Genomic DNA, 230,686 nt, shown 5'->3' with positions numbered 1-230,686 from the left:
GCGAAATGCTCCGTATGAAGGGCTTCACGCCCAGTTCGCAGTGGCTGGAGCGCAGCGTCGATGCGCCGTCTGCCGATGAGCTGGTGCGCCTGGGCCTGTCGCCCAACGAACAGGTGGTGCACCTCAAGCGCCTGCGCAAGGCCGATGACATCGTCATGGCCGTCGAGTACAGCACCCTGCCCGCGCGCTTGCTGGGCAACCCCGAGGCTATCGGCGATTCGCTGTACCAGTACCTCGACCAGATCGGCAAGCCGGTGGTGCGCGCCCTGCAACATATTCGCGCAATCAATGCCAGCGCCGAGCTGGCGGCGCGGGTCGGCATCGAGCCCGGCACCGCCATGCTGCTGATGACCCGGGTCGGCTACCTCGACGACAACACCCCTATCGAACTGACCGACACCTACTGTCGCGACGACTACTACGACTTTGTCGCCGAGCTGCGACGCTAGCGGAGCCCCCATGAGCGAACACAACATACTCACCCCGACGGGCTGGGTACGCGGACGCCTGTTGCTGCGTGACGGCCGCGTCGCCGCCATCGACGGCCAGCCCTGCGACCCGCAGGGCAACGATCTGCCCTACCTGCTGCCCGGTTTCATCGACCTGCACGTACACGGCGGCGGTGGCAGCGACATCATGGAAGGCGCCCAGGCGTTCGCCACCATTGCCCGTACCCACGTGCGCTTCGGCACCACCTCGTTGCTGGCCACCACCATGACCGCGCCCAAGGAAGAACTGACCCAGGTGCTCGGCGCCCTCGGCGAGTACGTTCGCCAACCGCGCAGCGACGGCGCCCGGGTGCTCGGTGTGCATCTGGAAGGCCCGTACATCAACCCCGGCAAGCTCGGCGCGCAGCCGAACTTCGCCCACCTGGGGCTGCTCGAAGAGGTCGACGCCTACCTGGCCCTGGCACCGATCAAGGTGATCACCATCGCCCCGGAAGTCGCCGGGCACCTGCCGTTGATCCGCACCTTGAGCGAGCGCGGCGTGCGCCTGCAGATCGGCCACACCCTGGGCAGCTACGAAGAAGGCGTGGCAGCCCTGGAAGCCGGCGCCACCAGCTTTACCCACCTGTACAACGCCATGAGCCCGCTGCACCACCGCGAGCCGGGCATCGTCGGCGCGGCCCTGGCCCATGCGCGCTTTGCCGAGCTGATTCCCGACCTGCTGCACGTGCACCCCGGCGCCATCCGCGTGGCCCTGCGCTCGATTCCTTGCCTGTACTGCGTGACCGATTCCACTGCCGCCGCGGGCATGCCCGATGGCGAGTACAAGCTTGGCAGCCACACCGTGACCAAATGCCTGGGCGGCGTGCGCCTGGCCGACGGCACCCTGGCCGGCAGCACCCTGACCATGGACCAGGCCCTGCGCAACCTGGTGAAGATCGGCCTGCCCCTGGCCGAAGCCTCCCAGCGCCTGTCGCAGTTCCCCGCCGACTACCTCGGCCTGCAAGAGCGCGGGCGCCTGCAGCCCGGTAGCTGGGCCGACGCCGTGAGCCTGGATCGCAACCTCAACCTGATCGGCGTAATGGTCGAAGGAGAACACCTTGAGCTCTAAGATGCTTGCCGAGGCCCTGGCCGCGGCCAACGTTGTGCAGACCCAGTTGCAGCGCTGCGACGCGCGTATTGCCAGCGTCGCCGAACAACTGCGCAGCCTCGCGCCGCAGGTTGCCCTGACGGTCGCCCGCGGCAGCTCGGACCACGCCGCCAGCTACTTTGCCTACCTGGCCATGCAGCAGCTTGGCCTGCCGGTGGCCTCGCTGCCGATGTCGGTGGTGACCCTGCAGAACTCGCCCCTGCAGGTGCGCGGCCAGGTGGCCCTGGGCTTTTCCCAGTCGGGCCAGAGCCCGGACCTGGTCGACAGCCTGCGCACCCTGCGCGAACGCGGTGCCACCACCCTGGCGCTGGTCAATGCCGAAGACTCGCCACTGGAGCAGGCCTGCCAGTACCACCTGCCGCTGTGCGCCGGCCCCGAGCTGAGCGTTGCCGCGACCAAGAGCTTTATCGCCACCCTCAGCGCCAGCGCCCGCCTGGTCGCCCAGTGGCAGCAGGACCCGGCGCTGCTCGACGCCGGCCTGGCTCTACCCGGGCAACTGCGTGAAGCCGCCGAACAAGACTGGAGCCTGGCCATCGAGCAACTGCGCGACTGCCAGCGGCTGATGGTCATCGGCCGTGGCGCCGGCTTTGCCATCGCCCAGGAAGCGGCGCTCAAGTTCAAGGAAACCTCGGCGATCCAGGCCGAAGCCTTCAGCAGCGCCGAGGTGCGTCATGGCCCGATGGCGCTGATCGATGCCCATTACCCGTTGCTGGTATTGGCGCCTCGTGGCGTCGAGCAGGCCGGCCTGTTGCAGTTGGCCGAAGACATGCGCCAGCGCGGCGCCAAGGTGCTGCTGGCGGCGCCGGCGGACATCCCCCAGCGCAACCTGACCTTAAGCTGCGCCGCCCACCCGGGCCTCGATCCGCTGCTGGCGATCATGAGCTTCTATGTCATGGCCGCAGGCCTGGCCGAGGCGCGTGGCATGGACCCGGATCAGCCCCGTCACTTGAGCAAAGTGACCCGAACTCACTGAGGCACCGAGGACCTTGCGTATGCCCAACAACAAGAACATCACCCTCCATGCCCCCCTCGAAGGCCCGCTATTGCCGCTCGACCAGGTGCCCGACCCGGTGTTCGCTGGCGGCACCCTGGGCAACGGCATCGCCATCGACCCGCTCAACGACTGCCTGCAGGCGCCTTGCGCCGGCACCGTCATCCACCTGGCGAAAACCCTGCACGCCCTGACCCTGCGCGCCGACAACGGCGCCGAGGTCCTCATGCACATCGGCCTGGATACCGTGCAGCTGCAGGGCCGCGGCTTCGAAGCACTGGTGGCCAACGGCGAACGGGTCGAACGTGGCCAGCCGCTGATCCGCTTTGACCTCGACCTGGTGGCGCAACACTGCACCAGCCTGATCACGGTGATGATCCTCAGCAACAGCAGCGACTACCGCTTGCTGCCGCGCACCACTCGCTCGGTGGCATTGGGTGCGCCGCTGCTGGATGTCATCCCCAATGCCAGCATCGCTGCAGGCAAAGCAGCCAGCAGCGGCGAAACCGTGCGCGGCAGCGCCAGAGTCGCTCATCACGGCGGCTTGCACGCGCGCCCTGCGGCGCTGCTGCGCCAGACTGCCCAGGGCTTTGGCAGCCGCGCCGAGCTGCACTTCAACGGCCAGGTCGCCGCGCTCAACAGCCTGGTGGCGATCATGGGCCTGGGTGTCGGCGAGCAGGATGAAGTTGAAATTGTTTGCAGCGGTGCCGACAGTGCGCAGGCGCTGCAGGCGCTATTGGCAGCAGTCACCACCGCGAGCGTCGGCGAACAGCATGCCGCCCCTGCCATCAGTGCTCAGGCCACACCCGTCGCCAACCTGCAGCCCGGCATCCTCAACGGTGTCTGCGCATCGCCGGGCTTGGCCTGTGGCCCGCTGGCGCGTCTGGACGGGATACGCCTGCCGCCAGACCCGGGCGGCCATACGCCCGCTGCGCAGCACCAGGCCCTGGACGCCGCACTGGTCAGCGTCAAAGCCGCCATTGAAGGCGACTTGAAACAACTGCAACAAGGTGATGCTGCAGCCATTTTCGAAGCGCACCTGGCACTGCTCGACGATCCGTCACTGATCGACGCTGCACGTCAGCGCATCGACCAGGGCATTGCCGCCAGCCACGCCTGGAGCCAGGCCATCGACGCCCAGTGCGCGATCCTCAAAGCCCTCGACAAGCCGCTGCTGGCCGAGCGCGCCAACGACCTGCAGGATTTGCAGCAACGGGTATTGCGCGCCCTGCTCGGCGAAAGCCGCGAACTCGACCTGCCACCCTCGGCGATTGTCGCCGCCCATGAACTGACGCCCTCGGACCTGCTGCTGCTCGACAAGCACGCGGTGGCCGGGCTGTGCATGGTCGCCGGGGGCGCCACTTCGCACGTTGCCATCCTCGCCCGCGCCCGCGGCCTGCCGTGCCTGGTTGCCCTGGGCCCGGAGCTGTTGAACCTGCAGGCCGGCCAGGTGCTGGTGGTGGACGGCGAGCAGGCCCGGCTGGAAACCGCGCCAGACGCCGAACGCCTGGCCGAAGTCGCGCAGCTTCGCCAGCAACAGCAGCAACGCCGCCAACAGCAACAAGCCGCCGCCCAGGGCAGCGCCCAGACCCGTGACGGGCGCCTGATCGAAGTTGCCGCCAATGTCGCCTCGGCGGCCGAAGCTGCCCAGGCCCTGACTCTTGGCGCCGACGGCGTCGGCCTGTTGCGCACCGAATTCCTCTTCGTCGACCGCCACACCGCCCCGGATGAACAAGAGCAACTCAGCGCCTACCAGGCAGTACTGGATGCCATGGGCGATCGCCCGGTGATCATCCGTACCATCGATGTCGGCGGCGACAAGCAACTGGACTACCTGCCCCTGCCCCACGAGGCCAACCCGGTACTCGGCCTGCGCGGCATTCGCCTGGGCCAAGTGCGCCCCGAGCTGCTCGACCTGCAATTGCGTGCCCTGCTGCAGGTCAGCCCGCAGCGCCGCTGCCGGATCATGCTGCCGATGGTCAGCGAGGTCGATGAGCTGCTGGAAATCCGCCAGCGCCTGGACCGCCTGGCCAGCGAGCTGGGCATCAACCAGCGCGCCGAACTTGGGGTGATGATCGAAGTTCCGGCCGCCGCCCTGCTCGCCGAGCGCCTGGCCGAACACGCCGATTTTTTCTCGATCGGTACCAACGACCTGTCCCAGTACACCCTGGCCATGGACCGTGACCACGCGGGTCTGGCCGCCCGCGTCGACGCCCTGCACCCGGCGCTGCTGCGCCTGATCGACCTGACCTGCCAGGGCGCCGCCCGCCATGGCCGCTGGGTCGGGGTGTGCGGCGCCCTGGCCTCGGAGCCGCTGGCCACCGCAGTGCTGGTCGGCCTCGGGGTCAGCGAGCTGTCGGTCAGCGCCCCGCAGGTCGGCGAGATCAAGGAGCGCGTGCGCCAGCTCGACAGCAGTGAATGCCGCACCTTCAGCCAGCAGCTACTGGGCCTGTCCAGCGCCCGCGCGGTGCGCCAGGCCTGCCGCGATTTCGCCGCACGCCCGCTACACCACCGCCACTCCCCACTCAGCACAGAACAATAACCGGAGCGCACCATGTACCAGCACTTCATCCAGGGCCTGCAACGGCTCGGCCGCGCCCTCATGCTGCCCATCGCCATCCTGCCGATTGCCGGCCTGCTGCTGCGCCTGGGCGATACCGACCTGTTGGACATCGCCCTGATCCACGATGCCGGCAACGCGATTTTCGCCAACCTGGCGCTGATCTTCGCCATCGGCATTGCCGTCGGCTTTGCCCGCGACAACAACGGCACCGCGGGCCTGGCCGGGGCCATTGGTTACCTGGTGCTGGTCTCGACCCTCAAGGTCATCGACCCGCACATCGACATGGGCATGCTCGCCGGGATTCTGTGCGGCCTGCTCGGCGGTGCGCTGTACAACCGTTTCAAGGACATCAAGCTACCCGAGTACCTGGCCTTCTTCGGTGGCCGGCGTTTCGTGCCGATTGCCACCGGTTTATCGGCGGTGGGCCTGGGCTTGCTGTTCGGCCTGATCTGGCCGCCCCTGCAGAACGGTATCAACAGCCTCGGCCAACTGCTGCTCGACAGCGGCAGCATCGGCGCGTTCTTCTTCGGCGTGTTCAACCGCCTGCTGATCGTCACCGGCCTGCACCATATCCTCAACAATCTGGTGTGGTTCGTCTTTGGCAGTTTCGAAGGTGCCAATGGCCTGACGGTAACCGGCGACATCAGCCGCTATTTCGCCGGCGATCCCCGGGCCGGCCAATTCCTCGCCGGGATGTTCCCGATGATGATCTTCGGCCTGCCCGCCGCCTGCCTGGCCATGTACCGCCATGCCCTGCCGGGGCGGCGCAAACTGATTGGCGGCATCCTCCTGTCGATGGCCCTGACCTCGGCACTCACCGGCGTTACCGAGCCGATCGAATTCGCCTTCATGTTCCTCGCGCCCCTGCTGTTCCTGATCCATGCCGTACTCACCGGCCTGGCCATGGCCCTGTGCGACCTGCTCAACATCCGCCTGGGCTTTACCTTCTCCGGTGGCGCCATCGACATGGCCCTGGGCTGGGGCCGCTCGACCAATGGCTGGATGGTGTTCCCGGTCGGGCTTTTGTATGCGCTGGTGTACTACTTCGTTTTCGACTTCTGTATCCGCCGCTTCAACCTGAAAACCCCGGGCCGCGAAGACCAGCCCAGCGAAGAAGCTCCAGTCCAGGACGCTAGCGCACCACGCGGCAAGCGCTACATCGATGCTCTCGGCGGTGCCGGCAACCTGCTTTCGGTGGACGCCTGCACCACACGCCTGCGCCTGTTGCTCAATGACCGCGGCCTGGCCCACGATGGCATGCTGAAAACCCTCGGGGCCATGGCCGTGGTACGTCCGGGTTCCGGCGGTAGCCTGCAGGTGGTGGTCGGGCCGCTGGCCGACACCATTGCCGACGAGATTCGCAACCAGCTGCCCCATGCCCTGGCGAATGTCGTCGAGCAGCCGCAAGTGAAAGCCGAGGCGAGCGAAAGCATGGCCGCTGAAGACTGGCTCAGTGCATTGGGTGGCAAGGACAACTTGTTGAAGGTCGATTGCGTGGCCCTGACCCGGGTGCGGGTCGAGCTCAAGGATGCGCGCAAAGTGACGCGCGAGCGCCTGTTGGCGCTGGGGTGCCAGGGGGTCAGTCCGCTGGCGGACGGGACCTGGCATTTGTTGCTGGGCAAGCGTGCTGCTGCCTTGAGCCAGGCGTTGCAGGGCTGAAAAGCATCGCGGGTCAAGTCGAGGCGTCGCACCGCCGCTCCCACAGGTGGGAGCGGGCTTGACCCGCGATGAGATCCTTAGAAGTCCGCTAGCTGCCAGACCTCATAAGCCGGGGTTTCATAAGGGTGGCTGAGCTTGAGGGCAGCGACCACCGAGCCGATCAGCTCGTCGGCCACCACCAGCTCAACCCGCCATTCTTCGACCTGCTCGACCACGCCCGCCTGCCCGAGGAACGGCTGGCTGCCGTCCAGCGGACGGAACTGGCCCTGGCCCAACACCTGCCAGGCGCAGCAGTCGTAGTTGCCGATGCGCCCGCCACCGGCGGCGAACACAGCGGCCTTGACCACCTCCACGTGGCTTGGCGGGACGAAGAAGGCGAGCTTGTACACCCCTTAGTTCACCCACGCCCGGGCGTTGCGGAACATGCGCATCCACGCCGCGTCTTCGTTCCAGTCATCCGGACGCCAGGAGTTCTGCACGGCACGGAAGACCCGCTCAGGGTGCGGCATCATGATGGTGACGCGACCGTCGCGGCTGGTCAGGCCGGTAATCCCGCGCGGCGAGCCGTTCGGGTTGGCCGGGTAGCTTTCGGTGACCTTGCCGTGGTTGTCGACGAAGCGCAGGGCCACGCAACCGGACAGGTCAGCTTCGAGCAGGGCTTCTTCGCTGGCGAACTCGGCATGGCCTTCACCGTGGGCGATGGCAATCGGCATGCGCGAACCGGCCATGCCCTGGAGGAAGATCGAGTTCGACTTCTGCACTTCGACCATGGCCACACGGGCTTCGAACTGCTCGGAGCGGTTACGCACGAAGTGCGGCCAGAACTCGCTGCCCGGAATCAGCTCGTGCAGGTTGGACATCATCTGGCAACCGTTGCACACGCCCAGGGTGAAGCTGTCGCTGCGCTCGAAGAAGCCCTGGAAGGCATCACGGGCACGGGCGTTGAACAGCGCCGACTTGGCCCAGCCTTCACCGGCGCCGAGCACGTCACCGTAGGAGAAACCGCCACAGGCCACCAGGCCCTTGAAGTCGTTGAGGTCGACGCGACCGGCGAGGATATCGCTCATGTGCACGTCAATGGCGTTGAAACCGGCGCGGTCGAAGGCTGCGGCCATTTCGACCTGGCCGTTGACGCCCTGCTCGCGCAGCACTGCCACTTGCGGACGCACGCCCTTCTTGATGTACGGCGCGGCGATGTCCTGGTTGACGTCGAAGCCGAGCTTGACGCTCAGGCCGGGATTGTCTTCTTCCAGCAGCACGTCGAACTCTTGGTCGGCGCAGTCGGCGTTGTCGCGCAGACGCTGGATCTGATAGCTGGTCTCGGCCCACTGGCGCTGCAGCAGGCGGCGGTCGCCCTTGAACAGTTCTTCACCGGCAAGCTTGATCAGCACTTCGCCGTTGTTGATCGGCTGGCCGATCACCGCGACGCAGTCTTCACCCAGGCCGGCTGCGCTGAACTGGGCCAGCACGTCCGGGGTGGCGTCCTGACGCACCTGAATCACCGCGCCCAGCTCTTCGTTGAAGAGGATGGCGGCGACTTTTTCGCGCTTGCTGGTCAGGGTGTCCAGTTCCAGGTCCAGGCCGCAGTGGCCGGCGAAGGCCATTTCCAGCACGGTGGTCAGCAGGCCACCGTCGGAACGGTCGTGGTAGGCCAGCAGGTGGCCGTCGGCGTTCAGGCCCTGGATCACGGCGAAGAAGGCCTTGAGGTCTTCGGCGTCGTCGACGTCCGGCGCTACGGCGGCCAGCTTGCCGTGGGTCTGGGCCAGGATCGAGGCGCCCATGCGGTTCTTGCCGCGGCCCAGGTCGATCAGGATCAGGTCGGTCTCGCCCTTGTCCATGCGCAGTTGCGGGGTCAGGGTCTTGCGTACGTCGAGCACCGGGGCGAAGCCACTGACGATCAGCGACATCGGCGAGGTGACGCTCTTGTCAACGCCCTCTTCGCTCCACTTGGTCTTCATCGACATCGAGTCCTTGCCCACCGGAATGGTCAGGCCCAGCTCCGGGCACAGCTCCATGCCGACAGCCTTGACGGTGTCGTACAAGCGGGCATCTTCACCCGGGTGGCCGGCAGCCGACATCCAGTTGGCCGACAGCTTGATGTCGGACAGCTTGCCGATGTGCGCGGCGGCCAGGTTGGTCAGGGTCTCGCCGATGGCCATGCGCCCGGACGCCGGGGCGTCGAGCAGGGCCAGCGGGGTACGCTCGCCCATGGCCATGGCTTCACCGCTGTAGACGTCGAAGCTGGTGGCGGTGACGGCGCAGTCGGCCACCGGTACCTGCCAAGGGCCGACCATCTGGTCGCGGGCAACCAGGCCGGTGATGGTGCGGTCGCCGATGGTGATCAGGAAGCTCTTGCTGGCCACGGCCGGGTGGCGCAGGACGCGCTCGACCGAGTCGTTCAGTTCCAGGGTGCTTGGGTCGAAATCATCGCCCAGCTCCGCTTCGCGGGTCACCGAACGGTGCATGCGCGGCGGCTTGCCCAGCAGCACGTCGAGCGGCATGTCCACCGGGGTGTTGCCGAAGTGGCTGTCGGTCACGGTCAGGTGCGGCTCGGCAGTGGCCTCGCCGACCACCGCGAACGGGCAACGCTCGCGCTCGCAGATGGCCTGGAAGCGCTCGAAGTCGCCAGCGCTGACCGCCAGCACGTAGCGTTCCTGGGATTCGTTGCTCCAGATCTCGTGCGGGGCCATGCCCGGCTCGTCGTTGGGCACGTTGCGCAATTCGAAGCGGCCACCGCGGCCACCGTCGTTGACCAGTTCCGGGAAGGCGTTGGAAATACCGCCGGCGCCGACGTCGTGGATGAAGGCGATCGGGTTGTTGTCACCCAGCTGCCAGCAACGGTCGATGACCTCCTGGCAGCGGCGTTCCATTTCCGGGTTCTCGCGCTGCACCGAGGCGAAATCGAGGTCAGCGGAGCTGGCGCCGGTATCGACCGACGAAGCCGCGCCGCCACCCAGGCCGATGAGCATGGCCGGGCCACCGAGCACGATCAGCTTGGCGCCGACGGTGATCTCGCCCTTTTGCACGTGGTCTTCGCGGATGTTGCCCAGGCCACCGGCCAGCATGATCGGCTTGTGGTAACCGCGAACTTCTTCACCGTGCGGGGTGTTGATCGACTGCTCGAAAGTACGGAAGTAGCCAGTCAGGGCCGGACGACCGAATTCGTTGTTGAACGCGGCGCCGCCCAGCGGGCCTTCGACCATGATGTCGAGGGCGGTGACGATGCGGTCCGGCTTGCCGTAGGCCTGCTCCCATGGCTGTTCAAAGCCCGGGATGCGCAGGTTGGAAACGGTGAAACCGGTCAGGCCGGCCTTGGGCTTGGCACCGCGGCCGGTAGCGCCTTCGTCACGGATTTCGCCGCCGGAACCGGTGGAGGCGCCGGAGAACGGCGAGATGGCGGTCGGGTGGTTGTGGGTCTCGACCTTCATCAGGATGTGCACCGGCTCCTGCACCGCGCCGTACTGGCGGGTCTCAGGGTTCGGGAAGAAACGCCCGGCGACGGAACCGACGATCACCGAGGCGTTGTCCTTGTAAGCCGACAGCACGCCTTCGTTGTGCATCTGGTAGGTGTTCTTGATCATGCCGAACAGGCTTTTTTCCTGGCTCTGGCCATCGATGTCCCAACTGGCGTTGAAGATCTTGTGGCGGCAGTGCTCGGAGTTGGCCTGGGCGAACATCATCAGTTCGATGTCGTGCGGGTTGCGCTTGAGGCCCTGGAAGCTGGTGACCAGGTAATCGATCTCGTCTTCGGCCAGGGCCAGGCCCAGCTCGACGTTGGCTTTCTCCAGCGCGGCGCGGCCACCGCCGAGAATGTCGACAGCAGTCAGCGGCTTGGGCTGGGCGTGGCTGAACAGGCTGGCGGCCTCTTCAAGCTTGGCCAGCACCAGCTGGGTCATGCGGTCGTGGAGGATGTCGGCAACGATGGCGGCGTCGACGTCGCTCAGCTCACCGCTGACGTAGTAGGCAATGCCCCGTTCCAGGCGCTGGATGTTTTCCAGGCCGCAGTTGTGAGCGATGTCGCTGGCCTTGCTCGACCAGGGCGAGATGGTGCCGAAACGCGGAACCACCAGGAACAGGCGCCCGCTTGGCTCCTGGACCGGTACGCTCGGGCCGTACTTGAGCAGGCGCGCGAGCACTTGCTGTTGGTCGGCACTCAGATCGCCGTCAACCTCGGCGAAATGCGTGAATTCAGCATACAAACCACTAACAGCGGGGACTTTCTGGCTCAGTTGCTCGATTAACTTACCGTGGCGAAAGGCAGAAAGGGCAGGAGCGCCGCGCAGGATCAACATCGTCGGGACAGCCTCAGGAAGGGGGTGTGCTTAGAGGCCGTGCATTCTAGCCTAATTCCGGCGCTTCCGGCACCCGAAACACAGCATTGCAACACCTCCGCATGTCGGCCCGGCAAAGCGGACTCGGGGGTCAAAAAAAACCGCCGGTTTTGCCCTGCATTTTGCCTTTAACGCAAAGATCGCTAGCAGACAAGCAAACCGTTGTCGAGATATGGCGCGGCCGGTCCTTTGCGTATACTGCAACCTATGTTCGCCCAAACCGCTTTGCGCCAGCGGTGCGCCAGATGGCTCATCGCAACCGGACTCTTCCTGATGCTCGGTGCCTGTGTTGAAAAACCCAGCACCCTCGAGCGTGTCAAGGAAGACGGCGTGCTGCGCGTAATTACCCGCAACAGCCCGGCCACCTACTTCCAGGACCGCAACGGCGAAACCGGCTTCGAGTACGAGCTGGTCAAGCGTTTCGCCGACGATCTGGGCGTAGAGCTGAAGATCGAGACCGCCGACAATCTCGACGACCTGTTCAACCAGCTCGGCCAGCCGTCCGGCCCGGTGCTCGCAGCGGCCGGCCTGGTCAGCAGCGAACAGCGCAAGTCGCAGGTGCGCTTTTCACACCCGTATCTGGAAGTCACCCCGCAGATCATCTACCGCAACGGCCGTCCACGGCCCACCGACGCCAAGGACCTGGTCGGCAAGAAGATCATGGTGCTCAAGGGCAGCACCCACGCCGAGCAGATGGCCGAGCTGAAAAAGCAGTATCCGGCGCTCGAATACGAAGAATCTGACGCAGTTGAGGTGGTCGACCTGCTGCGCATGGTCGATGAGGGGCAGATCGACCTGACCCTGGTCGACTCCAATGAACTGGCAATGAACCAGGTCTACTTTCCCAAGGTACGGGTGGCTTTCGACCTCGGCGACGCCCGTGACCAGCGCTGGGCGGTGGCAGCCGGCGAAGACAACAGCCTGCTCAACGAGATCAACGAATTTCTCGACAAGGTGCAGAAGAATGGCACCTTGCAGCGTCTGAAAGATCGCTACTACGGCCACGTCGATGTACTGGGTTATGTAGGCGCTTATACCTTTGCCCAGCACCTGCAGCAACGCCTGCCGCGCTACGAGAAGGCCTTCCAGGCCTCGGCCAAGAAGGAACAGGTCGACTGGCGCCTGCTGGCCGCAATCGGCTACCAGGAGTCGATGTGGCAGGCCGAGGTGACCTCCAAGACCGGCGTGCGCGGCCTGATGATGCTGACCCAGCGCACCGCCCAGGCCATGGGCGTGTCCAATCGCCTGGACCCGGTGCAGAGCATCCGCGGCGGTGCCAAGTACTTCATGTACGTCAAATCCGAGCTCGATGACAGTATCGAGGAACCGGACCGCACCTGGTTTGCCCTGGCCGCCTACAACGTCGGCAGCGGTCACCTGGATGATGCGCGCAAGCTGGCCAAGCGCGAAGGCCTGAACCCCAACAAGTGGCTGGACGTGAAGAAGATGCTGCCGCGCCTGTCGCAGAAGCAGTGGTACAGCAAGACCCGCTACGGCTATGCCCGCGGTGGCGAGCCCGTGCACTTCGTCGCCAACATCCGCCGCTACTACGACATCCTCACCTGGGTGACCCAGCCGCAGCTTGAAGGCAGCCAGGTGGCCGAGAGCAACCTGCACGTGCCCGGCGTGAACAAGACCAAGCCGACCGAGCAGACCCCGCCACTCTGAACTGTTTCGCGGGGCAAGGCCACCTCAGGCCTTGGCCCGTCGCGCCTTGAAGAACTCGGACAGAATCGCTCCGCACTCCTCTGCCAGCACCCCACCCTCAAATAGCACCCGATGGTTGAGAAAGCCCTGGGTAAAGAACTGCCCCTGGCTCTGCACCACTCCGGCCTTGGGCTCCAGCGCACCGTACACCACCCGGTTGATCCGCGAATGCACGATCAGCCCGGCGCACATGCTGCACGGCTCCAGGGTCACGTACAGGGTGCTGCCGGGCAGCCGGTAGTTGCTCGCGGCCTGGGCGGCGGCGCGGATGGCGACCATCTCGGCATGGGCACTGGGGTCGCTGCCGCTGATCGGGCAGTTGAAGCCCCGGCCGATCACCTGGCCGTGCTGGACCAGCACCGCGCCCACCGGCACTTCGCCCATGGCCGCGCCTTGCGCCGCCAGCTCCAGCGCCAGGCGCATGAATTGCTGGTCGCGGCTGCGATCGATGATCTGCGGCTGACGCATCAGGCCACCTCGATCGCGGCCATCAGGCCGGTTTCCATATGATCGATCACGTGGCAGTGGAACATCCAGGTACCCGGGTTATCCGCCACCAGCGCCACCCGCGCGCGCTCGTTCTTGCCCAGCAGGTAAGTGTCGGTGAAATACGGCTCGATCTTGCGCTTGTTCGAGCTGATCACTTTGAAACTCATGCCGTGCAGGTGGATCGGGTGCTGGTACTGGGTCATGTTCTTCAGCTCGAGGATGTAGCTCTTGCCCTTTTGCAGCGTAGCAATCGGCCGGTCGGCGCAGGTCTTGTCGGTGATGTCCCAGGCCTTGCCGTTGATCTGCCAGAGGCTCGGCGGCTTGCCGTTGTCGGTATTTACCGAAACCGAGCCGACCCACTCGAAATTGAAGTTGAGCTTTTCGGCGTTGGCCAGGTCCGGCTCGGCGATCGGGTTGGCCGGCAGCGCCGGCGGCCAATCGCCCGGGGCTTCGCTGCTGGCCACCGAACGCAGGGTGCCCAGGCGCACCGGGCCATCGCGCAATGACAATTCTTCACCGGCTGGCGGCATCTTGATCGCCAGGCAGATACGCATGCCCGGGCCCAGCCAGTAGTCCTTGCCCAGCGGGCGCGGAACGATGGGGTTGCCGTCCAGGGCGTAGACCCGCGCCTCAAAGTTGCCTTTGAGGTTAATGCGATACGTCAGGGTGTTGTCGAGGTTGAGCAGACGCACCCGCACGATCTGCCCGGCAGGCATCTCGACCACGGCGTTGGCCTGGCCGTTGATGGTAATCAACCGGCCGGCGGTGCCGCCACGGGCAGCTTCACGGGGGATGCTGAAGGGCAGATAAGCGCCCTGCTCGTCGACGTGCCAGTTCTTCAGGCTCAGGGTGCGTTCGTGCTGGAAGCCGGTGGGCTCGCGCTCCTCGACGATCAGCGGCCCGACCAGGCCTTTGCCGAGCTCTTCGGAACTGTTCACATGCGGGTGATACCAGAAGCTGCCAGCATCCGGCACGCGGAACTTGTAATCGAAATACTCGCCCGGCAATACCGGCAACTGCGAGACGTAAGGCACGCCGTCCATTTCCAGCGGCAGGCGGATGCCGTGCCAGTGGATGGTGGTGGCCACTGGCAGGTGGTTGATGAAACGCACCCGCAGCCATTCGCCCTGGCGCACCCGCAACTCGGTGCCCGGCGCCGACGGGCCGAAGGCCCAGGCCTCGGTCTTGAAGCCGGAGACCAGCTCGACATCCAGCGGCGCGGCGATCAGCTCGTAGTCATGCCCGGCATCCGGATCGGTCCTTCCTAGCCAGTACCGCGATGCGCCACCGGCGCCAAGGCCAATCGCCACCAGGCCGCTCAGGCCACCGAGAATTTGTCGCCGGGTAAAGGACATGCAGCAGGTACCTCACATCGCAGGAACAACATGCCGGCACCTGGCGGCAAAGTGCCAAGGTACCGGCGATGAAGGGCGAATACGATACACCTGCAATTGAGAAATATTAAGTGAAGAGTTGCCGCAGGGCCTAGGTTCCCGGCCTTATAACCCCTGGCGGCGCAGTGATGGCGTCGCGAAAGGCAACGGGCTGATCCTGGGTCTGCAGTGCCAGGCGTAGATCGCCCTGGACGATACCGTCGGGCCTGCCCATGCTCGGCAGATAGTACTCTCCCGCATCCAGGGTAATGCCGCTGGCCTGCCCCGGCCCGGCATCGACCAGGCGCAAGCCCGGCACCCCTTGCAGCTCGGCCAGGCCTGGCACGCGTTTGTACAGGTTGCTATGGGTGTTACCGACCAGCGCGACCCATTTGCCGGCGTCAGCTTTGCCTTGGGTGGCGCCAATAACCCGGTTGGCATAGTAGTTCATGACTTTCTGGCGCAGCGGATTGCCCGGCTGCTCCAGGTCGAGGCCTTCCAGGTGATAACTGGCGACGCAGTCCAAGGCCTGCACCCTGATTCGGTTGGCCCGGGCTTTGCGCACCAGTTCCAGGAAGCTATAGCGGCCGGCGCTGTCGGTGCGATGGCCAAGATCCAGACGGTCCAGGTAGCGCCGCAATTGCGTAGTCATGCGCCCGCTGCGATGGAACAGGTCGAGATCCGCCTGGTGCAGGTCGGTCATCAGGTGCTCAAGATAGAGCGTGCGCACGCCCTTGGCATACAGCGGAGTGAGGTTTTCCAGCAGCCAGCGTTTGCTGGCGATCGAAGCGTGGGATTCGCCAATGACCACGCCGGCATGCTCGTCGAACAGCTCGATGAATGCCCGCTGCGGGCTGATAGAGGCCGCTGGCGGGTGAATCTTGAAGCTGGGCAGGGTCAGCCGGGTGAAAAACCGCTCGGCATCCGTGCGCAATTGCTGCCGGATCTGCTGCAGGCTGTCACGCACCTCCATCAGTGGCGACGCGGGGTCGTAGTAATCACCGCCGATCGCCCGCCGATTGTTTGCACTGATGAGCTCCCGCACAGCGGGCCGGGACGGTTCCGGGACTTCATAGCTGCCAGGCGCAGCGTCGAAGGGCGAGTAATCTACCGGCACCGCCGGCGCCTCGGGCGTCAGCCCCCCCAGGCACTGGCCACCTGCGCGCAGGCAGGCAGCCTCGAGCACGCCCCACTGCCCCTGCTCGTCCAGACGCACGGGCACTACCCCATTGAACGCAAAGGGATTGTCATCAGGAACAATCAGCCAGGTACGCAAGGCCTGGTCATATCGAACCCGATAGGGCACGCCCTCAAGCTCGATGTACTGGGCGCCATCAGCCAGGGTACTGACACCTCGTTTGATGCCGCTGAAAGCCTCGGGTACGTCAATGATCTGGTTGCTTTCAAGCTGGCCCAGCGCTTGCGCCGCGCCACGCCACGCCCCAGCGGTAGCAGGAATGGCAGGTTGAGCAAGACCTCGACACCGGCAAGAATCGCCCCAAGCACACCCGCCCGCCGCTCCACGGGATTGTCGCCATCGACCGCCTGCTCGACGTTCAAGGCAAGGCTGGCAGTGCCCGTTGCCACCGCCAGCAACGCCAACGGCCAACCCGCCGGCGCTACGGCGCCCAGCAGGCGCGAGGCCACGCCCAGGTAACCCACCCACAATTGCGCACGCAGTTCAGCATTGGTACGCAGGGCCGCATCGGTTTCAAGTTCCATGTGCTGCCGGGCGTTGTCGCGCATCCAGGTGAAGACCTCGCCGTTGATCGGCGCACGCTGTACCTGAGCGGCAAAAGCCTCGACCGAGCCTTGCGCCCAAGCGGCGAGTTGCTCACGCAACCTCTGCACCTGCTGCGCATCACTGACGAAATAAGCCAACAATTGCTCGCGGCTGACGGCCACCTGCAGCCAGCCAAACAGCCATTCGGCCAGCTCCTGCTGGCTACTGAAAGCCTGGAACGACGGCACCGCACCGGGCATATAGAGCACATGCTGCGCCCCCGGCCCCTGCAACCACACCAGCGCCGACGACGCCTGCCCGGCCAGGCTCAAGGTCGCAAGCTGAATGCCGGCAGCAGGTTGCTGTACTTGTTCAAAATGCTGCAGATGGGCAGCAACGCTGCTGTCAAAGCCGACAGCGTCGAACACCAGTTGCAACTGCTGCTCGTTCAGTTGCCCACCGAGGCCAGCCTGCAGTGCCTGCGCGAGGTAAGTGAGCTTGCTGAGCGCGCGCACATCAGCACCGTGCTCGACCCAGAACGCCGTTCGCTGGCGCTGGAACCTGGCGCCAAAGTCCATCTCCCACAAGGCGTTGAGGACCTTTTGCGGGTCCAGCCGCACTTCATTGCTTTCATCGAAGCGCCTCGCCTCTGCCCCCTCGGTGTAGAAACCGCCGTACAACAGCAGCAGGTCGGCATTGTCCTGGTCACTGACGCGAAAGCGGCGCATGACCAGTTCGGTCAAGGTCAAGGACTGATCAGGTGTTCCATAGTGCTCCCAGCCTGTAAAGCTGCGGCTGTTGCTGGCAGCGTGAGAGAAACGGTTCCAGTAGATCCTGTCCGGATCAGCGTGCAGGTTGGCTTGTGTGGCCAGCAGTTGCGCCGCTGCGTCGCCGGCGCGGGCATGCAGGTCCGGGAAGGCATTGACCACCGTTTCGGCAAGCTGGCGCAGCGACGCACGAACCGCCGCCAGTTGCAGGGTGGACTGATCATCAGGTTGCGAATGTTCCATGACATGAGTTCCGTTGCACAAGAAACCCTCAGCCTGGGTCGTGCGTCGATGCCAGCGGTACTACATAAGTATTCCCGGCGGCCATCCGCTAGACAGGGAAACGCCTCAGTGTAACGTCAGAAAAATCCATTTCGTTGTAACAACAAATACCTATGGCAGCAGGTATGACGCAGGCTTTCTAAATGGGCATTCATCTGCAAGGAGATGCACATGCCCTATCAATTAAATGTCCATTCCGATTCGCTGGCCTCCAGCCAAGGCCAGAAGCAAGCGCTCGACACCATCGCCTCGACCCTGGTGACTCAATGCCCCGACATGTGGGAAATGGCCCGTGAAGTTGCCCGCAACTTGCTGCTCAAGCACACCGGACAGACTCCAGAGCCAGACACCATTTACTGGCACCGCTTCGCTGGTGCGGTGAGCAGTACTCGAAGCTTCACCGGCTGGGAGCATTACGGCCCACCGCTTGAATCGATGACCTTGCCACAGTTGGTCATGCGCCGTTTCAACAGCCACGACCAGGACAACAGCGATCTGCTGCAACAGAACGGTGGCTTTTACCGAGCCGGGCCACACAGCCCGGTTTTCAACGAAACCAATGAAATTCGCATGCTGGGCCAGGATGTACTCAATGAGTTCTGGCAGATCGATTTCAGCACGCTGTTCAACCACCGGCTCGATGCCTTCTGGCAAGCCCATGCCGATGATTTTCGCCTGATGGCCAAGGTCAACTTCCTCGCCAAGGCGTATGAGGACTATCAAAGCGGCGTGCTGTACCCGCAGCACTGCCAGGCGATCTTCAAGGCAGTGGCAGGCGACTTGCGTGCCCCGATCACCCGCAAGCAACTGGCAGATCAGGTGCAGGCGGCGCAGGGCTGGAGTGTTCGGACCTTCGACATAGGCGGCTACCTGGCCAGCGACATCGTGCGCATTGTCTCCCCTGAAGGTCATCAGTTTGTCTATATGCCCGGAGAAACAACCGCCCTGCACAGCTTCGAAACCAACAACGACCTGCACATCTGGGTGCTGCAACAGGCCTGTACCGACCTGGCCAGCCGGGCGCGCTTCGAATCGCACTTCCCGTTGTCGGTCCACCCGCCACGGGGCTCGGGCGTCGGCCTGAACAGCCTTATCGAGCTACTGGTAACCAGTTACGGCCATGCTGACCATTCGTTGATCAATCAACTCGACCGGCCAATCGCCGGAGATCTGTTCAGCTACCTGCGCGACCAGGCCCGCGAACGCATGTATGCCGACGCTGATACGGCACTGCGCTCGAACAGCGAACTGCGCAAACAGATGTGGATCGGGTATCTCAATGCCTTTACCAACACCTTTGGTGTCATCGGTGCGATGTGCTGGCCAGTAGCATTGGCGGTGGTCGGCGCGGACCTGGCCAGCCTGGGACTGAACATCGACCAGGCGGTGAACGGCGACACCACCGCAGAACGCAAGGCCGGTGTCACTGGCGCCATCGTCAGCGCCGTCAGTGCCGCCTTCGACGCCACCCTAGTATTTGGCGCCGGCGCAGCCGCCGAAGTCGCTGAAGTAGTTGATCCACTTGAAGCCGAACGCAGCGCCAGCGGCATACGCACACCTCGACCGCCCTTCGCCAGTGAAGCCCGTCCCCTGCCAGAGATAATCGATCTGCCCCTGGAGCGGCCGATTGCCAACGTGATTGTCGATGGGCAACGCCCACAACTGGAAGGCAACCTGCGCGGCACCTATCTGCTCGATGGCCAGACCTACATCACCCTCAACGGGGATCCTTATGCGGTTCGCTACGTTGGCGAAATGAAAACCTGGGTGATCATCGATGAACAGAACCCGTACGCGTTCTACCGCAGCCAGCCCGTGAGGCTCAACGCCAATGGCCAGTGGGAACTGCTGCCCAAGCCCGGCCTGCAAGGGGGGGGCAAGTTCTGGAGCAAACATCCCTGGGGCTCGAGCACCGTAGCGCCAACCCCCGTCGTACTGCCCCCGTCGCCTTACGAAGTACCCGTCGAATTGCGCGCAAAACTGCAAAGCGCCGCCAACATGCCGGGCGATAAGTTGCTCGAAGGCTACGTCGTAATGAATGATCCCGAGCTCAACGCAGCGGGCAGATCTTTCATCCGGATACGCGAGCAGTTGGCAGAGGAAAGCCGCACGTACCTTCGTACGGTGCAGGTGCCGCCCCGGGTAGAGATCCCATCGCTACCGGCAAGCAGTACGCCCAAGTCAATTATCCAGGAGGTTTTTCAGCGCGCCGAGGGGCTGGTGATTGGCGAGCGTCACAGCTCGATTGCGAGCAAGAAGTTCCTGATCGAGAACATGGAGCTACTTGCCAAGCAAAAAGTCCGCACGCTGTACATGGAGCATTTACTGACCGACTTCCATCAGGCCGACCTGGATACTTTCATGCGCACAGGGAAAATGCCCAAGGGTTTGAGCAAATACCTGGAAAGCCTTGATAGCGGATTCGGAACCGACCCGTCAGGCCAGTTCACTTTCCTCAACCTGGTCAAGGCCGCCCAGCGCAACCACTTGCGCATCCAGGCAATCGACTGCATGGCCAGCTACCGTCAGACGGGCCTGGTGGACCTGGAGGGAACCCTGCGCGTCGAAATGATGAATCGCTATGCCACTTCAATCATCAGTGCTGTAGAACAGCAAAGCCCGGGGCGCTGGATTGCGCTGGTAGGAGAGTCCCACGCCAACACCTTCGAGCAGGTGCCAGGGCTCAGCGAGTTGAACCAGGCAATAGGCCTGCGGGTAGCCGATGCCGAGGCAGGGACCACCGTCGGCCTGTTTGTCGATGAAGGCAGGTTTGGCGAGCTTTCCAAAAGCGAGCCACCACGCTTCGTCAAGAACGACCTGGTCTTGCGAATGGTAACTACGGGCTCCTGGCCTGCTGATGTAGTGGCTACCCACGAAACTCGCCTGCCGCGGACCGGTATGTTCCTGATCGAACGCCAGGGCGAGCAAACCCTGCTGTTCCATCGCAGCAACGACCGTTCGATCGTACGCACCGTTATTCGCGTTACCGAGGACCATGTCTCAATCGACCGACCCTCCTGGCCGCGCGTCCACAAGCGGCGCTTCAACGACCTGCGCGAACTGGCCACGGCGCTCAAGCTCATGGGGCTGACCGAGGCCTGAAAAAACAAACGCCCCGACAAGTCGGGGCGTTTGCTTCAAGCGCTACAGCGGTTCACGCAGCGGGATCATTCCCACTCGATGGTCGCTGGCGGCTTGCTCGACACGTCGTAGGTGACGCGGGAGATGCCTTCGATCTCGTTGATGATCCGGCCGCTGACGGTTTCCAGCAGCTCGTAAGGCAGGTGCGCCCAACGCGCAGTCATGAAGTCGATGGTCTCGACCGCACGCAAGGCCACGACCCAGGCGTAACGGCGGCCGTCACCAACCACACCGACCGATTTCACCGGCTGGAACACCACGAAGGCCTGGCTGACCTTGTGGTACCAGTCGGCCTTGCGCAGTTCTTCAATGAAGATGTGGTCGGCGCGACGCAGCAGGTCGGCGTATTCCTTCTTCACTTCACCGAGGATGCGCACGCCCAGGCCCGGGCCCGGGAACGGGTGACGGTAGACCATGTCGTACGGCAGGCCCAGCTCCAGGCCAAGGCGACGAACCTCGTCCTTGAACAGCTCGCGCAGCGGCTCGACCAGCTTGAGGTTCATCTCTTCCGGCAGGCCACCGACGTTGTGGTGCGACTTGATCACGTGGGCCTTGCCGCTCTTGGCGCCAGCCGACTCGATCACGTCCGGGTAGATGGTGCCCTGGGCCAGGTACTTGATGTTGTGCAGCTTGCTCGACTCGGCATCGAACACGTCGATGAAGGTGCGGCCGATGATCTTGCGCTTCTTCTCGGGGTCGGCTTCGCCGGCCAGGTTGCCGAGGAACTGCTCTTCGGCGTTGGCGCGGATTACCTTGACGCCCATGTTCTCGGCGAACATGGCCATCACTTGCTCGCCTTCGTGCAGGCGCAGCAGGCCGTTGTCGACGAATACGCAGGTCAGCTGGTCGCCGATGGCCTTGTGCAGCAGCGCTGCAACCACCGAGGAGTCAACGCCGCCGGACAGGCCGAGCAGGACGTTGTCGCTGCCGACCTGGGCGCGGATCTGGGCAATGGCGTCTTCAGCAATGTGCGACGGGGTCCACAGCGCTTCGCAACCGCAGATGTCGAGGATGAAGCGCGAGAGAATGCGACCGCCCTGCTTGGTATGGGTCACTTCCGGGTGGAACTGCACGCCGTAGTAGCCACGGGTGTCGTCGGCCATGCCGGCGATCGGGCAGCTCGGGGTGCTGGCCAGGATGTGGAATTCTTCCGGGATGCGGGTGACCTTGTCACCGTGGCTCATCCACACATCCAGACCGAACACGCCATCGGCGTCAACGTGGTCTTCGATGCCGTCGAGCAGGCGGCTCTTGCCGACTACGTCGACGCGGGCATAACCGAACTCACGCAGCTCGGAACCTTCAACCTTGCCGCCCAGCTGTTCGGCCATGGTCTGCATGCCGTAGCAGATACCGAATACCGGTACGCCCAGGTCCCAGACCGCCTGTGGCGCGCGTGGGCTGTTGGCTTCGTGCACGGACTCGGGGCCGCCGGCGAGGATGATGCCGCGCGGGGCGAATTCGCGAATCGCTTCATCGTCCATGTCGAACGGGTGCAGTTCGCAGTACACGCCGATTTCGCGCACGCGGCGAGCGATCAGCTGGGTGTACTGGGAACCGAAGTCGAGGATCAGGATGCGGTGAGCGTGAATGTCGAGGGCCATGACTCAATCTCTGATGCAGCTGCAAGCTTCACGCTGCAAGCCGCAAGTTGTTCGGGAATTACGCGGTAGCCGCTGCAGAGCAACTACCGCTTGGAGCTAGAAGCTTGTCACTTGCCGCTGGAGGCGTTAGCCGACCCGATAGTTTGGCGCTTCTTTGGTGATCTGTACGTCATGCACGTGGGACTCGGCCATGCCGGCACCGGTGATGCGCACGAATTCGGGCTTGGTGCGCATTTCTTCGATGTTGGCGCTGCCGGTGTAACCCATCGAGGAACGCAGGCCGCCCATCAGCTGGTGGATGATCGCGGTCAGGGTGCCCTTGTAGGGCACACGGCCTTCGATACCTTCCGGAACCAGCTTCTCGGCACCGGCCGAAGAGTCCTGGAAGTAACGGTCGGAAGAACCCTGGGCCTGGGACATGGCGCCCAGCGAGCCCATGCCGCGGTAAGCCTTGTAGGAACGGCCCTGGAACAGCTCGATCTCGCCCGGGGCCTCTTCGGTACCGGCGAACATCGAACCCATCATCACTGCCGAGGCACCGGCTACGATGGCCTTGGACAGGTCACCGGAGAAGCGGATACCGCCATCGGCGATCAGCGGGATGCCGGTGCCTTCGAGGGCCGCGGCAACATTGGCGATGGCGCTGATCTGCGGCACGCCGACACCGGCGACGATACGCGTGGTGCAGATCGAGCCCGGGCCGATACCGACCTTGACGGCGTCAGCGCCGGCTTCGGCCAGGGCCTTGGCAGCAGCGCCGGTGGCGATGTTGCCGCCGATGACCTGAACCTGCGGGAAGTTCTCTTTTACCCAGCGAACGCGATCGATCACGCCTTTGGAGTGACCGTGAGCGGTGTCGACCACCACCACGTCAACGCCGGCGGCAACCAGTGCCGACACGCGATCACCGGTGTCTTTGCCGGTACCGACCGCGGCACCGACGCGCAGGCGACCTTGGTCGTCCTTGCTGGCCAGCGGGTAGGCCTTGGCTTTTTCGATGTCGTTGACGGTCATCATGCCCTTGAGGGCAAATTTGTCGTCGACGATCAGTACGCGCTCGATGCGGTGCTTGTGCAGCAACTCGCGGGCTTCGTTCTTGTCGGCGCCTTCCTTGACCGTGACCAGGCGCTCTTTAGGCGTCATCACTTCACGGACGGTGGCGTCCAGGCGGTTTTCGAAGCGCACGTCGCGGGAGGTGACGATGCCGACCAGGTCGCCATTGTGCAGCACCGGAACGCCGGAGATGTTGTTCAGCCGGGTCAGTTCGAACAGGTCACGGACCGTGGCGTCAGCCTCGATGGTGATCGGGTCCTTGACCACGCCAGCCTCGAACTTCTTGACCTTGCGCACTTCGGCAGCCTGCTGCTCGATGGTCATGTTCTTGTGGATGATGCCGATGCCGCCTTCCTGGGCCATGGCAATGGCCAGGCGGGCTTCGGTCACGGTATCCATGGCGGCGGAAACCAACGGAATATTCAGCTCGATGCCACGGGTCAAACGGGTCTTGAGACTGACTTCATTGGGTAGCACCTCTGAATAACCAGGCACTAGGAGAATGTCGTCGAAGGTCAGGGCTTCTTGGCTGATACGCAGCATCGCGGGGGCTCCCGGGCGGGAAAAATGGAAGCGCGCCATTATACTCATCCAGTGCCCTTCGCTCAATGCAAAGATGGGCCTTCGGTCAGTTACCTTCGCGGCTTACCTGCACCACGGCCACCGGCTGGTCCAGCCAATCGGCGAAGTTATCCAGAAAACCCTGCCTGAACCCCGCCGCAGTCCAGTTATTGAAGATGAAACCGAGGTTGGAAAACGCACAGGGTTGCAGGAACAGAAAGCCGTTGATGTCGTCTTCATGGCCGCACAGCGGGCAAACGAAGTTTTCCGTGCGCCCGGGCATCCAGTCTTCCAGGCTCTCGAACAGCGCCACGCCGACTTCCTTGCGGCACTCGGCGCAGCCGGCTTCTTCGAGAAAGCCATCGGTGGGGGTATAGATGCAGCGCTTGGTAATGACCTCGAGGCCGTTGACCGGTTGCCCGAACGGCAGCAGTTCGGGCCGCTCGACCACCTTGCGCGCGCCCTCGGCGATGGCATAGGCCATGCGGTTGCCGGTGCTGCCACAGGTGCTCAGTTGCTCCTCGATGACTTTCTCGCGCACCAGCCAGCGCAGGATCGCCCGGGCGCGGGCCTCATGGACGGGGACGGTGGAAATCTTCGGGACAATAATGCTCTGGTTTGTCATCACAGCGGCCAAACAGGTTCAAAGATGCCAGTTTACCTCACTCAGGTAGCGGCCGATCAGGGCAATGCCGCTGGCCAGCACCAGCCAGGTGACCAGGCGCACGAAGGTCTCACGCGACATATTCAGGGTCAGGCGCCGGCCCAGGTACACACCGCCCAGCATCATCGGCGCCAGGCACAGGGCCAGTAGCAACAGCGGCAGGTCGGCATATACGCCAGCGATCAGGAACAGGCTCAGGCGTACCACGGTGCTGCAACTGATCAGCGCGCTCTGGGTGGCCCGCGCCTGCTCCTTGGAGGGCAACCGGGCGTTGAGGTAGAGCGCATAGAGAAAGCCGCCGCTGCCGAACAAGGCACCGAACAGGCCGCCCGCCGTACCCATCGGCACCGACCAGGCCGCCGACAGCTGCGCCGGCCTGACCTTCACCGCCAGGCTGTAGAGGGCATAAGCGCTGATAAACAGCCCCATCAATAACAGCAACACGTCGGACTTGAGGTTGAGCAGAAACACCACGCCAAAGGTGCAGCCCAGCGCCATGCATGGCAGCAGGCGCATCAGCTCCGGGCGCGCCACGGCTTTGCGCGCTGGCAGCCAGTTGCCGAAGGCGGCGACGAAATCCAGCAGCACCAGCAACGGAATGATCCGCGACAGCGGCATGAAGTTGATCAGCACCGGGCCGGCCACCAGCGCGGTACCGAAGCCGGCGATGCCGAAGACGACATAGGCGGCGCCAATACCCAGCAGGATCGGCAACCAGTCGAGCGGGGTAAACGGTAATTGGGCAAACAGGGTGGAAAGCATGACGGTCTTCACCAGTGGAGGTGTGGAAACTTTAGCCAGCCACTAGCCATGCCGACTAATATGCAATTACCTAGTCAGTCATCTTGAAACGGCATAGCTGCAATGATCTCCACCCGCCAGTTGCGTTATTTCGTCGAAATTGCCGAGAGCGGCAGCTTCAGTGCTGCGGCCGAGCGGCTGTTCATCGCCCAGTCGGCGCTGAGCCGGCAAGTGAAGGAGCTGGAGTCGCAACTCGAGACCCTGCTGTTCGAGCGCACCGCCCGCCAGCCGCGCCTCACCGCTGCGGGCCAGGCCTTTTTGCCGCGGGCGCGGACCTTGCTGGTGGACCTGGAAAAGGCCCAGCGCCTGGCCCGTGAGGTCGGCCAGGGCGTGCGCGGCAGCCTGCGCCTGAGTCACTCGAGCACCGTGCCGCTGAGCGGGCAGTTGCTGGCGCGGCTCAGTGGCTATCTGCATGACAACCCGGGGGTGTCCATGGAAATCGCCCAGCAATCCTCCGAGGCGCAGCTTGAGGAACTGGCCGAAGGTCGCCTGGAAGTGGGCCTGCTGCGCCTGCCGGTGCTGCGTCAGCACGAAGACGTATGTGTGCAGGCGCTGTTCGAGGAACCCTTGCTACTGGCAGTGGCTCAGGATCATCGGCTGGCCGGGGAAAGCAGCGTGCACCTGGCGCAGTTGCATGAAGAAGCCTTTATCTCCATCCCTCACCGTCAGCGTGGCGGCTTGAGCTACCTGTCTGCTCAGCTGTGTTCGCGTGAAGGCTTCTTCCCCCGGGCTGCGCGGGTGGTGTCGCGCAAAACCACACAACTGCAGCTGATCCAGGCCGGGTTCGGGGTGGCGTTGCTACCGCGCTGCATGCAGGACCTTGCGCCGGCGACGGTGAAGTTCGTGACACTGGCCGATGAAGACTGCAACAGCACCGTGGCGCTGGCGTATCGGCGCGATGCCGGAGCGCTGGTGCAAGGATTCTTGAACTGCATGCAGGACCGGTAGGAGCGGGCTTGCCCCGCGATCAGGTACGGTCAGCCAGATCGCATCGCGGGGCAAGCCCGCTCCTACATGCCGACACCTGTGCAACATTCCTTTATGATGCAGCCCATGATCAAAGACCCCTTCGAAAGACTCGGCCTGGACCGCGAAGTCCTGACCGTCAGCCAACTCAACGGCCGCGCCCGGGTGCTGCTGGAAGACGTGTTCCGCAATGTCTGGGTCGAAGGCGAGATCTCCAACCTCGCCCGCCCGGCCTCCGGTCATGTCTACTTCACCCTCAAGGACAGCGGTGCCCAGGTGCGCTGCGCATTGTTCCGCCAGAACGCCGCGCGGGTGCGCCAGGCCCTGCGCGATGGTCTGGCGGTCAAGGTGCGCGGCAAGGTCTCGCTGTTCGAGGGCCGTGGCGACTATCAACTGATCCTCGATACTGTCGAGCCGGCCGGTGACGGCGCCCTGCGCCTGGCCTTCGAAGCGCTGAAGGAAAAGCTCGGCGCCGAAGGCCTGTTCAGTGCCGAAAACAAACGCGCCCTGCCCGCTCACCCGCAGCGCATTGGCATCGTCAGCTCGCCCACCGGCGCGGTGATCCGCGACATCATCAGCGTGTTCCGCCGCCGTGCGCCGCAGGTCGAGCTGACCCTGATCCCCACTGCCGTGCAAGGCCGCGAAGCCATCAACCAGATTGTCCGCGCCCTGCAACTGGCCGACAGTCGCGGCTTCGACGCGCTGATCCTGGCCCGCGGTGGCGGCTCGCTGGAAGACCTCTGGTGCTTCAACGAAGAAGCCGTGGCCCGCGCCATCGCCGCCTGCCAGACGCCGATCGTCAGCGCCGTCGGCCATGAAACCGACGTCTCGATCAGTGACTTCGTCGCTGACGTGCGCGCCCCGACGCCGTCTGCCGCCGCCGAACTGCTGGCCCCGGACAGCAGCGACCTGCAACGGCGCATCGACAGCCTCAAGCGCCGCCTGCTGCTACGCATCCAGAGCCGTCTGATGCACGATCGCCTGCGCCTGGACAGCCTGACCCGGCGCCTGCGCCACCCGGGCGAGCGCCTGCGCCAGCAGGCCCAGCGCCTCGACGACCTGGACATGCGCCTGCGCCGCGCCTTCGAGCAGCGCCTGAACCAGCGACGCGAGCGCCTCGCACGCCTGGACACGCGCCTGGCCGCGCAACACCCCGGACGCACTCTGGCGCTGCTCAAGCAGCGCCTGGACAGCCTCGCCGAACGCCTGCCGCGAGCCATGCGCGAAACCCTCAAGGACCGCCGCCAGCGCCTGCAGGCGCAGGTCCAGACCCTGCACGTGGTCAGCCCGCTGGCGACCCTCGGCCGTGGCTACAGCATCTTGCTCGACGAGCGCGGCCAGGCCATCCACAACGCCGCCCAGACCCACAACGGCCAGCGCCTGACCGCCCGCCTGGGCGAGGGCGAGTTGCTGGTGCGGGTCGAAGACAACCACCTGACCCCGGTCACGCTCTCTTTACTGGACTGAACCATGCCGCGTCTATTTGCCCCGCTGTTGCTCCTGTGCCTGGTGTTCGCCAGCAGCGCCCAGGCCAGCTACATCACCCGCCAACTGAACAAGCCGGTACCCGGCGGCGTCGCCGTCGTCGACCTGGGCCCGGCCGCCACGCCACCCAGCGCGCGCTTTGATGGCAAGCCCGTGCTGGTGGTCAGGGAACAGGACACCTGGCTGGCCATCGTCGGCCTGCCACTGACGCAAAAGCCCGGCACCGCGCAGCTCACCCAGGGCAGCCGTACCCTTAGCTTCAATGTGGGCAGCAAGAAGTACCCGGAACAGCGCATCACCTTGAAGAACAAACGCCAGGTCAACCCGGACCCTGCCGACCTCAAGCGCATCGACGCCGAGCTGGCCGAGCAGATCAAGGCCTACCGCAGCTTCAGCCCCACCCTGCCGAGCAACCTGATCCTCGACAAGCCGGTCAACGGCCCGCTGTCGAGCAAGTTCGGCGTGCGCCGCTTCTTCAATGGCGAAGAACGCAACCCGCACGCCGGCCTGGATTTCGCCGTACCCGCCGGCACGCCGATCAAGACCCCGGCCAACGGCAAGGTAATCCTCATCGGCAATTACTTCTTCAACGGCAACACCGTGTTTGTCGACCACGGCCAGGGCTTTATCAGCATGTTCTGCCACATGTCGAAGATCGACGTGAAGCCCGGCCAGCAACTGAGCCGCGGCGCCGTGGTTGGCCGCGTCGGCGCGACCGGCCGCGCCACCGGCCCGCATATGCACTGGAACGTCAGCCTCAATGATGCGCGGGTCGATCCGGCGATCTTCATCGGCGCTTTCCAGCCCTGAGGCCTGGCTTGCGCCATTCAAAAAGACCGCGCAACTGGCGCGGTCTTTTTGTTCATGCAGCGCCATAAAATATCGACAATTTGCATTTTTTGAGCATTTGTCTCAATTTTCTCGCAAGGCTTGCCATCTTTAACCCCACTGGTTAGGGTTGAAGCCATGAAAACCTTTCAGACCCTCATCCTGCTTCGTCAACACCGCAGCCTCTGCCTGGTCAGTGCACGACTACCAAGCTGAATCGCGTCGCCTCGCCTTTTCATCTCGTTTTCGTTCGGCGGGCCCCTTTCAAGGCCGCACATTCAAGGATTGCTTTCATGACCATGCTCAAAGACCCTTCGAAAAAATACAGCGCCTTCGCGACCGTCAACCTGGCGGACCGCACCTGGCCTTCGAAGACCATTACCCAGGCGCCGATCTGGTGCAGCTCGGACCTGCGTGATGGCAACCAGTCGTTGATCGAGCCCATGGATGCGGCAAAGAAACTGCGCTTCTGGAAGACCCTGGTCAGCGTTGGCGTAAAAGAAATCGAAGCCTCGTTCCCGTCCGCTTCGCAAACCGACTTCGACTTCGTTCGCACCCTGATCGAAGATGGCCACATCCCGGACGACACCACCATCCAGGTGCTGACCCAGGCCCGTGAAGACCTGATCGCGCGCACTTTCGAATCGCTGCGCGGGGCGAAAAAAGCCATCGTCCACCTGTACAACGCCACCAGCCCGTCGTTCCGCCGCATCGTCTTCAACCAGGACAAGCAAGGCGTCAAGGACATCGCGGTGAACGCGGCCAAGCTCTTCGTCAAATATGCCGCCCAGCAGCCACAAACCCAGTGGACCTTCCAGTACTCACCGGAGACCTTCAGCGCCACCGAGCTCGAGTTCGCCAAGGAAGTCTGCGATGCAGTGATCGAGGTGTGGAACCCAACGCCTGAACACAAGATCATCCTCAACCTGCCGGCCACCGTCGAAGTCTCGACGCCGAACATCTATGCCGACCAGATCGAATGGTTCGGCCGCAACGTCAACCGCCGCGACAGCGTGATCATCAGCCTGCACACCCACAACGACCGTGGCACTGGCGTGGCCGCCACCGAGCTGGGCCTGATGGCCGGCGCCGACCGTGTCGAGGGCTGCCTGTTCGGCAACGGCGAGCGTACCGGCAACGTCGACCTGGTGACCCTGGCATTGAACCTCTACACCCAGGGCATCGACCCCGAGCTGGATTTCTCCGACATCGACGGCGTGCGCAAGGTGGTCGAGGAGTGCAACCAGATTCCGGTGCACCCGCGTCATCCGTATGTCGGCGACCTGGTTCACACCGCATTCTCCGGCTCGCACCAGGACGCCATCCGCAAAGGCTTCACCCAGCAGAAAGACGATGACAAGTGGGAAGTGCCGTACCTGCCGATCGACCCGGCCGACATCGGCCGCAGCTACGAGGCAGTGATTCGCGTCAACAGCCAGTCGGGCAAAGGCGGTATCACCTACCTGCTCGAACAGGAATACGGCATCAGCCTGCCACGGCGCATGCAGATCGAGTTCAGCCAGGTGGTTCAGGGTGAAACCGACCGCCTGGGCCTGGAGATGACCGCCCAGCAGATCCACTCGCTGTTGCACCGCGAGTACCTGCAGGCCAACGCGCCGTACGCGCTGGTCAGCCATCGCCTGCAGGAAGAGAACGGCCACAGCGCGGTGGAAGTGGAAGTTGCCGGTGAAGGCGAAACCACCCTGCACTGGCGCGGCAAGGGCAACGGCGCCCTTGAAGCCCTGGTGGCCGGCTTGCCGATCGCCGTCGAGATCATGGACTACAACGAGCACGCCATCGGCGCCGGCACCAACGCCAAGGCCGCGGCCTACATCGAACTGCGCGTGGCCGGTGGTCGTCCGGTGCACGGCGTGGGTATCGATGAAAACATCACCACCGCGAGCTTCAAGGCGCTGTTCAGTGCACTGAACCGTTCGCTGAGCCAGCAGGCGGCCAAAGCGGCCTGAGCCCTGAACTGAGCTGCAACCGAGTGCCCGCCTCCCTCCGGAGGCGGGCACTTTCGTTTGCGTACAATAAAAATCGTCGGTCAGCTTGCCGGCAACCCCCGGTATACTCCCCTCCTCGCTTTACCTTGCGCTGCGCGCACATCATGAAAGGACACTCGATGAGCAACTACCTCGAGCGGGCACTGAGCGGCCTGCGTACCATCGGCATCAACCTCGTTCGTCCGGTCCAGGACGCTCCCGTACTGGTACTGCTCGACCGCGTGGCGCAATACGACAGCAGCAAGGTCACCTCGATCGCCGCCGTGCTGCAGCAAGCCACCGCCTTCAACAGCATGGTCCGCGAGCAGATCGAGGGCATGGACATTTCCACCCGCTTCATGGATATCACCCAGAGTTTTACCTCGATCCGCGAAGACGCCGCCGCCATGGCCGGCTGGATGGACGACGGGCGCCTGGACAGCATGGAAAAACTCAAGCTGGCGTGGATGAATGTACGCCGTGGCTCGATCCCCAGCCGCTTCAACGACATTCGCGACAATTACCTGCAAGTGTGCAAGTCGGCCAACGACCAGATCAGCCGCGAGACGGTGATCCTCGAGTCCTACCTGGATTTTCGCATGGCCATGAAAGCCGCCGAGGTCGAGGCCCAGCAAGTGCTGGCGATTGCCGGCCAGGCCCTGGAGCAGCGCACGCTCGAGCTTAACGAAGCCAACCAGCAAGTCGCCGCAGCCGAGTCGGCCGAGCCTGCCCAGCGCTCCGCCCTTGAGCTGCGCCGCGACGAAGCCGTGCGCGCCCTGCAGGATGAAGACAAGCGCTACCAGATCGTCAAGGACATCGCCGACGACCTCAAGGTCGGCTACAACACCGCCGAGATGGTCTTCGCCCGCATCAACCAGGTGCACGTGATCAAGGAGCGCCAGTACCAGCGCATGGTTTCGTTCTTCTCGACCAACGAGGTGGTGCTCACCGGCCTCGCCGTTTCGTTTACTGCCAACAGCGGCCTGGCCGAGGCGACACACACCCTCAACGCCACCACCGATGGCATCAGCAAGGGCCTCGAGGCCCTGGGCACTACCGGCAACCAGCAGCTCGAAGCTGCGGTCAAGGCCAGCTACGGCTCGACCATCAAGGTCGATTCGGTTCGCGCCCTGGCCGATGCCACGCTGTCGTTCCAGAACGACATGCACAGCCTGACCGAAACCTACCGGGCCGAGTCGAGCAACGCATCGCGCGACATCGCCGCTGCGGTCGAGGACTCCAAGCGTAAGTTCGCCGCACTGCTCAGCAAGGCGGCCTGATGAGCAGTATTCCACTCTCCGAACAGCTCGGAGCGATGGCGTTCGTCGACGAATTGCGCCACCAGCAGATGCAGGTCCAGGAACACCTGGACCTGCCCAAGCGCCGCGCGGAAGTTGCGGCGCGCATCCGGACCTATTACCAAAGCCACAACATCGCTTTCGATGAGGCCTTGATCGAACAAGGCGTGCGTGACTTCTTCGCCCGCCGCCTGATGTTCGAGGCACCACCGCTGAGCTGGCGGCAAAAGCTGCTGAGCAAGGCGTCGATGGCGCGCAGCCAACTGTTCAAGCTGGTCCTGGCGATCATCGCCGCGGCGCTGATCACCCAGTGCACACGTATTGTCCATGACAGCGGCATTACCGTCGAAATCGAAAACAGCGCCCGTGACCTGCGCCGCCATGATGAAGACGTGCGCGCTGACATCCAGGTCAAGCACGAGCAGCTCAGGCAGTGGCAGCAAAAGGCGCAGGCTCAGCCCGATGCCGCCGTCAGCCGCATCCTCGATCAGGTCCGGCAAACTTTGCCGCCGCTGGACCAGAGTTTTGCCAGCGATGTGCCGCAGTTCGTCAACAAGACCAACCGCGACAACGTCAAAAACCTGGTCACGATGCACGAGGCGCAGATCGAGCAGGCCCGCAAGGCCGTTTCCTCGGCCCGCGCAGCCTTTACCACGGTAGAGGGTATCTACCCGCAGCGCGATAACCTCGCCAGGCTGCTGGCGATGCCAGCCTACCTCGAAGGCCTGAAGCCGTTCCCCACGCTCAAGGCGCTTGCCGAATCGGCTGACCGGCAACTGCTGCAGGTTAACGATGGCGATACGCTCAAAGCGGCCAGCCAGCAAGTGGCCAAACTGGATCTTGAGATCGAGCGCATCGCCTACTGGCTCGAACAGAGCACCCTGCGCGATCAGTTGCAGCAGCGCCTGCAAGCAATGCCGCTGGCCGCCGGTGACCGCGCGCAACTGCAAGCGCTGCTGGCACAAGCCAACAATAGCCTGCATGAGCAGAACGTCCCCCAGGCCCGTTATCAGCTCGAGCACCTCAAGCAGATGCTCGACTTTGCCGCCGTGCCATTGACTGTGCAGATCGTCGACCGCACCGGGATCAAGTCCGGGGTCGAACGTTGCTACGACCCCGCCGGCTGCAACCGCGGCGAAGACACCGACAAGGGCAAGAGCTGGTTCCTGGTGGTCGAGGCTACCGACGCAGGTGGCATCAGCGTCGAGGTGCCGGTTACCAGCGCCGAAACCGGCAAGCAGCGCTGGGCTCGTTTGTTCGCCGTGCGCGTCAGCCAGGCCGAATACCTCAAGGTCAAAGCGGACAAGCTCGACGATGGCCATGTCGATAACCGCATGATGGGCAGCAAGGCTGCCAACTCGCTGACCCTGCGCTTCAACCAGCGCACCACGGGCAACCCTGACATGATCATGGACTGGTGAACACATGACCCCTTCTACCCTCACCGGCAACGTGGCGCAGAACGCTCGCAGTTGCGAGGCCTTGCTGCGTAGCGCCGAGCAGTTGCTGTCGGCCCTGAGCAGTCAGGAAGCGCGCCTGGAACAGGACATTCTCACCCGCCTGAGCAACATCGCCACGCTCAAGCTTGAACATCGCCCGGCCCTTGATCAGGACACCCTGCAGCAACTGCAGGCACGCCAGGACGCCGAAGCGCAATCGCGCGCCGAACTTGCCCGGCTCGAAACCGATATCGCCGAGTCGCTGGCCGCCCAGCACGCGGTGCGCAGCCAGATTGAAAGCATCGACCGCCAGGTCAAGCAGCAACTGGCGCTCGAACCTGCCTGGTGTGAGCTGGGCGAGCAGTTGCTGGCCGCGCAAGAGGCCAACACTGAAGCCAATACCGGCTACCAGGAAATCCGCCAGGAGTGCGTCGACAAGCTGCCTTCGTACAGCGCCAACCCGATCTACTACCACCTGCTCAAGCGCGACTACGGCACTGAGCAGTACCGCTACAATTTTCTGCACCGCTGGCTCGACAACACGCTGGCCAAGCGCGTCAACTTTGCCGGCAACCGCAACAACGAGCTGATCCTGCGGGCCATGCAGACCCGCAACGAAGAGCTGCAAGGTGAGCGCCTGAGCCTGATAGCCGGGTTGCAGGAGGCAATCGAGCAGCAACTTGCCCTGGCGCGCACAGCCGCTGGCATGGACCCGCTGAGCCGCGAAGACGTCACCCTGAACAAGCACATCGCCGCCGCCAAGGCCCGGGCCAACGAGCAGCACCTGAAACTGGCCAATTTTGCCGGCAAGCAGGATCCACACTACCTGCGCATCCGCCAGAACATCACCGAGCGCCTGCAGGCGCAAACCATCGAGCAGTTGCTGGTCGAAGTACAAAAGACCCCGGACAGCAACGACGACAAGATCGCCGCCCAACTCAAGGAACTGTACCCGCGCCTGCGTGACGTCCAGGACCGTTTGCCGAAGCTGCGCGAGCAGCATGACCGCGCCCTGCACAATTATGAGCGAGCCAAGGAACTGGAGCGGGCGCTGCGCACCGACTATTACCGGGACAGCGACTACACCTACAACACGACCTTGAGCATCGAGCGCCTGCTGACCGATTACATGACCCGCGACCTCAGCCTGCACGCCCTGGAAACCGTGCTGCAAAGTGGTCGGCGCCTGGTGCCGCGCAGTTCTTCGTCGAGCAGCTCTTCGTCATTCAGTTGGTCGAGCTCCGGCTCCAGCAGTTCGAGTTCGAGTTCGAGCTCAAGCTCCAGTGACTTCTCCACCTCCAGCAGCAGCGGTGGTGGCAGCTTCAGCACCAGCGACAGCTTCTAAGTGCTATGCCGGTCTTGCCCGTATTTCAGGTGTGACCGGCATGCTGGCCATCAGTCTTTGAGGTAGTCAGAAGCCCCAGAAACCGATTTCACCCTGCTCTTCGTTATAGTGCTGGTAGCCTTCAAACAGAACCGACCTTTTGATCTGCTCCCAACTGTAGGGGTTGATCGAAGCGTCGTCGGGCAACAGGACAATTTTCGGGGTGGCAAACGAGGTGAGAAAGATCAGGTCCTCGCGTGTCACGCGTTGAAACTCGTCAACGACCAGTTCGACGAGATTGTTGTCCGCAGCCTGTTTAAATTTACCGCCAGCCAGCATCTTGTGTGCATACACCATATTGACTTGATACATGTAGTTCGTCGACTGAGCAGGAACAGTCAATGAACACTCGCCAGAACTGGTCTCTGAAAATGTCTCGCCATAGACGCTGGACTCAGTGATCTCAGCCCCCAACTTGATCGCCCCCAGCTTTACCCCGGCGCCATAGGTTTTCGAAACTGCGGTCGCATAACTTTTGCTCAACCCCTGGCTGATTTTCTCTTTGACGGTCTGATCTGTATCGGTTAGGTTCGGCAGCGGCTTGAGGTATTCCATATAAGCAAAGATAGGACGTGTTAAAACTACCCACGTGGACCCCAGGTAACTGACTTTACCGTTCACCGTCAGGCCATCCACCCAGCAGCCATAACTGGGTGCGCCTTTTGCAAATAAATAACGATCAATTTCGTAGGCGCCTACTTTAAAAGGCAAGTTGCGTATTTCTGGTTGCTGATTCATAGGTGCATTCCTTGTCGTAACGGGTAGTGTCTGCAATGTCCGAGCACACTTGACGCTCAGTAGCGTTTTCGCGGATCGTCAATGGCGTCCATATCAAAACTCCAGGCGCCGGCATTGACAGCCGCGGAGTACTTGTCGAGCAGTATCAATTTGAATAGGTCATCTCTGGATAGAGGCTGGTCCGGCTCGTGGACCTGCTCGCGAGCACAAAGCCGACTGGTTGCCACCGAAGAAAGCAGTATCAAGTCGTTTTTCCTACCCGTGCTCACGACGCACGCATGATTGGAGCTGAACAGGCCACCGATAGTGTCAGCAGCAGCGAATACGCGATGGGCATAGACCAGTGCTACCTGCTAAACCAAATAGGTCGTACTACCTGGGACGAGTAACGATTGTTTGCGCGGCCGTGCAGGTGCCCAGGCCTGCTCGGAATCCATCCCGGTTTGAAGATTGGAAAACGCATTGACTTGATCAATCGCCGGCGCCACAGAACAGTCTTTTACCGTGCCCTTGAAGAACCAAAGGTGATGCCCCTGGGCAGCGGTGACTTCTATGCTCTGATCGCCTGTAGCCTGTATCACTCGCGTATCAACATAGGCCAGATAGGCAAAAACCGGCCGGCTGATGGTCGGCCATTTACGCCCTTTGAAGCTGACTTCGCCGTAGATTGACTGCCCGCTCACCCAGCAGCCTCGATTGGAATTTCGATCGCCAATCAGATAGCGTTCAATTTCGTACGACCCGCTCTTGAGCGGGAAGCCGATGGCTTCATGTACTTCTTCTTGCATAACGCACCTCAGTTAAAAGTCGTGCAGCCTCTTAACCGTACGGCGCGGTCGACAATCGTGACAGCCGGACGCCCTTCCCTACAACGCCAGCAACATCGAAAAATCACCGGCAAAAAAAAAGGTGCGCCGACCAAGCGCACCTCAAAGCCGTGTAGCACACAACGAATTCGGTTTCAGTCCAGCAGTGCCAGGGCCTCGGCGCTGCAGGCTTGAATACGGGCCCAGTCGTGATTCTTGATCCAGCTGCTGTCAAGCATCCAGGTACCGCCCACGCACATCACATTGGCCAGGGCCATGTACTGTTTCACATTGCCCGGGTTGACCCCGCCGGTGGGGCAGAAACGCACGTCGCCGAACGGGCCGCCATAGGCCTTGATCGCCGCTACACCGCCGCTGATTTCGGCCGGGAACAGCTTGAAGCGCCGGTAGCCGAGGGCATAGCCCAGCATGATTTCCGACGGCGTGCTGATACCTGGCAGCAGCGGGATGTCGCTGTCGACGCCGGCCTCGAGCAAATCCTGGGTGATGCCCGGGGTGACCACGAACTGCGCGCCGGCCGCTTGCACGGCGGCAAACATCTTGCGGTCCAGGACCGTGCCCGCGCCGATGCACAACTCGGGGCGCTGCTCGCGCAGGACCTGGATGGCCTTGAGGCCATGGGAGGAGCGCAGGGTCACTTCCAGGGTCTTGATACCACCGGCCGCCAGAGCGTCGGCCAGGGGCAGGATGTCTTCTTCGCGGGCGATGGTGATCACCGGCAGAATGCGCGCCTGGGTGCAGATCTGATCGATCCGGGCAATCTTGTCGGCCATGGAAGCTCCCGGCTGTTTCAGTTCATGCGTGGTCATAACGGCGGATCCTTGGCTCATGGGCACCAGTAAATATCCAGAGGGTCTTGTAAGAAGGCACGAATCGGCATCTCGGCCAGGTCATTGCCCGCCAGTGCGGCGCGCAGGGTAGCGAGTTTGCCCGCGCCTTGCACCGACAAGGCGGTAAAACCGGCGCTCGCCAGCAGCGCGCGGGTCATGCTCAGGCGTTGATGCGGCACGCTCGGCGCCAGCATCGGCAGACAACGGCGGGCGCTGTTCGGATCAAGACCTTCGGCAAGGTTCGGGCTGTTGGGGAACAGCGAGGCGGTATGGCCATCGTCGCCCATGCCCAGCACCAATACGTCGATACCCGCAAGCTCGGCCAGGGCCTGGTCGGCTTCCAATGCGGCCGCTTCAAGGTTCGCAGCAGCATTGTAGAGATTGAGGAAACGCGCCTTGGCAGCAGGACCGGTCAACAAATGGCGCTTGAGCAGGCCGGCATTGCTGTCGGCATGCTCCACCGGTACCCAGCGTTCATCGGCAAGTGTCACCAGTACCTTCGACCAGTCCAGCGGCTGCTTGAGCAGTGCGGCGAAGAACGCCACCGGGCTGCGGCCGCCGGAGACGACCAAGGTAGCCTGGCCCTTGTCGGCAATCGTCGCATTCAGGCGAGCAGCCACATCCTTGGCCAAGCCTTCGGCCAACAGCGCAGGGGCAGTGAATTCATGTGCCGCGACGTTTGCCGGCAGTTGCAGTTCAGATATCGCCATACCAGGACCTCCCATCGCGGGTAATCAGTGCAATCGAGCTCATCGGGCCCCAGGAACCGGCGGCATAGGGCTTGGGCGCGTCGCCCGACTGCTTCCAGCCGGCGATCAGCTGATCGCACCACTTCCACGCGTATTCGATTTCGTCTTTGCGCACAAACAGGTTCTGATTGCCGCGCATCACTTCCAGCAACAACCGCTCGTAGGCATCGGGGATTCGCGCGCTACGCCAGGTGTCGGAAAAATTCAGCTGCAAGGGCCCGCTACGCAGCTGCATGCCTTTGTCCAGGCCCTGCTCCTTGGTCATCACCCGCAGCGAGATGCCTTCATCCGGCTGCAGGCGGATGATCAGCTTGTTGCCGATCTGTAAGCGCTGTTCCGGGGCGAAGATGTAGTGCGGGGTTTCCTTGAAGTGGATGACGATCTGCGACAGCTTTTGCGGCATGCGCTTGCCGGTGCGCAAGTAGAAGGGCACCCCGGCCCAGCGCCAGTTGCGGATATCGGCGCGCAGGGCGACGAAAGTTTCGGTGTCGCTCTGGGCGTTAGCGTTGTCTTCTTCCAGGTAGCCGGGCACCGGCTTGCCTTCGCTGTAGCCGGCAATGTACTGGCCGCGCACCACCTGGGTGCTCAGACCCTCGCCCTTGATCGGCGCCAGGGCCTTGAGCACCTTGACCTTCTCGTCGCGGATGCTGTCGGCAGAGAGGTCACTGGGCGGGTCCATGGCAATCAGGCAAAGCAGCTGCAGCAGGTGATTCTGGATCATGTCGCGCAATTGCCCGGCCTTGTCGAAATAGCCCCAGCGCCCTTCGATGCCGACCTTTTCGGCAACGGTGATCTCCACGTGGGAGATCGAGTTCTGGTTCCACTGGGTTTCGAACAGGCTGTTGGCAAAACGCAGGGCAATGAGGTTCTGCACCGTCTCCTTGCCCAGGTAATGGTCGATGCGGTAAACGCGGTTTTCCGGAAAGTACTGGGCCACAGCGTCATTGACCCGCCGTGAAGACTCCAGGTCATGGCCGATGGGCTTTTCCAGCACTACCCGGGTACGGGCGCTGAGGCCGGCTTTGTCGAGGTTTTCGCAGATGCCGCCATACACCGCCGCCGGGGTGGCGAAATAGGCGATCAGCTGGCTATCGCTGCCAACCTGCTCAGCCAGCGCCTGGTAGTCCTCGGCTTTGAGAAAGTCCACGTGCAGGTAGCTAAGGCGGGCGAGAAAGCGCTGCAGTACCGGCGCCTCTATTTGCCCGGCAGGCACGAACTCCTGCAGGTGCGCCTCGATCGACGCCAGGTGCTCAGCGACACTGCCCGGCTCGCGAGCCAGGGCCAGCACCCGGGTATCGGCGTGCAGCAGGCCGGCCCGGTCGAGCTGGTAGAGCGCCGGGAACAGCTTGCGCAAGGCCAGGTCGCCGAGGGCGCCAAACAGGGCAAAGGTGCAGGGTTCAACGCTGATCGAAGCCATGATGTTGGTTCTTTTATCAAGTTGACGTAGAAATACCGTTTTCAATCGCAGTTTTCAAGGAATAATGTAGTAAAAACCACAACATTTTACCCAGTGGACAGATTCAAGTGGTGTGCCATCCATGCCATCAGTACGATAGGCCACCGTGTCAAAAGCCCGCTGCTGTCGCCAGCCGGCTGTCTCAACGACCCAAGGAAAACACCCATGGACCGCGTGCGAAACCTCCTGGAGCAGATCCAGGGCCGCCTCGAAGAGCTGAACAAGGCTGAGCGCAAAGTCGCCGAAGTCATCCTGCTCAACCCCCAGCAAGCCACCCGCTTCAGCATCGCCGCCCTGGCCCAGGCCGCCAAGGTCAGCGAGCCGACGGTCAACCGCTTCTGCCGCTCGTTCGGCGTCAGCGGCTACCCCGAGCTCAAGTTGCAACTGGCGCAGAGCCTGGCCAGTGGCGCCGCCTATGTCAGCCGGGCGGTAGAGGCCGATGATGATCCGGCCTCCTACACCCAAAAGATCTTCGGCAGCGCCATCGCCTCGTTGGACAGTGCCTGCCAGCAACTTGATCCACAACTGGTCAGCCGCGCCGTCGACATGCTGATCCAGGCCCGGCAGATTCACTTCTTTGGCCTCGGCGCCTCGGCGCCGGTGGCACTCGATGCCCAGCACAAGTTCTTCCGTTTCAACCTGGCAGTGTCGGCCCATGCCGATGTGCTGATGCAGCGCATGCTGGCCTCGGTGGCCCACACCGGCGAGCTGTTTGTGATCATCTCCTACACCGGGCGTACCCGCGAGCTGGTCGAAGTCGCGCGCCTGGCCCGGGAAAACGGCGCCTCGGTACTCGGCTTGACGGCCGCCGACTCGCCACTGGCCAAGGCCAGCAGCCTGAGCCTGAACATCCCGCTGCCGGAAGACACCGACATCTATATGCCGATGACTTCGCGGATCATCCAGCTGACCGTGCTCGACGTGCTGGCCACCGGCATGACTCTGCGCCGCGGCGTCGACTTCCAGCCGCACCTGCGCAAGATCAAGGAAAGCCTCAACGCCAGCCGCTACCCGATCGACGACGAACTCAACTGAGCAAGTGCGCCTGCAGCCGCAGGTGTGCTTGCTCACCCGGCGCCAGGCTCAGGCTGTCACTGCTGCCGCTGGCCGCCTCGACACAGACGAAGCCCAGGGTTTCGCTGCCACTGACGCCCATCAACGGCCGGCTGCCGGGGTGCCAGACCACGGTGTCCTCGCTGTCACCGGTATCGATGCACAACTGGCGCTGCCAGGCTGGGTCGTGCAGTTGCAGGGTCGCCGCATTGGGGAATACCCGCTGGCAACCACCATGGACCTTCAAGGCGCCCTTCTGCCGGCAGGCCTGACGGTTCAAACGGTCGTAACCCTCAATGTTTTCTAGCCCAGACAGCGCTATCTCGGAAACGTCACTAATACGCCAGTAGGCCAGCAGAGCATGGCTCAACTGACAAGGCTGGCTGTCCTGGTGTTCGGTACTGAGCTGCAGCTCCATGCGCTTGCCCAGTTTGGCCAGCATGTCGACCTGCCAGTCGCACAGCTGCAAGCGCCATTTGAGGGTCACGCCGTCTGCGTCTTCACTGCTGTCGATCAGCTTCCAGTCGAGCAGGCGCGCCCAACCGTGGGCCGGCCACATGTCTTCGCTGGGATGGCGACCGTACCAGGGCCAGCACACCGGCACGCCGCCGCGGATGGCGCCGACTTGTGGCCACTGCGCCGCGCACCACAGCCAGGGGCGCTCGCCATGGGGCTGGAAGTGCAATAACTGCGCGCCCTGGCGGCTGAATACCGCTTGGCATTGCGGATGATCGATGATCAGCACATCGCGCTGCTGGTAACGCTCCCACTCGAAGGTCGGCCTTGGCCTCTGCGAAGTGAAGAAACGTTGTAGCGGGTGCTCTGGCATGGCGGGAAACTCTTGTTGTTAGTGAGGGCCTCATCGCGGGTCAAGTCGGAACGCCGCACCGCCGCTCCCACAAGTCCTGTGGGAGCGGGCTTGACCCGCGATGGGTTTACAATATGCGTAAATTTACAACATATCGCCTCAGAACGACGACTGAATCTTCAACCCGGCGACCAGCGCGTTATCCACCTCATCCACCCCGCCCGGGCTCTTGATGTACTGCAGGTTCGGCCGCACGGTCAGCCAGTTGGTAACGTGGAAGCCGTAGTACAGTTCGGCGTTGTACTCAGTCTTCTGGATCGGCACGAAATCGGCGTCGTTGTAATCCGCGATACCGCTCTGCTGGTTGAGCAGTTTTGCCCTGTCCTGCACATCGTCGTTGACGTGGATGCGCGCCACGCCAAAGCCGATGTCATCCTTGGGCCGGCCATCGAAGGCGCCCTTGTAGACCATGCCCACCTGCTGGTAGTTGTCGACCACGTTGGTGGCCTTGTCGTGCACGGTGAAGTTGGCGAACAGGCTCAGGCCGCGGTTGGCATCACCGTTGTGCGCAGTGACCTGCTGCTGGGCCACCACCCACCAGCCATGCTTGCTCGAATGCGACTTGAAGGCGGCGCCGGTCAATGCCTGGGGCTGGCCATTGAGGTCTTCATAGACGTCATCGGCCTTGGCCGTGCTGTAGTAGTAACCCAGGCGGTACTCGCCCGGCAGGCCGTTGACCTGCGGCGACCAGACCAGCTCCACCGGCAGGATCATGCCCTTGGTGCCGCTGCCGCTGAGCTTGAAGCCGTTGCCGGTCTCAAGGTTGGAGGGGTTCTGTTCATACACGCCGACCTGGGCGAAGAACTCCGGGGTGATGTTGTATTTGACCCGCATGGCCCATTGGCTGACCGGCCAGTTGTACCAGATGCCGCCAACCCAGTTACCCACCTGCGAGCCGCAGAACGCCAGGTTCTGGAAGTCGCAGGGGAAGCTGTTGAAATCCTCGCCTTCGCCGAAACGGCCGACCTTGATATCCAGGGCGCCATCGAAATACTTCTGTTTGACCCACATCTGCGTCAGGCGCCAGGTCTGGCCACGGCCCCAGACTTCCTGCACCGAACTGAACTGGCCGGCACGCGGGTCGCTGATGCGGTCGTTGGACAGGTTGCGCCCGCTACGCTCGGTGATCGCCAGCTTGAACTCGGCATCGTGCCAGCCGAAGATCTTCTCCAGGTCCAGGTGCGCACCGAGCGCGAACTGGTCGCTGTAACGGGCAGTCTTGTCGTCGTTGTAGCCACCATTGAGGTTACCGGCCACCTCGCCGACGTAATCGAGGGTGAAGTCGTAACCTTTCTCCAGCAATTCGGTGCGGGTACCGCCCCAGTCGCCGCTCATCCATTTCGACTCCGGGGCAAAGGCGCCGGCCGCCTGCGCCCCGCAACTGACGCCCAGGGCCGCCAGCAGGGTCAGCGGCGCCAGCGGCTTGATACGCTTGAAGTGATCCATCCCTTGTTTCCTCGTTTTATTGTTCTCGATGGGTTTCTACGTTCTATAACGAATTCAGCGGCCCTTGAATTGGGCGACATTGTCCTGACTTGTCTGCGCGGGTGCGGCAACACCCAGGCGCTCACCCGTGGCGGCATCGAACAGCAGCACCCGCGCCGGGTCGAACTGCAGGTTGAGGGTGTCACCCACCTGGGTTGGCACATCCGGGGCCAGGCGGCAGCAGACTTTGGTCTGGTTGAGCGTGACGAACACCAGCAGGTCCGGCCCGGTGGGCTCGGTGATCTGCACTTCGGCACGAATGCTCGGCAAGCCGTTGGCCTGGGCCGGGGCCAGGGCGATCTGTTCGGGACGAATGCCGAGGATCACTTCTCGCTCCTCCAGGCCTTCGACATTGAACCCCAAGGGTAGCTCGCAACGCGCCTGGCCACTGTCGAGCAGGGCCAGCAGGCGGCCGTCCTTGCGCTGCAGGCGCAGGGGAATGAAGTTCATCGGCGGCGAGCCGATGAAGCTTGCGACGAACAGGTTGGCCGGGTCGTTGTAAATCTGCTGTGGGGTGCCGAACTGCTGGATCAGCCCGTCTTTCATCACCGCCACCTTGTCGCCCAGGGTCATGGCCTCGATCTGGTCGTGGGTGACGTACACCGTGGTGGTCTTCAGGCGCTGGTGCATCAGCTTGATCTCGGTGCGCATCTCCACCCGCAGCTTGGCGTCGAGGTTGGACAGCGGCTCGTCGAACAGGTAGATCTTCGGCCGCCGCGCCAGCGCCCGGCCCATGGCCACGCGCTGCTGCTGGCCGCCGGACAGTTGCCCGGGCTTGCGTGCCAGCAGGTGCTCGATCTGCAGCAGCTTGGCCACCCGCGCCACTTCTTCATCGATGGCGGCGGCGGGCATCTTGCGCATCTTCAGGCCGAAGGCGATGTTGTCGCGCACGTTCATGGTCGGGTACAGCGCGTAAGACTGAAACACCATGGCGATGTCGCGGTCCTTGGGGCTCATGCCACTGATGTCGGCATCATCCACCAGGATCGCCCCGCCGCTGATCTGTTCAAGGCCAGCGATGCAGTTCATCAGGGTCGACTTGCCACAGCCGGACGGCCCGACCAGGATCAGGAACTCGCCGGAGTCGATCGACAGCTCGATGTTCTTCAGGGTGTCCGGCATGCCGCTGCCGTAGCTCTTGTTGACGTTGCGCAGTTCAAGCGTTGCCATTGTGTTTACCCCTTGACCGCGCCGGCCGTGAGCCCGCGCAGGAAATACTTGCCAGCCAGCACATAGACCAACAGGGTCGGTAACCCGGCGATCATCGCCGCCGCCATGTCGACGTTGTATTCCTTGACCCCGGTGCTGGTGTTGACCAGGTTGTTCAGGGCCACGGTGATCGGTTGCGCATCGCCACTGGCGAACACCACGCCGAAGAGAAAGTCGTTCCAGATCTGGGTGAACTGCCAGATCAGGCAGACCATGATGATCGGCACCGACATCGGCAGCAGGATGCGCCCGAAGATGGTGAAGAACCCCGCGCCATCGAGCCGCGCCGCGCGCACCAGCGCCTCCGGCACGCTGCAGTAGTAGTTGCGGAAAAACAGCGTGGTAAAGGCCAGCCCGTAGACGATATGCACCAGCACCAGGCCGCTGGTGGTGCTAGCCAGGCCCAGCTTGCCGAGGGTGAACGAAGCGGGCAGCAGCACGGTCTGGAACGGCAGGAAGCAGCCGAACAACAGCAACCCGAAGAACAGCTGCGAGCCCCGGAAGCGCCACATCGACAGCACGTAACCGTTCAACGCGCCGAGCAGGGTCGAGATCACCACCGCCGGCACGGTGATCTTCACCGAGTTCCAGAAGTAGCCGCCGACCGTGTCCCAGGCCTTGATCCAGCCGATGCCGGTGATTACCTCGGGCCAGCTCAGCAGGTTGCCGGTACGGATGTCCTCCGGCGACTTGAAGCTGGTCAGCAGCATCACGACCAGCGGGATCAGGTACAGCGCGCAGGCCAGGATCAGGGTCGAGTAAATCGCCAGGCGGCTGAAGCTCAACGAGCGGGGAGCGAGGGACCTAGTCATGGCGCTTGTTCCTCAGTTCCGAATACAGGTAAGGCACCAGGATCGACAGGATCGCGCCGAGCATCAGGATCGCGCTGGCCGAGCCCATGCCCATCTGCCCGCGGCTGAAGGTGAAGGAATACATGAACATCGCCGGCAGGTCCGAAGCATAGCCCGGGCCGCCTGCAGTCATCGCCGCGACCAGGTCGAAGCTCTTGATGGCGATGTGCGCAAGGATCATCAGCGCGCTGAAAAACACCGGGCGCAAACTCGGTAAAACGATACGCAGGTAGATGCTCGGCAGGCTCGCGCCATCGACCTGCGCGGCGCGGATGATCGACTGATCGACGCCGCGCAGGCCGGCCAGGAACAGCGCCATGACAAAGCCCGAGGCCTGCCACACGGCGGCGATCACCAGGCAGTAGACGACCCGGTCGGGGTCCACCAGCCAGTCCAGGCGAAAGCCTTCCCAGCCCCAGTCGCGAAGCATCTTGTCCAGGCCCAGGCCGGGGTTGAGCAGCCACTTCCAGGCGGTGCCGGTGACGATCATCGACAGTGCCATGGGGTACAGGTAAATGGTACGAATGAACCCTTCGCGGCGGATGCGCTGGTCGAGCAGCACCGCCAGCAGCACGCCGATCACCAGGCTGATGGCGATGAACATGCCGCCGAACAGCAGCAGGTTCTTGCTCGCCACCCACCAGCGGTCGTTCTCCATCAGCCGCGCGTACTGCGCAAGGCCCACCCATTTGTAGCTGGGCATGAAGCTTGAGTTGGTGAAGGACAGGACGAAGGTCCAGAGGATGTAGCCGTAAAAGCCCACCAGGACGATCAGCATGCTTGGCGCCAGCACCAGTTTCGGTAACCAGCGCTGCAGGGCGTCCAGGGGTGAGGCCTTGTTGAGTGTGGCAACAGTGCTCATCAGGATATCTCGTGTGGAGGCAATCGCGGGTATTGTGGGAGCGGGCTTGCCCCGCGAAGGGCCCGAAAGGCCGCCCCCACATCAGCCCATCACTTGGCCGACTTGATCGCCGAACTCAGCTGCTTGACCGCTGTCGCCGGGTCGGCTTTGGGGTCGTTGAAGAAGTTGGTGACGACATCGAAGATCGCCCCCTGCACCGCCAGCGAAGTCGCCATGTTGTGGGCCATGCTCGGTTGCAGGCCGTCGCCTTTTTCCGCTTCCTTGAAGTCCACCGCCGACTTTTGCGTACAGGCGTCGAACTGGCTCATGTCCATGTCCTGGCGTACCGGCAGGGAGCCCTTGTTCTGGTTGAACACGGTCTGGAACTGCGGCTCCAGGGCGACCTTGGCCAGGTCGTTCTGAGCCTTGATGTCGTCCTCGTTCTTGAGCTTGAACATCGCCAGCGAGTCGATGTTGTAGGCAAAGCTGCCCTGGGTACCGGGGAAGGCCACGCACTGGTAGTCCTTGCCCGCCACCTTGCCGGCGGCGGTCCACTCGCTCTTGGCCCAGTCGCCCATGATCTGCATGCCGGCCTTGCCGTTGATGACCTCGGCGGCGGCAATGTTCCAGTCACGCCCGGCGCGGTTGGGGTCCATGTAGGTGCCCAGGCGTTGCAGGGTGGCGAAGACCTTGACCATTTTCTTGCTGGTCAGGGTTTTCTCGTTCAAGTCGACGAAAGCTTTGTGATAGCCCTTGGGCCCGAGGATGCTCAGAGCCACGTCCTCGAAGACCGTGCTGTCCTGCCAAGGCTGACCGCCATGGGCCAGCGGGATGAAGCCGGCCGCCTTGAGCTTGTCGGCGGCAACGAACAGCTCATCGAGGGTAGTCGGCACCTTGGCCCCGGCCTTGTCGAACACCTGCGGGTTGATCCACAGCCAGTTGACCCGGTGAATGTTCACCGGCACCGCCACATAGTGGCCGTCGTACTGCATGATCTGCGCGACTTTCTTCGGCAGCAGGGCATCCCAGTTGTTGGCCTTGGCGACATCGTCGAGTTCAGTGAGCAGGCCCAGCGCGCCCCACTCCTGGATGTCCGGGCCCTTTATCTGGGCGGCGCCCGGCGGGTTGCCGGCCACGGCGCGGCTTTTCAGTACGGTCATGGCCGCGGCGCCACCGCCACCGGCGACGGCGTTGTCCTTCCAGGTGAAGCCGTCTTTCTCGACTTGTTCCTTGAGGGTTTTCACCGCTGCGGCTTCACCACCGGAAGTCCACCAATGAGTGACTTCAACGGTACCGTTGGCGGCAATTGCACTGAGGGGCAACAAGGAGGCGAGGGAAATGACAGCGGCGAGGCGATTGATCGCATTCATCGAGAGAAACCTTTTCTTGTTGTTATGCAGGTGCAAGTCGTGGTGCTTGCGCTTGCATCGGAGTCTAACCAGCGGCACGGGGGCTGCAGGTAACGAAGGGATGCGCGAATGTCACCAGTTGGTGACATTCGCCTGAATGAGGGTGTCAGTCACTGCTGCGCGGCAGGCTCAAGGTCACCCGCAGGCCCCCTTCACGCAGGTTGCGCAGGCTCACCTCGCCGCCGTGGCTGTGGGCGATGTTGCGCGCAATACCCAGGCCCAGGCCATAGCCCTGCTGCTGCCCGGCCAGGCGAAAGTGCGGCTCGAACACCTGCTCCTGGCGCTGCTCGGGCACGCCCGGGCCTTCGTCATCGACCTGCAGGACGAAGCCGCTGTCGCTGTCGATGATGCGCAGGTGGGCGCGCTCGCCGTACTTCAAGGCGTTGTCGATCAGGTTGCCGATGCAGCGTTTGAGCGCCAGCGGCTTGCCCGGATACGGCGCCAGGGCCCGGCCTTCGAGGGTGATCTGGCCACTGCCCAGGTACGGCTCGACCAGGCATTCGAGCACCTGATTGAGGTCGATTCGCTCGATGTTCTCGTGGATGTCGGTGTCCTTCACGCACTGCAGCGCGCCCTTGACCAGCATCTCCAGCTCATCGAGGTCGCGGCCGAACTTGGCCTGCAATTGCTCGTCATCGAGCAGTTCGACCCGCAAGCGCAAGCGCGTGATCGGTGTGCGCAGGTCGTGGGAGATGGCGCTGAACAACTGGCTGCGCTCGGTCAGGTAGCGGCTGATGCGTTCGCGCATGGCGTTGAAGGCGCGGCCCACTTCCTCCACTTCGCTGCCGCCGCCTTCGGTCACCGGCTCGACGTCAGCGCCCAGCGACATCTCTCGTGCAGCCAGGGCCAGGCGCTTGAGCGGGCGGCTCTGCCAGTGCACCAGCAGGCCGATGAACAGCAGCAGGAATGAACTGGTGAGGATGATGAACCACAACTGCTGGCTGGGCAGACCCTGCTCTTCGAGGCTGGTATAGGGCTCGGGCAACAGCGATGCGATGTACAGCCATTCGTCTTCGGCGAGGTGGATCTGGGTCACCAGCACCGGCGGGTTGATCGGTTCCAGGGTCAGCGCATAGTGGGCCCAGGAGCGCGGCAGCTCATCGAGTTTCAGGCCGCTGTTGAAGATTCGCAGGTCTTGCGGGCTGACGAACTGGATGGAAATTTCCAGCTGCGCCCCCAGGCGCTGGTGCAGCACCTCGCCGACGGCATCGATCACCGCGGCCTTGCGCGGTGTGGCGGGCAGTACCTGCATGTCCAGGGGTTTATCGTTGAGGGACACGACGAAACGGGTGCCGCCCATGCTGCGCAATTGGTCGAGCACCATCGGCCGGTACGCGACCGGCAGCGAACGAAAATAGCTGACGCTGGCACTCATCGAATGGGCCAGGCTACGGGCGCTGGCAACCAGGCCTTGCATCTGGCTGGCGCGCAGTTGCGACAGCCAAATCAGGCTCGAGAGCGCTTGCGCCAGCAGCACTACCAGCAAGGTCAACAGCAGCATGCGCCCCAGCAGCGAGCGCGGCAGCGGCAGGCGCCAGCGCCCGTCAGTGCGCAGGCGCAACATTGGCCGCCAGCAAGTAACCACTGCCGCGCACGGTACGAATCAAGCGTGGCGGCTTTTCGGTGTCACGCAGGCGCTGGCGCAGGCGGCTGACCGCCATGTCGACGATGCGGTCCAGCGGCATCGGCTCGCGGCCACGGGTGGCGTTGCCAATGGTGTCGCGGTCGAGGATCTGTTGCGGGTGATCGAGGAACAGCTTGAGCAAGGCAAAATCGGCGCCGGACAGAATCACCTCTTCACCGTCACGGTGGAACAGCCGGTGGCTGATGGTATCCAGGCGCCAGTCATCGAAGGCCAGCACGTCACCGCCACTGCGCTCCTGGCCAAAACCGGCACGGCGCAGCAACGCCTTGATCCGCGCCTGCAGTTCGCGCGGGCTGAAGGGTTTGCCCAGGTAATCATCGGCGCCCAGTTCCAGGCCGATAACCCGGTCGGCTTCGTCGGAGCTGGCGGTGAGCATGATGATCGGCACCTGCGCCAGGCGCGGATGCTGGCGCACCCAGCGACACAGGCTGAAGCCATCTTCGTCGGGCAGCATCACGTCGAGGATCACCAGGTCGCAGTCGCTGGCGTCCAGGGCCTGGCGAAAGCCACGGCCGTCGGCCACCGCCTGGACGCTGAAACCGGCGCGGCTCAGGTAGGTCTGCAGCAGTTCACGGATGTCCTGGTCGTCGTCGACCATCAGTATCGACTTGCTCACGAATCACTCCTTGCTCCACCGCTCAACCGGCTTGTTGCAACGCCACGCCGGCCCCGAGCAAGCCGGAGAATTCGGCGGTCACCAACCATACCGGGACATCCTTGAAGTAGCCACTCATGCAGCCCTTGTCGGCAAAACTGGCGGCAAAGCCGCTGGCCAGGAACAGCTCGGCAAAGCGCGGAATGATGCCGCCGACGATAAACACCCCGCCTCGCGCGCCAAGAGTCAGCACGTTGTTGCCCGCCACCCGGCCAAGGAACCGGCAGAACTGCTCGATCACCGCCAGGGCAACCGGCTCGCCGGCCAGCGCCGCGTCGGTGATCGCCGCCGGGCTCTGCAATGGCGCAGGCTGGCCATCGAGGGCGCAGATGGCCTGGTACAAGCGCAACAGGCCACCGCCGCTGAGCACGGTCTCGGCGCTGACATGGCCGATTTCGTTGGCGATCTGCTGATGTATCTGCGCTTCGCGGGCATTGCCCACCGGCAGGTCGACATGCCCGCCCTCGCCCGGCAGCGCCATCCAGCGCTCGCCACCCAGGCTCAGCAAAGTGCCGACGCCAAGGCCGGTGCCCGGGCCGATCACCAGCGCCGGGCGGCCTGGATCCGGCGCGCCTTGGCAGACACTGCGGTACTCGCCCGCCTGCAGGCGGGTCATGCCCAGGGCCATGGCAGTGAAATCGTTGATCAACAGCAAGCGCTCGACCTGCAAGGTGTTGCAGAACGCCTCGCGGCTGAGGCGCCAGTGGTTGTTGGTAAAGCGAAACTCGTCGCCATCGACCGGCCCGGCCACAGCCAGGCACACTGCGCCCAGCTCGCCGCGGGCCAGGCCCTGGGCGGCCAGATAAGCGCCGATGGCCTGTTCCGGGCTGGTGTAGTCGGCCGTGGCAAAGACCTGCACCGCGTGCATGCGGTTGTCTTCCCAAAGGGCAAAGCGTGCATTGGTGCCGCCGATATCGCCGACCAGTGCGCGCTTCATTTGAGCGTCTCCAGCGCCGAGGTGAAGGCGCTGGCGCCCTTCTCGGCCGGGCTCAGGGCGGTGCGCAGGAAGCCGAACAGCTCCCGGCCGCAACCCAGGTCGTTGCCGGTCGGCGCGGCGGGCAGTTGACGATCGGCCAGCTCTGCGGCACTGAGTTTCACCGTCAGGGTGCCGGCAACGCCGTCGACGCGGACGATATCGCCGTCACGCAAGCGCGCCAGCGGGCCGCCATCGAAGGCTTCGGGGCAGACGTGAATGGCTGCGGGGATTTTCCCCGAAGCACCGGACATGCGCCCGTCAGTTACCAGCGCGACCTTGAAGCCCCGGTCCTGCAGCACGCCGAGGAACGGGGTCATCTTGTGCAGCTCGGGCATGCCGTTGCAGCGCGGGCCCTGGAAGCGCATCACGGCGACGAAGTCACGCTCAAGCTGGCCGGCCTGGAAGGCATCGGCCAGTGCCTGCTGGTCATGGAACACCAGTGCCGGGGCTTCGACCACCTGGTGCTCGGCGGCGACGGCGGACACTTTCATCACCCCGCGACCGAGGTTGCCTTCCATCACCCGCAGACCGCCTTCGGGCGAGAACGCCCGGGCCACCGGGCGCAGGATCGCCTCATCGAGGCTGGCCTGCGGGCCTTCGCGCCAGACCAGTTTGCCGGCCTCAAGGAACGGCTCCCGGGTGTAGCGGCGCAGGCCGTGGCCAGCGACGGTGTTGACGTCTTCGTGGAGCAAACCGGCATCGAGCAGTTCGCGAATCAGGAAGGCCATGCCACCGGCAGCCTGGAAGTGGTTGATATCGGCCTTGCCGTTCGGATAGACGTGGGACAGGGTCGGCACCACTTCCGAAAGCTCGGCCATGTCCTGCCAGGTCAACTGGATGCCGGCAGCCTGGGCAATCGCCGGCATGTGCAGGGTGTGGTTGGTCGAGCCGCCGGTGGCGTGCAGGGCGACGATGGAGTTGACCAGGGATTTCTCGTCGACGATCTCGCCCAGCGGCATGAAGCTGCCACTGGCCTTGGTCATGCGCGTGACCTGTTGCGCAGCCTCGACAGTGAGGGCATCGCGCAGCGGCGTGTAGGGGTTGACGAAGGAGGCGCCCGGCAGGTGCAGGCCCATCACTTCCATCAACAGCTGGTTGGTGTTGGCGGTGCCGTAGAAGGTGCAGGTGCCGGGACTGTGGTAGGACTTCATCTCCGATTCCAGCAGCTCTTCGCGGCTGGCCTTGCCTTCGGCGTAGCGCTGGCGCACATCGGCTTTCTCCTTGTTGGAGATGCCCGACGGCATCGGCCCGCCGGGGACGAAAACGGTCGGCAGGTGGCCAAAGCGCAGCGCGCCCATCAGCAGGCCGGGGACGATCTTGTCGCAGATGCCGAGCATCAGCGCCGCGTCGAACATGTTGTGCGACAGGGCGATGGCGGTGGACATGGCGATCACTTCGCGGCTGGCGATGCCCAGCTCCATGCCCGGCTCACCCTGGGTGACGCCGTCGCACATGGCCGGCACGCCGCCGGCGAACTGGCCGACCGAGCCGATTTCGCGCAGCGCCTGCTTGATCTGTTCGGGGTAATGCTCGTAGGGCTGGTGCGCCGAGAGTATGTCGTTGTAGGCGGAGACAATAGCGACGTTGGCCGCGTTCATCATCCGCAGGCTGTCTTTGTCCTGGCTGCCACAACCGGCGACACCGTGAGCGAAGTTGGCGCATTGCAGCTTGGCGCGCATCGGCCCGTCGCTGGCGGCCCCGCGAATCAGCTCAAGGTAGCGTTCACGGGTGGGGCGACTGCGGGCGATCAGCCGTTGGGTGACCTCAAGAATGCGCGGATGCATGTACTGGACTCCAGGCTATCGGTGGTTGCGACCTCTGCGGCGGTTTCCCTTATCAACGATCGCGGCCTAGGCTCAAGGGCAGGGGCGATGCGTTGCGGGAGGGACGGCTTGGCCGATCGCTCGTTGTAGATTGAATAAAATATTGCCAGCAAAAAGGCTTGTTTTCTATTTTTTTACGAATAATCTTGTAATTCCAACAACAAAATCAGATGCAGTGAAGCAAAACTTCAATTGCCACGGGCTTCACCCGGTCTGCCAGAGGTAGCTCCATGACCCTTCGTATCGCAATCAATGGCTTTGGCCGCATCGGCCGCAACATCCTTCGCGCACTCTATACCCAAGGCTACCGTCAGGACCTGCAGGTCGTCGCCATCAACGACCTGGGCGACAGCGCGATTAATGCCCATCTGCTCAAATACGACAGCGTCCACGGCAGCTTTGCTGCCACGGTTGAATCCGATCACGAGAGCATTACTGTCAACGGCGACCGCATTGCCGTCAGCGCCATCCGCAACCCGGCGGAACTGCCGTGGAAAGCCGAAGCCGTCGATGTGGTGTTCGAATGCACCGGGTTATTCACTGAACGCGCCAAGGCCGCCGCCCATCTTACTGCCGGGGCCGGCAAAGTCATTATCTCGGCACCGGCCAAGGGCGCGGATGCCACCGTGGTGTACGGGGTCAACCATGACATCCTGCGCCCTTCGCACCAGATCATCTCCAGCGCTTCGTGCACCACCAACTGCCTGGCGCCGCTGGCCCAGGTGCTGCACCGCGAGTTCGGCATCGAGCAGGGGCTGATGACCACCATCCACGCCTATACCAACGACCAGAGCCTCACTGACGTTTACCACAGCGACCCGTACCGCGCCCGTGCGGCAACCCAGTCGATGATCCCGAGCAAGACCGGCGCCGCCGAAGCCGTGGGCCTGGTGCTGCCGGAACTGGCCGGCAAGCTCACCGGCATGGCCGTGCGGGTGCCGGTGATCAACGTGTCGCTGGTCGACCTTACCGTCAATCTTGAGCGCGAGGCCACGGCCGAGGCCGTCAACGCGCTGTTCAAGGAGGCCAGCCGGCACTCCAAGGTATTGGGCTACAACAGCCTGCCGCTGGTGTCCTGCGACTTCAACCACAACCCGCTGTCGTCGATTTTCGACGCCAACCACACCCGCGCCAACGGGCGCATGCTCAAGGTACTGGCCTGGTACGACAACGAATGGGGCTTCTCCAACCGCATGCTGGATAACTGCCTGGCACTGTGCAACGCCCGCTAGGATCACAACCTCGCAGGAGGCAGTACTTGACCAAAGCGTTGATGATAAGCATTATCATTCGCCACGCCATGGTCGGGTACCGCTGTGAGTCAGTCCCAGTTCAACGTCGTTTTCCTCGCCCAGCGGGTCAGCCTGCTGCGCACCCTGCAGCGCATGGTGGATAACCCCAGCACTGCCGAAGACCTGTTGCAGGAGACTTACCTGCGGGTTACCCGTGCCCTTGGCGAACGCCCCATCGAGCACCTGGAACCCTTCGTTTTCCAGACTGCGCGCAACCTCGCCCTTGATCACTTGCGCGCGCGCCGGGCGCAGTCGCGCAACCTGGTCGAGGACGTGCCCGAGCAAATTCTGCACAACGTCGCCGCGCCCAGCAGCAGCGCCGAAGACGCCGCCCACGCCGAACAACTGCTCAAGCGCCTGAGCGTCAGCCTCGCCCAGTTGACCGAGCGCCAGCAACGCATCTTCATCCTCAGCCGCCTGCACGGCGCCAGTTACCTGGAAATCGCCGAACAGTTGAAAGTGTCGGCAAGCACGGTTCAGAAGGAACTGAAACTGATCATGGCCATCTGTGTAGGGGTAGCCGACCGGCTGAAGTAAACAGCCCGTCGTGGATCGCAGCTAAAACCTTGCCATCCCCATGGATACCCCGGATCATTCGCAAAAAGCGCCAGCCCCGCCAAGGACCCACCCGTGACCGACAGTCCCCCTCCTCGCCCCGCGCCGCCTGGCCAAGCTGCCAGTGACCAGGCCATGGACCAGGCCCTGGACTGGCTGATCCGCCTGCAATGTGCCAGCGCCGAAGACACCCAGGCCTTCGAAGCCTGGCTCGAGGCTGACCCGGCCAATGCCCGCGCCTATGTCGAGGCCGAGGCCATCTGGAACGGCGCGCCCTTGCGCCAGGCAGCCGGGCAACTGCACCAGGTGCAGCGTCGCAGCCTGCGCTCACGCATCCGCCCGCACTACAAGCCCCTGGCCGCAGCCGCTGTGCTGCTGGTGGGGATTTTCACCGTCGGCAACCTGCCGGTGCGCCTGCAGGCCGATCACCTGACCGTGGTCGGTGAACGCCAGCGCTTGCAACTGGACGACGGCTCCAAGGTGTTGCTCAACACCAATTCGGCCTTTGCCAGCGACCTGCGCGACAACCGCCAGGTTGCCCGGCTGCTGCAGGGCGAGGCCTATTTCGAGATTCCCGCTGGCGCCCAGCCGCCCCTGGAGCTGCAAGCCGGCCCGTTGCGCGCCAGTGTGCGCGACACCGACTTTGCCGTGCGCTACCTCAACGGCGAAGCCCAGGTGCGGGTGCAACGCGGCGATGTCGACCTGCAGGCCAGCAGCGACCAGCGCATTCGCCTGTCGGCGGGCGACAGCATCAGCGTCGGCCCCAATGGCTTTGGCCAGCGCGGGCGTCTGGATGCGCAAAAAGACCTGGCCTGGGTCCAGGGCCGGCTGGTGTTCGAAAACTGCCCGCTGAACCAGGTACTGGCCGAATTGCGCCGCTACTACCCGGGGTGGATCATCAACGGCAACGAACAGCTGGCGAACGTTGCGGTCACCGGCAACTACCGCCTCGACCAGCCGCTGGAAACCCTGCGCGCCCTGGCGCACATCACCTCGGCGCAGTTGCATGAGTACCCGGCGCTGGTGATTCTCAACTGAGGCAAAGTTTTTTTACGCGATCCCTGACGCTGTTACGTCTCGTTATAGCTAATGCAACTGATTCTTATTTTTGAATCAGCCAGCACCTATAACATTTGCGCGACAGGGAGCGCTTTCGATGTCCACTGGTTTCACTCGTCGATCTTCAGCCACTTCACGTACCCCCGGCCTGCAGCGTTGCACGCTCTCCCTGTTGACCCTGGCCATGCTCGCCAGCGGTGCCTGCAGCCTGCCGGCGCTGGCCGCTGAGCCGGCCCAGGCCAGTGCCCCGCGCATGGGCGACTACCGCTTTGCCATCGGCCAGCAGCCGCTGGTGTCAGCGCTCAATGCCTTTACCTCGGTCACCGGCTGGCAAGTGGGCTTCTCTGCCGAACTGGCCGAAGGCGTCGCCTCACCGGGCGTGCATGGCTCACTGAAGCCTGAGGCCGCCCTGCAGCGCCTGCTGGCCGGCACCGGCCTGAGCTACCGAACCTTGAGCAGCGCCAACGTGGTGATCGAACGCAGCGCCGGCAAGGCCATCGCCCTGCAGCAGATCACCGTCAGCGCCACCCGCAGCGCCCAGGACGTCAGCCAGGTGCCGAGCACCGTCAGCGTGCAGACCCGCGAACAACTCGACCGCCAGAACGTCAACAACATCAAGGAACTGGTGCGTTACGAGCCTGGCGTTTCGGTCAGCGGCACCGGCCAGCGCAGCGGCCTGAACGGCTACAACATCCGCGGTATCGACGGCGAGCGGGTGCTGACCCAGATCGACGGCGTGTCGATCCCCGACAGCTTCTTCTTCGGCCCCTACGCCCAGACCCAGCGCAACTACGTCGACCCTGAAATCGTCAAGCGCGTGGAGATCCTCCGTGGCCCGGCCTCGGTGCTGTACGGCAGCAACGCCATTGGCGGCGCGGTCAGCTACTTCACCCTCGACCCCGACGACATCATCAAGCCCGGCCAGGACGTCGGCGCACGCCTGAAGACTGGCTACAGCTCGGCAGATGAGAGCTGGCTGAACTCGGCCACCGTTGCCGGCCGCCAGGGCGAGTTCGACAGCCTGCTGCACCTGAGCCAGCGCAACGGCCATGAAACCGAGTCCTACAGCAGCCACGGTGGCACCGGCCTGGCGCGCACCGCCGCCAACCCGGAAGATGTGCGCACCACCAACATCCTCGCCAAGGCCGGCTGGAACTACGCCGACGACGCACGCCTGGCCTTCACCTATGAAAACTACAAGGACGACCGCGACCTCAAACAGAAAAGCGCCGTGGGCGGGCCGTTCATTCCTGGCTTCGGCGCGATGAACTCGTACCGCGACCGTACCGGCAACGACACCGTGACCCGCGAGCGCTTCGGTATCAACCACGAATTCGCACTCGGTAGCGTGCTGGCCGACAACATGAAGTGGAGCCTGAACTACCAGATCGGCAAGACCGACCAGCGTACCGAAGAGCTCTACTTCGCCTCCGGTCGCCAGGTGTTCCGTGACCGCCAGACCACCTACAAGGACCGCCAGTGGGTGTTCGACGCCCAGTTGGACAAGGCCTTCAGCATCGGCGCCACCGAGCACCTGCTGACCTACGGCACCACCCTCAAGCACCAGAAGGTCACCGGCTCGCGCAGCGGCACTGGCACCTGCCTGAACGTCGGCGGCGCCTGCCGCTTCATCGGCCAGATCAGCGCCAGTGACAGCCAGGCACTGGTCAGCGACTTCCCTGACCCGACCGTCAACACCTACAGCCTGTTCGCCCAGGATGAAATCCGCTGGAACCAGTGGACCTTCCTGCCGGGCGCGCGCTACGACTACACCGAACTCAAGCCGCACATGACCGACGAGTTCCTGCGTGGGGTTGGCGCCAGCCCTACCGACCCGGTTGATGACGATGCGAAGAAATGGCATCGGGTTTCGCCCAAGTTCGGCCTGACCTACGCCTTCAACGACAACTACACCTGGTATGGCCAGTACGCCGAAGGCTTCCGCACGCCGACCGCCAAGGCGCTGTATGGCCGCTTCGAAAACCCGGGCCTGGGCTACAGCGTGCGCGGCAACTCCAACCTCGAACCGGAAAAGAGCAAGAGCTACGAGACCGGCCTGCGCGGTAACTTCGAAGCGGGTAACTTCGATGTCGCGGTGTTCTACAACAAGTACCGCGACTTCATCAACGAAGACGCCGTGCAGGGCAGCAACCTCGGCCAGACCTTCGAAGCCAACAACATCAAGCACGCCACCATCAAGGGTGCCGAGTTCAAGGGCCGCCTGAACCTCGACGCCTTCGGTGCGCCGCACGGCCTCTACACCCAGGGCTCGCTGGCCTACGCCCATGGCCGCAACGACGACACCGGCCAGCCGCTCAACAGCGTCAACCCGCTGACCGCGGTGATGGGCCTGGGTTACGAGCAAGAGCAATACGGCGCGCTGCTGAGCTGGACCCTGGTCAAGCGCAAGGATCGCGTCGACGACACCACCTTCTTCGCCCCCGACGGCACCAGCAAGCAGTTCCGCACCCCGGGTTACGGCGTACTCGACTTGACCGGGTTCTACAAGGTCAGCGATGACATCACCGTCAACGCCGGCCTCTACAACCTGACCGACAAGAAGTACTGGCAGTGGGATGACGTGCGCGGCTACGACGGCCTCGGTGAAGCGGCGGTGACCGCCCCCGCCAACCTCGACCGCCTGACCATGCCAGGCCGTAATTTCGCCATCAACCTGGTCTGGGACATCTGACCGCGAACCTGTGGGAGCGGGCTAGACCCGCGATGGGCTGCAAATGCAGCCCCCCCACAGGTGAGGTTTTTTTACTGTCCCGCGTCTTCTCATTCGTCTAGTCATCAGGCACGCCCATTTCGCAAGGAATCACCATGACCGCCGCTACCACCGCCGAACGCGCCAGCCTGCGCTCGCAACGCTTGAACCAGCTGACCCACGCCCCGCACACCGAGCTGGACGCCCTGGTCAAATCCCACGCGCCGTTCGAAACCCGCGAGAGCTTCGCCCGCTTCGTGGTTGCCCAGTACCTGTTCCAGTCCGAGCTCAAGGCGCTGTACACCGACCCGGCACTGATCGCCATCGTCCCTGACCTCGCCGCACGCTGCCGCGCCGAACAGGCCGGCCTGGACCTGGCTGACCTGAACACCGAGATCCCCACCGACTTCGCCGGCGCCCTGCAAAACCCCAGCCTGGGTGAAGCCATGGGCTGGATCTTCGTCTCCGAAGGCTCCAAGCTCGGCGCCGCCTTCCTGATCAAGCGTGCCGTCGGCCTGGGCCTGTCGGACAGCTTCGGTGCCCGTCACCTGGGCGAGCCGGCCGGTGGCCGCGCTGAAGGCTGGAAGCAGTTCACGCGCATCCTCGACGGCCTGGAACTGAGCGCCGAAGAAGAAGCCAAGGCCGAGCAAGGCGCCGTGGCCGCCTTCGAGCGTTTCACCGAGCTGCTCAAACACGCTTACGCAACTGCGCCTAAAGCCGAACTGGCCTGATGCGCCGTACCCGGTTACCCTCGTGGTAACCGGGCCTTGCCCGTGCACACCGACAAGCCCATGACCCGCCCAGCCGCTTCAAAACTCTCGCGCCTGCTCTTCGGCCTGCTGGCTTACGTAAGCCTGGGCATCGGCCTGGTAGCGATCGTGATTCCCGGCCTGCCCACCACCGAGTTCATCCTCCTCGCCGCCTGGGCCGCCACCCGCAGCTCCCCGCGCCTGAGCGCCTGGCTGGAAAACCACCGGCTGTTCGGGCCGATCCTCAGCAACTGGCGCAACGGCAAGGTAATCCAGCGCCGGGCCAAGGTCAGCGCCACTGTCAGCATGCTGCTGTGCGCTGGCCTGATGCTGGTGTTTCTCGAGCACCGCTGGCCGGTGTTTCTCGCCATCGCCGGCATGAGCCTGGGTAACCTGTGGATCTGGTCGCGGCCAGAAACCGCGCCCTTGAGCCTTGCCGACCGTTCATCGGCGAGCACTCATGGCTAAGGCTATAAGGCCGATGAACTGTTATCGCTAAAAGGATGTAGCGAATCGAGCCCGCCCGTGGCTCGGTCCTCTACCGGCCTGCCTTTTAGCGAGTACGTCCATGTTCGACACGCTCTCGATCCGCCTGAAAATCGTCCTGCTCTCCGGCCTCTGCCTGCTTGGCGTGGTCGCACTCGTCGTCGGTATCAACCTGTATCAATCGCACCAGAGCGATGAGCTGGTCGGCGACGCCAGCACCACCATGCTCACCCGCAATGTCCAGGCCCTGCTGCAGGCCCGGGCCGGCGAAAAGGCCGAGATGCTGCGGCGTACTTTCAGCGACAGCCAGACCGTCATCACCGCCCTCGCCGACCAGGTCCAGGACTTGCAGCAACTGGCTCGCGAGCGCGGCCTGAGCGCTGGCGACCTGCGTGAAGCGATCAACCAGAGCCTGGCCACCAGCTTCAAGCGCAACCCCGACGTGCTGGGCGTGTGGCTGGCCTTCGAGGCCGACGGCCTGGACGGCGGCGACAGTGCCTTTGCCAACGACGCCAAACGCCTGAGCAACGAGAGCGGGCGCTTTGCCAGCTACTGGAGCCGCGCCCAGGGCCAGGCCCTGAACACGGTGATCAGCGATGTCGACCTGAACAAGACCGAGATCAATCTCAGCGGCACGCCCTACAACGTCTGGTACACCTGCTCGCGCAACAGTGCGCGTTCGTGCCTGCTCGAGCCCTACTCCGACACCGTCGGCGGCAAGCAGATGCTGATGACCAGCATCACCATGCCGCTGCTGCACAACGGCAAGGTGATCGGCGTGGCCGGTGTGGATATCTCCCTCGATGCCCTGCAGGCGGCTGCCGCCAAGGCCCAGCAGGAGCTGTTCAACGGCGCCGGCCACCTGATGATCGTCGCCCCCAGCGGCTTGCTGGCGGCCAACAGCGACGATGCCGGCAAGGTCGGCAAGGCCATCGACCAGGACGGCCAGCAGGCGCTGCAGAAGCTCGCCGGCAACCAGCCACTGATCCTTGAACAAGGCGATACCATCCGCGCCGTCAATCCGGTGCAGCCGATTGCCGACAGCAAACCCTGGGGCATCCTTATCGACCTGCCCAAGCAGGTCCTGCTGGCCGATGCCATCAGCCTGCAGGCGACCCTTGAAGAGGCCCGCACCAGCGGTACCCTCAAAGTGGTGCTGTTCGCCACCCTGGCCGGCCTCGGCGGCCTGCTGCTGATGTGGCTGACCGCCACCGGCGTGACCCGCCCGCTCAACAGCGTAGCGAGCATGCTCGAAGACATCGCCAGCGGCGACGGCGACCTCACCCAGCGCCTGCGCTATGCGCGCAAGGACGAGCTGGGGCGGCTGACCGGCGGCTTCAACCGCTTTCTCGACAAGCTGCAGCCGACCATCGCCCAGATCAAACAGAGCATCACCCAGGCTCGGGCCACTGCCGACCAGTCTTCGGCAATTGCCCAGCGCACCAGTGAAGGCATGCAGGTGCAGTTTCGCGAGATCGACCAGGTGGCCACCGCCTCCAACGAGATGAGCGCCACCGCCCACGACGTCGCCAACAGCGCCGCCAGTGCCGCCGACGCCGCCCGCGGTGCCGACCGTTCGGCCAAGGACGGCATGGCGATCATCGAGCGCAGCACCCGTGACATCACCGTGCTCGCCGAACAGGTCAGCAAGGCTGTGGGTGAAGTGGAAACCCTGGCGCAGAACAGCGAACAGATCGGCTCGGTATTGGAGGTGATCCGCAGCATTGCCGAGCAGACCAACCTGCTGGCGCTCAACGCCGCGATCGAAGCCGCCCGCGCCGGTGAGAGCGGCCGTGGTTTTGCCGTGGTTGCCGACGAGGTACGCAACCTGGCGCGCCGTACCCAGGACTCGGTCGAAGAAATCCGCCAGGTGATCGAGCGCATCCAGAGCAACACCCGCGAGGTGGTCGCGACCATGCATTCGAGCCACGGCAAGGCCCAGGAAAACGCCGGGCAGATCCACCAGGCGGTGCAGGCGCTGGACAAGATCAGCGAGGCGGTCACGGTGATCAGCGACATGAACCTGCAGATCGCCAGTGCCGCCGAACAGCAGAGCGCGGTGGCCGAAGAGGTCAACCGCAACGTCTCGGCGATCCGCGGGGTAACCGAAACCCTGACCGGCCAGGCCGCGGAATCGGCGCAGGTGAGCAGCCAGCTCAACACCCTGTCGTCGCAGCAGATGGCCTTGATGGATCAGTTCCGGGTTTGACCTGGCGCCGCTGATGGTCTGCAATGGCCCTTCTGCTGGAGGGCCATTGATGACCGCGCTACTCGACACCCTTGTCGCCGAACTGCAGCTGCCAACGGCACTGCGCAATAGCCTGCGCTTTCGCGGCAACGGCGCCCTGCCTTCGACTTTCGCCGTCACCGAGCTTGCCAGCAGCAGCATTGCCGCCTGTGGCCTGGCAATCGCCGAACTGCTGCAGCGCCAGCTTGAGCAACAGCCTGGCGTTGAAGTTGACCGCCGCCTGAGCTCGTTCTGGTTCGCCACCAGCCTGCGCCCGCAAGGCTGGAGCACACCGCCCTTGTGGGACCCGATTGCCGGTGACTACCGCGCCGAGGATGGCTGGATTCGCCTGCACACCAACGCAGCTCATCATCGCGCCGCCGCCCAGCAGGTAGTGGGCCGTGCGGCTGACCGCGCGCACATGGCTGGGCTGGTTGCGCGCTGGCGCGCACGTGAGCTGGAAAGCGCGATAGTCACCGCTGGCGGTTGCGCCGCGCAAATGCGCAACTGGTCCGAATGGTCGGCCCATCCTCAGGGCCTGGCAGTGAATGCCGAGCCGTTGATTCATCACCAACGGGCTCCGGCCTTTACAAAAAGACGCTGGACCGGTAACGCCGTCCGACCTCTGGCCGGGGTCAAGGTGCTGGACCTGACCCGCATCCTCGCCGGCCCCACAGCCAGTCGCCTGCTGGCAGGCTTCGGCGCGCAGGTGCTGCGGATCGACCCGCCAGGCTGGGAGGAACCGGCGGTGGTTGCCGAGGTGACCCTGGGTAAACGTTGTGCGCGCCTGGACTTGCACGATGGGGATGATCGACGGGTGTTTGAACGCCTGCTCAGTGAAGCCGATATTCTCCTGCATGGTTACCGCGCCGATGCCCTCGAACGACTGGGGTATGCCAGCGAACAGCGCCGCCAGCTCAACCCCGGGCTGATCGATGTGAGCCTCAACGCCTACGGCTGGAGCGGCCCCTGGCAACAGCGCCGGGGCTTCGACAGCCTGGTGCAGATGAGCTGCGGCATCGCTTGTGAAGGCATGCGCTGGCAACAGGCCGACAAGCCCGTGCCGCTGCCGGTGCAGGCATTGGACCATGGCACCGGGTACCTGATGGCGGCTGCGGCGATCAAGGCCTACAGCGAACGCCTGGGCAGCGGTTGCGGGGCAACCCTGCGCCTGTCGCTGGCGCGCACGGCAAAGCTGTTGATCGATCAGGGGACGCTGGCAGCGGATTTGCCGTTGCAGGCTGAGACGGCAGCGGATCTGAACCCGCAGCTGGAGCAGACGCCCTGGGGGCTGGCGCAGCGGCTGAAGGCGCCGCTGCTGGTCGAAGGGGCACCGCTGGATTGGCAGCAGGGGGCTTGTGAGCTGGGTTCTGCTGCTGCCTGTTGGTGAATGTGCCGGCACTGATTAAAGGCTCAACATCCCGCTGTACAAGCCATAGGCCGCCAACCCCGCGCCCACCAGCACGGCGGCGAAGATCAGCTTCTCCCAGGTGGTAAACAGTGCCTGGCCCTGCTCGTGCTTGGCCCGGGCAAACAGGATCACCCCCGGCGCGTACAGCAGCGCCGACAGCAGCAGGTACTTCAGCCCACCGGCATACAGCAGCCAGATCGCATAGATCAGCGCGATACCGGCAATCAGCAGGTCCTTGCGCCGTGCGCCGGGGTGGCCTTCATACGACTCGCCGCGCACCGCCAGCAACACCGCGTAGGCCGCCGACCACAGGTACGGCACGAGGATCATCGACGAGGCCAGGTAGATCAGGCTGGTGTAGGTCCCGGCGGAAAACAGGGTGATCAGCAGGAACAGCTGAATCATCACGTTGGTCAGCCACAACGCATTGGCCGGCACGTGGTTGGCGTTTTCCCTGGCCAGAAAGCGCGGCATGGTCTGGTCGCGGGCGGTGGCGAAGAGGATCTCGGCGCACAGCAAGGCCCATGACAGCAGCGCCCCCAGTAGCGATACCGCCAGGCCGATACTGATCAGCAAGGCGCCCCAGGGCCCGACGATATGCTCAAGCACCGACGCCAGCGACGGGTTCTGCAAGGCCGCCAGCTCCGGCTGGGTCATCACCCCCAGCGACAGCACGTTGACCAGCACCAGCAAGGCCAGCACGCCGATAAAGCCGATCACCGTGGCCTTGCCGACGTCCGAGCGCTTCGCCGCCCGGCCCGAGTAGACGCTGGCGCCCTCAATGCCGATGAACACGAACACCGTCACCAGCATCATGTTGCGCACCTGGTCGAGCACGCCGCCGAATTTCGGGTTGCTCAAGCCCCAGATGTCCCGGGTAAAAATGTCGGCGCGAAAGGCCACCGCGGCGATGACGATGAACATCACCAACGGCACGATCTTGGCCACGGTGGTCACCTGGTTGATGAACACCGCCTCCTTGATGCCGCGCAGCACCAAGAAGTGTACGGCCCACAACAGCAGCGAGGCACAGGCGATGGCGATGGGCGTATTGCCCTCGCCAAACACCGGGAAGTAGAAGCCCAGGGTGCTGAACAACAGCACGAAGTAGCCGACGTTGCCCAGCCAGGCGCTGATCCAGTAGCCCCAAGCCGAAGAAAAGCCCATGTACTCGCCAAACCCGGCCTTGGCATAGGCATACACGCCGGAGTCGAGCTCCGGCTTGCGGTTGGCCAGGGTCTGGAACACGAAGGCGAGGGCCAGCATGCCCACCGCGGTGATGCCCCAGCCGATCAGTACGGCGCCGACGTCGGCGCGCGCAGCCATGTTTTGCGGCAGCGAAAAGATCCCGCCGCCGATCATCGAGCCGACCACCAAGGCGATCAACGCCCCCAGGCGTAATTTCTGTCCAGGTTCGGACATGCAGATCCCCTTCTGTCTCGTGTTTGTAACGCCAGTGGTACACCCTGAGTTAAATATAATCTGACTCTAAGCGTCTATATATATTAAACCACTAAGCGCTTTCTGCTCATAACTAGCGCGTCTATGCCTGACGAACTAAATGGTGAGTTTTGTGCACAATTCGCGCTTCTTCAAGCTAATAAGAAAAATTCTCAGGGAAAATTTGCGATTCGCCCAAAACGGACTAGCTTCAATTCTCGCAGCCCCGCAAGAGCGATTGCTCTAAAACGCCATGGAGGTGCCAGTTGACAAGGCTTGCAGTACTGCGATCGGCAGACTCCGGGAGGCTGTTTCAGTCATTGATCTGCAATGGAATGTCCTCATGAACTGACCTGAATCAGCTAATGACTTCGCCGCTGGATTTATTCTAGCGTCATCTCTTCTCCTGGTACGGAGTTATTCAATGTCAGACGCTCCCGGAAAACTACGACTTGGTGCGCTGGTTGCACTTGTTGTCGGCTCGATGATCGGCGGCGGGATCTTTTCGCTGCCGCAAAACATGGCCGCAAGTGCTGATGTAGGCGCTGTTCTGATCGGTTGGGGCATCACCGCCATCGGCATGCTGACCCTGGCTTTCGTGTTCCAGACCCTGGCCAATCGCAAGCCTGACCTGGACGGCGGGGTATACGCCTACGCCAAGGCCGGTTTCGGCGATTACATGGGCTTTTCTTCAGCCTGGGGCTACTGGATCAGTGCCTGGCTGGGCAACGTCGGTTACTTCGTGTTGCTGTTCAGCACCCTCGGTTACTTCTTCCCGATCTTTGGCGAGGGCAACACCCCGGCAGCGGTGATTGGCGCCTCGGTGCTGCTCTGGGCCGTGCACTTTCTGGTGTTGCGCGGGATCAAGGAAGCGGCCTTCATCAACCTGGTCACCACCGTAGCCAAGGTCGTACCGCTGGCGCTGTTCGTGCTGATCGCCCTGTTCGCCTTCAAGCTGGATATCTTCACCGCTGACATCTGGGGCTCGATGAACCCGGACCTGGGCAGCGTGATGAACCAGGTGCGCAACATGATGCTGGTCACCGTCTGGGTGTTCATCGGCATCGAGGGCGCGAGCATCTTCTCGGCCCGGGCAGAAAAACGCTCGGACGTCGGCAAGGCCACGGTCATCGGCTTCATCACCGTGCTGCTGTTCCTGGTGCTGGTCAACGTGCTGTCGCTGGGCATCATGACCCAACCGGAGCTGGCCAAGCTGCAGAACCCGTCGATGGCCGCCGTGCTTGAGCACGTGGTTGGCCACTGGGGTGCGGTGCTGATCAGCGTCGGCCTGATCATCTCGCTGCTCGGGGCTTTGCTGTCGTGGGTACTGCTGTGCGCCGAGATCATGTTCGCCGCCGCCAAAGACCACACCATGCCGGAGTTCCTGCGCCGCGAGAACGCCAACCACGTGCCGGCCAACGCCCTGTGGCTGACCAACGCCATGGTGCAGATCTTCCTGGTCATCACCCTGTTCTCGGCCAGTACCTACCTGTCGCTGATCTACCTCGCCACCTCGATGATCCTGGTGCCTTACCTGTGGTCGGCGGCCTATGCCTTCCTGCTCGCGGTACGCAGCGAAACCTACGAACAGGCCCTGGCCGAACGCAAGAAAGACCTGGTCATCGGCGCCATCGCCCTGCTCTACGCGGTCTGGCTGCTGTATGCCGGCGGCGTCAAATACCTGCTGCTCTCGGCCCTGCTGTATGCCCCTGGCGTGATCCTGTTCGCCAAGGCCAAGCGCGAGGTCGGCCAACCGATTTTTACCAACGTGGAGAAGCTGATCTTCGCCGCCGTAGTCATTGGTGCCCTGGTGGCTGCCTATGGCCTGTACGACGGCTTCCTGACTCTGTAACCACCCGTTTTCGCAACTTGGAGGAAATGAACCATGTCCACAGATAAAGTTAAGTACGGCGTACATTCCGAAGCCGGCAAACTGCGCAAAGTGATGGTCTGCTCCCCTGGCCTGGCGCACCAGCGCCTGACCCCGAGCAACTGCGACGAACTGCTGTTCGATGACGTTATCTGGGTCAACCAGGCCAAACGCGACCACTTCGACTTCGTCACCAAAATGCGTGAGCGCGGCATCGAAGTGCTGGAAATGCACAACCTGCTGACCGAGACCATCCAGAACCCCGAAGCGCTGAAATGGATCCTCGACCGCAAGATCACCCCGGACACCGTCGGTGTCGGCCTGACCAACGAAGTGCGCAGCTGGCTCGAAGGCCTTGAGCCGCGCAAACTGGCCGAATTCCTGATCGGCGGCGTGGCCGGTGAAGACCTGCCGGAAAGTGAAGGCGCCGGCGTGATCAAGATGTACCGCGACTACCTGGGCCACTCAAGCTTCCTGCTCGACCCACTGCCCAACACCCAGTTCACCCGCGACACCACCTGCTGGATCTACGGCGGCGTGACCCTCAACCCGATGTACTGGCCGGCGCGACGTCAGGAAACCCTGCTGACCACCGCCATCTACAAGTTCCACCCTGAGTTCACCGCGGCCGACTTTGAAATCTGGTACGGCGATCCGGACCAGGACCACGGCAAGGCCACCCTGGAAGGCGGCGACGTCATGCCGATCGGCAATGGCGTGGTCCTGATCGGCATGGGCGAGCGCACCTCGCGCCAGGCCATCGGCCAACTGGCGCAATCGCTGTTTGCCAAAGGCGCGGTGGAAAAAGTGGTGGTCGCCGGCCTGCCGAAATCCCGTGCCGCGATGCACCTGGACACCGTGTTCAGCTTCTGCGACCGCGACCTGGTCACGGTCTTCCCGGAAGTGGTCAAGGAAATCGTGCCGTTCGTCATTCGCCCGGACAGCAGCAAGCCATACGGCCTGGACGTGCGCCGCGAGAACAAGACGTTCCTCGACGTGGTCGCCGAATCGCTGAACCTGAAGAAACTGCGCGTGGTCGAGACCGGTGGCAACAGCTTCGCCGCCGAACGCGAGCAGTGGGACGACGGCAACAACGTGGTGGCGGTTGAACCAGGTGTGGTCATCGGCTACGACCGCAACACCTACACCAACACCCTGCTGCGCAAGGCAGGCGTCGAAGTCATCACCATCAGCGCCGGCGAACTGGGCCGTGGCCGCGGCGGCGGTCACTGCATGACCTGCCCGATCGTGCGCGACCCTATCGACTACTAGACGACCATCAACCGCCTGCACCTGCCGGTGCAGGCGAGCCGATTACCGCTTTCCGTTCACAAGAACAGGAGAAACATCATGGCGTTCAACATCCACAACCGTAACCTGCTGAGCCTGGAACACCACACCCCTCGCGAGTTGCGCTACCTGCTGGACCTGTCCCGCGACCTGAAACGTGCCAAGTACACCGGCACCGAGCAGCAGCACCTCAAAGGCAACAACATTGCGCTGATCTTCGAGAAGACCTCGACCCGCACCCGTTGCGCCTTCGAAGTAGCTGCCTATGACCAGGGCGCCAACGTCACCTACATCGACCCGAACTCCTCGCAGATCGGCCACAAGGAAAGCATGAAGGACACCGCCCGGGTACTCGGGCGCATGTATGACGCCATCGAATACCGTGGCTTCAAGCAGGAAATCGTCGAAGAACTGGCGAAGTTCGCCGGCGTACCGGTGTTCAACGGCCTGACCGACGAATACCACCCGACCCAGATGATCGCCGACGTGCTGACCATGCGTGAGCACGCCGACAAGCCGATCCATGAGATCAGCTACGCCTACCTGGGCGATGCGCGCAACAACATGGGCAACTCGCTGCTGCTGGTCGGCTCCAAGCTTGGCATGGACGTGCGTATCTGCGCGCCAAAAGCCCTGTGGCCGCACGATGACCTGGTCGCCCGTTGCAAGAAATACGCGGAAGAAAGCGGCGCGCGCATCACCCTGACCGAAGACCCGAAAGCTGCGGTCAAAGGCGTCGACTTCATTCACACCGACGTCTGGGTATCGATGGGCGAGCCGGTTGAAGCCTGGGGCGAACGCATCCAGCAACTGCTGCCGTACCAGGTCAACGCCGAGCTGATGAAAGCCACCGGCAACCCGCGCACCAAGTTCATGCACTGCCTGCCGGCGTTCCACAACTCCGACACCAAGGTCGGCAAACAGATCGCCGAGCAGTACCCGAACCTGGCCAACGGCATTGAAGTGACCGACGACGTGTTCGAGTCGCCAGCCTGCATCGCCTTCGAGCAAGCGGAAAACCGCATGCACACCATCAAGGCGATCCTGGTGTCGACCCTGGCTGACCTGTAATCCAGCTGCCAGTCTCTGTGGGAGCGGGCTTGCCCCGCGATAGCGTCACCGCGGTGCAGCAGATGCACCGCCATCGCGGGGCAAGCCCGCTCCTACAGGGTGGCATCTCCCTTTCCTAGAAGGACATCATCATGCGTATCGTTGTTGCATTGGGCGGCAACGCCCTGCTGCGCCGTGGCGAACCCATGACTGCAGACAATCAGCGCGCCAATATCCGCATCGCCGCCGAGCAGATCGCCAAGATCCATCCGGGCAACGAGCTGGTCATCGCCCACGGCAATGGCCCGCAAGTCGGCCTGCTGTCGTTGCAGGCGCAATCCTACAAACCTGATGAAGCCTACCCGCTGGACGTGCTCGGTGCCGAAACCGAAGGCATGATCGGCTACATCATCGAGCAGGAGCTGGGCAACCTGCTGGACTTCGAAGTGCCGTTCGCCACCCTCCTGACCCAGGTTGAGGTGGACGCCAACGACCCGGCCTTCAAGGACCCGACCAAGTTCATCGGCCCGGTCTACAGCAAAGAAGACGCCGAGCGCCTGGCCAAGGAAAAAGGCTGGGTGGTCAAGGCCGACGGCGACAAATACCGCCGTGTGGTCGCCAGCCCGAAACCCAAGCGCATCTTCGAGATCCGCCCGATCAAATGGCTGCTGGAAAAGAGCAGCATCGTCATCTGCGCCGGCGGTGGCGGTATCCCGACCATGTATGACGCCGACCGCAAGCTCAAGGGCATCGAGGCGGTGATCGACAAGGACCTGTGCTCGGCGCTGCTGGCCGAACAGCTCGAAGCCGACCTGCTGGTGATCGCCACCGACGTCAACGCGGCGTTCATCGACTATGGCAAGCCAAGCCAGAAGGCAATTGCCCAGGCGCACCCGGACGAGCTCGAACGCCTCGGCTTTGCCGCAGGCTCCATGGGCCCGAAAGTCCAGGCCGCTTGCGACTTTGCACGCCACACCGGCAAAGTGGCGGTCATCGGTTCTCTGGCCGACATCGAGGATATCGTCAAGGGTACGGCCGGTACCCGGGTTTCCACCGCCAAGCCGGGAATCAGCTACCGTTGAATGCAGTTGGCGGGCCTTGGGCCCGCCGTTTTCACCTTTGCGGAGGATTCCATCATGGCCAAATTCGAACCCGGTCACGTGCATATCGAGCGCACTGCGCTGAACAAGGCTGATCACAGCTACGACCTGAATATCGAGTACGCAGTAGTCCGGGAAGCCAACAAACACGGCATTGATTTCCACATGCATGGGAGCATCGAAGGCAAGACCGTGGAGGAAAAGTTCTTCCTGAGCAAGGAAGAGGTACTGCCAAGCTTCCTGAGTGTTGCCACGCGCAAGGCACAGAGCTACATGCCGTCGCCGAAGAAATTCGAGAGCCTGGGCTCAGGGCACAAGATCTACGACCTGATGTTCGAGGACATTCGCGAGAAGCTGGAGGTGAAGTCGGGCGACCCGGTCAATCCCGAGCACTTCGAATAGCCCTACCGGCCTCATCGCCGGGCAAGTCGGTTCGCCGCACCGCCGCTCTTACCCAGGTAGGAGCGGCGGTGCGGCGAACCGACTTGCCCCGCGATTGCGCTGAACAGCATACTGGCCGCCTTCGGCAGCCTTGACCCCCTCCCCCATGCGCATCCACGTCAGTTTCATCGACCGTGTCGGTATCACCCAGGAAGTGCTGGCCCTGCTCGGCGCCCGCAACCTCAACCTGGACGCCGTGGAGATGGTGCCGCCGAACGTCTACATCGACGCCCCGACCCTCAGCCCGCACGTGCTCGAAGAGCTGCACGACGCGCTGTTCAACGTGCAGGGCGTGCAAACCGTACAAGTGGTCGACATCCTCCCCGGCCAGCGCCGTCACCTGCAGCTCGATGCCCTGCTCGCGGCCATGAGCGACCCGGTGCTGGCCCTGGACAGCGCCGGCCACGTGCTGCTGGCCAACCCCGCGCTGGTGGCGTTGTGCGGCCAGGAGCCGTCCGACCGTTCGGTGGCCGACCTGTTTGGCGACCCGGGCTTGCTCGAAGCGCTGATCGAACAGGGCTTTCACCTGCCCCTGCGCGAAGTGACCCTCAACGGCCAGACCCTGCTGCTCGACGCCACGCCGATCACCAACGCCGGCGCCCTGCTGACCCTGTACCAGCCCAACCGCATTGGCGAACGGCTGTCGGCGCTGCACCATGATCACGCCGAGGGCTTCGATGCCCTGCTCGGCGACTCCCCGCCGATCCGCACCCTCAAGGCCCGCGCCCTGCGCGTTGCAGCTCTGGACGCGCCGCTGCTGATCAACGGTGAAACCGGCACCGGCAAGGAGCTGGTGGCCCGCGCCTGTCACGCCATCAGCAGCCGTCACAGTGCGCCCTTCCTGGCCCTCAACTGTGCGGCGCTGCCGGAGAACCTGGCCGAAAGCGAGCTGTTCGGTTACGCCCCCGGCGCCTTTACCGGTGCGCAACGTGGCGGCAAGCCGGGGCTGATGGAACTGGCCAACCAGGGCACGGTATTCCTCGACGAGATCGGCGAGATGTCACCGTACCTGCAGGCCAAGCTGCTGCGTTTTCTCAACGATGGCAGCTTTCGCCGGGTCGGCGGTGATCGCGAGGTCAAGGTCAATGTACGGATCCTCAGCGCCACCCACCGCGACCTGGAAAAAATGGTCGCCGAGGGCACCTTTCGCGAAGACCTGTTCTACCGCCTGAACGTGCTCAACCTGCAGGTGCCACCGCTGCGCGAACGTGGCCAGGACATCCTCCTGCTGGCGCGCTACTTCATGCAGCAGGCCTGCACCCAGATCCAGCGCCCGCTGTGCCGCCTGGCCCCGGCCACTTACCCGGCGCTACTGGGCAACCGCTGGCCGGGCAACGTGCGCCAGTTGCAGAACGTGATCTTCCGCGCCGCGGCCATCAGCGAAAGCAGCCTGGTGGACATCGGCGACCTGGACATTGCCGGCACCTCGGTGGCTCGCGGCCATGACGCTGAAGTCGACAGCCTTGAACAGGCCGTGGAAGACTTCGAGCGCAACCTGCTGGAAAAGCTCTACAGCAGCTACCCCTCGACCCGCCAGCTAGCCAGCCGCCTGCAAACCTCGCACACCGCCATCGCCCATCGCCTGCGCAAGTACGGCATCCCGGCCAAGCCCTGAACAGCTGTAGCGAAATCACTACATCGTAACGATATCGATACAGCACAGTTTCAGGGCCACAGTGCAAGGTTCTGATCCACTTGAGCTTTTTTTCTCACCCCTAGGTGTAGCGATTTCGCTACACCGGTTATTTATTCTTTTCCCGGAAATTATCTAACTATTTGTTTTAAAACGATATTTTAGATATGGCCGCAATATTGCTATGGCGTTACCCATCCCTGGGCTCACCTGAGCCATGCCCACAGCCGTCCCCTGCGGCCCTTGAGGAGTTTCCATGAGCGAGTTGCGTTTTACCGAAGATCACGAATGGCTGCGTAGCGAAGCTGACGGCAGCGTCACTGTCGGGATCACCGCCTTCGCCCAGAACGCCCTGGGGGATGTGGTCTACGTGCAACTGCCAGAGCTGCAACGCTACGAGCAAGGCGCCGAAGCCTCGACCGTCGAATCGGTCAAGGCTGCCAGCGGCGTGTACATGCCGCTGACCGGCGAAGTGGTAGCGGTCAACGACCAGCTCGAAGGCAACCCCGAACGGGTCAACGAAGACCCGCTGGGTGAAGGCTGGTTCTTCCGTTTCATCCCGGCCGACGCCGGCGCCGTCGCGCAACTGCTCGACCAGGACGCCTACGACCGCCTGATCAAAGCTAACGCTGACGCCTGAGGAACCGCCATGACCATCAACCTCGGCACTGCCAACGAATTCATCGCCCGCCACATCGGCCCGCGCCAGCACGACGAGCAGCACATGCTCGCCACCCTCGGTTTTGACTCGCTGGAGGACATGAGCGCCGCGGTCATCCCCGACAGCATCAAGGGCACCAGCGTCCTTGAGCTGGGCGCCGGGCAAAGCGAAGCCCAGGCGCTGGCCTCGCTCAAGGCCATCGCCGGCAACAACCAGCTGTTCAAGAGCTTCATCGGCCAGGGTTACTACAACTGCCACACGCCGGCGCCGATCCTGCGCAACCTGCTGGAAAACCCGGCCTGGTACACCGCCTACACCCCTTACCAGCCAGAGATTTCCCAGGGCCGCCTGGAAGCGCTGCTGAACTTCCAGACCCTGATCAGCGACCTCACCGGCCTGCCGATCGCCAACGCCTCCCTGCTCGACGAAGCCACTGCCGCTGCCGAAGCCATGACCTTCTGCAAGCGCCTGAGCAAGAACAAGGGCAGCCACGCCTTCTTCGCCTCGGTGCATTGCCACCCGCAAACCCTGGACGTGCTGCGCACCCGTGCCGAACCGCTGGGTATCGAGGTTGTCGTCGGCGACGAGCGTGAGCTGAGCGATGTCAGCGCCTTCTTCGGCGCCCTGCTGCAATACCCGGCCAGCAGTGGTGAAGTCTTCGACTACCGCGAGCTGGTCGAGCGCTTCCACGCGGCCAATGCCCTGGTCGCCGTGGCGGCCGACCTGCTGGCCCTGACCCTGCTGACCCCGCCGGGCGAATTCGGCGCCGACGTGGCCATCGGCAGCGCCCAACGCTTTGGTGTACCGCTGGGCTTCGGTGGCCCGCATGCCGCCTTCTTCTCGACCCGCGACGCATTCAAGCGCGACATGCCCGGCCGCCTGGTCGGCGTGTCGATCGACCGCTTCGGCAAGACCGCACTGCGCCTGGCCATGCAGACCCGCGAGCAACATATCCGCCGCGAGAAAGCCACCAGCAACATCTGCACTGCCCAGGTACTGCTGGCCAACATCGCCAGCATGTACGCCGTATACCACGGCCCTCAGGGCCTGAAGCAGATCGCCGAGCGTACCCACGCGCTGACCGCGATCCTCAAGGCCGGCCTGCAACAGTTGGGTGTACAGGTCGAAGTGGAACACTTCTTCGACACCCTGACCCTGGCCACCGGCAGCAGCACCGCCGCCCTGCACGACCAGGCCCGCGGCCAACGCCTGAACCTGCGCCAGATCGACGCCCAGCGCCTGGGCCTGTCGCTGGATGAAACCAGCACCCAGGCCGACGTCGAAGCCCTGTGGCAGCTGTTCGCCGCGGGCAAGGCCAGCCCGGACTTCGCCGCTCTCGCCGCCAGCGTTCAGGCACAACTGCCACGCACGCTGCTGCGCCAGTCGGCGATTCTCGAGCACCCGGTGTTCAACCGTTACCACAGCGAAACCGAGCTGATGCGCTACTTGCGCCGCCTGGCTGACAAGGACCTGGCGCTGGACCGCACCATGATCCCGCTGGGCTCGTGCACCATGAAGCTCAACGCCGCCAGCGAAATGATCCCGGTGACCTGGGCCGAGTTCGGCAGCCTGCACCCGTTCGCCCCGGCCGCGCAGAGCCAGGGTTACCAGCAACTGACCAGCGAGCTGGAAGCCATGCTCTGCGCCGCCACCGGCTACGACGCCGTGTCGCTGCAGCCCAACGCCGGCTCCCAGGGCGAATACGCCGGCCTGCTGGCGATTCGCGCCTATCACCAGAGCCGCGGCGAAGCGCGTCGCGACATCTGCCTGATCCCGTCCTCGGCCCACGGCACCAACCCCGCTACCGCGCACATGGCCGGCATGCGCGTTGTAGTCACCGCCTGTGACGCCCGCGGCAACGTCGACATCGACGACCTGCGTGCCAAGGCCATCGAACACCGTGAACACCTTGCCGCGCTGATGATCACCTACCCCTCGACCCATGGCGTGTTCGAAGAAGCCATTGGCGAGATCTGCGCGATCATCCATGACAACGGCGGCCAGGTGTACATCGACGGCGCCAACATGAACGCCATGGTCGGCCTCTGCGCCCCGGGCAAGTTCGGCGGCGACGTTTCGCACCTGAACCTGCACAAGACCTTCTGCATCCCCCACGGCGGTGGCGGCCCGGGCGTCGGCCCGATCGGCGTCAAATCGCACCTGGCGCCGTTCCTGCCGGGCCATGCGCACATGGACAACAAGCAGGGCGCGGTTTGCGCCGCACCGTTCGGTAGCGCCAGCATCCTGCCGATCACCTGGATGTACATCCGCATGATGGGTGGCGCCGGGCTCAAGCGTGCCTCGCAAATGGCCATCCTCAACGCCAACTACATCGCCCGCCGCCTGGAAGAGCACTATCCTGTGTTGTACACCGGCAGCAATGGCCTGGTTGCGCACGAGTGCATCCTCGACCTGCGCCCGATCAAGGACAGCAGCGGCATCAGCGTCGATGACGTGGCAAAACGCCTGATCGACTTCGGCTTCCACGCCCCGACCATGTCGTTCCCGGTGGCCGGCACGCTGATGATCGAACCGACCGAAAGCGAGTCCAAAGAAGAACTGGACCGCTTCTGCGAGGCGATGATCCGCATCCGCGAAGAGATTCGCGCGGTGGAAAGCGGCAGCCTGGACAAGGACGACAACCCGCTGAAGAACGCCCCGCACACTGCCGCCGAAATCGCCGGTGAGTGGAGCCACCCGTACAGCCGCGAGCAGGCGGTGTATCCGCTGGCGTCGCTGGTCGAAGGCAAGTACTGGCCACCGGTCGGCCGCGTTGACAACGTGTTTGGCGACCGCAACCTGGTGTGTGCCTGCCCGTCGATCGAGAGCTATCAGGACGTCTGAGTACGAGCTGATGGCCTCATCGCTGGCAACGCCAGCTCCCACAGGTTCTGATAACAGCAAAGAACCCTGTGGGAGCCGGCCTTGCCGGCGATGCTATCCCCAAATTACGAGGGTACGACCATGTCACTAAGCGTCTTCGACCTGTTCAAGATCGGCATCGGCCCCTCCAGTTCCCATACCGTAGGCCCTATGCGCGCCGCTGCGCGTTTTGCTGAAGGCCTGCGTCGCGACGGCCTGCTGGCCGCTACAGTCAGCGTCAAGGCCGAGCTCTATGGCTCGCTCGGCGCCACCGGCAAAGGCCACGGCAGCGACAAGGCCGTGCTGCTCGGGCTTGAAGGCGAACACCCGGACAGCGTCGACACCGAAAGCATCCCCGCACGCCTGCAGGCCATCCGCAGCAGCGGCCGGCTCAACCTGCTCGGCGAGCATGCAATCGACTTCGTTGAAAAGCAGCACCTGGCAATGATCCGCAAACCCCTGGCCTTCCATCCCAACGGCATGATCTTCCGTGCCTTTGACGCCGCCGGCTTGCAGATTCGCAGCCGCGAGTACTACTCGGTGGGCGGTGGTTTCGTGGTCGACGAGGACGCGGCCGGCGCCGATCGGATCGTCGAAGACAGCACCGTGCTGCCCTACCCGTTCAAGACCGCCAAGGAGCTGCTTGGCCACTGTACCGCGCAGCACCTGTCGATCAGCCAGGTCATGCTGGCCAACGAAGCCGCCTGGCGCCCGGAAAGCGACACCCGCAGCGGCCTGTTGCACATCTGGCAGGTCATGCAGGACTGCGTGTCTGCCGGTTGTCGCAACGAAGGTATTTTGCCTGGCGGGCTCAAGGTCAAACGCCGCGCCGCCGCGCTGTACCGCCAGCTGTGCAGCAACCCGGAGGCGAGCCTGCGCGACGCGCTGTCGGTGCTCGACTGGGTCAACCTCTACGCCCTGGCCGTCAACGAAGAAAACGCCTTTGGCGGGCGCGTGGTCACCGCGCCGACCAACGGCGCCGCCGGTATCGTCCCGGCAGTGTTGCACTACTACATGCGTTTTATCCCGGGCGCCAATGACGACGGCGTGGTGCGTTTTCTGCTCACCGCCGCCGCCATCGGCATCCTCTATAAAGAGAACGCCTCGATCTCCGGTGCCGAAGTCGGCTGCCAGGGCGAAGTCGGCGTTGCCTGCTCGATGGCCGCCGGAGCCCTGTGCGAGGTGATGGGCGGCACGGTGCAGCAGGTCGAGAACGCCGCCGAAATCGGCATGGAACACAACCTGGGCCTGACCTGCGACCCGATCGGCGGGCTAGTCCAGGTGCCCTGCATCGAGCGTAACGCCATGGGTTCGGTCAAGGCCATCAACGCGGTGCGCATGGCCCTGCGCGGTGACGGGCAGCACTTCGTCTCGCTGGATAAGGTCATCCGCACCATGCGCCAGACCGGCGCCGACATGAAAAGCAAATACAAGGAGACCGCCCGCGGCGGTCTGGCCGTCAACATCATCGAATGCTGACACCCTCTCAAGCCCCAAGGAGTCATCAATGTCCACCGAAACACTGCTCAAGACCCCGCTGCACGCCCTGCACCTGGAACTGGGCGCCCGCATGGTGCCGTTCGCCGGATACGACATGCCGGTCCAGTACCCGCTGGGAGTGATGAAAGAACACCTGCACAGCCGCGAGCAGGCCGGCCTGTTCGATGTTTCGCACATGGGCCAGATCCGCCTGAGCGGCGCCGCTGCAGCCAAGGCCCTGGAAACCCTGGTGCCGGTCGACATCATCGACCTGCCGGTGGGCATGCAGCGCTATGCCATGTTCACCAACGAACACGGCGGCATCCTCGATGACCTGATGGTCGCCAACCTGGGCAACGACGAACTGTTCCTGGTAGTCAACGCGGCCTGCAAAGAGCAAGACCTGGCCCACTTGCGCAAACATATCGGCGATCAGTGCCAGATCCAGCCACTGTTTGAAGAGCGCGCCCTGCTGGCCCTGCAGGGGCCGGCGGCGGTGAAGGTGCTCGAGCGCCTGGCACCCGTCGTGGCGAAGATGACTTTCATGCAGTTCCAGCCGGTACAACTGCTGAGCGCAGACTGTTTTGTCAGCCGTTCGGGCTACACCGGTGAAGACGGTTTCGAGATTTCGGTGCCGGCCGGCAAAGCCGAAGAGCTGGCGCGCCGCCTGCTGGCCGAACCCGAAGTACAGGCTATCGGCCTGGGCGCACGCGACTCGCTGCGCCTGGAGGCCGGCCTGTGCCTGTATGGCCACGACATGAACACCCAGACCACGCCCATCGAAGCCAGCCTGCTCTGGGCCATCTCCAAGGTGCGCCGTGCCGATGGCCAGCGCGCCGGCGGCTTCCCCGGTGCCGAGGCGATCTTCGCCCAGCAGCAAAGCGGGGTTGCGCGCAAGCGCGTGGGCCTGTTGCCGCAGGAGCGCACACCGGTGCGCGAAGGCGCCGAGATCGTTGACCAGTCAGGCACGGTTATCGGCAGCATCTGCAGTGGCGGCTTTGGCCCGACATTGAATGCGCCGGTGGCGATGGGGTACCTCGATGCCGCGTACAGCGCACTGGAAACCCCAGTGTGGGCGATCGTGCGCGGCAAGCGCGTGGCGATGAAAGTGAGCAAGATGCCCTTCGTTGCCCAACGCTATTATCGCGGCTGAATCGATACTTGAAACAACGTGTCATGAAGCGTTCGGATTTTCGAATTCGAACGCTTTTTATAACTTTCGAAAAGCGTTGCGACAATGCTTGGAATGAGCCGGAAAAAATCGACCGAACGGCGGCTAAAAGGCACAGCGGCGGCGGTCTGCAGGGCTTGTTTTTGTCTTCAAAGTTAGCGTATTGTCTGTGCACTGTGTTTGCATGGGTCGCTATGGTTCGTGACCTGGGCAGTAGCTCTGATGTTTGCTACACCCGTTCGACGTCTCTTACTTTCCTGCAACCCAGCCCAGTACTCTTTCATTTGGAAGAAGCTGTTACTAATTCTAAGTTTCAAAGGAAATAAGACAATGTCCCAACGTCAGAGCGGTACCGTCAAGTGGTTTAACGACGAGAAAGGTTTTGGTTTCATCACTCCAGAAAGCGGTCCGGATCTGTTCGTACACTTCCGCGCTATTCAGGGTAACGGCTTCAAGAGCCTGAAAGAAGGTCAGAAAGTCACCTTCATCGCCGTGCAGGGCCAGAAAGGCATGCAGGCTGACGAAGTTCAAGCAGAAGCCTGATCTTCATCAACAAAGAAGCCTCTGCTGGCAACAGCAGGGGCTTTTTTGTGCGCGCAATTCCGTAGAATGGGCGTTTTGCGCAAGGAGGGCCTCGCCAGTGCCCAAGCAGCTGTTACAGCCCGAAGGTGAATTTCCCCCTGTCGACCTTGGCCGCCGCCTGGCCGCCATGTTCTATGACTTTTTGCTGTGCACCGCGTTGCTGATCGTCACCGCCGGTGCCTACAAGATGATCCAGATGGCTTTCATCGGGGAAGCGCGCATGCGCGAGTTAACCGAGGCCGGCGCCCTGGATGGCGACCCGTTGCTGTCGACCATCCTGCTGTTCGCCCTGTTCGGCTTTTTCGCCAAGTTCTGGACCCACGGCGGCCAGACCCTGGGTATGCAGGTATGGGGCATCCGTGTGCAAAATGCCGACGGCAGCGCCATCAGCCTGTGGCAGGCACTGTTGCGTTTTGTCGTATCGATCGGCTCGTGGTTGTGCCTGGGCCTGGGTTTTATCTGGGCGTTGTTCGACAAGCGCAAGCGCAGCTGGCACGACATCTACTCCGACACTCAACTGGTGCGAATTCCCAAGCGCAAAAAATAACCGCGCACAAAAAAGCCGACCCTGAGGTCGGCTTTTTCTTGTCTGCGGCAATTTATCCGGCGCGCCGCAACATCCACAACCCGGCCACCGCACAGATCGCCGCCGGCAGCACCACCGCCAGCAACGGCGGGAAGCCGAACACCTGGCTGGAAGGCCCGAGCAGGTCCTGGGCGATGCGGAACACAAAACCCACCAGCACCCCGGTGAACACCCGCTGACCAAGGGTCACCGAGCGCAGCGGACCGAAGATGAAGGAGATGGCCATCAGCACCAGCGCCGCGGTGACCATCGGCTGCAGCACCTTGGTCCAGAATGCCAGCCAGTACCGGGCGTTGTTCAGGCCCTGGTCGGACAGGTAGTGGATGTAATCCCAAAGACCGGTGATCGACAGTGATTCTGGTGCGACCACTACGGTATTGAGCAACTGCGGGGTGACCGACACGTCCCAGCGTTCTTCAGGCGTTTTGATGACTTCGGTGTGATCGCCGCGGAAATAGGTGGTGGTCACGTCGCTGAGCAGCCAGTGATCTTCCTTGTACTGGGCACGGCGGGCAAAGCTCGAGGTCTGCATGTGCCGCTCGTTGTCGAAGCGATAGCGGGTCACGCCGTAGAGCAAGCCGTTGGGCTGCACCGAGTTGATGTGCACGAACTCGTCACCCTGGCGGTGCCACATGCCGCGCTTGGAGCTCTGCGCCTCACCACCGCCCTGGGCCAGGGAACGGTCGGCCTGGGCCTTGTTCTCGGTGACCGGGGCCAGGTACTCGCCAATCAGGATACCGGCCAGCATCAGCACCAGCATCGGCTTCATCACCGCCCAGACGATCCGCCCGATCGACACGCCGGCGGCGCGCATGATGGTCAGCTCGCTGCTGCTGGCCAGGCTCCCCAGGCCGATCAGGCAGCCGATCAGGGCAGCCATCGGCAGCATGTCGTAGAGCCGCCGCGGTGCGGTAAGCAAGACGAAATTGCCGGCGTCCATCAGCGTGTAGGTGTCGGTGATATCGCCCATTTCATCGATGAAGGCGAACAGCGAAGCCAGGCCCAGGATGATGCCCAGTACGGCAAGAATCGCCATCAGCACACTTTTGCCGATGTAACTGTCGAGCTTAACCATGGGCCACCTCCGCACGGCGAGCGGCGCGCTTGAGGCGCAACGGCTCCCAGTACATCAGCCCCAGGCCGATCAACAGAAACAGGCCATGGACCCACCAGATACCCAGGCCGATCGGCAGCTTGCCTTTCTCCAGGGCGCCACGCACGGCAATCAGCATTGTCAGGTACGCCATATACAGAAGAATCGCCGGCAGCAGTTTGAGGAAACGGCCCTGGCGCGGGTTGACCCGCGACAGTGGCACCGCCAGCAGGGTGACGATGAACACCAGCAACGGCAGCGACAGGCGCCACTGCAGCTCGGCACGCTCGCGCAGGCCCTTGCTGCCAATCAGTTGCGAGGTCGGGATGGCTTCACGCTCGGTGATCTCTTCACTGACTTCAGGCTTGGGCAACAGCACGCCGTAGGTGTCGTACTTGATTGCGCGGTAATCAGCCTGGCCAGGGTTACCGTCATAGCGGTAGCCGTTTTCCAGGATCAGGTAGCGGTTGCCATCGGGGTTGACCTGCTGGTGGCCTTTTTCCGCCACCAGTACCGACGGACCGCGGTCCTTGGTCTTGTCCTGGTTGAAGCGCTTCTCGGAAATGAACACACCGCCAAGGTTGACCCGATCTTCCGACAGTTGCTCGGTATAGGTAACCCGCGAACCATCGCGCAGGGTCTGGAAGCGGCCCGGCACCAGGGTGTCGAACTCGGTCAGGGCGTCCTGCTGGTTGATGATCTGTGCGACCTGGGTAACGCCCTGGGGCGCCAGGCTCAGGCTCAGCCAGGCTACCAGCAAGGCCACCAGTGCCGCCGGCGCCATGGTCATGCCCAGCAGCCGCTGCTGGCTCATGCCGGTGGCCGAAAGCACGGTCATCTCGCTTTCCAGGTACAAACGGCCATAGGCCAGGAGGATACCGAGGAACAGCCCCAGGGGCAGGATCAACTGCAGGAAGCCCGGCAGGCGGTAGCCCATGATCAGGAACAGCACGCTCGGGTCGAGCACGCCCTGGGCCGCCTGGGCCAGGTATTTGATGAAGCGCCCACTCATGATGATGACCAGCAGCACAGCGCTGACGGCACTCAAGGTCACCAGGACCTCGCGGGACAGATAACGAAAGACGATCAAACCAGACACTCCTGGGTTGTCAGGCTCGGACAGCCGAACAAGAAATCCATAACAGCCAAGATAGTAGCCCGCTCGCCAGAGCGAACCCGGGTAAAAGTTGGCGCATTATCCTGTGATTGGCCGTGCCTGTCACTTGGCGCCGCACAATGCTTCATCTCGGGGTTGTCAGGGCGGGCGAAGCAGGCTCAAACTGGGGGCTTTAGCACTGGTACGCGACCACGCGGCCACGACCGCGCCTGCATAGACAACGCGCATCGACAGATCATTCGGGGAACCTGACATGGAACTGGTTGTAAAAAGCGTAGCCGCAGCATCCTTGAAAACCGCCACCCTGGTCCTGCCCGTGGCTGAAGGCGGCAAACTCGGCGCCATCGCCAAAACCATCGACGAAGCCACCGGCGGTGCCCTGGCCAGCGTGCTCAAGCGCGGCGACCTGGCCGGCAAGGTCGGCCAGACCCTGCTGTTGCACAGCCTGCCAAACCTCAAGGCCGAGCGCGTGCTGCTGGTGGGTACCGGCAAGGATACCGAGCTGGGTGATCGCAGCTGGCGCAAGGTCGTTGCCGCCGTGCTGGCAGTGCTCAAGGGCTTGAACGGCAGCGACGCAGCACTGGCCCTGGACGACGTCAAGGTTGCCGGCCGCGATGCTTTCTATGGCAAGACCCGCCTGCTGGCCGAGAGCCTGCTCGATGGCCAGTACGTGTTCGACCAGTTCAAGAGCAAGAAAGCCGAACCTCGCGCCCTGAAAAAAATCACCCTGCTCAGCGCCAAGGCCGGTGCCAGCGATGTCGAACGCGCGGTCAAGCACGCCGTCGCCATCGCCAACGGCATGGGCTTCACCCGCGACCTGGGCAACCTGCCACCGAACGTCTGCCACCCAAGCTACCTGGCCGAACAGGCCAAGGCCCTGGGCAAGGAATTCAAGGGCCTCAAGGTCGAGGTGCTGAACGAGAAGAAGATCAAGGACCTGGGCATGGGCGCTTTCTACGCCGTCGGCCAGGGCAGCGACCAGCCGCCACGCCTGATCGTGCTCAACTACCAGGGCGGCAAAAAGAGCGAGAAACCTTTCGTACTGGTGGGCAAGGGCATCACCTTCGACACCGGTGGCATCAGCCTCAAGCCCGGCGCCGGCATGGATGAAATGAAGTTCGACATGGGCGGCGCCGCCAGCGTCTTCGGCACCCTGCGCGCCGTGCTCGAGCTGCAACTGCCGATCAACCTGGTGTGCCTGCTGGCCTGCGCCGAGAACATGCCGAGCGGCGGCGCCACCCGTCCTGGCGACATCGTCACGACCATGAGCGGGCAGACCGTCGAGATCCTCAACACCGACGCCGAAGGCCGCCTGGTGCTGTGCGACACCCTGACCTACGCCGAGCGCTTCAAGCCTCAGGCAGTGATCGACATCGCCACCCTGACCGGCGCCTGCATCGTCGCCCTGGGCAGCCACACCTCGGGCCTGATGGGCAACAACGATGACCTGGTCGGGCAACTGCTCGATGCCGGCAAGCGCGCCGACGACCGCGCCTGGCAGCTACCGCTGTTCGACGAATACCAGGAACAGCTCGACAGCCCGTTCGCCGACATCGCCAACATCGGCGGGCCAAAAGCTGGCACCATCACCGCCGGTTGCTTCCTGTCGCGCTTTGCCAAGGCTTACAACTGGGCTCACCTGGACATCGCCGGCACCGCCTGGATCAGCGGCGGCAAGGACAAGGGTGCCACTGGCCGCCCGGTTCCACTGCTGACCCAGTACCTGCTCGATCGCGCCAACGCCTGAGGCGACGCTGGCCGTCTGCGCCTTGGGGCGTAGCCGGCCGGCAGGCAGACCATGAGCAAAGTCGATTTCTACATATTGCCCAGCGCCGCGCCCTCGGCGCGCCTGGATTTCGCCTGCAAACTGTGCGACAAGGCCTGGCGCCTGGGCCACCGGGTTTACCTGCATTGCAGCGACGCCGCCCAGCGCGATGAACTGGACGCGCGCCTGTGGGCGTTCAAGGGCGAGGCCTTCGTGCCCCACGACGCGGCTGAAGACAACCCGCAGGGCAGCGTCGCTCTGGGCCTTGGCGATGATGCCGGCAGCCACCAGGACCTGCTGATCAACCTTGACCTCAAGGTACCAGCGTTCGCTTCCCGCTTTGCCCGGATCGCCGAGATCGTGGTCGAAGAGCCGGCGATTCGTCAGGCGGCCCGAGAGAGTTTCCGTTTCTACCGCGAACAGGGCTATGCTCTGCAAGATCACCGCTTACAGCGACTCTGAAGACGATGGACAAACCCACTCCCCTGCCCCAATCCGCGCACCTGCTGGACGACCTGGAGTCGATCCGCCAGCTGCTTGGCGATGCATCCCTTGAGCCGCCGCTGTTGACCGACACCGTCGAGGAGCAGATCCCGCTGCTGCTCGAAGAGGCCGAAGCAGCGCCGCAGCCGGCGCCTGAAGCGCCAGCCGACCCGCAGGCCAAGCGCCAGGAAACCCTGCTGCACCTGGACGCCGAGCTACGCGCGGCGGCCCAGTTGATCATGCAGGACGTGATCAACGATTTCGCCCCGCATATCGAAAGCGAAATCAAGCGCCGCCTCGACGCCCGGCTCGAGCGCCTGCTCAACCAATAAAAAGCAGTAACAAGCTTCAAGCGACAAGCTGCAAGAGCCGTGCGGCGCTCTGAGCTTGCAGCTTGTCGCTTGAAGCTTGCCCCCCCGTATAACGAAAGCGAAATCAAGCGCCGCCTGGATGCCCGGCTCGAGCGCATGCTTAACCAATAAAAAGCAGTTACAAGCTTCAAGCGACAAGCTGCAAGAGCCGTGCGGCGCTCTGAGCTTGCAGCTTGTCGCTTGAAGCTTGCGGCTTCGTTATACTCTCCGGCTTTCCTGAATAAATGCCTAAGGGTCCCGCCGCGCATGGATAAGACCTACCAGCCGCACGCCATTGAAACTTCCTGGTACAACACCTGGGAGTCCGAGAATTATTTCGCTCCGCAAGGCGCGGGCGATTCCTACACCATCATGATCCCGCCGCCGAACGTCACCGGCAGCCTGCACATGGGTCATGGCTTCAACAACGCGATCATGGACGCCCTGATCCGTTTCCGCCGCATGCAGGGCCGCAACACCCTGTGGCAGCCAGGTACCGACCACGCCGGTATCGCCACGCAGATGCTGGTCGAGCGTCAACTCGAAGCCAAGGGCCAGAACCGCCACGACCTGGGCCGCGAGAAGTTCCTGGAAAAGGTCTGGGAATGGAAGGATCAGTCCGGAGGCAACATCAGCCGCCAGATTCGCCGCCTGGGCTCGTCGGTCGACTGGAGCCGCGAGCGTTTCACCATGGACGACGGCCTCTCGGAAGCAGTGAAAGAAGCCTTCGTGCGCCTGCATGAAGACGGCCTGATCTACCGCGGCAAGCGCCTGGTCAACTGGGATACCAAGCTGCACACGGCGATCTCCGACCTCGAAGTGGAAAACCACGACGAGAAGGGTCACCTGTGGAACCTGCGCTACCCGCTGGCTGACGGCGCCAAAACTGCCGACGGCAAGGACTACTTGATCGTCGCCACCACGCGCCCGGAAACCATGCTCGGCGACGCCGCCGTTGCCGTGAACCCGGAAGACGAGCGTTACAAGGCGCTGATCGGCAAGTTCGTCGAGCTGCCGCTGGTTGGCCGCCGTATCCCGATCATCGCCGACGACTATTGCGACCCTGAGTTCGGCACCGGCTGTGTGAAAATCACCCCGGCCCACGACTTCAACGACTATGAAGTCGGCAAGCGCCACAACCTGCCGCTGCTGAACATCTTCGACAAGAACGCCTTCGTCCTGCCGGCCGCCCAGGTGTTCAACCTCGACGGCAGCGTCAACGACAGTATCGACGCGACCCTGCCGGCCCAGTATGCAGGCCTCGACCGCTTCGTTGCACGCAAGCAGATCGTTGCCGATTTCGACGCCGCCGGCCTGTTGGTCAGCGTCGACGACCACGCCCTGAAAGTGCCGAAAGGCGACCGCTCGGGTACCGTCATCGAGCCGTGGCTGACCGACCAGTGGTACGTGTCGACCAAGCCGCTGGCAGAGCCTGCGATTGCTGCCGTCGAAGACGGCCGCATTCAGTTCGTGCCCAAACAGTACGAAAACATGTACTTCTCCTGGATGCGCGACATCCAGGACTGGTGCATCAGCCGTCAGCTGTGGTGGGGTCACCGTATTCCGGCCTGGTACGACGAATCCGGCAAGGTCTATGTCGGCCGTAGCGAAGAAGAGGTGCGCAGCAAGCACAACCTCGGCGCCGACGTGGTCCTGAACCAGGACAACGACGTGCTCGACACCTGGTTCAGCTCGGGCCTGTGGACCTTCTCGACCCTGGGCTGGCCACAGCAGACCGAATTCCTCAAGAAGTTCCACTCCACCGACGTGCTGGTCACCGGCTTCGACATCATTTTCTTCTGGGTTGCCCGGATGATCATGCTGACCATGCACCTGGTGAAGAACGAGGACGGCACCCCGCAGGTACCGTTCAAGACCGTGTATGTGCACGGCCTGGTGCGCGATGGCCAGGGCCAGAAGATGTCCAAGTCCAAGGGCAACGTCCTTGACCCGCTGGACATCGTCGACGGCATCACCCTGGATGAACTGCTGGAAAAACGCACCAGCGGCATGATGCAGCCAAAGCTTGCCGAGAAGATCGCCAAGCAGACCAAGGCCGAGTTCCCGGAAGGCATCGCCAGCTACGGCACCGACGCCCTGCGCTTCACCTTCTGCTCGCTGGCCTCCACCGGTCGCGACATCAAGTTCGACATGGGCCGCGTCGAAGGCTACCGCAACTTCTGCAACAAGATCTGGAACGCTGCGCGCTATGTTCTGGACAAGGGCGAAGACTGCGGCCAGAACGGCGAAGCCTACGAGCTGTCGCTGGCTGATCGCTGGATCATCTCGCAGCTGCAGCGCACCGAAGCCGAAGTCACCCGCCAGCTCGACCAGTTCCGCTTCGACCTGGCCGCCCAGGCCCTCTACGAGTTCATCTGGAACCAGTATTGCGACTGGTACCTGGAGCTGTCCAAGCCGGTCCTGTGGGACGAGAACGCCCCGGTCGAACGCGCCCGTGGTACTCGCCGCACCCTGGTCCGGGTACTGGAAGTGGCACTGCGCCTGGCCCATCCGTTCATGCCGTTCATCACCGAAGAAATCTGGCAGCGCCTGGCGCCGCTGGCCGGCGCGCAAGGCAAGACCATCATGCTGCAGCCATGGCCAGTGGCCAATGAAAGCCGCATCGATGCCGCTGCCGAAGGCGATATCGAATGGCTCAAGGAGCTGATGCTCGGCGTGCGCAACATCCGCGGCGAAATGAACATCGGCCCGGGCAAGCCACTGCAACTGTTCCTGAAAAACGCCAGCGCCGAAGACCAGCGCCGCCTGCAGGAAAACGAAGCGCTGCTGAAGAAGCTGGCGAAGATCGAGTCCTTCACCGTGCTCGGCGAACAGGACGAGGCGCCGCTGAGCGCCACCGCCCTGGTCGGCGATCTGCAAGTACTGGTGCCGATGGCCGGGCTGATCGACAAGGACGCCGAGCTGGCTCGCCTGAACAAGGAAATCCAGCGTCTGCAGGGCGAAGTCCAGCGCGTCGGCGGCAAGCTGTCCAACGCCGCCTTCGTCGACAAGGCACCGCCTGCGGTGATCGACAAGGAACGCGCCAAGCTGGCTGAAGCCGAACAGGCCCTGGCCAACTTCACCGAGCAGCATGCGCGGATTGCCGCCTTGTAACGATCGCTGACCTCAGTGATGCCATCGCGGGTCAAGCCCGCTCCCACAGAAGTCTCTGTAGGAGCGGGCTTGACCCGCGATGCTTTGCACCGGACCTCAACATGACCACAACCAACAAACCGACCCTGCACCCGCGCAACCGCCACCAGGGCCGCTACGACTTCCCCCAGTTGATCAAGAGCAGCCCGCAGCTGGGCCAGTTCATGATCACCAACCCCCACGGCAAGCCGAGCATCGACTTCGCCAACCCGGATGCCGTCAGGGTCTTCAACCGCGCCCTGCTCAAGGCCCAGTACGGTATCCAGCACTGGGACATCCCGGCTGACTACCTGTGCCCGCCAATCCCCGGCCGGGCCGACTACGTACACGTGCTGGCCGACTTGCTGGCAGACGAAAACGGCGGCGAAATACCCCGTGGCGCGCAGGTCCAGGCCCTGGACATCGGTGTCGGTGCCAATTGCATCTACCCGTTGCTGGGCAACAGCGATTACCGCTGGCGCTTTCTCGGTTCAGACATCGACGCCACGGCACTGGCTGCGGCCGGCGCTATCGTCCAGGCCAACGGCCTGGGCAAGGCCATCAGCCTGCGCCAGCAAGGCAACCGCAAGCACATCCTGCTGGGGCTGCTCAAAAGCGACGAGCGCTTCGACCTGACCCTGTGCAACCCGCCCTTCCACGCCTCACGCGAAGAAGCCACCCGCGGCAGCCAGCGCAAATGGCGGGCACTGGGCAAGGCCGATCCCAAGCGCAAGCTGCCGGTGCTGAACTTTGGCGGGCAGAACAACGAACTGTGGTGCGAAGGCGGCGAGATCCGCTTCGTCAGCCAGTTGGTGGCCGAGAGCGTCAGCCTGAGCCAGCAGGTGCTGTGGTTCACCAGCCTGGTATCGAAAGCCTCCAACCTGCCCGGCATCCAGGCCGCGCTGAAAAAGGCCGGGGCGGCCGAACAGCGGGTGGTGGAGATGGGCCAGGGGCAGAAACAGAGCCGCATGATCGCCTGGACCTTCCAGGACGCCGCAGCGCGCCAGGCTTGGCGCCAGCAGCGCTGGAGCAAAACCCAGTCATAAAAAAACCGCGTCCGGGCAACCCGGACGCGGCTTTTGTCGAGCTGTTTACAATTACTTGTTTACAGCGTCGGTCAGCACTTTGGCTGGTACGAACTTGACGACTTTCTTGGCAGCGATTTCGATGGCAGCGCCAGTCGAAGGGTTGCGGCCGGTACGGGCAGGACGCTCGGTGATTTTCAGTTTGCCGATGCCTGGCAGGGTGATTTCGCTGCCATTTTCCAGTTGATCAGCAACGATCTGGCCCAGTTGCTCCAGAGCGTTACGCGCGGTGGTTTTTGGCGCGTCGATAGCTTCAGCGATATCGGCGATCAGTTGGTCTTTGGTCAATGCCATGGTGGTGTTCCTTCCCTATCAAATTCAGTGAGTATGCAGAGTGCTACGTCAGTCATCGAGCCAGACCTGCGGGGGATCCGGCGGTCCGGTGTTACAGCCACGTCAATCGCGTATGTAGATACGTAAAACGACGTTTGGTTCGACGTGACGCGAGCGGTCTGCCAGCAATGCGCCACACACGGGGCGCAAGACCGGGCAAAACTACCACAGGAATAGATAAATATCCGCCTCCCACAGGGCAAATGTGCAGGTTTTTCGGGGGTTTGCGCGAAAAAACGCAAAAATTTGAACAAAAAATAAACAACCGACATATCTGCCAACATCTGGCCGCTGAATCACCCCTGTGCTGAGGTACACTTGGCGACTTTGCAACGCGGCCAGCACCGCCCATTTTCAACCGAGAATCCCATGCCGATCCGTCATTGCATCGTCCACCTGATCGACAAGAAACCCGATGGCAGCCCCGCCGTGCTGCACGCCCGCGACTCGGAACTGGCCGAGTCGGGTGCCATCGAAAACCTTCTGGCCGACCTCAACGATAGCTACAACGCCAAACAGGGCAAAGCCTGGGGCTTCTTCCACGCAGAATCCGGCGCCCACCCGTTCAGCGGCTGGCTCAAGGAATACCTCGACGAAGGCAGCACCTTCACGGCCTTCAGCCGCGTCGCCGTCGAGCACCTGCAAAAGCTGATGGAAGAGTCCAACCTGTCGGTCGGCGGCCACGTGTTGTTCGCCCACTATCAGCAAGGCATGACCGATTACCTGGTGATCGCCTTGCTGCACCACAGCGAAGGCGTGGCGGTAAACGCCGAGCTGGACGTGACCCCGTCGCGCCACCTGGACCTGGGCCAGCTGCACCTGGCCGCGCGCATCAACCTTTCCGAGTGGCAGAACAACAAGGCCTCCAAGCAGTACATCTCGTTCATCAAGGGCAAGAACGGCAAGAAAGTCTCGGAGTACTTCCGCGACTTCATCGGCTGCCAGGAAGGCGTCGACGGCCCGGGCGAGACCCGCACCCTGCTCAAGGCTTTCAGCGATTTTGTCGAAAGCGAAGACCTGCCCGAAGAAGCCGCCCGCGAGAAGACCCAGACCCTGGTCGACTACGCCACCAGCCAGACCAAGGCCGGCGAGCCAGTAACCCTCGAGGAGCTCTCAGGGCTGATCGATGAAGACCGCCCACGGGCCTTCTACGAACATATTCGCAACAAGGACTACGGCCTGTCGCCGGAAATCCCCGCCGATAAGCGCACGCTCAACCAGTTCCGCCGCTTCACCGGCCGTGCCGAAGGGCTGTCGATCAGCTTTGAAGCGCACTTGCTGGGCTCGAAGGTCGAGTACGACGAGGAAGCCGGCACCCTGATCATCAAAGGCCTGCCGACGCAACTGACCGATCAGCTCAAGCGTCGCAAGGACTGAGCCCCGCCCAGGAGGCCACCAGCGCCTCCTTGGCATTCTTGCGCAGCTTTTTCACCAGCCGCTCCTGTTGCAGCGCCTTGGTTTTGTCGGGCCAGGCCTCGACATAGACCAAAGCCACTGCCGGGCTGGTGCTGAAGTAGCGTGCCCCCTGGCCCTTCTGGTGGGCCTGGAAGCGCCGCTCCGGGTTGTCGCTGATCCCGCAGTACAGCGAGCCATTGGCGGCGCGTACCAGGTAGACGTACCAGGGTTTGTTCGGTGGTTGGGCAATGGGCTCGGACACGTTAGTGACTATCAACGGCAAAGCGCACAGCTTAGCGCCTCAGCGCCCCGCCTGAAACGCCCGCAGGCCTTTCTGCGCCTGGGCGCGCACCTTGCCCTGGACCAGCGGCGACCAGCCCAGCAGCACCCCCGTGGTGCCCAAGGCCTGACGTGCCCAGCGCCACAGGTCGAAACTGTCGTGGTGCTCGCAGATCTTGCCGTCCCGAAACACAAAGCGTGCCTGGATGTCGTTGACCACGGTGCGGCCGGTCTGGCTGAACAGGTAGCGGGCGACCCAGCGGGCGCTGCCGCCACGCTCATCGGCGCGTACCGTGTCGAAGGTCAGGGTAAAGTCCTTGGCGCGGGTGGTGAGCATGCGCCACATGTCACCGACATCCTTACCGCACAAAGTACCGAAGACCGGGTCGCTGAAGACGATATCGTCGCTGTAGCAAGCAACCATGGCTTCGGCGTCCAGGCGCTGGAAAGCCTGGTAGAAGCGGGTAATCACGGCGGTATTGGCGTCACTCATGAGGCAGGTCCGGTTCCATTGCAATAGACCTGCACCATAGTCCGCTGAAGTGGCAAAAAGCTATGGGCATTTGCCTGGCGAATGTCTGCTCAAACCCGCTCGCTGACCACCTGCACATGCAGGTTGCGCCCGGCCTTGAGGCCAAAGCCTATGGCGCCGATGCCCAGCACGGCAAAGATCCAGCCCACCGCGTTCCAGCCGCCGGTCAGGTCATGCACCAGGCCGACCGCGAATGGCCCCATCGATGCCAGGGTGTAACCGATGCCCTGGGCCATGCTCGACAGGTTGGCGGCGACGTGAGCGTCTTTGGAACGCAGCACGATCAGGGTCAATGCCAGGGCGAAGGTACCGCCCTGCCCCAGCCCCAGGACAATGGCCCAGCCCCACAGGCCTTCCAGCGGCGCATACAGGCAGCCGAACAAGCCGGCCAGGGCCATGAGCATGACCACCACAATGGCCAGGCGCTGGTCCTTGCCACGCGTCGCCAGCCACGGCGCGCTGAGCGAACTGAGCAACTGCACGATCACCGAGCCGGACAACACCAGCCCGGCCTGGGTCGGGCTCAGGCCGCGACCGATGAGGATCGACGGCAGCCAGCCGAAAACGATATAGGCCAGCGACGATTGCAGGCCCATGTACAGGGTGACCTGCCAGGCCAGCGGATCGCGCAGCAGGCCGCGTACACGGTAGGCCACATTGTGGGCGCCGTGGCCCTGGCGGGCCTGAGGCAGCCAGATCAGCGCCGCCAGCAAGGCCGGGATCAACCAGAAGCCCAGGCCCAGCGACCAGCTGTCGCCCAGGCGCTCGCTCAGGGGCACGGTGGCGCCCGCAGCCATTGCCGCGCCCAGGCACAAGGCCATGGTGTAGACGCCGGTCAGGGTCCCGGCATGCTTGGGGAAGTCGCGCTTGACGATGCCCGGCAACAGCACGCCGATCACACCGATGCTAGCCCCGGCCATGATACTGCCGACGAATACCCCGGTGCTGCCAAAGGCGCTGCGCACGGCAATCCCCGCAGCCAGTACCAGAAGGATGCCGAGAATGACCCGCTCACTGCCAAAACGTCGCGCCAACACCGGCGCCAGTGGCGCGAACAAGCCCAGGCAAAGCACCGGCAAGGTGGTCAGCAGGCCCGCCTGGGAAGCGCTCAAGCCGAGGTTGTCGCTGACCTGGCCCAGCAGCGGCGCCATGCTCGACAACGCCGGACGCAGGTTCAGCGCCACCAGCACCAGGCCGAGCAGCAACAGCCACGGGCGCTTGAGCAGCACCGGTTGCTGTTGCACTTGTTCGTCGTCGGCTTCGGCGTCGATCAGCAGTTCTTCCAGCTCCGGCCCGTTGGCCGGCGCCGCAGTTCGGGTTGTTTCATCGCCCATGGCAGTCTCGCAAGGTCAGGATTCGTTGATCAGGGTCCGGCTCAGGGCCTTGGCCTTGTCCGGATCGCGTTGTTCGATGGCATCGAGAATCTGCCCGTGCAGGTCGAACACAAGCTGGCAGCGGGGAGCGTGGCTCAGGTTGTGATGCAAGGTGGCCGCCACCACCCCGGAAAAGTAGCGATACAACTCGCTCAGCGCCGGGTTATGCGCGGCATCCACCAGGCGCTGGTGGAACACCAGGTCGCAACCGATGTATTGCTCCAGGTCGTCGTGAAAATGCGCACTGCTGTGCTTGAGGGCCTCTCGTAGCCCTTGCAGGTCTTCTTCGCTGCGGCGCAGCGCGGCCAGGCCAATGGCCTCGGCTTCAAGGATATGGCGGGTTTCCCGCGCCTGCTCCAGGTCGCAGCGTGACAGCGCCTGAAGGGCCTGCAACGGGTCGACGGCGGTACGCAGGTAACTGCCATCGCCCTGGCGAACTTCGACCAGGCCACTGAAAGCCAGCACACGCATGGCTTCGCGCACCGTGTTGCGGCTGATGCCGAGCTCAGCAGCCAGTTCCGGCTCGGTGGGCAGACGCTGGCCCACCGTCCAGGCGCCGCTGGCAACCCGTTGTCGCAGTTGCTCGACCGCTTGTTCGACCAGGGAGCGTTTGATCAGTAAGGTCATGACATCCAATCATCGGATGAATTTGAGAGAGGGAGGTTACCGGTAAAATCCATCGCGGGGCAAGTCGCGACGCCTCGACTTGCCCCGCGACAAGGACTGTGCTCTATCAGTTCAACGCATCGAGCAACGCCTGATTCTGCTCCGGGGTACCAATGGTGATGCGCAGGAACTGGGCGATCCGCGCCTGCTTGAAGTGACGCACGATCACCCCCTGCTCGCGCAGGCGCGCTGCCAGTTCGGCGGCATCCTGCTGCGGGTGCCGGGCAAAGATGAAGTTGGCTGCCGAGGGCAGTACTTCAAAGCCACGGGCAGTGAGTTCAGCGACCACCTTCTCGCGACTGTCGATCACCTTGCGGCAGGTTTCTTCAAAGTAGGCACGGTCCTCGAACGCCGCCGCCGCACCCACAATCGCCATACGGTCCAGTGGATAGGAGTTGAAGCTATTCTTGATCCGCTCCAGCGCCTCGATCAGGTCCGGATGGCCGACCGCCAGGCCTACCCGCAGGCCGGCCAGCGAACGCGACTTGGACAGGGTCTGGGTGACCAGCAGGTTGTCGTAGCGATCCACCAGGCTGATGGCGGTCTGGCCGCCAAAGTCGATGTAGGCTTCATCGACCACCACCACCGAGTCCGGGTTGGCCTCGAGCAGTTGCTCGATGGCCTCCAGGGCCAGCAGGCAACCGGTCGGCGCGTTGGGGTTGGGGAAGATGATCCCGCCGTTGGCCTTGCGGTAGTCAGCGACCCGAATCTGGAACTGCTCGTCCAGCGCCACTGCTTCGAACGGGATGCCGTACAGGCCGCAGTAGACCGGGTAGAAGCTGTAGCTGATGTCCGGGAACAGCAACGGCGCATCGTGCTGGAACAGGCCATGGAAGATGTGCGCCAGCACTTCATCCGAACCGTTGCCGAGGAACACCTGGTTGCCCTGCACACCGTAGTAGTCCGCTACCGCCTGCTTTAGCAGGTCGCTGTTGGGGTCCGGGTACAGGCGCAGGTTGTCGTTGAGTTCGCCGCGCATGGCTTCCAGCGCCTTGGGCGACGGGCCGTAGGGGTTCTCGTTGGTGTTGAGCTTGACCAGCCTGGCCAGCTTTGGCTGCTCGCCCGGCACGTAAGGCACCAGGTCCTTGACGAAGTGGCTCCAGAATTTACTCATGTTCAGTTCCCCTTCTTGTCGGCAAGGATGCGGTATTCGGCGCTGCGGGCGTGGGCGGTCAGCGACTCGCCACGGGCCAGTACCGAGGCAGTGTGGCCGAGCTCGGAAGCGCCCTGCTCGGAGCAGAAGATGATCGACGAACGCTTCTGGAAGTCATACACCCCCAGCGGCGACGAGAAGCGCGCGGTGCCGGAAGTCGGCAGTACGTGGTTGGGGCCTGCGCAGTAATCGCCCAGGGCTTCGCTGGTGTGGCGGCCCATAAAGATCGCGCCGGCGTGGCGAATCTGCGGCAGCCAGGCCTGCGGGTCGGCGACCGACAGCTCCAGGTGCTCAGGGGCAATGCGGTTGGCAACGTCCATGGCCTGCTGCATGTCGCGCACCTGGATCAGCGCACCACGGCCGTTGATCGAGGTCTTGATGATCTCGGCGCGCTCCATGGTCGGCAGCAACTTGTCGATGCTGGCTGCGACCTTGTCGAGGAATTCGGCGTCGGGGCTGACCAGAATCGCCTGGGCGTCTTCGTCGTGCTCGGCCTGGGAGAACAGGTCCATGGCGATCCAGTCCGGATCGGTCTGGCCGTCACAGACCACGAGAATCTCCGACGGGCCGGCAATCATGTCGATACCGACCTGACCGAACACATGGCGCTTGGCGGTGGCGACATAAATGTTGCCCGGGCCGACCACCTTGTCGACCTGCGGCACGCTTTCGGTGCCATAGGCCAGAGCGGCAACCGCCTGGGCGCCACCGATGGTGAAAACCCGGTCGACACCGGCGATGCAAGCGGCGGCCAGCACCAGCTCATTGACCTCGCCACGCGGGGTCGGCACCACCATGACCACTTCACCAACGCCGGCGACCTTGGCCGGAATCGCGTTCATCAGTACCGATGACGGGTACGACGCCTTGCCGCCCGGCACATACAGGCCGGCACGATCCAGCGGCGTGACCTTCTGGCCAAGCACAGTGCCGTCGGCTTCGGTGTAGCTCCAGGAGTCTTGCTTCTGTCGCTCGTGGTAGCTGCGCACGCGCTCGGCGGCTTTTTCCAGGGCTTCGCGCTGGGCCGGGGTGATGCGGGTCAGGGCCAGTTCCAGGCGCTCGCGACCAAGGATCAGGTCGTTGATCGAAGTCGCCTGCACACCATCAAAGCGCTGGGTAAACTCCACCAGCGCCGCATCGCCACGCTCGCGAACGGCCTTGATGATGTCGAGTACGCGCTGGTTGACCGCGTCGTCAGAGACACTTTCCCAGCTCAGCAGATGATCCAGATGTCGGGCGAAATCCGGGTCAGCGGCATTGAGTCGGGCGATTGCAGTGGACGTGGTCATAGCGAGGGCCTCATAAATGGCGAATGCTCAGGCGCCCTAAGCTACCAGTCCATCCGCGCGGGCACCCGAGAAAATTGGCTATGACGCGGATAGACGGGCGCGACAGCGAAGGCCGCGCGCAGGAGGTAGAAAGTCTTAGCCGCGGTGTCGCGATTCGACAGCCTGGCGCAGGGTGTCGATCAGGCTCTGGATGCGGGCGTGCTGCATCTTCATCGAAGCCTTGTTGACCACCAGCCGGGAGCTGATGGTGGCAATCAGTTCCTGGGGTTCCAGGCCATTGGCACGCAGGGTGTTACCGGTGTCGACAACGTCGATGATCTTGTCGGCCAGGCCAATCAGCGGCGCCAGCTCCATCGAACCATACAGCTTGATGATATCGACCTGACGGCCTTGTTCGGCATAGTAGCGCTTGGCGACGTTGACGAACTTGGTGGCGATGCGCAGACGGCCCTTGGGCTCGGCAGCGCCGACTTTGCCGGCGGTCATCAGCTTGCACTGGGCAATCTGCAGGTCCAGCGGCTCGTACAAGCCCTGGCCACCGTACTCCATCAGCACGTCCTTGCCGGCCACGCCCAGGTCGGCGGCACCATGCTCGACGTAGGTCGGCACGTCGGTGGCGCGCACGATCAGCAGACGCACGTCTTCCTGAGTCGTCGGGATGATCAGCTTGCGGCTCTTGTCCGGGTTTTCGGTCGGCACAATACCGGCTTGCGCCAGCAGCGGCAGGGTATCGTCGAGAATCCGACCTTTGGATAGCGCGATGGTCAACATGGGAAACGTCGGTCCTTATGCGGCTACAGCCGGCCGGGCGCTAACAGGCCCGACCGCATTCAATTCGGTGCAGCAATTGGCTGGCGCGTCCCTGCGCCACTCACAGACTAGCCCGGCACGCGGCGGATCTTGGCGCCGAGCATCTGCAGTTTCTCTTCGATGCACTCATAACCACGGTCGATGTGGTAGATGCGGTCGATCAGGGTATCGCCTTCGGCAACCAGCGCCGACAGCACCAGGCTGGCCGAAGCCCGCAGGTCGGTGGCCATCACTGGAGCGCCTTTGAGGGTCTTGGTCCCGGTAACGATGGCAGTGTTGCCTTCGACCTGGATCAGGGCACCCATGCGGTGCATCTCGTAGACGTGCATGAAGCGGTTTTCGAAGATCGTCTCGATTACCGCGCCAGTGCCTTCGGCAATGGCGTTGAGCGAGATGAACTGCGCCTGCATGTCGGTCGGGAACGCCGGGTACGGAGCGGTACGCAGGTTGACGGCTTTCGGCCGCTTGCCATGCATGTCCAGCTCGATCCAGTCTTCACCGGTTGTAACTTCGGCGCCGGCTTCCTTGAGCTTCTCAAGGACGGCTTCGAGGATGGTCGGATCGGTGTCCTTGACCTTGACGCGACCGCCAGTCACGGCAGCGGCAACCAGGTAGGTACCGGTCTCGATACGGTCAGGCATGACCCGGTAGGTCGCCGAACCCAGGCGCTCGACGCCATCGATGGTGATGGTGTCGGTACCAGCGCCCTGGACTTTCGCGCCCATGGCGTTGAGGAAGTTGGCAAGGTCGACCACTTCCGGCTCGCGCGCGGCGTTTTGCAGCACGCTGCGGCCTTTGGCCAGGGCTGCAGCCATCATGATGTTCTCGGTACCGGTGACACTGACGGTATCGAAGAAGAAGTGCGCGCCACGCAGGCCGCCTTCTGGGGCCTTGGCCTTGATGTAGCCGCCTTCGACTTCGATCTTCGCGCCCATGGCCTCAAGGCCGCGGATGTGCAGGTCGACCGGACGCGAACCAATGGCGCAACCGCCAGGCAGGGCCACTTCGGCTTCGCCAAAACGGGCGACCATCGGGCCCAGTACCAGGATCGAGGCACGCATGGTTTTCACCAGCTCGTACGGCGCGACCAGGGTCTTGATGGTACGCGGGTCGATTTCGACCGAGAGCTTCTCGTCGATCACCGGCTCAATGCCCATGCGGCCGAACAGCTCGATCATCGTGGTGATGTCGTGCAGGTGCGGCAGGTTGCCAACGGTGACCGGGCCATCGCAGAGCAAGGTGGCCGCCAGGATCGGCAGGGCAGCGTTCTTTGCCCCGGAAATGCGGATTTCGCCATCGAGGCGAACGCCGCCAGTAATAATCAGTTTGTCCATTAGAGTCTCGCCGCCAAGTTGGCTCAGGTGCGCTCAGCCCAGGCTGCGCTGCTGAAAAATTTCATGGTTACCGCATGGATGCTGCCATCGGTGATCCACGGGTTAAGGTGAGCATAGATCTGCTGCTGACGCTTGACCGGGCTCAGGGCCGCCAATTCGTCGCTGATCACGTTCAACTGGAAGTTGCAGCCTTCGCCTTCAACTTCGACCCGGGTTCCCGGCAACTTTTCTTCAAGGAAGTTCTTAACTTCTACGGCCTGCATGCTCAACCTCAATCGGCGCCCTTTGCGCGCGGGTCGGCCATCATACAAAAAAGCCCCTCGCCTGCGAACCCCGTAATCGGAGACTCTGACAGAGGGGCCAGTCACTGGCTGGCGGTCATTGACCGGCCAGCACCTCGTCGAGGTCGTAAACCTCGGCGATTTCCCGCATGTCCTGGGGCATGGCGCGAACCTCGACGGCCTTGCCGGCCGCCTTGCCGTCGCGCATGAAGGCCAGCAGCAGGGACAGGCCGACGCTGCTGGACTTCTCCACCTGCGCGCAATCGAGCACCAGCCCAGGGGCCTTGCACGCCGCAATCAGGGCCTTGCCCTGCTTGCGCAAGGCCGGCCCGCTGCGGTAGTCGAGCACCCCGGCCAGGCTCAATACGCCTGGCTCGCTCATGGTCACGACACTGTCGCTCATTGCCCTTGCTTCTCGGCCGCTTGCTCGGTGCTTTCCTTGGCCTTGGCCACTTCGCCCGCCCAGCCGTCGATGGTCTTGTCCAGGTCGTTGCCGTTGCGGTTCATGGCGTCGGCGAACTGGTCACGGAACAGCTTGCCGATGTTGATGCCGTTGACGATGACGTTACGCACCTTCCACTCGCCATCGAGCCTGGTCAGGGTGTAGGACACCGGATAGACAGCACCGTTGTTGCCCTTGACGCTCATGTCGACGCTGGCACGGTCGTCGCCGTCCTTCTTCTCGTTGCCGACGGTAATGCCCTGGTTGTTGTACTCGAGCAGGGCGTTGCCGTAGAACTGCATCAGGCTGCGCTTGAAGTTTTCCTGGAAGCGCTGCATCTGCGCCGGGGTAGCCTTGCGCGAATACTTGACGGTCATGATGCTTTTCGAGATGCCATCGGCATCGACGACCGGCCCCAGGTTGGCATTGAGCGCATCGTAGAAGGCGCTCGGGTTGGCCTTGTATTGCTCCTTGTTGGCTTTCAAGTCAGCCAGCAACTGGGTGGTGGTCTTCTCGATCACCTGCTTGGGTGACAGAGCAGCTGCACTGGCCATCAGCGGCAGTGCTGCCAGCAACACCAGCAAGCCGCGTCGCAGGATAGAAATCATGGAAACTCCTTATTTAGCTTCTTTGCCAACGGTATTGAGCAGGAACTTGCCAATCAGGTCTTCCAGTACCAGCGCCGACTGGGTGTCGTGGATGGTTGCACCATCCTTGAGCACCGCATCTTCTCCGCCCACGCTGATACCGATGTATTTCTCGCCGAGCAGCCCTGCGGTGAGGATAGATGCAGTGGAATCGACAGGCAGGTTATCGACCCGTTTTTCCAGCTGCAGCGTCACCCGACCGGTGAAGGTGTCACGATCCAGATCGATGGCAGTGACCTTGCCGATGGTCACACCGGCCATGGTCACTTTAGCTCTGACCGTCAAACCGGCGATATTGTCGAAGTTGGCATAAAGTTTATACGTGTCGCTGCTCGGGCTTGCCGACAGGCCGCTGACGCGCAGGGCCAGCAGGATCAGCGCCAGGATCCCGGCCAGGAGGAACAGGCCGACACCGATTTCCAGGGTGCGGTTTTGCATCAGAAATCTCCAAACATCAAGGCGGTCAGAATAAAGTCCAGACCCAGGACTGCCAATGAGGCATAGACCACGGTCTTGGTGGTGGCACGACTGATCCCTTCTGAAGTGGGCTCGCAGTCATAACCCTGGAATACGGCAATCCAGGTCACGACGAAGGCAAACACCAGGCTTTTGATCACCCCGTTGAGCACATCGTCGGTAAAGGAAACACTGTTCTGCATGTTGGCCCAGAACGAGCCCTCGTAAACGCCCAACCAGTCGACGGCAACCCACGAACCACCCCAGATACCGACCACGCTGAAGATCAAAGCCAGCAACGGCAGCGAGATGAAACCGGCCCACAGCCGCGGCGCGACGATGTACTTGAGCGGATCGACACCGATCATTTCCAGGCTGGACAGCTGCTCGGTGGACTTCATGTTGCCGATTTCGGCGGTCAGCGCCGAGCCTGCACGGCCGGCGAACAGCAGCGCGGTAACCACCGGGCCCAGTTCACGCAGCAGGGTCAGGGCGACCATCTGCCCCACCGCCTGCTCCGAACCGTACTTGGTGAGGATGCTGAAGCCCTGCAGGGCCAGGACCATGCCGATGAACACACCGGACACGACGATGATCGCCAGCGACAGCACGCCAACCGAATAGAGCTGGCGAACCAGCAACTGAAAGCCGCCGCCGGTGCCGCTGCGCCCGACCAGCGAATGCAGCAGGAACAGGAAGGAGCGGCCGAGAATGGCCAGCACGTCGATGGCCGATCGGCCAAAGCGACGAATACGTTCGAGTAAGGATTTTCTGCGCATCAACGCTTCCCCAGAAGATCGGCGCGGTAATCCGGCGCAGGAAAGTGAAAGGGCACCGGGCCATCCGGATCGCCTTTCATGAATTGACGAATGCGCGGGTTGTCGGAGCCCATCAGCTCTTGCGGCGTGCCCTGCCCCAATACCTGGCCGTCACCGACCACGTAGATGTAGTCGGCGATGCTGGCGGTTTCGGCCAGGTCGTGAGAAACCACGATGCTGGTGATGCCCAGGGCATCGTTGAGCAGGCGGATCAGCCGCACCAGCACGCCCATGGCAATCGGGTCCTGGCCGACGAACGGTTCATCGTACATGAGGATTTGCGGATCCAGAGCAATCGCCCGGGCCAGCGCCACACGACGTTTCATGCCACCGGATAGCTCGTCGGGCATCAGCTCGATGGCGCCACGCAGGCCAACAGCCTGGAGTTTCATCAGGACTATGTCGCGAATCATCTCGTCAGACAGCTGGGTATGCACGCGCAACGGGAAGGCGACGTTCTCGAACACATCGAGATCGGTGAACAGCGCGCCACTCTGGAACAGCACGCCCATCTGCTTGCGGGCATCGAACAGGTCACTGCGCGACAGGGTCGGCAGGTTCTGCCCGGCCACCCAGACCTCGCCACTGGCCGGGCGCAGTTGTGCACCCATCAGCCGCAGCAGCGTGGTTTTGCCGCACCCGGAAGGCCCCATGATGCCGGTAACCTTGCCACGGGGAATGCGTATGTCGACATTATTGAAGATGCTGCGCGAACCGCGCTTGAAGGAAACGCCCTTCAATTCGACCGCGTAGGCGTTATCAACGCTCATCTAGACTCCTTGCGATGCAGCCTTCTCACTCAGACGCGCGCCCCCTTCGTGGAGGCACGCACGCACCAAGCGGGCCGAACAGCGGCGAACTATAGCACCGCTGATAGGGCCGCCCCAAGGCCGCCGAAGTGCTTGTTCAGCTATGGTTAAGCCAACCGGGCGAATGTATGACAATCACAAGGTGAGGCTTTCGCCCATTACCGCTATAATCGCCGCCTTTTCATCAGGCAATCCGATTTTCGACATGAGCCAATCCAGCGACCTGATCCAATCCGCGCAGCGCACCATCCGTTTCGAACTCGAGGCGGTTGAGGGCCTGCTGGCCCACATCGACGCCGATTTCGTCAAGGCATGCGAGCTGATCCTGGCCAGCAAGGGCCGGGTGGTGGTGGTCGGCATGGGCAAGTCGGGGCACATCGGCAACAAGATCGCCGCGACCCTGGCCAGCACCGGTACGCCGGCGTTTTTCGTTCACCCGGCCGAAGCCAGCCATGGCGACATGGGCATGATCACCCGCGACGACGTGATCCTGGCCCTGTCCAACTCGGGCTCCACCGCCGAGATCGTCACCCTGCTGCCGCTGATCAAGCGACTGGGTATCCAGCTGATCAGCCTCACCGGCAACCCCGATTCGCCCCTGGCCAAGGCCGCCGAGGTCAACCTCGACGCCCGCGTTGCCCAGGAGGCCTGCCCGCTGAACCTGGCACCAACCTCCTCGACTACCGCCGCGCTGGTGCTGGGCGACGCCCTGTCCATCGCCCTGCTCGAGGCCCGCGGCTTTACCGCTGAAGATTTCGCCTTCTCGCACCCCGGCGGCGCCCTCGGCCGACGCCTGCTGCTGAAAGTCGAGAACGTCATGCACGCCGGCGACGAGCTGCCGCAGGTGCAACGCGGCACCCTGCTCAAGGACGCGCTGCTTGAAATGTCTCGCAAGGGCCTGGGCATGACCGTGGTGCTCGAAGCCGACGGACGGTTGGCCGGGATCTTCACCGACGGCGACCTGCGCCGCAGCCTCGATCGCAATATTGACGTGCACAAGACCCTCATCGAAGAAGTCATGACCGCCCACGGCAAGACCGCCCGCGCCGAGATGCTCGCCGCCGAAGCCCTGAAGATCATGGAAGACCACAAGATCAGCGCCCTGGTGGTGATCGACAAGGACGAGCGCCCGGTCGGCGCCCTGAACATGCACGACCTGTTGCGTGCGGGAGTGATGTAAATGACCCAGGACCTGCTCCAGCGCGGCAAGGCCATCAAACTGGCGGTTTTTGACGTAGACGGCGTGCTCACCGACGGTCGCCTGTACTTCCTCGAAGATGGCAGCGAATTCAAGACCTTCAACACCCTCGACGGCCAGGGCATCAAGATGCTCATGAACTCGGGCGTGACCACGGCGATCATCAGCGGTCGCAAGACCCCGGTGGTCGAGCGCCGGGCAAAGAACCTCGGCATTCCTCACCTGTACCAGGGCCGGGAAGATAAACTGGTGGTATTGGACGAGCTTCTTGGCCAGCTCAACCTAAGCTATGAACAGGTCGCCTATCTGGGCGACGACCTGCCTGACCTGCCGGTAATCCGCCGGGTCGGCCTGGGCATGGCGGTGGCCAATGCTGCCGCGTTCGTCCGCGAGCACGCCCACGGGGTAACCCTGGCACGTGGCGGCGAAGGTGCAGCCCGCGAATTCTGCGAACTGATCCTGCAAGCCCAGGGCAACCTCGACGCGGCCAACGCCCATTACCTGTAGAGCGACACATGTTCAGTAAGAAAATCCGCAACATTGCGCTGTTCAGTGTGATCGCCGCCCTGCTGGTGGCGGTCGGCTACTGGAACATCAGCCCCGAGAGCTTCCTCGACAACAAGCCGGTTGCCGGGCCGGACCAGAGCGCCATCGACTATTACGCGGTGAACGCCCACAGCGTGCAGTTTTTGCCTGATGGCAAGATGCAGTACGAGATGACCGCCGACAAAGTCGAGCACCTCAAGGCCAGCGAAGTCACCCTGCTGACCAAGCCCGACCTGCAGATGTACCGCGGCACCACTTATCCGTGGCACGTGCAGAGCGAGCGCGGCGAGGTCAACCCCGACGGCAGCGAAGTCGAACTGATCGATTCGGTAAGGGTCGCCCGCACCGACGAAAAGAACCGCACCATGATCATTACCAGCAGCCGCATGACGGTATTCCCGCAGAAGCAATATGCGCAAACCGAGCAAGCCGTTAGAATCGACGGCGCCGGTGGCGTCACTACGGGCAATGGAATGAAAGCGTATTTGAAAGACGGCAGGATGGACCTGCTGTCCAACGTAAGAGGACAGTATGAGGCTCGTTAAAACCCTCCCCTTTTTGCTCAGCCTGAGCGCAGCACTGGGAAGCGCGAGCGCCTGGGCCCTGCCGAACGACCGTGACCAGCCGATCCGCATCCAGGCCGACCACGCTCAACTGGACGACAAAAAAGGCATCGCCACCTACACCGGTGACGTGATCATCACCCAGGGTTCGATGATGATCAAAGGCAACACCGTGACCATCACCCGTACCGCCGGTGGCGACATCGACGTGGTGACCTCGGTGGGCAACCTGGCCTACTTCGAGCAGCAGCAGAGCGCCGCCAAGCCAGACAAGATGCAGGGCTACGGCAAGACCATCCAGTACAATGCGCCGCAAAACCGCATCGTCCTGATCGACCGCGCCAAGGTCATCAACGAAGGCAACACCACCGAGGGCGAGAAAATCGTCTACGACACGGTGAAACAGATCGCTACCGCCGGTCGCGGTGGCAAAGTCACCGAGTCGCGTCCGCGTATCGACATGGTGATCCAGCCGAAGAAGAAGGCCGAGTAAATGGCAACCCTCAAAGCCCAGCACCTGGCCAAGAGCTACAAGAGCCGGCAAGTGGTCCGCGACGTCAGCCTGTCGATCGACAGTGGCCAGATCGTCGGCCTGCTCGGCCCTAACGGCGCCGGCAAGACCACCTGCTTCTACATGATCGTCGGCCTGGTCCAGGCCGACCAGGGCCGCGTCCTGATCGACGACCTCGATGTCAGCCACCAGCCCATGCACGGCCGCGCCCGCGCCGGTATCGGCTACCTGCCGCAGGAAGCCTCGATCTTTCGCAAGCTGTCGGTGGCCGACAACATCATGGCGATCCTCGAAACCCGCAAGGACCTGGACCGCGATGGCCGGCGCAAAGAGCTGGAAAGCCTGCTGCAGGAGTTCCACATCAGCCACATCCGCGACAACCTCGGCATGAGCCTCTCCGGTGGTGAACGCCGCCGCGTCGAGATTGCCCGCGCCCTGGCCACCGCGCCCAAGTTCATCCTGCTCGACGAACCCTTTGCCGGTGTCGACCCGATTTCGGTCGGCGACATCAAGCAGATCATCCACCACCTGAAGGCCAAGGGTATTGGCGTTCTGATCACCGACCACAACGTCCGTGAAACCCTGGATATCTGCGAAACTGCTTACATCGTCAACGATGGCCAACTGATCGCCGAAGGCGATGCAGAGACCATCCTGGCCAACGACCTGGTCAAAGAGGTTTACCTCGGCCATGAGTTCCGCCTGTAGGCTCAAGGTGTAAGGCGCTGCCGGAGCGCTCGTAAACAAGCCAGATAATGGCTTAATTGTTACGGCGCTCTAGGCAAACGCTGCAATTTCAGGCATATAATTTGCTTAAAGTTGGCGCTTCGGTGCCCTTGTAGTGGATGGCGCATGTGCGCCGGCAAATAAGGTGTTAAGCCCCTGCCATGAAACCATCGCTCGTCCTAAGAATGGGCCAGCAACTGACGATGACCCCGCAGTTGCAACAGGCCATACGTCTGCTCCAGCTTTCTACCCTGGACCTCCAGCAGGAAATCCAGGAAGCGCTGGAATCAAACCCGATGCTCGAGCGCCAGGAAGAAGGCGACGACTTCGACAACAGCGACCCGATGGCCGACAACGCCGAGAGCAAACCCGTCGCCGACGTTCAGGAAACCAGCTTCCAGGAGACCGCCCCAACGGTGGACAACCTCGAAGAGGGCGAGTGGAACGAGCGCATCCCCAACGAGCTGCCGGTCGACACCGCCTGGGAAGACATCTACCAGACCAGCGCCAGCAGCCTGCCCAGCAACGACGATGACGAGTGGGACTTCACCACCCGCACTTCGGCTGGCGAAAGCTTGCAGAGCCACCTGCTCTGGCAGCTCAACCTGGCACCGATGTCAGACACCGACCGGCTGATCGCCGTGACCCTGATCGATTGCATCAACAACCAGGGTTATCTCGACGAAACCCTGGAAGAAGTCTGCGAATCCTTCGACCCTGAGCTCGACATCGAGCTGGATGAAGTCGAAGCCGTGCTGCACCGTATCCAGCAATTCGAACCCGCCGGCATCGGCGCGCGCAACCTCAGCGAGTGCCTGTTGCTGCAACTGCGCCAGCTGCCGCCGCGTACCCCGTGGATGGCCGAAGCCCAGCGTCTGGTCAGCGACTACATCGACCTGCTCGGCGGCCGCGACTACAGCCAGCTGATGCGCCGCATGAAGCTCAAGGAAGACGAGCTGCGCCAGGTCATCGAACTGGTACAGAGCCTCAACCCGCGCCCGGGCTCGCAAATCGAGTCCAGCGAAGCCGAATACGTGGTGCCCGACGTGATCGTGCGCAAGGACAACGAGCGCTGGCTGGTCGAACTCAACCAGGATGCGGTCCCGCGCCTGCGGGTCAACCCGCAGTACGCCGGTTTCGTCCGTCGCGCCGACACCAGCGCCGACAACACCTTCATGCGCAACCAGTTGCAGGAGGCGCGCTGGTTCATCAAGAGCCTGCAAAGCCGCAACGAAACCCTGATGAAGGTCGCCACCCAGATCGTCGAGCACCAGCGCGGCTTCCTCGATCACGGTGACGAGGCGATGAAGCCGCTGGTGCTGCACGACATCGCCGAAGCGGTGGGCATGCACGAGTCGACCATTTCCCGGGTGACCACGCAGAAATACATGCACACGCCCCGCGGAATTTACGAGCTGAAGTACTTTTTCTCCAGCCACGTCAGCACCTCCGAAGGCGGCGAATGCTCGTCCACAGCGATCCGCGCAATCATCAAGAAACTGGTTGCAGCGGAAAATCAGAAAAAGCCATTGAGTGACAGCAAGATCGCTGGTTTACTGGAGGCACAAGGCATCCAGGTAGCACGTCGCACCGTCGCCAAGTACCGCGAGTCCCTCGGCATCGCACCGTCGAGCGAGCGCAAGCGATTGATGTAACGGCTCCTGAGGTGTGCCACCGCAGTTCAGTGGCAGGCGCAATACCTGCCTCTTATGCACCGGCAACAAAGGAGAAGCTGTATGCAAGTCAATATCAGTGGACAGCATGTAGAAGTTACTCAGCCCCTGCGTGAGTACGTCGAGCAGAAATTGAAACGACTGGAGGGGCATTTCGACAAGATTACCAATGTGACGGTAATCATGAAGGTCGAGAAGCTGCAGCAGAAGATTGAAGCGACGCTGTTCATTCCCGGCGGCGAAGTGGTTGCAAATGCCGAACACCAAGACATGTATGCAGCGATCGACGCCTTGACCGACAAGCTCGACCGCCAACTGAAAAAACACAAGGAAAAACAGCAAAGCCTGCTGCAAGGTGCAGCGGCCCGCTGATCCCCCTCATCCATGATCCGACTTGAAACCATCCTGACCCCCGGCCGTTCCCTTGTGAACGTGCCGGGCGGCAGTAAAAAGCGTGCGCTCGAACAGATCGCCAATCTGATCGGCAGAGAAGTGCCCGAGCTGGACACCCAGATCGTGTACGAAGCCTTGATCGCCCGGGAGAAACTGGGCTCCACCGGCTTCGGCAACGGCATTGCCATTCCCCACTGCCGCCTCAAGGGCTGTGAGTCGCCGGTCAGCGCGCTGTTGCACCTTGACGCCCCTATCGATTTCGACGCCATCGATGGCGCCCCGGTCGACCTGCTGTTCGTACTGCTGGTCCCGGAAGCGGCTACCGATGCGCACCTGGAGCTGCTGCGCCAGATCGCCAGCATGCTCGATAGCAAGGACGTACGCGAAAAACTGCGTGCGGCCACCAGTAACGAAGCCTTGTACCAGGTCGTACTGGACGTACAGAACGGGCATTGAACATGCGCTTGATCATCGTTAGCGGCCGGTCTGGCTCCGGCAAGAGTACCGCCCTCGATGTACTTGAGGACAACGGCTACTACTGCATCGACAACCTGCCTGCTGGCTTGCTGCCGCAACTGGCCGAAAGCGCCCTGATCAACACGGAATTGATGCAGCCCAAGGTGGCCGTTTCGATTGACGCGCGCAACTTGCCCAGCCACTTGTCGCGCTTTCCCGAGCTGCTTGAGGACGCCCGTAGCCGGCACATCCAGTGTGATGTGCTGTACCTGGATGCCGATGAAGAAACATTGCTCAAGCGCTTCTCGGAAACCCGCCGCCGCCACCCGCTGACCAACAACGAACGCTCGCTGGCCGAAGCGATCGAAGTCGAAAGCGAGCTGCTCGGGCCGATTGCCGACCTCGCCGACCTGAAGATCGATACCACCAACCTGAACCTGTATCAGTTGCGTGACTCGATCAAATTGCGCCTGCTCAACCAGCCGGAGCCCGGTACGGCCTTCCTGGTCGAATCCTTCGGTTTCAAACGCGGCATGCCGGTCGATGCCGACCTGGTGTTCGATGTGCGCTGCCTGCCCAACCCTTACTGGAAGCCGGAACTGCGCGACCATTCGGGCCTGGAGCAACCGGTGATCGATTACCTGGCTGCGCAGCCGGATGTCGAGGACATGTTCCAGGACATCTCCAGCTACCTGCTCAAGTGGTTACCGCGCTTTGCCGCCAGCAACCGTGCCTATGTCACCATTGCCATTGGCTGCACAGGTGGCCACCACCGTTCGGTGTACCTGACCGAGCGTCTGGGCCAGTTACTGCAACAATCGTTAAAGAATGTCCAGGTTCGCCACCGCGACCTCTAGCCCACAGGACCAGCGCCTCGATGCCCGCAAAAGAAATCACCATCATCAACAAGCTGGGGCTGCACGCCCGGGCAGCGGCAAAGTTCGTTGGCGTTGCGGGCAAGTTTCCCTGCCAGGTTCGCGTTGGGCGCAATCCGCAATCCCTGGTTGATGGCAAGAGCATCATGGCGGTCATGATGCTGGCGGCCGGCAAGGGCACCGCCATTCATCTGCACACCGAGGGCGAGCAGGACGATGATGCACTCAACGCCCTGATCGAACTGATCAACAATTACTTCGACGAGGGCGAGTAACCGCCCCCGTTTTCTCACGAAAGCGCCGTATCCATCACCATCATCAGGCAGAAGCCGATGCACAGGCCCAGGCTGGCCAGCCGGTGATGGCCATTGCTGCGCGACTCGGGAATGATTTCCTGGGTCACGACCAGCAACATCGCCCCGGCAGCACACGCCAAGCCCAGTGGCAGCAACAACTCTGCCACGGTCACCAGCCAGGCACACACCACCGCAGCCAGCGGCTCGACCAGACCAGAAGCCGCACCAATCAGAAACGCCTTGAAGCGGGCCATCCCCGCCCCTGCCAACACCAGGGCGATCACCAGGCCTTCCGGCACATCCTGCAGGGCAATGCCCATGGCAAGGCTGTCGGCATCGGGCATGCCACCACCGGCAGACACGCCAATGGCCATGCCTTCGGGGATGTTATGGGCAATGATGGCAATCACGAACACCCAGATCCGCGCGGCGATCACCGGTTGCTGCGGCGTGCCGACCAGGGCCTCGGGCGATGCACCGGACACCTTGAGGTCGACCAGGTACAGGCAGAAGGCCCCGAACAGCAGGCCGAAGCTGACCAAACCACCGGCGCCCCATTTACCCAGGCCAATGGCCTGGGCGGCATCCAGCCCGGGAATGATCAGCGAAAAGGCCGTGGCCGCCAGCATCACCCCGGCACCAAAGCCCAGCAAGGTATCGGCCAACGCCACTGGCATGTTGCGGATCACCAGCACCGGCACCGCGCCCAAGGCCGTACCCAGGGCGCACAGCGCACCGCCTTCGAGCGCCCGTAACATGCGCGGCTCCAGGTCCAGCCAGGCGATACCCTGGGCCACCAGCAGGGCGAAGCCGACCAGCAGCAACAGGGTACCGAGCGCCAGGCGAAACAGCCGCACGCCGGCAATGGACATCACATCCGAACGCATTGCGCTGCGACTCACACAAGCGCAGCTGCGTAACGACGCTCTACCTCGGACCAGTCGATCACGTTGTAGAAGGCGTTGATGTATTCCGGACGACGGTTCTGGTACAGCAGGTAGTAAGCATGCTCCCAGACGTCCAGGCCGAGGATTGGCGTATTGCCGTTCATCAGCGGGCTGTCCTGATTACCACTGCTTTCAACCACCAGGGTCTTGGCCGGGGTCACGCTCAGCCAGGCCCAGCCGCTGCCAAAGCGAGTCAGCGCAGCCTTGGTGAAGGCGTCCTTGAACGCCTCGAAGCCACCCAATTGCTCATCAATGGCCTTGGCCACAGCGCCTTGTGGCAGGCCGCCGCCCTGGGGCGACATCACGGTCCAGAACAGCGAATGGTTGGCGTGACCGCCGCCCTGGTTGATTACCGCGTTGTGCAATTTTTCCGGCAGTTGCTTGACGCTGGCCACCAGTTTTTCCACCGGCCACTCGGCATACTCGCTGCCTTCGACCGCCGCGTTGAGGTTGTTGATGTAAGCCTGGTGGTGCTTGCTGTGGTGAATCTGCATGGTCTGGGTATCGATGTGCGGTTCCAGCGCATCGTAGGCGTAAGGCAATGCAGGCAAGGTATAAGGCATATCACTGGATTCCATATTGTAGGACTGAAGGCGCGGCGCTTTCCTGACCGACATGCAGGGCCGGCTGCGGCTCGTGCCGGTAGAGCAGACGTTCGGTACGGGGGTACTGGCCGTACTCGCTGATGAAGCTCAGCAACTCGGTGTAGGTCTTGCTGCTGTGGCGCAACGCAGCTTCGCGCAGCATCGGCGCCATGCGCGGGTCCTGGGCGGTCTGCAACAACCGCTGGTGAATGGCGCACAGGTACTCGGCGCTTTCCTGCGGCTGATTCAGCCGCAGGTGCAGGTCAGCCAGGTTGTGGTGGGCGATGACGCACACGGCCACCGCTTCGTCGGCGTCATGCCAGCGTTCGAACAACACCTGGGCAAGCGCCAGGGCTTGCAGATACAACTCGCGGGCATCGACCAACTCGCCCTGTTCGAACAGGCGGTTGGCAATTTCGGTGGTGCGTTTCCAGTGCTGCATGACAAACCTCCAGAGCGGTGGGCCGGCTCAGATCCCGCCGGCGGTGAGCTTTTCCGGATCGAGCAGCGCTTCAAGCTGGCTGCGCGGCAGGTCGGTGTTTTCGAGGGCTACGTCGATAATCGGGCGGCCTTGCTTGTAAGCGGTCTTGGCGATTTCGGCAGCCTTCTGGTAGCCGATGATCGGGTTCAGGGCGGTGACCAGAATCGGGTTGCGCGCCAGGGCTTCCTTGAGCTTGGGTTCATTGACCGTGAAGCTGGCAATCGCCTTGTCGGCCAGCAAGCGGCTGGCATTGGCCATCAGCTCGATGCTGCTGAGCAGGTTCTGGGCAATGATCGGCAGCATCACGTTGAGTTCGAAGTTGCCCGACTGCCCGGCCACGGCGATGGTCGCGTCGTTGCCGATCACCTGCGCGGCGACCATGGCAGTCGCTTCCGGGATTACCGGGTTGACCTTGCCCGGCATGATCGAAGAGCCCGGCTGCAAGCCTTCGAGCTCGATTTCGCCCAGGCCGGCCAGCGGCCCGGAGTTCATCCAGCGCAGGTCGTTGGCGATTTTCATCAGTGCCACAGCGGTGGTCTTGAGCTGGCCGGATACCGCCACTGCGGTGTCTTGCGAACCAATCAAAGCGAACAGGTTGTGCCCCGGAACAAATTCGACGCCGGTAAGCGCTGTCAGTTGCTGGCTGAAGCGCGCAGCGAACTCAGGATGGGCATTGATGCCAGTGCCCACGGCGGTGCCGCCCTGGGCCAGGGCTTGCAGGCTTGGCAAAGTGGCTTGCAGATGAGCAATGGCCGCCTTGACTTGCGCCGACCATCCACCCAGCACCTGGCTCATGCGCACCGGCATGGCATCCATCAGGTGGGTGCGGCCGGTCTTGATGAACGGATGCACCTGCTCGGCCTTGGCGTCGATCACCTTGACCAGATGCTGCAGCGCCGGCAACAACTGCTCGTGCAGGGCCAGCGCGGCACTGACATGAATGGTGGTGGGGATGATGTCGTTGCTGCTTTGCCCGCAGTTGACGTGATCGTTGGGGTTGACCGTATCGCCCAGCACGCGGCTGGCCAGGGTCGCGATCACCTCGTTGGCGTTCATGTTCGAACTGGTACCGGAGCCGGTCTGGAAGATATCCACCGGGAAATGCTGCATGAAGTCAGCGGCCAGCAACTGCTCCACGGCTTTGACAATCGCCTCGCCGCGGGCCTGCTCCAGTTGCTTGAGCTCGATATTGGCCTTGGCCGCAGCAGCCTTGGCCAGCAGCAGTGCGCGAATGAACTGGGTCGGCATGCGTTGCTGGCTGATCGGGAAGTTGTTTACCGCGCGCTGGGTCTGGGCGCCATACAGGGCCTCGGCTGGCACCAGCAGTTCACCCATGCTGTCGCGCTCGATACGGGTATTACTCATCATCAAGTCCTTGCATCAGTTCATCGTAGGAAATCGAAGGCAGCAGCACGCAGTTCGCCAGTTGCAAGGCGAAGGGCTGCCAGCGCTGGTTGTTTTCGCGCCGATCGAGGTTGCGCAGCTCCAGCAGCGGCCGCCAGGCCTGGTCCAGGCACAGGCAGCGCCAATGCCAGGGCAGCGCGCGATCGCAGGCGGTGTCCAGCAGCAGGCGGAATGAAGTCAAGGCGATGGTCCAGGCGCTGGTATCGGTGCAACACACCAGGTAACGGCCTTCGGTGAGGTAGTGCTCGATCAGGCGCGGCTCGTCCGGATCGAGTGCACAGCGAATGCGCCGGCTCAGCCAGCGCCAGTTTTCCAGGTAGGGCAATTCGTGGAGGACTGGTTTCATGAACATCATCGCCTAGATAATGATATTCATTATTAAGTGATAATCAGAATCAGTTCAACAAAATGAAAAAAGAAAAACAAAAAGCCCGACACATGGCCGGGCTTCGAAGGGGGAGCAACACCGGGCGTTAACTGCCCGCGACGGTCATCCGCTCGATCAGCACCGAGCCTGTGTGAATATTGCTGCGGGTTTCCAGATCATTACCAATCGCGACAATTTGCTCGAACATATCCTTCATATTACCGGCGATCGTCACTTCCTGAACGGCGAACTGAATCTCGCCGTTTTCTACCCAGTAGCCTGCAGCACCGCGCGAGTAGTCGCCGGTGACCATGTTCAGACCATGGCCCATCAGCTCGGTAACCAGCAGCCCACGACCCATGCGCCGCAGCAGGGCAGCCTGGTCTTCGACCCCATGGGTGACGAACAGGTTGTGCACGCCGCCGGCGTTGGCGGTGCTCGGCAAGCCCAGCTTGCGCCCGGAATAGGTACCCAGCACGTAGGACACCAGTTGGCCGTTTTCAACAAATGGCTTGGCATAGGTGGCCAGGCCGTCACCATCGAACGCGGCGCTGCCCAGGGCTCGCTGCAGGTGCGGGCGCTCGTCCAGGGTCAGCCAGGTCGGGAACAGCCGTTGGCCCATGGCACCATCGAGGAACGAAGACTTGCGGTACAGGTTGCCGCCGGAAATCGCCGAAAGGAAGCTGCCGAACAGCCCCCCTGCCAGCTCGGCCGAGAACAGTACCGGCACTTCACAGGTGGGTACCGGACGCGCGCCCAGGCGGCTGGCTGCCCGTTGCGCAGCGCGGATACCGATGCTGCGCGGGTCGGCGAGCAATTCGCCCTGGCGATTGACGTCATACCAGTAGTCGCGCTGCATCTGCCCGTCGGCTTCGGCAATCATCACGCAGCTCAGGCTGTGTCGGGTCGAAGCGTAGCCGCCGATAAAGCCATGGCTGTTGCCATACACGCGACAGCCCTGGTGGGTGTTGAGGGTGGTGCCGTCGGCGTTCTTGATCCGCGCATCGGCATCGAAAGCTGCGGCTTCGCACTCCAGGGCCTTTTCGATGGCCTGCTCAGGGGTGATGTCCCAGGCATGATAGAGGTCGAAATCCGCCTGCTCGCGGGCCATCAGCGCCGGATCGGCAAGCCCGGCGCACTCGTCTTCGGAAGTGTGCTTGGCAATTGCCAGGGCGGCGGCGACGGTTTCCCGGATCGCCTCGCTGCCGCTGGCCGAGGTGCTCGCCGAGCCTTTGCGCTGGCCCACGTACAAGGTGATGCCAAAACCCTGGTCACGGTTGAATTCGACGGTCTCGACTTCACGCTGGCGCACCGAAGTCGACAACCCCTGCTCCAGCGATACCGCCACTTCGCAGGCGCTGGCACCCTGGCGCCGGGCTTCGGCAATGATCTGTTCGACCTGTTCCTGCAACGCCGGCAGGGCCTGCGGACCTACGCTCTGGACTGCACTCATGGTTTTCTCCACTCAAATTCTGCGTTCGGCGCGGGTCAATCTACGACCGGACCGGACAAGCGGCCCCCGACTGGTTATCATGGCGGCGATTCTCAGCGGACTGCCCCCATGGTTGATTCTTACGACACCGCCTTTGACGGCGAAAAAAGCAAAACCCAGGTCAAGCGCGAAATGCAGGCGCTGGTCGAGATGGGCGAGCGCCTTACCTTGCTCAAGCCCGATACCCTGGCCAAACTGCCGTTGACCGACGAGTTGCGCGCGGCCCTGGAAGAGCACAAGCGGCACACCGCGAACGAGGCCAAACGGCGTCACAAGTCGTTCATCGGCAAGCTGATGCGCGACCAGGACATCGACGCGATCAATGCCCTGCTTGACCAGCTCGACGCCTCCTCGCGCCAATACAACGAGCGCTTCCACAACCTTGAACGCTGGCGTGACCGGCTGATCGATGGTACCGACGAGGTCCTGGAGAAGTTCGTCCAGGAATACCCCGATGCCGATCGCCAGCAACTGCGCTCGCTGATCCGCCAGGCCCAGCACGAGCTGGCGCGCAACAAGCCGCCAAGCGCGAGCCGCAAGATCTTCAAGTACATCCGCGAACTCGACGAGGTCCAACGCGGCCTGCGTTGAACCCCGCACACGGGCAGGCGCCCTGCCTGCCCGGTTTCATCTTCATGCGCCGGTGCCACCGACGGTGATCGCATCGATCTTCAGGGTCGGCTGGCCAACGCCCACCGGCACCGACTGACCATCCTTGCCGCATGTACCGACACCGCTGTCCAGCGACAGGTCGTTGCCGACCATCGATACCCGGCTCATGGCTTCCGGCCCGTTGCCGATCAGGGTTGCGCCTTTGACCGGCGCGGTAATCTTGCCGTCTTCGATCAGGTACGCCTCACTGGTGGAGAACACGAATTTGCCGCTGGTGATGTCCACCTGGCCACCGCCGAGGTTGGCGCAATAAATACCCCTTTTCACCGAGGCAATGATTTCAGCCGGGTCGCTTTCGCCGGCACGCATGTAGGTGTTGGTCATGCGCGGCATCGGCAGGTGCGCATAGGATTCGCGGCGGCCGTTGCCGGTGCGGGCCATGCCCATCAGGCGGGCGTTGAGCTTGTCCTGCATGTAGCCCTTGAGGATGCCGTTCTCGATCAGCGTGGTGCACTCGGTCGGGGTACCTTCGTCATCGACGCTCAGTGATCCGCGACGACCTTCCAGGGTGCCGTCATCGACAATGGTGCACAGGCTCGAAGCCACCTTCTCGCCCATGTGGCCGCTGTAGGCCGAACTGCCCTTGCGGTTGAAATCACCCTCCAGGCCATGACCGACCGCTTCGTGCAGCAATACGCCCGACCAGCCGGAGCCGAGCACCACCGGCAGGGTACCGGCCGGCGCCGGGATGGCTTCGAGGTTGACCAGCGCCTGGCGCAGGGCCTCACGGGCATAGCCCATGACCCGTTCGTCGGTGAAATAGCGGTAGTCGGTACGCCCGCCGCCACCGTGACCGCCGCGCTCGCGACGGCCGTTCTGCTCGACGATGACACTGACGTTGAAACGCACCAGCGGGCGAATGTCGGCGGCCAGGCTGCCATCGGCGGCGGCGACCAGGATGCGCTCCCAGACCCCGGCCATGCTCACGGTGACTTGCTGGATACGCGGATCGAGCTTGCGCGTGGCGGCGTCGACACGCTTGAGCAGCTCGACCTTGTCGGCGCGGCTGATGACCTCAAGCGGATTGTCGGTGCCATAAAGCTGGGTAACGTCCTGGCTGTTGAACGCCTGCACGCTGCCGTTCTGCCCGGCACGGGAAATCGAGCGCGCCGCACGGGCCGCCGAAGTCAGGGCTTCGAGGTTAATGGCGTTGCTGTAGGCAAAACCGGTCTTCTCGCCGGACTGGGCACGTACGCCCACGCCCTGGTCGAGGTTGAAACTGCCTTCTTTGACGATGCCGTCTTCCAGCGCCCAGGATTCGGAAATCTGCCCCTGGAAGTACAGGTCGGCGGCATCGATGCCTGGCCCGGCCAGCTCGCCCAGCACTGACTGCAGGCTGTCGAGGGTCAGGCCGCCCGGCGCCAGCAGGTGTTCGCTGACAGTGGATAACATCTCGCTCATAGTCACTCCGAGGTGTGCGCAGGCCGCAAGGCGTCCTGCGAGAAAAAGCGCCGGTGCAAGGTCACCGGCATCCGCGCCCGGATGGACGCCTGTTCGCTGCTGTCACGTTCGCCCAGCAGCACGGCTTCGCCGCTGGCCTGTTCGGCGACGATGCGCCCCCAGGGGTCGACGATCGCCGCATGGCCATAGGTTTCCCGGGGCCCCGGGTGAGTTCCGCCCTGAGCCGCGGCCAGGACATAACACTGGGTTTCAATCGCCCGCGCGCGAATCAACACTTCCCAGTGCGCGGCACCGGTCACGGCGGTGAAGGCCGACGGCGCACTGATCAGCTCAGCCCCGGCTTCGCGCAGCGCGCTGTACAGCTCGGGGAAGCGCAGGTCATAGCAGACGCTCAGGCCCAGGCGCCCGACCGGGGTATCGGCGACCACTACCTGGCCGCCATGGGCGTAGTCATCGGATTCGCGATAGCGGCCACGGTTATCGGCGACATCGACATCGAACAGGTGCAGCTTGTCGTAGCGCGCCACCTGCTCACCGTGCTCATCGATCAGCAACGAGCAGGCATGGGCCTTGGCTTCGGCCTGGCCGACCGGCGGCAGCGGCAAGGTCCCGGCCACTATCCATAACTTGAGGTCGCGGGCGGTCTGTTTCAACCAGGGCAGGATCGGGCCTTCGCCCAGGGCTTCGGCGCGGCCGATTGCGGCGCTGTCGCGCCGGCCCATGGCAGCGAAGTTCTCCGGCAGCACGGCAAGCCGTGCACCGCCTGCGGCTGCCTGCTCAACCAGTTGCCGGGCGCGCACCAGGTTGGCCAGAACGTCGCTCTGGCTGACCATCTGGATAACCGCTGACTTCATCCCGGCTCCTAGCGTGATTTTTCGAAAGGTTTGATAAAGCTTATCTTAGGCTCTTTCCACGGACCCTCGACGCGATAATGCACGCTGGCGTAGCGCGCCACCCGGTCACCGAGCAGGCGATCAACCAGGAACAGCGCCCCGCCGATGGCCGGCGCACCGACGATCAGCGCGGCAATCGGCAGGTTGTTGGTCACCGGCAGGGTCACCAGCAGGTTGGCGTCGACCCGGTCACGGACCATATCCAGGGTGCCGTCCAGCTCAAGGTTGCTGGAGGGGCCGGTGACGGTGATCGGTTCGCGGGTCACATACACCCCTTCACTGGCCACCAGCAGGCCTTTGACCCGGTCGTAGCTCAGGCCCTTGTCGAGCAAGTCGGAGAAGTCCAGACGCAGGCGCCGGCCAATCGAGTTGAAGTTGAGCAGGCCGAACACGCGCAGGGCCTGGGCGCCACCTTCGACTTCGACGAACTGACCTTTGCGCAAGGCGGCATCGAGGCTGCCGGAGAAGCGCTTGAGGCCGACCCAGGCTGGCGAGCCGGGCCAGCGGCCGTCGACATCCAGGCGAAAGTCCCGGCTGGTGACGGTCGGCGCAAAGTTGAAAGCCTTGAGGATGTCCGCCAGGTTCTTGCCTTCCAGACGGCCCTTGTACCAACTGCTGCTCGCCCCTGGCGCCCCTTCCCAACCGCCATTGCCGTCGATCTGCAGGCCTTTGACACTGACATCGAGGTCATTGAGGGCGATGCCCTTGGCAGTCGGACGAACTTTGACCGCCCAACTGCCGAGCAGGTCATCGCCACGGAACAGCTTGTCGATGGAAAGATCAACGGCCGGAATCTTGCGCGGATCAATACTGGCCATCGGGTCCGGGCCGTCATCGGAAGACGCTTCGGCGGGGTCCGCGGCCGGCAGGTGAATGGTCTGCAGGTTGATCACCATTGGCGCGCCCTTGGCATCCGGGATCCGCGCGTTACCGATGACTTCCTTGCTGTCCAGGCGCACGACCCAGAGGTTGCCACCGCGATCGACACGCACCACCGCCTGCGCCAGGTTCAGGCCAAAGCCCTTGAGCTGGCCAATACTCAGGTCGACGCCACGCAGCGTCTGCTTGGCACTGCCACCCGGGTCGTTGCCGGCAAAGCGCTCGAACTGCTTCTGCCAGGGCTCCAGGTCCAGCTCGGCCAGGCGACCGCGCACACGCAGGCCCTGGCCAGGCGGCAACTGTGCCGTACCGGCGCCGAACAGCAATTCACCACGGCCCTGGTCGAGCTTGTCCATCGGCGCGGCGTAGATGGCCTTGGCAACGTCGGCGTAAGTGACATTAAAGCGCCGCTCCGGCCCCTGCAGGCCCATGCTGAACTGGCTGTTACGGGTCTCGTTGGCAGCCTTGCCGAACGGCGCGGGCAAATCCACCGCCAGGCCCTTGAGGCTGGAATCGACAGTCAAGGTGTTGTCGCGGCTGCCCAGGCTGACCTGCAACTGGTAAGGCAGCTCCCCGGAAAGCGGCAGGGCCTGCTTGACCTGCAGCCAGTCGGTCAGCGACTTGAGCGGCATCTGCCCCTTGGCGTTGATGCGGGTCTGCATCTGCCCGGGCTTGCCTTCGGCAAAGATCTGCGCGGTGATCGGCTTGTCAAAGGCTCGGGCACTGATGTTCTCGCCGCTCAGGCCCTTGTCGAAGTCAAAGCGCAAGTCACCCTTGAGCTGATGGAGCTCCAGGGCAGGTGAAGCGATCTTCAGCCGTGCATCGCGAACATTGAAGTCAACGACCACCTTGGGCTGCTGACCTTTGGCCAGGGGGATATCCAGCTTGAGCTTGCCCTTAAGGTCGCCCTCGCCCTCCCAGCCAGCGAACATCGGCCCGGTACCAATCGGCGCGTCCTGAAGAATCTTCACCCCATCGCCGAGCCCGCCGTCAAATTCGCCGTCCAGGTACAGGTGATTGTGTTCACCGGCGCCAACATGGGGAATGTTGACCTCGACGTTGCGTACCTGGGTATTGAGCAACTGCCCGCTTTGCGCCTTGATACGCACGCCATCGTCGTCGATGAACACGTCACCGGCGACTTTCTGCACCTGAGGCCAGCCGGGCTGAAAATCCAGGGCGGCGTCATGGACTTTGAAGAACAGGCTGATACTGCGGGCCTGCTCCGAGGCGCCGTGGTTGAGCGAGCCCTGGTACTGGAAGTAACCCTCATCGACCGCGCCCTTGAGGATCGCCGTGCGCAGCCATTCATCCAGCGCCGGGCTTAGTACTTCGGGCAGGTACTTGGCGGTGTAGCGGCCATCGCCGTCGACCAGGCCGACGCGCAGGTCCATGTAGTCTTCACGGGTTTCATCGAACAGCAGGCGAATGAGGAAGTCGCCGGCAATCTTGCCCTCCTCGCCCAGGACCTTCAGGTACGGCGCGATCAGGGTGAAGCCTTCCTGGTCCAGGCGCCAGGTCAGGCGTGCGTTGGCTTTCTGGTAATGCCAGGGTTTCTCGAAGATCGGGTACAGGTGCAGCATGAAGGCATCGGTATCCAGGCGCAGTTCGCCCTGGCCGAGGTCACCGCTGATACTGCCGCTGACATTACCGGCAGCCGGTGCACCGTGATAGGCGTCAAAGCCAACCCGCTCAAGGTTGGCAGCAAAACTCAGGCGCTGGTCGCCGGTGGCTTTAGGCCGCACATCCAGGCGCACGTTACGCAAGGCCCCGGTGACCTTGAGGCCATCGACCACGGCCATGAGTTTTTCCGGCAGCGGCGCCAGGGCGTCGATCAGCGGCGTAACCGGGGTCAGGTCGAGACGGTCGGCCTGGATCGCCCAGGTTTCCTCGCTCGACTCGGTCGCGGCCGTCTGCTTGAGCTGCACATGGGATTCCCAGCGGGTCTTGCCCAGGCTCATGGCCAGCGAGTCGACCAGCACCTCCAGGCCCTTGTTGCCGCGCTGGAACCAGGCATTGAGGGCCAGGTTGTCGATCTGCACGGGCTTGCGTTCGGCATGATTGCCGCGCAGCTCTGGCGCATTCAGGCGCACCACAGCGCTTTGCAACTGGCCCTTGCCCCAGTTCAGCCACAGCTCGCCACCGGCGCGCAGCTCAGTGGCCTGCCACTGGCCCAGCAGGCGTGGCGGCAGCCAGCGCGCCCAGTCGCTTTGCGGCAGGCTCAGGTAGGCATCGATCTCACCGTCGCGCCACTGGCTGGGGCGAATCCGGCTGCGCAGGCTCAACGCCAGTGGCTGGCCATCGGGCAGGGTCAGCCGCGCGTCCAGGCGCTGGCGCACACTGCCGGTCTGCAGGCCGAGGCTGACGTAGGTGAGGGTCATGGGTTCGCGCTGGAACGGCTCCAGAGTCACCTGGCTGTCGACCACGGTGACTTTCGACACCACCTGGATCTGCTTGAGCAGTTGCTCGGGGTCGAGTGGCTTATCGTCTTTTTTCGGCAGGCCTTCCAGGGCCCAGGCGCCGTTCTGGTCCTCGCGCAGGCTCAGTTGCAGGCCGCCAACTTCGAGGTTGGCCAGGCGCACCTGGCGCTCGACCAGGCTGACCCACAGGTCCGGCACCAGCCTGACGCCGTCCAGGCGCAGGGCACTGGGCCCTTCGCCGACCTGGATATCGCGTACCCGCACGATCGGCGCCAGGCCGCTCCAGTGCCCTTCCAGGGCACCGATATGCACCGGCAGGCCCAGGGCTTGCTCGGCCTTGTCCTCGACCTCGGCACGGTACTCGGCCACCAGCGGGATGAACTGCCGGCCGAGACTGACATAAAGCGCCACCAACACCGCCAGCAAGGCACTGATGCCCAACCCCCAGCGGGTCAAGGCGCCGAGAACGCGCATCAGTCGTTCCATGCCTGTGGCCCTCCAGATCGTGCCTTAACTATGGCCGCAACCCGGCGGTTTGCCAGCCGGCGCACTGCGCAATGTTGTTCAGACCGAGTCAGAGGAGCACCACATCATATTGTTCCTGGGAATACATGGACTCGACCTGGAAGCGAATGGTTCGACCAATGAAGGCTTCAAGTTCGGCAACGTTACCCGATTCTTCATCCAGCAGGCGGTCGACCACTTTCTGGTTGGCCAGCACCCGGTAGCCTTCAGCCTGGTAGGCGCGGGCTTCGCGGAGGATCTCGCGGAAAATTTCGTAACAGACGGTCTCGGGGGTTTTCAGCTTGCCCCGGCCCTGGCAGCAATAGCAGGGCTCACAGAGTACCTGCTCGAGGCTTTCGCGGGTGCGCTTGCGGGTCATCTGCACCAGGCCCAGCTCGGTGATGCCGATGATGTTGGTCTTGGCGTGGTCGCGCTCCAGCTGTTTTTCCAGGGTCCGCAGCACCTGGCGCTGGTGCTCTTCATCTTCCATGTCGATGAAGTCGATGATGATGATCCCGCCGATATTGCGCAGGCGCAGTTGCCGGGCAATGGCGGTGGCCGCCTCGAGGTTGGTTTTGAAGATGGTCTCTTCAAGGTTGCGGTGGCCGACAAAAGCCCCGGTATTGACGTCGATGGTGGTCATCGCCTCGGCCGGGTCGACTACCAGGTAACCGCCGGATTTGAGCGGCACCTTGCGGTCCAGGGCGCGCTGGATCTCGTCTTCGACGCCGTAGAGGTCGAAGATCGGTCGCTCGCCCGGGTAGTGTTCCAGACGATCGGCGATTTCCGGCATCAATTCGGCGACAAACTGCGTGGTTTTCTGAAATGTTTCCCGCGAATCGATGCGGATCTTCTCGATTTTCGGGTTAACCAGATCGCGCAGAGTGCGCAGGGCCAGGCCGAGGTCTTCGTAGATTTCGGTCGGCGCGCCGACGGTCTTGATCTGCGCGCCGATCTGCTCCCAGAGCCTGCGCAGGTAGCGGATGTCCATGAGGATTTCATCGGCCCCGGCGCCTTCGGCGGCGGTACGCAGGATGAAACCACCGGCATCCTGGATATTTTCCTGGGCGATGCAGTCAGTCACCACCTGCTTGAGGCGCTCGCGTTCGGCTTCGTCTTCGATCTTCAGCGAAATACCGACATGACTGGTGCGCGGCATGTACACCAGGTACCGCGACGGGATCGACAGCTGGGTGGTAAGGCGCGCGCCCTTGGAGCCGATCGGGTCCTTGGTCACCTGCACCACCAGGCTCTGGCCTTCGTGCACCAGGGCGCTGATGCTCTCGACCGACGAGCCTTCGCGCAGGGAGATTTCCGAGGCGTGGATGAACGCCGCACGGTCCAGGCCGATGTCGACGAAGGCCGCCTGCATGCCCGGCAGTACCCGCACCACCTTGCCTTTGTAGATGTTGCCGACGATGCCACGGCGCTGGGTGCGCTCGACATGCACCTCCTGCAGTACACCGTTCTCCACCACCGCCACGCGTGATTCCATCGGTGTGATGTTGATCAGAATCTCTTCACTCATGGCAGGCTCTCGTCAAAGGACTTCAGTAATCATGGATCGCTCGCGGGCGACTGGCTAGGGCAGTTCTGGCTAATCCTCGCTCAACAGGCCGGCAGACGCTGCCAGCAGGGGATGGCGAATTGACCGAGCAGTTCGGCGGTTTCGTTCAAGGGCAGGCCGACCACGGCCGAATAGCTGCCTTCAAGGCGCTGGACGAATACCGCCCCCAGGCCCTGAATGGCGTAGCTTCCGGCCTTGTCGGCAGGTTCGCCGCTGGCCCAATAGGCCTCGGCTTCCTCGGCACTGATGGGGCGAAACCGCACACGGCTTGTGACATTGACGCTCAGGCAACGCTGATGATCGGCCACGGCCACCGCCGTCATTACCTGGTGCTCGTGCCCGGACAGGGCTGCCAGCATGGCCAGGGCATCTTCGCGGTTTTGCGGTTTTCCGAGAATTCGACCTTCGAGCACCACGGCGGTATCGGCGCCCAGCACTGCTACCGGGCCCTCGCTACCTTCGGGTAGTGACGCAAGGCCAGCGCACGCTTTCTCCCGCGCCAGACGCTCGACGTAAGCTGCTGCAGCCTCTGCGGGCAGCGGCGTCTCGTCGATCGCGGCACTGAGCGAAGTAAAGGGAACACCGATCTGGGTCAGCAACTCACGGCGGCGTGGCGAGCCAGAGGCCAGGTACAGCAGGGTCATCTTGACGTCTCCCTGTCAGCGTTGAATGTGAGTGCTCAGTTGATGCTCAGGCGTCGGCGCAGACCACGCAGGCCATAGCTGATCCACGGCCAGAGCAAGGCGCTGATGACCGCCGACCAGATCAGCGCCAGGGTCGGCAAGCGGTTGCCGGTCAGGGCGCTGAGCCACAGCTGGATCAACTGGGCCAGGCCGAAAATCACCAGGATCACCAGGCTCTGCTGCCACATCGGGAACATCCGCAGGCGCTGTTGCAACGACAGCACCAGGAAAGTGATCAGGGTCAGCACCAGGGCGTTCTGCCCCAGCAAGGTGCCATACAGCACATCCTCAGCCAGGCCGAGGACGAATGCAGTGGTCATCCCGACCCGGTGCGGCACGGCCAGGGTCCAGAAGGCCAGCAACAGGGCCAGCCACATCGGCCGGAACACTTCGGCGAACTGCGGCATGGGCGACACGCTGAGCAGCATGCCGATCAGAAAGCTCAGCCAGATGACCCAGCCATTACGGCTGCGGGTGCTTACCATCAGTGTCTCTCCCGGGAAATGACTGGCGCGCCGGGTACCGCAGCAGGGGCTGCGGGGGCTGCCGTGGCGGGCGGATGGGCACTGGTTGCCGGTGCGGCTGGCGTCGTGGCAGCCGGCGCCGGGGTGGCCGCAGCCGGTGCAGCCGGGGCGCTGCCAGGCGCAGGCGCGGCCGCCGAAGCGGGCAGGCCCTGGCGATCAGCCTCTTCCTGGGCAATCGCGGCATCGCTGGCACGTTGCTCGGGCGAGCGGCTATCGGTGAACACCAGCAGCAAGTAACGGCTGCGGTTGAGCGCAGCGGTCGGAATCGCCCGGACAATGGCAAACGGCTGGCCTGAGTCGTGGATCACTTCCTTGACCGTGGCCACCGGGTAACCGGCCGGGAAGCGCTGGCCGAGGCCGGAGCTGACCAGCAGGTCGCCTTCCTTGATGTCGGCGGTGTCGGCTACATGGCGCAGTTCGAGGCGCTCGGGGTTGCCGGTACCGCTGGCAATTGCCCGCAAACCGTTGCGGTTGACCTGCACCGGAATGCTGTGAGTGGTGTCGGTCAGCAGCAGTACCCGCGAGGTGTAGGGCATCAGTTCGACCACCTGGCCCATCAGGCCACGCGCGTCGAGCACCGGCTGACCGAGGACCACGCCATCGCGCTCGCCCTTGTTGATCAGGATCCGGTGAGTGAAAGGATTGGGATCGACGCCGATCAGCTCAGCAACTTCGACCTTCTCGTTGACCAGCGCCGAGGAGTTGAGCAACTCGCGCAGACGCACGTTCTGCTCGGTCAGGGCCGCCAGCTTCTGCAGGCGACCTTGCAGGAGCAAGGCTTCGGTCTTGAGTTTTTCGTTTTCAGCGGCGAGTTCGGTACGGCTGCCAAACTGGCTGGCAACCCCCTGCCACACGCGCTGGGGCAGATCGGTAACCAGGTAGGACGGCATCAGCACCAGGCCCATCTGGCTACGCATTGGCTTGAGCAGGGTGAAGCGCGCGTCGACCACCATCAGGGTGATCGACAGCACAACCAGCACGAGCAGGCGTACGCCCAGCGAAGGGCCCTTGGCGAAAAGCGGTTTAATGGGCCGCTCCTCGTGGACGACGATTCAAGAGGTCATTCATACGGCAACGCACCGGCCTGCTTGCGGATTGACGGAAAACGACGCCCACACGGACGTCAGCCCAGCACATACAGGTAGCACTGTGGGCACTACCTGTAAACCGGGCGGCGTGAACTGCGGGCTCCGGCTTATTCGCTGGAGAGCAGGTCCATGGTGTGTTTGTCCATCATTTCCAGGGCACGGCCACCACCGCGAGCTACGCAGGTCAGCGGGTCTTCGGCGACGATTACCGGCAGGCCGGTTTCCTGTGCCAGCAGCTTGTCGAGGTCGCGCAGCAGGGCGCCACCACCGGTCAGCACCAGGCCACGCTCGGCGATGTCCGAAGCCAGCTCCGGCGGCGATTGCTCCAGCGCACTCTTGACCGCCTGGACGATGGTCGCCAGGGATTCCTGCAACGCTTCCAGCACTTCGTTGGAGTTCAGGGTGAAGGCACGTGGCACGCCCTCGGCCAGGTTGCGGCCGCGGACATCGACTTCACGAACTTCGCCACCCGGATAGGCGGTACCGATTTCCTGCTTGATGCGCTCGGCGGTGGACTCACCGATCAGGCTGCCGTAGTTGCGGCGCACGTAGGTGACGATGGCTTCGTCGAAACGGTCGCCACCGACCCGTACGGATTCGGCGTAAACCACACCGTTCAAGGAGATCAGCGCGATTTCAGTGGTACCACCACCGATATCGACGACCATCGAACCGCGGGCTTCCTCGACCGGCAGGCCGGCACCGATGGCGGCGGCCATTGGCTCTTCGATCAGGAACACTTCACGGGCACCGGCGCCCAGCGCCGACTCACGAATGGCCCGGCGCTCGACCTGGGTCGATTTGCACGGCACGCAGATCAGTACCCGCGGGCTTGGCTGCAGGAAGCTGTTTTCGTGAACCTTGTTGATGAAGTACTGCAGCATTTTTTCGCAAACGCTGAAATCGGCGATCACGCCGTCTTTCATCGGACGAATGGCAGCAATGTTGCCAGGCGTACGGCCCAGCATGCGCTTTGCCTCGGTACCGACAGCGACGACACTTTTCTGGTTGCCGTGAGTACGAATGGCCACAACCGATGGCTCATTCAGGACGATACCGCGCTCACGCACGTAAATAAGGGTGTTGGCAGTGCCCAGGTCGATGGAAAGATCGCTGGAAAACATGCCACGCAGTTTCTTGAACATGGGAAAGTGACCCTAGGCAACGCGTGGGTAAAAAAGTGCGGCAAACTCTAACAACGGCGGGGATTTTGGGCAAGGCACCAATATGTTAAATTGGCGGTTTTTCCGAGCAAGCCTGCACATGATCGCGGCCTTATGACCGTAATACTGCCAGCATGTTCCTCATCGCGGAGCAAATCCGTTTCTGTTTTCCCAGGAGATCCCCATGGCGCTTGAACGCTGCGACGTGGAAAAGATCGCTCATCTGGCCCGACTGGGCCTGAATGAAGCCGATCTGCCACGCACTACCGATGCCCTGAACAGTATTCTGGGACTGGTCGACCAGATGCAAGCGGTCGACACCACTGGCATCGAGCCACTGGCCCACCCTCTGGAAGCCACTCAGCGTCTGCGCGCCGACGTGGTAACAGAAAGTAACCATCGCGACAGCTACCAGGCCATCGCCCCGGCGACGGAAAACGGCCTGTACCTGGTTCCGAAAGTCATCGAGTAAGGGAATAGAGCCTGCCATGCATCAACTGACCCTGGCCGAGATCGCCCGCGGACTCGCCGACAAGAAGTTTTCTTCCGAAGAGCTGACCCGCGCCCTGTTGGCGCGCATCAACCAGCTCGACCCGCAAATCAACAGCTTCATCAGCGTCACCGAAGACCTGGCCATCAGCCAGGCCCGGGCCGCCGACGCCCGCCGCGCCGCCGGCGAGAGCGGCGCCCTGCTCGGTGCACCGATCGGCCACAAGGACCTGTTCTGCACCCAGGGCATCCGCACCAGTTGCGGCTCGAAGATGCTCGACAACTTCAAGGCGCCGTACGACGCCACCGTGGTCAGCAAGCTGGCCGAAGCTGGCGCCGTGACCCTGGGCAAGACCAACATGGACGAATTCGCCATGGGTTCGGCCAACGAGAGCAGCTACTACGGTGCGGTGAAAAACCCGTGGAACCTCGAGCACGTGCCGGGCGGTTCGTCCGGTGGCTCGGCGGCCGCGGTTGCCGCGCGCCTGTTGCCTGGCGCCACCGCTACCGACACCGGTGGTTCGATCCGACAGCCGGCAGCGCTGACCAGCCTGACCGGGCTGAAACCGACCTACGGTCGGGTTTCGCGCTGGGGCATGATTGCCTACGCCTCGAGTCTCGACCAGGCCGGCCCGCTGGCCCGCACTGCCGAAGACTGCGCGCTGCTGCTGCAAGGCATGGCCGGTTTCGACGCCAAGGACTCCACCAGCATCGACGAACCGGTGCCGGACTACAGCGCCAGCCTCAACGCCTCGCTCCAGGGCCTGCGCATCGGCCTGCCGAAGGAATACTTCGGCGCCGGCCTCGACCCGCGCATCGCCGACCTGGTCCAGGCCAGCGTCAAGGAGCTGGAAAAGCTCGGCGCGGTGGTCAAGGAAATCAGCCTGCCGAACATGCAGCACGCCATCCCGGCCTACTACGTGATCGCCCCGGCGGAGGCCTCGTCCAACCTGTCGCGTTTCGACGGTGTACGTTTCGGCTACCGCTGCGAGAGCCCGGTCGACCTCACCGACCTGTACAAGCGCTCCCGTGGCGAAGGTTTCGGCCCTGAAGTACAGCGCCGGATCATGGTCGGGGCCTACGCCCTGTCGGCCGGTTACTACGATGCCTACTACCTCCAGGCACAGAAAATCCGCCGTCTGATCAAGAACGATTTCATGGCGGCCTTCAACGACGTCGACGTGATCCTCGGCCCGACCACGCCAAACCTGGCCTGGAAGATCGGCGCCAAGAACAACGACCCGGTCGCCGAGTACCTGGAAGACGTCTACACCATCACCGCCAACCTCGCCGGCCTGCCAGGCCTGTCGATGCCGGCCGGTTTCGTCGATGGTCTGCCGGTTGGCGTGCAGCTGCTGGCACCGTATTTCCACGAAGGCCGCCTGCTCAACGTCGCGCACCGCTACCAGCAAGTGACTGACTGGCACACTCGCGCACCTAACGGCTTCTGAGGGATCACCACATGCAATGGGAAGTTGTCATCGGGCTGGAGATTCACACCCAGCTCGCCACCCAGTCGAAGATTTTCTCCGGCAGCGCCACCACTTTCGGCTCCGAGCCGAACACCCAGGCCAGCCTGATCGATCTGGGCATGCCCGGCGTACTGCCGGTGCTCAACCAGGAAGCGGTGCGCATGGCCTGCATGTTCGGCCTGGCCATCGATGCCGAGATCGGCCAGCACAACGTGTTCGCGCGCAAGAACTACTTCTACCCCGACCTGCCCAAGGGCTACCAGATCAGCCAGATGGAGCTGCCGATCGTCGGCAAGGGCCACCTGGACATCGCCCTTGAAGACGGTACGGTCAAGCGCGTCGGCATCACCCGGGCGCACCTTGAAGAAGACGCCGGCAAGAGCCTGCACGAAGACTTCAGCGGCTCCACCGGCATCGACCTCAACCGCGCCGGCACCCCGCTGCTGGAGATCGTCTCCGAGCCGGACATGCGCAACGCCAAGGAGGCCGTGGCCTACGTCAAGGCCATCCACGCCCTGGTGCGCTACCTGGGCATCTGCGACGGCAACATGGCCGAAGGCTCGCTGCGTTGCGACTGCAACGTCTCGGTACGCCCCAAGGGCCAGGCCGAGTTCGGTACCCGCTGCGAGATCAAGAACGTCAACTCGTTCCGCTTCATCGAGCGCGCGATCAACACCGAAGTGCAGCGCCAGATCGAGCTGATCGAAGACGGCGGCCGGGTCATCCAGGAAACCCGCCTGTACGATCCGAACAAGGACGAGACCCGCTCCATGCGCAGCAAGGAGGAAGCCAACGACTACCGTTACTTCCCCGACCCGGACCTGCTGCCGGTGGTCATCGAAAGCGCCTTCCTTGAAGAGGTGCGCGCCACCTTGCCGGAACTGCCACCGCAAAAGCGTGAGCGCTTCCAGAGCCAGTTCGGCCTTTCGGCCTATGACGCCAACGTCCTGGCGACCAGCCGCGAACAGGCCGACTACTTCGAACAGGTGGTCGGTGTGTGCGGCGACGCCAAGCTTGCCGCCAACTGGGTCATGGTCGAGCTGGGCAGCCTGCTGAACAAGCTGGGCCTGGAGATCGACCAGTCGCCGGTCACTGCCGAGCACCTGGGCGGCATGCTCAAGCGCATCCTCGACAACACCATCAGCGGCAAGATTGCCAAGGTGGTGTTCGAGAAGATGGCCGCCGGCGACGGCGATGCCGACCAGATCATCGAAGCCGAGGGCCTCAAGCAGGTCACCGACAGCGGTGCGATCGAGAAGGTCCTGGACGAAGTGCTGGCCGCCAACGCCGAGCAGGTCGAGCAATACCGCGCTGCGGATGAAGCCAAGCGCGGCAAGATGTTCGGCTTCTTCGTCGGCCAGGCCATGAAAGCCTCCAAAGGCAAGGCCAACCCGCAGCAAGTGAACCAATTGCTCAAGAGCAAGCTCGAAGGGTAATCGCGTCACCCTGTGGGAGCCGGCGTTGCCGGCGATGCAAGGCGAAGCCTTGCCAGTTTCTGGGGCTGCCGAGCAGCCCATCGCCGGCAACGCCGGCTCCCACAGGTGATCACTTCACCTCGGAGCAACTGATTTGATGTGGCGTCCCCTCAGCGCACTCGCGCTTTTCACCCTGCTGGCCGGCTGCGCCAGCCACGATATCGACCCCCGCGGTTACGACAAGACCGGCACCGCCTCCTATTACGGCTCCCGTCACCACGGTAAACGCACCGCCAGTGGCGAGCCTTTCAACCAGCACGGCATGACCGCCGCCCACCGCAGCCTGCCCTTCGGCACGCGGGTCAAGGTCACCAACCTCAACAACGAACGCAGCGTCGTGGTGCGCATCAACGACCGCGGCCCGCATACCCGTGGCCGGCTGATCGACCTGTCGCGCGCCGCCGCGGATAAACTCGGGATGATCCGTAGCGGAACCGCGCGCGTACGGGTACAAAGTCTCAGCGATTGACCTGACCCCGGAGCCCGACCATTTTCGACCTGGCCGCTTTACCCACTTTCAGCCTGCTGCAGTTGAGCATCGGCCTGCTGTTGCTGATCGCCGGCGCCGAACTGCTGGTGCGCGCCGCCCTGCGCCTGGCCGCCAGCCTGCAAGTGCGGCCATTGATCATCGGCCTGAGCCTGGTGGCATTCGGCAGCAGCGCGCCGCAACTGACCGTCAGCCTGCAGGCGGCCTACACCGGCGCGCCGGATGTCGCGGTCGGCAGCGTGATCGGCAGTAACATCTTCAACATCCTCGTGACCCTCGGCCTGGCCGCGCTGATCATCCCGCTGCGGGTCTCGCGCCAGCTGGTTCGCCTGGACATCCCGCTGATGATCGCCGCGAGCCTGGCGGTGTACCTGCTGGCCTTCAACGAACTGCTGGGGCGCCTAGAGGGTGCCCTGCTGCTGTGTGGCCTGTTCGGCTACCTGGCGATCCTCTGGCACCAGTCCCGCCACCACGCGCGCACCTACCCCGCCCCCGGACCGCGCCCGCAGCGTGGCGGCCGGTTCTGGCTCGGTAGTGTGCTGCTGATGCTGGCCGGGCTTGGCCTGCTCAGCCTGGCCGGTCATCTGCTGCTGGAGGCAGCGGTAGAGGTGGCGCAAGACCTGGGCCTGTCAGAGCGGGTCATTGGCCTGACTGTGGTCGCGGTCTGCACCTCGCTACCGGAACTGGCCACCTCGCTGATCGCCGCCCTGCGTGGCGAGCGGGAGATCGCCGTGGGCAACGTGATCGGCAGCAACCTGTTCAACCTGCTGGCGGTGCTCGGCCTGACCGCGTTGGTCGCCCCCGAGCCGCTGTCGATCTCGCCCAATGCCCTGGCCTTCGACCTGCCGGTGATGCTCGGGGTCGCGGTGCTGGCGTTGCCGGTGTTCTACTCCGGTTACCGGGTGACCCGCGCCGAAGGGCTGGTGTTCCTCTGCCTGTATCTGGCTTATGGTCTGCATGTGGTGGCCTTCACCACCGGCATGCCGCTGGCCAGCCGACTTGAAAAACTGATGCTGTTCTACGCATTGCCAGCACTGGGGGCGTTGCTGCTGTACACCACCCTGCGTGCCTGGCGCCGCCAACACTAAGGAAAACAACATGGGCGACAACAACAAATCCGGCGAACAGGTTCGCCGCCAGGTCATGGGCGATGCCTTCGTCGATCGCGCTTTGAGCAATGCCACCGACTTCAGCCAGCCGCTGCAGGACTTCGTCAACGAACATGCCTGGGGCAGCGTCTGGAGCCGCGAAGGCCTGCCGCTGAAAACCCGCAGCCTGATCACCCTCGCCGCCCTCACCGCACTCAAATGCCCGCAGGAGCTCAAGGGCCACGTGCGTGGCGCCCTGAACAACGGTTGTACGGTCGAGGAAATTCGCGAGGCGCTGCTGCACTGCGCGGTGTACGCCGGCGTGCCGGCAGCGGTCGATGCCTTTCGCGCCGCCCAGGAAGTGATCGACAGCTACCCGCAGAGCTGATCGATCACTTGCGCCAAGGCCGTCAGTTGCTGACGACGACGGCCTTCTGACTTTTCTTCTTCAGCCAGAACGCCACACCCAGGGTGGCGATCCAGGCCGGGATCAGCATCACCGAAATGCGGATCGGCGGAGTCAGGTACATCACCACCAGAATCAGCCCGATGAACGCCAGGCACAGGTAGTTGGTCACCGGGTGGCCCCAGCTCTTGTAGAAAGTCGACTCGCCCGACGCCTGCTTGGCGCGGCGGAATTTAAGGTGGGTGATGCTGATGCTGGCCCAGTTGATCACCAGCGCCGAGACCGCCAGAGCCATCAGCAGGCCAAAGGCTTCGCCCGGCATCAGGTAGTTGATCAGCACGCACAAGCCGGTGGCCAGGGCAGAAACACCGAGGGCCGTCAGCGGCACGCCACGGCGGTTGACCTTGAGCAGCGCACGCGGCGCGTCACCCTGGCTGGCCAGACCGAACAGCATGCGGCTGTTGCAGTACACGCAACTGTTGTACACCGACAGCGCGGCGGTCAGTACCACCACGTTGAGGATGGTCGCCACCAGGTTGCTGTCCAGATTGTGGAAGATCATCACGAACGGGCTGCCGCCCTGCACCACCTTCTGCCACGGGTACAGCGACAGCAGCACCGCCAGGGCGCCGATGTAGAAAATCAGGATGCGATAGACCACCTGGTTGGTGGCACGCGGAATGCTGTGGCGCGGGTTGTCGGCTTCGGCAGCGGTGATACCGACCAGTTCCAGGCCGCCGAAGGAGAACATGATCACCGCCATGGCCATCAGCAAACCGCTGAAGCCGTTGGGGAAGAAGCCGCCGTACTGCCAGAGGTTGGCGACGCTGGCGTCCGGCCCGCCATTGCCGCTGGCCAGCAGCCAGGCGCCAAAGCCGATCATGCTGACGATGGCGATGACCTTGACCAAGGCGAACCAGAACTCCATTTCGCCGTAGACCTTCACCTGGGTGAGGTTGATCAGGTTGATCACCACGAAGAAGATCGCCGCCGTCGCCCAGGTCGGGAAGTCCGGCCACCAGTACTGCACGTAGATACCCACGGCCGTCAGCTCGGCCATGCCGACCAGCACATAGACCACCCAGTAGTTCCAGCCGGAAACAAAACCGGCGAACTCGTTCCAGTAGCGGTGGGCAAAGTGGCTGAAGCTGCCGGCTACCGGCTCGTCGACCACCATCTCGCCCAGCTGGCGCATGATAAAGAACGCCATCAGGCCGGCAATCGCATACCCCAGCAGCACGGCCGGACCGGCCATCTGGATGGTCTGGGCAATACCCAGGAACAGGCCGGTACCGATGGCGCCACCCAGGGCAATCAACTGGATATGGCGATTCTTCAACCCGCGCTGTAATCGCTCTGGGGGGTTCTGTTCTTGCATGAAATGTCCTTGAAGGTGGAAGGCAGTGTTGGCTTTATTGTCGGCACAGAATCTAGATCCAGCCGCCCCACTGCAAGAGGAAAATGCCGATATTCGTGGTTATGGCGGCCATCAGCGTAGTAATTACGATGATCGAGGCGGCCAGTTCATGGTTACCGTTGGCCGCGCGGGCCATCACATAACTGGCCGCGGCGGTCGGGCTGCCGATGTACAGGAACAGGATACCCAGCTCCGCGCCGCGAAAGCCGCAAAGCCAGGCCGCCAGGGTGCCGATCACCGGCAACCAGATCATCTTCACCAGGCTGGCGCTGACCGCCAGGCCACCGCTTTCGCGCAGTGACGCCAGCGACAGGGTACCGCCAATACAGATCAATGCCAGCGGCAGGGTCATCTGCGCCAGGTAATCACCGGAGGTCAGCAACCAGTTGGGCAGCGGCACTTGCCCGTAGGCCATGGGCGTGGCGAGCAGCACGCTGATGATCAGCGGGTTGCGCAGGATACTCTTGCAGATGCTCCAGGGGTCGGACTTCATGCTCGGGCTGTACACCGCCAGCACCACCGACGACAACGAGTTGTACAGCAGTATCACCAGGCCGGCGAGGATCGCCCCCAGCGAAATGCCGTAATCGCCATACATGCTTGCCGCCAGTGCCAGGCCGATAACCCCGTTGTTGCCGCGAAAGCCGCCCTGGGTGTAGATGCCGCGGTCTTCACGCGGGCAGCGCCACAGGGCGAAGCCCCAGGCCAGGGCAAAACTGCCCAGGGTGGCGACCACGAAGAACACCAGCAGCCCGGGCTTGACCGCCGCCGTCAGGTCGGCGTGATAAATCCCCAAAAACAGCAGAGCCGGCATGCACACGTTGAACACCAGCGACGAGGCGGTGTGGATGAAGCCGTCGTTGATGGCCTTGATACGTTTGAGCAGCACGCCCATGAACAGCATGGCGAACACCGGCGCCGTGATGTTCAGCGTCTGGATAAAGAGGGCGAGCATGCAGGGTGGTCCCGATGGCTGTCGTTAGGGGGCTAATGATACGTCAGCCACCGATTGATGAATCGTATTCCTGTGTAAGAAAAAAGAGTTGTTGACGTGGGAAATGGTTTGGATATGATCGAAATAACTGTACATACATACAGTTGTTTAGGTAAATCCATGACATCTCAAAGGAGTTGAATATGTCAGGTATGCAAACTGGACTGCACGCCCAAAAGGCGCTCGCCACCACCGTGGTCGCCGACCTCGACGCCCTGTTCAGCGTCAGCGGCATCAACATTCCCGGCCCTGACGCCCGCCTGGTGCTGGTGCTCGACGGCCATCACACGATCAAATACCACCGCCTTGGCCTGGCGGCCAAACCGCCTGCCGGTGGCAAGCCGGTGCTGCGTTTCGAAGGCGGCGAACACACCGCCATCGGCGACAACACCCTGCTGCGCTTCAGCCACGACAGCGCGCCGATCCCGGCCTGGAAAGTCGCCCTGCACCTGGCCAATGGCCTGAGCCTAAGCTACGGCCAGATCGTCGCCCTGGGTGGTGATTTCTATGGCATTCCCGAGCGGCCGATTGCCGATGGCGCCACAGCCGAAGAACGCGTTGAACGTTTTGTCGCCGCCTTTGATTCACTGGCCGTGCTTCCCGCCTCCCGGGAAGAAGCCGGCAAGATCCTCGCGGTCATGCAGCGGGAAATCGCCGCCGCCAACCAGGCGATCAAAGACGGTCGCCAGCCTCATGAAGCCTACGACCAGTTGGGCGACACCCTCTCGGAAGAGTGGAACAAGATCACCGGCGGCGGCAGTTTCGTCTCGCCGATGTTCCCCCTGGGTCGCTATCTCAAGCTGGCCGCCAGCAACTGGGACCACTTCGGTGAATGGGCGCTGCTGGCGTATGTCGCCGGCCATACCGCCGCCTTGCGCCAGGCCGTGAAAGCTCGCGCCAGCGGCGATGACGGGCAGCTGGAACTGGCCTACGCGATGAACGCCTTCGCCGACCACTTCCTCACTGACCTGTTCTCCGCCGGCCACGTGCGGGTACCGCGCAAGGCGATCAAGGACAACGTCACCCCGGCCGATCTCGGCTCGCTGATCTCGCGCTTCATGCACGATGAAGACAGCAAGTACGGCCTGGTGCTGCGCAATGCCCAGGGCGATACCTGGCGCGGCTATGGCGACAAGCGCTACTTCGACAGCATCGACGTCGCCAACCGCAAACAGGTGGGCCTGGCGGTGCAGAAGTCTGCCGATGAGATCTTCCAGGCATTCGACACCGGCAACCTGCCGGCGCCGACAGCCTATGGTGCCCTGCGCATCGCCGCTGACTTGCAAGCTGCCGTGGAAGGACAGGTGCCAGGCAACTTCGCCCCACTGTTTGCCCTGCGCAACGGCAAGCTGATGCGCCGCGCCGACGTCAACAACCTCAATGACCCGGCGCAGATCGACAACTGGTGGGGCTGGAGTACCTACCTGCTGCTCAAGGACTACAGCCCGAACAAACCCACCGGCTACCTCAATGCCCCTGCCAGCGCCCCGAGCATTCGCGCCGACGGCTGGCAGACCCAGGTGCCGAGCCAGCCCAACTGGCTGCCCGGCCATGCCGTGCGCTACGCGATGAGTGTGGTCAACGGTTTCAACGAGTCCTACATTGGCCCGTGGAGCGACTACGCCGAACTGACCGAGCGCTTCCAACCGACCCTGACGGTGCCGCTGGACACCTCCGGCAAGTCGGTGTCGCGCAATCTGTTCCGCCAGTTCCGCGGCGGTTCGCCGGAACTGATCGCCTCGCTGGATGCGAGCACCACGACCTATATCGATCAACAGCCGTGATAAGGAAATCACTCATGAGCATTACCCTGAACATTGAGCTGGCGTCGGGCCAGCCCCTCAAGGATGTACCCCTGGAGCTGCTGCGCGATGGCGTGGTGGTGGGTCGGGCCAAGCTGGCTGAAAGCGGCAAGGTGGTATTCGATGCCGCGCCCGGGGCCGGGCAACTGGCAGTGCGGGTGGATCGAACGATCCTCGGCGGCAAATAAATTGATCGCGGGGCAAGCCCGCTCCTACAGTAGGAGCGGGCTTGCCCCGCGATAGTCAATCAGCGCCGAACCGGGCGCTTTTGCAGCTTGCGCTGCAAGGTCCGCCGGTGCATGCCCAGGGCCCGGGCCGTGGCTGAGATATTACCTTCATGTTCAGTCAGCACGCGCTGGATGTGTTCCCACTGCAGGCGGTCCACCGACATCGGGTTTTCCGGCACCAGGCTGTCGAGGTCGGCGTGCTCGGAAAGTAGCGCGGCCAGCACATCGTCGGCGTCGGCCGGCTTGCACAGGTAGTTGCAGGCACCGCGCTTGATCGCCTCGACCGCGGTGGCGATGCTCGAGTAACCGGTGAGGATCACCACGCGCATTTCCGGGTCCAGTTCCAGCAGCTTGGGCAACAGTACCAGGCCCGAATCGCCATCCATCTTCAGGTCCAGCGTGGCATAGTCCGGCACGTCGTCCTGGGCGATTTTCAGGCCCTCTTCGGCAGAACCTGCAGTGCTCACGCGAAAGCCGCGGCGACTCATGGCCCGGGCCATTACCCGGGTAAAGGTAGCGTCGTCGTCAACCAGCAGCAGGTGCGGCAGCTCTTCGCCTTCAACCTGGATTTCATCACTCATCACACATCTCCTCGCGCGTCACGCGGCAGGCGCAGCTCGGTGAGCGTACCGCCTTCTTCATGACTATAGAGTTTTACCGAGCCGCCAGCACGGGTCACGCTGGCCTTGCTCAAGAACAGGCCCAGGCCGAAGCCTTTGCCCTTGGTGGTAAAGAAGGGTTTGCCGATCGATTCGGCAATCGCTGCCGGCACGCCCGGGCCGTGGTCGCGGATACTGATCACCATGTCCTGAGCGTCCCAGTCCAGGCGCACTTCCAGGTCGTCCGGGCAAGCATCGGCGGCATTGTTCAACAGGTTCAGCAAGGCCTGGGTGAGGTCCGGCGGCGGCGCCAGGCGCGGCACATTGCCCTGGCCCAGGCGCTGGAAGCGGTAACTGGCCTCGGGGCGCATCAGGTGCCAGCGGTTGAGCGCTTCGTCGAGCCAGAAGGTCACTTCCTGGTTCTCGACCGCCAGGCGCCGGTTGGCTTCAGCAGCACGCACCAGGTTCTGCAGGGTCTCTTTACACAACTTGACCTGGTCCTGCAGCACTGCCAGGTCTTCCTGCAGCAGCGGGTCGCTGTGGTCCTGGCGCATTTCCTTGATCAATACGCTCATGGTCGCCAGCGGCGTGCCCAGCTCATGGGCAGCGCCAGCGGCCTGGGTGGCCACGGCCAGCAGTTGCTGGTCGCGCAGGCCCTCCTCTCGGCGTTCGGCGCGCAGTTGCTCCTGGCGGCGCAACTCTTCGGCCATCTTCGCGGCGAAGAAGGTAATCACCGCAGCTGCCAGGGCGATACTCAGCCACATGCCGTAGACCTGCATCTTCTCCCGGGCCATAGGGAAGGTCTCGAGCGGATAGAACTGCACCAGCAGCAAGCTGTAGGCGGCCAGGGCAATACCGGAGAGGATCAGCGAATAGACCCAGGGCAAGGTCACCGCAGCAATGGCCAGCGGCACCAGGTAATAGGACACGAAGGGGTTGGTCGAACCGCCCGAGTAATACAGCAAGGCACTGTGGATCAGCAGGTCACAGGCCAGCTGGAAGGCATATTCCAGCTCGGTGACCGGCAGGGTCAGGCGCAGGCGCAGGGCCGTGAACGCGCACAGCAGCATCGACAGGCCAAGGGTGATGACCAGCGACAGCCACGGCAGCGGCAGCAGTTCGGTCCAGTAAGCGACACCGACCGAGCCGGCCTGGGCGGCAAGCACCAGGATGCGGATGAAGGTCAGGCGCCAGAGGTTCTGACGGGTTGCAGATAGCATTTGTACGGGGGCGAGCATGAGCTCTCCTGATGAGTGCTCCAGGCGAATCGTCGCGAGTATACCGAAGCTGCGGCCTGGTCTGCAGTGATGCGGCAAAGCGCCACACTTTTTTACATAACAATGATGGCCATTTTGAACCTCACTACACTGTTGCCAGTCTCATGGGCCAGCGTGCACTGCTTGTGTTCAGTGCCCGCGCCACACTTTCAAGGAGTCATACATGTCGATCACCCGCAGCAGCGCCGCCCTGGCAATGGCCACCAGCTTGCTAGCCAGCCTTCCGGCCCTGGCCGATGAGGCCCCGCGCTACAACCAGATTTCGCTGCGCGCCGAAGTCAGCAAGGAAGTGGCCCGCGACCTGATGGTCGTGACCCTGTACAGCGAAGCGCAGAATACCGACCCGGGCAAGCTGGCCACTGAAATCACCGAGACCATGAACAAGGCGGTGAAACAGGCGCGCGAAGTCAAGGATGTGAAGATCAGCCAGGGCAGCCGCAACAGCTACCCGATCTACGACAACAAGGGTCAGAAGATCACCGGTTGGCGTGAGCGCGCCGAGCTGCGCCTGGAAAGCGCCAACTTCCCGGCCCTGTCGCAACTCACCGGCACCCTGCTGCAGGACCTGAAAATGGGCGGCATGGACTTCTCCATCGCCCCGGCCACGCGCAAAACCAGCGAAGACGACCTGCTCAAGGATGCCGTCAACGCCTTCAAGGCCCGTGCCCAACTGGCCACCGAAGCCCTGGGCGGCAAAGGCTACAAAGTGGTCAACCTGAACCTCAACAGCAGCGGTTACCCGCATCCTTATGCCCGTAGCGCACCGATGATGATGAAAGCCGCCGGCATGGCCGCAGACGCAGCGCCCGCTCCGGAAATCGAAGCCGGCACCACCGACGTGACCATGAGTGCCGATGGCACCATTGAAGTCCAGATGCAGTAAGCCGCGTTACTTTTCTGCTGGTTCGCGGCAGTTTCGGCTGTCGCGAACCCTGTTACTTGTAGCACCTCGCGCCCCAAATTAGTGCAAAGACTGACTCGATAGTGAGACAACGTCTTCGAAACAACCTGAAACACCCCCTCGCAAACGATCAACTCCGTAAAAAATTATACGGATGCGACATTCCTGTACGTTCGTCCCACTGTTTACCGTCACCCATCCCTTTGAGTGTTGCATTGGGTATGGGGCCTGCATAAGTATCCGCAGGTCGGCTCACAAGGCCCCCCTCAAATCAAAAATGACAACAATGAGGCCACCATGCTCAAACACGCGGTCATTCCGTTTCTGGTCGGCGCAGGCTTGCTAGCCGGCGCACCTTCCGCCCTTGCGGCGACTAACCTGGTGTTTTGCTCCGAAGGCAGCCCCGCAGGCTTCGACCCGGGCCAGTACACCACCGGAACCGACTTCGATGCCTCAGCCGAGACCGTCTTCAACCGCCTGAGCCAGTTCGAGCGTGGCGGCACCGCAGTGATCCCGGGCCTGGCGACCAGCTGGGACATTTCCGACGATGGCCTGACCTACACCTTCCACCTGCGCGAAGGGGTCAAGTTCCATACCACCGAATTCTTCAAGCCGACGCGCGCCTTCAATGCCGACGACGTGCTGTTCACCTTCAATCGGATGCTCGACAAGGACATGCCGTTTCGCAAGGCCTACCCTACCGAGTTCCCGTACTTCACCGACATGGGCATGGACAAGAACATCGCCAAGATCGAAAAGCTCGACGAGCACACGGTCAAGTTCACCCTCAACGGCGTCGACGCAGCGTTCATCCAGAACCTGGCCATGAGCTTCGCCTCGATCCAGTCCGCCGAATACGCCGACCAGTTGCTCAAGCAGGGCAAGCCCGCTGACATCAACCAGAAGCCGATCGGCACCGGCCCGTTCGTGTTCAGCAAGTACCAGAAAGACGCGCAGATCCGCTTCAAGGGCAACAAGGACTACTGGAAGCCTGAGGATGTGAAGATCGACAACCTGATCTTCGCCATCACCACCGACGCCTCGGTGCGCATGCAGAAGCTGAAAAAGAACGAGTGCCAGGTCACCCTGTTTCCGCGCCCGGCCGACATCGAGCCACTTAAAAACGACCCGAACCTGAAGATGCCTGATCAGGCCGGCTTCAACCTCGGCTACATCGCCTACAACGTGATGGACAAGATCAAGGGCAGCAACGAGCCCAACCCGATGGCCCAGCTCAAGGTTCGCGAAGCGCTGGACATGGCGGTAAACAAGCAGCAGATCATCGACTCGGTGTACCAGGGCGCCGGCCAGCTGGCGGTCAACGCCATGCCGCCGACCCAGTGGTCCTACGACACCACCATCAAGGACGCCAAGTACGATCCCGAGAAGGCCAAGCAGTTGCTCAAGGAAGCCGGCATCAAGGAAGGCACCGAGATCAACCTCTGGGCCATGCCGGTGCAACGCCCGTACAACCCCAATGCCAAGCTGATGGCCGAGATGCTGCAATCGGACTGGGCCAAGATCGGCATCAAGGCCAAGATCGTCAGCTACGAGTGGGGCGAGTACATCAAGCGCTCCAAGGGCGGCGAGAACGGCGCCATGCTGATTGGCTGGAGCGGTGACAACGGCGACCCGGACAACTGGCTGGGCACCCTGTTTGGCTGCGATGCCCTGGAAGGCAACAACTTCTCCAAGTGGTGCTACAAGCCGTACGACGACCTGGTCAAGCAAGCCAAGGCCACCTCCGACCAGGCCAAGCGCACCGAGCTGTACAAGCAAGCGCAACACATCCTCAAAGAACAGGTTCCGATGACACCCATCGCTCACTCGACGGTGTATCAACCTATGCGTTCAACCGTACAGGACTTCAAGATCAGCCCGTTTGGCTTGAACTCCTTCTATGGGGTCAGCGTGACCAAATAGCAGCCATCTGGCTCGGCCCCGCGACGCCACACGGCAGCCGGGGCCGCAGCCTGATGGCCTGGCAGGTCAGCCGCTAGCGCATCGACACGGAACCGTCGCACGCCCTATCGGATACCTCCTACACACCTCTGCGTAATCGCACCTATCTGCAGCGCTTTGATGGCTCTACCGTCAAGGGTGCAGCAGAGTCGGCGCGATTCGTATGGCTGTGCGCCATGGACCGCGAAAAAAACAACAAGAGAGAAGGGATCGTCATGCGCCACACTCCAATCTATGCAGCGCTGCTGGGCTTCGGCCTGCTCGCCCAGGCCCCTGCGGGCCTGGCCAAGAACCTGGTGTTCTGCTCCGAAGGCAGCCCCGGCGGTTTTGATACCGCCCAATACACCAGCGCCACCGACAACGACGCCGCCGAGCCGATCTACAACCGCCTGGTGGAATTCGAACGCGGCGCGACCGCCGTCAAACCGGCCCTGGCAAAGAGCTGGGAGGTGTCCGACGACGGCCTGACCTACACCTTCCACCTACGCGAAGGGGTCAAGTTCCACAACAACAACAAGGATTTCACCCCCAGTCGCGATTTCAACGCTGACGACGTGCTGTTCACCTTCAATCGCATGCTCGACCGCGACCACCCGTTTCGCAAGGCCTACCCCACCGAATTCCCCTACTTCGTCGGCATGAGCCTGGACAAGAACATCGCCCGCATCGAAAAGACCGCGCCGATGACCGTGGTCTTTACCCTCAACAGCATCGATGCCGCCTTCGTGCAGAATCTGGCAATGAGTTTTGCCGCCGTACTCTCGGCCGAATACGCCGAGCAACTGATGACCTCCGGGCGCCCCAGCGACATCAACCAGAAGCCGATCGGCACTGGCCCGTTCGTGTTCCAGCGCTACCAGAAGGACTCGCAGATCCGCTACCGCGGCAACAAGGACTACTGGGACCCGAGCCAGGTGAAGATCGAGCAGTTGATCTTCTCGATCAATACCGACCCCTCGGTGCGCATCCAGAAACTGCGCAAGAACGAATGCCAGGTCACCCTGCATCCACGCCCGGCCGATCTCGATGCACTCAAGAGCGACCCCAAGCTGCAGGTCATCGAAAAACCCGGCTTCAACCTCGGCTACATCGCCTACAACGTTCAGCACAAACCCTTCGACCAGCTTGAAGTACGCCAGGCCATGGACATGGCGGTGAACAAGCCGGCCATCGTCAAGGCGGTGTACCAGGAGGCCGGGCAACTGGCGGTGGGCAGCATGCCGCCGACCCAGTGGTCCTACGACGACAGCATCAAGGATGCCGGCTACAACCCGCAAAAGGCCCGCGAACTGCTCAAGGCCGCCGGGGTCAAGGAAGGCACTGAAATCACCCTCTGGGCCATGCCCGTGCAACGCCCGTACAACCCCAACGCCAAGCTGATGGCCGAAATGCTTCAGGCCGACTGGGGCAAGGTCGGCCTCAAAGTGAAAATCGTCAGCTACGAGTGGGGCGAATATCTCAAGCGCACCAAGGACGGTGAACACGACATCTCGCTGATCGGCTGGACCGGCGACAACGGCGACCCGGACAACTGGCTGGGCACCCTGTACAGCTGTGACGCGATAGGCAGCAACAACTACTCCATGTGGTGCGACCCGCAGTACGACGCGCTGGTCAAGAAAGCCAAGACCATCACCGACCGCGAGCAACGCACCCTGCTCTACCAGCAGGCGCAGCAGCGCCTCAGGCAACAGTTGCCCATCACCCCGATCGCCCACTCGACGGTCAACCAGCCGCTCAGTGCCAAGGTCGTGGATTTCAAGGTAAGCCCTTTCGGGCGCAACAACTTCTCAGGCGTCAGTACCGAATAAAAAACCGCTTTCTCCCTCGGGGGCGCGCAGCGCCTTCGCGGGCAAACTCAGCCTGAATATGCCCGATTGCCTTGCAGCAAACGATTGCAAACCCTTGTTCCAACCGGCAAGACGCCCAGCTCACAAGGCCAGGCGGTAACTAAAAAGAAGAAAAGAAAAGGGAGCTTTACCTTGAGACGAACCCAAACCGCAGTACTGGCACTGTCCCTCAGTGGTCTGTCAGCCATGGCCCAGGCCGAACCCGCCAGCCAGGACTATGTTCCGGTCAGCGTCAAAGCCACCAGCGCCCAGAGTGAAGCCAAGGGCTTCATCGAAGGCCAGAGCCTGTCCGGCTCGACCCGCAACTGGTATGGCCGCGAACGCGCCACCCGCGCACCGCTGTTCAAGTACTACAAGAGCGACGGCAGCCAGCACGACACCCACAGCCGTGACAACTGGGTGCAGGGCACCATCCTCAACTACACCTCGGGCTTTACCGAAGGTACCTTCGGCTTCAGCACCGAGGTCGCCGTCTACAACGCCATCGCCCTGGAGCGTGGCCGCGCGGCGGTGGCCGGGCCGAACAACCGCACCCTGACCCACAGCGACGGCGATGTCATCGGCCAGTGGAGCAAGATGGGCCTGGCCAACGTCAAGGCGCGGGTGTCCAACACCACCCTGACCGCCGGCCGCCAATCGATGGACACCCCGGTACTGGCCTACATCGGCAACCGCGCCTTGCCGTCGAGCTTCGAAGGTGTGAGCCTGCACAGCGAAGAATTCGACAACCTGTCGTTTGATGTCGGCACCTTCGACCGGCTCTCGAACCGGACCGAACAGGGCACCAGCAAATTCGTTGCCGAGTACGGTGATCGCGCCTTTTCAGCCGATCACGTCAACATTGCCGGTGTGAACTACCAGCCGCTGAAAAGCCTGAAAACCAGCTTCTACGTGTCCAACGTCGAAGACCTGTGGAACCAGTACTACTTCGGCGCCAGCCATGAGCTGGGCGACAGCGCGGTGCTGAGCCTGACCACCGGCCTGAACTACTACAAGACCAAGGATGAAGGCCAAAGCAAGCTTGGCAATATCGACAACGACACCTACAGCCTGTCGTTCGGCCTGACCCACCAGGCCCACAACCTGACCTTCTCCTACCAGCAGGTCAACGGTAACGAGTACTTCGACTACCTGCACGACACCAACGCGATCTTCCTGGCCAACTCCCTGCTTTCGGACTTCAACGGCCCGAACGAAAAATCGATGCAGATCGCCTACGTGCTGAACATGGCCCAGTACGGCGTGCCGGGTTTGAAGTTCAACCTCTACAACGCGCGCGGCTGGGGCATCGACGGCACCCACTACACCGGCAGCGGCTACGACGTGCGTGGCCTGGACGGCGAGAACCACTACGAGTGGGGCATCGGCACCACCTATGCGGTGCAGAGCGGCTCGCTCAAGGACACCACCATTCGTGCCACCTACACCGCGCACCGGGCCAGCAAGGCCCAGATCGACGGTAGCCTGGACGAGCTGCGGATTGTCACCACCATTCCTTTCAACTTCCTCTAGAACGCGGTTTCCCGGTCGGTTCGCCGAATCGGCCGGGACGGCTACTCTGGTTAATCGATTGCAGGAGGTTTCATGAAACTGCTACCGCTACAGGCTGCCCTGGCAGCCGTCCTGTTGAGTACTGCGGCGGGCCTCTCAGCCAAGCCGCTGGTGGTGTGTACCGAGGCCAGCCCGGAAGGCTTCGATATCGTCCAGTACACCACCGCCGTAACCGCCGACGCCTCGGCCGAGGCCATTTTCAACCGCCTGGTCGACTTCCGCCCGGGCACCACCGATATCCAGCCGGCCCTGGCCGAGCGCTGGGACATCAGCGATGACGGCCTGACCTACACCTTCCACTTGCGCGAAGGGGTCAAGTTCCACACCACCGACTATTTCACCCCTACCCGCGAGATGAATGCCGACGACGTGCTGTGGAGTTTCCGACGACAGCTGGACCCGAATCACCCATGGCACAACAAGACCAGCATCGGCTTCCCCTACTTCGAGAGCATGGGTTTCAAGGACCTGCTCAAAAGTGTCGAGAAGACCGACGAGCACACCGTAGTCTTCACCCTGACCCGGCCCGAAGCGCCTTTTTTGCGTGACCTGGCCATGGCCTTCACCTCGATCTACTCCGCCGAATACGGTGACCAGTTGCTCAAGGCCAACAAGACCGGCGACCTCAACAACAAGCCGATCGGCACCGGCCCGTTCATCTTCCAGCGCTACAACAAGGACGCCCAGGTGCGCTACAAGGCCAACCCGGACTACTTCCGTGGCAAGCCTCCGGCTGATGCGCTGATCTTCGCCATCGCCAACGACAACAACGTGCGCCTGCAAAAGCTCAAGGCCAACGAGTGCCAGGTGGCGCTGTACCCCAAGCCCGATGACATTCCCAGTATCAAGGCCGACCCCAAATTGAAAGTGGCCGAGATGGAAGCGCTGACCACCGGCTACATCTCGCTCAACACCGAACACAAGTACCTGAGCGATGTGCGCGTGCGCAAAGCCATCAACATTGCCTTCGACCGCCAGACCCACGTCGACCAGCTGTTCGGCAAGGGCAACGCACTGGTCGCGGTCAACCCTTACCCGCCGAGCATGATCGGCTACAACACCGACAACCAGAACCCGCCCCGTGACCTCGACAAGGCCCGCGCCCTGCTCAAGGAAGCCGGCGTGCCCGAAGGCACGGTGCTGACCCTGTTCACCCGCAACGGCGGCGGCCCGACCAACCCCAACCCGCGCCTGAGCGCTGAAATGCTTCAGGCGGACCTGGCCAGGATCGGCCTGACCGTCGATATCCGCGTGATGGAGTGGGCCGAGATGCTGCGCCGGGCCAAGAAGGGCGAAGCCGACATGGTCTCGACCGGCTGGGCCAGCGACAACGGCGACCCGGACAACTTCCTCAGCCCGCTGCTTAGTTGCGACGCGGTGAAAAGCGGCGAGAACTATGCGCGCTGGTGCAATCAAACCTTCCAGCAGTTGATCACCAAGGCCCGCGAGGTTACCGACAACAATGAGCGTGCAGCGCTCTATGTAAAGGCCCTGGCGGTGTACGATGAAGATCAACCGTGGATCAGCATGGCCCATCCGCAGATGTTTACCGCCATGCGCAACAACGTTGAGGGGTACCACATCAACCCCCTCACCAATAACAACTTCGCCACTACCCAGGTGAAGTAGAACAAGAACGACCGCCGGCGCCCCATCCGGGTGCCGGCGGGCATGCCTGACCGGCTGATGAGGTACTCCAGAAGATGTTTAGTTTTATTGCCCGGCGACTGGGATTGCTGATCCCGACCTTCTTCGGCATCACCTTGCTGACGTTTGCGCTCATACGGCTGATACCCGGCGATCCGGTTGAAGTCATGATGGGCGAACGGCGGGTCGACCCGGAAATGCACGCCCAGGCCATGGAGCGACTGGGCCTGAACAAACCGCTGCCCGAACAGTACCTGGACTACGTCAGCAAGCTCGCCCAGGGTGACCTCGGCGAATCGCTGCGCACCCGCGAAAGCGTCTGGACCGAGTTCCTCGCACTGTTCCCGGCAACCCTGGAACTGGCCATGGCGGCGCTGTTTTTTGCCGGGGTGATCGGCCTGCTGGCCGGGGTCATCGCCGCGCTCAAGCGTGGCTCATTATTCGATCATGGGGTCATGGGTATCTCCCTTGCCGGCTACTCGATGCCGATCTTCTGGTGGGGCCTGATCCTGATCATGTTCTTCTCCGTGAGCCTGGGCTGGACCCCGGTGTCCGGGCGCATCGACCTGCTCTACGACATCGAGCCGAAAACCGGCTTCATGCTCATCGACACCCTGCTCAGCGACGAAGAAGGCGCCTTCAAGGATGCACTGATGCACCTGATCCTGCCGGCCATCGTGCTGGGCACCATTCCGCTGGCGGTGATCGCGCGCATGACCCGCTCCTCGATGCTCGAAGTGCTGCGCGAAGACTACATCCGCACCGCCCGCGCCAAGGGCCTGTCGCCGGCCCGGGTGGTGTTCGTGCACGGCTTGCGCAACGCGCTGATCCCGGTACTGACGGTGTTCGGCCTGCAGGTCGGCACCCTGCTCGCCGGTGCGGTACTGACTGAAACCATTTTTTCCTGGCCGGGCATCGGCAAGTGGCTGATCGAAGCCATCGGCGCCCGTGATTACCCCGTGGTACAGAACGGCATCCTGTTGATTGCCTGCCTGGTGATCCTGGTCAACTTCGTCGTGGACATCCTCTACGGCCTGGCCAACCCACGCATCCGTCATCAGCGCTGAGGGCCTCGTCATGACTACCCCACTTGCAAAATCTGTCACCACCCCGGCCACCGCTGTCGACCAGAGCCTGCTTTACCCCTCGCCGTACAAGGAGTTCTGGCAGGCCTTTTCACGCAACAAGGGCGCGGTCGCCGGGCTGATGTTCATGAGCCTGATCGTGTTCTGCGCACTGTTCGCCCCCTGGGTGGCGCCGCACAGCCCCAGCGAGCAGTACCGTGATTTTCTGCTGACCCCGCCGGTGTGGCTGGAAGGCGGCAACTGGCAGTTCATCCTCGGCACCGACGAGCTCGGCCGCGACCTGCTTTCGCGGCTGATCCAGGGCTCGCGGCTGTCGCTGCTGATCGGCCTGTCATCGGTGGTGATCTCGCTGATTCCGGGGATCTTCCTCGGCCTGTTGGCCGGGTTCTTTCCGCGCATCCTCGGCCCGTCGATCATGCGCCTGATGGACGTGATGCTGGCCCTGCCCTCGCTGCTGCTGGCCGTGGCGATTGTCGCCATCCTCGGCCCTGGCCTGATCAACACCGTGATCGCCATCGCCATCGTCTCGCTGCCGTCCTATGTGCGCCTGACCCGCGCCGCGGTGATGGGCGAACTGAACCGCGACTACGTCACCGCCGCACGCCTGGCCGGTGCCAGCCTGCCCCGGCTGATGTTCGTCACCGTGCTGCCCAACTGCATGGCGCCGCTGATCGTGCAGGCCACCCTGAGCTTCTCCTCGGCGATCCTCGACGCCGCCGCCCTGGGCTTTCTCGGCCTCGGCGTACAGCCGCCAACCCCCGAGTGGGGCACTATGCTGGCCTCGGCCCGCGACTACATCGAACGCGCCTGGTGGGTGGTGAGCCTGCCTGGCCTGACCATTTTGCTCAGCGTGCTGGCAATCAACCTGATGGGTGACGGACTGCGCGATGCGCTGGACCCGAAACTCAAGAATGCCGCCTGAGGAGATCGCCATGTCACTTCTGCAAATCAACAATCTGAACGTGCGCTTTGGCGACGCCAATGCGGTACCGGTGGTCGACGGCCTGGACCTGTCGGTCGATGAAGGTGAGGTCCTGGCCATCGTCGGTGAGTCGGGCTCGGGCAAATCGGTGACCATGATGGCGCTGATGGGCCTGATCGACGCCCCCGGGCGCATCACCGCCGATGCCCTGACCTTCGATGGCACCAACATGCTCAAGCTCAGCGGCCGGCAACGGCGCAAGGTGGTTGGCAAGGATATGGCCATGGTCTTCCAGGACCCGATGACCGCCCTCAACCCCAGCTACACCGTAGGCTTCCAGATCGAGGAAGTGCTCCGCCAGCACCTTGGCCTGCGCGGCAAGGCGGCCCGCCAGCGTGCCCTGGAACTGCTCAAGAAGGTTGAAATCCCCGGCGCCGAAAGCCGCCTGGACGCCTACCCGCACCAGCTTTCCGGTGGCATGAGCCAGCGGGTGGCGATCGCCATGGCGATTGCCGGCGAACCCAAGCTGCTGATCGCCGACGAACCGACCACCGCCCTCGACGTGACCATCCAGGCGCAGATCATGGAGCTGCTGCTGAACCTGCAAAAAGAGCAGAACATGGCGCTGATCCTGATCACCCACGACCTCGCCGTGGTCGCCGAAACCGCCAAGCGGGTGTGCGTGATGTACGCCGGCCAAGCGGTGGAAGTCGGCCAGGTGCCGGAACTGTTCGACCTCCCCGCCCACCCCTACAGCGAAGCACTGCTGGCGGCGATTCCCGAGCACAGCGAAGGCGCCGAGCGCCTGGCGACTCTGCCGGGCATCGTCCCCGGCCGCTATGACCGTCCTCAAGGTTGCCTGCTGTCGCCGCGCTGCCCTTACGTGCAGGAAAACTGCCGCCGGCAACGACCGACCCTCGATCCCCAGGCCCATAGCCAGGTGCGTTGTTTCTACCCGCTGAACCAGGAGGTGGCGTAATGACTGTCGTCCTTACCGCCCGTGAACTGACCCGTCACTATGAAGTTTCCCGCGGCCTGTTCAAGGGCCATGCCCTGGTGCGCGCACTCAACGGCGTGTCGTTCGAACTGGAAGCCGGCAAGACCCTGGCCGTGGTCGGCGAGTCCGGCTGTGGCAAGTCGACCCTGGCCCGGGCCCTGACCCTGATCGAAGAGCCCTCGTCCGGCTCGCTGAAGATCGCCGGCCAGGAAGTCGCCGGCGCCAACAAGGCCGAGCGCAAGCAATTGCGCAAGGACGTGCAGATGGTGTTCCAGAGCCCGTACGCCTCGCTCAACCCGCGACAGAAGATCGGCGACCAGCTGGGTGAGCCGCTGCTGATCAACACCAACCTGACCCGCGCCGAGCGGCGCGAGAAGGTCCAGGCGATGATGCAACAGGTCGGCCTGCGCCCCGAGCATTACCAGCGCTACCCGCACATGTTTTCCGGTGGCCAGCGCCAGCGCATCGCCCTGGCCCGGGCGATGATGCTGCAACCGAAAGTACTGGTGGCCGATGAGCCGACGTCGGCCCTCGACGTATCGATCCAGGCCCAGGTGCTGAACCTGTTCATGGACCTGCAGAAGGAGTTCAATACTGCCTACGTGTTCATCTCCCACAACCTCGCAGTAGTGCGCCACGTGGCAGACCAGGTGCTGGTGATGTACCTGGGCCGGCCGGCGGAAATGGGCCCCAAGGAGGACATCTACAGCAAGCCGCTGCACCCTTACACCCAGGCCTTGCTGTCGGCCACGCCGACCATTCATCCGGACCCGCTGAAGCCGAAGATCAAGATTTCCGGCGAGCTGCCCAACCCGCTGAACCCGCCGCCTGGCTGTGCCTTCCACAAACGCTGCCCGTATGCCACCGAGCGCTGTGCTGCCGAGGAACCGGCGTTCAGGCAGGTGGGGACGCGGCAGGTGGCGTGCCATTACGCCGAGCAGTTCCTGTAACCGCATCGCGGGTCGAGTCGAGGCGTCGCACCGCCGCTCCCACAGTGCACTGTGTGGGAGCGGCGGTGCGACGCCTCGACTTGACCCGCGATTGGCCCCTCCATCACTATCAGTCAATGACCCCATCCTCGATCCCCGACGGCCCGGAGCAAACCCCGGAAACCGCCGCCACCGTCCTGCGCTACCACCTGTGCTGGAAGCATCGCGACCTCGACGGGGTCATGGCCTTGTATCACCCCGATATCCAGTACAACGACTATTTCCAGAACCGCGTCCTGCACCTCGATGAGCTGCGCGAATACGTGCGTGTGAGCATGCCCCGCGAAGCCGGTGAAGACATCGTCCACAGCGACCGCATCCGCGTCGATGGCTGCACCGCCTTCATCCAGTACCAGGTTACCCTGCGCGGTGGCGAAGGCCTGGTGGCGTTCCAGGCCAGCGAAGCGATCACCGTGCGCGACGGCCTGATCTGGCGGGTCAACGAGTACGCCTCGCTGGTCCGCGCGCCCAGCCAGGACACTGGCCACAATGACCTGCGCCCGGCCGCCAGCCGCCTGGGCCTGTCACCACGCCAGCTGAGCTTCATGGCCCAGGACCTGGAGCAGTACTTCCAGCGCCAGCAGCCCTACCTCGACCCGGAGCTGGACCTGCAACGGGTGGCCCGCGAAAGCGGCTACAGCCGCAACCAGATCTCCTACTTGCTCAACCAGGTGCTCGGCCAGAGCTTCTACCGCTACGTCAACCAGGCACGCCTGCAGCACCTGCTCACCAGCCTCGGCGCCACCGCCACGGTTGCACGCATCGACGAGCTGGCCTTTGCTGCCGGTTTCAATTCGCTGTCGGCGTTCTACAAAAGTTTCCGCCAGCACACCGGCCTGTCGCCCAAGGCCTACGTGAAGCAGAATTCTCTGCGTGCACGCACGTAAGACACAGCGCCCCGCAAGCTTCTAGGATCGCCACAGACCGTTACCGATGTGGAGCCGAACAATGCTGGCATGGCGCAGTATCAGCCTGTGGATGGACCAACTCGATGAGCCGTTGAGCGCACGCCCGGCGCTGCAACAGGACCTGGACGTCGACGTCTGCATCATCGGCGCCGGCTACACCGGGCTGTGGACCGCCTACTACCTCAAGCGCCTGGCACCACAGCTGAACATCGCCATCGTCGAAGCGCAGATTGCAGGCTTCGGCGCCTCCGGACGCAATGGCGGCTGGCTGATGGGCAACCTGCTCGGTGAAGACCGCCTGCTCGCCGGCAGCACGCCCGAGCAGCGGCGCGCCGCCTATGACCTGTTGCACGGCATTCCCGATGAAGTGGCCCAGGTGCTCGAACGCGAAGGCATCGACTGCGACTACCGCAAGGGCGGCGTGCTGTACTGCGCCGCGCGCTACCCCGAGCAGGAAACCAGCCTGCGCGCGTATCTGAACAAGCTCTACAAGCAGGGCCTGAACGAAGCCGACTACCGCTGGCTAAGCCCCGATGAGCTGGCATCGCAGCTGCGTATCAGCCGCCCCTATGGCGCGATCTTCAACCCCAATGTCGCCACAATCCAGCCGGCCAAACTGGTGCGCGGCCTGGCCCGCACGGTAGAGGCCATGGGCGTGAAGCTCTATGAGAACAGCCCCGTAACCCAGTGGCGTTCCGGTGAAGCACGCACCTTGCAGGCACGGATCAAATGCCAGTGGCTGGTGCCAGCAGTCGAAGGCTACTCGGTCAACCTGCCGCCGCTGGGGCGCTACCAGATGCCGGTGCAAAGCCTGCTGGTGGCCACCGAGCCACTGCCCGAACAGGTCTGGGAGCAGATCGGCCTCAACCATGGCCAGGCCTTCAGCGAGAACAGCCGCCAGGTCACCTATGGCCAGCGCAGCCTGGACAACCGCCTGGTGTTCGGCGCCCGCGGCGGCTATCGCTTTGCCGGCCGCCTGCGCGACAACTTCGACCTCACCGACAGCGAAATCGAACTGCGCCGCTACCTGTTCGGCGAGCTGTTCCCACAGTTGCAGAAGGTCAGGATCACCCACGCCTGGGGCGGCAACCTGGGCATGGCCCGGCGCTTCCAGCCGCACATGTTCTGTGACCGCAAACAGGGCATCGCCCTGGCCGGTGGCTATGGCGGCGAAGGCGTTGGCGCCAGCAACCTCGGCGGGCGGACCCTGGCCGAGCTGATCCTCGAGCGGCGCAGCCCGCTCACCGAGCAGCCCTGGGCCAGCCACGACCGCGCCCTGCACAGCCTGCCCGGCTGGGAGCCGGAACCCTGCCGCTGGCTGGGCTACAACGCGATCATCAAGAGTTTTGTCCATGAAGACCAGACCCTCGCCAACCCGGCCAGCGCCCCCTGGCGCCGACGCCTGGCCAGCGGCGTAGCGGACTTCATGGAAGGTTTCATGCGCTGACTTTTTGAACCCCCTGCACAGGATCCACCGCTATGAGCATTACCCAGTTCAAGAACACCGACAGTGTCACCCTGGCCGAATCCAACCCGGTGGCGGTGCCACTCGGCGAGCCGGTCTCGATCGCCTCGGTCACCAGCGTCGAGCGCAGCGACGGCGTCGAAACCGGCATCTGGGAATGCACCCCGGGGCGCTGGCGCCGGCAGATCGTCCAGCAGGAGTTCTGCCACTTCATCAAGGGCCGCTGCACTTTCACCCCGGATGGCGGCGAGCCGCTGACCATCGAAGCCGGCGACGCGATCATGCTGCCGGCCAACAGCACCGGTATCTGGGACATCCAGGAGACCGTGCGCAAAACCTATGTGCTGATTTTCTGATCATTTGATCGCCTGCCTCCTTCGATAAAAAACAGACCAAGCAAGGAATCCAGACATGCGCCCATTGCTCTTCGCACCTGTGTTGCTGGCCGCCTCCGTCGCCCAGGCGGCCGACTCGGTAAAGATCTACAACTGGTCCAGCTACATCGCCCCCGACACCCTCAAGAACTTCCAGCAGGCTAGCGGCATCGTGCCGACCTACGACGTGTTCGACAGCAACGAAACCCTCGACGGCAAGCTGATGACCGGCAACTCCGGCTACGACGTGGTGTTCCCCTCCAACCACTTCATGGCCCGGCAGATCCAGGGCAAGGCGCTCAAGCAACTGGACAAGACCCAGCTGCCCAACTGGAAGAACCTCAACCCGGTGCTGCTCAAGGCCCTGGAGGTCAACGACCCGGGCAACCAGTACGGCTTCCCTTACCTGTGGGGCAGCACCGGGATCGGCTACAACATCGACAAGGTCAAGGCGGTGCTCGGCGACAACGCCCCGCTGGATTCCTGGGACCTGATCTTCAAGCCCGAGTACATCAGCAAGCTGAAAAGCTGCGGCGTGGCGGTGCTCGACAACGGCCCGGAGCTGTTGCCGATCGCCCTCAACTACCTGGGCCTGCCACACCACAGCCAGAAGCCCGAGGATTACGACAAGGCCAAGCAACTGCTGATGAAGGTGCGCCCGTACATCAGCTACTTCCACTCCTCCAAGTACACCGGCGACCTGGCCAATGGCGATATCTGCGTGGTGGTGGGCTTCTCCGGCGACGTGCTGCAAGCCAGGAACCGCGCCGAAGAAGCCAACAACGGCGTGAAGGTCGGCTACTCGATTCCCAAGGAAGGCGCGCCGATGTGGTTCGACATGGTCGCCATGCCGGCTGATGCCCCGGACGAAAAAGCCGGTTACGCCTACATGAACTACCTGTTGCAGCCCGAGGTGATGGCCAACATCAGCAACCATGTGCAGTACGCCAACGGCAACCTCAAGGCCGACACCCTGGTCGACCCGGCGCTCAAAGCCAATACCATGATTTACCCGAGCGACGAGATGCTCGGCAAGCTCTACGCACTGGAGGCGATGCCAGCCAAGATCGACCGCATCCGCACGCGCATCTGGACCAGCATCAAGGCCGGCAATTGATATAAGTAACGCCCCGGCCCTGCTTACCCGCGGCAATCTCCAGTGATTGCCGCGGGGATCGGCCCCCGGCTGCCTTGTACCGCCGGGAAACTTTCATGCCGTTGGCCAACCTGCCCTACTTTCATCCTGATGCCCTGCGCGCAGGTTTTTTACGTCACCTCGAGCACCTCGACGCCAGGCAACCGCTGAGCGCCGCGCAACGACAATCCCTGCAACGACTGGGCGACGACCCGGCGCTGCGCGCCGACCGCCTGGATGCGGTGACTGGCGATGGCCAGGCCATAGCCCTGGACACCACCTTTCTGCTGAGCCGCCCCGACTGGCCCGAAGTGTTCATCTACAACCCCGACATCGGCCTGCAACGCTTTGCCGATCGGCGCCAGGCCAAGCAGACGCTGCTGGGCCTGCAGGATCAACCTGCGCTGATGGCAACAGTGCTGCGTTACGCACCACAGGCGCAACAGCAGTTACTGCAGCGCCAACCTGCTGTGGATTTTCAGGTCAATCTGCTGGCTGCGCCGCTGTTCGACAGCCTGATGTTGACGATCAATGATCGCCTTGCCGACCAGGCCGCCCCCCTGCACACCCAGCAAGCAGCGCCCTCGACCGCCACATTGCAGCAACTTGCCCGCACCCTCGGCAACGCCAGCCTGGATGCGCAATCGATGCAAACCCAGGTCGGACAATTGGCCCAGGAGTACCAGGCCATGCTCGCCCAGCGCCCGAGCCTCAGCTCAGTCACCCGGGCACTGCTCAAGCAAGAACTGTCCAGCTTTCTGCACAAAGCCCCTCCCCTGCACGCCATCAGCGTGCAACCGGAGGGCCGCAGTACCCCGGTCCTGTCGCTGCTCGAACTGATCTGGCACCCCGCCGATAACAGCCAATGGCGTGCCAGCGCCACCACCGCGGCTGAACTGCCGACCCCCTTGCCGTTGCTCCCGCCGGCCTTGCTCGGCCATAGCGCCAGACGCTTGCGCCAGCACCTTCGCGGGCAACTGCAAGCGGTATTGATGCGCGACGAGCAGTTGAGCCAAGACTACCAGCAGCAATTGCTGGCCCTGCTCGGCACGCTGGCCGAACGCCTGGACGTTGCCTTTGCGCCTGCTGCACTGCCCTCTCGGCGGGCGCGGATTCTGGCCCTGTACGACCGGGCCATCGCTGCGCGCCTGCCGGGCAACGTGGTCAAGGCCTTCAACCGCTATATCAGCGAAACCGATGCCATTGGCGCAGTCCTGCGCGACCTGCAGGATCGCGCCAGGGCAAAGGCTGTTGCAGCCCATGCACCCGAGTGGCTGCGCCAGGCCTCGGTAGAAGATCAACATGCCTACTTGCGCGTGTTGGCCAGAAACCTGCTGGGCGCAAACGATGATTACCTGTTCGATATCCCCGAAATCGACACCTATGCCCGCGAACAACTGCAGCAGCGCCTGGACCAGGATTTCGGCCCCGGCCACTACCGGCCTGAAGATATCCAGGTCACCACCAACCGCTGGATCACTGCGCCGCCACTGCCCGGGGAAATCCCCTTGTCACTGCCGGCCAGCTACGTGCGCCATCGCCAGTCCCTGGTTGACTATGCGCTCGATCATTACCGCGACTGGGACAACGCAATCACCCTGGTGACCGACCAGAAGGGTGAGCTGCTGCCACCCACCTTGCGCAGCCAGTATGTTCGCAAGGTGGCCAAGGCGCTGGATATTGGCGGCCACTACCAGCGCCTGCTGCAGCAGAAATTCGCCGAACACGACCCCGACTATGCCCGGCGCCTGGCAACCTTCTGCCGGCAACTGCCCGGGCAAATGCTCGAAGCGGCCTGGCGTGCCCGCCTCAAGGGCGAGCTCGATGGCGCAGCGCTACAGACGGTTACCCAGGTACTGGAACTGCCAGAAGACCGCACACAGCACATGACACCACTGCTGTTGGTGGCCGATAGCGGGCTTGAACCGGACCCGGTGCCTGGCCTGTACCTGATCGGTAATCAGCAGGCGGGCCCGCTGGTGCTGTACAGCCCTTACGACAGCCGCCAGGCCTATCGGCAATTTGCCGATAGCCGCGACCTGCTGAAAAAGATCAGGACCACGCCAGCGTTGCAGGCCTTGCTGCTCGGGCGTATGCCAGCGCAGATGCGCCAACGCTATGGGCGCGGCGGCTTTGAAGAGCCACACCTGCCATTTAGTGTGGAATCGGATTTCGACCTGCCGTTTTCCCGCCCCGGCCCCATCACCCTGGCCTGGCGTCCGATCGCGGGCAACCTGTTCAAGCAACTGTTCGTGGATAACGCCCAGATGCTCCAGGACATGGCCCACGCCCAGCTGGTGACCCTCGAAGAGGCGCGCTGGCAAACCTTGAAGAACCTGCTCGGTCAGCTGTGGTTGCAAGCCAGCCTGTTTCTGCCGGGCAGGCTGGGCACGCTGCTGGGTATTTTCCAGACCGAAACCAGTGTGCTGCAAACCCTGGAAAAAGCCGACCGCAGCAACTGGAGCCAGTCACTGGCCGAACTCTGCGCGGCGCTGGTGCAGGGCCTGCTGGTTGGCAAAGACGCCGTCGGGGTCGAATCGCTGGAGAAGTTCTGGAAAAATCAGGAGAGCAGCCCGGCGCCCGAACGCCCGCAACCGGTCGAAGCCGGCGGTGTGCTGAGCGACCTCAGCGGCCGCCATACCCGTCGGGTCGTCTCCCGGGAACAGATCGCGATACTCGCAGTTGGCATGCCACAGATCCAGCGCGTAAACCCTTATCGCGGCAACCTGATCCGCGAAGCGCACGATACTGCAGTAACCTACCTGGTGAACTGCCACTTCAACATCAGCCGCACCACAGCCCGCCAGCTACCCCTGCAAACGGCCAGGGTCCTCAGGGACTTCTTCAACGTCGCGGATGTATCCGACACACTTCTGCTGCAAGTCAGCAGGCCGATAGAAAAACTGCTGACGCTGCTGTTGTCGCGTAACTACTCACCCGCCCATTCGACTCGCTATGTCATGGGCAGCAGAGTCGGTGCGCCTATCGATGCCAGCGCCTTCGTCAACCCGGCCGACCGCAGCCGGCAGATCTTTCTGCTCGACGCCTTCTTCGACAACCCGACCATCAACCAGTTGCCGCTACAACGCCGATACGCCCAGCCGGCAGCCGCCAACCTCACCCGCGCCTTTACCTTGCTGCATGAACTGTCTCACCTGGCCTGCCAGACCCGCGACATCACCTACACCCTGGGTGTTGCCCCGTACGCCGACTGGCTGATCCCCGGCCCCGAGCGCGCCTGGCTGGAACGCGCCCACGAAAGCGGCTTCAGCGCCATGAAGCCAATGAACAAGTTGTTCACGTTGTACGATGAAGACGCCGGCAGGCTGCGCGACTTGCGTCGCAGCGATCGCAAAGGCAAGAAACTGATCCTGAAGATCACTGGCGCGCAGGATCTGCAGCAAGCTCGTCAGGTGTTCCTGAGTGACAGCGAAAAACGCGCGCAGATCATGCTGTTCAATGCCGACAGCCTGGCATTGCTGATCTACCGGTTGGGCGCAGAAATGCACCCTTGAAAGGAGGCGACCCCGCCACCCAGAAGCGGCGGGGTCGGGCAATCAATGATGCTCGCGGGTAGCGCGGAACTTCACATCCGGCCAGCGCTCTTCCATCAGCGCCAGGTTGACCCGGGTCGGGGCCAGGTAGGTCAGGTGACCACCGCCGTCGATGGCCAGGTTCTCCACGGCCTTGTTCTTGAATTCCTCAAGCTTCTTCTTGTCCTCGCAGCTGATCCAGCGCGCCGACCAGACGGTGATCGGCTCGTAGGCACACTCGACCTTGTACTCTTCCTTCAGGCGGCTGGCGACCACATCGAACTGCAGCACACCGACGGCGCCGAGGATGATGTCGTTGCTGCGCTCGGGGAAGAACACCTGGGTCGCGCCTTCTTCGGCCAACTGCTGCAGGCCCTGGCGCAGTTGCTTGGACTTGAGCGGGTCTTTCAGGCGCACGCGGCGGAACAGCTCCGGGGCGAAGTGCGGAATACCGGTGAAGCCCAGGGCCTCGCCTTCGGTGAAGGTGTCACCGATCTGGATCGTGCCGTGGTTGTGCAAGCCAATGATGTCGCCGGCCCAGGCCTCTTCCAGTTGCTCACGCTCGGAGGAGAAGAAGGTCAGCGCATCGCCGATACGTAGGTCCTTGCCGGTGCGCACATGGCGCATCTTCATGCCTTTTTCGTAACGGCCGGAGCAGATACGCATGAAGGCGATACGGTCGCGGTGCTTGGGGTCCATGTTCGCCTGGATCTTGAACACGAAACCGCTGAACTTCTCTTCGGTCGGCTCGACAGCGCGCTCGTTGGCCTCGCGCGGCAGCGGGCGTGGTGCCCAGTCGACGACGGCATCGAGCACATGGTCGACACCGAAGTTGCCCAGCGCGGTACCGAAGAACACCGGGGTCAGCTCGCCGCGCATGAACTCGTCTTGGTCGAATTCGTGGCAGGCGCCCTGTACCAGCTCCAGCTGCTCGAGGAAGCGCTCGTATTCGTCGCCCAGGTGGGCACGGGCTTCATCGGAGTCGAGCTTCTCGATGATCTTCACCTCGGTGCGCTCGTGGCCGTGGCCCGGGGTGTAGACAATGATGTAGTCGCCGGCCAGGTGATACACGCCCTTGAAGTCGCGGTAGCAACCGATCGGCCAGGTGATCGGCGCCGCCTTGATCTTCAATACCGCTTCGATTTCGTCGAGCAGTTCGATCGGGTCGCGGATGTCACGGTCGAGTTTGTTGATGAAGCTGACGATCGGCGTGTCGCGCAGCCGGCAGACGTCCATCAGGGCGATGGTCCGCGGCTCGACGCCCTTACCGCCGTCGAGCACCATCAGCGCCGAGTCGACGGCGGTCAGGGTGCGGTAGGTATCTTCCGAGAAGTCTTCGTGGCCCGGGGTGTCGAGCAGGTTGATCATGTGCTCGCGATAGGGGAACTGCATCACCGAGGTGGTGATGGAGATACCACGCTGCTTCTCCATTTCCATCCAGTCGGAGGTGGCATGGCGGTCGGACTTTCGCGATTTCACCGTACCGGCAACGGCAATCGCCTTGCCCATCAGCAACAGCTTCTCGGTGATGGTGGTCTTACCCGCATCGGGGTGGGAAATAATGGCGAAGGTGCGGCGTTTCGCGACTTCGGCGGCCTGGTTGGTCATGGGAAATCGCCTGGCAGGTGATTCAAAAAGGGCCAGTATCATACCCGAAGTCGAACGGGGACCAAAGCCTGAGGCCTCCGCCTGTCGCGCGAAACGAAGTGTAGGCTACTTGTGTCCAGGCAAATTTTCAGTGAAGCCCTCAAGAGTGACAGGCCCGCGGTCTGGCATGTGTGCAACCAGCTCGAGTGTTCCACCCATTGCCTCGACATAGCTACGCAGAGTCGAGATCAACATATCGCTACGTTTTTCAATCTTGGAAATATTCGCCTGACCTACCTCCAGCCGCTTGGACATTCCTTCCTGAGTCAACTCCAGCTGTTTGCGCAACGCCTGCAGGGTCATTTCCTCGCGGATCAACTCACGCCCGCGTTGTTCGACACGCGCCCTTCGTTCGGGGGAAAGACTGTAGATGACTTCATCAAGTGTTCTAGACATGTTCTTCACCTCCTGACAGATACCTGTCGAAGCGCTCATCGGCGCGCCGAATCAAATTTCGATAAAACCGTTGCTGGCTGACTCCGGCCTTGTCACCCGCAACCAGGATAACGGCGCGACGCTTGGGATCGAACGCAAAAGCCACCCGCCGAAACTCGGCACAGAAGCTGATTGACCATGACAACAAAATACCTCCAGAGGAATATTCCCTCAAGCGACTATCATGAATTTTCCGCTGCAATGCTGAGCTTTATGACGGACGGCCTGATAGCAGGCGCTTCAATAACACCAGGAAGGAAATGCCCGGTTTTTTCGTGCGAAGTTCCTCGTGTTTCAGGGATTAACGCTGGCCAAATGCCGCTTCAGATGGGAACCTTTACGGCTGTGGAGGCGTCCACTGCCCTGATACGCAATCGGTCATGACCGTTCGTCAGGGTTGGTTTCACCGGCACTACGAGCCTGACGAGGCTTCGCTTATGGCGTGTTCCGCTCCGTTTCCGGACAACGCGCTGCTTATCGCGATCACACTGCCTGCCGCCTGGAATGGTGGCCGCCACGGGAGTGTGTTCGCCGACAACAAAAGGAGTCCGCCTGTGGCTAAAAGCTATGGCAAGGGGCTGATGGGATGTGCCTTCGTGCTCGTCATCCTGGCCCTGCTGATCCACTGGATCGGCATCGATACGATCGCGCACTACCGCGCCGATCTGTGGTTCTATCTGCAAGCGCACCTGATGCTGGTGTTGCTGTCGATGGTGGCGGCGTTAGCCGTGGGCATACCCGCCGGGATTGCCTTGAGTCGACCGCACCGGGTCGACCGCGCCGAACGCTTCATGCAGTTTTTCAACATTGGCAACACCATCCCCCCTCTGGCCGTTCTGGCCATTGCCCTGAGTTTCCTGGGCATTGGCGCCGGTCCCGCGATCTTCGCGCTGTTCCTCGCTTCCCTCCTGCCAATCGTGCGCAACACTTACGAAGGCCTGAAAAACGTACCCGCCTCGCTCAAGGAAGCCGCCACCGGCATCGGCATGACCCCGGGCCAGACCCTCTGGCGTGTCGAGTTGCCCAACGCCGTGCCGATCATCGTCGGCGGTGTGCGGGTGGCCCTGGCGATCAACGTCGGTACCGCACCGCTGTCGTTCCTGATCGGCGCCAACAGCCTGGGCAGCCTGATTTTTCCCGGCATTGCCCTGAACAATCAGCCGCAACTGCTGCTTGGCGCTGCCTGCACCGCCCTGCTCGCCCTGCTGCTCGACGCCCTGGTGGCGCAGTCCAGCCGCCGTTGGCTTGAACGCGGCCTGGCCCACTAAGCGAAGGAACTGTCATGAAAAGAATCGCCTTGTTGTTGGGCGCGGCCCTGCTGTTCGCAGGATTTGCCCAGGCCGCGAACAAACCTGTGATCCGCCTCGGTGCGCGGGTCTTCACCGAGCAAACGGTACTGGCTGAAATCACCGCCCAGTACCTCAACCAGCACGGCTTTGACGTGCGCATCACCGGCGGCCTGGGCAGCAACCTGGCCCGCAGCGCCCACGAAACCGGGCAGCTGGACATGGTCTGGGAATACACCGGTGTTTCGCTGGTGTCCTACAACCACATCGACGAACGCATGCCCAGCGCAGCGGCCACCTACGCCAGGGTCAAGGAGCTGGATGCACTAAAAGACCTGATCTGGCTGACGCCGTCGAAGTTCAGCAACACCTACGCCCTGGCGCTGCCGCGCAAGGTCGCCGACCTGTACCCGCAGGTCAACAGCATCAGTGAGCTGAACCAGGTGCTGCGCGACGAGAAGGACCGCACCCACGTGGTGGCCCTGGACACCGAGTTCGCCAACCGCCCCGACGGCCTGGTGGGCCTGACCGAAACCTACGACCTGCAACTGACCCGCCGCGACATCCGCCAGATGGACGCCGGCCTGGTCTACACCGCGCTGCGCAACGGCCAGGTGTTCAGTGGCCTGGTGTACACCACCGACGGGCGCCTGAGCGCCTTCGACCTCAAGCTGCTGGAAGACGACAAGCACTACTTCCCCGACTACACCGCAGCCCCGGTAGTGCGCAAGGCCGTGCTCGACGCCAACCCGCAACTGGCCAGCCTGCTCAAACCGCTGGCCGAACAACTCGACGACGAGACCATGCGCCAGCTCAACGCCAAGGTCGATGTCGAACACCAGAGCCCGGGCAAAGTCGCCGCCGAGTACCTGCGCCAGCACCCACCTGCACAGGAGCAGCCATAACATGCTCGATACCTTTACCCACCTCGACTGGGCCCAGGTACTGCACCTGACCTGGCAGCACATCACCCTGGTCGGCATCGCCGTCAGCCTGGCGATTGTCTTCGGCGTGCCGCTGGGCATCCTCATGACCCGCTTCCCGGCCCTCGCCGGCCCCCTGCAGGCCAGCGCCACGGTGCTGCTGACCATCCCCTCGATCGCCCTGTTCGGCCTGTTGCTGCCGTTCTACTCCAAGTTCGGCCAGGGCCTGGGGCCGCTGCCGGCAATCACCGCGGTGTTCCTCTATTCGCTGTTGCCGATCCTGCGCAACACCTACCTGGCCCTGACCAATGTCGAACCGGGTATTCGTGAAGCCGCCCGCGGCATCGGCATGACCTTCGGCCAGCGCCTGCGCATGGTCGAGCTGCCCATCGCCGTACCGGTAATCCTTGCCGGCGTGCGCACCGCCGTGGTCATGAACATCGGCGTCATGACCATCGCCGCGACCATCGGCGCCGGTGGCCTGGGCGTGCTCATCCTCACCTCCATCAGCCGCAGCGACATGTCGATGCTGCTGGTCGGCGCCGTGCTGGTGAGCCTCCTGGCCATCTTCGCCGACCTGCTGCTGCAAGCCCTGCAACGCTCCCTGACTCCAAAAGGACTGCGCCCATGATCGAACTTCAGAACCTCAGCAAGACCTTCCACGCCAACGGCAAAGACGTCAAAGCCGTCGACTCGGTCAGCCTGACCGTCAACGAAGGCGAGATCTGCGTGTTCCTCGGCCCCTCCGGTTGCGGCAAGAGCACCACGCTGAAAATGATCAACCGCTTGATTGCGCCGACCTCGGGCAAGGTGCTGATCAACGGCGAAGACACCACCGGCCTTGATGAAGTGACCCTGCGCCGGCGCATCGGCTACGTGATCCAGCAGATCGGTCTGTTCCCCAACATGACCATCGAGGAGAACATCACCGTGGTCCCGCGCCTGCTCGGCTGGGACAAGCAAAAATGCCACGAGCGCGCCCGCGAGTTGATGAGCATGATCAAGCTCGAGCCCAAGCAATACCTGCAACGCTACCCGCGTGAGTTGTCCGGTGGCCAGCAACAGCGTATCGGCGTGATCCGCGCCCTGGCCGCCGAAGCGCCCTTGCTGCTGATGGACGAGCCGTTCGGTGCGGTCGACCCGATCAACCGCGAGATGATCCAGAACGAGTTCTTCGAGATGCAGCGGGCGCTGAACAAGACCGTGATCATGGTCAGCCACGACATCGACGAGGCGATCAAGCTGGGTGACAAGATTGCGATTTTCCGTGCCGGCAAGCTGATCCAGATCGACCACCCGGACACCCTGCTGGCGCACCCTGCCGACGACTTCGTCAGCAACTTCGTTGGCCAGGACAGCACCCTCAAGCGCCTGTTGCTGGTGCGTGCCGAAGACGCCGCCGACAACGCGCCGTCGGTCAGCCCGGAAACGCCAGTGGCCGACGCCCTGGAGCTGATGGACGAACATGATCGCCGCTACGTGGTGGTCACCGATGGGCAGAACAAGGCCATGGGTTACGTGCGTCGTCGCGACCTGCATCGCCAGCAAGGCAGCTGCGTTGATTTTCTGCGCACCTTCAACGCCACCGCCTCGCACGATGAGCACCTGCGCATCCTGCTGTCGCGGATGTACGAGTTCAATCGCTCATGGTTGCCGGTGCTGGACGCCGAGCAGGTGTTCCTCGGCGAAGTGACCCAGGAATCGATCGCCGCTTACCTGAGCTCGGGGCGGTCGCGGGGGGGCAAGACCAGCATTGTGTCGCCGGCCGAAGCGGTCGCGTAACGCTGAAAAGCATCGCGGGGCAAGTCGGGTCGCCGCACCGCCGCTCCTACATGTGGGAGCGGCGGTGCGGCGACCCGACTTGCCCCGCGATCAGGTCTCAGAAACCTACACTGGCCTGCACATAGAAGGTGCGCGGCTCGCCCAGGTAGATCCCCGAGTTGTTGTCGCTGGAGCGGGTGTAGTACTGCTTGTCGAAGATGTTCTTCACCCCGGCCGCGAGCTTGAGGTTCGACAGTTCCTTGCCGAAGTCGTAACCACCGCGCGCCGCCCAGGTCACGTAACCAGGAATGTCGCCGTACTGGCCATCGGCACTCGGTTCGGTGATGTAATTGCCGTTGAAGCTGCCGTCGGCATTCATGCCGGTGCCCGGTGCGCGTTGTTTCGATTGAGCGTAGGCATCGAGGTTCCAGGTCCAGCGATTGATCTCATAGCGCAGCCCGGCATTGACGATTTGCCGCGAATAAAACGGCAAGTCACGGCCCTTGAAGCCGGGGATCTCGCCTTCATAGGTGGCCCGGGTGTAGGTGAACCCGGCATTGGCACTCAGGCCCTGCAGACGCGGGTCGAGCCCCGACAGGTCGTAGTGCATGGAGGCTTCGATACCCTGGTGCTTGGTGGCGCCAAGGTTGGTCCAGCCGATGTCGTTGCTGATGTACTGCAACTCGTCATCGAAGTCGATGTAGAACGCGGTCAGCTCACCACCCCAGGTACCGTTGTTGTAGCGGGTGCCGACTTCATAGGTCTTGGCTTTCTCGGCCTGCAGGCCGTTGGCGGTCTGGTCGCCACTGCCACCCTGGCCGAGCTGGAAGTACTGCAGGCTGCCGAACGAGGTCTCGTAGTTGGCGAACAGCTTCCATTCATCCGACAGGTGATACATCACGCTCAGCGCCGGTAGCGGCTCGTTGCTGGTCACGCTGCGGTTCTTTTCCTGCACCGGCACGCCGTTGGTACCACGCACCGGGCGCTCATGCCAGTCGGTGTTGATGTGCTCGAAACGGATCCCCGGGGTGATGGTCCAGTTGCCGACATCGATCTTGTCATCGATGTAGTAGGCGCTGGCTTCAGTGCCACCGGTGCGGTCCTGGAAGACATGGCCGTCGGAGCCCGGGGTCACGGTCGGGACATTGTTGATCAGCGCCAGGCGGGTCGACTGTTCGTGCATCGCTTCTTTCAGGTAGCGGTAACCAACGCTGACTTCCTGAGTGGTCGGGCCTGCGAAGAAGATCCGCGACAGCCGCGGCTCGATGGCGAAGGTGTGGTAGCTGCGCGGGTACGACGACAGGGTCTTCTGGTCACGGGCTGCGATGCTGCTGCCGCGGAAGCTGTCGGTGTAGTAGGTCTGCACTTCGAACTGGGTGACGTCGTCGATCTGGCGCAGGTACTTGAACGACACGTCCTTGCGCCGGCCGCTGAAGGTGTCGTAGTCGCGGTCGGACTGGTACGGATCATCGTCGAACTGGGCCTGGGTCAGGCCACCGGGCATGTCGGCCTTGGCGTCGTAGTAATGAAAGTTGAGCCAGAATTCGTCACTGTCGGTCACCGCCCAATGGGTCTTGAGCAACACGTCATCGATATCGTTGTCGTTGTTGCTGCTGCGATAACCGTTGCCGTTGACCCCGGAGTACAGCAGCGCCGCACCCAGGCCATTGTCGGCAGTGCCGCCGAGGAAGGCCGATTCGATGTGCTTCCAGCCGCCATGGCGGGAGGTTTCCATCGTCGTCGACAGCTCGCCGGTGGCTTTCTCGGGAATGGCCCGGGTGACGAAGTTGATCACCCCGCCGACGTTCTGCGGGCCGTAGCGCACCGACCCAGCACCGCGCACCACGTCGATGCTGTCGAGGTTGCCGGACGAGATCGGCGCCATCGACAGTTGTGGCTGGCCGTAAGGCGCAAAGGCTGCCGGGATGCCATCGATCAATACCGTGGAGCGTGGCGACAGCCGTGAGGTCAGGCCGCGTACACCAACGTTCAGGGCGATGTCGCTGCCGCCGGTACCGTTGGAGTCCTGCACCTGCACACCCGGCACGCCGCGCAGCACATCGCGTACGTTCAAGGCGCCCTGCTCGATCATCGCCTCGCGGCGCACCACGGTACGCGCACCGGGATGGCTGTGGACCACGGTTTCTTCGGCGCTGCCCAGCCAGTCACCGACGACTTTGACGTCGGTGGGTGCCAGCTCGAGGCTGCCGGTGGTCAGTGTGCCGGCGCTTTGCGCCGGGTGCAGGACCACGGTGCCCTGAGAAATTTCATAAGTCAGGCCGCTGCCCTCAAGCAACGCCCGCAGCGCCTCTTCCGGTTGCAGGTTGCCGGAGACCGCTGGTGCCTGCTTGCCGGCCACCAGCTCGGGGCTGAAGAACAGTTGCAGCGACGTCTGCTGGCCCAGTTGGCTCAAGGCCGAAGCCAGCGGTTGGGCCTGGATCTGGATGCTGGCTGGTGCCGGGGCGGCATAAGTGCTGGCGATACCGCCACTGACAGCCAGTGCCAGGGCCAGGGGCAACCAGCGGGAAGAACGCGGGGAAACGTTGTTGTTGTTCACGTCGTCGAGAGGTCCTGAGGGTCCATATAAATGTCAATGCCATGCAAATGGAAATGCTTGGCAGTTGCAGTTGGCCAGGAAGACGAACAACTGGAAAAAAACCTGAATTTATTTTGCGATTATTTCGCGGGAGCCGTCGGCATGGGCCTTGATCGCCACCGGCAGGATGCTCGGCAGCGCCCGCAGCAAGGCGTCGGTGTCGTCGGCGTTGAAGGTACTGCTCAGGCGCAGCGCGGCAATTTTGCCGGGGGCGACACGCAGGGGCTGCTCGCGGTAGCGCGAGACTTCCTTGACCACCTCGCTGAGCGGCGCGTCGTTGAACACCAGCTTGCCCTTGCGCCAGGCGGTCACAGCTGCGGTATCTACCGCATAGGGAGCCGTCACCTGGCCGCGAGCATCGATATGCGCCCCCAGGCCTGCGCTCAGCAAAGCCTTGGAAGCATCGCGACCTTCAACCCGCACCGAGCCGTTTTCGACCGCCACACGGGTTTGCTCCGGGTCCTGGCGCACATCGAAACGAGTGCCGGTCACGGTTACCGTGCCGTTGTCGGTGCTGACCACGAAGGGCCGCGCGCTGTCGTGGGCGACGCTGAACATCACCTCGCCCTGGCGCAACTGGATATGCCGCTGACCGGCGCTGAATTGCACGACCAGTTGCGTACGACCGTTGACCTCCAGCTGTGAGCCATCCGGCAGGTCGAGTTGGCGCCGCTCGCCCAGGGCGGTTTGCAGTTGGCCCTGGTAATCAAGTTGATGCTGCTGCCAGCCAAACCAGCCCAACCCCAGCGCCAGGGTCGCGATGCCGGCCGCCAGCGCCTGGCGAATAAAGCGTCGACGCGGCAACTGGCTGACCGGATCGGCCTGGCACAGCGCTTCGAGACGCGCACGCGGCACCTGCCCGGCTGCGCCCCAGAGCGTGCCCAGCAGATCGAATTCAGCTTGATGCTGCGAGTGCTCGGCCAGCCAGCGCTGCAACTCGCCCTGTTGCGCCGGCGCCAGCGCGCCATCGCGGCTGCGGGCAAACCACTGGGCTGCCTGCTCGCGCACGGTCTCGTTGCCGCACGGGCACGCCTGCTGATTCATGAAAACATTCGCCTGACTCATCTCGTCGACACATCCAGGTGCTCACGCAGATGCCGGAGCGTGCGGATCATATACTTTTCGACCATGTTCTTGGTCAAGCCCATGCGCTCGGCGATCTCGGCCTGGGTCAGGCCTTCGAGCTTCTGCCAGATGAACACCCGCCGGCAGTTGAGCGGCAGTTCGGCCAAGGCCCGTTCGACGCTGTCGGCCAGCTCCACGGCATTCATGTAGGCCTCGGGATCGCCGCTGGCGTCGATGCCCGGCTCGAACGCGTCCTGCTCCAGGGCCTGGCGGCGGTCTTCACGGCGGTAACCGTCCACGGCAATGTTGCGTGCGGTCTGGTGCAAATAGGCGCGCGGTTGTTCGACCCCCGCCTGGTCATTTTCCAGTACCCGCACAAACGCATCATGCGCCAGGTCCTCGGCCTGCTGACGACTGCGCAATTTGCGCGTCCAGGTGCCGATCAGCTCATGGTAGTGGTCGAGAAAGCCTTTGTGTCGCGACACGATGCACAGCTCTTCGCAGGCGATGAGGAATGGCGCGAATAGTAATGTTTCTTATTAAGGCCGGCAATCGAAGATCACCGCTGCCGACGAAGCGTCCGAGTGGAAAAAAAATCACGAAAATGTGTGTAAATAATCGGCTGTCAGAGCGGAAAAAAATATGAACGGCCAGCCTTCGTTTCATGGTTACGCCGTCACCTCATTGCCCGCCAAAGTTACAGCCTTTTCCCGTACTTTCGCCACCAACTTTGACTATTGCATCCATTTGCGTGTTCTACGATAGATCCCGGCGTATACCGGTATTTTTAACGCTTTTGTCATCAAATTGAACATCTACTGTTTACCTGGGTCGGTTAGAAAGTGGCTGGCCAAGCCGGGGCGACGGACGCGTGCAAAAACGCGACATTTTTTGTTGATCTCGAGCCCCTCAGGTCCTAAAGTTCGCGCCGAACGTCCATGCTGGAAACGATCCATCCGGCTCAAGTACTGACGACGAGACAGCAAGGTCACCCGTAGCTCGCTTCATCACGCACGGTTGACCTTTTTGCTTTCGGCGACATGCCTTGGGAAGTAGGCGAACCAAAGTGGGGATACGGAGGACGTTCAGTTGCAGCCACTTATTTTTTCAGTTTGCCCATGGAGTCCCTAAGCATGTCGATTCAGGTCGAAGACTACTTCGCGCGCGATACCTTCCAGAAAATGAAGGCCTTCGCCGACAAGCAAGAAACCCCGTTCGTGCTCATCGACACGCAGATGATCAGCCAGGCCTACGACGACCTGCGCGCCGGTTTCGAATTCGCCAAGGTCTACTACGCGGTCAAGGCCAACCCGGCCGTTGAGATCATCGACCTGCTCAAGGAAAAAGGCTCGAGCTTCGACATCGCCTCGATCTACGAGCTGGACAAAGTGATGGGCCGCGGTGTCAGCGCCGATCGCATCAGCTACGGCAACACCATCAAGAAGTCCAAGGACATCCGCTACTTCTACGAGAAGGGCGTGCGCCTGTACGCCACCGACTCCGAAGCCGACCTGCGCAACATCGCCAAGGCCGCCCCGGGCTCGAAAGTCTACGTACGCATCCTCACCGAAGGCTCGACCACCGCCGACTGGCCACTGTCGCGCAAGTTCGGCTGCCAGACCGACATGGCCATGGACCTGTTGATCCTCGCCCGCGACCTGGGCCTGGTGCCTTACGGCGTGTCGTTCCATGTGGGCTCGCAACAGCGCGACATCAGCGTCTGGGATGCAGCCATCGCCAAAGTGAAGGTGATCTTCGAGCGCCTGAAAGAAGAAGACGGCATCGAGCTCAAGCTGATCAACATGGGTGGCGGCTTCCCGGCCAACTACATCACCCGCACCAACAGCCTGGAAACCTACGCCGAGGAAATCATCCGTTTCCTCAAGGAAGACTTCGGTGACGACCTGCCAGAAATCATCCTCGAGCCAGGCCGTTCGCTGATCGCCAACGCCGGCATCCTGGTCAGTGAAGTAGTGCTGGTGGCGCGTAAATCGCGTACCGCCGTCGAGCGCTGGGTGTACACCGATGTCGGCAAATTCTCCGGTCTGATCGAAACCATGGACGAATCGATCAAGTTCCCGATCTGGACCGAGAAGAAAGGCGAGATGGAAGAAGTAGTGATCGCCGGCCCCACCTGCGACAGCGCCGACATCATGTACGAGCACTACAAATACGGCCTGCCGCTGAACCTGGCCATCGGTGACCGCCTGTACTGGCTGTCGACCGGCGCCTACACCACCAGCTACAGCGCGGTGGAGTTCAACGGCTTCCCGCCGCTGAAAGCCTACTACCTGTAACACAAAAAACCGGGGGCATCATTGCCCCCGGGCTCCCCTGGTCATCATCTGCGTGATCGGGGTTATCAATGCGTGAGCACGGTCTACAGGACTTCCTTAATCCTGACCGCGAAGCTCAATGGCGCACCTTCATATGCATTCAAATACCTGTCGCCATCCCGATTGTTGTAGTAGCTCTTTATCTCGTGACCCTCATAGTCACGCAGGATGAAGTGGCGTTCTTGCTGACCGTACCACTCTGCGTGCGGCTGAACTTTCCAGAAGAAGGTAATTTCGTTTTTACCGTACAAGCCGAGATAGCCCCCACTACTTCTGCCCAGCTTCTTCCCCAGGTAACCATCGACCCTGGATGCGCAGGTAATGTCGTAATGAATCCGGTCACCTTGATCTTCAACGAACTGAAAACGAAAATCGATCGGCCGTACCCGCAGCCCATGCCCCACTATCTGTAGCCAGCCACTTTCTGCAAAATCAAACTCGGTACGTTGTGCACTGATGCCAACCTGTCCTGAACGGCCGGCTTTGGTTGAATACAGGGTAGCGATAAACGATTTATCAACAAGATCCACCATTCTCAAGTCCTTTAAAATATCGGGCAGGCACATTGAGCTTGGGCGTTCCGTCGTGAGCAGGGCAGGCTGCATTGATTCCCTGGAAAGTCGTCGAAGGCTTTGCTAAGGGTGAAGTTGCATGAACGTCAGCCGTTGCTCATAGGCTCGCAGGACAGGCAGCAAGCGCTCATCCTGAACCTGCCGCAGGGTGCAGACGCTACTGCGCAGGAAATTCAGATTGCCGCCTCGCAGCGCGGTGTCGAACCAGGCTAATGCTGCATCAAGCTGATTGCTCTCGACCAACACCGTGGCATAGCTGAATTGCCCGCGAAAATCACCTGCCTCGGCAGAGCGGCGATACCATTCTTGCGCCTGGCCAACGTCCCGCTCACAGGCCAGCCCCTGCTCCAGATAACGCCCATAAAGGTTCATCGACTTGGCATGGCCCAGGTGTGCGGCCTGTCGATAGCAGAGCAATGCCAAGGGATGGTTCTGAGCCACCCCACGGCCAGTAGCCAGCAAGTTGGCGTAGTTGTACAGGCCCCAGTCCAGCCCCATTTCAGCAGCCTGGCAATAGGCCGTGGCCGCAGCCGACACATCAGCCCCTCCTCCCCAGCCATGCTCCTGGCAGCGCCCGAGCATGTTGTGCGCCATAGCGCTGCCACGGCTGGCGGCAATCGCGAACCAGCGCCGGGCCAGAACCGGGTCTTGCTCGATGCCGCGACCGTCAAGAAGGATCTGCCCAAGCAGCACCTGCGCCTCGACAATGTCCTGCCCGGCTGCAGCCAGCAGTGCCTGGGCCGCCTTGGCCGGGCTGTGCTCGAGCATCTGGGCGAACTGTTCGCTGTCCAGCTCCTGGCGATTGCGCAAGGCGAAGGTCATGGCTCAGACCTCGACCCAGCGGCGCAACAGGTTGTGGTAGGTACCGGTCAACTGAATCAGCGCCGGGTGATCCGGCACGTCGGCGCCCAGTTGCTGGATGGCGTTATCCATCTCGTACAGCAGCGCGCGCTGGCTGTCTTCGCGCACCAGGCTCTGGGTCCAGAAGAACGCCGCGTAACGCGCGCCGCGGGTCACCGGGTTGACCTTGTGCAGGCTGGTGCCCGGATACAGCACCAGGTCCCCTGCCGCCAGCTTCACCTGCTGTACGCCAAAAGTATCCTGAATCACCAGCTCACCACCGTCGTAGTCCTCGGGATTGCTCAAAAACAGTGTCGAGGACAGATCGGTGCGCACCCGCTCGTGGCTTCCACGGGGCTGGCGCAGGGCGTTGTCGATATGAAAGCCAAAATTGCCGCCTTCGCGATAGCAGTTGATCAGCGGCGGGAACACCTTGTGCGGCAAAGCCGCCGACATGAATTGCGGGTGCTGCCACAGGCGTTCGATCAGCGCCGTACCGATTTCCTTGGCCAGTGGATGGCCTTCGGGCAGCTGCAGGTTGTGCTTGGCCTTGGCCGACTGGTAGCCCGCGGTAATCTTGCCATCGGCCCATTCAGTCTGCTCCAGCGCCTGGCGAATACGCTGGACCTCCTCGGTGGAAAACAGGCCGGAAATATGTAGCAGCATGGCGCGGGCACCTGAAGGTGAAAGACGTCAATGGTATTGATTCCCATTGACTCTCTACAAGCCCTTTCGGCAGGTGGGACGTTTCAGCACGGAAAAACCGCCAGTCACAAATTGTAAAGATTGTAAATTCCGCACAAATAGCAATTCTTCTCAATTGTTACTCATATTTGTTTACATTATATTTCGCGGCCTAAAAACCTGGGGAAGGGGACCACCATGCCGCGTCACTACGTGCCAACCGCTGTCAGTTCACCACGCTTGCTCACCTGCGCCATTGGTGTAGCGCTCACCGCGACCTCCGCCGGGCACCTGGCATTTGCCGCCGATGCCGAGCCTGCCAAGGACGGTGCCATCGCCCTGGATGCCACCAGCGTCACCGGCCAGGCCGAAACCGCCAGCACTGACTACAAGGTCGAACGCGCGTCTTCGCAGAAGTACACCGCGCCGCTGGTAGATATTCCGCGCACAGTGACGGTGGTCCCCCAGCAAGTGATCAAGGACACCAACGCCCTTAACCTGCAGGACGCCCTGCGTACCGTGCCGGGCATCACCATGGGTGCCGGCGAAGGTGGCAACCCGTCCGGCGACCGTCCGTTCATTCGCGGTTTCGACTCGCAGAGCTCGATGTACCTGGATGGCGTTCGCGACACCGGCTCGCAAACCCGGGAAATCTTCGCCATCGAATCGGTCGAAGTGGCCAAGGGCCCCAACTCGGCCATCGGTGGCCGCGGCGCAGCAGGCGGCACCATTAACCTGGTGAGCAAGCGCGCGCACTTGGGCAACTCCACCGATGGTGCCTTCACCTGGGGATCGGACCAGACCAAACGCTACACCTTCGATGGCAACTATCAGTTCCTCGACACCGCCGCGTTCCGCCTTAACCTGATGAGCCACGAAAGCAACGTCGCCGGCCGCGACGAGGTCAACTACGACCGTTGGGGCGTGGCACCGTCGCTGGTCTTCGGCCTGGGTACCGACACCCGCCTGAGCCTGGACTACTACCACATGGAGAGCGATGACCTGCCTGACTCGGGCATCCCCTACAGCCTGAAATCCGGCAGCTCCGCCAACCGCACTTCGGCCAACCCGGACAAACCGACCGATGGCGGTGACAGCGACAACTTCTATGGCCTGGTCGGCCGCGACTTCTACAAGAGCCGCGCCGACATCACCACCATCGCCCTCGAGCACGACCTGAGCGATGCGCTGACGATCAAAAACACCCTGCGCCATGGCAACACCCTGCAGGACTACATCTTTAGCCAGCCGGACGACAGCAAGGGCAACATCCTCAACGGTGAAGTCTGGCGCCGTCCGAACAACCGCGTGGCCAACACCCGCACCACCACCAACCAGACCGACCTGTTCGGCGAGGTCTACATCGGCGGCTTCAAGAACAACTTCTCGACCGGTATCGAACTGAGCCGCGAAGCCTCGGTCAAGACCGGCTACAACGTCACCGGCTTTGCCTCGGGCAACTGCAGCAGCGCCACCGGACAGATCTCCGGAGTCTGCACCTCGTTCACCGATCCGAACCCGAACGAAGCCTGGGATGGCACCGTTAGCCGCACTCTGGCTGGCGCCGACACCACCAGCAACACCCGCGCCATCTACCTGACCGACACCCTGGAACTGGACCCGGCCTGGCTGCTGACCATGGGCCTGCGTTACGACCACTTCGATACCAAGGCCAAAACCAAAATCGCCAGCGGCGCAACCAGCTTCAAGACCGAAGACACCAGCGAGTTCGTCACCGGCCAGCTGGGCCTGACCTGGAAGCCGGCCGAGAATGGCAGCGTGTACATTTCCTACGCGACTTCGGCGACCCCCGCCGGCGCATCGCTCGGTGAAGGCAGCGACGGCAATCCATTGCTGACCGCCACCACCACCAGTGACCTGAAGCCGGAAGAAACCACCAACTACGAAATCGGCACCAAGTGGAACCTGCTGGACGAACGCCTGGCCCTCACCGCAGCAATCTTCCGTACCGAAAAAGAGAACGCTCGTGTTCTGGTCAGCACCAACACTTACGAGAACGTCGGCAAGAGCCGGGTTGACGGTCTGGAACTGACCGCCACCGGCAAGCTGACCAACGACTGGCAGGTCTTCGCCGGCTACACCTACATGGATGCCAAGCTGATCGATGGGGGCAAGCAGAACGTCGGCGGCGTGTTTGTCGACAGCCCGAACAACGACAACCAGATGCCCAACACGCCGAACAACAGCCTGACCTTGTGGACTACCTACAACGTCACGCCGAAACTGACCGTCGGCGGCGGTGCCTTCTACGTCGATGACGTGTTCGGCAACGTCAACAACACCGTGATGGTCGATTCCTACTGGCGTTACGACGCTATGGCCAGCTACAAGCTGACCAAGAACGTCGACCTGCAGTTGAACGTACAAAACCTCACCAACGAGGTGTACTACGACAAAGCCTACGCTGCCCACTACGCCAACCAGGCCGCCGGGCGCACTGCCCTGCTGACCACCAGCTTCCACTTCTGAGTGAGCTGACTGGCAAGCCCCGTTCATTTAGGTGAACGGGGCTTTTGTGTATCAAGGCATAATGTGCGTCGCATTCGCATTTGCGACACGACAAGGTGATTGATGTGGTGAAGAAATCCCTGTTTCAACTGCACTGGTTCTTCGGTATTACCGCAGGCCTGGTGCTGGCACTGATGGGCATTACCGGTGCCATCTGGTCGTTCCAGGATGAGCTGCTGGAGCTGTTCAACCCTGATGTGCTCACCGTCGAAGTACGCCAGGAAGGCGTGCTGCCAATGCCCGAGCTGGTGCGCAGGATCGAGGCCGAACAGGGTGACAAAGTCGCCATGCTCTGGGTCCAGGCCGACAACGACAAGGCGGCGCGGGTCTTCTTCACCCCTCCCCCGGGCGAACGCCGGGGCTTGATGCGCTATGCCGACCCTTACACCGGCAAGCTGCAGGGCGACGTCGCCGGCCAGGGCTTTTTCGACCTGATGCTGCAACTGCACCGTTTTCTGGCCATGGGCGACACCGGCCGGCAGATCACCGGCGCCTGTACCTTGATGCTGATTTTCTTCTGCCTGTCCGGCCTGTATCTGCGCTGGCCGCGCAAGGCGCTGAATTGGCGGACCTGGCTGACCCTGGACTGGGCCAAGAAAGGCCGCGCCTTCAACTGGGACCTGCACGCCGTGGCCGGTACCTGGTGCCTGCTGTTCTACCTGCTGTTTGCCCTCACCGGTCTGTTCTGGAGCTACGAGTGGTACCGCGAAGGCCTGAACAAGCTGCTCGCCGACAGCCCGGCCGCTGGCCAGCAACACAAGCGCGGCGAAGGCCGCGGCGGACGTCCTGGTGGTGGCACAGGTAAAGACGCCAAGCCGCTGGTGGTCGACTACGACGCCGTCTGGGCCAGCCTGCAAGCTGCCGCCGGCCCCGGCATGAGCAGCTACAACCTGCGCCTGCCGCCAGCTGGCGGGCAACCGGCGATGATCTTTTATCTGCTTGAAGGCGCCGAACACGAGCGCGCCCTCAACACCCTCAACCTGGACCCGGCCACAGGTCAGGTGAAGAGCAACGAGCGCTACGCCGACAAGTCGTTCAAGGCGCAACTGCTGGCCAGCGTCTACGCCCTGCACGTGGGCAGCTACTTTGGCCTGACCGGGCGCATTGTGGTGACCATCGCCAGTCTGACCATGCCGCTGTTCTTCGTCACCGGCTGGCTGTTGTACCTCGATCGCCGCCGTAAAAAGCGCCAGGTGCGTGCCGCGCGAGGTAACTTCGCGCCGTTGAACGGGCAGGACCACGGCTGGCTGGTGGGCTTTGCCAGCCAGAGCGGCTTTGCCGAGCAACTGGCTTGGCAAAGCGCCGGGCAACTGCAGGCTGCCGGCGTCGCGGTACAGGTCCGCCCCCTGGCTGAGCTGACCGAACAGGACCTCAACCAGGCTCGGCAAGCGCTGTTCGTCGTCAGTACCTTCGGCGACGGCGAAGCCCCCGACAGCGCTCGCGCTTTCGAGCGCAAGGTGCTTGGACAGCCTTGGGCGCTGGGCAACCTCAACTATGCCCTGCTGGCCCTGGGCGACCGCCAGTACCCGCACTTCTGCGGCTTTGCCCGGCGCTTGCAGGCCTGGCTCGGCGAACGCGGCGCCACCAGCGCCTTCGCCCCGGTTGAAGTCGACAGCGCTGACCCTGCGGCCCTGCAACACTGGCAACAACAGCTCGCACAACTGACTGGCAGCACGCCACCAGCGGCCTGGCAGGCACCCGAATTTGCCAACTGGACCTTGATCAGTCGCGAACTGATGAACCCGGGCAGTCAGGGTTCGGCGGTATATCTGCTTGGCCTCAGGCCTGAGCAACCTGCGCAGTGGGAAGCTGGAGACCTGGTGGAGATCCTGCCGCGTAACAGCGCCCACAGTCTTGAGCAGTTTCTCAAGGGCCTGGGCCTTGATGGCGAAACACCCGTGCAGGTCGATGGCCTGCAAGAGAGTCTGTTGCAAGCCCTGGCCAGCCGGCAGTTGCCCAAGAGCCGTGAGCACCTGGTCGGCCTGCATGCGCAAGCATTGGTCGATGCATTGATCCCGCTGGCAGCACGGGAATACTCGATTGCCTCGATCGCCAGTGACGGCGTGCTGGAGCTGATTGTGCGCCAGGAACGCCACCCTGACGGCAGCCTCGGCCTGGGTTCAGGCTGGCTGACCGAGCATCTGTCTGTGGATAACAGTGTCAGCCTGCGCCTGCGCCGCAACAGTGGTTTCCACCTGCCGGCGCCGGCCACGCCGATGATCCTGATCGGCAACGGAACCGGGCTAGCCGGGCTGCGCAGCCTGCTCAAGGGCCGCATTGTGGCCGGCGAGCGCAGCAACTGGCTGCTGTTCGGTGAACGCAACCAGGCCTATGACTTCCTCTGTGGGGATGAACTGCAAGGCTGGCAGCGCAGCGGCGATCTGGCCCGGCTGGAGCTGGCCTTTTCCCGCGATCAGAGCCACAAGGTCTACGTGCAGGACCGCTTGCGCGAGCAGGCGACAGAACTGCGACGCTGGCTCGACCAGGGTGCATCGATCTATATCTGCGGCAGTTTGCAGGGCATGGCCAGTGGCGTTGATGAGGTACTTAACGAGGTGCTCGGGGCTGTCGAGGTTGAGCGGTTGATCGAGCTGGGGCGGTATCGGCGGGATGTGTACTAAGCCTTGAGGGCCTCATCGCGGGTCAAGCCCGCTCCTACAGGTTTGGTGTGGGAGCGGCTTGACCTGCGATGAGGGTCAATGCAGCTCGAAGGTATCGGCATCCAGGTTGGCCGGGAACCGCGTGCGATAGGCCGCAAGGTCCGCCGCACTGAGCACCACGGTAAACACCCCGTCCGCCTCGCCTGCACTGAGCAGGCTCTCGCCCTGAAAATCCAGCACCTGGCTGTCGCCGGTATAGGCAAAGCCCTTGCCGTCGGTGCCCACGCGGTTCACCGCGGCGACATAACACAGGTTCTCGATGCCCCGCGCCGGCAACAAGCGGTTCCAGTGCTGGCGGCGGGCGGCCGGCCAGTTGGCGGTGTATAGCAGCAGGTCAGTGTCCTGGGCATCGCGGCTCCACACCGGGAAGCGCAGGTCGTAGCAGATCAGCGGCCGTACCCGCCAGCCCTTGAGCTCGAACTGCACCTGGCGTTCGCCCGGGGTGTAGTGCTTGTGCTCGCCGGCCATGCGAAACAGGTGACGCTTGTCGTAGTACAGGATCTCGCCATCGGGCCGCGCCCACAGCAAGCGGTTGCGGTGGCTGCCGTCGGCAGCCTGGATGATCACGCTGCCGGTAACCACTGCATCAAGCTTCTTGGCCTGGCTCTTGAGCCACTTGTAGGTCGGGCCGTTCTCGGGCTCGGCGAGGCTTTCGGAGTCCATGGAAAAACCAGTGGTGAACATCTCCGGGAGGATGATCAGGTCGGCGCCACGACCCTGTTCCAGCAGGCCTTCGAAATGCTCGTAGTTGGCCAGGCGGTCGTGCCAGGCCAGGCTGGTCTGCACCAACGCAATGTTCAGGTTGGGCAGGCTACTCAGATCGCGCATAGTTTTTCCGCTGCCTGACGCAGCGTCTCCTCGCGTTTGGCAAAGCACAGGCGCACCAGGCGCTGCGCGGGGATGGGTTGCTGGTAGAACACCGACACCGGAATGGTCGCCACGCCATGCTCGCGGGTCAGCCACAGCGACATCTCGACGTCGTTCAAATCCGGGCGAATGTGCGAATAATCCACCAACTGAAAGTACGTACCCGGGGTGGGCTTGAACTGAAAACGCGAAGAGCCCAGCAACTGGCAGAACAGGTCGCGCTTGGCCTGGTAAAAGGCCGGCAGCTCTTCGACGTGCTCGGGGTGCGCGGCCATGAAATCGGCCAGCGCCCATTGCAACGGGGTCACGCCACAAAAGTTGACGTACTGGTGGACCTTGCGCAGCTCGGTGCTGAGTGCCGCTGGCGCCACCACATAACCGGTTTTCCAGCCAGTGACGTGGTAGGTCTTGCCGAACGAGCTGACCACGAATGCACGCTGATACAGCGCCTCGTGGGCCAATACGCTGGCGTGCTGTACACCGTCGAACACCAGGTGCTCGTAGACTTCATCGCTGATCAGGTAGATATCGCGGTCGGCGATCAACAGCGCCAGCTTGTCCAGATCATCGCGGCTGATCAAGGCGCCGCTAGGATTGTGCGGCGAGTTGAGGATGATCATCCGCGTACGCGGGCTGAGGGCGTCGGTGAGCTTCTGCCAGTCGATGGCAAACTCGCCATCGCTCAGTTGCACATGCACGCAACGCCCGCCGGCCAGCTCTACCGAGGGCTCATAGCTGTCGTAACTGGGATCGAAGACGATGACCTCGTCGCCTGCGCGGATCACTGCATGGATGGCGCAGAAGATCGCTTCGGTGGCACCCGGGGTGATGGTCACTTCATGCTCGGCATCGACGCTGACGCCATAGCTGCGGGCGATCTTGTTCGCCACCTGCTGGCGCAAGGCCGGCAAGCCGGTCATGGGGCTGTACTGGTTGTGCCCGGCACTGACATGCCGGCCGACCGCATCGAGCAATGCTTGCGGGCCGTTGAAATCGGGGAAACCCTGGGACAGGTTCAAGGCGCCGGTTTGCGCGGCGAGCTGGGACATGGTGGTAAAGATGGTAGTGCCGACGTTCGGCAACTTGCTACTGATCATGGAGCCCTCTTTCCTGCAGCACTATCCGGCTCGAGGCGGCGCGGTCTGGGACCGAGCATAGCGGATTGATCAGTCAGGAAAAAGGTTGTTACGGTCGCAGGCCAATCGCCGGTCAAACCCGCTCCCGTAGGAGCGGGCTTGCCCCGCGATGCTTCTAGCGCTTGTCTTTACGCTTCTTCTCGGCTTTCTTGTGGTGCGACATCAAGCGACGCTTCTTGTTGACCTGGCGGTCGGTCAGCGTGTTCTTGTTGCCTTCATACGGGTTGTCACTGCCCTTGTACTCGATGCGGATCGGCGTACCGACCAGCTTGAGCACGCGGCGGTAGGTGTTTTCCAGGTAGCGCGAGTAGGACTTGGGTACCTTCTCGACCTGGTTGCCGTGGATCACGATGATCGGCGGGTTGGCGCCACCGAGGTGGGCATAGCGCAGCTTGATCCGGCGGCTGTTGACCATCGGCGGCTGGTGCTCGCTGACCGCATCTTCGAGGATCTGGGTCAGGCGGCTGGTCGGCCAGCGGGTGACCGCCGACTTGAACGAGTTCTGCACCGACTGGTACAGGTTCCCCACGCCAGTGCCGTGCAGCGCCGAGATGAAGTGGATGTCGGCGAAGTCGACGAAGAACAGCCGGCGTTCCAGCTCGGTCTTCACGTAGTCGCGCTCGCTCGGCTGCATGCCGTCCCACTTGTTCAGGGCGATAACGATGGCGCGACCGGCTTCCAGGGCAAAGCCCAGCAGGTTCAGGTCATGGTCGACCACGCCTTCGCGGGCGTCCATGACGAAGATCACCACGTTGGCGTCCTTGATCGCCTGCAGGGTCTTGACCACGGAGAACTTCTCGACTTCTTCGTGGATCTTGCCGCGCTTGCGCACCCCGGCGGTGTCGATCAGGGTGTATTTCTCTTCGTTACGCTCGAAGGGAATGTAGATACTGTCGCGGGTGGTGCCGGGCTGGTCATAGACGATGACCCGTTCTTCACCGAGCATGCGGTTGACCAGGGTCGACTTGCCGACGTTAGGCCGGCCGATGATGGCGATCTTGATCCCGTCTTTTTCGCTCGGGCCAGGGATACGCACCGCTTCCTCGCCTTCAGCGACGTCGGTGTCGATCTCTTCCTCGTCCTTGTCCCGCGGGAAGTCGCTGAGTACAGCTTCCAGCAGGTTGTTGACGCCACGGCCCTGGGCGCCGGCAACACCAATGGCGTTACCCATGCCCAGTGGCGAAAATTCGGCGATGGCGGCCAGCGGATCGATGTTGTCGATCTTGTTGGCAACCAGGAACGAGCGTTTGTTGCGCTTGCGCAGGTGCTCGGAAATCATCTGGTCGGCGGCGGTCAGACCGGCGCGGGCATCGACCAGGAACAAGACCACATCGGCTTCTTCAATGGCCAGCAGCGACTGCTCGGCCATTTTCTCGTCCATGCCTTCCTCGTCACCGGAAATACCACCGGTGTCGACCAGGATGTACGAACGGCCTTGCCAGCGCGCTTCACCGTACTGGCGGTCTCGGGTCAGCCCGGACAGGTCGCCGACGATAGCGTCGCGGGTCCTGGTCAGGCGGTTGAACATGGTGGATTTACCGACGTTCGGTCGGCCCACCAGGGCGATTACGGGAACCATTCGGCTCTCCACTTCATAAATTCGAAAAATACAAAGGCCGCTGCACTGCAGCGGCCGGAGTTCGAGCGGCACCCGAAGTGCCGCAGCCCGAGGCCGGCATGGCCTCAAGCATAGCCTCAGCGGATGGTCAGCGCCTCGAGCTTGCCGCTGTTGCCGTACACATAGATGGTGTCACCCACCACCAGCGGACGGGCGCGCAGGCCATCGCTGTCGATACGCTCACGACCGACGAAACGACCATCGACCTGGCTGAGCAGGTGCAGGTAGCCTTCCAGGTCACCCACCGCTACGTAGCTGGAGAACACTTCCGGCGCCGACAGCTGGCGGCGTGCCAGCGAATCGTTGCTCCACAGGGCGCTGGACGAGCGCTCGTCGATGCCTTCCACAGTGCCCGAAGCCAGGCTCACGTAGACGTTACCGAAGCCCTGGGCCACACCGGTGTAGCTGGAAGCATCACGCTGCCACAGCAACCGGCCGCTCTCCAGGTCCAGGCCGGCAACGCGGCCCTGGTAGCTGGAAACGTACAGGGTACCGCCGGACAGCAGCAGGCCGCCGTCGATATCCACAACCCGGTCAAGCTCCGAGCGACCTTGCGGGATGGCCACACGCTGCTCCCAGACCGGCGCGCCGTTCTGGGTGTCGAGGGCAACCACTTTACCGGTCGAAAGGCCAGCAACGGCCAGACGGTTAGTCACGATTGGAGCGCCAGTACCGCGCAGGGTCAGTACCGCCGGAGTGCTTTCGTAGATCCAGCGACGGTCGCCGGTGCTGGCGTCCAGGCCAATGACGCGGTCGTCCTGGGTCTGTACTACCACCACGTCACCGTTGGTCGCTGGTGGCGCCAGCACTTCACTGGTAACGCGCGAGCGCCAGCGCTCCTCACCGGTGCTGGCATCCAGGGCAATCACTTCGCCCTTGAGGGTGCCGAGCATGACCATGCCGTAACCGACGCCAACGGCACCGGACACTGGCAGTTCGAGGTCCTTCTTCCAGGCCACGTCGCCGTTGCTGCGATCCAGCGCCATCACCACGCCGGTAACATCGGCGGCGTAGATGCGGTCGTTTTCGATCGCCGGCACCAGCATGTTGAAGGTTTCGCCCTGACCGTCACCGATCGAACGGCTCCACTGCTTCTTCAGGACCACTTCTTCGGTGAACTTGGTGAGTTCGGCCGGTGGCAATTCCTTTTTGCTGTTGCTGCTGCAACCCACGGCCAGAAGGGCCAGGGTCAGCACTGCTGCATGTTTCCAACCGATCACGTCACGCATCCCCTTTGGCCAGGTCGTCGAGCTTGAGTTGCAGGCCACCGATCGCGGCGTCGTCAGACAGCGCAGCCTTGGCTTTTTCGTAAGCGGCATGGGCGTCGCCAGCGCGGCCCAGTTGCACCAGCAGGTCGCCCTTGAGCTCTTCGCGGCTGGCCAGGAACGCCTTGTCGGCATCGCCTTCGAGCAGCTTCAGCGCTTCGTCGACCTTTTTCTGCGCGGCCAGCACACGGGCCAGGCGCTGACGGGCGATTTCACCCAGGGTCGCGTCGGCCGGCTTGTCCATCACAAGCTTCAGCTCGGCCGCGGCGTCATCGAGCTTGCCGCTCTCGACGGCTACCTTGGCGACGAACAGGCTGGCGTACTGGGCATAGGCCGAGCCGCCGAATTCGTTCTTGAGTTTGCCGGACAGCTCGGCAACCTTGGCCGCGTCGGGCTCGCCGCTTGGCGTCAGGGTAGTCTCCAGCAGGGCCTGGTAAAGGTTCGAGGCGCCTTGCGACTGGTTGGTCTGGTATTTCTGCCAGGCTTGCCAGCCGAACACCACGACCAGCGCCAGCAGGCCACCGGTTACCAGCGGCTTGCCATTGCGGTCCCACCAGTCCTTCATCGCGACCAGTTGTTCATCATCGGTACTCGACACCCCAATACTCCTTTTCACCAAATCGGCTGTTGACTCGCCTCACGCCTGCGCGAGCGAGGCTTCCAGGTGCTCTGCCAGAGCATCCCAGGCAATGTTTTGTTGTTCGCCCTGACCGCGCAGGGGTTTGAAACCTACCACTTGTTGCGCCAGCTCGTCGTCCCCCAGGATCAAGGCGAACAGCGCGTTGCTCTTGTCGGCCTTCTTGAACTGGCTCTTGAAGCTGCCAGCACCGGCGTTGACCTGCAGGCGCAGGTTCGGCAGACGGTCACGCAGGCGCTCGCTCAGGGCCAGGCCGGCAAGCTCGGCCTGCTCGCCGAAGGCGCACAGGTAGACGTCGACCTGACGGTTGATCGACTCGGGTACCTGCTCGAGGGTTTCCAGCAGCAGGATCAGGCGCTCGATACCCATGGCGAAACCAACGCCCGGGGTCGGCTTGCCGCCCATCTGCTCGACCAGGCCGTCGTAGCGACCACCGGCACATACGGTGCCCTGGGAGCCGAGCTTGTCGGTGACCCATTCGAAAACGGTCTTGCTGTAGTAGTCCAGGCCGCGCACCAGTTTGGTGTTGATCACGAACGGAATGCCGGCGGCATCCAGGCGTGCCTTGAGGCCCTCGAAGTGCACGCGGGACTCTTCGTCCAGGTAGTCTTCGAGCTTCGGCGCATCGACCAGCACCGCCTGGGTATTGGCGTCCTTGCTGTCGAGGATGCGCAGCGGGTTGCTTTTCAGGCGGCGCTGACTGTCTTCGTCCAGGTGCTCCAGGCGCGCCGAGAGGAACTCGACCAGCGCGTCACGGTAGCGGGCCCGGGCTTCGCTGGTACCCAGGCTGTTGAGTTCGAGCTTGACCGCGTCGCGAATGCCCAACTGGCCCCAGAGGCGCCAGGTGAGCATGATCAGCTCGGCGTCGATATCCGGGCCGTCGAGGTTGAAGACTTCAACGCCAATCTGGTTGAACTGGCGATAACGGCCTTTCTGCGGGCGTTCGTGACGGAACATCTGGCCGATGTACCAGAGTTTCTGCACCTGGCCGCTGCCGGTGATGCCGTGCTCGAGCACGGCGCGCACGCAGGCGGCGGTGCCTTCCGGGCGCAAGGTCAGGGAGTCGCCGTTACGATCGTCGAAGGTGTACATCTCTTTTTCGACGATGTCGGTGACTTCGCCGATCGAGCGCTTGAACAGCTCGGTGAACTCGACGATCGGCGTGCGGATCTGGCGATAGCCATAGGTATCCAGCAGGCCGGCCACGGTGTTCTCGAAATAACGCCACAGCGGCGTCTGCTCGGGCAGGATGTCGTTCATGCCACGAATGGCTTGCAGCGATTTGCTCACGGAAAATCCCTTAACAATTCTGTGTCAGTCAGCCACGGGCGATCAGCGCCGCGTCGGCCTCGGCTTTTTCAGCCGCTTTCTGGCGGATGAGCTTTTCCAGCTCATCGACCAGGTTGTCATTGGTCAGCTTCTGCGCAGGCTTGCCGTCGATGTAGATCAGGTTCGGCGTGCCACCGGTGAGCCCCACGTGGGCTTCCTTGGCCTCGCCCGGGCCGTTGACCACGCAACCGATCACGGCGACGTCCAGCGGTACCAGCAGGTCTTCCAGGCGCCCTTCCAGCTCGTTCATGGTCTTGACCACATCGAAGTTCTGCCGCGAGCAGCTCGGGCAGGCGATGAAGTTGATGCCACGCGAACGCAGGTGCAGGGACTTGAGGATGTCGTAGCCGACCTTGACCTCTTCGACCGGGTCGGCGGCCAGCGAAATGCGAATAGTATCGCCAATCCCGTCGGCAAGCAGCATACCGAGGCCCACCGCGGATTTCACCGTGCCCGAGCGCAGGCCGCCGGCTTCGGTGATACCCAGGTGCAGCGGCTGGATGATCTGCTTGGCCAGCAGGCGGTAGGCTTCGACGGCCATGAACACGTCAGAGGCTTTAACGCTGACCTTGAAGTCCTGGAAATCCAGGCGGTCGAGGTGCTCGACATGACGCATGGCGGACTCGACCAGCGCCGCCGGGGTCGGCTCGCCGTACTTTTTCTGCAGGTCTTTTTCCAGGGAACCGGCGTTGACGCCGATACGGATCGGAATACCGCGATCGCGGGCGGCATCGACCACCGCCCGAACGCGGTCTTCACGACCGATGTTGCCCGGGTTGATGCGCAGGCAGTCAACGCCCAGTTCGGCCACGCGCAAGGCGATGCGATAGTCGAAATGGATGTCGGCAACCAGCGGTACGCTGACCTGCTGCTTGATCTTGCCGAAGGCCTCGGCAGCGTCCATGTCCGGTACCGAGACGCGCACGATGTCGACGCCGGCATCGATCAGGCGGTTGATCTGCGCCACGGTCGCGGCCACGTCATTGGTGTCGGTGTTGGTCATGCTCTGGACCGCGATGGGAGCATCGCCGCCAACAGGCACATTACCTACCCAGATTTTCCGGGATTCGCGACGTTTGATCGGAGATTCGCCGTGCATGACTTATTGTCCCAACTTCAGGCGAGCGGTCTCGCCACTGGTGAACGGCGCAACGTCGACAGGCTGGCCGTTGTAGCTGACCTGCACGCCGCGGGCAAAGCCCAGGCGTACCGAAAACGGCGGCTTGCCGGTCAGGTCCAGGCTGTCGCCCTTGCGCTTGATGGCGCTGAACAGCAGCTTGCCGTTGCCGTCGGTGACCGAGGTCCAGCAATCGGCGTTGAATTGCATGTGCAACTGGCCGCTACCGGCCGGGGCTGGAGCGGCGACAGCAGGTGCTGCTGGCGCTGCGGCAACCACTGCACTGTTGACCACGGGCGCCACCGGGGCTGGCGCTGGAGCCGGTACAACCGGCGCCACCGGCGTGGTCGCGGTGCTGGCGGCAGGCGCAGCAGGCGTGGCAGCAGGGCTGGCCGGTGCTTGTTCGGCAGGTGCGGCGCCAGCCGGTTCTGTCGGGGCCTGCTCAAGGCTCAAGGCAGTGCTTTGCGGTTGCTGGCCAGCGCTCACAGCCTGGTCTTCAGGCTCGTCCAGCGGGTGAATCTGGGTGGTGCCGTCGGCGCTTTCGACTTCGACGTGCTCCAGGGCCATGTTGGCCAGGTCCTTGCCACGCAGGCTGGTCTGGTCCTGCCACCAGAAGAAGCCACCACCGATCACCACCACCAGCAGCACCAGGCTGACGATACGCAGGATGTTGTGGGACAGGCGCACCGGCTCTTCGATGCGGCCAAGGGCGTGAACGTCGCTGCCCTGGGCGTGGGTGCCGGTGCACTGGTCGAAAGCTTGCACCAGGGCAGCCTGGTCCATGTCCAGCAGCTTGGCATAGGCGCGTATGTAGCCACGGGCAAAGGTATGCCCCGGCAGCTTGTCGAAGGCGCCGGCTTCTAGATTGTTCAGGGAACTCACGGTGAGGTTGAGCTTGCGGGCCACTTCGGCCTGGGACCAGTCCCTGCTCTCGCGGGCCTGACGCAGGATTTCACCGGGATTTTTCGCGAGTCGCTGCTGCTGCTTCGGGATGCGCCGCTTTCATCATTGCTCCGACAGGTATTGCTGATATTCCGGTGTACCGGGATAAAGTCGTTGTAATTGCAGGCCCAGTTCGCTGGCCTTGTTCCGTTCTTCGAAGACGCTGGCCAGGCGGCTGCCCAGCAGCAGGCTGCGGGCACTGTGGTCGCTCAGCTGGCTGAAGCGATCGTAGTAGTCACGGGCCGGCACATAATGCCTGTCTTCGTAAGACAACTCAGCCATTTCCAGCAACGCGCGCGGCTGCTGCTGGTTGAGTCGCAAAGCTTTTACCAGGTATTCCTGCGCTTCGGCGCGCTGCCCCAGCCTGAGCGCGGTCAGGCCAAGGTTCTCGAACACCCGGGAGCGTTCAGGATACAGGGTATCGGCCGCCGCTTGGGCAAACATCTGCTGCGCCTGGGCGTATTGCCCACGAGCATAAAGGAAACTGCCGTAATTGTTGCGAATTCGGGTGTCGTCCGGGCGCCGGGCCAGGGCCTTGCGAAAGTGCGCCTCGGCCAGCTCCGGCTCGTCTTCGGCCTGAAACACCAAAGCCAGGGCCGCATGGGCTGCGGCATCCTGGCTATCGAGGTCGAGGGCTTTTTTCAGCGGCGCCTTGGCCTGCTCGGTCAAACCTTGTTGCAAATAACCCAGGCCCAACTGCACATAGGCTTGGCGTGCCTGCTCGCGACCTTCACGACTGCCCAGCGCGTCCGAACTCCCGCCGGACACGCAACCTGCAAGCAGGGCGAGCGCCAGGATCGACAGCGCGAAGCGCAGGGTCATGGAGGTCCTCTCTTCAGTTGCGCGCAGCGCTTTCTTGCACGTCACCGTCGGCATTCAACTGACGTACGGCGATATAGCGCTCGCTGCGGCGGGTGCGGTCCATCACCTGGCCGACCAGCTGGCCGCACGCCGCGTCGATGTCTTCACCACGGGTGGTGCGCACGGTAACGTTGTAGCCGGCGTGATGCAGGTGGTCCTGGAAACGACGGATGGCGTTGTTGCTCGGCCGCTCGTAACCGGAATGCGGGAACGGGTTGAACGGAATCAGGTTGATCTTGCACGGCACGTTCTTGAGCAACTCGGCCATTTCCACGGCGTGTTCGAGCTTGTCGTTGACGTCCTTGAGCAGGGTGTACTCAATGGTCAGCACGCGCTTTTCGCCCAGCTGCGACATGTAGTTCATGCAGGCTTCGAGCAGGACCTTGAGCGGGTACTTCTTGTTGAGCGGTACCAGCTCGTTGCGCAGCGCATCGTTCGGCGCGTGCAGCGAGAGGGCCAGGGAGACGTCGATGTGCTTGGCCAGCTCTTCGATCATCGGTACCACGCCGGAAGTGGACAGGGTCACCCGGCGCTTGGAAATGCCGTAGCCGAGGTCGTCCATCATCAGGTGCATGGCGGCGACCACGTTGTCGAAGTTCAGCAGTGGCTCACCCATGCCCATCATCACCACGTTGGTGATGGCACGGTCGATGGTGGCCGGCACGCTGCCGAACGACTTGTTGGCAATCCACACCTGGCCGATCACTTCGGCGGCGGTGAGGTTGCTGTTGAATCCTTGCTTGCCGGTGGAGCAGAAACTGCAGTCCAGGGCGCAACCGGCCTGGGACGAGACACACAGGGTGCCACGCTTGCCCTGGGGGATGTACACGGTCTCGACGCAGCTGCCGGACGCCACGCGCACCACCCATTTACGGGTGCCGTCGCTGGAGATGTCCTCGCTGACCACTTCCGGACCGCGAATCTCGGCAACAGCCTTGAGCTTTTCGCGCAAGGCCTTGCCGACATTCGTCATGGCGTCGAAATCATCGACGCCAAAGTGGTGAATCCATTTCATTACCTGACCGGCACGGAAACGCTTCTCCCCGATAGAGTCGAAGAATTTTTCCATTTCCGGCTGGGTAAGCCCCAACAGGTTAGTTTTGCCAGTCGATGTCGTCATGGATTCACCCTCACCCGTAAGCTTTCGCTTAGCGAGTGGTTACCTCGGTAGCTGCGAAGAAGTACGAGATTTCGCGAGCAGCGGCAGCTTCGGAGTCCGAACCGTGAACGGCGTTGGCGTCGATGGACTCGGCGAAGTCAGCACGGATGGTGCCGGCAGCAGCTTCTTTAGGGTTGGTAGCGCCCATCAGCTCACGGTTCAGAGCGATGGCGTTTTCGCCTTCCAGAACCTGGACAACAACAGGACCGGAGATCATGAAGGCAACCAGGTCGCCGAAGAAGCCGCGCTCTTTGTGCTCAGCATAGAAGCCTTCGGCTTCGGCTTTGGACAGTTGCTTGAGTTTCGAGGCAACGACGCGCAGGCCGGCTTTTTCGAAACGGGTGGTGATCTCGCCGATCACGTTTTTAGCAACGGCGTCAGGCTTGATGATCGAGAAAGTACGTTGAACAGCCATGGTGAAACTCCAGAAACGTTGAGTGAAGCGAAAAATTAAACCCGCGAATTATACGCGGGTTCCGGGGGATTGCCTAACCTGCCGAGCGCGCTCAGTCGGCTTCTTCGATCCAGGCCGCCTGGATGGCTTCGAGAACCTTCTCGCCGCCACGGGTCGGATCGTCACTGAATTCCGGCAATGCCAGCACCCAACGGTGCAGATCGACGAAGTTCACATAACGAGGATCGACTTCCGGCTTGCTTTCGGCAAGCTGGATTGCAATTTCAAGTACATCAACCCATTTCAGGCTCATGTCGGCTCCAGGATCAATGCGGCGCTTCGGCAGCGTGGTTGAGCGAGTATTTCGGAATCTCGACAGTTACATCCTCGGTACCGACCACGGCCTGACAGGTCAGGCGCGACGTAGGCTCAAGGCCCCATGCGCGATCCAGGAAGTCCTCTTCCAGCTCGTCAGCCTCATTGAGCGAATTGAAACCTTCGCGAATGACGCAGTGGCACGTGGTACAGGCGCAGACGCCACCACAAGCGCTTTCGATCTCAATGTGGTTGTCATGGGCCACCTCGAGAATGGATTTCCCGGTCTCGGCCTCCACGACCATGCCATCTGGGCAGAATCTCTCGTGGGGCAGAAAAATCACCTGCGGCATCAGTTATTCCTCGATCTCATTCAGGTTGCGCCCGGCCAAAGCGGCTTTTACCGTCGAATCAAGGCGACGGGCGGCAAAGGCATCGGTCACCTGCGACAGACGCTTGGTCTGTTGCTCGATGGCCGCGCCATCGGTGCCGTTGATCAAATCACGCAAGTCTTGCATCTGTTGCTCGATTGCCAGGCGCTCTTCGGCGTCCAGCAGTCGTTCGCCATCGGCGTCCAGGGCGCCCTGTACCGCTTCGAGCAGGCGCTCGGCGTCGACCTGGTGCTCGCGCAGCTGGCGCGCCACCTTGTCGAAACCGGCATGCTCGAAGGAGTCCTTGAGCATACGGGCGATTTCGCCGTCGGTCAGACCGTAGGACGGCTTGACCTGAATGCTCGATTCGACACCCGAGCCCAGCTCGCGCGCCGAAACGCTGAGCAGGCCGTCGGCATCGACCTGGAAGGTCACGCGGATCTTCGCCGCACCGGCAACCATCGCCGGGATGCCACGCAGTTCGAAGCGCGCCAGGGAGCGGCAGTCACTGATCAGTTCGCGCTCGCCCTGCAGCACATGAATCATCATGGCCGACTGGCCATCTTTGTAGGTGGTGAACTCCTGGGCGCGGGCAACCGGGATGGTGGTGTTGCGCGGAATCACCTTCTCCATCAGCCCACCCATGGTTTCCAGACCCAGGGACAACGGAATCACGTCCAGCAGCAGCAATTCGCCACCATCACGGCGGTTGCCAGCCAGGGTATCGGCCTGGATGGCGGCGCCGATGGCGACTACCTGGTCCGGGTCGATTTCGGTCAGCGGGGTACGCCCAAACAACGTGCCGACGGCCTCGCGCACACGCGGCACGCGGGTCGAACCACCGACCATGACCACTGCGGCAACTTCTTCGAGCTCGACGCCGCTGTCACGCACGGCGCGGCGGCAGGCCTTGAGGCTGCGGGCGACCATGGGCTCGATCAGGGCATCGAAGGCACTGCGGGTCAGCTCGGCCTGCCAGTTGCCATAGGCGACCGTGACCACATCAGCATTGGTCAGGGCCTCTTTGGCTGCGCAGGCGGTCTGCAGCAGCTGGCGCTGGGCACCCGGATCGAGGTCCGAGGACAAGCCGGCCTGCTCGACAATCCAGCTGGCGATGGCGTGGTCGAAGTCGTCGCCGCCCAGGGCGCTGTCGCCACCGGTGGCCAGCACTTCAAAGACACCGCCGGTCAGGCGCAGGATCGAGATATCGAAGGTACCGCCACCCAGGTCATAGATGGCCACCAGGCCTTCGGCATTCTGGTCCAGGCCATAGGCCACGGCCGCCGCGGTCGGCTCGTTGAGCAGGCGCAACACGTTCAGGCCGGCCAGACGCGCGGCGTCCTTGGTGGCCTGGCGCTGGGCGTCGTCGAAATACGCCGGCACGGTGATCACCGCGCCAACCAGTTCGCCGCCGAGGGTCTCTTCGGCGCGCTGGCGCAGCACCTTGAGGATGTCGGCCGAAACTTCCACCGGGCTTTTCGGGCCCTGGACGGTGTCGATGAACGGCATGTGCGACTCGCCACCGACAAAGCGGTACGGCAGTTGCTCACCCAGTTGCTTGACGTCTGCCAGGCCACGGCCCATCAGGCGCTTGACCGACAGCACGGTATTGAGCGGGTCGCTGGAGGCGGCGTCGCGGGCGCTCTGGCCGACATCGATGTGGTCAGCGTGATAGCGCACTGCGGACGGCAGGATCACCCGGCCTTGGGCATCGGGCAGGGGCTCGCTGCGGCCGCTGCGCAGGGCAGCAACCAGGGAATTGGTGGTACCAAGGTCAATACCCACCGCCAGGCGACGCTGGTGCGGCTGGGGGCTCTGACCGGGTTCGGCAATCTGCAGTAGGGCCATGCTTATCTGAATACCAGGGGCGCCGCCAGAAGCAGCGCCGGGTTAATCGTCGAGGCGCTCTTCCAGCTGGCGCACTTCGTAGGCGAGCTTGTCGAGAAACTGCATGCGGCGCATCAGGCGCTCGGCCTGTTCACGCTGCGCAGGATCATCCCAGCAGGCGGCGAAGTCCTCGTTGAGTGCTTCCTGGGCGGCTTTCAAGCGACGCTTGAAGACGGCCACGCCATCGAGGTCGGCACTGTCCTGGAGGTCTTCGAGCTCTTCACGCAGCTGCATCTGCTGCAGCAGGAACTCGGGATCATGGACGGTGACTTCCTGCGGCACTTCATGGCCGCCGATCGCCAACAGGTAGCGGGCACGCCGGGGCGCGCTCTTGAGAGTCTGGTAGGCCTCGTTCAGCGCAGCCGAACGCTCCAGCGCAATGCGCTGTTCACGTTCGGAGGCATCGGCGAAGCGATCCGGATGGACCTCGCGGGCCAGCTCGCGATAGCGAACAGCCAGCTTGTCGAGGTCCAGACGGAAGCCAGGTTGCAGGTCAAACAGGGCGAAATGACAAGGAGTACCCACGCGCAGCCTCAGACGTTGAAGCTTTCGCCGCAGCCACACTCACCGCGCACGTTGGGGTTGTTGAACTTGAAGCCTTCGTTCAACCCTTCCTTGACGAAATCCAGCTCGGTACCGTCGAGGTACGTCAGGCTTTTCGGATCGATGATGACCTTTTCGCCATGGCTTTCGAAGACCTGGTCATCGGAGGTTACTTCATCGACGAACTCCAGCACATAGGCCAGGCCCGAGCAGCCAGTGGTGCGCACGCCAAGGCGAATACCTTCACCCTTGCCGCGTCCGTCGAGGGAGCGCCGCACATGTTTGGCGGCGGCTTCTGTCATGCTGATAGCCATCGAGACTCCTTACCTGCAACAGGCGACCTTAGAGCAAACCTTTCTTCTGCTTGTAATCGCGCACGGCCGCCTTGATGGCGTCCTCGGCGAGTACCGAGCAGTGGATTTTAACCGGCGGCAGCGCCAGTTCTTCGGCCAGCTGGGTGTTCTTGATGGTTTCCGCTTCGTCCAGGGTCTTGCCCTTCATCCACTCGGTAGCGAGGGAGCTGGAAGCGATGGCCGAACCGCAGCCGTAGGTCTTGAACTTGGCGTCTTCGATAACGCCCTGCTCGTTGACCTTGATCTGCAGGCGCATGACGTCGCCGCACGCCGGAGCGCCGACCATGCCGGTGCCGACATCCGGGTCCTCGGCATTCATCTTGCCGACGTTACGCGGGTTTTCGTAGTGGTCGATGACCTTTTCACTGTATGCCATGGTGCAATTCCTTCCTCATCAGAGAGCCGCTCTTGCCGGCGACTACTTAGTGCGCAGCCCACTCGATCTTGGAGATGTCGACGCCGTCTTTGTACATATCCCACAGCGGCGACAATTCGCGCAGCTTGGTTACGGCCTCGCAAACCTTCTGCGCGGCGTAGTCGATTTCTTCTTCGGTGGTGAAGCGACCGAAGGTAAAGCGGATCGAGCTGTGTGCCAGTTCGTCGTTGCGGCCCAGGGCACGCAGCACGTAGGACGGCTCGAGCGAAGCCGAAGTACAGGCCGAGCCGGACGAAACGGCCAGGTCCTTGAGCGCCATGATCAGCGACTCGCCTTCGACGTAGTTGAAGCTCAGGTTCAGGTTGTGCGGAATGCGCGCGGTCATGCTGCCGTTGATGTACAGCTCTTCGAGGCCTTCAACCTGCTTGTAGAAGCGGTCGCTCAGGGCCTTGATGCGCAGGTTCTCGCTGGCCATCAGCTCTTTGGCGATGGCGAAGGCTTCGCCCATGCCGACGATCTGGTGGGTGGCCAGGGTGCCCGAACGCATGCCGCGCTCGTGACCGCCGCCGTGCATGGTGGCTTCCAGGCGCACGCGAGGCTTGCGGCTGACGTACAGCGCGCCAATGCCTTTAGGGCCATAGGTCTTGTGCGCCGAGAACGACATCAGGTCGACCTTGAGCTTTTGCAGGTCGATCTCGACCTTGCCGGTGGACTGCGCGGCATCGACGTGGAACATGACGCCGCGGGCGCGGGTCAGCTCGCCAATGGCGGCGATGTCGTTGATGGTGCCGATTTCGTTGTTCACGTGCATGATCGACACCAGAATGGTGTCTTCACGCAGGGCAGCTTCAACCATGGCCGGGGTGATCAGGCCATCGGCGCCTGGCTCGATGTAGGTCACTTCAAAGCCTTCACGCTCCAGCTGACGAGTGCTGTCCAGGACAGCCTTGTGCTCGATCTTGGAGGTGATCAGGTGCTTGCCCTTGGTGCTGTAGAAGTGCGCGACGCCCTTGATTGCCAGGTTGTCGGACTCGGTGGCACCACTGGTCCAGACAATTTCACGCGGGTCGGCATTGACCAGGTCGGCGACCTGGCGACGGGCGTTCTCGACCGCTTCTTCGGCTTTCCAGCCAAAGACGTGGGAGCGCGACGCCGGGTTACCGAAGTTCCCGTCGACCAGCAGGCAGTCGCTCATCTTCTGGGCAACGCGTGGATCGACCGGGGTGGTCGCGGAGTAATCGAGGTAGATCGGCAACTTCATTGAATATCTCCTATCAGGCGGTCGCGCCGCGCGTCGAAACGGTCATTCGACGGCGGACGTCTCAATCTTGTCCAGCTGCGGTGCCCGGCCTGCGATACGACGCAGGTCCTGGCGCTGGGCGACTTCTTGTACCTCACGGCGAGTGACAAGGTCAGCCAGGCTGATGCCGCTGAGGAATTCGTGAATCTGCTGGCTGAGGTCGCACCACAGGTGGTGGGTCAGGCAGGTGTCGCCGGCGTGGCAATCACCCAGCCCCTGGCAGCGCGTGGCATCGACCGATTCGTTGACCGCATCGATGACCTGGGCGACCTGAATGCTCTCCATGCTTCGCGACAGCTGGTAGCCGCCGCCAGGGCCGCGCACACTGGAAACCAGGCTGCTGCGGCGCAGCTTTGCAAACAGCTGCTCCAGATAAGAGAGGGAAATGCCTTGGCGCTCGGAAATGTCGGCCAGAGACACCGGCCCATTCTGCGCGTGCAACGCCAGGTCGAGCATGGCGGTCACGGCGTATCGGCCTTTTGTAGTCAGTCGCATGGCTAGTAGGTACCACGGGGTTACGGGATGGGAGCGAGTATGCTATTCCCGAGCATTTAAGTCAACTATAAGACCTAGTGCTTTAGTCGGGTTTACCGCAAGAGGGCGGCGGAATGATAGCAAACTAAGGGGCGCTTGCGCACGCCCCTTCTGTCAATGCGTCGACGCGTCGCTGCGGGCCTCATCCTTGATCTCGGCGAAGTCCTCTTCACGCAGTGCCGGCAGCTCCTTGGCGCAGTAGTCGCTGCCAAGATTCTTAAGCGCGCCGCACATGTCTTCCAGACGCCCGTCGACCGCCTGCAGGTGGTCAAGCAACTGACCAATGGCGCGGGCCACCGGGTCGGGCATGTCTTCGCTGACGCCATAGGCATCGAAGCCGATCTTCTCGGCCATGGCCTTGCGCCGGGCCTCGACCTCGGCATCGGTCTTGACGATGATCCGCCCGGGGATACCCACCGCAGTCGCGCCGGCCGGTACCGCCTTGGTGACCACCGCGTTGGAACCGATCTTGGCTCCGGCGCCGACGGTGAACGGCCCCAGCACCTTGGCCCCGGCACCGACGACCACGCCGTCCTCAAGGGTCGGGTGGCGCTTGCCCTTGTTCCAGGTGGTGCCGCCCAGGGTCACGCCCTGGTACAGAGTGACGTCGTCGCCGATCTCGGCGGTTTCGCCGATGACGATGCCCATGCCGTGGTCAATGAAGAAGCGCCGCCCCACCTTGGCACCAGGGTGAATCTCGATCCCGGTCAGCCAGCGGCCGAAGTTCGACACCAGCCGCGCCAGCCACTTCCAGTCCCGCCGCCACAAGGCGTGCGCCGCACGATGCAGCCAGATTGCATGCATGCCGGGGTAGCAGGTCAGCACTTCAAAGGCATTGCGCGCCGCCGGGTCGCGGTGGAAAACGCTCTGGATATCTTCACGCAGACGCTCGAACATCTATTGATCCTTGCGCTTATGCGGCTCGCCACGGGCCGCTTTCTGGGTTTCGGTGAGAATGCCGCGCAAAATACTCATTTCCGAACGATCCACCGAGCTACGCCCGTACAGGCGACGCAGGCGCGGCATCAGGTGCCTGGGCTTGAGCGGGTCGAGAAAGCCGATATCGACCAGGGTTTTTTCCAGGTGCTGGTAGAACAGCTCCATTTCATCCATGGTCGCCAGCTCGTGGCCACGCTCGTGCGCCACTTCGACTTTTTCCACCGGCGCCGCCTGCTGCTCCTGCGCCAGCCAGGCCATGCGCACCTCATAGGCCAGCACCTGCACTGCGGCGCCGAGGTTCAGCGAACTGAAGTCCGGGTTCGAGGGGATGTGCACATGGAAATGGCAACGCTGCAGTTCTTCGTTGGTCAGGCCGGCGTGCTCACGGCCGAACACCAGGGCAATCTCTTCGCCCTGAACGGCATGCTCGATGACCTTGCTGGCGCACTCGCGCGGGTCGACCAGCGGCCAGGGGATGCGGCGCTCGCGGGCACTGGTACCGAACACCAGGTTGCAGCCGACCAGCGCCTCTTCAAGGGTGGCGACCACTTGTGCGCCGCCCAGCACATCATCGGCACCCGACGCACGGGCATCTGCCTCGGGCGAGGGAAAATGCTGCGGATCGACCAGCACCAAGCGCGACAAGCCCATGTTTTTCATGGCACGCGCAGCGCCGCCGATATTGCCGGGGTGGCTGGTATTGACCAGAACAACACGAATATTTTGCAGCAAGGCGAGCGCTCACAGACGTTGCGAAGGGGGAGCAAATCTTACAGAAGCGACCGACTTTACGCTACGAAAGCAAATGTCACCCTTCTTCGCGCAAAGTTTTCTGCTAGAATGTTCGGCTTTCTTTAACGACCCAGGTGAAACGTCCATGCAGCCCATGCTGAATATCGCGCTGCGCGCCGCCCGCAGCGCCAGTGAATTGATTTTCCGCTCCATCGAGCGCCTGGATAGCATCAAGGTTGATGAAAAAGACGCCAAGGATTACGTCTCCGAAGTCGATCGCGCCGCAGAGCAGAAAATCATCGATGCCCTGCGCAAGGCCTACCCGAACCACTCCATCTACGGCGAAGAGACCGGCCTGCATGCCGGTAGCGGCGAAGAAGGCAAGGACTACCTGTGGATCATCGACCCACTGGATGGCACCACCAACTTCCTGCGTGGCGTTCCGCACTTTGCTGTCAGCATTGCCTGCAAATACCGTGGCCGCCTTGAGCACGCCGTGGTGCTGGACCCTGTCCGCCAGGAAGAATTCACCGCCAGCCGTGGCCGTGGCGCCCAGCTGAACGGCCGCCGCCTGCGCGTCAGCCCTCGCACCAGCCTGGAAGGCGCCCTGCTGGGTACCGGCTTCCCGTTCCGCGACAACCAGATGGCTGACCTGGACAACTACCTGGGCATGTTCCGCGCCCTGGTTGGCCAGACCGCCGGCATCCGCCGCGCCGGTGCTGCCAGCCTGGACCTGGCCTACGTTGCCGCCGGTCGTTTCGATGCCTTCTGGGAATCGGGCCTGTCGGAGTGGGACATGGCTGCAGGCGCCCTGCTGATCCAGGAAGCGGGCGGCCTGGTGAGCGACTTCACCGGTGGCCACGACTTCCTCGAGAAGGGTCACATCGTTGCTGGCAACACCAAGTGCTTCAAGGCCGTTCTGACTGCTATCCAGCCGCACCTGCCTGCTTCGATCAAACGCTAAGTACGATCGAGCACAAAAAAAGCACCCTTCGGGGTGCTTTTTTTGGCCTGTAGGAGCGGGCTTGCCCCGCGATAGCGATCTAACCGTTACACCGCATCGCGGGGCAAGCCCGCTCCTACAGTAGATTACTGGCCAGCCTGGGCCTGGCTCAGTACCAGCTTGCCTTCTTTATCCAGCGGAATTTGCGAACCCGGGTCACGGTCCATGCGCACTTGACCGACCTTGTCGCCGATCGAGTATTTCACGTCATAGCCGACCACCTTCTCGCTCAGGTCGTTGACCGTGTTGCAGCGGGTTTGCGTGGTGGTGTAGGTATCACGCTCCTGCATGCCTTCCTGCACCTTGTTGCCGGCATAGCCGCCACCGACCGCACCGGCCACGGTCGCAATCTTCTTGCCGGTACCGCCACCAATCTGGTTACCCAGCAGGCCACCTGCCAGCGCACCGACCACGGTACCGGCAATCTGGTGTTGATCCTTGACCGGCGCCTGACGCGCCACAGTGACGTCCTTGCACACTTCACGGGGTGTCTTGACCGTCTGCTTGACCGGCTGCACCGCCAAAACTTCGGCATATTCCGGCCCGCCCTTGACCAGGCTGTAGGTGGCAACAGCACCTCCGGCTGTTACACCGACAGCACCCAGAACCGCACCCACCAGCATCGATTTGTTCACCTGAACCTCCTGATCATACCTGCGGAACATTGCCCGCCTTCTCCCTGCCTTGGAGCATAAAAAAAGGCGCGAGTTCAACACTCGCGCCCTTTTGTACGACCAACAGTGCGGGAAATTCCCTTATGGACGGTCGTCCACACCTTCGGCTTTCACCGTCGGGATCAGGTCTTCACTGTTCAGGTTCAGCCAGATCAGCACCACGTTGGCGATATAGATCGACGAGTAGGTACCGGCCATGACACCGATGAACAGCGCCAGGGAGAAGCCCCACAGGTTGTCGCCACCGAAGAACAGCAGCGCGGCAATCGCCAGCAAGGTCGACACCGAGGTCGCCACGGTCCGCAGCAGGGTCTGGGTGGTCGAAATGTTGATGTTCTCGATCAGCGAAGCCTTGCGCAGAACCCGGAAGTTCTCACGTACCCGGTCGAATACGACGATGGTGTCGTTGAGCGAGTAGCCAATGATCGCCAGCACCGCCGCCAGCACCGTCAGGTCGAAGGTGATCTGGAAGAACGAGAGGATACCCATGGTCACGACCACGTCGTGGATCAGCGACAGGATCGCACCCAGGGCGAACTTCCACTGAAAGCGGAAGGCCAGGTAGATCATGATGCCGCCCAGGGCCAGAAGCATGCCCAGGCCACCCTGGTCGCGCAGCTCTTCACCGACCTGCGGGCCAACGAACTCGACACGCTTGACCACCGCCGGGTTGTCGGTGCTGACCTTTTGCAGCGCCTCGGACACTCGGTTACCCAGTTGCGGATCATCGCCCGGCATACGCACCAGCAGGTCGGTGGTAGCACCGAAACTCTGCACCACGGCGTCCTGGAAGCCGGCCTTGACCAGCTCTTCACGGACCTCGCCAAGGTTGGCTGGACGCTCGTAGGTCAGCTCGATGAGCGTACCGCCGGTGAAGTCCAGACCAAAGTTGAGGCCTTTGTAGAACCAGCTGAACAGCGCCAGCACGGTCAGAAGCAGGGTGATGCCGAACGCAAGGTTGCGCACACCCATGAAGTTGATTGTACGTAACATGGCAGCCCCTTATACCCACAGCTTCTTGATATCACGCCCGCCGCAGGTCAGGTTGACCATTGCACGGGTGACCATGACGGCCGTGAACATCGAGGTGAAAATCCCGAGGGACATGGTAACCGCGAAGCCCTTGACCGGGCCGGTACCCATGGCGAAGAGGATGCCGCCGACCAGCAAGGTGGTCAGGTTGGCGTCGACAATCGCCGTGTAGGCACGGTTGAAACCTTCGTGGATGGCGCGTTGCACCGACATGCCATTGGCCAGCTCTTCGCGGATCCGCGAGAAGATCAGCACGTTGGCGTCAACCGCCATACCCATGGTCAGGACGATACCGGCGATACCCGGCAGGGTCAGCGTTGCCCCCAGCAGCGACATCAGCGCCAGCAGCATGACCATGTTACCGGCCAGGGCGATGGTCGCGATCAGGCCGAAGAAGCGGTAGATGGCCATGATGAACAGCGAGACAAACAGCATGCCCCACAGGGATGCGTCGATACCCTTGGTGATGTTGTCGGCACCCAGGCTCGGGCCAATGGTGCGCTCTTCAGCAAAGTACATCGGCGCCGCCAGGCCACCAGCACGCAGCAGCAGGGCCAGTTCCGACGACTCGCCCTGACCGTTCAGGCCAGTGATGCGGAACTGGCTGCCCAGTGGCGACTGGATGGTCGCCAGGCTGATGATCTTCTTCTCTTCGGTGAAAGTCTGCACGGCAACGTCTTTCTCGACGCCGTCGACCATCTGCTTGACGTAGCGCGTGGTTGGACGCTGCTCGATGAAGATCACCGCCATGCTGCGGCCGACGTTGCTACGGGTAGCACGGCTCATCAGCTCGCCACCATGACCATCCAGACGGATGTTCACCTGCGGACGGCCCTGCTCGTCGAAGCTGGCCTGGGCGTCGGTCACCTGGTCACCGGTGATGATCAGGCCACGCTCGACCGCAGCCGAACGACCGCCTTCACGGAACTCGAAGGTTTCGGTGGTGGCTTTCGAGGCACCAGGCTCAGCACCCAGGCGGAATTCGAGGTTGGCGGTCTTGCCGAGAATACGCTTGGCTTCGGCGGTGTCCTGCACGCCTGGCAGCTCGACCACGATGCGGTTGGCACCCTGGCGCTGAACCAGTGGCTCGGCTACACCCAGCTCGTTGACGCGGTTACGTACCGTGGTCAGGTTCTGCTTGATCGAGTATTCACGGATTTCCGCGACCTTGGCCGGGGTAATCGCCAGGCGCAGCACCGACAGACCGTTGCGCTCGGTGGTGGTCAGCTCGAAATCGTTGAAATTCTTGCGGATCAGGCTGCGGGCCTGTTCGCGGGATTCGTCATCGGAGAAGCCCAGCTGGATGCCGCCATCTTGTTGCGGCAGGCTGCGATAGCGCACGCGCTCTTTGCGCAGCAGGCTCTTGACTTCGCCTTCGTAGACTTTCAGGCGCGCCGACATGGCTTTGTCCATGTCCACTTCAAGCAGGAAGTGCACACCACCGGAAAGGTCCAGGCCCAGCTTCATCGGGCTTGCGCCCAGGTTGCGCAGCCATTGCGGGGTAGTCGGGGCCAGGTTGAGCGCTACTACATAGTCGTCGCCCAGTGCCTTGCGCACTACATCCTTGGCTGGCAGTTGGTCTTCCTGTTTGCTCAGGCGCACCAGGCCAACCTTGCCCTTCTCGCCCAGGCTCGCGGCCTTGACCTGGATACCGGACTCGTTGAGCGCCTTGCTCACGCGGTCCAGATCGGCCTGAGTGACCTGCAGTGCAGTACTGGCACCGCTGACCTGAACGGCCGGATCATCAGGGTAGAGGTTGGGAGCGGAATAAATAAAACCGATCGCCAGTACCACCAGGATCAGTGCGTATTTCCACAGAGGGTATTTGTTCAGCATCACGCCGCCCGTTCAAGACGCGGGGCGCCTTGCGCGCCCCGTCGATTGGTAAAAAACTGAAACTTAGATCGCTTTGAGCGTGCCTTTAGGCAGGGTCGCGGCTACGGCGCCCTTCTGGAACTTCAGCTCGACGTTGTCGGACACTTCCAGAACCACGAAGTCGTCGGCAACCTTGACGATCTTGCCGGCGATACCGCCGTTGGTGACAACTTCGTCACCTTTTTGCAGGTTGCTCAGCAGGTTTTTCTGCTCTTTGGCACGTTTGGCCTGCGGGCGCCAGATCATCAGGTAGAAGATGACCAGGAAACCGACCAGGAAAATCCACTCGAAGCCAGTACCGGCTGGGCCGGCGGCTGGGGCAGCTGCGTCCGCGTATGCGGCAGGGATCAGAAAGCTCATTTAGCACTCCAGTTGCAAATCAGTACTTGTTAGGGATCGACAGAACATCAGTCCAAGGGCGGCACAGGCAGCCCGCGCTTGGCGTAAAAGGCATCGACAAAGGCGGCCAATGTACCTTGTTGAATAGCCTCGCGTAAACCAGCCATCAAGCGCTGGTAATGACGCAAGTTATGGATCGTATTCAACATACTGCCCAACATTTCGCCGCATTTATCCAGATGATGCAGATACGCGCGGGAGAAGTTCTGGCAGGTATAGCAATCGCAGGTCGCGTCCAGGGGCGAATCATCGTGGCGATGGAACGCGTTACGGATTTTCAGCACGCCGGTATCGACAAACAGATGGCCGTTGCGCGCGTTGCGCGTGGGCATCACGCAATCGAACATGTCGACGCCGCGGCGCACACCCTCAACGAGATCTTCCGGCTTGCCTACCCCCATAAGGTAACGAGGTTTGTCAGCCGGCATCCGCCCTGGCAGGTAGTCCAGGACCTTGATCATTTCGTGCTTGGGCTCGCCCACCGACAGGCCGCCGATGGCCAGGCCGTCGAAGCCGATCTTTTCCAGGCCTTCTAGCGAGCGCATGCGCAGGTTCTCGTGCATGCCACCCTGAACAATGCCGAACAGCGCCGCAGTGCTGTCGCCGTGGGCGTTCTTCGAGCGCTGTGCCCAGCGCAGGGACAACTCCATGGACACCCGGGCGACGTCTTCATCGGCCGGGTACGGGGTGCACTCGTCGAAGATCATCACCACGTCCGAGCCCAGGTCACGCTGGACCTGCATCGACTCTTCCGGGCCCATGAACACCTTGGAGCCGTCGACCGGCGAGGCGAAGGTCACGCCCTCTTCGCGGATCTTGCGCATGGCGCCCAGGCTGAACACCTGGAAACCGCCGGAGTCGGTGAGGATCGGGCCCTGCCACTTCATGAAGTCGTGCAGGTCGCCGTGGGCCTTGATCACCTCGGTGCCCGGGCGCAGCCACAGGTGGAAGGTGTTGCCGAGGATCATGTGCGCGCCGATCGCCTCGATGTCGCGCGGCAGCATGCCCTTGACCGTGCCATAGGTGCCCACCGGCATGAACGCCGGGGTCTCGACCACGCCACGCGGGAAAGTCAGGCGGCCGCGACGGGCCTTGCCGTCAGTGGCGAGCAATTCGAAGGACATACGACAGGTGCGACTCATGCTTGATCCTCGGGGCCGCGTGGCGCCGGATTGCGGGTGATGAACATGGCATCACCGTAACTGAAGAAGCGGTACCCGTGTTCGACCGCCGCCGCGTAGGCAGCCATGGTCTCGGGGTAACCGGCGAAGGCCGAAACCAGCATCAGCAGCGTGGATTCAGGCAAATGGAAGTTGGTCACCAGGGCATCGACCACATGGAACGGCCGGCCCGGGAAGATGAAGATATCGGTATCGCCACTGAAGGCCTTGAGCTCGCCATCACGGGCGGCGCTTTCCAGCGAACGCACGCTGGTGGTGCCCACGGCAACCACGCGCCCGCCACGGGCCCGGCAAGCAGCCACGGCGTCAACCACATCCTGGCTGACCTCCAGCCACTCTTTATGCATGTGGTGATCTTCGATGCGCTCGACCCGCACCGGCTGGAAGGTACCAGCACCTACATGCAGAGTGACAAAGGCGGTTTCCACACCCTTGGCGGCGATTTTGGCCAGCAGTTCTTCGTCGAAGTGCAGGCCGGCGGTTGGCGCGGCCACGGCGCCAGCGCGCTCGGCGTACACCGTCTGGTAGCGCTCGCGGTCGGCGCCTTCATCCGGACGGTCGATATACGGCGGCAGCGGCATGTGGCCAACGCGATCAAGCAGCGGCAGCACCTCCTCGGCAAAACGCAGCTCGAACAGCGCATCGTGACGGGCGAACATCTCGGCCTCGCCACCGCCATCGATGAGAATCTGCGTGCCAGGCTTGGGCGCCTTGCTCGAACGCACGTGGGCCAGTACCCGGTGGCTGTCGAGCACGCGCTCGACGAGGATTTCCAGCTTGCCGCCGCTGGCCTTCTGGCCGAACAGACGCGCCGGAATCACCCGGGTATTGTTGAACACCATCAGATCGCCCGGGCGCAGATGCTCGAGCAGGTCGGTGAACTGGCGATGCGCCAGTGCCCCGCTCGGCCCGTCCAGGGTCAACAGCCGGCTGCTATGGCGCTGCGCCAGCGGATGGCGAGCGATCAGGGAATCAGGGAGCTCAAAGGAGAAATCGGCGACGCGCATGATGGTGTTCGGTTCGACAGGGCCGGAAAGTTTAGCCGAAACCGTGAAAATTGACCATGAAAGCTGATTGACCAACGGTAGGCGCCTCTCTATACTTCGCCGCCACAAGCCCTGATGGCGGAATTGGTAGACGCGGCGGATTCAAAATCCGTTTTCGAAAGGAGTGGGAGTTCGAGTCTCCCTCGGGGCACCAAACAGCAGTATCTGAGAGTCTCTAACAGCCTCTCAGACCCAAAGAAACCGGCCACTTGGCCGGTTTTTTTGTGCCTATCTATCTACCCCTGTCTCCCCCTATCCGTTGTATCCCTGTATCCCTGCTTGTATCCTGAGAAAAATACCGAACTTTGGGATACAAGGATGAAGCGCGCAGACATCAAGCGCCGCCCTCTCGCTGACACGACACTTGCGGGATTGGAGCCGGAATCAAAGGAGTACCGCGAGCTGGACGGCAGCGGCCTCTACTTCAGGGTTAAACCTGATGGCGGTAAGTCCTGGCAGCTTCGCTATAAACGTCCGACGGGCAACTGGGCCTGGATGGGACTTGGAGGCTATCCGGAGGTAAGTGGTGCGTTGGCACGAGACAAAGCTGCCGAACTGCGCAAGGTAGTGAGTAGCGGCGCCGATCCTCTCGAACAGAAGCGATCCGCCAAAGCAGCCATTGATGCAGCCAAGACACGCACCTTCAGAGCTGCTGCTGATGCCTGGCTCAAGGCAAAAGAAGAGAAGGGTCTTGCCCCTTCCACCCTCAATAAAATCCGTACCTATCTCGACAAAGACATTCTCCCTGCCTTGGGAGACAAACCTCTCGATGAGATCACTCGCACCGATTGCGCCGAACTCCAAGCCTCTATCGAAGCCCGAGACGCACACAACGTAGCGGAAAAATGCCGCACCTGGATCAATCAGATTTTCGGGAGAGCCATCGGTTTAGGCCTTACGGAAAACGACCCGGGAAGCCGTCTTAGGGATATCGCAGCACAGGCCCCTAAGACTCAACAACACCCGCATTTACTAGAACCAGAGTTAGGTTACTTTCTTACTGCACTGAAGAACACCCCAAGTAGGCTGACGGCCCGAACCGCTGCTTGGCTTTGCATCTGGACTGCCTCACGACCAGGCATGGTTCGCCTAGCCGAATGGAAAGAGTTCGACCTCGACAAAGCAACTTGGACGACACCAGCCGCAAAGATGAAGATGCGCAGAGACTTTGTGTGCCCACTACCACATCAAGCAGTTTCAGCCTTAAAAGAACTTCATTGCCTGACTGGCCGTAGTCGTTGGCTGTTTCCCGGAGTCGGCGCCAAAAACCCAACCATCAGTGAAAATACGATAAACAAAGTCTTCGCCACCATTGGATACAAAGGCCGGCTTGTAGGCCACGGTACTCGACATACTGCAAGCACATTACTTCGAGAGCATGGCTGGCCCAAAGAACATGTTGAAGCCCAACTAGCCCATAAAGAGGAAGGAATTTCAGGGGTGTACAACAAGGCTCAATATCTTGAGCACCGCATAACAATGATGCAGTGGTACGCCGACTACCTAGACGCCCTAGAGCGAGGGAACGTTGTCCAGGGTCAGTTCGACAAAGCCCAATGAAGGTGACTACCCTACCCCCACTCAAAAACCGTGTTACGCGTGTTACTCGTGTAACGACAACACTCAACCACTTGAAATCATTGGTATTTTTTTACGCCACACGTTCTACCCTATGTCCGTACACCTCGTGTAACGCGGCCTCGGCGTGTAACGGCCATTGGACCACCCCCTCCCTGCTGGCCCGGTCCCCAGATTGCGCACCACGCTGGATTGATGCTCCGCTATCGGGGCGTGGGGCAGCCTAATGGACGACTTGAACATTGAAGCTTTGGGACTCGAAATAGCGGGTGTGGACGTGCACTCCCTAATGCGAGATCTAGACGAGATTGAACTCGCTGTCAGTGAGTTAACGCTTTACGGTCAGTTCTATGAGCACTTCAAAGAAGGCTTTGGGCTCATCCAGCATGCCGTGCACTTTTGGCTTGAGGACGGCGCATACAACCAATGCGCGGAGTCGACCATACAGACCATGTTTCGCCAGCGAGACGTCATTGAGGAGCACTTCAGCTTTTCTGAAGCAACCTCATTGCCATTCATCATTAGGCAATTCGTTGGTACAGATCACCCCGCCAGCGATTCACAGCTCACCGTAGGCATACGGATCATGCCCATTCATGCGCGCCGACTGGATCAGACTCATGATAGCAGCCGCCCGTTTGCCACTGCGAAGCGATCCGGCAAACAACCAGTTTGAGCGCCCAAGTGCCCATGGTCTGATCTGGTTCTCCACTTGGTTATTGTCGATGGGTACAGCACCATCGTCCAGGTAGCGCGTTAGCGCTACCCAGCGTTTAAGGCTGTAATCCAGGGCTTTGGCTGTTGCCGATCCGTTGGGCACCAGATCACGCTGGGCCAACATCCAATCATGCAGCGTTTTGATGATCGGGGCTGCCTTTTCCTGGCGTATTCGCCAACGATCCTCAGCGCCTCATGTCCCGAGCCTGGCGTTCAACTTCGTACAAGCCGCCAATCGAGTACAGCGCTTGTTCAGCCAGCTGGCTTTTGTTCGCCACGTGCAGATCGAAAAACTTGCGACGGGCGTGGGCCATGCAGCCAATTTCGGTGATGCCTTTCTCGAAACCGGCTTTGTAGCCAGCGAAATCATCGCATACCAGCTTGCCGCTCCACCGCCCAAGGAAGTTGCGCGCATGCTCGCCTGCACGACTGGGACTGAAGTCATAAACCACAGCCTTGAGCGCCGAAAACGGCGTGGTGCTGTAGGCCCAGACGTAAGCGCGGTGAGTTTTCTTCTCGCCTGGCGCTAGCATCTGAACCGGAGTCTCATCGGCGTGGATCACGCCTTGGGCCAACACTTGTTGCCGACGCAAAAAGCCAGTGAGATCGACCAGCTACTGCCGCATCATTGAATGCCGGGCTGACCTGTGCAAGACGTATTCCCCGTACGCTTACACTCCGGCAGCACGCGACCCGAGTCGCAATGGGTCGACAGGCAGTAACCACTATGGTCGGCAGCAATGTGCTGGGCTATGTCCAAAGTGCTGCGCCGTTGAAAGCGAGCACACACCGGACTCCAACTCCTTCGGATAACGCCGTAAAGGTCAGCCAGCCACTAATGACTGAGTGCACATGCACGATGCCATCTTTGTGCGACCACTACGATATACCAAATGAAATTATCGGCCTTTCATGTGTGCCACCAATATTATTGAATCCCAAACTGAAGTTGGGGGTCAGCATACTGGTGATATATTTTATCCTCCTAACTTGGGAAGCGCCCTTGCGTGTAAGTCCTCCAAAGATTTTCAATAAAACCAATGTCAACTCCATTCTGGAATGCCTGCGCAATCAGGCCCAGATCGTCCGATACATATGCTGCGAGATCAGAGTTTTTAGTTATTTGATAAACCTTCTTGAACGCAGCCTCTCTTATTTCCTTAATTGATACATCTTCAGGCGGGCACGACGAAATTATTTTTTCATAGCTAGTGCTCCATGCAGTATCAAACTCTATGGAATCCCTTGAGTCTAATTCAGCATCCCAATCGGTGTTTTTCCGAAAGACAAGCTCAAGAAAAACACCATCATTTATCTTAGATAAAATCTCACTTGTAGTTGTCATCTTAATCCTGCCTCCTTTAACCAGTTCTCTATTAGGTCTACAGCTTTAACTGGTGTGACGTTTTCACCCAAAACATGAGTACCATTCGGAGAGCGCACATCGACTTTTATGTCATTCAGATCTTTGTAAGCATTCCGATACGCAGCAAAAAGCTCATCATCTGTGCCCTTGAAAGCACCTTGTCGAGGACCAATAATGGGCCGCTCCGCGTCGTGCATTCGCCAGTGATCATGTTCCGCATTAGCCCCTCGAGGGAATAAGGTAGGTCTAGTTTTATCTGATCTGCTAACCTCGAAAGGTCTACCCACAGTTTTCCTCGATCAATCGTCGTACCGCGCGTCAGCCTCACGGGCAAGGGCCATTTGGTGGTCATGGCATGGCCTGCAGATCTCGTACTTGCGGCAACACCCTTCCTCGGGGTCGCGATAGTTGACCCGCTTTTCAACCTGCTGCTTACAGAACTGGCAGATCCCAGGATTATTCACACGAGTATAAAAATGCTCGCTGTGGCCCTCTTCGTCGAACTGAGGGAGTGGGTAACGATCACCTGAGTCGTCGGTGATGTACTCCCCGGTTTCATCCGTCACGATGCGGTGAAATTGCTCACGCGGATGCCCTTTCGGAGTACACCACAGGACACCAGGTCGTTCAGCGAATGGATCAATGTTCGGCGCCTTGTCTACCAGCTCGTCAATGCTGATGGTGTTGGCCTTGGCCCAACGAAAGACAGGCACCCACTCACTGGTTTCGTAGCGGTACGTCCAGAGAGCATCCGGCCAATATGGCAAGCTGAGCAGCGCTTGCTCACTGCAATGCGAAGTCTGGATGTAATGCTCCATGCCGTTCTCGATGAATCCGAGGCTGGCCGAGTCACGCAGATCCAACAGCTCAATAATCTGGCGAGTGGTGTAGTCGCGCTCACTGCGGGGCTCGATACGCTTGTTCATGCCTGCCGTTCTCCATGTTCCTGGGCGCGAGCACCGCGCCACTCTTTACGCCTCGACCCAGCGCGTGGCTGGGCTTGTGGTTTTCCGTTGTTCGTGGAGCTGGTGGTGGACGGGGTGACTTGTCGCCCTGGATGGCAGCAGCCAGCAAGCCCATGGGAGCGGTAGCCGATTGTCCTTTGAACGAATCAGCGGTCCCTACCAACGTCTCCTCGCTGTCTGTCAGGATCAACTACAGGGGCTAGTTCTTTGGCTTTAGCGACGAGAAGCTTGATGTCCTCCTCGGTGTTACCTTCAACCTCTATATCCCCAACCTTCAAACGCAGCTTGCGTCCATTTTTTCTGCCTACCCATGCAACAACCGCAGCTGTAAGAAAAGGCACGATGGCTTGAGTCATCGGAATTATGAATTCACCCGTGAGGCCGCCTGTAGCCCCTACGCTGTCAAATACAGCAAGGCGAGGACTTATAGCAGTCCCCGAAGCGTTTACTGCATCCCTAAACTCACGCAGTTCGCCTTGGTAATCCGCTCCGAAGCTGGCCGCATCATCTTGGGAACGCACTAAACTAATGGAAACTTTCAGAGCTTCATTCATACCCGACTCCTTTCTTATCGTGCCAAGGGAGCGAAAGCGACCCTCTACTACTGACCTTGCCCCACGTTTGACGGCGGGGCTTGGGGGTTCCTGGGCGACCTTTCCCATCGAAACGCCTTCAAAGCCGTTCCAGAAGGCCAGCGCAAGACCGCTTGCGCTGTGGGGATCTGTTCCCCATCCGTTACTTTAACAACTGTCAAACATGCGGGTGTTCACGACCACAGGCATCAATAAGCTGCTGCTTAAAATCTCTGTACTCTTCAAGGCTGATGATTTCCGCATCGGCCAATGTGGAGATGATCCCGAAGGCCACACCGTAGTAGTACCCATCATAAGGCACTCCATCTAACTGGCGCTCAAAACACCCATTTATCAGGCTGTTGATGCGTGGTAACTGCATATTACGAATTGCATTTTTCATCTCATTCATTTTGAAGATTTTTCCTACCCAACTAAGCCGTTCTCATGAACATGGCAGTAACCGCCTAGCAGAGCTACCCATCTGCTGGGTGAATCGATAGCATTCCCCCCTGTAATAATATTTCGGCAGGGATTGCCTTCTACTGTGGCATCTGCACAGTAGACGCAATAAGAAGAACGATGCCAACTGAGGTACTGACTTTTTGTCACACCGTAATATTTAGCGGTGTACTCCACCGGATCACGGGAGTAAGCAACAACGTCTTCGGCGGGCAGCGGGATGGATTTACTTCCATATGGACCTGCATGAGTCGCCTGAAAAGTCACTCCTTTCTCAGCCAGGTCCCCAATAAATAACTCGTTACTCAAAGTAATTTCCTCGTCAATTAACTACTTCAAGAAGGAACGCGTATGAGACTCTCGGCCAGTACGACGCTCAAAATCCTTCCGTTTGGCCACGGCCAACAGGTAGCACTGTGTGCATGCCGCATCAGGCGCTGCAGCCTTGATCGCAGCAGTGGAGCGTAGTACGTAGCATCCACATACGCATTTACAAACCCATCGAGCTTTTCTGTCGGCAGAAATCCCGATTACAACCAGCCGTCCCAGCCGAATGGATGTGAAGTCTTTGAACGAGGGATTCAATAACTGAGCCTTAGTCGGCGCCGTTATCGGTAACGGTAGATCGGAGTCCTGGTCAGTCTCATTCGCCCTGAACTCAAACGACTCACCGCCTGAAATCACCCGAGCGGCAGTAGCATCAACTGGTATTTCGTTCCCTAATTTCAACTCTGATTCCTCGCGTTTTGCTATCCATGGCATTCAAACGTAAAAAGAGTCGTCGATATCACTATGCCAGCGCAAGTTCAAATGCACGCCGAACTGCCTGCATATCCACCGTTAGGTAAGGCTTGCTGTGATCCAAGCATGCATGCCCTAGCATGGTCTGCACTATCTCGACATCGCCGGTGGCGGCCAAGATTTTTGCAGCAAGCGAGCGCCTGCCACTATGCGAGGAGCCCTGTTTGATACCCGCTTGTCGGTATAACCTGCTGATAGTTTGCTGCAATGAATCACAGGCTTGGTACACCTCCGGCCCGCTGTCCAGCTGGCGATGTTTGAATGCCAGTTCAAAGGCTTGCCCTTTGTGTGTCATGACCAGCTTTGAGCCTGGCCGGAATCCTCGATACTCATCTATGCCTGAAAGCCCCCAGCGGCGCCGAGCGCGCACGCCAAACCACGCATCAAGCGCGGCAAGGCATCGAGCATGAGTCAGATACACGTTTCGCGGCCGACAGCCTTTGGTGATGTCTGCGCGCAAGTAGACCTCGGGCTTGATAGCACCGCTGGCATACAGCACGTCGCCAATCTCCAGCAAAGCCAACTCGGTGACACGAATGCCGGTGGTATGCGTGAGCCACAACAACATCACATCACGCTCCGGCATGCGGCCAGTGACAGAGGCTACGCGGATCAGGTGTTTGAATTGTCCAGGACGAAGGGATGCAGCACGGTGAGGATTCATAGGGGTGGGCTCTCTGTCAGGATTAGACGGGAATCAGGATCAATCCAAAGAGAGTTGGCAGCAGGCCTCCAGCAAAGCCTACCACCAGTGATTTCGCAATGTTCACGGAAAACTCGGGCTAAAGACGTTACACAGTTCGCTATCGTTACACCGCACACTCTGCGCGATACAAAACGGTGTGACCTTGTTTTTTCACAACAAAATCAATAACTTGCTTATAAACGTCACACCTGAAACACCAGTTACACGTCTTTTAAGATGTCCACCCCGCCCCCCATCGGCAATGAGCACCATCAGCGAAGAGATTCCAGCAGGAGCCGGGGGACCCTGAGCAAATGAGACACATACGGGGTCGGAAACCCGCGGGACTTTGTTAGCACCAGGGTGCCCAGCTTAGTGAACAGGTGAATCGGGTGAACACACCCGTCTGGGTGGTGAACCCAATCAATTATTCTCCTGGCTACTGACCCATCTCCTCGGGGACCGTCAACCTCGTCAACTGTCAACCATCGTCAACCGACCAGCCTCTAGCAAGACGGCGAGGGTTTCCGACCCCGTGCCCTTCAGATAGTCCCAGGGGCCCCGGCGGCATTTTGGCGACTGATTGCTTTCTGCCATCCTCCAGCTAACCTCCATCCCTGCTGGTTATCGCGCACCTCAGCCAGCACAACAGACATGGTTAAAAATGTGAGTCATTACCGATCCGACACACGGAAGCGAGGACTAGCAAATGCAATCATTTATCGTGAACAGAAACGTTCAACCCAACGGCGACTACGAAGTGCACAACACGACGACTGGATGCACATTCATGCCGCTGCTGGAGAATCAGGTATCACTCGGAAATCACCTATCCTGTACCGGTGCTGTTAGCGCCGCACGAGGGGCAAATCCCACACTACGAATTAATGGTTGCTACTATTGCTGCAACCCTTGCCACACCAGCTAGGTTCTCCAAGGAAAGCACAGCGGGGTTTACAGGTCGTTTATGCCCAGATCTAGGATTGTGCAGTCATAGGCCCAAGCAAGCTGTATCCCCGCGTGTATCCCTAACTATATAATCCGGCTGTAGGCTGCGGATTATATGGAATACTCCAGTCTCCCTCGGGGCACCAAACGCAAAAAGAAACCGACCCCAGGGTCGGTTTTTTTGTGCCCGGCAATTCAAGCACAAGCCACCAGGCGCCGCACTTGCCGGTGGATCTCATCGCCGTGATTCAACTCGGCCGTGCGCAGGTCAAACGCCGTCTGCAGGTTGAGCCAGAACTCCGGCGTAGTGTCCAGGCAAGTGGCGAGGCGCAAGGCCATGTCTGCCGAAACGCCGCGACGCCGAGAAAGAACCGCATTTATCGCAGAGGCAGACACGCCCAACGCGCGAGCCAAAGCGGCGACACTAACACCCAACTCACTCTGAAAATCTTCGCGCAGGACTTCCCCTGGGTGTACCGGACGCATGGCGTTTTTGCAGATCATGATGCACCTCAGTGAAAGTCCGTTATTGCAACACGTGCAGGCCTAGCACATTGCGCAGTGGATAGCCCTTTATTGCACCACCCCACACGCAATCCGCGCCCCACCACCACCCAACGCCTGCGGGTGATCGCTGTGGTTATCGCCGCCGCCATGCACCATCAGCGCATGGCCCTTGAACTCGTCGGCCTTCAGGCGTGGGGCCAGGACCGGGTAGCGGGCGGTGCCGTCGGCGCTGACATACAGGGCGGGCAAGTCGCCCTTGTGCCCGGCATCGTCGTACGGACCCAGGTGTTTTTTACTCTGCTGCGGGTCCCAATGCCCGCCCGCAGAACCTGCCGGCGTGGTCTTGCCGTCGGCGGTGGCCGGTGCGCAGGAGGGGTTTTCGTGCAGGTGAAAGCCGTGTACGCCCGGCGGCAAGTCGCGCAGGTCAGGCGTGAGCAAAGTGCCGTACTTATTCTGCTCAAGGGTAATGGTACCGACCGGTTTGGCGCTGCCGTCGGCGCCCACCAGGGCCATTTCCACGGTCTGGGCCTGAGCCAGGCCCGCTGTTGCCAGGGCGGCGGTGAACAGAAGTGCTTTCATGATGTTGCTCCTTGTGGGTCGATGCAGCCGAAGGGCACCTTATCAAGGTGGACCCTGGCGCAGCGTGGGGATTCCATTACCAGCTTTGTCGAAGTGTGTAGGATCACTGTTCCCCTCATTTGCTGATCGAGTCGCGCCATGCAATTGACCCACCGCCCCGTCCAGCCTCAGGACATCGCTGCCATCTGCTGCTTCCCCCAAGGCCCTGACGAGCTGTTCTACATGTTCCCCAAAGCTGCGTACCCGCTGACACCCGCGCAATTGAGCGAGGCCATCGCCCAGCGCAGCGGCTCCACTGTGGTCGAGGGCGACGGTACGCTGCTGGCCTTTGCCAACTTCTACAAGGCCGAGCACGGCGGCGTGTGCGCCCTCGGCAATGTGGTGGTGGCCCCCGCCGCGCGCGGTCATGGCGTGGCGCGTTTTCTGGTGCAGAGCATGATCGAGCTGGCTCGCAGCCAGTTCGAAGCGCGCGAGGTGCAGGTGTCGTGTTTCAACAGCAATGCCGCCGGGCTGCTGCTTTATCCACAGCTGGGCTTTGAGCCTTTTGCCATCGTCGAACGTGAGGGCCCCGGCAATACACGGGTCGCATTGGTGCAGATGAAGCAGGCGCTGTAGCCGATCGATGAGCTGGAACGAACCTTGAGCGTGCGAGGGCGTCCGATCTTGTGCATTCGCCGTTCGAGGTTCACCTGTGAAAGACGCCATTGCCCGCAAATACCGCCTGATCGTCAAAACCCTCGGCTACGTCGGTTGGTCGCTGTTCTGGCTGCTGATCTGGGACGTGCTGGTAACCATCGATTTCATGCTGTTCTTCAACAGCAAGTTCACCCTGCCCCTGATGCCACTGACCCTGCTCGGTTCAGCGCTGGTGGTGCTGGTGAGCTTTCGCAACAGCAGCGCCTACAACCGCTGGTGGGAAGCGCGCACCTTGTGGGGCGGGTTGGTAAATAGTTCACGCAGTTTCGCACGCCAGGTGCTGACGCTGATCGATGATTTGGATGACGGCGTCAATCCGATCAAGACGACGTTGCTGCGCCGCCATATCGCCTATGTGAACTGCCTGGCCGCACACCTTCGCGGCGAACCGTGCCCGGATGAACTGATGGCCTTCATCCCGCCCGAAGAATTCGCCCGGCGCAGCCGCTCGAACAACTTCGCCAACGACATCCTCACCGGCTCTGCGGCGCTGCTAACCCGCGAATACAAGGCCGGGCGCCTGGACAGCATTCGCCTGGCGCGGCTGGAATCGACCCTGGTCGACCTGTCCAACAGCCAGGGCGGCATGGAGCGCATCGCCAACACACCGCTGCCCTACCCTTACGTGTATTTCCCGCGGCTGTTTATTTCGCTGTTCTGTTTGATCGTACCGATCGGGCTGGTCGAATCGCTGGGCTGGTTTACCCCGCTGGCGTCGACCGTGGTGGGGTTTATGCTGCTGGCCATCGAGCGCATCGGCACGGATTTGCAGAGCCCGTTCCGGATCAGTGAGCATCAGATTCAGATGGATAGCATCTGTGAAACCATCGAACGGAACCTGGAATCAATGCAGCGGGATGCGCAGTGCCTGTAGGAGCGGGCTTGCCCCGCGATCAATCCTGCAGCCGCCATCATGCGCAAGTTGCACTGGCCCCATCGCGGGGCAAGCCCGCTCCCACTAGTCCGGTGTGAATACCGCTGTTTCGCTGTTTCGTGTAGTCCATTTCCCAAGCATAATCCCCAGGCACTTCAGTTGTTGCGCCTGCGTCGCTAGCTGCCTAGTCTTGGCCGGTCGTTGCCAAATCAACGACCGGTTTTGACAGACCGTTTCACACTTAGGCGCTACAGCTGTCGATATGGCAGCTGTACGTGGGGCACATTCGTGTGCGCCGGGTTCCTAAGTCCCTGGTCTGTCAACCCGCGTACAGCTGCCACCCTTTCGTTTGACAGCGGCAGGTGGTAGCTCCGATGACTTAGGAGTTGACCATGCTGAAAATAGTCCCCGATCCCCCGCTTCTCCCCACCGATTCCCCTCATTGCCTTGAAGACATCCTCGTACAGGCCGGCGAGCATCTGACTTGTGCTTTGGCTGTTGGCCAGCAAGCGGTGTTGATGCATCCCGATTTGCATGGACAGGCGCTGGTGCGTACTGCCCTGCACGAGATGGAAGCTGCGCGCTGGCGAGTTGAACAGGCACTGGCCTGCGTTCCGGTAGCCCACTGATAGCAAGCGCTTCGCGTTCGATCGCTGGCAAGGCCAGCTCACGCAGGGTTCGGCGAACACAGGTCCACTGTGGGGGGCCGGCCTTGCCGGCGATTGGCGGCGCAGCCGACTCGAGGATCACTCCATGTGCACTGAAACAGTCGGCCCTGCAAGCCTTACCAGGTTGTCCGCGAGACTGGGTTTGCAGCAAGCCGAGAACACATCCGCCAAAACCCAGTGATGATTTCCCCGGCGCGGCCGTTATCCTCAAGGTAAGCCCCTGCCCATGAGGTAACGATGTTTCAACAATGGAGCGAAATGCTGCAGCTCTACAAACGCAGCCGTCCGAACTATTGGCACGCCATCCGCAACAATCCGCTGGCCCCGCACCTGTTGCCGACCTGGCTGGTGGTGCTGGCAACCATTCTGGTGGTCAGCGCCTCGTTCAGCGTGCAACAGCACCCCCTAGGCCCGGTCACGGTGATGCTCAGCACCAGCCTGTGCATGTGGGCGATGTTGCTGGCCCGTGAGTACTTTGTCGCCGAGCAGTTCAAAAGCCTGTATCAACGCCACGCCATCGCCAGCCAGCCGCTGCTGCAGCGCGACAGCTACCTGCGCTACGCGCATTTCCTGCAGATGCTTGAGCAGAACGCTGTCAGTGCAGCCCAGGCTGGCGAGATCGCGGCGTTTGCGAAGATCTCCGAAAACCCGCCCAAGTCGTTGAACCTGACCCAGAACGCGATGTTCGTGGCGATCATCACCTTCCTCGCCACCATCGCCGCCGAGAAGGCCAAGCTCACCGAGCTGTGGGCGTTCGGCAAAGGCAACCTGGTCATCCTGTTGACCTTCGCCGTGTTGCTGGTGCTGTGGTTCGGCTTGATGGTGGTGCGTGATCACCTGCACTACAAGGAGCGGATCATCCGCTACCTGGAATGGGCCAGCCATGATCTGCCCAAGCCCTGATCATCCTGCGGCTTTCACGCCCGCACAAAGCGCTGCCGGAGCACATCGCTCAAGGCATCGACCAGCAACACCAGCACCAGCATGGCGATGATCACCGTGCTGGCCCGGGCTTCCTGGAACAGGCTCAGGGTGGTGTAGAGCATCTGCCCCAGGCCGCCGGCACCGACAAAACCCAGCACGCTGGCCATGCGGATGTTGTTTTCCCAGCGGTACAGGCTGTAGGCAAGCATCTGCGGCCAGAGGTTAGGCAAGGTGCCGAAGCAGAATGCAGTGACCTGGCTGCCGCCTTGCAGACGAATGGCCGCAGCCGGCTCTGGCGGGGCGTTTTCCAGTGCCTCGGCGAACAGCCGGCCGAGAACACCTGAGGTGTGCAAAGCCAGGGCCAGGGTCCCGGCATTGGGCCCAAGGCCCGCGGCCAGGACAGTCAAGGCCGCCCACACCAGCTCTGGTATCGCGCGCAGGGCGTTAAGCAGCAGGCGCGCAACGCCTTGCAGCGGCCAGCCGAACCGCCCGGCGGCAGGCAAGGCCAGCATCAGCCCGAGCACCACCGCTAGCAAAGTACCCAGGCCCGACATGGCCAGGGTTTCCAATGCGCCCTTGGCGACCGCCCGCAGGTGCTCGGGGCTCAGGTCGGGGCTGAGGAAGCGCAGCGCATAAGCGCCCATCTGCCCTAACCCGCCGTTGCCAAACAGCGCCTGCAGATCAAGACTTAAGTAAGCGAACGAAGCTGCCACCGCCGCCACCAGTGCCAGCACCAGCGCGGTATTGATCAGCACTCTCATGCCAACCTCCCGCGCAGCAGGCGGCTGAGCTGGTCGGCCAGCCATACCAGCAACAGAAATGTCAGCAGCATGCTCGCCACCTCGGCGCCGGCGAACATGCGCATGGAGAGGTCGATCTGCTGGCCGAGCCCCCCTGCACCGACAAAACCCATCACCACCGAGGCACGGATCGCACACTCCCAGCGGTACACCGTATAAGACACCAGCTCCGCCGCCGCAGTCGGCAGGATGCCGTAGCAGAACGCGCTCAAGCGGCTGCTGCCGGTCTGCAACAAGGCATGCGCCGGGCGCTGGTCGACCGATTCGAAAATCTCGGCATAGACCTTGCCAAGCATGCCGCTGTAGGTGATGGCGATGGCCAGCACCCCGGCGGTCGGGCCCAGGCCCACGGCACGCACGAACAGCAGCGCCCAGACGATCTCCGGCACGCTGCGCAAAAAGATCAACAGGCCGCGCACCGGCAGACGCAGGGTGCGCGACCAGAAGCCCAGGCGACCGCCACGGGAAGCGGCGCGCAACGACAGCGCCCGGCTGGCCAGCAGGCTGGCCGGGATCGCCAGCAGCAACGCCAGGGTCATGCCGGCGGTGGCTACGGCCAGGGTTTGCAAGGTGGCCTCAAGCAGCAGCCGAAGAAAGTCCGCTTCATGGGCTGGCGGCCAGAAGGCGCTGACAAAATTACCCATCTCCCGGCGGTTATCGGCCTGCAGAAGCACCCCAGGGTTGAGCTCGCTGAGGCGGATACCCGGCCACAGCAAGGCTATCGTCAGCAGCGCCAGCAACAGCCTGGGCAACGCCGCCGGGTCACGGCGATCGGCCTTCAGCATCGGGGAATCTGCAGGTTCAAGGCCGGCAGCGGTAACGCCGGCGGCAGCAGTTGCTCGTTGGCATACAAGGCATCGAGCATGGCGCTGGACACCTCGCTCGCCGGGCGGTCAAAGACGATGCGCCCCTCGCGAATACCGATAACCCGCGCAAAATGCGCCAGCGCCAGCTCTACCGCATGCAGGCTGGCGATCAGGGTCACGCGGCGTTCGCTGGCATGCTGGTTGAGGGTTTTCAGGCTGTGTTCGGCGAGCACCGGGTCCATCGCCGAGACCGGTTCGTCAGCCAGCAAAATCTGCGGTTGCTGGTACAACGCGCGGGCAATGCCGACCCGCTGCAACTGGCCACCGGACAATTGCCCGCACTGGACAAAAATCTTCTCGGCCATGCCAAGGGTCGTCAGCACCTCACGCACACCGGCGACATCCGTCGGGTGCAGCAGGTTGAGCAGCCCGCGCAAGGTGCTCCACTGTCCCAGGCGCCCGGCCAGCACTGCAGTTACCACCCGCTGGCGTGGTGGCAACGGCGGCGTCTGGTGGATCAGGGCGATGCGCGCGCGCAGGCGCTGAAGCGCAGCGGCCGACAAGCGCCAGGGTGTCACGCCGAGCAGCTCTACGTTGCCGGTACTGGGCGCGATGGCCGTGCCCAGCAGTTGCAGCAAGCTCGACTTGCCCGCGCCCGACGGGCCGATGATCGCCACCCGCTCGCCGACGCCAACCTGCAGGTCGATGCCGTGCAGCGCCTGGACCTGGCCGTGGCGCAGGCTGGCGCCGCGCAAACGGATGGTCATTTCAGCAAGTCGGCGGCGCGCGCGGCCTCTTCGATGCCCTTGTAGTTATCCGGGCTGGTTTCGATGAAGCGGCTCGCAGCCTGCAGGTCGAGGATGGCTTTGTCGTCAGGTTTGGCCGGATCAAGGTCGAGGAAGGCCTGCTTGATCCTGGCTTTGAGTGCCGGCTCGAGGCTGCCGCGCACGGTCCAGTTGTAGTCGTAGTAGCTTGGGGTGGTGGCGAACACCTTGACCTTGTTGGTATCGACCTTGCCTGCGGCCACCAGTTTGTCCCAGACGCTGGCGTTGAGCACGCCGGCGTCGACCTTGCCGGCCTGGACCCAGGCGGCAGTGGCGTCGTGGGCACCGGAATAGGCAACGCGGCTGAAGTAACTCTCCGGCTTGATGTTGTCATTCTTGAGCATGAAGTAGCGCGGCATCAGGCTGCCCGAGGTGGACGAAACAGAACCGAAGGCAAAGGTCTTGCCCTTGAGGTCGGCAAGGCTCTTCACATCAGGATTGGCAGTGATGAATTTGCTGGTGAACTTGGCATCCTGTTCGCGCTGCACCAAAGGCGTAGCGGTCGGGTCCTTGAGATGTACCTGGACGAACGTAAAGCCGCCGAGCCAGGCCAGATCCAGGCGATCGGTGGCCAGCGCCTCGACCACCGCCGGGTAGTCGGCCACCGGCACAAACTGGACCTTCATCCCCAGCTTCTGCTCCAGGTACTCGCCCAATGGCTTGAACTTGCGCAGCAGTTCGGTCGGCGCTTCGTCAGGGATGGCACTGACTCGCAGTATGTCGGCCGCCATGGCCAGGTAGGACGAGCACGACAATACCAGGCCGGCAAACAGCGCCAGGGGACGTTTGAGCATGGGGATTCTCCGGTTCAATAGCGGGGAAAGGGCCACACGGGCCACTCCGGAAATTATAAGAGGCATCGGCGTAAAGACCAGCTTTGCTACACTCGGGCCTTCACGAATTTTCGAGGTGCGTATGAGCGAGCCGATTCGCCTGACCCAGTACAGCCATGGCGCCGGCTGTGGCTGCAAGATCTCTCCGAAGATGCTCGAGGTGATCCTCGCCGAAAGCGGCACCCAGGCCCTGGACCCCAAGCTCTGGGTCGGCAACGCCTCGCGCGACGACGCAGCCGTCTATGCCCTCGATGACGAACGCGGTGTGGTTTCGACCACTGACTTTTTCATGCCCATCGTCGATGACCCCTATGACTTCGGCCGCATCGCCGCCACCAACGCCATCAGCGACATCTACGCCATGGGCGGTGACCCGCTGATGGCCATCGCCATTCTTGGCTGGCCGGTCAACGTGCTGGCCCCGGAAGTGGCCCGTGAAGTGATCCGTGGCGGCCGCGCCGTCTGCGCCGAGGCCGGTATTCCGCTCGCCGGGGGCCACTCCATCGATGCCCCCGAGCCGATCTTCGGCCTGGCCGTGACCGGCGTGGTGCAAAAGCGCCACATGAAGCGCAACGATACCGCCACCGTCGGTTGTCGCCTGTACCTGACCAAGCCGCTGGGCATCGGTATCCTCACCACCGCCGAGAAAAAAGCCAAGCTGCGCGACCAGGACAAGGGCCTGGCCCGCGACTGGATGTGCACTTTGAATACCCCGGGCAGCCGCTTCGGCAAGCTGGCCGGGGTCAAGGCCATGACCGACGTCACCGGCTTCGGCCTGCTCGGCCACCTGGTGGAACTGGCCGACGGCAGCGGCCTCAGCGCCCGCCTGAACTACAGCGCGGTGCCCCGCCTGCCGAGCGTTGAGCACTACCTGAGTGAGGGCTGCGTTCCGGGCGGCACCCTGCGCAACTTCGACAGCTATGGCGAAAAAATCGCCGCGCTGAGCGACGAGCAAAAGCACCTTCTGTGCGACCCGCAAACCAGCGGCGGCCTGCTGGTGGCGGTGGCGCCAGAGGGTGAAGCGGAGTTTCTCGCCGTGGCCGGCGAACTGGGCCTGAACCTGGCGCCAATCGGCGAGCTGGTCGAGCGACAGAGCCATGCAGTTGAGGTGCTTTGATGCGCGACAACTGCACCGACTACCGCCAGCTGTTTCTTAACGATGTAGCCATGATGGACATGCGCGCCCCGGTCGAATTCGGCAAGGGCGCCTTCCCCCACGTGATCAACCTGCCGCTGATGAACGACCTTGAACGGCAGAAGGTCGGCACCTGCTACAAGCAGCAGGGCCAGCAGGCCGCCATCGACCTCGGCCATCAACTGGTCAGCGGCCCGCTCAAGGAACAACGCATTGCCGCCTGGGCGGCCTTCGCCCGGGCCAACCCCGAGGGTTACCTCTACTGCTTTCGCGGCGGCCTGCGCTCGCAGATCGCCCAGCAGTGGCTCAAGGCTGAAGCCGGTATCCACTACCCCAAGGTGGTCGGCGGCTACAAGGCGATGCGCAACTTCCTGCTGCATACCACCCAGCAAGCGGTAACCGACTGTGACTTCGTGCTGATCGGCGGCCTCACCGGCACCGGCAAGACCGAGGTGCTGCAAACGCTGGACAATGCGCTTGATCTGGAAGGCCACGCCAATCACCGCGGCTCAAGCTTCGGCAAACGCGCTACCGGCCAGCCGGCACAGATCGACTTCGAGAACCAGCTGGCCATCGACGTACTGAAAAAACGCGCACGCGGCGTCGAGCAATTTGTACTCGAAGATGAGGGCCGCATCGTCGGCAGTTGCACCCTCCCGCTGGAGCTTTACCAGGGCATGCAGCACTACCCGCTGGTGTGGCTGGAAGACAGCTTTGACAACCGGGTCGAGCGGATTCTGCGCGATTACGTGATCGACCTGAGCGCCGAGTTCGTTGCCTTGCACGGAGATGAAAACGGCCTGCCGCAGTTTGCCGAACGCCTGACCCAAAGCATGGCTAACATCCTCAAGCGCCTCGGCGGCGAGCGTTATCAGCGGCTGTCGGCGTTACTCGAGCAAGCGCTGCAAGAGCAGCTTCACACGGGTGAGGTGGACCTGCACCGAGCCTGGATCAGCGGCCTGCTCAACGAGTACTACGACCCGATGTACGCCTACCAGCGCCAGAGCAAGGCCGAGCGTATCGAGTTTGCCGGCGACCAGCGCGAAGTGCGCGAGTACCTGCGTGCTCGCGCCCCCCGGCGCTGACCTCAAGGCTGCAGCAAGGCCTGCAGTTCATCGGCGCGGTCGCGGGTACTGCCGAGGATGCAACCGGCACCATTGAGCTGATCCATGGTGCCGCCGGTGAGGCTGTAATACAGGTTGCAGTTGGCGTCGCGGTACTTGATCCAGGCCCGCTGGGCTTCACGCAGCTGGGTTTGCTGCGGCCCTTCGAGGCCGGCCATGGCCTTTTTGTAGGCACTGTTGAGGCGGCTGTCCTGGCGTTTGATCTCGGCGCCGTTGCAGTTGTTCATGGCCAGGGTGGATTCGGCGGTTTTCATGCAGGCGCTGTAGGCCTGTGAGTATTCGTCCTGGGCCTGGGCTATTGAAGAACAACAGACCAACAGGCCGACAAGCAAAAATGGATGTTTCATTCTGCGAACTCCTTCTTGGGTGGGAGCGGCGGTGCGACGCCTCGACTCGCCCCGCGATCAGGCCGGCCATATTGACACACCTGCATCACCTTCTCGCGCAACCAGCGATGCCCCGCCTCCCCTTCGCGGCGCTGATGCCAGGCCTGCTGGAAGGCAAAGGGCTTGATTGCCAATGGTGGCGCAAACCTGCGCAGGCGTGAATCCAGCGCACCGCTGTCCAGGCTGCGGCGGGCCACGGTCAGGATCAGGTCGGTGCCGGCAATCACTTCCTGGGCCGCGGTCCAATGGGGCAAGGCCAGCGCCACCCGGCGCCGGGCACCGATGCCCTGGAGCGCCAGGTCAATCTCGTTGTCGATACCCGGACGCACTGCCACCAGCACATGCGGCCGTGCCAGCCACGCATCCAGGCTCAGGCCGCCCCGCACAGGCAAACTGCTGCGATCGGCGATGCAGGTGAAGGACTCTTCAAACAGCGTCTGCGCCCGCAGCTCCTCGGCCATTTGCGGAAACACCGCCAGAGCCAGGTCGGCCTCGCCGTCGAACAGCTGGCCGAGCATGGCCTCACGGCTGCCCTGGGTGACAATCAGATCGATCCCCGGCGCCTCTTCGCGCAACATGCGCATCAAGCCGGGCAACACTACCCGCGCGCCGTAATCAGACATCGCCAGACGAAAACTGCGCTGCGCCCGACGCGGGTCGAAACCGGGGCTGCCGAGCAAGCCGTCGAGCTGCTCCAGCGCCTGCTGCAAAGGCTCGATCAGGGCCTGGGCGCGCGCCGTGGCGTGCAGACGACCACCGCGACGCACCAGCAACGGATCACCGAACAGCTCACGCAGTTGCGCCAGGGCATGGCTGACCGCCGGCTGGCTACGATGCAGGCGCAAGGCCGCGCGCGAGACATGCTGCTCGGCCAGCAGCGCGTGCAGGGTCAACAGCAGGTTGAGGTCGATCCGGCGCAGATCATCCATCAGACGAATAACTCCTGTGCAGCATTCGAATTTCCATTATTGGGATGGATAGCAAAGACTTTGGCAAGCCACTTTTGAGAGCCATGCCATGAACCTGCCCGCTATCACCGCCACCTTGCTGCCCCTGACCATCGCCCTGCTGGCCGGCGCCGCCGTGCCCTTCCAGGCCGGCAGCAACGCAGCGCTCGGCCGCCTGCTCGGGCACCCGTTGTGGGCGTCGCTGGTGTCGCTGGCGGTGAGTGTGCTGATGGTGATCCCGGCATTACTGGTTTTGCGCGCGCCGCTGCCGCAACTCAATGCCTTGGCCCAAGCGCCCTGGTGGGCCTGGTTGGGCGGCGTTGCCGGGGTTGCCTACATCACCGCCGCACTGGTGCTGACGCCAAGGCTGGGCGCCGCCGGCTTCATCGTTTGCGTAATTGCCGGGCAGGTGCTGTCGTCGTTGATCATCGACCAATGGGGCCTGATGGGTTTGCCCGAACGCCCGGTCAACGGCCTGCGCCTGGCCGGGGTCGGGCTGATCGTGGTCGGCATGCTGGTAGTGCAGTGGGGAACCTCGGCGTCCGCCCGCTAGATGGCGTCCTTGTCGATCTCGATCGGTGGCGGCGGCGGTTCGATCACTTTCTTTATCTGAAAGTGCAGGCTGGGGGTCTGGATGGCGTAGACGATGACAATGTTCAATACGATTGCCAGGCCGCCATCCAGCCAATTCCAACCGGGTAGCTGCGCGCCCTTGAGCCCCTGCCGACACCACCAGGCCTGCATGACGCAGAAAAAGCTGATCGACAGCAACCAGAGGTAATAACCCGGGCCAAAACCGGTTACGTCGAGAAAGCTGTAGCTGTGATTGTCGGGCAGGCGCTCCACCATCAAGGCACTGAGGCCCAGGTACAGGGCGCCGAGGCCAAGCACCAGGGCCAGCCAGCGCCAGCGCCGGTGCACAAGGATCGCCAGCCCCAGCAACGGGTTGGCAAACCAGCCGTAGATCTGCATGACGATGCCCCAAGGCCCGAGCAACAGCACCTGCAGGGCATGCAAAGAGCCATCGGCCGACAGGTGGATGGCCTTGCAACTCAGGCTCAGCAGGTACAGCGCCAGGGTGATCGCAACGTAAAAGCGGGCCATCAATTGCCTCCACATTCAATGCACGAGGTTGGCTCGGGGGCCGAGCGAAACGGCACTTTACTCCAGGGCGTGAAGGCCAGCGGCACGGTCAACACGATGCCGGCGACCAGCCCCCAGGCCGGCCAACCCAGCAGCGGCACCTTGCTGCTGTCCGCAGGTTCGTGGCGGTAACGCCACTGGCCGAGAATGAACACCAGCATCGCCAGCAGCCACACGTAGTAACCGATCAGCAGCCCCGGTCCGTTGGCCGAATCAGGCACCGGGGTCAAGCCGAGCCAGCCCAGCGGCACCATCAGGCCACTGAGCGCCAACGCCGCGCAGCCCAGGTACAGGGCTACCTGCGGCTTGGTACGGTGCATCACCAGGGCGGCGAAATACAGGGGGTTGGCAAACCAGAAGGACCCGTTCAACACCCCCAGGGCCAGGGCGTGCATGCCGCGCATTACATCGTGCTCACGGGCGCAGGCCTGGAGGAACAGGCTGGTGAGGTAGCAGGCCAGGCTTAAGGTCAGATAATTGAACGGCACCAGGCAATCCTTGCTGGTAAAAGAGCGCGCGACAATAGCGCAGACCGGTGGCCTGCGCAAAGTCGCCCGGCGCTTAGTAGGTGCCGCGCAGGGTCAGCATGAAGTTGCGGGGGTCGCCGTAGTAGTTGCCATAGGTGGAGGTTCCCACGGTCTGGTAGTACTTCTTGTCGAACAGGTTGTTGCCGTTGAGGGTCAGGTCCCAGTGCTCGTCGACCTTGTACTCGACCAGAGCACTCCAGGTCGCATACCCCCCTTGGGTGAAGTCGAACGGCACATCACGCTCGGCGATTGAACCATCGCCATTGAAACGGTTGGTGGTGCCGGATACGTAAGTCGCACTCTGCGCCTGCACGCCGCCACCAACCTTGAAGTCCTGCAGCACACCCGGCAGCCGGTAAGTGGTGTAGAGCTTGAACAGGTGCTTGGGCATCACCGTGCTCAGCGAGGTATTGGCACTGCGGTTGCGATTGAGGTTGAAGGTATAGCCACCGATCAGCATCCAGTCCGGGAGCAGTTCCCCCGACGCTTCGATATCGATGCCCTTGCTGACCACTTCACCGTTGTCCAGGTAGCAGCAGCTGCCGGCAAACAGATTGCTCGCCGAGGTGAAGCGCGGGTCACGCACCGCTTCGTTTTCACGGGTGGTGTAGTACAAGGCAATGTTGGTGTTCAACGCGCCGTCGAACAGCTCGCCCTTGAGGCCGGTCTCGTAGGTCTTGCCGGTCATCGGCTGCAACGGGCTGCCCGGTTGCGGGCCGGCCAGCTTGTTGGCCTGTGGCTTGTAGATCTGCGAGTAGCTGGCGTAGGCCGACCACTGGTCATCAAGGTCATAGACCACGCCTCCAAACGGCGTGAGCTTGGTGCCGATGCGCTGGTCGACTTGCGAAGCCACGTTCCATTGCTCGCCGGTGCGGGTCTGGTACATCTGCTCGAAGTGGTAACGCTGGGCGCGGGCACCGAGGATCAGGTGCAGCGGTTCGGCCAGTTGCAGGCGCAGGCTGGAGTAAAGGCCGTACTGACGCTGGGCGTTGGGGTTGTAGTCGCGGCTGTAGTCGGTGTGGTTGGCAGGCTCCGGCCAGGGCGTGGCGTCGGGGTCGAAGACATTCACCGGCCCGCCAAAGCCGGGATGTGGCGCGGTGCCCAGCCAGCGGCTGTCGATGCGCTGGTAGTCAGCCCCCAGTATCAGCTGGTGATCCAGGCCAAAAGCCTGGAAATTGCCGGCCAGGTTGACGTCGTACAGGTGCTGTTCGTTTTCCTGGCGGCTCTGGGTACCGTACCAGGTCACGCCGCTGCCGCTGATCGGGTCAACCGCATTGAGGGTCGACGCGGTCTTGAACCAGGACACATCCCAGATGTTGGTGTACGACAGGTTGAGTTTCCAGTCGTCGTTGAAGCGATGGTCGACCTTGGCGAAATACTCGCGCGCCGTGGTGTCGGTGAATGCCCAGGACTGGGTCAGGCCGGTGTGCCGTGGCAGGCCCAGATCGGCACCATTGCTGTAGCGCGGCACAGCGGCGTTGGTGCCGTTCTCATGGGACTTGTTGTAGCGCACGCCGAAGGTGAGCATGGTGTCATCGCTCACGTCGGCTTCCATCACGCCGTACACCAGCGGCTTTTCCGTGCTGCGCTTGTCGATGAAGTACTGGCGGTCGGTGTTGGCCACCACCAGGCGCCCACGCAAGCGGCCGTCCCAGCCCATGGGCCCGGTGATGTCGAGTTCCTGGCGATAGTTGTCCCAGCTGCCGGCCGACAGGCTCAGTTTGAGCTGGTTCTCGGACATCGGCCGCTTGCGCACCATGTTGATGATCCCGCCCGGGTCGCCCGAGCCGCCGAACAAGGCCCCGCTACCACGCAACACCTCGACGTGGTCGAACTCGGCCAGGTCGAAGATGTTCGACGAATAGAACGAGCCCATGGCCGTGCCCAGCGCCTGCGGGGCGGCGCCATCGATCTGCAGGTTCTGGATGGAAAAACCGCGAGAGATGAAATCCTGGATGCGGAAAGTCGTGCTCTGGGTAATCACTCCCGGTGTCGCCTTCATCGCTTCGTTGATGTCGGTGAGCTGCTGGTCTTCGATCAGCTGACGGGTGATCACCGCCACCGACTGCGGCGTTTCGCGCAGGCTGGTCGGTGACTTGGAGCCTACGCTGATCAGCCCCGGGGCATAGGAGCCGGTATTTTCCGTACTTTCGCCCATGCCCTGGCCGGCCACCGTGGTGACCCCCAGTTCCAGCACCTGGGCTGCCGGTGCAGCGGCTTGCGGTAGCAACACATAACCGTTGTCACCCTGGGCAATACGGTAGCCGCTGCCCTCGAGCAAGCGGGCAAAACCGTCTTCAAGGGCGAAGCTACCCTGCAGGCCGGCTGTGTTACGCCCCGCCAAATCAGCCGGATCGAAGGCCAGGGCGACGCCGGCTTGCTGGGCGAAGCGGTTGAGCGCTGTGCTCAGCGCACCGGCAGGCACGTCGAAGCGCTGTTGTTGACCCTGGGCCATTGCTGGCACAGCGACTGCAGTCAGCAGCAGGCCGCTGCAGGCCAGCTGTACACAGAGCGCCAGAGGGCTCAAAACGGGGCGGCCAGTAAATCGGCGCATGGTGAAAAGGCTCCTTGTTTAATCATGTTGGCTTCTAGAAGGACGGGCCAAGATGAGAATGAGGAACCAGTCGCGAACAATTACTTATCAGCACTGCGGCGCTCGATACGCGTCCACCAGGCCGTATGCGAATGAATCGATATCGGCAGCACTTCAGCCAGCAGTTGCAGGGCCCGCTCGCTGTCGTCCAGCGGCAGCACTGCCGACACCCGCAGATCAGCCAGCGCCTTGCGGTCGAAGCTCAGATGGCCGCGGCGCTGGCGGGCCAGGGCATCGAGGACATCCACCAGCGGCGATTGCTCAACCACCAGTTGATGACGCTGCCAGGCCTGGTCAACGCTGGCCGGATCAATACTGGCCAGCAGCCCCAGGTCATCCCGGCGAACCCAGGCCCGCCCGCCTTTGGCCACCGCCAGCGACTTGTCCTGCTCGGCACTGCGCACCATCACCTGGGATTCGAGCATGGTCAGTTCGCTGCCGGCACCGCCACGGGCAACCACGAAGCGCGTGCCCAGGGCCTGGAACGTGCCGTCGGCGGTGGCCACCACGAAAGGCCGGCTGCTGTCGTGCGCGACATCCACCAGCACCTTGCCGCGCAACAGTTCGATACGCCGCTCGTGGGCGCTGAAGCGCACGTCCAGGGCCGAGTTGCCTTCGAGGATGACCCGCGTGCCGTCGCTCAGCGTGTGGCTCTGCCATTGCGCTGGCGCGGTGTGCAGGTCGGCCAGCAGGTTTTGCGGATGCCAGCCGGACAGGCTCAGGGGCACGCCCAGTGCTGCCAGCAAAGCCAGGCCCAACAGCACCCGGCGTGGGTACTGCGCGCGCCGCTGGGCATTTGCAGGCGTGCGCAGTGCGGCGCGCACCGGCTGGCGTTGCGGGCGCAGGCTATGCATCTGTTCGAGGATCGCCTGCATGCGAGTGAAGGTGGCTTCATGGCGAGCGTCCTGCCGACGCCAGGCATCCAGCGCCTGGCGCTCTGCCTCACTCAGCTCACCCTCACCCAGGCGCAAAATCCATTCGGCGGCGTGCTGCTCGATTGACGCTTGGGCCGTCATCGGCAATCAAACATTAACGGCCTGGTGGCAATGCACCAGGGCCTGCATCAGGTACTTGCGCACCATGCGTGGCGAAACCTGCAGGCGCTCGGCGATCTGCACCTGGCTCAGCTCGTCCAGGTAATAGTCGACAAAGGCCTGGCGGGCCTTTTCATGCAAGCCCTCGAGCATGAAGGTAATCTGCTCCAGCGCCTCCAGGGTCAGGAGGATCTGCTCGGGCGACTGATGGCCCTCCATGACCTCGACAGTCAGGGCCAGTTCGCGCAGGTAGGCGTCTTCGATCTGCTGGCGACGTGCCCGATCGATGATCAGGCGTCGCGCCGTGGTACTGAGGAAGGCACGCGGCTCGCGAATACCCAGGAGCGTGTCGCGCGAGCCGAGGATGCGTACAAAGGTGTCCTGTGCCAGGTCCGCCGCATGCTGTGAACAGCGCAACTTGCGCCGCAGCCAGTTGAACAACCAGCCATGGTGCTCGCAATACAGCGTATGGATCGCGCGTTGCAGCGGCGGCTCGGCGACGGACATGGCGCACTCGCAAGTGTGTAAGTGAGAATTGTTCCGAATAATATCCAGATGCCCGACCGCAACGCAACCGCCAGGCAGCGGTCAGGATTCAACCGTCCAGCGGCGCCTGATCGAGCAGCAGCCCGTACAGCCCCGAGTCCGAAAGCTCTCCGGCCACGCACCAGCGCTGGCGCAACAACCCTTCAAGGACGAAACCCTGGCGCTCCAGGGTACGCGCCGACCCCTGGTTGCGCGGGTCGATCTCGGCCTCCAGCCGGCGCAGGTGCAGGCCATGGGCCAGGTAATCGATGAAACAGGTCAGCGCCTCGTCCATGTAGCCACGGCCCTGCGCGCAACTGGCCAGGCAATAGCCGATTTCGCCACGGCGCGAGGTGGGCTCCAGGTTGAACAACTGGGTCATGCCGATCAGCTCGCTATTGTCGCGCCGATAGATTCCCAGCTTGAGCATCTGCCCGGCGGCGTATGCGTCGCGGTCTTCGGCCAGCGCTGCCTGAGCCTCTGCCAGCACTTGCCAGGGGCCGTGGTTCCAGTAACGCATGACCTGAGGGTCGGCCATGATGGCAAACCACGCCGCAGCATCTTCGGCCACCATCGGGCGCAGTTGCAGGCGCGGGCTTTCGAGGCACAGGTCAGCGGGAAAACTGTACATGCGGGTCACGCGGGACCTCCTGTCCGATTCATCAACCCGGCAGTGTAACCTTCAAGTCGCGCCTCAGGCGACTTCGGCGCCCTCGTCCGGCCAGATTGGCTCGTTGGCCTCCAGCGGTGGCAGGCCATAGGCGGCACGGGCGGCATCGCAGCTGGGGTTGGCTTCGCCATTGACCCAGGCCGCATCGAACTCGCGACAAGGGGTTGAGCGCTGTTCATACAGGCTGCAGCTGACCCCTTTGCCGATCTCGCCCTCAAGCCCGATGCAGCGACAGGGCTTGCTGTCGGTGCCGATCATCGCAACGCGGCTGGGACTGATCTGGACCACCAGATCGTCGGGCACGACACCACCCGCCGACGTGCACTCACCCCAGAAGAAAGACACACGGAAATACCCGCAGCAGGCGCCGCAGTTCAAACAAGGATTATGTTCGGACATGATGAGAAGGGGGGGAGGTTGATTATCGTTATAGGGAGAAACCCGCCGCCATTCTATGCTTTGCCGGGTGTTTGAGAAGGGGGGTAATGCAGAAATAAATCGCCGCTGACGGACGGTTGTTTCGCGGGAAAAACCTGCTCCAGCTGTAGGAACAGGTTTGACCCGCGCCCGGGTCAGTGCTTACTTCTGGGCCGGCTTGCTGCCGATGCCATCAGCCCGGAACATCTGGCGAATACCGCGTACCGCCTGGCGGATACGGTCCTGGTTCTCGATCAGGGCAAAGCGCACATGATCATCGCCATAGTCACCAAAGCCGATGCCCGGCGACACACAGACCTTGGCCTCGGCCAGCAGCTTCTTGGCGAACTCCAGCGAGCCCAGGTGTGCATACTCTTCGGGAATCTTCGCCCAGACGTACATCGACGCCTTGGGGTTCTCGACCATCCAGCCCAGCTCGTGCAGGCCCTTGACCAGCACGTTGCGGCGCTGGCGATACTGCTCGGCGATATCGCGCACGCACTGCTGATCGCCTTCCAGGGCAGCAATGGCCGCGACCTGCAGCGGGGTGAAGGTGCCGTAGTCGTGGTAGCTCTTGATGCGGGCCAGGGCGCTGACCAGCTCGGGGTTGCCGACCATGAAGCCGATTCGCCAGCCGGCCATGTTGTAGCTCTTGGACAGGGTGAAGAATTCCACGGCAATGTCCTTGGCCCCCGGTACCTGCATGATCGACGGCGCCTTCCAGCCGTCGTAGACGATGTCGGCATAGGCCAGGTCGTGGATCACCAGCACGTCGTACTGCTTGGCCAGGGCCACCACCCGCTCGAAGAAGTCCAGCTCGACGCACTGCGCGGTCGGGTTGGACGGGAAGCCGAGGATCATCATCTTCGGTTTCGGAATGGATTCGCGGATCGCCCGCTCCAGCTCATTAAAGAAGTCCACGCCCGGAATCAACGGCACCGAACGCACCTGGGCACCGGCTATCACCGCGCCATAGATGTGAATCGGGTAGCTGGGGTTGGGTACCAGCACGGTGTCGCCATGGTCGAGGGTGGCGAGCATCAGGTGCGCCAGGCCCTCTTTGGAGCCGATGGTGACGATGGCTTCGCTTTCCGGGTCGATCTCGACCTCGTAGCGGTCCTTGTACCAGCGCGAAATCGCCCGGCGCAGGCGCGGGATGCCGCGGGACGTCGAATAGCCGTGGGTGTCTTCGCGCTGGGCGACCTGCACCAGTTTCTCAACGATGTGCGGCGGCGTGGCCCCGTCGGGGTTGCCCATGCTCAGGTCGATGATGTCTTCGCCACGACGGCGTGCAGCCATCTTGAGCTCGGCGGTAATGTTGAAGACGTAGGGGGGGAGACGATCAATGCGCGCAAAACGGCGCGGCGAACCTTGGTCAGCCATGGCTTCCTCGAAGACGTAAGCGCCCGGAACCGTCCGAGCGACGTTGGCCACTGCGGTGGCCGAAGCAGAAGATAGGGCCTCGACCGCCGCGCTGTCCAGCACAAAAACAGGCGTTAACGGATTTCCTTGTAGGACGATGCCTGCCATTTCACGGCTGCAGCCAGGCCCTCGGTAGGCATAAGACCGCTGCCTTTCACCGCTGAAAAACCCGTACCCTGGTTGCCCAGCGAAACGGCGCGCTCACCCTTTTCAGCTTCGGTCAGCAAGGTATAGGAATGTTTGCGCATTGCCTGGTACTTGCTTTCGTCACGCTCAAGCACCTGATGATAGGCCTGCAAGTCACGTTCGTTGAGATTAAGCATCTTCTGCAATTTGACGCCCCAGCGGGTCAGGCAGACTTCGGCAAAATGGCGAACGATCAGCCCGGGCTCGGCCAGTACCTTGCCGCCAGCGGCGCCGTCGGCGGCCGCGTTGCCCACCAGTGTGGCGTGGCGCCCCGGCATCGGGTAGACATGGCAACGGGTGGCGTCATGGGTTTTGGGAATTACGCAGGCAAAGCCCTTGGAGCGCTCGTCGCGGGAGAAGAAACCTACGTACTGTTTGACGTTCTCGCCCAGTTGCACGCGATGGCGGTCGAAGTTACCAATGCCCGGCACCGGATCGATGGCGAATATATTCACTGGAAGCTTTTTCAGCTCACTGTCGCCAAGCATGGCATTGGCCAGCATGTGGCAGCTGACGGCGCCCCTGCTCCACCCCACCAGGTTGACCTGGGTGGGAATGACGCCTTCCTTGCGAAACTGCTTGATGATCTGCTCCTGGAGCAACTGCGGGGTAATCTTGCGATTGCCGTAGTTGTAGGTGCGCCAGAACCAGGACGCCGTAGCCGTCGAGTTGGGGATAGGGATGCCAGCAGCCTTCAGGCGCTGATACTCCTCCTCGCTCAGTTCCGTGCGCTGCCAGTTGCTCTGCCCCTTGATGATCTGCAGTGCGTGCTGGACGTTCTCCTCCCAGCCTTTGCCGAACAAGGTCTGGTTCCAGTTGTAATAACCACCGGGTTCGACGAACAGTTCATCGGCTTGCAGGTTGCCACTGCCCGGGCCATCGACGGCGATCCAGTGGGCATACTCCTTGCCCTGGTCGTTTGAAGCGAGGGTCGAAACCAGCTCGCCATTCCAGAAGTTGGGGTTTTTGTCGTCGAATCGGTGCGACCCGGTGCCGCAAAAATACACGGTCAAAACACTCATGCCATGATCCTGTCAGGTTGAAGATCACGACACGCTACCGCCGGCACAGCACCCGCGGCAGGCGGAAAGCCTCCCGGGCAGCGGGCACCGACCGCTGCCAGGGAGTGTTCGGCTCAGTACACCTGAACCCGCCACAGCTCACGGGAGGCCGAGGCCGGCGACATAGGCAAGCGGCCATGCAGGGTCTGGTAGTTGTCGATCAGCACCAGATCACCTTCGACCCAGTCATGGGCGATCAGGCATTCATCGTCGTAGACCAGGGCATTGAGCTGCTCAAGCAGGGCCTGCTGGGCCTGCGCCTCGAAGCCTTGCACCTCCTGGCTCAAGGTCTGCAGGCTGGAGTCGGTGCCTTCCTGATAGCGCAGAATGCGTTCGCCGGTGCGCGGGTGCAGGTCGACCAGGCTGTAGTGACGCGGCGAACCACCAAAGTAAGTCATACGCGTGTAATAGGTGATATCAACCGCCTGCCACAACCGCGCCACCTGGTTGCCAACCTTGCGCAAGGCATTGCGGCTGTCGACGATGGTGGTCTGCCCTTCCCCCGGTTGCGGCGCAGTCTTGCAATAGAGCATGAACTTGCTTGCGCAGAACTTCGGATCGCGCTGAACCTGAGCATCGCTGTCCGGCAGCATGTTCAGGTCCCAATGCAATGGAGTCTTTTCCAGCGAGTGCACCACGCCTTCGGGTTTGTCCGCCGGCTTGACCACATGCACCTTGCCGAACGCCCACTGGTAGATGGTGCCAAAGCGCTCGCAGTCGCGGGCAAAGCTCTCGCGGTCTTCGAAGCGGCAGCCACGCAGGCAGACAAAGCCGAAGGTCTCCACCAGCGCTTCGAGCAGCTGCGTCGAAAAACGTTCGAAGCCCAGCCCCAACGGGTCACGTACCACCAAGCCGAACAACGGACGCTTCTGCAGTTCGAACTCGAAGCCCTGCAGCGCTTCGCCGGTGCTCTCGTGGTACAGCCACGGGCGC

At 62.5% G+C, this 230,686-nt stretch carries 210 protein-coding genes, 1 tRNA gene and 4 pseudogenes (2 of these 215 only partly in view); 93 read left to right on the top strand and 122 right to left on the bottom strand.

Annotated elements, in window-relative coordinates; translation table 11 throughout:
* The 5 genes in view from LOY34_RS05310 to nagE are tightly spaced (at most 19 nt apart) and all read left to right on the top strand, a layout consistent with a single transcriptional unit that may run on beyond the window.
* Positions 1-449, top strand: partial view of a GntR family transcriptional regulator gene (locus LOY34_RS05310; protein ID WP_123565693.1) — the 3' portion only. Its footprint begins 283 nt before the window's first position; the window shows 449 of its 732 coding nt (coding positions 284-732); its start codon lies beyond the left edge, outside the window; its stop codon occupies positions 447-449.
* 10 nt (positions 450-459) lie between these two features.
* Positions 460-1,557, top strand: coding sequence for an N-acetylglucosamine-6-phosphate deacetylase (nagA, locus tag LOY34_RS05305; RefSeq protein ID WP_195885773.1), 1,098 nt, complete (start codon positions 460-462; stop codon positions 1,555-1,557).
* Positions 1,547-2,569, top strand: a complete 1,023-nt coding sequence (locus LOY34_RS05300; RefSeq protein WP_195885772.1) for an SIS domain-containing protein — start codon at positions 1,547-1,549, stop codon at positions 2,567-2,569. The genes nagA and LOY34_RS05300 overlap by 11 nt, the downstream gene beginning before the upstream one ends.
* A 19-nt stretch (positions 2,570-2,588) precedes the next feature.
* Complete coding sequence (gene ptsP / locus LOY34_RS05295; protein ID WP_258664339.1) at positions 2,589-5,129, top strand: phosphoenolpyruvate--protein phosphotransferase; 2,541 nt, start codon at positions 2,589-2,591, stop codon at positions 5,127-5,129.
* A gap of 12 nt (positions 5,130-5,141) precedes the next feature.
* Positions 5,142-6,809 (top strand): N-acetylglucosamine-specific PTS transporter subunit IIBC, encoded by a 1,668-nt coding sequence (gene nagE / locus LOY34_RS05290; protein WP_195885770.1) that lies wholly within the window; start codon positions 5,142-5,144, stop codon positions 6,807-6,809.
* Positions 6,810-6,886: 77 nt separating this feature from the next.
* On the opposite strand, the gene LOY34_RS05285 is transcribed toward nagE, so the two are convergent.
* Positions 6,887-7,198, bottom strand: a complete 312-nt coding sequence (locus tag LOY34_RS05285; protein ID WP_093386966.1) for a YqfO family protein — start codon at positions 7,196-7,198, stop codon at positions 6,887-6,889.
* Between the two features lie 3 nt (positions 7,199-7,201).
* The gene (purL, locus tag LOY34_RS05280; protein ID WP_195885769.1) at positions 7,202-11,101 is read right to left on the bottom strand and encodes a phosphoribosylformylglycinamidine synthase; all 3,900 of its coding nucleotides are present in this window, start codon (positions 11,099-11,101) and stop codon (positions 7,202-7,204) included.
* Between the two features lie 246 nt (positions 11,102-11,347).
* Here purL and mltF point away from each other — a divergent pair, with 246 nt between their 5' ends.
* Positions 11,348-12,808, top strand: coding sequence for a membrane-bound lytic murein transglycosylase MltF (mltF, locus tag LOY34_RS05275; protein ID WP_045196482.1), 1,461 nt, complete (start codon positions 11,348-11,350; stop codon positions 12,806-12,808).
* A gap of 24 nt (positions 12,809-12,832) precedes the next feature.
* Here the strand turns inward: mltF and tadA are convergent, their stop codons facing one another.
* From tadA to LOY34_RS05255, 4 genes are all read right to left on the bottom strand, one after another.
* Positions 12,833-13,315 carry a tRNA adenosine(34) deaminase TadA gene (tadA, locus tag LOY34_RS05270; RefSeq protein WP_093386979.1) on the bottom strand — a complete coding sequence of 161 codons (483 nt, stop codon included), beginning with the start codon at positions 13,313-13,315 and terminating at the stop codon, positions 12,833-12,835.
* Complete coding sequence (locus LOY34_RS05265; protein ID WP_093386984.1) at positions 13,315-14,691, bottom strand: multicopper oxidase family protein; 1,377 nt, start codon at positions 14,689-14,691, stop codon at positions 13,315-13,317. The genes tadA and LOY34_RS05265 overlap by 1 nt, the downstream gene beginning before the upstream one ends.
* Before the next feature lie 130 nt (positions 14,692-14,821).
* Positions 14,822-15,925: a membrane-targeted effector domain-containing toxin gene (locus LOY34_RS05260; protein WP_258664336.1), complete on the bottom strand. Its 1,104-nt coding sequence runs from the start codon at positions 15,923-15,925 to the stop codon at positions 14,822-14,824.
* Between the two features lie 44 nt (positions 15,926-15,969).
* Positions 15,970-17,442 (bottom strand): dermonecrotic toxin domain-containing protein, encoded by a 1,473-nt coding sequence (locus LOY34_RS05255; RefSeq protein ID WP_258664334.1) that lies wholly within the window; start codon positions 17,440-17,442, stop codon positions 15,970-15,972.
* Between the two features lie 210 nt (positions 17,443-17,652).
* On the opposite strand from LOY34_RS05255, the gene LOY34_RS05250 reads away from it, so the two are divergent.
* A complete protein-coding gene (locus LOY34_RS05250) occupies positions 17,653-20,583 on the top strand; it encodes a membrane-targeted effector domain-containing toxin (protein ID WP_195885767.1) in 2,931 nt (976 codons plus the stop codon).
* Positions 20,584-20,648: 65 nt separating this feature from the next.
* On the opposite strand, the gene guaA is transcribed toward LOY34_RS05250, so the two are convergent.
* The 4 genes from guaA to LOY34_RS05230 all read right to left on the bottom strand — a co-directional run bounded on the left by guaA (position 20,649) and on the right by LOY34_RS05230 (position 25,254).
* On the bottom strand, positions 20,649-22,226 hold the full coding sequence (gene guaA, locus LOY34_RS05245; RefSeq protein WP_045196475.1) for a glutamine-hydrolyzing GMP synthase: 1,578 nt from the start codon (positions 22,224-22,226) through the stop codon (positions 20,649-20,651).
* Positions 22,227-22,352: 126 nt separating this feature from the next.
* Positions 22,353-23,822: an IMP dehydrogenase gene (gene guaB / locus LOY34_RS05240; protein ID WP_045196472.1), complete on the bottom strand. Its 1,470-nt coding sequence runs from the start codon at positions 23,820-23,822 to the stop codon at positions 22,353-22,355.
* Between the two features lie 85 nt (positions 23,823-23,907).
* Positions 23,908-24,465 (bottom strand): sugar ABC transporter ATPase, encoded by a 558-nt coding sequence (locus LOY34_RS05235; RefSeq protein WP_195885766.1) that lies wholly within the window; start codon positions 24,463-24,465, stop codon positions 23,908-23,910.
* A gap of 18 nt (positions 24,466-24,483) precedes the next feature.
* Positions 24,484-25,254 carry a sulfite exporter TauE/SafE family protein gene (locus LOY34_RS05230; RefSeq protein ID WP_195885955.1) on the bottom strand — a complete coding sequence of 257 codons (771 nt, stop codon included), beginning with the start codon at positions 25,252-25,254 and terminating at the stop codon, positions 24,484-24,486.
* A gap of 114 nt (positions 25,255-25,368) precedes the next feature.
* On the opposite strand from LOY34_RS05230, the gene LOY34_RS05225 reads away from it, so the two are divergent.
* The 7 genes from LOY34_RS05225 to LOY34_RS05195 all read left to right on the top strand — a co-directional run bounded on the left by LOY34_RS05225 (position 25,369) and on the right by LOY34_RS05195 (position 34,651).
* A complete protein-coding gene (locus LOY34_RS05225) occupies positions 25,369-26,253 on the top strand; it encodes a LysR family transcriptional regulator (protein ID WP_195885765.1) in 885 nt (294 codons plus the stop codon).
* 105 nt (positions 26,254-26,358) lie between these two features.
* Positions 26,359-27,738: an exodeoxyribonuclease VII large subunit gene (gene xseA / locus LOY34_RS05220; protein WP_195885764.1), complete on the top strand. Its 1,380-nt coding sequence runs from the start codon at positions 26,359-26,361 to the stop codon at positions 27,736-27,738.
* A gap of 3 nt (positions 27,739-27,741) precedes the next feature.
* Entirely contained in the window at positions 27,742-28,566 is an 825-nt protein-coding gene (locus LOY34_RS05215) for a M23 family metallopeptidase (RefSeq protein WP_093387011.1), read from the top strand.
* 311 nt (positions 28,567-28,877) lie between these two features.
* Entirely contained in the window at positions 28,878-30,551 is a 1,674-nt protein-coding gene (gene leuA / locus LOY34_RS05210) for a 2-isopropylmalate synthase (protein ID WP_258664332.1), read from the top strand.
* Between the two features lie 158 nt (positions 30,552-30,709).
* Entirely contained in the window at positions 30,710-31,849 is a 1,140-nt protein-coding gene (locus LOY34_RS05205; protein WP_195885763.1) for a merozoite surface protein 3b, read from the top strand.
* Entirely contained in the window at positions 31,849-33,288 is a 1,440-nt protein-coding gene (locus tag LOY34_RS05200) for a DUF6384 family protein (protein ID WP_195885762.1), read from the top strand. The genes LOY34_RS05205 and LOY34_RS05200 overlap by 1 nt, the downstream gene beginning before the upstream one ends.
* A 4-nt stretch (positions 33,289-33,292) precedes the next feature.
* Entirely contained in the window at positions 33,293-34,651 is a 1,359-nt protein-coding gene (locus LOY34_RS05195) for a hypothetical protein (protein ID WP_195885761.1), read from the top strand.
* A gap of 66 nt (positions 34,652-34,717) precedes the next feature.
* On the opposite strand, the gene LOY34_RS05190 is transcribed toward LOY34_RS05195, so the two are convergent.
* The 5 genes from LOY34_RS05190 to zwf all read right to left on the bottom strand — a co-directional run bounded on the left by LOY34_RS05190 (position 34,718) and on the right by zwf (position 39,251).
* Positions 34,718-35,428, bottom strand: coding sequence for a monalysin family beta-barrel pore-forming toxin (locus LOY34_RS05190; RefSeq protein ID WP_195885760.1), 711 nt, complete (start codon positions 35,426-35,428; stop codon positions 34,718-34,720).
* Between the two features lie 353 nt (positions 35,429-35,781).
* The gene (locus LOY34_RS05185; RefSeq protein WP_258664331.1) at positions 35,782-36,216 is read right to left on the bottom strand and encodes a monalysin family beta-barrel pore-forming toxin; all 435 of its coding nucleotides are present in this window, start codon (positions 36,214-36,216) and stop codon (positions 35,782-35,784) included.
* 173 nt (positions 36,217-36,389) lie between these two features.
* Positions 36,390-37,064 carry a bifunctional 4-hydroxy-2-oxoglutarate aldolase/2-dehydro-3-deoxy-phosphogluconate aldolase gene (locus tag LOY34_RS05180; RefSeq protein ID WP_195885758.1) on the bottom strand — a complete coding sequence of 225 codons (675 nt, stop codon included), beginning with the start codon at positions 37,062-37,064 and terminating at the stop codon, positions 36,390-36,392.
* Positions 37,065-37,081: 17 nt separating this feature from the next.
* Positions 37,082-37,795 carry a 6-phosphogluconolactonase gene (gene pgl, locus LOY34_RS05175; RefSeq protein WP_195885757.1) on the bottom strand — a complete coding sequence of 238 codons (714 nt, stop codon included), beginning with the start codon at positions 37,793-37,795 and terminating at the stop codon, positions 37,082-37,084.
* Entirely contained in the window at positions 37,782-39,251 is a 1,470-nt protein-coding gene (zwf, locus tag LOY34_RS05170; RefSeq protein ID WP_195885756.1) for a glucose-6-phosphate dehydrogenase, read from the bottom strand. The genes pgl and zwf overlap by 14 nt, the downstream gene beginning before the upstream one ends.
* 213 nt (positions 39,252-39,464) lie before the next feature.
* Here zwf and hexR point away from each other — a divergent pair, with 213 nt between their 5' ends.
* Positions 39,465-40,325, top strand: coding sequence for a DNA-binding transcriptional regulator HexR (gene hexR / locus LOY34_RS05165; RefSeq protein ID WP_176794343.1), 861 nt, complete (start codon positions 39,465-39,467; stop codon positions 40,323-40,325).
* Here the strand turns inward: hexR and LOY34_RS05160 are convergent.
* From LOY34_RS05160 to edd, 10 genes are all read right to left on the bottom strand, one after another.
* Positions 40,318-41,172, bottom strand: a complete 855-nt coding sequence (locus LOY34_RS05160) for a D-hexose-6-phosphate mutarotase (RefSeq protein WP_195885755.1) — start codon at positions 41,170-41,172, stop codon at positions 40,318-40,320. The genes hexR and LOY34_RS05160 overlap by 8 nt on opposite strands.
* A 138-nt stretch (positions 41,173-41,310) precedes the next feature.
* The gene (locus LOY34_RS05155; RefSeq protein ID WP_195885754.1) at positions 41,311-42,657 is read right to left on the bottom strand and encodes a carbohydrate porin; all 1,347 of its coding nucleotides are present in this window, start codon (positions 42,655-42,657) and stop codon (positions 41,311-41,313) included.
* A gap of 54 nt (positions 42,658-42,711) precedes the next feature.
* Complete coding sequence (locus LOY34_RS05150; RefSeq protein ID WP_195885753.1) at positions 42,712-43,866, bottom strand: ABC transporter ATP-binding protein; 1,155 nt, start codon at positions 43,864-43,866, stop codon at positions 42,712-42,714.
* A 5-nt stretch (positions 43,867-43,871) separates the two neighbouring features.
* Complete coding sequence (locus LOY34_RS05145) at positions 43,872-44,717, bottom strand: carbohydrate ABC transporter permease (RefSeq protein WP_045196445.1); 846 nt, start codon at positions 44,715-44,717, stop codon at positions 43,872-43,874.
* The gene (locus LOY34_RS05140; RefSeq protein ID WP_045196443.1) at positions 44,710-45,618 is read right to left on the bottom strand and encodes a carbohydrate ABC transporter permease; all 909 of its coding nucleotides are present in this window, start codon (positions 45,616-45,618) and stop codon (positions 44,710-44,712) included. Before LOY34_RS05140 ends, LOY34_RS05145 begins: the two co-directional genes overlap by 8 nt.
* A gap of 89 nt (positions 45,619-45,707) precedes the next feature.
* Complete coding sequence (locus LOY34_RS05135; RefSeq protein ID WP_195885752.1) at positions 45,708-46,967, bottom strand: ABC transporter substrate-binding protein; 1,260 nt, start codon at positions 46,965-46,967, stop codon at positions 45,708-45,710.
* A 145-nt stretch (positions 46,968-47,112) separates the two neighbouring features.
* Positions 47,113-48,570, bottom strand: coding sequence for an ATP-binding protein (locus LOY34_RS05130; RefSeq protein ID WP_309475821.1), 1,458 nt, complete (start codon positions 48,568-48,570; stop codon positions 47,113-47,115).
* Positions 48,551-49,249: a response regulator gene (locus tag LOY34_RS05125; RefSeq protein ID WP_195885953.1), complete on the bottom strand. Its 699-nt coding sequence runs from the start codon at positions 49,247-49,249 to the stop codon at positions 48,551-48,553. Before LOY34_RS05125 ends, LOY34_RS05130 begins: the two co-directional genes overlap by 20 nt.
* 40 nt (positions 49,250-49,289) lie before the next feature.
* Positions 49,290-50,243 carry a glucokinase gene (locus LOY34_RS05120; RefSeq protein WP_195885751.1) on the bottom strand — a complete coding sequence of 318 codons (954 nt, stop codon included), beginning with the start codon at positions 50,241-50,243 and terminating at the stop codon, positions 49,290-49,292.
* The gene (edd, locus tag LOY34_RS05115) at positions 50,240-52,066 is read right to left on the bottom strand and encodes a phosphogluconate dehydratase (RefSeq protein WP_258664329.1); all 1,827 of its coding nucleotides are present in this window, start codon (positions 52,064-52,066) and stop codon (positions 50,240-50,242) included. Before edd ends, LOY34_RS05120 begins: the two co-directional genes overlap by 4 nt.
* 269 nt (positions 52,067-52,335) lie before the next feature.
* Here edd and gap point away from each other — a divergent pair, with 269 nt between their 5' ends.
* The 9 genes and pseudogenes from gap to LOY34_RS05075 all read left to right on the top strand — a co-directional run bounded on the left by gap (position 52,336) and on the right by LOY34_RS05075 (position 62,573).
* Entirely contained in the window at positions 52,336-53,337 is a 1,002-nt protein-coding gene (gene gap / locus LOY34_RS05110; RefSeq protein WP_258664327.1) for a type I glyceraldehyde-3-phosphate dehydrogenase, read from the top strand.
* An 84-nt stretch (positions 53,338-53,421) separates the two neighbouring features.
* Complete coding sequence (locus tag LOY34_RS05105) at positions 53,422-53,934, top strand: RNA polymerase sigma factor (protein ID WP_093387092.1); 513 nt, start codon at positions 53,422-53,424, stop codon at positions 53,932-53,934.
* Positions 53,935-54,027: 93 nt separating this feature from the next.
* The gene (locus LOY34_RS05100; RefSeq protein ID WP_093387096.1) at positions 54,028-54,990 is read left to right on the top strand and encodes a FecR domain-containing protein; all 963 of its coding nucleotides are present in this window, start codon (positions 54,028-54,030) and stop codon (positions 54,988-54,990) included.
* Between the two features lie 118 nt (positions 54,991-55,108).
* Positions 55,109-57,703, top strand: coding sequence for a TonB-dependent receptor (locus LOY34_RS05095; RefSeq protein WP_195885748.1), 2,595 nt, complete (start codon positions 55,109-55,111; stop codon positions 57,701-57,703).
* 134 nt (positions 57,704-57,837) lie between these two features.
* A complete protein-coding gene (locus tag LOY34_RS05090; RefSeq protein WP_258664326.1) occupies positions 57,838-58,452 on the top strand; it encodes a biliverdin-producing heme oxygenase in 615 nt (204 codons plus the stop codon).
* A 60-nt stretch (positions 58,453-58,512) separates the two neighbouring features.
* Complete coding sequence (locus LOY34_RS05085; RefSeq protein ID WP_045196600.1) at positions 58,513-58,938, top strand: YbaN family protein; 426 nt, start codon at positions 58,513-58,515, stop codon at positions 58,936-58,938.
* A gap of 100 nt (positions 58,939-59,038) precedes the next feature.
* Positions 59,039-60,307 (top strand): annotated as a pseudogene (locus LOY34_RS27470) (HAMP domain-containing protein); the annotation flags it as partial.
* A gap of 102 nt (positions 60,308-60,409) precedes the next feature.
* The gene (locus tag LOY34_RS27465) at positions 60,410-61,165 is read left to right on the top strand and encodes a methyl-accepting chemotaxis protein (protein ID WP_371128687.1); all 756 of its coding nucleotides are present in this window, start codon (positions 60,410-60,412) and stop codon (positions 61,163-61,165) included.
* 49 nt (positions 61,166-61,214) lie between these two features.
* Positions 61,215-62,573 (top strand): CoA transferase, encoded by a 1,359-nt coding sequence (locus LOY34_RS05075; protein ID WP_195885746.1) that lies wholly within the window; start codon positions 61,215-61,217, stop codon positions 62,571-62,573.
* 15 nt (positions 62,574-62,588) lie between these two features.
* On the opposite strand, the gene arcD (LOY34_RS05070) is transcribed toward LOY34_RS05075, so the two are convergent.
* Entirely contained in the window at positions 62,589-64,016 is a 1,428-nt protein-coding gene (gene arcD / locus LOY34_RS05070; RefSeq protein WP_195885745.1) for an arginine-ornithine antiporter, read from the bottom strand.
* Between the two features lie 442 nt (positions 64,017-64,458).
* Here arcD (LOY34_RS05070) and arcD (LOY34_RS05065) point away from each other — a divergent pair, with 442 nt between their 5' ends.
* From arcD (LOY34_RS05065) to LOY34_RS05010, 12 genes are all read left to right on the top strand, one after another.
* Positions 64,459-65,886 (top strand): arginine-ornithine antiporter, encoded by a 1,428-nt coding sequence (gene arcD / locus LOY34_RS05065; protein ID WP_045196417.1) that lies wholly within the window; start codon positions 64,459-64,461, stop codon positions 65,884-65,886.
* 33 nt (positions 65,887-65,919) lie between these two features.
* Complete coding sequence (gene arcA / locus LOY34_RS05060; RefSeq protein WP_045196415.1) at positions 65,920-67,176, top strand: arginine deiminase; 1,257 nt, start codon at positions 65,920-65,922, stop codon at positions 67,174-67,176.
* A 78-nt stretch (positions 67,177-67,254) separates the two neighbouring features.
* The gene (locus LOY34_RS05055; protein WP_045196413.1) at positions 67,255-68,265 is read left to right on the top strand and encodes an ornithine carbamoyltransferase; all 1,011 of its coding nucleotides are present in this window, start codon (positions 67,255-67,257) and stop codon (positions 68,263-68,265) included.
* 131 nt (positions 68,266-68,396) lie between these two features.
* Positions 68,397-69,326 carry a carbamate kinase gene (arcC, locus tag LOY34_RS05050; protein ID WP_093387115.1) on the top strand — a complete coding sequence of 310 codons (930 nt, stop codon included), beginning with the start codon at positions 68,397-68,399 and terminating at the stop codon, positions 69,324-69,326.
* Between the two features lie 54 nt (positions 69,327-69,380).
* Positions 69,381-69,746: a DUF5064 family protein gene (locus tag LOY34_RS05045; RefSeq protein WP_195885744.1), complete on the top strand. Its 366-nt coding sequence runs from the start codon at positions 69,381-69,383 to the stop codon at positions 69,744-69,746.
* A 145-nt stretch (positions 69,747-69,891) separates the two neighbouring features.
* Positions 69,892-71,400: a sigma-54-dependent transcriptional regulator gene (locus LOY34_RS05040; protein WP_093387118.1), complete on the top strand. Its 1,509-nt coding sequence runs from the start codon at positions 69,892-69,894 to the stop codon at positions 71,398-71,400.
* 274 nt (positions 71,401-71,674) lie between these two features.
* A complete protein-coding gene (gcvH, locus tag LOY34_RS05035; protein ID WP_045196405.1) occupies positions 71,675-72,058 on the top strand; it encodes a glycine cleavage system protein GcvH in 384 nt (127 codons plus the stop codon).
* Positions 72,059-72,067: 9 nt separating this feature from the next.
* Complete coding sequence (gcvP, locus tag LOY34_RS05030) at positions 72,068-74,923, top strand: aminomethyl-transferring glycine dehydrogenase (RefSeq protein WP_195885743.1); 2,856 nt, start codon at positions 72,068-72,070, stop codon at positions 74,921-74,923.
* 120 nt (positions 74,924-75,043) lie between these two features.
* On the top strand, positions 75,044-76,420 hold the full coding sequence (locus tag LOY34_RS05025; RefSeq protein ID WP_195885742.1) for an L-serine ammonia-lyase: 1,377 nt from the start codon (positions 75,044-75,046) through the stop codon (positions 76,418-76,420).
* A gap of 28 nt (positions 76,421-76,448) precedes the next feature.
* Complete coding sequence (gene gcvT / locus LOY34_RS05020; RefSeq protein ID WP_195885741.1) at positions 76,449-77,573, top strand: glycine cleavage system aminomethyltransferase GcvT; 1,125 nt, start codon at positions 76,449-76,451, stop codon at positions 77,571-77,573.
* 348 nt (positions 77,574-77,921) lie between these two features.
* Positions 77,922-78,134 carry a cold-shock protein gene (locus tag LOY34_RS05015; protein ID WP_007977299.1) on the top strand — a complete coding sequence of 71 codons (213 nt, stop codon included), beginning with the start codon at positions 77,922-77,924 and terminating at the stop codon, positions 78,132-78,134.
* Between the two features lie 97 nt (positions 78,135-78,231).
* Positions 78,232-78,720, top strand: coding sequence for an RDD family protein (locus LOY34_RS05010; protein ID WP_093387135.1), 489 nt, complete (start codon positions 78,232-78,234; stop codon positions 78,718-78,720).
* 52 nt (positions 78,721-78,772) lie between these two features.
* Here the strand turns inward: LOY34_RS05010 and lptG are convergent, their stop codons facing one another.
* Entirely contained in the window at positions 78,773-79,834 is a 1,062-nt protein-coding gene (gene lptG, locus LOY34_RS05005; protein WP_045196392.1) for an LPS export ABC transporter permease LptG, read from the bottom strand.
* A complete protein-coding gene (gene lptF / locus LOY34_RS05000) occupies positions 79,827-80,942 on the bottom strand; it encodes an LPS export ABC transporter permease LptF (protein ID WP_045196390.1) in 1,116 nt (371 codons plus the stop codon). Before lptF ends, lptG begins: the two co-directional genes overlap by 8 nt.
* Before the next feature lie 280 nt (positions 80,943-81,222).
* Here lptF and LOY34_RS04995 point away from each other — a divergent pair, with 280 nt between their 5' ends.
* From LOY34_RS04995 to rlmF, 5 genes are all read left to right on the top strand, one after another.
* On the top strand, positions 81,223-82,716 hold the full coding sequence (locus LOY34_RS04995) for a leucyl aminopeptidase (RefSeq protein ID WP_195885740.1): 1,494 nt from the start codon (positions 81,223-81,225) through the stop codon (positions 82,714-82,716).
* 51 nt (positions 82,717-82,767) lie between these two features.
* Entirely contained in the window at positions 82,768-83,196 is a 429-nt protein-coding gene (locus tag LOY34_RS04990) for a DNA polymerase III subunit chi (RefSeq protein ID WP_093387140.1), read from the top strand.
* Between the two features lie 5 nt (positions 83,197-83,201).
* Positions 83,202-83,549, top strand: a complete 348-nt coding sequence (locus LOY34_RS04985; RefSeq protein WP_045196382.1) for a hypothetical protein — start codon at positions 83,202-83,204, stop codon at positions 83,547-83,549.
* 285 nt (positions 83,550-83,834) lie between these two features.
* Positions 83,835-86,681 (top strand): valine--tRNA ligase, encoded by a 2,847-nt coding sequence (locus LOY34_RS04980; protein ID WP_045196381.1) that lies wholly within the window; start codon positions 83,835-83,837, stop codon positions 86,679-86,681.
* Between the two features lie 101 nt (positions 86,682-86,782).
* Entirely contained in the window at positions 86,783-87,745 is a 963-nt protein-coding gene (gene rlmF, locus LOY34_RS04975; protein ID WP_093387145.1) for a 23S rRNA (adenine(1618)-N(6))-methyltransferase RlmF, read from the top strand.
* Positions 87,746-87,796: 51 nt separating this feature from the next.
* On the opposite strand, the gene LOY34_RS04970 is transcribed toward rlmF, so the two are convergent.
* The gene (locus tag LOY34_RS04970; RefSeq protein ID WP_009398256.1) at positions 87,797-88,078 is read right to left on the bottom strand and encodes an HU family DNA-binding protein; all 282 of its coding nucleotides are present in this window, start codon (positions 88,076-88,078) and stop codon (positions 87,797-87,799) included.
* Between the two features lie 408 nt (positions 88,079-88,486).
* Here LOY34_RS04970 and yejK point away from each other — a divergent pair, with 408 nt between their 5' ends.
* The gene (gene yejK / locus LOY34_RS04965; RefSeq protein ID WP_045196375.1) at positions 88,487-89,494 is read left to right on the top strand and encodes a nucleoid-associated protein YejK; all 1,008 of its coding nucleotides are present in this window, start codon (positions 88,487-88,489) and stop codon (positions 89,492-89,494) included.
* On the opposite strand, the gene LOY34_RS04960 is transcribed toward yejK, so the two are convergent.
* The 14 genes from LOY34_RS04960 to LOY34_RS04895 form a co-directional block, all read right to left on the bottom strand.
* Positions 89,475-89,774, bottom strand: coding sequence for a GIY-YIG nuclease family protein (locus LOY34_RS04960; protein WP_195885739.1), 300 nt, complete (start codon positions 89,772-89,774; stop codon positions 89,475-89,477). The two genes, yejK and LOY34_RS04960, sit on opposite strands and share 20 nt — an antisense overlap.
* Before the next feature lie 39 nt (positions 89,775-89,813).
* Positions 89,814-90,284 carry a nuclear transport factor 2 family protein gene (locus LOY34_RS04955; protein ID WP_195885738.1) on the bottom strand — a complete coding sequence of 157 codons (471 nt, stop codon included), beginning with the start codon at positions 90,282-90,284 and terminating at the stop codon, positions 89,814-89,816.
* An 89-nt stretch (positions 90,285-90,373) separates the two neighbouring features.
* Entirely contained in the window at positions 90,374-91,657 is a 1,284-nt protein-coding gene (locus LOY34_RS04950; protein WP_093388192.1) for an MFS transporter, read from the bottom strand.
* 15 nt (positions 91,658-91,672) lie between these two features.
* Positions 91,673-92,323: a FadR/GntR family transcriptional regulator gene (locus LOY34_RS04945; protein WP_093388189.1), complete on the bottom strand. Its 651-nt coding sequence runs from the start codon at positions 92,321-92,323 to the stop codon at positions 91,673-91,675.
* 106 nt (positions 92,324-92,429) lie between these two features.
* Positions 92,430-93,476, bottom strand: a complete 1,047-nt coding sequence (gene hisC / locus LOY34_RS04940; RefSeq protein WP_195885737.1) for a histidinol-phosphate transaminase — start codon at positions 93,474-93,476, stop codon at positions 92,430-92,432.
* A gap of 2 nt (positions 93,477-93,478) precedes the next feature.
* Complete coding sequence (gene hisD / locus LOY34_RS04935) at positions 93,479-94,804, bottom strand: histidinol dehydrogenase (protein ID WP_045196365.1); 1,326 nt, start codon at positions 94,802-94,804, stop codon at positions 93,479-93,481.
* Between the two features lie 135 nt (positions 94,805-94,939).
* Positions 94,940-95,575: an ATP phosphoribosyltransferase gene (gene hisG, locus LOY34_RS04930; protein ID WP_195885736.1), complete on the bottom strand. Its 636-nt coding sequence runs from the start codon at positions 95,573-95,575 to the stop codon at positions 94,940-94,942.
* A 107-nt stretch (positions 95,576-95,682) separates the two neighbouring features.
* On the bottom strand, positions 95,683-96,948 hold the full coding sequence (gene murA, locus LOY34_RS04925) for a UDP-N-acetylglucosamine 1-carboxyvinyltransferase (protein ID WP_010223372.1): 1,266 nt from the start codon (positions 96,946-96,948) through the stop codon (positions 95,683-95,685).
* Between the two features lie 23 nt (positions 96,949-96,971).
* Positions 96,972-97,211 carry a BolA family protein gene (locus LOY34_RS04920; RefSeq protein ID WP_010223373.1) on the bottom strand — a complete coding sequence of 80 codons (240 nt, stop codon included), beginning with the start codon at positions 97,209-97,211 and terminating at the stop codon, positions 96,972-96,974.
* Between the two features lie 115 nt (positions 97,212-97,326).
* Positions 97,327-97,632 (bottom strand): lipid asymmetry maintenance protein MlaB, encoded by a 306-nt coding sequence (locus LOY34_RS04915; RefSeq protein ID WP_045196361.1) that lies wholly within the window; start codon positions 97,630-97,632, stop codon positions 97,327-97,329.
* On the bottom strand, positions 97,629-98,279 hold the full coding sequence (locus tag LOY34_RS04910) for a phospholipid-binding protein MlaC (protein ID WP_045196359.1): 651 nt from the start codon (positions 98,277-98,279) through the stop codon (positions 97,629-97,631). Before LOY34_RS04910 ends, LOY34_RS04915 begins: the two co-directional genes overlap by 4 nt.
* Before the next feature lie 9 nt (positions 98,280-98,288).
* Positions 98,289-98,756, bottom strand: a complete 468-nt coding sequence (gene mlaD / locus LOY34_RS04905) for an outer membrane lipid asymmetry maintenance protein MlaD (protein ID WP_010223376.1) — start codon at positions 98,754-98,756, stop codon at positions 98,289-98,291.
* Positions 98,756-99,553 carry a lipid asymmetry maintenance ABC transporter permease subunit MlaE gene (gene mlaE / locus LOY34_RS04900; RefSeq protein ID WP_045196357.1) on the bottom strand — a complete coding sequence of 266 codons (798 nt, stop codon included), beginning with the start codon at positions 99,551-99,553 and terminating at the stop codon, positions 98,756-98,758. The genes mlaD and mlaE overlap by 1 nt, the downstream gene beginning before the upstream one ends.
* Complete coding sequence (locus LOY34_RS04895) at positions 99,553-100,362, bottom strand: ATP-binding cassette domain-containing protein (protein WP_045196354.1); 810 nt, start codon at positions 100,360-100,362, stop codon at positions 99,553-99,555. Before LOY34_RS04895 ends, mlaE begins: the two co-directional genes overlap by 1 nt.
* A gap of 244 nt (positions 100,363-100,606) precedes the next feature.
* Here LOY34_RS04895 and LOY34_RS04890 point away from each other — a divergent pair, with 244 nt between their 5' ends.
* The 10 genes from LOY34_RS04890 (at position 100,607) to LOY34_RS04845 (ending at position 107,617) form a co-directional block, all read left to right on the top strand.
* Positions 100,607-101,581 carry a KpsF/GutQ family sugar-phosphate isomerase gene (locus LOY34_RS04890; RefSeq protein WP_045196353.1) on the top strand — a complete coding sequence of 325 codons (975 nt, stop codon included), beginning with the start codon at positions 100,607-100,609 and terminating at the stop codon, positions 101,579-101,581.
* Positions 101,582-102,106, top strand: coding sequence for an HAD family hydrolase (locus tag LOY34_RS04885; protein ID WP_045196351.1), 525 nt, complete (start codon positions 101,582-101,584; stop codon positions 102,104-102,106).
* A gap of 8 nt (positions 102,107-102,114) precedes the next feature.
* Entirely contained in the window at positions 102,115-102,690 is a 576-nt protein-coding gene (gene lptC, locus LOY34_RS04880; protein WP_045196349.1) for an LPS export ABC transporter periplasmic protein LptC, read from the top strand.
* Positions 102,677-103,201 carry a lipopolysaccharide transport periplasmic protein LptA gene (gene lptA / locus LOY34_RS04875; protein ID WP_045196347.1) on the top strand — a complete coding sequence of 175 codons (525 nt, stop codon included), beginning with the start codon at positions 102,677-102,679 and terminating at the stop codon, positions 103,199-103,201. The genes lptC and lptA overlap by 14 nt, the downstream gene beginning before the upstream one ends.
* Positions 103,202-103,927: an LPS export ABC transporter ATP-binding protein gene (lptB, locus tag LOY34_RS04870; protein WP_038996944.1), complete on the top strand. Its 726-nt coding sequence runs from the start codon at positions 103,202-103,204 to the stop codon at positions 103,925-103,927. It begins immediately after the preceding gene.
* 179 nt (positions 103,928-104,106) lie between these two features.
* Positions 104,107-105,600 carry an RNA polymerase factor sigma-54 gene (locus LOY34_RS04865; protein ID WP_195885735.1) on the top strand — a complete coding sequence of 498 codons (1,494 nt, stop codon included), beginning with the start codon at positions 104,107-104,109 and terminating at the stop codon, positions 105,598-105,600.
* Between the two features lie 81 nt (positions 105,601-105,681).
* On the top strand, positions 105,682-105,990 hold the full coding sequence (hpf, locus tag LOY34_RS04860; protein WP_010223385.1) for a ribosome hibernation-promoting factor, HPF/YfiA family: 309 nt from the start codon (positions 105,682-105,684) through the stop codon (positions 105,988-105,990).
* A 12-nt stretch (positions 105,991-106,002) separates the two neighbouring features.
* Positions 106,003-106,467 carry a PTS IIA-like nitrogen regulatory protein PtsN gene (ptsN, locus tag LOY34_RS04855; protein ID WP_045196342.1) on the top strand — a complete coding sequence of 155 codons (465 nt, stop codon included), beginning with the start codon at positions 106,003-106,005 and terminating at the stop codon, positions 106,465-106,467.
* Between the two features lie 2 nt (positions 106,468-106,469).
* On the top strand, positions 106,470-107,324 hold the full coding sequence (rapZ, locus tag LOY34_RS04850) for an RNase adapter RapZ (RefSeq protein WP_045196339.1): 855 nt from the start codon (positions 106,470-106,472) through the stop codon (positions 107,322-107,324).
* Between the two features lie 20 nt (positions 107,325-107,344).
* Positions 107,345-107,617 (top strand): HPr family phosphocarrier protein, encoded by a 273-nt coding sequence (locus LOY34_RS04845; protein ID WP_045196337.1) that lies wholly within the window; start codon positions 107,345-107,347, stop codon positions 107,615-107,617.
* A gap of 14 nt (positions 107,618-107,631) precedes the next feature.
* Here the strand turns inward: LOY34_RS04845 and LOY34_RS04840 are convergent, their stop codons facing one another.
* The 6 genes from LOY34_RS04840 to pmbA all read right to left on the bottom strand — a co-directional run bounded on the left by LOY34_RS04840 (position 107,632) and on the right by pmbA (position 112,874).
* Complete coding sequence (locus LOY34_RS04840; RefSeq protein ID WP_045196335.1) at positions 107,632-108,525, bottom strand: ZIP family metal transporter; 894 nt, start codon at positions 108,523-108,525, stop codon at positions 107,632-107,634.
* 11 nt (positions 108,526-108,536) lie between these two features.
* Positions 108,537-109,148 carry a superoxide dismutase gene (locus LOY34_RS04835; protein ID WP_195885734.1) on the bottom strand — a complete coding sequence of 204 codons (612 nt, stop codon included), beginning with the start codon at positions 109,146-109,148 and terminating at the stop codon, positions 108,537-108,539.
* A 1-nt stretch (position 109,149) separates the two neighbouring features.
* The gene (locus LOY34_RS04830; RefSeq protein ID WP_195885733.1) at positions 109,150-109,611 is read right to left on the bottom strand and encodes a hypothetical protein; all 462 of its coding nucleotides are present in this window, start codon (positions 109,609-109,611) and stop codon (positions 109,150-109,152) included.
* Positions 109,612-109,638: 27 nt separating this feature from the next.
* Complete coding sequence (locus LOY34_RS04825) at positions 109,639-111,015, bottom strand: lyase family protein (protein WP_045196328.1); 1,377 nt, start codon at positions 111,013-111,015, stop codon at positions 109,639-109,641.
* On the bottom strand, positions 111,008-111,409 hold the full coding sequence (locus LOY34_RS04820; RefSeq protein ID WP_082075425.1) for a FagA protein: 402 nt from the start codon (positions 111,407-111,409) through the stop codon (positions 111,008-111,010). The genes LOY34_RS04825 and LOY34_RS04820 overlap by 8 nt, the downstream gene beginning before the upstream one ends.
* A gap of 118 nt (positions 111,410-111,527) precedes the next feature.
* Positions 111,528-112,874 carry a metalloprotease PmbA gene (gene pmbA / locus LOY34_RS04815; protein WP_195885732.1) on the bottom strand — a complete coding sequence of 449 codons (1,347 nt, stop codon included), beginning with the start codon at positions 112,872-112,874 and terminating at the stop codon, positions 111,528-111,530.
* A 108-nt stretch (positions 112,875-112,982) separates the two neighbouring features.
* On the opposite strand from pmbA, the gene yjgA reads away from it, so the two are divergent.
* Positions 112,983-113,504, top strand: coding sequence for a ribosome biogenesis factor YjgA (gene yjgA, locus LOY34_RS04810; RefSeq protein WP_045196322.1), 522 nt, complete (start codon positions 112,983-112,985; stop codon positions 113,502-113,504).
* A 42-nt stretch (positions 113,505-113,546) separates the two neighbouring features.
* On the opposite strand, the gene tldD is transcribed toward yjgA, so the two are convergent.
* The 8 genes from tldD to mreB form a co-directional block, all read right to left on the bottom strand.
* Positions 113,547-114,986 (bottom strand): metalloprotease TldD, encoded by a 1,440-nt coding sequence (gene tldD / locus LOY34_RS04805; RefSeq protein WP_093388168.1) that lies wholly within the window; start codon positions 114,984-114,986, stop codon positions 113,547-113,549.
* A 2-nt stretch (positions 114,987-114,988) separates the two neighbouring features.
* The gene (locus tag LOY34_RS04800; protein WP_195885731.1) at positions 114,989-115,840 is read right to left on the bottom strand and encodes a carbon-nitrogen hydrolase family protein; all 852 of its coding nucleotides are present in this window, start codon (positions 115,838-115,840) and stop codon (positions 114,989-114,991) included.
* 8 nt (positions 115,841-115,848) lie between these two features.
* Positions 115,849-119,664: a YhdP family protein gene (locus LOY34_RS04795; RefSeq protein ID WP_195885730.1), complete on the bottom strand. Its 3,816-nt coding sequence runs from the start codon at positions 119,662-119,664 to the stop codon at positions 115,849-115,851.
* An 88-nt stretch (positions 119,665-119,752) separates the two neighbouring features.
* Positions 119,753-121,210: a ribonuclease G gene (gene rng, locus LOY34_RS04790; RefSeq protein ID WP_045196314.1), complete on the bottom strand. Its 1,458-nt coding sequence runs from the start codon at positions 121,208-121,210 to the stop codon at positions 119,753-119,755.
* Positions 121,211-121,290: 80 nt separating this feature from the next.
* Complete coding sequence (locus LOY34_RS04785; protein WP_093388159.1) at positions 121,291-121,893, bottom strand: nucleoside triphosphate pyrophosphatase; 603 nt, start codon at positions 121,891-121,893, stop codon at positions 121,291-121,293.
* A 35-nt stretch (positions 121,894-121,928) separates the two neighbouring features.
* On the bottom strand, positions 121,929-122,417 hold the full coding sequence (gene mreD / locus LOY34_RS04780) for a rod shape-determining protein MreD (RefSeq protein ID WP_045196310.1): 489 nt from the start codon (positions 122,415-122,417) through the stop codon (positions 121,929-121,931).
* A complete protein-coding gene (gene mreC / locus LOY34_RS04775; protein ID WP_082075424.1) occupies positions 122,417-123,484 on the bottom strand; it encodes a rod shape-determining protein MreC in 1,068 nt (355 codons plus the stop codon). Before mreC ends, mreD begins: the two co-directional genes overlap by 1 nt.
* A gap of 167 nt (positions 123,485-123,651) precedes the next feature.
* Positions 123,652-124,689 (bottom strand): rod shape-determining protein MreB, encoded by a 1,038-nt coding sequence (gene mreB / locus LOY34_RS04770; RefSeq protein ID WP_008371426.1) that lies wholly within the window; start codon positions 124,687-124,689, stop codon positions 123,652-123,654.
* Between the two features lie 202 nt (positions 124,690-124,891).
* On the opposite strand from mreB, the gene gatC reads away from it, so the two are divergent.
* The 6 genes from gatC (at position 124,892) to LOY34_RS04740 (ending at position 130,106) form a co-directional block, all read left to right on the top strand.
* Positions 124,892-125,179: an Asp-tRNA(Asn)/Glu-tRNA(Gln) amidotransferase subunit GatC gene (gene gatC, locus LOY34_RS04765; protein WP_045196305.1), complete on the top strand. Its 288-nt coding sequence runs from the start codon at positions 124,892-124,894 to the stop codon at positions 125,177-125,179.
* A gap of 16 nt (positions 125,180-125,195) precedes the next feature.
* Complete coding sequence (gene gatA / locus LOY34_RS04760) at positions 125,196-126,647, top strand: Asp-tRNA(Asn)/Glu-tRNA(Gln) amidotransferase subunit GatA (RefSeq protein WP_195885729.1); 1,452 nt, start codon at positions 125,196-125,198, stop codon at positions 126,645-126,647.
* Positions 126,648-126,658: 11 nt separating this feature from the next.
* Positions 126,659-128,104 carry an Asp-tRNA(Asn)/Glu-tRNA(Gln) amidotransferase subunit GatB gene (gene gatB / locus LOY34_RS04755; RefSeq protein WP_045196301.1) on the top strand — a complete coding sequence of 482 codons (1,446 nt, stop codon included), beginning with the start codon at positions 126,659-126,661 and terminating at the stop codon, positions 128,102-128,104.
* A 136-nt stretch (positions 128,105-128,240) separates the two neighbouring features.
* Positions 128,241-128,612: a septal ring lytic transglycosylase RlpA family protein gene (locus LOY34_RS04750; protein ID WP_093388150.1), complete on the top strand. Its 372-nt coding sequence runs from the start codon at positions 128,241-128,243 to the stop codon at positions 128,610-128,612.
* Between the two features lie 62 nt (positions 128,613-128,674).
* On the top strand, positions 128,675-129,718 hold the full coding sequence (locus tag LOY34_RS04745) for a calcium/sodium antiporter (protein WP_195885727.1): 1,044 nt from the start codon (positions 128,675-128,677) through the stop codon (positions 129,716-129,718).
* 10 nt (positions 129,719-129,728) lie between these two features.
* Complete coding sequence (locus LOY34_RS04740; protein ID WP_045196295.1) at positions 129,729-130,106, top strand: carboxymuconolactone decarboxylase family protein; 378 nt, start codon at positions 129,729-129,731, stop codon at positions 130,104-130,106.
* Between the two features lie 22 nt (positions 130,107-130,128).
* On the opposite strand, the gene LOY34_RS04735 is transcribed toward LOY34_RS04740, so the two are convergent.
* Together LOY34_RS04735 and LOY34_RS04730 are read right to left on the bottom strand one after the other, a co-directional pair.
* On the bottom strand, positions 130,129-131,502 hold the full coding sequence (locus tag LOY34_RS04735) for an amino acid permease (protein ID WP_045196293.1): 1,374 nt from the start codon (positions 131,500-131,502) through the stop codon (positions 130,129-130,131).
* Positions 131,503-131,554: 52 nt separating this feature from the next.
* A complete protein-coding gene (locus LOY34_RS04730; protein ID WP_093388147.1) occupies positions 131,555-132,496 on the bottom strand; it encodes an AEC family transporter in 942 nt (313 codons plus the stop codon).
* A 182-nt stretch (positions 132,497-132,678) separates the two neighbouring features.
* Here LOY34_RS04730 and LOY34_RS04725 point away from each other — a divergent pair, with 182 nt between their 5' ends.
* Both LOY34_RS04725 and LOY34_RS04720 read left to right on the top strand, forming a co-directional pair.
* Positions 132,679-134,319, top strand: coding sequence for a phospholipase (locus LOY34_RS04725; protein ID WP_195885726.1), 1,641 nt, complete (start codon positions 132,679-132,681; stop codon positions 134,317-134,319).
* Between the two features lie 14 nt (positions 134,320-134,333).
* Positions 134,334-134,525 (top strand): hypothetical protein, encoded by a 192-nt coding sequence (locus tag LOY34_RS04720; RefSeq protein ID WP_045196286.1) that lies wholly within the window; start codon positions 134,334-134,336, stop codon positions 134,523-134,525.
* Positions 134,526-134,584: 59 nt separating this feature from the next.
* On the opposite strand, the gene LOY34_RS04715 is transcribed toward LOY34_RS04720, so the two are convergent.
* Positions 134,585-135,145, bottom strand: a complete 561-nt coding sequence (locus LOY34_RS04715; protein WP_010223415.1) for a response regulator transcription factor — start codon at positions 135,143-135,145, stop codon at positions 134,585-134,587.
* Positions 135,145-136,401, bottom strand: coding sequence for an ATP-binding protein (locus tag LOY34_RS04710; RefSeq protein WP_045196284.1), 1,257 nt, complete (start codon positions 136,399-136,401; stop codon positions 135,145-135,147). The genes LOY34_RS04715 and LOY34_RS04710 overlap by 1 nt, the downstream gene beginning before the upstream one ends.
* A 202-nt stretch (positions 136,402-136,603) precedes the next feature.
* On the opposite strand from LOY34_RS04710, the gene LOY34_RS04705 reads away from it, so the two are divergent.
* The 14 genes from LOY34_RS04705 (at position 136,604) to LOY34_RS04640 (ending at position 155,741) form a co-directional block, all read left to right on the top strand.
* On the top strand, positions 136,604-137,323 hold the full coding sequence (locus tag LOY34_RS04705) for an SIMPL domain-containing protein (protein WP_093388139.1): 720 nt from the start codon (positions 136,604-136,606) through the stop codon (positions 137,321-137,323).
* 315 nt (positions 137,324-137,638) lie between these two features.
* Positions 137,639-139,264, top strand: coding sequence for an ABC transporter substrate-binding protein (locus LOY34_RS04700; RefSeq protein WP_258664322.1), 1,626 nt, complete (start codon positions 137,639-137,641; stop codon positions 139,262-139,264).
* 254 nt (positions 139,265-139,518) lie between these two features.
* Complete coding sequence (locus LOY34_RS04695) at positions 139,519-141,114, top strand: ABC transporter substrate-binding protein (protein WP_258664320.1); 1,596 nt, start codon at positions 139,519-139,521, stop codon at positions 141,112-141,114.
* Positions 141,115-141,339: 225 nt separating this feature from the next.
* On the top strand, positions 141,340-142,665 hold the full coding sequence (locus tag LOY34_RS04690) for an OprD family porin (RefSeq protein ID WP_093388136.1): 1,326 nt from the start codon (positions 141,340-141,342) through the stop codon (positions 142,663-142,665).
* Between the two features lie 72 nt (positions 142,666-142,737).
* Positions 142,738-144,333 carry an ABC transporter substrate-binding protein gene (locus LOY34_RS04685; protein ID WP_045196276.1) on the top strand — a complete coding sequence of 532 codons (1,596 nt, stop codon included), beginning with the start codon at positions 142,738-142,740 and terminating at the stop codon, positions 144,331-144,333.
* Between the two features lie 74 nt (positions 144,334-144,407).
* Positions 144,408-145,418, top strand: coding sequence for an ABC transporter permease subunit (locus LOY34_RS04680; RefSeq protein ID WP_036993941.1), 1,011 nt, complete (start codon positions 144,408-144,410; stop codon positions 145,416-145,418).
* Positions 145,419-145,428: 10 nt separating this feature from the next.
* The gene (locus tag LOY34_RS04675) at positions 145,429-146,358 is read left to right on the top strand and encodes an ABC transporter permease subunit (RefSeq protein ID WP_045196274.1); all 930 of its coding nucleotides are present in this window, start codon (positions 145,429-145,431) and stop codon (positions 146,356-146,358) included.
* Positions 146,359-146,368: 10 nt separating this feature from the next.
* Positions 146,369-147,337 carry an ABC transporter ATP-binding protein gene (locus LOY34_RS04670; protein WP_195885724.1) on the top strand — a complete coding sequence of 323 codons (969 nt, stop codon included), beginning with the start codon at positions 146,369-146,371 and terminating at the stop codon, positions 147,335-147,337.
* Positions 147,337-148,305 (top strand): peptide ABC transporter ATP-binding protein, encoded by a 969-nt coding sequence (locus tag LOY34_RS04665; protein WP_045196272.1) that lies wholly within the window; start codon positions 147,337-147,339, stop codon positions 148,303-148,305. Before LOY34_RS04670 ends, LOY34_RS04665 begins: the two co-directional genes overlap by 1 nt.
* Before the next feature lie 116 nt (positions 148,306-148,421).
* Complete coding sequence (locus LOY34_RS04660) at positions 148,422-149,231, top strand: nuclear transport factor 2 family protein (RefSeq protein ID WP_195885723.1); 810 nt, start codon at positions 148,422-148,424, stop codon at positions 149,229-149,231.
* A 61-nt stretch (positions 149,232-149,292) separates the two neighbouring features.
* Positions 149,293-150,699, top strand: coding sequence for an FAD-binding oxidoreductase (locus LOY34_RS04655; RefSeq protein WP_195885722.1), 1,407 nt, complete (start codon positions 149,293-149,295; stop codon positions 150,697-150,699).
* Between the two features lie 32 nt (positions 150,700-150,731).
* Complete coding sequence (locus tag LOY34_RS04650; protein ID WP_038996988.1) at positions 150,732-151,073, top strand: cupin domain-containing protein; 342 nt, start codon at positions 150,732-150,734, stop codon at positions 151,071-151,073.
* A 55-nt stretch (positions 151,074-151,128) separates the two neighbouring features.
* Entirely contained in the window at positions 151,129-152,208 is a 1,080-nt protein-coding gene (locus LOY34_RS04645; protein ID WP_258609526.1) for a polyamine ABC transporter substrate-binding protein, read from the top strand.
* Positions 152,209-152,303: 95 nt separating this feature from the next.
* Positions 152,304-155,741, top strand: a complete 3,438-nt coding sequence (locus LOY34_RS04640; protein ID WP_258664316.1) for a M35 family metallopeptidase — start codon at positions 152,304-152,306, stop codon at positions 155,739-155,741.
* A gap of 42 nt (positions 155,742-155,783) precedes the next feature.
* Here the strand turns inward: LOY34_RS04640 and LOY34_RS04635 are convergent, their stop codons facing one another.
* The 3 genes from LOY34_RS04635 to LOY34_RS04625 form a co-directional block, all read right to left on the bottom strand.
* Positions 155,784-157,367: a peptide chain release factor 3 gene (locus LOY34_RS04635; protein ID WP_195885719.1), complete on the bottom strand. Its 1,584-nt coding sequence runs from the start codon at positions 157,365-157,367 to the stop codon at positions 155,784-155,786.
* 105 nt (positions 157,368-157,472) lie between these two features.
* Complete coding sequence (locus tag LOY34_RS04630) at positions 157,473-157,802, bottom strand: XRE family transcriptional regulator (RefSeq protein ID WP_195885718.1); 330 nt, start codon at positions 157,800-157,802, stop codon at positions 157,473-157,475.
* A complete protein-coding gene (locus LOY34_RS04625; RefSeq protein ID WP_230090924.1) occupies positions 157,795-157,986 on the bottom strand; it encodes a type II toxin-antitoxin system RelE/ParE family toxin in 192 nt (63 codons plus the stop codon). The genes LOY34_RS04630 and LOY34_RS04625 overlap by 8 nt, the downstream gene beginning before the upstream one ends.
* Before the next feature lie 409 nt (positions 157,987-158,395).
* Here LOY34_RS04625 and LOY34_RS04620 point away from each other — a divergent pair, with 409 nt between their 5' ends.
* From LOY34_RS04620 to LOY34_RS04605, 4 genes are read left to right on the top strand one after another with little or no spacing between them, the layout of a single operon-like run.
* The gene (locus tag LOY34_RS04620; RefSeq protein WP_045196256.1) at positions 158,396-159,109 is read left to right on the top strand and encodes an ABC transporter permease; all 714 of its coding nucleotides are present in this window, start codon (positions 158,396-158,398) and stop codon (positions 159,107-159,109) included.
* Positions 159,110-159,123: 14 nt separating this feature from the next.
* On the top strand, positions 159,124-160,032 hold the full coding sequence (locus LOY34_RS04615) for a glycine betaine ABC transporter substrate-binding protein (RefSeq protein ID WP_195885716.1): 909 nt from the start codon (positions 159,124-159,126) through the stop codon (positions 160,030-160,032).
* 1 nt (position 160,033) lies between these two features.
* Entirely contained in the window at positions 160,034-160,681 is a 648-nt protein-coding gene (locus LOY34_RS04610; RefSeq protein ID WP_045196252.1) for an ABC transporter permease, read from the top strand.
* The gene (locus tag LOY34_RS04605) at positions 160,678-161,832 is read left to right on the top strand and encodes a betaine/proline/choline family ABC transporter ATP-binding protein (RefSeq protein WP_195885715.1); all 1,155 of its coding nucleotides are present in this window, start codon (positions 160,678-160,680) and stop codon (positions 161,830-161,832) included. Before LOY34_RS04610 ends, LOY34_RS04605 begins: the two co-directional genes overlap by 4 nt.
* A 97-nt stretch (positions 161,833-161,929) precedes the next feature.
* Here the strand turns inward: LOY34_RS04605 and LOY34_RS04600 are convergent, their stop codons facing one another.
* The 3 genes from LOY34_RS04600 to LOY34_RS04590 all read right to left on the bottom strand — a co-directional run bounded on the left by LOY34_RS04600 (position 161,930) and on the right by LOY34_RS04590 (position 165,957).
* Complete coding sequence (locus tag LOY34_RS04600; protein WP_195885714.1) at positions 161,930-164,368, bottom strand: TonB-dependent receptor; 2,439 nt, start codon at positions 164,366-164,368, stop codon at positions 161,930-161,932.
* 108 nt (positions 164,369-164,476) lie between these two features.
* Positions 164,477-165,451 (bottom strand): FecR family protein, encoded by a 975-nt coding sequence (locus LOY34_RS04595; RefSeq protein ID WP_195885713.1) that lies wholly within the window; start codon positions 165,449-165,451, stop codon positions 164,477-164,479.
* Between the two features lie 17 nt (positions 165,452-165,468).
* Positions 165,469-165,957, bottom strand: a complete 489-nt coding sequence (locus LOY34_RS04590; RefSeq protein ID WP_045196243.1) for an RNA polymerase sigma factor — start codon at positions 165,955-165,957, stop codon at positions 165,469-165,471.
* A 648-nt stretch (positions 165,958-166,605) separates the two neighbouring features.
* Between LOY34_RS04590 and LOY34_RS04585 the strand changes: the two genes are divergently transcribed.
* Positions 166,606-167,769: a type III PLP-dependent enzyme gene (locus LOY34_RS04585; protein ID WP_036993923.1), complete on the top strand. Its 1,164-nt coding sequence runs from the start codon at positions 166,606-166,608 to the stop codon at positions 167,767-167,769.
* Positions 167,770-167,852: 83 nt separating this feature from the next.
* On the opposite strand, the gene LOY34_RS04580 is transcribed toward LOY34_RS04585, so the two are convergent.
* The 3 genes from LOY34_RS04580 to LOY34_RS04570 are packed head-to-tail and all read right to left on the bottom strand — an operon-like array spanning position 167,853 to position 169,886.
* Entirely contained in the window at positions 167,853-168,413 is a 561-nt protein-coding gene (locus LOY34_RS04580) for a hypothetical protein (protein WP_195885712.1), read from the bottom strand.
* A gap of 30 nt (positions 168,414-168,443) precedes the next feature.
* A complete protein-coding gene (locus LOY34_RS04575; RefSeq protein ID WP_195885711.1) occupies positions 168,444-169,202 on the bottom strand; it encodes a tetratricopeptide repeat protein in 759 nt (252 codons plus the stop codon).
* A gap of 3 nt (positions 169,203-169,205) precedes the next feature.
* Positions 169,206-169,886, bottom strand: a complete 681-nt coding sequence (locus LOY34_RS04570) for a Fe2+-dependent dioxygenase (protein ID WP_195885710.1) — start codon at positions 169,884-169,886, stop codon at positions 169,206-169,208.
* Between the two features lie 216 nt (positions 169,887-170,102).
* Between LOY34_RS04570 and LOY34_RS04565 the strand changes: the two genes are divergently transcribed.
* Both LOY34_RS04565 and LOY34_RS04560 read left to right on the top strand, forming a co-directional pair.
* Entirely contained in the window at positions 170,103-172,394 is a 2,292-nt protein-coding gene (locus tag LOY34_RS04565; RefSeq protein ID WP_045196234.1) for a TonB-dependent siderophore receptor, read from the top strand.
* Positions 172,395-172,498: 104 nt separating this feature from the next.
* Positions 172,499-175,054: a sulfite reductase flavoprotein subunit alpha gene (locus LOY34_RS04560; protein WP_195885709.1), complete on the top strand. Its 2,556-nt coding sequence runs from the start codon at positions 172,499-172,501 to the stop codon at positions 175,052-175,054.
* Between the two features lie 75 nt (positions 175,055-175,129).
* On the opposite strand, the gene LOY34_RS04555 is transcribed toward LOY34_RS04560, so the two are convergent.
* The 21 genes and pseudogenes from LOY34_RS04555 to trmJ form a co-directional block, all read right to left on the bottom strand.
* Positions 175,130-175,921, bottom strand: coding sequence for an amidohydrolase (locus tag LOY34_RS04555; RefSeq protein ID WP_195885708.1), 792 nt, complete (start codon positions 175,919-175,921; stop codon positions 175,130-175,132).
* Entirely contained in the window at positions 175,909-177,057 is a 1,149-nt protein-coding gene (locus LOY34_RS04550) for a pyridoxal phosphate-dependent aminotransferase (protein WP_195885707.1), read from the bottom strand. Before LOY34_RS04550 ends, LOY34_RS04555 begins: the two co-directional genes overlap by 13 nt.
* A 154-nt stretch (positions 177,058-177,211) precedes the next feature.
* Complete coding sequence (der, locus tag LOY34_RS04545; RefSeq protein ID WP_045196227.1) at positions 177,212-178,675, bottom strand: ribosome biogenesis GTPase Der; 1,464 nt, start codon at positions 178,673-178,675, stop codon at positions 177,212-177,214.
* Positions 178,676-178,791: 116 nt separating this feature from the next.
* Positions 178,792-179,943, bottom strand: coding sequence for an outer membrane protein assembly factor BamB (bamB, locus tag LOY34_RS04540; protein WP_045196225.1), 1,152 nt, complete (start codon positions 179,941-179,943; stop codon positions 178,792-178,794).
* Positions 179,936-180,544, bottom strand: a complete 609-nt coding sequence (locus LOY34_RS04535) for a tetratricopeptide repeat protein (protein ID WP_176470444.1) — start codon at positions 180,542-180,544, stop codon at positions 179,936-179,938. Before LOY34_RS04535 ends, bamB begins: the two co-directional genes overlap by 8 nt.
* A gap of 72 nt (positions 180,545-180,616) precedes the next feature.
* Complete coding sequence (gene hisS, locus LOY34_RS04530; protein WP_045196222.1) at positions 180,617-181,906, bottom strand: histidine--tRNA ligase; 1,290 nt, start codon at positions 181,904-181,906, stop codon at positions 180,617-180,619.
* Between the two features lie 28 nt (positions 181,907-181,934).
* Positions 181,935-183,044: a flavodoxin-dependent (E)-4-hydroxy-3-methylbut-2-enyl-diphosphate synthase gene (ispG, locus tag LOY34_RS04525; protein ID WP_038997015.1), complete on the bottom strand. Its 1,110-nt coding sequence runs from the start codon at positions 183,042-183,044 to the stop codon at positions 181,935-181,937.
* A gap of 3 nt (positions 183,045-183,047) precedes the next feature.
* Positions 183,048-184,068 (bottom strand): annotated as a pseudogene (locus LOY34_RS04520) (RodZ domain-containing protein).
* Complete coding sequence (gene pilW / locus LOY34_RS04515) at positions 184,068-184,826, bottom strand: type IV pilus biogenesis/stability protein PilW (RefSeq protein ID WP_045196217.1); 759 nt, start codon at positions 184,824-184,826, stop codon at positions 184,068-184,070. The pseudogene LOY34_RS04520 and the gene pilW overlap by 1 nt, the downstream one beginning before the upstream one ends.
* A gap of 13 nt (positions 184,827-184,839) precedes the next feature.
* Positions 184,840-185,985 (bottom strand): 23S rRNA (adenine(2503)-C(2))-methyltransferase RlmN, encoded by a 1,146-nt coding sequence (gene rlmN / locus LOY34_RS04510; protein ID WP_045196215.1) that lies wholly within the window; start codon positions 185,983-185,985, stop codon positions 184,840-184,842.
* 28 nt (positions 185,986-186,013) lie between these two features.
* Positions 186,014-186,439 (bottom strand): nucleoside-diphosphate kinase, encoded by a 426-nt coding sequence (gene ndk / locus LOY34_RS04505; protein ID WP_007964426.1) that lies wholly within the window; start codon positions 186,437-186,439, stop codon positions 186,014-186,016.
* Between the two features lie 91 nt (positions 186,440-186,530).
* Positions 186,531-186,731 carry a Fe-S cluster assembly protein IscX gene (gene iscX, locus LOY34_RS04500; RefSeq protein ID WP_045196212.1) on the bottom strand — a complete coding sequence of 67 codons (201 nt, stop codon included), beginning with the start codon at positions 186,729-186,731 and terminating at the stop codon, positions 186,531-186,533.
* A 13-nt stretch (positions 186,732-186,744) separates the two neighbouring features.
* Positions 186,745-187,086, bottom strand: a complete 342-nt coding sequence (gene fdx / locus LOY34_RS04495) for an ISC system 2Fe-2S type ferredoxin (protein WP_045196210.1) — start codon at positions 187,084-187,086, stop codon at positions 186,745-186,747.
* Positions 187,087-187,089: 3 nt separating this feature from the next.
* Positions 187,090-188,952, bottom strand: a complete 1,863-nt coding sequence (gene hscA, locus LOY34_RS04490) for a Fe-S protein assembly chaperone HscA (RefSeq protein WP_195885705.1) — start codon at positions 188,950-188,952, stop codon at positions 187,090-187,092.
* A gap of 42 nt (positions 188,953-188,994) precedes the next feature.
* The gene (hscB, locus tag LOY34_RS04485; RefSeq protein ID WP_045196206.1) at positions 188,995-189,516 is read right to left on the bottom strand and encodes a co-chaperone HscB; all 522 of its coding nucleotides are present in this window, start codon (positions 189,514-189,516) and stop codon (positions 188,995-188,997) included.
* Positions 189,517-189,524: 8 nt separating this feature from the next.
* Complete coding sequence (gene iscA / locus LOY34_RS04480) at positions 189,525-189,848, bottom strand: iron-sulfur cluster assembly protein IscA (protein ID WP_045196204.1); 324 nt, start codon at positions 189,846-189,848, stop codon at positions 189,525-189,527.
* Positions 189,849-189,876: 28 nt separating this feature from the next.
* Positions 189,877-190,263, bottom strand: coding sequence for a Fe-S cluster assembly scaffold IscU (gene iscU, locus LOY34_RS04475; RefSeq protein ID WP_002552476.1), 387 nt, complete (start codon positions 190,261-190,263; stop codon positions 189,877-189,879).
* 46 nt (positions 190,264-190,309) lie between these two features.
* A complete protein-coding gene (locus LOY34_RS04470; RefSeq protein WP_045196198.1) occupies positions 190,310-191,524 on the bottom strand; it encodes an IscS subfamily cysteine desulfurase in 1,215 nt (404 codons plus the stop codon).
* A 42-nt stretch (positions 191,525-191,566) separates the two neighbouring features.
* Positions 191,567-192,058, bottom strand: a complete 492-nt coding sequence (gene iscR, locus LOY34_RS04465; RefSeq protein WP_036993915.1) for a Fe-S cluster assembly transcriptional regulator IscR — start codon at positions 192,056-192,058, stop codon at positions 191,567-191,569.
* A 153-nt stretch (positions 192,059-192,211) separates the two neighbouring features.
* The gene (cysE, locus tag LOY34_RS04460) at positions 192,212-192,994 is read right to left on the bottom strand and encodes a serine O-acetyltransferase (RefSeq protein WP_115088644.1); all 783 of its coding nucleotides are present in this window, start codon (positions 192,992-192,994) and stop codon (positions 192,212-192,214) included.
* A complete protein-coding gene (gene trmJ / locus LOY34_RS04455; RefSeq protein WP_045196192.1) occupies positions 192,995-193,768 on the bottom strand; it encodes a tRNA (cytosine(32)/uridine(32)-2'-O)-methyltransferase TrmJ in 774 nt (257 codons plus the stop codon).
* 145 nt (positions 193,769-193,913) lie between these two features.
* Here trmJ and suhB point away from each other — a divergent pair, with 145 nt between their 5' ends.
* Positions 193,914-194,732: an inositol-phosphate phosphatase gene (gene suhB, locus LOY34_RS04450; protein WP_010223469.1), complete on the top strand. Its 819-nt coding sequence runs from the start codon at positions 193,914-193,916 to the stop codon at positions 194,730-194,732.
* Positions 194,733-194,857: 125 nt separating this feature from the next.
* Here suhB and LOY34_RS04445 read toward each other — a convergent pair whose 3' ends face one another.
* The 6 genes from LOY34_RS04445 to queA form a co-directional block, all read right to left on the bottom strand.
* Positions 194,858-195,406, bottom strand: a complete 549-nt coding sequence (locus tag LOY34_RS04445) for a glycine zipper 2TM domain-containing protein (protein WP_258664312.1) — start codon at positions 195,404-195,406, stop codon at positions 194,858-194,860.
* 120 nt (positions 195,407-195,526) lie between these two features.
* Positions 195,527-196,438 carry a protein translocase subunit SecF gene (gene secF / locus LOY34_RS04440; protein WP_045196188.1) on the bottom strand — a complete coding sequence of 304 codons (912 nt, stop codon included), beginning with the start codon at positions 196,436-196,438 and terminating at the stop codon, positions 195,527-195,529.
* Positions 196,439-196,447: 9 nt separating this feature from the next.
* On the bottom strand, positions 196,448-198,313 hold the full coding sequence (gene secD / locus LOY34_RS04435; protein ID WP_045196186.1) for a protein translocase subunit SecD: 1,866 nt from the start codon (positions 198,311-198,313) through the stop codon (positions 196,448-196,450).
* Positions 198,314-198,376: 63 nt separating this feature from the next.
* On the bottom strand, positions 198,377-198,712 hold the full coding sequence (yajC, locus tag LOY34_RS04430; protein ID WP_010223473.1) for a preprotein translocase subunit YajC: 336 nt from the start codon (positions 198,710-198,712) through the stop codon (positions 198,377-198,379).
* A 47-nt stretch (positions 198,713-198,759) separates the two neighbouring features.
* On the bottom strand, positions 198,760-199,875 hold the full coding sequence (tgt, locus tag LOY34_RS04425) for a tRNA guanosine(34) transglycosylase Tgt (RefSeq protein ID WP_162195925.1): 1,116 nt from the start codon (positions 199,873-199,875) through the stop codon (positions 198,760-198,762).
* Positions 199,876-199,889: 14 nt separating this feature from the next.
* A complete protein-coding gene (gene queA, locus LOY34_RS04420; protein ID WP_045196183.1) occupies positions 199,890-200,939 on the bottom strand; it encodes a tRNA preQ1(34) S-adenosylmethionine ribosyltransferase-isomerase QueA in 1,050 nt (349 codons plus the stop codon).
* Positions 200,940-201,047: 108 nt separating this feature from the next.
* Here queA and LOY34_RS04415 point away from each other — a divergent pair.
* The 3 genes from LOY34_RS04415 (at position 201,048) to LOY34_RS04405 (ending at position 203,232) form a co-directional block, all read left to right on the top strand.
* Positions 201,048-201,132: transfer RNA gene (locus tag LOY34_RS04415), tRNA-Leu, on the top strand.
* A gap of 164 nt (positions 201,133-201,296) precedes the next feature.
* Positions 201,297-202,538, top strand: coding sequence for a tyrosine-type recombinase/integrase (locus LOY34_RS04410; RefSeq protein WP_258596503.1), 1,242 nt, complete (start codon positions 201,297-201,299; stop codon positions 202,536-202,538).
* A 244-nt stretch (positions 202,539-202,782) separates the two neighbouring features.
* Positions 202,783-203,232, top strand: a complete 450-nt coding sequence (locus LOY34_RS04405) for a hypothetical protein (RefSeq protein WP_258665166.1) — start codon at positions 202,783-202,785, stop codon at positions 203,230-203,232.
* Here LOY34_RS04405 and tnpC read toward each other — a convergent pair.
* The 9 genes and pseudogenes from tnpC to sodC form a co-directional block, all read right to left on the bottom strand.
* Positions 203,128-203,860 (bottom strand): annotated as a pseudogene (gene tnpC, locus LOY34_RS04400) (IS66 family transposase); the annotation flags it as partial. The gene LOY34_RS04405 and the pseudogene tnpC overlap by 105 nt on opposite strands.
* A gap of 398 nt (positions 203,861-204,258) precedes the next feature.
* A complete protein-coding gene (locus LOY34_RS04395) occupies positions 204,259-204,618 on the bottom strand; it encodes a hypothetical protein (protein WP_095190026.1) in 360 nt (119 codons plus the stop codon).
* Entirely contained in the window at positions 204,615-204,836 is a 222-nt protein-coding gene (locus tag LOY34_RS04390) for a hypothetical protein (protein WP_258609456.1), read from the bottom strand. Before LOY34_RS04390 ends, LOY34_RS04395 begins: the two co-directional genes overlap by 4 nt.
* 102 nt (positions 204,837-204,938) lie before the next feature.
* Positions 204,939-205,565: a hypothetical protein gene (locus LOY34_RS04385; RefSeq protein ID WP_258596496.1), complete on the bottom strand. Its 627-nt coding sequence runs from the start codon at positions 205,563-205,565 to the stop codon at positions 204,939-204,941.
* A gap of 185 nt (positions 205,566-205,750) precedes the next feature.
* The gene (locus tag LOY34_RS04380; RefSeq protein ID WP_258596494.1) at positions 205,751-206,158 is read right to left on the bottom strand and encodes a hypothetical protein; all 408 of its coding nucleotides are present in this window, start codon (positions 206,156-206,158) and stop codon (positions 205,751-205,753) included.
* A 196-nt stretch (positions 206,159-206,354) separates the two neighbouring features.
* Positions 206,355-206,588, bottom strand: a complete 234-nt coding sequence (locus LOY34_RS04375; protein WP_258596492.1) for a hypothetical protein — start codon at positions 206,586-206,588, stop codon at positions 206,355-206,357.
* Between the two features lie 840 nt (positions 206,589-207,428).
* On the bottom strand, positions 207,429-208,103 hold the full coding sequence (locus LOY34_RS04370) for a site-specific integrase (RefSeq protein ID WP_258596490.1): 675 nt from the start codon (positions 208,101-208,103) through the stop codon (positions 207,429-207,431).
* 1,164 nt (positions 208,104-209,267) lie between these two features.
* Positions 209,268-209,573, bottom strand: coding sequence for a HigA family addiction module antitoxin (locus tag LOY34_RS04365; protein ID WP_045196588.1), 306 nt, complete (start codon positions 209,571-209,573; stop codon positions 209,268-209,270).
* 72 nt (positions 209,574-209,645) lie between these two features.
* The gene (sodC, locus tag LOY34_RS04360) at positions 209,646-210,158 is read right to left on the bottom strand and encodes a superoxide dismutase family protein (protein ID WP_093388085.1); all 513 of its coding nucleotides are present in this window, start codon (positions 210,156-210,158) and stop codon (positions 209,646-209,648) included.
* A gap of 138 nt (positions 210,159-210,296) precedes the next feature.
* Between sodC and LOY34_RS04355 the strand changes: the two genes are divergently transcribed.
* The 4 genes from LOY34_RS04355 to LOY34_RS04340 all read left to right on the top strand — a co-directional run bounded on the left by LOY34_RS04355 (position 210,297) and on the right by LOY34_RS04340 (position 213,299).
* Positions 210,297-210,773 carry a GNAT family N-acetyltransferase gene (locus LOY34_RS04355; protein WP_195885704.1) on the top strand — a complete coding sequence of 159 codons (477 nt, stop codon included), beginning with the start codon at positions 210,297-210,299 and terminating at the stop codon, positions 210,771-210,773.
* 76 nt (positions 210,774-210,849) lie between these two features.
* Positions 210,850-211,728: a bestrophin family protein gene (locus LOY34_RS04350; RefSeq protein WP_195885703.1), complete on the top strand. Its 879-nt coding sequence runs from the start codon at positions 210,850-210,852 to the stop codon at positions 211,726-211,728.
* Between the two features lie 392 nt (positions 211,729-212,120).
* A complete protein-coding gene (locus tag LOY34_RS04345; protein ID WP_195885702.1) occupies positions 212,121-212,357 on the top strand; it encodes a hypothetical protein in 237 nt (78 codons plus the stop codon).
* A 276-nt stretch (positions 212,358-212,633) separates the two neighbouring features.
* A complete protein-coding gene (locus LOY34_RS04340; protein WP_195885701.1) occupies positions 212,634-213,299 on the top strand; it encodes a hypothetical protein in 666 nt (221 codons plus the stop codon).
* Positions 213,300-213,313: 14 nt separating this feature from the next.
* Here LOY34_RS04340 and phnE read toward each other — a convergent pair whose 3' ends face one another.
* The 4 genes and pseudogenes from phnE to LOY34_RS04320 form a co-directional block, all read right to left on the bottom strand.
* The gene (phnE, locus tag LOY34_RS04335; RefSeq protein WP_093388070.1) at positions 213,314-214,081 is read right to left on the bottom strand and encodes a phosphonate ABC transporter, permease protein PhnE; all 768 of its coding nucleotides are present in this window, start codon (positions 214,079-214,081) and stop codon (positions 213,314-213,316) included.
* Positions 214,078-214,905, bottom strand: coding sequence for an ABC transporter permease (locus LOY34_RS04330; RefSeq protein ID WP_195885700.1), 828 nt, complete (start codon positions 214,903-214,905; stop codon positions 214,078-214,080). Before LOY34_RS04330 ends, phnE begins: the two co-directional genes overlap by 4 nt.
* Positions 214,906-215,158: 253 nt before the next feature.
* Positions 215,159-215,693 (bottom strand): annotated as a pseudogene (locus tag LOY34_RS04325) (phosphonate ABC transporter ATP-binding protein); the annotation flags it as partial.
* Positions 215,690-216,544, bottom strand: a complete 855-nt coding sequence (locus tag LOY34_RS04320; protein WP_195885699.1) for a putative selenate ABC transporter substrate-binding protein — start codon at positions 216,542-216,544, stop codon at positions 215,690-215,692. The gene LOY34_RS04320 and the pseudogene LOY34_RS04325, both read right to left, overlap by 4 nt.
* 121 nt (positions 216,545-216,665) lie before the next feature.
* Between LOY34_RS04320 and selD the strand changes: the two genes are divergently transcribed.
* Positions 216,666-217,700, top strand: a complete 1,035-nt coding sequence (gene selD / locus LOY34_RS04315; protein ID WP_045196165.1) for a selenide, water dikinase SelD — start codon at positions 216,666-216,668, stop codon at positions 217,698-217,700.
* Positions 217,700-218,803 carry a tRNA 2-selenouridine(34) synthase MnmH gene (gene mnmH, locus LOY34_RS04310; RefSeq protein WP_195885698.1) on the top strand — a complete coding sequence of 368 codons (1,104 nt, stop codon included), beginning with the start codon at positions 217,700-217,702 and terminating at the stop codon, positions 218,801-218,803. Before selD ends, mnmH begins: the two co-directional genes overlap by 1 nt.
* A 2-nt stretch (positions 218,804-218,805) precedes the next feature.
* Here the strand turns inward: mnmH and LOY34_RS04305 are convergent, their stop codons facing one another.
* On the bottom strand, positions 218,806-219,189 hold the full coding sequence (locus LOY34_RS04305; RefSeq protein ID WP_093388055.1) for a lysozyme inhibitor LprI family protein: 384 nt from the start codon (positions 219,187-219,189) through the stop codon (positions 218,806-218,808).
* Positions 219,186-220,157 (bottom strand): LysR family transcriptional regulator, encoded by a 972-nt coding sequence (locus tag LOY34_RS04300; protein WP_258664311.1) that lies wholly within the window; start codon positions 220,155-220,157, stop codon positions 219,186-219,188. Before LOY34_RS04300 ends, LOY34_RS04305 begins: the two co-directional genes overlap by 4 nt.
* 88 nt (positions 220,158-220,245) lie before the next feature.
* On the opposite strand from LOY34_RS04300, the gene LOY34_RS04295 reads away from it, so the two are divergent.
* The gene (locus LOY34_RS04295) at positions 220,246-220,728 is read left to right on the top strand and encodes a DMT family transporter (protein WP_045196159.1); all 483 of its coding nucleotides are present in this window, start codon (positions 220,246-220,248) and stop codon (positions 220,726-220,728) included.
* On the opposite strand, the gene LOY34_RS04290 is transcribed toward LOY34_RS04295, so the two are convergent.
* The 10 genes from LOY34_RS04290 to LOY34_RS04245 all read right to left on the bottom strand — a co-directional run.
* Positions 220,725-221,279 (bottom strand): hypothetical protein, encoded by a 555-nt coding sequence (locus LOY34_RS04290; RefSeq protein WP_195885696.1) that lies wholly within the window; start codon positions 221,277-221,279, stop codon positions 220,725-220,727. The genes LOY34_RS04295 and LOY34_RS04290 overlap by 4 nt on opposite strands.
* Entirely contained in the window at positions 221,279-221,806 is a 528-nt protein-coding gene (locus LOY34_RS04285) for a hypothetical protein (protein WP_052676506.1), read from the bottom strand. The genes LOY34_RS04290 and LOY34_RS04285 overlap by 1 nt, the downstream gene beginning before the upstream one ends.
* 73 nt (positions 221,807-221,879) lie before the next feature.
* Entirely contained in the window at positions 221,880-224,399 is a 2,520-nt protein-coding gene (locus LOY34_RS04280; RefSeq protein ID WP_258664310.1) for a TonB-dependent receptor, read from the bottom strand.
* 80 nt (positions 224,400-224,479) lie between these two features.
* Positions 224,480-225,454 carry a FecR domain-containing protein gene (locus LOY34_RS04275; protein ID WP_195885694.1) on the bottom strand — a complete coding sequence of 325 codons (975 nt, stop codon included), beginning with the start codon at positions 225,452-225,454 and terminating at the stop codon, positions 224,480-224,482.
* Positions 225,455-225,460: 6 nt separating this feature from the next.
* A complete protein-coding gene (locus LOY34_RS04270; RefSeq protein ID WP_045196152.1) occupies positions 225,461-225,979 on the bottom strand; it encodes a sigma-70 family RNA polymerase sigma factor in 519 nt (172 codons plus the stop codon).
* 88 nt (positions 225,980-226,067) lie between these two features.
* Positions 226,068-226,637, bottom strand: coding sequence for a GNAT family N-acetyltransferase (locus LOY34_RS04265; RefSeq protein WP_045196150.1), 570 nt, complete (start codon positions 226,635-226,637; stop codon positions 226,068-226,070).
* A gap of 54 nt (positions 226,638-226,691) precedes the next feature.
* Positions 226,692-227,066, bottom strand: coding sequence for a YkgJ family cysteine cluster protein (locus tag LOY34_RS04260; RefSeq protein WP_045196148.1), 375 nt, complete (start codon positions 227,064-227,066; stop codon positions 226,692-226,694).
* A gap of 180 nt (positions 227,067-227,246) precedes the next feature.
* Positions 227,247-228,467, bottom strand: a complete 1,221-nt coding sequence (alaC, locus tag LOY34_RS04255) for an alanine transaminase (protein ID WP_045196146.1) — start codon at positions 228,465-228,467, stop codon at positions 227,247-227,249.
* Between the two features lie 113 nt (positions 228,468-228,580).
* Positions 228,581-229,714, bottom strand: a complete 1,134-nt coding sequence (locus LOY34_RS04250) for a hypothetical protein (protein ID WP_258664309.1) — start codon at positions 229,712-229,714, stop codon at positions 228,581-228,583.
* Positions 229,715-229,827: 113 nt separating this feature from the next.
* Positions 229,828-230,686, bottom strand: the 3' portion of a protein-coding gene (locus LOY34_RS04245) for an L-tyrosine/L-tryptophan isonitrile synthase family protein (protein ID WP_195885693.1). Its footprint extends 902 nt past the window's final position; the window shows 859 of its 1,761 coding nt (coding positions 903-1,761); its start codon lies beyond the right edge, outside the window; it ends in the stop codon at positions 229,828-229,830.

The organism is Pseudomonas sp. B21-009, assembly GCF_024749345.1.
Lineage (GTDB): Bacteria > Pseudomonadota > Gammaproteobacteria > Pseudomonadales > Pseudomonadaceae > Aquipseudomonas.
This window is presented reverse-complemented; position numbering and strand designations above follow the sequence as displayed.

Bases quoted from the DNA above. Each gene is read 5' to 3' on its own strand.
- LOY34_RS04275 (WP_195885694.1), bottom strand. From the start codon at position 225,454: ATGACGGCCCAAGCGTCAATCGAGCAGCACGCCGCCGAATGGATTTTG.
- LOY34_RS04355 (WP_195885704.1), top strand. From the start codon at position 210,297: ATGCAATTGACCCACCGCCCCGTCCAGCCTCAGGACATCGCTGCCATC.
- xseA (WP_195885764.1), top strand. From the start codon at position 26,359: ATGATCAAAGACCCCTTCGAAAGACTCGGCCTGGACCGCGAAGTCCTG.
- LOY34_RS05215 (WP_093387011.1), top strand. From the start codon at position 27,742: ATGCCGCGTCTATTTGCCCCGCTGTTGCTCCTGTGCCTGGTGTTCGCC.
- gcvH (WP_045196405.1), top strand. From the start codon at position 71,675: ATGAGCGAGTTGCGTTTTACCGAAGATCACGAATGGCTGCGTAGCGAA.
- LOY34_RS05045 (WP_195885744.1), top strand. From the start codon at position 69,381: ATGGCCAAATTCGAACCCGGTCACGTGCATATCGAGCGCACTGCGCTG.
- gatB (WP_045196301.1), top strand. From the start codon at position 126,659: ATGCAATGGGAAGTTGTCATCGGGCTGGAGATTCACACCCAGCTCGCC.
- LOY34_RS04395 (WP_095190026.1), bottom strand. From the start codon at position 204,618: ATGACAACTACAAGTGAGATTTTATCTAAGATAAATGATGGTGTTTTT.
- gatA (WP_195885729.1), top strand. From the start codon at position 125,196: ATGCATCAACTGACCCTGGCCGAGATCGCCCGCGGACTCGCCGACAAG.
- yejK (WP_045196375.1), top strand. From the start codon at position 88,487: ATGCCGATCCGTCATTGCATCGTCCACCTGATCGACAAGAAACCCGAT.
- LOY34_RS05250 (WP_195885767.1), top strand. From the start codon at position 17,653: ATGCCCTATCAATTAAATGTCCATTCCGATTCGCTGGCCTCCAGCCAA.
- mlaE (WP_045196357.1), bottom strand. From the start codon at position 99,553: ATGCGCAGAAAATCCTTACTCGAACGTATTCGTCGCTTTGGCCGATCG.
- LOY34_RS04680 (WP_036993941.1), top strand. From the start codon at position 144,408: ATGTTTAGTTTTATTGCCCGGCGACTGGGATTGCTGATCCCGACCTTC.
- LOY34_RS04970 (WP_009398256.1), bottom strand. From the start codon at position 88,078: ATGGCATTGACCAAAGACCAACTGATCGCCGATATCGCTGAAGCTATC.
- LOY34_RS04610 (WP_045196252.1), top strand. From the start codon at position 160,034: ATGCTCGATACCTTTACCCACCTCGACTGGGCCCAGGTACTGCACCTG.
- LOY34_RS04670 (WP_195885724.1), top strand. From the start codon at position 146,369: ATGTCACTTCTGCAAATCAACAATCTGAACGTGCGCTTTGGCGACGCC.
- LOY34_RS04660 (WP_195885723.1), top strand. From the start codon at position 148,422: ATGACCCCATCCTCGATCCCCGACGGCCCGGAGCAAACCCCGGAAACC.
- LOY34_RS04895 (WP_045196354.1), bottom strand. From the start codon at position 100,362: ATGAGCGTTGATAACGCCTACGCGGTCGAATTGAAGGGCGTTTCCTTC.
- LOY34_RS05025 (WP_195885742.1), top strand. From the start codon at position 75,044: ATGTCACTAAGCGTCTTCGACCTGTTCAAGATCGGCATCGGCCCCTCC.
- LOY34_RS04920 (WP_010223373.1), bottom strand. From the start codon at position 97,211: ATGCAGGCCGTAGAAGTTAAGAACTTCCTTGAAGAAAAGTTGCCGGGA.
- LOY34_RS04725 (WP_195885726.1), top strand. From the start codon at position 132,679: ATGTCAGGTATGCAAACTGGACTGCACGCCCAAAAGGCGCTCGCCACC.
- LOY34_RS05205 (WP_195885763.1), top strand. From the start codon at position 30,710: ATGAGCAACTACCTCGAGCGGGCACTGAGCGGCCTGCGTACCATCGGC.
- LOY34_RS04370 (WP_258596490.1), bottom strand. From the start codon at position 208,103: ATGAATCCTCACCGTGCTGCATCCCTTCGTCCTGGACAATTCAAACAC.
- LOY34_RS27465 (WP_371128687.1), top strand. From the start codon at position 60,410: ATGCAGGTGCAGTTTCGCGAGATCGACCAGGTGGCCACCGCCTCCAAC.
- ptsP (WP_258664339.1), top strand. From the start codon at position 2,589: ATGCCCAACAACAAGAACATCACCCTCCATGCCCCCCTCGAAGGCCCG.
- LOY34_RS05145 (WP_045196445.1), bottom strand. From the start codon at position 44,717: ATGACTAGGTCCCTCGCTCCCCGCTCGTTGAGCTTCAGCCGCCTGGCG.
- LOY34_RS04385 (WP_258596496.1), bottom strand. From the start codon at position 205,565: ATGAACAAGCGTATCGAGCCCCGCAGTGAGCGCGACTACACCACTCGC.
- LOY34_RS04985 (WP_045196382.1), top strand. From the start codon at position 83,202: ATGGACAAACCCACTCCCCTGCCCCAATCCGCGCACCTGCTGGACGAC.
- leuA (WP_258664332.1), top strand. From the start codon at position 28,878: ATGACCATGCTCAAAGACCCTTCGAAAAAATACAGCGCCTTCGCGACC.
- edd (WP_258664329.1), bottom strand. From the start codon at position 52,066: ATGCATCCGCGCATTCTTGAGGTCACCCAACGGCTGATCGCCCGCAGT.
- LOY34_RS05255 (WP_258664334.1), bottom strand. From the start codon at position 17,442: ATGGAACATTCGCAACCTGATGATCAGTCCACCCTGCAACTGGCGGCG.
- LOY34_RS04915 (WP_045196361.1), bottom strand. From the start codon at position 97,632: ATGAGCGACAGTGTCGTGACCATGAGCGAGCCAGGCGTATTGAGCCTG.
- mltF (WP_045196482.1), top strand. From the start codon at position 11,348: ATGTTCGCCCAAACCGCTTTGCGCCAGCGGTGCGCCAGATGGCTCATC.
- LOY34_RS04585 (WP_036993923.1), top strand. From the start codon at position 166,606: ATGTCGATTCAGGTCGAAGACTACTTCGCGCGCGATACCTTCCAGAAA.
- LOY34_RS04340 (WP_195885701.1), top strand. From the start codon at position 212,634: ATGTTTCAACAATGGAGCGAAATGCTGCAGCTCTACAAACGCAGCCGT.
- LOY34_RS05125 (WP_195885953.1), bottom strand. From the start codon at position 49,249: ATGGTCGACGACGACCAGGACATCCGTGAACTGCTGCAGACCTACCTG.
- ndk (WP_007964426.1), bottom strand. From the start codon at position 186,439: ATGGCTGTTCAACGTACTTTCTCGATCATCAAGCCTGACGCCGTTGCT.
- zwf (WP_195885756.1), bottom strand. From the start codon at position 39,251: ATGGCTTCGATCAGCGTTGAACCCTGCACCTTTGCCCTGTTTGGCGCC.
- alaC (WP_045196146.1), bottom strand. From the start codon at position 228,467: ATGGCTGACCAAGGTTCGCCGCGCCGTTTTGCGCGCATTGATCGTCTC.
- gatC (WP_045196305.1), top strand. From the start codon at position 124,892: ATGGCGCTTGAACGCTGCGACGTGGAAAAGATCGCTCATCTGGCCCGA.
- mnmH (WP_195885698.1), top strand. From the start codon at position 217,700: ATGCGCGACAACTGCACCGACTACCGCCAGCTGTTTCTTAACGATGTA.
- rng (WP_045196314.1), bottom strand. From the start codon at position 121,210: ATGAGTGAAGAGATTCTGATCAACATCACACCGATGGAATCACGCGTG.
- yajC (WP_010223473.1), bottom strand. From the start codon at position 198,712: ATGAGCTTTCTGATCCCTGCCGCATACGCGGACGCAGCTGCCCCAGCC.
- LOY34_RS04320 (WP_195885699.1), bottom strand. From the start codon at position 216,544: ATGCTCAAACGTCCCCTGGCGCTGTTTGCCGGCCTGGTATTGTCGTGC.
- rapZ (WP_045196339.1), top strand. From the start codon at position 106,470: ATGCGCTTGATCATCGTTAGCGGCCGGTCTGGCTCCGGCAAGAGTACC.
- purL (WP_195885769.1), bottom strand. From the start codon at position 11,101: ATGTTGATCCTGCGCGGCGCTCCTGCCCTTTCTGCCTTTCGCCACGGT.
- LOY34_RS04555 (WP_195885708.1), bottom strand. From the start codon at position 175,921: ATGCGCGATCTGAGTAGCCTGCCCAACCTGAACATTGCGTTGGTGCAG.
- LOY34_RS04580 (WP_195885712.1), bottom strand. From the start codon at position 168,413: ATGCAGCCTGCCCTGCTCACGACGGAACGCCCAAGCTCAATGTGCCTG.
- LOY34_RS04575 (WP_195885711.1), bottom strand. From the start codon at position 169,202: ATGACCTTCGCCTTGCGCAATCGCCAGGAGCTGGACAGCGAACAGTTC.
- iscR (WP_036993915.1), bottom strand. From the start codon at position 192,058: ATGCGACTGACTACAAAAGGCCGATACGCCGTGACCGCCATGCTCGAC.
- LOY34_RS04300 (WP_258664311.1), bottom strand. From the start codon at position 220,157: ATGGATGATCTGCGCCGGATCGACCTCAACCTGCTGTTGACCCTGCAC.
- LOY34_RS05150 (WP_195885753.1), bottom strand. From the start codon at position 43,866: ATGGCAACGCTTGAACTGCGCAACGTCAACAAGAGCTACGGCAGCGGC.
- LOY34_RS04710 (WP_045196284.1), bottom strand. From the start codon at position 136,401: ATGCTCGCCCCCGTACAAATGCTATCTGCAACCCGTCAGAACCTCTGG.
- arcC (WP_093387115.1), top strand. From the start codon at position 68,397: ATGCGTATCGTTGTTGCATTGGGCGGCAACGCCCTGCTGCGCCGTGGC.
- LOY34_RS04825 (WP_045196328.1), bottom strand. From the start codon at position 111,015: ATGAGTAATACCCGTATCGAGCGCGACAGCATGGGTGAACTGCTGGTG.
- iscX (WP_045196212.1), bottom strand. From the start codon at position 186,731: ATGAGCCTGAAATGGGTTGATGTACTTGAAATTGCAATCCAGCTTGCC.
- hisC (WP_195885737.1), bottom strand. From the start codon at position 93,476: ATGAGTAAATTCTGGAGCCACTTCGTCAAGGACCTGGTGCCTTACGTG.
- LOY34_RS04330 (WP_195885700.1), bottom strand. From the start codon at position 214,905: ATGCTGAAGGCCGATCGCCGTGACCCGGCGGCGTTGCCCAGGCTGTTG.
- LOY34_RS05155 (WP_195885754.1), bottom strand. From the start codon at position 42,657: ATGGATCACTTCAAGCGTATCAAGCCGCTGGCGCCGCTGACCCTGCTG.
- iscU (WP_002552476.1), bottom strand. From the start codon at position 190,263: ATGGCATACAGTGAAAAGGTCATCGACCACTACGAAAACCCGCGTAAC.
- LOY34_RS05225 (WP_195885765.1), top strand. From the start codon at position 25,369: ATGATCTCCACCCGCCAGTTGCGTTATTTCGTCGAAATTGCCGAGAGC.
- LOY34_RS05130 (WP_309475821.1), bottom strand. From the start codon at position 48,570: ATGTTGCGCCTGCGCACTGACGGGCGCTGGCGCCTGCCGCTGCCGCGC.
- ispG (WP_038997015.1), bottom strand. From the start codon at position 183,044: ATGCACGGCGAATCTCCGATCAAACGTCGCGAATCCCGGAAAATCTGG.
- LOY34_RS04550 (WP_195885707.1), bottom strand. From the start codon at position 177,057: ATGATCAGTAGCAAGTTGCCGAACGTCGGCACTACCATCTTTACCACC.
- LOY34_RS04650 (WP_038996988.1), top strand. From the start codon at position 150,732: ATGAGCATTACCCAGTTCAAGAACACCGACAGTGTCACCCTGGCCGAA.
- LOY34_RS04740 (WP_045196295.1), top strand. From the start codon at position 129,729: ATGGGCGACAACAACAAATCCGGCGAACAGGTTCGCCGCCAGGTCATG.
- pmbA (WP_195885732.1), bottom strand. From the start codon at position 112,874: ATGAGTGCAGTCCAGAGCGTAGGTCCGCAGGCCCTGCCGGCGTTGCAG.
- LOY34_RS04700 (WP_258664322.1), top strand. From the start codon at position 137,639: ATGCTCAAACACGCGGTCATTCCGTTTCTGGTCGGCGCAGGCTTGCTA.
- hpf (WP_010223385.1), top strand. From the start codon at position 105,682: ATGCAAGTCAATATCAGTGGACAGCATGTAGAAGTTACTCAGCCCCTG.
- tldD (WP_093388168.1), bottom strand. From the start codon at position 114,986: ATGAGCGAGATGTTATCCACTGTCAGCGAACACCTGCTGGCGCCGGGC.
- LOY34_RS04470 (WP_045196198.1), bottom strand. From the start codon at position 191,524: ATGAAGTTGCCGATCTACCTCGATTACTCCGCGACCACCCCGGTCGAT.
- LOY34_RS05195 (WP_195885761.1), top strand. From the start codon at position 33,293: ATGACCCCTTCTACCCTCACCGGCAACGTGGCGCAGAACGCTCGCAGT.
- LOY34_RS05190 (WP_195885760.1), bottom strand. From the start codon at position 35,428: ATGAATCAGCAACCAGAAATACGCAACTTGCCTTTTAAAGTAGGCGCC.
- cysE (WP_115088644.1), bottom strand. From the start codon at position 192,994: ATGTTCGAGCGTCTGCGTGAAGATATCCAGAGCGTTTTCCACCGCGAC.
- LOY34_RS04410 (WP_258596503.1), top strand. From the start codon at position 201,297: ATGAAGCGCGCAGACATCAAGCGCCGCCCTCTCGCTGACACGACACTT.
- LOY34_RS04295 (WP_045196159.1), top strand. From the start codon at position 220,246: ATGAACCTGCCCGCTATCACCGCCACCTTGCTGCCCCTGACCATCGCC.
- LOY34_RS04695 (WP_258664320.1), top strand. From the start codon at position 139,519: ATGCGCCACACTCCAATCTATGCAGCGCTGCTGGGCTTCGGCCTGCTC.
- gcvP (WP_195885743.1), top strand. From the start codon at position 72,068: ATGACCATCAACCTCGGCACTGCCAACGAATTCATCGCCCGCCACATC.
- LOY34_RS04910 (WP_045196359.1), bottom strand. From the start codon at position 98,279: ATGATTTCTATCCTGCGACGCGGCTTGCTGGTGTTGCTGGCAGCACTG.
- pgl (WP_195885757.1), bottom strand. From the start codon at position 37,795: ATGGCGATATCTGAACTGCAACTGCCGGCAAACGTCGCGGCACATGAA.
- LOY34_RS04535 (WP_176470444.1), bottom strand. From the start codon at position 180,544: ATGAAGGACTGGTGGGACCGCAATGGCAAGCCGCTGGTAACCGGTGGC.
- arcA (WP_045196415.1), top strand. From the start codon at position 65,920: ATGTCCACAGATAAAGTTAAGTACGGCGTACATTCCGAAGCCGGCAAA.
- mreB (WP_008371426.1), bottom strand. From the start codon at position 124,689: ATGTTCAAGAAACTGCGTGGCATGTTTTCCAGCGATCTTTCCATCGAC.
- LOY34_RS05185 (WP_258664331.1), bottom strand. From the start codon at position 36,216: ATGCAAGAAGAAGTACATGAAGCCATCGGCTTCCCGCTCAAGAGCGGG.
- fdx (WP_045196210.1), bottom strand. From the start codon at position 187,086: ATGCCGCAGGTGATTTTTCTGCCCCACGAGAGATTCTGCCCAGATGGC.
- mreD (WP_045196310.1), bottom strand. From the start codon at position 122,417: ATGGTAAGCACCCGCAGCCGTAATGGCTGGGTCATCTGGCTGAGCTTT.
- LOY34_RS04305 (WP_093388055.1), bottom strand. From the start codon at position 219,189: ATGAAACATCCATTTTTGCTTGTCGGCCTGTTGGTCTGTTGTTCTTCA.
- LOY34_RS05055 (WP_045196413.1), top strand. From the start codon at position 67,255: ATGGCGTTCAACATCCACAACCGTAACCTGCTGAGCCTGGAACACCAC.
- LOY34_RS04950 (WP_093388192.1), bottom strand. From the start codon at position 91,657: ATGGGCGATGAAACAACCCGAACTGCGGCGCCGGCCAACGGGCCGGAG.
- tadA (WP_093386979.1), bottom strand. From the start codon at position 13,315: ATGCGTCAGCCGCAGATCATCGATCGCAGCCGCGACCAGCAATTCATG.
- LOY34_RS04820 (WP_082075425.1), bottom strand. From the start codon at position 111,409: ATGATGTTCATGAAACCAGTCCTCCACGAATTGCCCTACCTGGAAAAC.
- LOY34_RS04865 (WP_195885735.1), top strand. From the start codon at position 104,107: ATGAAACCATCGCTCGTCCTAAGAATGGGCCAGCAACTGACGATGACC.
- lptG (WP_045196392.1), bottom strand. From the start codon at position 79,834: ATGGTTAAGCTCGACAGTTACATCGGCAAAAGTGTGCTGATGGCGATT.
- LOY34_RS04830 (WP_195885733.1), bottom strand. From the start codon at position 109,611: ATGCAGCACTGGAAACGCACCACCGAAATTGCCAACCGCCTGTTCGAA.
- LOY34_RS05095 (WP_195885748.1), top strand. From the start codon at position 55,109: ATGTCCACTGGTTTCACTCGTCGATCTTCAGCCACTTCACGTACCCCC.
- LOY34_RS04720 (WP_045196286.1), top strand. From the start codon at position 134,334: ATGAGCATTACCCTGAACATTGAGCTGGCGTCGGGCCAGCCCCTCAAG.
- LOY34_RS05140 (WP_045196443.1), bottom strand. From the start codon at position 45,618: ATGAGCACTGTTGCCACACTCAACAAGGCCTCACCCCTGGACGCCCTG.
- LOY34_RS05085 (WP_045196600.1), top strand. From the start codon at position 58,513: ATGACCCGCCCAGCCGCTTCAAAACTCTCGCGCCTGCTCTTCGGCCTG.
- LOY34_RS04270 (WP_045196152.1), bottom strand. From the start codon at position 225,979: ATGTCCGTCGCCGAGCCGCCGCTGCAACGCGCGATCCATACGCTGTAT.
- rlmF (WP_093387145.1), top strand. From the start codon at position 86,783: ATGACCACAACCAACAAACCGACCCTGCACCCGCGCAACCGCCACCAG.
- LOY34_RS04565 (WP_045196234.1), top strand. From the start codon at position 170,103: ATGCCGCGTCACTACGTGCCAACCGCTGTCAGTTCACCACGCTTGCTC.
- LOY34_RS04840 (WP_045196335.1), bottom strand. From the start codon at position 108,525: ATGCGTTCGGATGTGATGTCCATTGCCGGCGTGCGGCTGTTTCGCCTG.
- LOY34_RS04375 (WP_258596492.1), bottom strand. From the start codon at position 206,588: ATGAATGAGATGAAAAATGCAATTCGTAATATGCAGTTACCACGCATC.
- LOY34_RS04835 (WP_195885734.1), bottom strand. From the start codon at position 109,148: ATGCCTTATACCTTGCCTGCATTGCCTTACGCCTACGATGCGCTGGAA.
- LOY34_RS04705 (WP_093388139.1), top strand. From the start codon at position 136,604: ATGTCGATCACCCGCAGCAGCGCCGCCCTGGCAATGGCCACCAGCTTG.
- LOY34_RS04345 (WP_195885702.1), top strand. From the start codon at position 212,121: ATGCTGAAAATAGTCCCCGATCCCCCGCTTCTCCCCACCGATTCCCCT.
- nagA (WP_195885773.1), top strand. From the start codon at position 460: ATGAGCGAACACAACATACTCACCCCGACGGGCTGGGTACGCGGACGC.
- nagE (WP_195885770.1), top strand. From the start codon at position 5,142: ATGTACCAGCACTTCATCCAGGGCCTGCAACGGCTCGGCCGCGCCCTC.
- LOY34_RS04640 (WP_258664316.1), top strand. From the start codon at position 152,304: ATGCCGTTGGCCAACCTGCCCTACTTTCATCCTGATGCCCTGCGCGCA.
- LOY34_RS04795 (WP_195885730.1), bottom strand. From the start codon at position 119,664: ATGGAACGACTGATGCGCGTTCTCGGCGCCTTGACCCGCTGGGGGTTG.
- LOY34_RS05160 (WP_195885755.1), bottom strand. From the start codon at position 41,172: ATGCCAGAGCACCCGCTACAACGTTTCTTCACTTCGCAGAGGCCAAGG.
- guaA (WP_045196475.1), bottom strand. From the start codon at position 22,226: ATGGCCCTCGACATTCACGCTCACCGCATCCTGATCCTCGACTTCGGT.
- der (WP_045196227.1), bottom strand. From the start codon at position 178,675: ATGGTTCCCGTAATCGCCCTGGTGGGCCGACCGAACGTCGGTAAATCC.
- LOY34_RS05200 (WP_195885762.1), top strand. From the start codon at position 31,849: ATGAGCAGTATTCCACTCTCCGAACAGCTCGGAGCGATGGCGTTCGTC.
- LOY34_RS05265 (WP_093386984.1), bottom strand. From the start codon at position 14,691: ATGTCCTTTACCCGGCGACAAATTCTCGGTGGCCTGAGCGGCCTGGTG.
- sodC (WP_093388085.1), bottom strand. From the start codon at position 210,158: ATGAAAGCACTTCTGTTCACCGCCGCCCTGGCAACAGCGGGCCTGGCT.
- pilW (WP_045196217.1), bottom strand. From the start codon at position 184,826: ATGACCCTGCGCTTCGCGCTGTCGATCCTGGCGCTCGCCCTGCTTGCA.
- LOY34_RS04405 (WP_258665166.1), top strand. From the start codon at position 202,783: ATGGACGACTTGAACATTGAAGCTTTGGGACTCGAAATAGCGGGTGTG.
- LOY34_RS04980 (WP_045196381.1), top strand. From the start codon at position 83,835: ATGGATAAGACCTACCAGCCGCACGCCATTGAAACTTCCTGGTACAAC.
- LOY34_RS05040 (WP_093387118.1), top strand. From the start codon at position 69,892: ATGCGCATCCACGTCAGTTTCATCGACCGTGTCGGTATCACCCAGGAA.
- secF (WP_045196188.1), bottom strand. From the start codon at position 196,438: ATGTTACGTACAATCAACTTCATGGGTGTGCGCAACCTTGCGTTCGGC.
- LOY34_RS04990 (WP_093387140.1), top strand. From the start codon at position 82,768: ATGAGCAAAGTCGATTTCTACATATTGCCCAGCGCCGCGCCCTCGGCG.
- secD (WP_045196186.1), bottom strand. From the start codon at position 198,313: ATGCTGAACAAATACCCTCTGTGGAAATACGCACTGATCCTGGTGGTA.
- suhB (WP_010223469.1), top strand. From the start codon at position 193,914: ATGCAGCCCATGCTGAATATCGCGCTGCGCGCCGCCCGCAGCGCCAGT.
- LOY34_RS04280 (WP_258664310.1), bottom strand. From the start codon at position 224,399: ATGCGCCGATTTACTGGCCGCCCCGTTTTGAGCCCTCTGGCGCTCTGT.
- tgt (WP_162195925.1), bottom strand. From the start codon at position 199,875: ATGTCCTTCGAATTGCTCGCCACTGACGGCAAGGCCCGTCGCGGCCGC.
- lptC (WP_045196349.1), top strand. From the start codon at position 102,115: ATGTTCAGTAAGAAAATCCGCAACATTGCGCTGTTCAGTGTGATCGCC.
- rlmN (WP_045196215.1), bottom strand. From the start codon at position 185,985: ATGACGACATCGACTGGCAAAACTAACCTGTTGGGGCTTACCCAGCCG.
- gap (WP_258664327.1), top strand. From the start codon at position 52,336: ATGACCCTTCGTATCGCAATCAATGGCTTTGGCCGCATCGGCCGCAAC.
- LOY34_RS04570 (WP_195885710.1), bottom strand. From the start codon at position 169,886: ATGCTGCTACATATTTCCGGCCTGTTTTCCACCGAGGAGGTCCAGCGT.
- LOY34_RS04785 (WP_093388159.1), bottom strand. From the start codon at position 121,893: ATGACCCTGCTGTACCTGGCCTCTGGCTCGCCACGCCGCCGTGAGTTG.
- LOY34_RS04735 (WP_045196293.1), bottom strand. From the start codon at position 131,502: ATGCAAGAACAGAACCCCCCAGAGCGATTACAGCGCGGGTTGAAGAAT.
- LOY34_RS04885 (WP_045196351.1), top strand. From the start codon at position 101,582: ATGACCCAGGACCTGCTCCAGCGCGGCAAGGCCATCAAACTGGCGGTT.
- LOY34_RS04250 (WP_258664309.1), bottom strand. From the start codon at position 229,714: ATGAGTGTTTTGACCGTGTATTTTTGCGGCACCGGGTCGCACCGATTC.
- queA (WP_045196183.1), bottom strand. From the start codon at position 200,939: ATGCGCGTCGCCGATTTCTCCTTTGAGCTCCCTGATTCCCTGATCGCT.
- LOY34_RS04750 (WP_093388150.1), top strand. From the start codon at position 128,241: ATGTGGCGTCCCCTCAGCGCACTCGCGCTTTTCACCCTGCTGGCCGGC.
- LOY34_RS04380 (WP_258596494.1), bottom strand. From the start codon at position 206,158: ATGAATGAAGCTCTGAAAGTTTCCATTAGTTTAGTGCGTTCCCAAGAT.
- iscA (WP_045196204.1), bottom strand. From the start codon at position 189,848: ATGGCTATCAGCATGACAGAAGCCGCCGCCAAACATGTGCGGCGCTCC.
- arcD (WP_195885745.1), bottom strand. From the start codon at position 64,016: ATGTCCGAACCTGGACAGAAATTACGCCTGGGGGCGTTGATCGCCTTG.
- hscA (WP_195885705.1), bottom strand. From the start codon at position 188,952: ATGGCCCTACTGCAGATTGCCGAACCCGGTCAGAGCCCCCAGCCGCAC.
- LOY34_RS05015 (WP_007977299.1), top strand. From the start codon at position 77,922: ATGTCCCAACGTCAGAGCGGTACCGTCAAGTGGTTTAACGACGAGAAA.
- hisG (WP_195885736.1), bottom strand. From the start codon at position 95,575: ATGTTGACCATCGCGCTATCCAAAGGTCGGATTCTCGACGATACCCTG.
- LOY34_RS04630 (WP_195885718.1), bottom strand. From the start codon at position 157,802: ATGTCTAGAACACTTGATGAAGTCATCTACAGTCTTTCCCCCGAACGA.
- LOY34_RS04955 (WP_195885738.1), bottom strand. From the start codon at position 90,284: ATGAGTGACGCCAATACCGCCGTGATTACCCGCTTCTACCAGGCTTTC.
- murA (WP_010223372.1), bottom strand. From the start codon at position 96,948: ATGGACAAACTGATTATTACTGGCGGCGTTCGCCTCGATGGCGAAATC.
- LOY34_RS04655 (WP_195885722.1), top strand. From the start codon at position 149,293: ATGCTGGCATGGCGCAGTATCAGCCTGTGGATGGACCAACTCGATGAG.
- LOY34_RS04845 (WP_045196337.1), top strand. From the start codon at position 107,345: ATGCCCGCAAAAGAAATCACCATCATCAACAAGCTGGGGCTGCACGCC.
- LOY34_RS04715 (WP_010223415.1), bottom strand. From the start codon at position 135,145: ATGAGTGATGAAATCCAGGTTGAAGGCGAAGAGCTGCCGCACCTGCTG.
- LOY34_RS04675 (WP_045196274.1), top strand. From the start codon at position 145,429: ATGACTACCCCACTTGCAAAATCTGTCACCACCCCGGCCACCGCTGTC.
- ptsN (WP_045196342.1), top strand. From the start codon at position 106,003: ATGATCCGACTTGAAACCATCCTGACCCCCGGCCGTTCCCTTGTGAAC.
- LOY34_RS04945 (WP_093388189.1), bottom strand. From the start codon at position 92,323: ATGACCTTACTGATCAAACGCTCCCTGGTCGAACAAGCGGTCGAGCAA.
- yjgA (WP_045196322.1), top strand. From the start codon at position 112,983: ATGGTTGATTCTTACGACACCGCCTTTGACGGCGAAAAAAGCAAAACC.
- LOY34_RS04665 (WP_045196272.1), top strand. From the start codon at position 147,337: ATGACTGTCGTCCTTACCGCCCGTGAACTGACCCGTCACTATGAAGTT.
- LOY34_RS05120 (WP_195885751.1), bottom strand. From the start codon at position 50,243: ATGAAGCGCGCACTGGTCGGCGATATCGGCGGCACCAATGCACGCTTT.
- selD (WP_045196165.1), top strand. From the start codon at position 216,666: ATGAGCGAGCCGATTCGCCTGACCCAGTACAGCCATGGCGCCGGCTGT.
- LOY34_RS04390 (WP_258609456.1), bottom strand. From the start codon at position 204,836: ATGCACGACGCGGAGCGGCCCATTATTGGTCCTCGACAAGGTGCTTTC.
- LOY34_RS05090 (WP_258664326.1), top strand. From the start codon at position 57,838: ATGACCGCCGCTACCACCGCCGAACGCGCCAGCCTGCGCTCGCAACGC.
- LOY34_RS04685 (WP_045196276.1), top strand. From the start codon at position 142,738: ATGAAACTGCTACCGCTACAGGCTGCCCTGGCAGCCGTCCTGTTGAGT.
- hisD (WP_045196365.1), bottom strand. From the start codon at position 94,804: ATGACCACGTCCACTGCAATCGCCCGACTCAATGCCGCTGACCCGGAT.
- LOY34_RS04595 (WP_195885713.1), bottom strand. From the start codon at position 165,451: ATGAATCAGCAGGCGTGCCCGTGCGGCAACGAGACCGTGCGCGAGCAG.
- LOY34_RS04690 (WP_093388136.1), top strand. From the start codon at position 141,340: ATGGCCCAGGCCGAACCCGCCAGCCAGGACTATGTTCCGGTCAGCGTC.
- phnE (WP_093388070.1), bottom strand. From the start codon at position 214,081: ATGAGAGTGCTGATCAATACCGCGCTGGTGCTGGCACTGGTGGCGGCG.
- LOY34_RS04890 (WP_045196353.1), top strand. From the start codon at position 100,607: ATGAGCCAATCCAGCGACCTGATCCAATCCGCGCAGCGCACCATCCGT.
- lptB (WP_038996944.1), top strand. From the start codon at position 103,202: ATGGCAACCCTCAAAGCCCAGCACCTGGCCAAGAGCTACAAGAGCCGG.
- bamB (WP_045196225.1), bottom strand. From the start codon at position 179,943: ATGCGTGACGTGATCGGTTGGAAACATGCAGCAGTGCTGACCCTGGCC.
- LOY34_RS04645 (WP_258609526.1), top strand. From the start codon at position 151,129: ATGCGCCCATTGCTCTTCGCACCTGTGTTGCTGGCCGCCTCCGTCGCC.
- lptA (WP_045196347.1), top strand. From the start codon at position 102,677: ATGAGGCTCGTTAAAACCCTCCCCTTTTTGCTCAGCCTGAGCGCAGCA.
- arcD (WP_045196417.1), top strand. From the start codon at position 64,459: ATGTCAGACGCTCCCGGAAAACTACGACTTGGTGCGCTGGTTGCACTT.
- LOY34_RS05235 (WP_195885766.1), bottom strand. From the start codon at position 24,465: ATGACAAACCAGAGCATTATTGTCCCGAAGATTTCCACCGTCCCCGTC.
- LOY34_RS04615 (WP_195885716.1), top strand. From the start codon at position 159,124: ATGAAAAGAATCGCCTTGTTGTTGGGCGCGGCCCTGCTGTTCGCAGGA.
- LOY34_RS05075 (WP_195885746.1), top strand. From the start codon at position 61,215: ATGACCGCGCTACTCGACACCCTTGTCGCCGAACTGCAGCTGCCAACG.
- LOY34_RS05180 (WP_195885758.1), bottom strand. From the start codon at position 37,064: ATGACCACGCATGAACTGAAACAGCCGGGAGCTTCCATGGCCGACAAG.
- mlaD (WP_010223376.1), bottom strand. From the start codon at position 98,756: ATGCAAAACCGCACCCTGGAAATCGGTGTCGGCCTGTTCCTCCTGGCC.
- LOY34_RS04800 (WP_195885731.1), bottom strand. From the start codon at position 115,840: ATGAAGTCAGCGGTTATCCAGATGGTCAGCCAGAGCGACGTTCTGGCC.
- guaB (WP_045196472.1), bottom strand. From the start codon at position 23,822: ATGCTGCGTATCAGCCAAGAAGCCCTGACCTTCGACGACATTCTCCTA.
- LOY34_RS04730 (WP_093388147.1), bottom strand. From the start codon at position 132,496: ATGCTCGCCCTCTTTATCCAGACGCTGAACATCACGGCGCCGGTGTTC.
- LOY34_RS04290 (WP_195885696.1), bottom strand. From the start codon at position 221,279: ATGGCCCGCTTTTACGTTGCGATCACCCTGGCGCTGTACCTGCTGAGC.
- LOY34_RS04635 (WP_195885719.1), bottom strand. From the start codon at position 157,367: ATGACCAACCAGGCCGCCGAAGTCGCGAAACGCCGCACCTTCGCCATT.
- LOY34_RS04995 (WP_195885740.1), top strand. From the start codon at position 81,223: ATGGAACTGGTTGTAAAAAGCGTAGCCGCAGCATCCTTGAAAACCGCC.
- LOY34_RS04605 (WP_195885715.1), top strand. From the start codon at position 160,678: ATGATCGAACTTCAGAACCTCAGCAAGACCTTCCACGCCAACGGCAAA.
- gcvT (WP_195885741.1), top strand. From the start codon at position 76,449: ATGTCCACCGAAACACTGCTCAAGACCCCGCTGCACGCCCTGCACCTG.
- LOY34_RS04260 (WP_045196148.1), bottom strand. From the start codon at position 227,066: ATGTCCGAACATAATCCTTGTTTGAACTGCGGCGCCTGCTGCGGGTAT.
- LOY34_RS05135 (WP_195885752.1), bottom strand. From the start codon at position 46,967: ATGAATGCGATCAATCGCCTCGCCGCTGTCATTTCCCTCGCCTCCTTG.